173 protein-coding genes and 4 pseudogenes (1 of these 177 only partly in view) are annotated in these 230,686 nt (G+C 65.4%); 97 read left to right on the top strand and 80 right to left on the bottom strand.

All coding sequences use genetic code 11. From position 1 onward, the window contains the following. From ABEA50_RS23315 to ABEA50_RS23330, 4 genes and pseudogenes are all read left to right on the top strand, one after another. Nucleotides 1-229, top strand: partial view of an ABC transporter substrate-binding protein gene (locus tag ABEA50_RS23315; RefSeq protein WP_345497916.1) — the final stretch only. It extends 869 nt beyond the left edge of the window; 229 of the gene's 1,098 nt are visible here — the last part of the coding sequence; the start codon falls outside the window, past its left edge; its stop codon occupies nucleotides 227-229. Next, nucleotides 226-1,023: pseudogene (locus ABEA50_RS23320) on the top strand (ABC transporter ATP-binding protein); the annotation flags it as partial. The gene ABEA50_RS23315 and the pseudogene ABEA50_RS23320, both read left to right, overlap by 4 nt. Before the next feature lie 244 nt (nucleotides 1,024-1,267). Next, nucleotides 1,268-2,149 carry an ABC transporter permease gene (locus ABEA50_RS23325; RefSeq protein WP_345497918.1) on the top strand — a complete coding sequence of 294 codons (882 nt, stop codon included), beginning with the start codon at nucleotides 1,268-1,270 and terminating at the stop codon, nucleotides 2,147-2,149. A 190-nt stretch (nucleotides 2,150-2,339) separates the two neighbouring features. Next, complete coding sequence (locus ABEA50_RS23330) at nucleotides 2,340-3,332, top strand: LLM class F420-dependent oxidoreductase (RefSeq protein WP_345497919.1); 993 nt, start codon at nucleotides 2,340-2,342, stop codon at nucleotides 3,330-3,332. Nucleotides 3,333-3,396: 64 nt separating this feature from the next. On the opposite strand, the gene nrdE is transcribed toward ABEA50_RS23330, so the two are convergent. After that, nucleotides 3,397-5,478, bottom strand: a complete 2,082-nt coding sequence (gene nrdE, locus ABEA50_RS23335) for a class 1b ribonucleoside-diphosphate reductase subunit alpha (RefSeq protein WP_345498212.1) — start codon at nucleotides 5,476-5,478, stop codon at nucleotides 3,397-3,399. Between the two features lie 62 nt (nucleotides 5,479-5,540). Then, nucleotides 5,541-6,125 carry a class Ib ribonucleoside-diphosphate reductase assembly flavoprotein NrdI gene (gene nrdI, locus ABEA50_RS23340; protein ID WP_345497920.1) on the bottom strand — a complete coding sequence of 195 codons (585 nt, stop codon included), beginning with the start codon at nucleotides 6,123-6,125 and terminating at the stop codon, nucleotides 5,541-5,543. Here nrdI and ABEA50_RS31025 point away from each other — a divergent pair. After that, nucleotides 6,070-6,195 (top strand): hypothetical protein, encoded by a 126-nt coding sequence (locus ABEA50_RS31025; RefSeq protein WP_425577697.1) that lies wholly within the window; start codon nucleotides 6,070-6,072, stop codon nucleotides 6,193-6,195. The two genes, nrdI and ABEA50_RS31025, sit on opposite strands and share 56 nt — an antisense overlap. Here the strand turns inward: ABEA50_RS31025 and nrdH are convergent. Both nrdH and ABEA50_RS23350 read right to left on the bottom strand, forming a co-directional pair. Next, the gene (gene nrdH / locus ABEA50_RS23345; protein WP_345497921.1) at nucleotides 6,167-6,400 is read right to left on the bottom strand and encodes a glutaredoxin-like protein NrdH; all 234 of its coding nucleotides are present in this window, start codon (nucleotides 6,398-6,400) and stop codon (nucleotides 6,167-6,169) included. The two genes, ABEA50_RS31025 and nrdH, sit on opposite strands and share 29 nt — an antisense overlap. 445 nt (nucleotides 6,401-6,845) lie before the next feature. Beyond that, a complete protein-coding gene (locus tag ABEA50_RS23350; RefSeq protein WP_345497922.1) occupies nucleotides 6,846-7,415 on the bottom strand; it encodes an NAD(P)H-dependent oxidoreductase in 570 nt (189 codons plus the stop codon). A 95-nt stretch (nucleotides 7,416-7,510) separates the two neighbouring features. Between ABEA50_RS23350 and ABEA50_RS23355 the strand changes: the two genes are divergently transcribed. Both ABEA50_RS23355 and nadE read left to right on the top strand, forming a co-directional pair. Next, entirely contained in the window at nucleotides 7,511-8,161 is a 651-nt protein-coding gene (locus ABEA50_RS23355) for a TetR/AcrR family transcriptional regulator (protein ID WP_425577703.1), read from the top strand. Between the two features lie 21 nt (nucleotides 8,162-8,182). Further along, nucleotides 8,183-9,010: an ammonia-dependent NAD(+) synthetase gene (gene nadE, locus ABEA50_RS23360; RefSeq protein WP_345497923.1), complete on the top strand. Its 828-nt coding sequence runs from the start codon at nucleotides 8,183-8,185 to the stop codon at nucleotides 9,008-9,010. Nucleotides 9,011-9,172: 162 nt separating this feature from the next. Here the strand turns inward: nadE and ABEA50_RS23365 are convergent, their stop codons facing one another. Together ABEA50_RS23365 and moaA are read right to left on the bottom strand one after the other, a co-directional pair. Next, on the bottom strand, nucleotides 9,173-9,415 hold the full coding sequence (locus tag ABEA50_RS23365; protein ID WP_345497924.1) for a MoaD/ThiS family protein: 243 nt from the start codon (nucleotides 9,413-9,415) through the stop codon (nucleotides 9,173-9,175). After that, entirely contained in the window at nucleotides 9,408-10,466 is a 1,059-nt protein-coding gene (moaA, locus tag ABEA50_RS23370; RefSeq protein WP_345497925.1) for a GTP 3',8-cyclase MoaA, read from the bottom strand. Before moaA ends, ABEA50_RS23365 begins: the two co-directional genes overlap by 8 nt. A gap of 139 nt (nucleotides 10,467-10,605) precedes the next feature. On the opposite strand from moaA, the gene ABEA50_RS23375 reads away from it, so the two are divergent. The 3 genes and pseudogenes from ABEA50_RS23375 to ABEA50_RS23385 form a co-directional block, all read left to right on the top strand. Then, nucleotides 10,606-11,847 carry a molybdopterin molybdotransferase MoeA gene (locus tag ABEA50_RS23375; RefSeq protein WP_345497926.1) on the top strand — a complete coding sequence of 414 codons (1,242 nt, stop codon included), beginning with the start codon at nucleotides 10,606-10,608 and terminating at the stop codon, nucleotides 11,845-11,847. Between the two features lie 82 nt (nucleotides 11,848-11,929). After that, nucleotides 11,930-12,395: pseudogene (gene moaC, locus ABEA50_RS23380) on the top strand (cyclic pyranopterin monophosphate synthase MoaC); the annotation flags it as partial. Between the two features lie 539 nt (nucleotides 12,396-12,934). Continuing rightward, nucleotides 12,935-13,402, top strand: a pseudogene (locus ABEA50_RS23385) (molybdopterin-binding protein); the annotation flags it as partial. Here ABEA50_RS23385 and ABEA50_RS31030 read toward each other — a convergent pair. Further along, nucleotides 13,313-13,513, bottom strand: coding sequence for a hypothetical protein (locus ABEA50_RS31030; protein ID WP_425577698.1), 201 nt, complete (start codon nucleotides 13,511-13,513; stop codon nucleotides 13,313-13,315). The pseudogene ABEA50_RS23385 and the gene ABEA50_RS31030 sit on opposite strands and share 90 nt — an antisense overlap. Here ABEA50_RS31030 and ABEA50_RS23390 point away from each other — a divergent pair. Beyond that, complete coding sequence (locus ABEA50_RS23390; RefSeq protein ID WP_425577704.1) at nucleotides 13,434-13,832, top strand: molybdenum cofactor biosynthesis protein MoaE; 399 nt, start codon at nucleotides 13,434-13,436, stop codon at nucleotides 13,830-13,832. The two genes, ABEA50_RS31030 and ABEA50_RS23390, sit on opposite strands and share 80 nt — an antisense overlap. 135 nt (nucleotides 13,833-13,967) lie before the next feature. Next, on the top strand, nucleotides 13,968-14,975 hold the full coding sequence (locus tag ABEA50_RS23395; protein ID WP_345497928.1) for an AraC family transcriptional regulator: 1,008 nt from the start codon (nucleotides 13,968-13,970) through the stop codon (nucleotides 14,973-14,975). Nucleotides 14,976-14,979: 4 nt separating this feature from the next. Here ABEA50_RS23395 and ABEA50_RS23400 read toward each other — a convergent pair whose 3' ends face one another. The 3 genes from ABEA50_RS23400 to ABEA50_RS23410 all read right to left on the bottom strand — a co-directional run bounded on the left by ABEA50_RS23400 (nucleotide 14,980) and on the right by ABEA50_RS23410 (nucleotide 17,850). Further along, on the bottom strand, nucleotides 14,980-15,171 hold the full coding sequence (locus ABEA50_RS23400) for a hypothetical protein (RefSeq protein ID WP_345497929.1): 192 nt from the start codon (nucleotides 15,169-15,171) through the stop codon (nucleotides 14,980-14,982). Nucleotides 15,172-15,387: 216 nt separating this feature from the next. Further along, nucleotides 15,388-16,449 (bottom strand): CobW family GTP-binding protein, encoded by a 1,062-nt coding sequence (locus ABEA50_RS23405; protein ID WP_345497931.1) that lies wholly within the window; start codon nucleotides 16,447-16,449, stop codon nucleotides 15,388-15,390. Nucleotides 16,450-16,536: 87 nt separating this feature from the next. Then, the gene (locus ABEA50_RS23410; RefSeq protein WP_345497933.1) at nucleotides 16,537-17,850 is read right to left on the bottom strand and encodes an N-acetylmuramoyl-L-alanine amidase; all 1,314 of its coding nucleotides are present in this window, start codon (nucleotides 17,848-17,850) and stop codon (nucleotides 16,537-16,539) included. A gap of 440 nt (nucleotides 17,851-18,290) precedes the next feature. Here ABEA50_RS23410 and ABEA50_RS23415 point away from each other — a divergent pair, with 440 nt between their 5' ends. The 5 genes from ABEA50_RS23415 (at nucleotide 18,291) to ABEA50_RS23435 (ending at nucleotide 22,437) form a co-directional block, all read left to right on the top strand. Then, entirely contained in the window at nucleotides 18,291-18,659 is a 369-nt protein-coding gene (locus ABEA50_RS23415; protein ID WP_345497934.1) for a hypothetical protein, read from the top strand. Nucleotides 18,660-18,718: 59 nt separating this feature from the next. Further along, nucleotides 18,719-19,465 (top strand): SDR family oxidoreductase, encoded by a 747-nt coding sequence (locus ABEA50_RS23420; protein ID WP_345497936.1) that lies wholly within the window; start codon nucleotides 18,719-18,721, stop codon nucleotides 19,463-19,465. Between the two features lie 609 nt (nucleotides 19,466-20,074). Then, entirely contained in the window at nucleotides 20,075-21,211 is a 1,137-nt protein-coding gene (locus ABEA50_RS23425) for a transcription termination factor Rho, short form (protein ID WP_425577699.1), read from the top strand. A gap of 110 nt (nucleotides 21,212-21,321) precedes the next feature. Further along, nucleotides 21,322-21,723, top strand: coding sequence for a PaaI family thioesterase (locus ABEA50_RS23430; RefSeq protein WP_345497938.1), 402 nt, complete (start codon nucleotides 21,322-21,324; stop codon nucleotides 21,721-21,723). A 324-nt stretch (nucleotides 21,724-22,047) separates the two neighbouring features. Beyond that, the gene (locus ABEA50_RS23435; protein WP_345497939.1) at nucleotides 22,048-22,437 is read left to right on the top strand and encodes a hypothetical protein; all 390 of its coding nucleotides are present in this window, start codon (nucleotides 22,048-22,050) and stop codon (nucleotides 22,435-22,437) included. 85 nt (nucleotides 22,438-22,522) lie between these two features. On the opposite strand, the gene ABEA50_RS23440 is transcribed toward ABEA50_RS23435, so the two are convergent. From ABEA50_RS23440 to ABEA50_RS23460, 5 genes are all read right to left on the bottom strand, one after another. Further along, nucleotides 22,523-23,860 (bottom strand): MFS transporter, encoded by a 1,338-nt coding sequence (locus tag ABEA50_RS23440; RefSeq protein WP_345497940.1) that lies wholly within the window; start codon nucleotides 23,858-23,860, stop codon nucleotides 22,523-22,525. A gap of 507 nt (nucleotides 23,861-24,367) precedes the next feature. Further along, the gene (locus ABEA50_RS23445; RefSeq protein WP_345497942.1) at nucleotides 24,368-25,147 is read right to left on the bottom strand and encodes a 3-oxoacyl-ACP reductase; all 780 of its coding nucleotides are present in this window, start codon (nucleotides 25,145-25,147) and stop codon (nucleotides 24,368-24,370) included. An 8-nt stretch (nucleotides 25,148-25,155) separates the two neighbouring features. After that, a complete protein-coding gene (locus ABEA50_RS23450) occupies nucleotides 25,156-26,517 on the bottom strand; it encodes an aldehyde dehydrogenase family protein (protein ID WP_345497944.1) in 1,362 nt (453 codons plus the stop codon). A gap of 5 nt (nucleotides 26,518-26,522) precedes the next feature. Beyond that, nucleotides 26,523-27,275: a gamma-glutamyl-gamma-aminobutyrate hydrolase family protein gene (locus tag ABEA50_RS23455; protein ID WP_345497946.1), complete on the bottom strand. Its 753-nt coding sequence runs from the start codon at nucleotides 27,273-27,275 to the stop codon at nucleotides 26,523-26,525. Continuing rightward, nucleotides 27,256-28,620 carry a glutamine synthetase family protein gene (locus tag ABEA50_RS23460; RefSeq protein WP_345497948.1) on the bottom strand — a complete coding sequence of 455 codons (1,365 nt, stop codon included), beginning with the start codon at nucleotides 28,618-28,620 and terminating at the stop codon, nucleotides 27,256-27,258. The genes ABEA50_RS23455 and ABEA50_RS23460 overlap by 20 nt, the downstream gene beginning before the upstream one ends. A 126-nt stretch (nucleotides 28,621-28,746) precedes the next feature. Here ABEA50_RS23460 and ABEA50_RS23465 point away from each other — a divergent pair, with 126 nt between their 5' ends. Genes ABEA50_RS23465 through ABEA50_RS23490 form a run of 6 tightly spaced genes read left to right on the top strand, consistent with a single transcriptional unit; the run spans nucleotide 28,747 to nucleotide 33,008 of the window. Then, nucleotides 28,747-29,145, top strand: a complete 399-nt coding sequence (locus tag ABEA50_RS23465; protein WP_345497950.1) for a TOBE domain-containing protein — start codon at nucleotides 28,747-28,749, stop codon at nucleotides 29,143-29,145. Between the two features lie 4 nt (nucleotides 29,146-29,149). Further along, entirely contained in the window at nucleotides 29,150-29,923 is a 774-nt protein-coding gene (gene modA / locus ABEA50_RS23470; protein ID WP_345497951.1) for a molybdate ABC transporter substrate-binding protein, read from the top strand. A 20-nt stretch (nucleotides 29,924-29,943) separates the two neighbouring features. After that, nucleotides 29,944-30,729, top strand: coding sequence for a molybdate ABC transporter permease subunit (gene modB / locus ABEA50_RS23475; protein ID WP_345497952.1), 786 nt, complete (start codon nucleotides 29,944-29,946; stop codon nucleotides 30,727-30,729). Further along, nucleotides 30,726-31,814, top strand: coding sequence for an ABC transporter ATP-binding protein (locus ABEA50_RS23480; RefSeq protein WP_345497954.1), 1,089 nt, complete (start codon nucleotides 30,726-30,728; stop codon nucleotides 31,812-31,814). Before modB ends, ABEA50_RS23480 begins: the two co-directional genes overlap by 4 nt. Before the next feature lie 58 nt (nucleotides 31,815-31,872). Next, nucleotides 31,873-32,562: a RibD family protein gene (locus ABEA50_RS23485; RefSeq protein WP_345497955.1), complete on the top strand. Its 690-nt coding sequence runs from the start codon at nucleotides 31,873-31,875 to the stop codon at nucleotides 32,560-32,562. Then, a complete protein-coding gene (locus tag ABEA50_RS23490) occupies nucleotides 32,559-33,008 on the top strand; it encodes a deaminase (RefSeq protein ID WP_345497957.1) in 450 nt (149 codons plus the stop codon). Before ABEA50_RS23485 ends, ABEA50_RS23490 begins: the two co-directional genes overlap by 4 nt. Before the next feature lie 392 nt (nucleotides 33,009-33,400). Here ABEA50_RS23490 and ABEA50_RS23495 read toward each other — a convergent pair whose 3' ends face one another. Further along, nucleotides 33,401-33,730: a transglycosylase family protein gene (locus ABEA50_RS23495; protein WP_345497959.1), complete on the bottom strand. Its 330-nt coding sequence runs from the start codon at nucleotides 33,728-33,730 to the stop codon at nucleotides 33,401-33,403. Nucleotides 33,731-34,356: 626 nt separating this feature from the next. Then, entirely contained in the window at nucleotides 34,357-35,262 is a 906-nt protein-coding gene (locus ABEA50_RS23500) for a helix-turn-helix domain-containing protein (RefSeq protein WP_345498215.1), read from the bottom strand. A 306-nt stretch (nucleotides 35,263-35,568) separates the two neighbouring features. Here ABEA50_RS23500 and ABEA50_RS23505 point away from each other — a divergent pair, with 306 nt between their 5' ends. The 5 genes from ABEA50_RS23505 to ABEA50_RS23525 all read left to right on the top strand — a co-directional run bounded on the left by ABEA50_RS23505 (nucleotide 35,569) and on the right by ABEA50_RS23525 (nucleotide 87,410). Further along, nucleotides 35,569-36,426 (top strand): SAM-dependent methyltransferase, encoded by an 858-nt coding sequence (locus ABEA50_RS23505; protein ID WP_345497960.1) that lies wholly within the window; start codon nucleotides 35,569-35,571, stop codon nucleotides 36,424-36,426. Between the two features lie 38 nt (nucleotides 36,427-36,464). Then, nucleotides 36,465-36,926: a pyridoxamine 5'-phosphate oxidase family protein gene (locus ABEA50_RS23510; RefSeq protein WP_345497962.1), complete on the top strand. Its 462-nt coding sequence runs from the start codon at nucleotides 36,465-36,467 to the stop codon at nucleotides 36,924-36,926. A gap of 177 nt (nucleotides 36,927-37,103) precedes the next feature. Continuing rightward, nucleotides 37,104-38,006, top strand: coding sequence for an SAM-dependent methyltransferase (locus ABEA50_RS23515; protein ID WP_345497963.1), 903 nt, complete (start codon nucleotides 37,104-37,106; stop codon nucleotides 38,004-38,006). A 49-nt stretch (nucleotides 38,007-38,055) separates the two neighbouring features. Continuing rightward, nucleotides 38,056-38,778 carry a DUF6081 family protein gene (locus ABEA50_RS23520; RefSeq protein WP_345497964.1) on the top strand — a complete coding sequence of 241 codons (723 nt, stop codon included), beginning with the start codon at nucleotides 38,056-38,058 and terminating at the stop codon, nucleotides 38,776-38,778. A gap of 746 nt (nucleotides 38,779-39,524) precedes the next feature. Further along, nucleotides 39,525-87,410, top strand: coding sequence for an ADP-ribosyltransferase (locus ABEA50_RS23525; protein WP_345497965.1), 47,886 nt, complete (start codon nucleotides 39,525-39,527; stop codon nucleotides 87,408-87,410). 229 nt (nucleotides 87,411-87,639) lie between these two features. Here ABEA50_RS23525 and eccCa read toward each other — a convergent pair whose 3' ends face one another. The 3 genes from eccCa to eccD form a co-directional block, all read right to left on the bottom strand. Continuing rightward, nucleotides 87,640-91,695: a type VII secretion protein EccCa gene (gene eccCa / locus ABEA50_RS23530; RefSeq protein ID WP_345497967.1), complete on the bottom strand. Its 4,056-nt coding sequence runs from the start codon at nucleotides 91,693-91,695 to the stop codon at nucleotides 87,640-87,642. A gap of 4 nt (nucleotides 91,696-91,699) precedes the next feature. Further along, the gene (gene mycP / locus ABEA50_RS23535) at nucleotides 91,700-93,046 is read right to left on the bottom strand and encodes a type VII secretion-associated serine protease mycosin (RefSeq protein WP_345497968.1); all 1,347 of its coding nucleotides are present in this window, start codon (nucleotides 93,044-93,046) and stop codon (nucleotides 91,700-91,702) included. 113 nt (nucleotides 93,047-93,159) lie between these two features. Beyond that, the gene (gene eccD / locus ABEA50_RS23540; RefSeq protein WP_345497969.1) at nucleotides 93,160-94,638 is read right to left on the bottom strand and encodes a type VII secretion integral membrane protein EccD; all 1,479 of its coding nucleotides are present in this window, start codon (nucleotides 94,636-94,638) and stop codon (nucleotides 93,160-93,162) included. 216 nt (nucleotides 94,639-94,854) lie between these two features. Here eccD and eccA point away from each other — a divergent pair, with 216 nt between their 5' ends. Beyond that, nucleotides 94,855-96,678, top strand: coding sequence for a type VII secretion AAA-ATPase EccA (gene eccA / locus ABEA50_RS23545; RefSeq protein ID WP_345497970.1), 1,824 nt, complete (start codon nucleotides 94,855-94,857; stop codon nucleotides 96,676-96,678). Between the two features lie 20 nt (nucleotides 96,679-96,698). On the opposite strand, the gene eccB is transcribed toward eccA, so the two are convergent. Then, a complete protein-coding gene (eccB, locus tag ABEA50_RS23550; protein ID WP_345497971.1) occupies nucleotides 96,699-98,195 on the bottom strand; it encodes a type VII secretion protein EccB in 1,497 nt (498 codons plus the stop codon). 213 nt (nucleotides 98,196-98,408) lie between these two features. Here eccB and eccE point away from each other — a divergent pair, with 213 nt between their 5' ends. Beyond that, nucleotides 98,409-100,199 carry a type VII secretion protein EccE gene (eccE, locus tag ABEA50_RS23555; RefSeq protein ID WP_345497972.1) on the top strand — a complete coding sequence of 597 codons (1,791 nt, stop codon included), beginning with the start codon at nucleotides 98,409-98,411 and terminating at the stop codon, nucleotides 100,197-100,199. Nucleotides 100,200-100,275: 76 nt separating this feature from the next. On the opposite strand, the gene ABEA50_RS23560 is transcribed toward eccE, so the two are convergent. From ABEA50_RS23560 to ABEA50_RS23620, 13 genes are all read right to left on the bottom strand, one after another. After that, nucleotides 100,276-100,572, bottom strand: coding sequence for a WXG100 family type VII secretion target (locus tag ABEA50_RS23560; protein WP_345497973.1), 297 nt, complete (start codon nucleotides 100,570-100,572; stop codon nucleotides 100,276-100,278). Between the two features lie 77 nt (nucleotides 100,573-100,649). After that, nucleotides 100,650-100,928, bottom strand: coding sequence for a WXG100 family type VII secretion target (locus tag ABEA50_RS23565; protein ID WP_345497974.1), 279 nt, complete (start codon nucleotides 100,926-100,928; stop codon nucleotides 100,650-100,652). 62 nt (nucleotides 100,929-100,990) lie between these two features. Beyond that, on the bottom strand, nucleotides 100,991-101,803 hold the full coding sequence (locus tag ABEA50_RS23570; RefSeq protein WP_345497975.1) for an ESX secretion-associated protein EspG: 813 nt from the start codon (nucleotides 101,801-101,803) through the stop codon (nucleotides 100,991-100,993). Further along, the gene (locus ABEA50_RS23575; protein ID WP_345497977.1) at nucleotides 101,800-102,783 is read right to left on the bottom strand and encodes a PPE domain-containing protein; all 984 of its coding nucleotides are present in this window, start codon (nucleotides 102,781-102,783) and stop codon (nucleotides 101,800-101,802) included. Before ABEA50_RS23575 ends, ABEA50_RS23570 begins: the two co-directional genes overlap by 4 nt. 5 nt (nucleotides 102,784-102,788) lie before the next feature. Further along, on the bottom strand, nucleotides 102,789-103,115 hold the full coding sequence (locus ABEA50_RS23580) for a PE domain-containing protein (protein WP_345497979.1): 327 nt from the start codon (nucleotides 103,113-103,115) through the stop codon (nucleotides 102,789-102,791). A gap of 29 nt (nucleotides 103,116-103,144) precedes the next feature. Then, entirely contained in the window at nucleotides 103,145-104,470 is a 1,326-nt protein-coding gene (locus tag ABEA50_RS23585; RefSeq protein ID WP_345497980.1) for a hypothetical protein, read from the bottom strand. A 99-nt stretch (nucleotides 104,471-104,569) separates the two neighbouring features. Next, nucleotides 104,570-104,875: a type VII secretion target gene (locus ABEA50_RS23590; protein ID WP_345497982.1), complete on the bottom strand. Its 306-nt coding sequence runs from the start codon at nucleotides 104,873-104,875 to the stop codon at nucleotides 104,570-104,572. A 531-nt stretch (nucleotides 104,876-105,406) separates the two neighbouring features. Then, complete coding sequence (locus ABEA50_RS23595) at nucleotides 105,407-107,266, bottom strand: antitoxin YezG family protein (protein ID WP_345497983.1); 1,860 nt, start codon at nucleotides 107,264-107,266, stop codon at nucleotides 105,407-105,409. A gap of 137 nt (nucleotides 107,267-107,403) precedes the next feature. After that, a complete protein-coding gene (locus ABEA50_RS23600; protein ID WP_345497985.1) occupies nucleotides 107,404-107,703 on the bottom strand; it encodes a hypothetical protein in 300 nt (99 codons plus the stop codon). A gap of 39 nt (nucleotides 107,704-107,742) precedes the next feature. After that, nucleotides 107,743-108,552 (bottom strand): ESX secretion-associated protein EspG, encoded by an 810-nt coding sequence (locus ABEA50_RS23605; RefSeq protein ID WP_345497986.1) that lies wholly within the window; start codon nucleotides 108,550-108,552, stop codon nucleotides 107,743-107,745. Next, nucleotides 108,549-111,164 carry a TrbL/VirB6 family protein gene (locus ABEA50_RS23610; protein WP_345497987.1) on the bottom strand — a complete coding sequence of 872 codons (2,616 nt, stop codon included), beginning with the start codon at nucleotides 111,162-111,164 and terminating at the stop codon, nucleotides 108,549-108,551. The genes ABEA50_RS23605 and ABEA50_RS23610 overlap by 4 nt, the downstream gene beginning before the upstream one ends. A gap of 54 nt (nucleotides 111,165-111,218) precedes the next feature. Beyond that, a complete protein-coding gene (locus tag ABEA50_RS23615) occupies nucleotides 111,219-117,995 on the bottom strand; it encodes a WXG100-like domain-containing protein (protein WP_345497988.1) in 6,777 nt (2,258 codons plus the stop codon). Nucleotides 117,996-118,012: 17 nt separating this feature from the next. Next, nucleotides 118,013-118,516: a YbaB/EbfC family nucleoid-associated protein gene (locus ABEA50_RS23620; RefSeq protein ID WP_345497989.1), complete on the bottom strand. Its 504-nt coding sequence runs from the start codon at nucleotides 118,514-118,516 to the stop codon at nucleotides 118,013-118,015. A 202-nt stretch (nucleotides 118,517-118,718) separates the two neighbouring features. Here ABEA50_RS23620 and ABEA50_RS23625 point away from each other — a divergent pair, with 202 nt between their 5' ends. The 4 genes from ABEA50_RS23625 (at nucleotide 118,719) to ABEA50_RS23640 (ending at nucleotide 123,065) form a co-directional block, all read left to right on the top strand. After that, complete coding sequence (locus ABEA50_RS23625) at nucleotides 118,719-120,260, top strand: hypothetical protein (protein WP_345497990.1); 1,542 nt, start codon at nucleotides 118,719-118,721, stop codon at nucleotides 120,258-120,260. Between the two features lie 83 nt (nucleotides 120,261-120,343). Then, a complete protein-coding gene (locus ABEA50_RS23630) occupies nucleotides 120,344-121,840 on the top strand; it encodes a DUF707 domain-containing protein (RefSeq protein ID WP_345497991.1) in 1,497 nt (498 codons plus the stop codon). 55 nt (nucleotides 121,841-121,895) lie between these two features. After that, on the top strand, nucleotides 121,896-122,579 hold the full coding sequence (locus ABEA50_RS23635; RefSeq protein ID WP_345497992.1) for a hypothetical protein: 684 nt from the start codon (nucleotides 121,896-121,898) through the stop codon (nucleotides 122,577-122,579). 21 nt (nucleotides 122,580-122,600) lie between these two features. After that, entirely contained in the window at nucleotides 122,601-123,065 is a 465-nt protein-coding gene (locus ABEA50_RS23640; RefSeq protein ID WP_345497993.1) for a YbaB/EbfC family nucleoid-associated protein, read from the top strand. Between the two features lie 74 nt (nucleotides 123,066-123,139). On the opposite strand, the gene ABEA50_RS23645 is transcribed toward ABEA50_RS23640, so the two are convergent. Next, complete coding sequence (locus ABEA50_RS23645) at nucleotides 123,140-123,886, bottom strand: MerR family transcriptional regulator (protein WP_345497995.1); 747 nt, start codon at nucleotides 123,884-123,886, stop codon at nucleotides 123,140-123,142. 176 nt (nucleotides 123,887-124,062) lie between these two features. On the opposite strand from ABEA50_RS23645, the gene ABEA50_RS23650 reads away from it, so the two are divergent. Both ABEA50_RS23650 and ABEA50_RS23655 read left to right on the top strand, forming a co-directional pair. Continuing rightward, on the top strand, nucleotides 124,063-125,610 hold the full coding sequence (locus ABEA50_RS23650; protein WP_345497997.1) for an amino acid permease: 1,548 nt from the start codon (nucleotides 124,063-124,065) through the stop codon (nucleotides 125,608-125,610). A 136-nt stretch (nucleotides 125,611-125,746) separates the two neighbouring features. After that, on the top strand, nucleotides 125,747-128,047 hold the full coding sequence (locus tag ABEA50_RS23655; protein ID WP_345497999.1) for a serine/threonine-protein kinase: 2,301 nt from the start codon (nucleotides 125,747-125,749) through the stop codon (nucleotides 128,045-128,047). A gap of 46 nt (nucleotides 128,048-128,093) precedes the next feature. On the opposite strand, the gene ABEA50_RS23660 is transcribed toward ABEA50_RS23655, so the two are convergent. Then, nucleotides 128,094-128,927, bottom strand: a complete 834-nt coding sequence (locus ABEA50_RS23660; RefSeq protein ID WP_345498001.1) for a glycosyltransferase family 2 protein — start codon at nucleotides 128,925-128,927, stop codon at nucleotides 128,094-128,096. Nucleotides 128,928-129,125: 198 nt separating this feature from the next. Here ABEA50_RS23660 and ABEA50_RS23665 point away from each other — a divergent pair, with 198 nt between their 5' ends. Beyond that, complete coding sequence (locus ABEA50_RS23665) at nucleotides 129,126-129,479, top strand: WXG100 family type VII secretion target (protein WP_345498003.1); 354 nt, start codon at nucleotides 129,126-129,128, stop codon at nucleotides 129,477-129,479. Nucleotides 129,480-129,507: 28 nt separating this feature from the next. Here the strand turns inward: ABEA50_RS23665 and ABEA50_RS23670 are convergent, their stop codons facing one another. Further along, nucleotides 129,508-130,266, bottom strand: coding sequence for an NYN domain-containing protein (locus ABEA50_RS23670; RefSeq protein WP_345498004.1), 759 nt, complete (start codon nucleotides 130,264-130,266; stop codon nucleotides 129,508-129,510). Nucleotides 130,267-130,484: 218 nt separating this feature from the next. Here ABEA50_RS23670 and ABEA50_RS23675 point away from each other — a divergent pair, with 218 nt between their 5' ends. The 3 genes from ABEA50_RS23675 (at nucleotide 130,485) to ABEA50_RS23685 (ending at nucleotide 132,446) form a co-directional block, all read left to right on the top strand. Next, nucleotides 130,485-131,177 (top strand): GOLPH3/VPS74 family protein, encoded by a 693-nt coding sequence (locus ABEA50_RS23675; RefSeq protein WP_345498005.1) that lies wholly within the window; start codon nucleotides 130,485-130,487, stop codon nucleotides 131,175-131,177. A gap of 73 nt (nucleotides 131,178-131,250) precedes the next feature. After that, nucleotides 131,251-131,850: a ClpP family protease gene (locus ABEA50_RS23680; RefSeq protein WP_425577705.1), complete on the top strand. Its 600-nt coding sequence runs from the start codon at nucleotides 131,251-131,253 to the stop codon at nucleotides 131,848-131,850. Nucleotides 131,851-131,855: 5 nt separating this feature from the next. Continuing rightward, nucleotides 131,856-132,446, top strand: a complete 591-nt coding sequence (locus ABEA50_RS23685; RefSeq protein ID WP_345498007.1) for an ATP-dependent Clp protease proteolytic subunit — start codon at nucleotides 131,856-131,858, stop codon at nucleotides 132,444-132,446. 341 nt (nucleotides 132,447-132,787) lie between these two features. Here ABEA50_RS23685 and ABEA50_RS23690 read toward each other — a convergent pair whose 3' ends face one another. Beyond that, a complete protein-coding gene (locus ABEA50_RS23690) occupies nucleotides 132,788-133,159 on the bottom strand; it encodes a helix-turn-helix domain-containing protein (protein WP_345498009.1) in 372 nt (123 codons plus the stop codon). A gap of 170 nt (nucleotides 133,160-133,329) precedes the next feature. On the opposite strand from ABEA50_RS23690, the gene ABEA50_RS23695 reads away from it, so the two are divergent. Beyond that, nucleotides 133,330-133,833 carry a hypothetical protein gene (locus ABEA50_RS23695; protein ID WP_345498010.1) on the top strand — a complete coding sequence of 168 codons (504 nt, stop codon included), beginning with the start codon at nucleotides 133,330-133,332 and terminating at the stop codon, nucleotides 133,831-133,833. Nucleotides 133,834-133,893: 60 nt separating this feature from the next. Next, the gene (locus ABEA50_RS23700; RefSeq protein WP_345498011.1) at nucleotides 133,894-134,391 is read left to right on the top strand and encodes a DUF5994 family protein; all 498 of its coding nucleotides are present in this window, start codon (nucleotides 133,894-133,896) and stop codon (nucleotides 134,389-134,391) included. Nucleotides 134,392-134,404: 13 nt separating this feature from the next. Here ABEA50_RS23700 and ABEA50_RS23705 read toward each other — a convergent pair whose 3' ends face one another. Then, the gene (locus ABEA50_RS23705) at nucleotides 134,405-134,872 is read right to left on the bottom strand and encodes a VOC family protein (RefSeq protein WP_345498013.1); all 468 of its coding nucleotides are present in this window, start codon (nucleotides 134,870-134,872) and stop codon (nucleotides 134,405-134,407) included. A gap of 16 nt (nucleotides 134,873-134,888) precedes the next feature. On the opposite strand from ABEA50_RS23705, the gene ABEA50_RS23710 reads away from it, so the two are divergent. The 4 genes from ABEA50_RS23710 to argS all read left to right on the top strand — a co-directional run bounded on the left by ABEA50_RS23710 (nucleotide 134,889) and on the right by argS (nucleotide 139,550). Then, nucleotides 134,889-135,410, top strand: a complete 522-nt coding sequence (locus ABEA50_RS23710; RefSeq protein ID WP_345498014.1) for an OsmC family protein — start codon at nucleotides 134,889-134,891, stop codon at nucleotides 135,408-135,410. A gap of 56 nt (nucleotides 135,411-135,466) precedes the next feature. After that, the gene (locus ABEA50_RS23715; RefSeq protein ID WP_345498015.1) at nucleotides 135,467-136,780 is read left to right on the top strand and encodes a bifunctional o-acetylhomoserine/o-acetylserine sulfhydrylase; all 1,314 of its coding nucleotides are present in this window, start codon (nucleotides 135,467-135,469) and stop codon (nucleotides 136,778-136,780) included. A 186-nt stretch (nucleotides 136,781-136,966) separates the two neighbouring features. After that, nucleotides 136,967-137,674 (top strand): hypothetical protein, encoded by a 708-nt coding sequence (locus ABEA50_RS23720; protein WP_345498016.1) that lies wholly within the window; start codon nucleotides 136,967-136,969, stop codon nucleotides 137,672-137,674. Nucleotides 137,675-137,786: 112 nt separating this feature from the next. Beyond that, the gene (gene argS / locus ABEA50_RS23725) at nucleotides 137,787-139,550 is read left to right on the top strand and encodes an arginine--tRNA ligase (protein ID WP_345498017.1); all 1,764 of its coding nucleotides are present in this window, start codon (nucleotides 137,787-137,789) and stop codon (nucleotides 139,548-139,550) included. A gap of 60 nt (nucleotides 139,551-139,610) precedes the next feature. On the opposite strand, the gene ABEA50_RS23730 is transcribed toward argS, so the two are convergent. Beyond that, on the bottom strand, nucleotides 139,611-140,084 hold the full coding sequence (locus tag ABEA50_RS23730; protein WP_345498018.1) for a DUF7144 family membrane protein: 474 nt from the start codon (nucleotides 140,082-140,084) through the stop codon (nucleotides 139,611-139,613). A 412-nt stretch (nucleotides 140,085-140,496) separates the two neighbouring features. On the opposite strand from ABEA50_RS23730, the gene ABEA50_RS23735 reads away from it, so the two are divergent. The 8 genes from ABEA50_RS23735 to abc-f all read left to right on the top strand — a co-directional run bounded on the left by ABEA50_RS23735 (nucleotide 140,497) and on the right by abc-f (nucleotide 150,889). Next, the gene (locus tag ABEA50_RS23735; RefSeq protein ID WP_345498020.1) at nucleotides 140,497-143,148 is read left to right on the top strand and encodes a LuxR C-terminal-related transcriptional regulator; all 2,652 of its coding nucleotides are present in this window, start codon (nucleotides 140,497-140,499) and stop codon (nucleotides 143,146-143,148) included. 93 nt (nucleotides 143,149-143,241) lie between these two features. Further along, a complete protein-coding gene (locus tag ABEA50_RS23740; protein ID WP_345498022.1) occupies nucleotides 143,242-143,454 on the top strand; it encodes a hypothetical protein in 213 nt (70 codons plus the stop codon). Nucleotides 143,455-143,743: 289 nt separating this feature from the next. Next, the gene (locus tag ABEA50_RS23745) at nucleotides 143,744-144,217 is read left to right on the top strand and encodes an RICIN domain-containing protein (protein ID WP_345498024.1); all 474 of its coding nucleotides are present in this window, start codon (nucleotides 143,744-143,746) and stop codon (nucleotides 144,215-144,217) included. 117 nt (nucleotides 144,218-144,334) lie between these two features. Continuing rightward, nucleotides 144,335-145,462: a metallophosphoesterase gene (locus ABEA50_RS23750; protein ID WP_425577700.1), complete on the top strand. Its 1,128-nt coding sequence runs from the start codon at nucleotides 144,335-144,337 to the stop codon at nucleotides 145,460-145,462. Between the two features lie 228 nt (nucleotides 145,463-145,690). Beyond that, on the top strand, nucleotides 145,691-146,158 hold the full coding sequence (locus tag ABEA50_RS23755) for a L,D-transpeptidase (RefSeq protein WP_345498026.1): 468 nt from the start codon (nucleotides 145,691-145,693) through the stop codon (nucleotides 146,156-146,158). 229 nt (nucleotides 146,159-146,387) lie between these two features. Further along, entirely contained in the window at nucleotides 146,388-146,954 is a 567-nt protein-coding gene (locus tag ABEA50_RS23760; RefSeq protein WP_345498027.1) for a YbhB/YbcL family Raf kinase inhibitor-like protein, read from the top strand. Between the two features lie 174 nt (nucleotides 146,955-147,128). Next, nucleotides 147,129-148,973, top strand: coding sequence for an asparagine synthase (glutamine-hydrolyzing) (asnB, locus tag ABEA50_RS23765; RefSeq protein WP_345498028.1), 1,845 nt, complete (start codon nucleotides 147,129-147,131; stop codon nucleotides 148,971-148,973). Nucleotides 148,974-149,260: 287 nt separating this feature from the next. Continuing rightward, entirely contained in the window at nucleotides 149,261-150,889 is a 1,629-nt protein-coding gene (gene abc-f / locus ABEA50_RS23770) for a ribosomal protection-like ABC-F family protein (RefSeq protein WP_345498029.1), read from the top strand. Between the two features lie 82 nt (nucleotides 150,890-150,971). Here abc-f and ABEA50_RS23775 read toward each other — a convergent pair whose 3' ends face one another. After that, a complete protein-coding gene (locus ABEA50_RS23775; protein ID WP_345498030.1) occupies nucleotides 150,972-151,766 on the bottom strand; it encodes an SDR family NAD(P)-dependent oxidoreductase in 795 nt (264 codons plus the stop codon). Between the two features lie 411 nt (nucleotides 151,767-152,177). Between ABEA50_RS23775 and ABEA50_RS23780 the strand changes: the two genes are divergently transcribed. Next, the gene (locus tag ABEA50_RS23780) at nucleotides 152,178-153,053 is read left to right on the top strand and encodes a siderophore-interacting protein (protein ID WP_345498031.1); all 876 of its coding nucleotides are present in this window, start codon (nucleotides 152,178-152,180) and stop codon (nucleotides 153,051-153,053) included. Between the two features lie 182 nt (nucleotides 153,054-153,235). Continuing rightward, a complete protein-coding gene (locus ABEA50_RS23785) occupies nucleotides 153,236-154,516 on the top strand; it encodes an ATP-binding protein (RefSeq protein WP_345498033.1) in 1,281 nt (426 codons plus the stop codon). A gap of 80 nt (nucleotides 154,517-154,596) precedes the next feature. On the opposite strand, the gene ABEA50_RS23790 is transcribed toward ABEA50_RS23785, so the two are convergent. The 7 genes from ABEA50_RS23790 to ABEA50_RS23820 form a co-directional block, all read right to left on the bottom strand. Then, a complete protein-coding gene (locus tag ABEA50_RS23790) occupies nucleotides 154,597-155,796 on the bottom strand; it encodes a YdcF family protein (protein ID WP_345498035.1) in 1,200 nt (399 codons plus the stop codon). Between the two features lie 257 nt (nucleotides 155,797-156,053). After that, a complete protein-coding gene (locus ABEA50_RS23795) occupies nucleotides 156,054-157,523 on the bottom strand; it encodes an NCS1 family nucleobase:cation symporter-1 (RefSeq protein WP_345498037.1) in 1,470 nt (489 codons plus the stop codon). A 43-nt stretch (nucleotides 157,524-157,566) separates the two neighbouring features. Beyond that, the gene (locus ABEA50_RS23800; RefSeq protein ID WP_345498038.1) at nucleotides 157,567-159,075 is read right to left on the bottom strand and encodes a CoA-acylating methylmalonate-semialdehyde dehydrogenase; all 1,509 of its coding nucleotides are present in this window, start codon (nucleotides 159,073-159,075) and stop codon (nucleotides 157,567-157,569) included. Continuing rightward, on the bottom strand, nucleotides 159,072-160,400 hold the full coding sequence (locus tag ABEA50_RS23805; protein WP_345498040.1) for an aspartate aminotransferase family protein: 1,329 nt from the start codon (nucleotides 160,398-160,400) through the stop codon (nucleotides 159,072-159,074). Before ABEA50_RS23805 ends, ABEA50_RS23800 begins: the two co-directional genes overlap by 4 nt. Next, complete coding sequence (locus tag ABEA50_RS23810) at nucleotides 160,397-161,440, bottom strand: TIGR03842 family LLM class F420-dependent oxidoreductase (protein ID WP_345498041.1); 1,044 nt, start codon at nucleotides 161,438-161,440, stop codon at nucleotides 160,397-160,399. The genes ABEA50_RS23805 and ABEA50_RS23810 overlap by 4 nt, the downstream gene beginning before the upstream one ends. A gap of 9 nt (nucleotides 161,441-161,449) precedes the next feature. Further along, entirely contained in the window at nucleotides 161,450-162,871 is a 1,422-nt protein-coding gene (gene hydA, locus ABEA50_RS23815) for a dihydropyrimidinase (protein WP_345498042.1), read from the bottom strand. Between the two features lie 14 nt (nucleotides 162,872-162,885). Continuing rightward, nucleotides 162,886-163,734: a nitrilase-related carbon-nitrogen hydrolase gene (locus ABEA50_RS23820; protein WP_345498044.1), complete on the bottom strand. Its 849-nt coding sequence runs from the start codon at nucleotides 163,732-163,734 to the stop codon at nucleotides 162,886-162,888. A 111-nt stretch (nucleotides 163,735-163,845) separates the two neighbouring features. On the opposite strand from ABEA50_RS23820, the gene ABEA50_RS23825 reads away from it, so the two are divergent. The 12 genes and pseudogenes from ABEA50_RS23825 (at nucleotide 163,846) to ABEA50_RS23875 (ending at nucleotide 172,875) form a co-directional block, all read left to right on the top strand. Then, nucleotides 163,846-165,294, top strand: a complete 1,449-nt coding sequence (locus ABEA50_RS23825) for an aminotransferase-like domain-containing protein (protein WP_345498046.1) — start codon at nucleotides 163,846-163,848, stop codon at nucleotides 165,292-165,294. Between the two features lie 61 nt (nucleotides 165,295-165,355). Beyond that, nucleotides 165,356-166,357, top strand: coding sequence for a helix-turn-helix domain-containing protein (locus ABEA50_RS23830; protein WP_345498047.1), 1,002 nt, complete (start codon nucleotides 165,356-165,358; stop codon nucleotides 166,355-166,357). A gap of 209 nt (nucleotides 166,358-166,566) precedes the next feature. Continuing rightward, nucleotides 166,567-166,827, top strand: a complete 261-nt coding sequence (locus ABEA50_RS23835; RefSeq protein WP_345498048.1) for a hypothetical protein — start codon at nucleotides 166,567-166,569, stop codon at nucleotides 166,825-166,827. A 194-nt stretch (nucleotides 166,828-167,021) separates the two neighbouring features. Further along, complete coding sequence (locus ABEA50_RS23840; protein WP_345498049.1) at nucleotides 167,022-167,366, top strand: VOC family protein; 345 nt, start codon at nucleotides 167,022-167,024, stop codon at nucleotides 167,364-167,366. Next, entirely contained in the window at nucleotides 167,353-167,727 is a 375-nt protein-coding gene (locus ABEA50_RS23845) for a hypothetical protein (protein ID WP_345498050.1), read from the top strand. Before ABEA50_RS23840 ends, ABEA50_RS23845 begins: the two co-directional genes overlap by 14 nt. Further along, entirely contained in the window at nucleotides 167,724-168,968 is a 1,245-nt protein-coding gene (locus tag ABEA50_RS23850; RefSeq protein WP_345498052.1) for a carboxylesterase/lipase family protein, read from the top strand. Before ABEA50_RS23845 ends, ABEA50_RS23850 begins: the two co-directional genes overlap by 4 nt. Before the next feature lie 10 nt (nucleotides 168,969-168,978). Next, nucleotides 168,979-169,176 carry a hypothetical protein gene (locus ABEA50_RS23855; RefSeq protein ID WP_345498053.1) on the top strand — a complete coding sequence of 66 codons (198 nt, stop codon included), beginning with the start codon at nucleotides 168,979-168,981 and terminating at the stop codon, nucleotides 169,174-169,176. 465 nt (nucleotides 169,177-169,641) lie between these two features. After that, a pseudogene (locus ABEA50_RS31035) lies at nucleotides 169,642-169,923 on the top strand (ATP-binding cassette domain-containing protein); the annotation flags it as partial. A 38-nt stretch (nucleotides 169,924-169,961) separates the two neighbouring features. Further along, entirely contained in the window at nucleotides 169,962-170,327 is a 366-nt protein-coding gene (locus ABEA50_RS23860) for an ABC transporter ATP-binding protein (protein ID WP_345498055.1), read from the top strand. Between the two features lie 73 nt (nucleotides 170,328-170,400). Further along, nucleotides 170,401-171,243, top strand: a complete 843-nt coding sequence (locus tag ABEA50_RS23865; RefSeq protein WP_345498056.1) for a helix-turn-helix transcriptional regulator — start codon at nucleotides 170,401-170,403, stop codon at nucleotides 171,241-171,243. A gap of 82 nt (nucleotides 171,244-171,325) precedes the next feature. After that, nucleotides 171,326-172,315, top strand: a complete 990-nt coding sequence (locus tag ABEA50_RS23870; protein ID WP_345498057.1) for an alpha/beta fold hydrolase — start codon at nucleotides 171,326-171,328, stop codon at nucleotides 172,313-172,315. 59 nt (nucleotides 172,316-172,374) lie between these two features. Further along, nucleotides 172,375-172,875: a hypothetical protein gene (locus ABEA50_RS23875; protein ID WP_345498058.1), complete on the top strand. Its 501-nt coding sequence runs from the start codon at nucleotides 172,375-172,377 to the stop codon at nucleotides 172,873-172,875. Nucleotides 172,876-172,950: 75 nt separating this feature from the next. Here the strand turns inward: ABEA50_RS23875 and ABEA50_RS23880 are convergent, their stop codons facing one another. Both ABEA50_RS23880 and ABEA50_RS23885 read right to left on the bottom strand, forming a co-directional pair. Beyond that, nucleotides 172,951-173,991 (bottom strand): LacI family DNA-binding transcriptional regulator, encoded by a 1,041-nt coding sequence (locus tag ABEA50_RS23880; RefSeq protein ID WP_345498059.1) that lies wholly within the window; start codon nucleotides 173,989-173,991, stop codon nucleotides 172,951-172,953. Nucleotides 173,992-174,645: 654 nt separating this feature from the next. Continuing rightward, nucleotides 174,646-175,224, bottom strand: coding sequence for a TetR/AcrR family transcriptional regulator (locus tag ABEA50_RS23885; protein WP_345498061.1), 579 nt, complete (start codon nucleotides 175,222-175,224; stop codon nucleotides 174,646-174,648). Between the two features lie 76 nt (nucleotides 175,225-175,300). Between ABEA50_RS23885 and ABEA50_RS23890 the strand changes: the two genes are divergently transcribed. After that, on the top strand, nucleotides 175,301-175,909 hold the full coding sequence (locus tag ABEA50_RS23890) for an NAD(P)H-dependent oxidoreductase (RefSeq protein ID WP_345498063.1): 609 nt from the start codon (nucleotides 175,301-175,303) through the stop codon (nucleotides 175,907-175,909). 56 nt (nucleotides 175,910-175,965) lie between these two features. Here ABEA50_RS23890 and ABEA50_RS23895 read toward each other — a convergent pair whose 3' ends face one another. Next, a complete protein-coding gene (locus ABEA50_RS23895; RefSeq protein WP_345498064.1) occupies nucleotides 175,966-176,382 on the bottom strand; it encodes a hypothetical protein in 417 nt (138 codons plus the stop codon). Nucleotides 176,383-176,626: 244 nt separating this feature from the next. On the opposite strand from ABEA50_RS23895, the gene ABEA50_RS23900 reads away from it, so the two are divergent. Then, the gene (locus ABEA50_RS23900) at nucleotides 176,627-177,298 is read left to right on the top strand and encodes a class I SAM-dependent DNA methyltransferase (RefSeq protein ID WP_345498065.1); all 672 of its coding nucleotides are present in this window, start codon (nucleotides 176,627-176,629) and stop codon (nucleotides 177,296-177,298) included. Continuing rightward, nucleotides 177,295-177,591 carry a putative quinol monooxygenase gene (locus ABEA50_RS23905; protein WP_345498067.1) on the top strand — a complete coding sequence of 99 codons (297 nt, stop codon included), beginning with the start codon at nucleotides 177,295-177,297 and terminating at the stop codon, nucleotides 177,589-177,591. The genes ABEA50_RS23900 and ABEA50_RS23905 overlap by 4 nt, the downstream gene beginning before the upstream one ends. Nucleotides 177,592-177,999: 408 nt before the next feature. Here the strand turns inward: ABEA50_RS23905 and ABEA50_RS23910 are convergent, their stop codons facing one another. Then, nucleotides 178,000-178,410 carry a RidA family protein gene (locus tag ABEA50_RS23910; RefSeq protein ID WP_345498068.1) on the bottom strand — a complete coding sequence of 137 codons (411 nt, stop codon included), beginning with the start codon at nucleotides 178,408-178,410 and terminating at the stop codon, nucleotides 178,000-178,002. 77 nt (nucleotides 178,411-178,487) lie between these two features. Here ABEA50_RS23910 and ABEA50_RS23915 point away from each other — a divergent pair, with 77 nt between their 5' ends. Further along, nucleotides 178,488-178,868 (top strand): winged helix-turn-helix transcriptional regulator, encoded by a 381-nt coding sequence (locus ABEA50_RS23915; RefSeq protein WP_345498069.1) that lies wholly within the window; start codon nucleotides 178,488-178,490, stop codon nucleotides 178,866-178,868. 55 nt (nucleotides 178,869-178,923) lie between these two features. On the opposite strand, the gene arfB is transcribed toward ABEA50_RS23915, so the two are convergent. Then, the gene (gene arfB, locus ABEA50_RS23920; protein ID WP_345498070.1) at nucleotides 178,924-179,352 is read right to left on the bottom strand and encodes an alternative ribosome rescue aminoacyl-tRNA hydrolase ArfB; all 429 of its coding nucleotides are present in this window, start codon (nucleotides 179,350-179,352) and stop codon (nucleotides 178,924-178,926) included. A gap of 245 nt (nucleotides 179,353-179,597) precedes the next feature. On the opposite strand from arfB, the gene ABEA50_RS23925 reads away from it, so the two are divergent. Further along, the gene (locus tag ABEA50_RS23925; protein ID WP_345498071.1) at nucleotides 179,598-180,155 is read left to right on the top strand and encodes an NUDIX domain-containing protein; all 558 of its coding nucleotides are present in this window, start codon (nucleotides 179,598-179,600) and stop codon (nucleotides 180,153-180,155) included. 60 nt (nucleotides 180,156-180,215) lie between these two features. Here the strand turns inward: ABEA50_RS23925 and ABEA50_RS23930 are convergent, their stop codons facing one another. The 3 genes from ABEA50_RS23930 to ABEA50_RS23940 form a co-directional block, all read right to left on the bottom strand. Further along, nucleotides 180,216-180,590, bottom strand: coding sequence for a hypothetical protein (locus ABEA50_RS23930; RefSeq protein ID WP_345498072.1), 375 nt, complete (start codon nucleotides 180,588-180,590; stop codon nucleotides 180,216-180,218). Between the two features lie 77 nt (nucleotides 180,591-180,667). Beyond that, complete coding sequence (locus tag ABEA50_RS23935) at nucleotides 180,668-181,273, bottom strand: XRE family transcriptional regulator (RefSeq protein ID WP_345498073.1); 606 nt, start codon at nucleotides 181,271-181,273, stop codon at nucleotides 180,668-180,670. Nucleotides 181,274-182,160: 887 nt separating this feature from the next. After that, nucleotides 182,161-182,565 carry a MerR family transcriptional regulator gene (locus tag ABEA50_RS23940; protein WP_345498074.1) on the bottom strand — a complete coding sequence of 135 codons (405 nt, stop codon included), beginning with the start codon at nucleotides 182,563-182,565 and terminating at the stop codon, nucleotides 182,161-182,163. Between the two features lie 75 nt (nucleotides 182,566-182,640). Here ABEA50_RS23940 and ABEA50_RS23945 point away from each other — a divergent pair, with 75 nt between their 5' ends. After that, nucleotides 182,641-183,507: a polysaccharide deacetylase family protein gene (locus ABEA50_RS23945; RefSeq protein WP_345498075.1), complete on the top strand. Its 867-nt coding sequence runs from the start codon at nucleotides 182,641-182,643 to the stop codon at nucleotides 183,505-183,507. Between the two features lie 81 nt (nucleotides 183,508-183,588). Here ABEA50_RS23945 and ABEA50_RS23950 read toward each other — a convergent pair whose 3' ends face one another. Beyond that, nucleotides 183,589-184,527, bottom strand: coding sequence for a TetR/AcrR family transcriptional regulator C-terminal domain-containing protein (locus tag ABEA50_RS23950; RefSeq protein WP_345498076.1), 939 nt, complete (start codon nucleotides 184,525-184,527; stop codon nucleotides 183,589-183,591). Nucleotides 184,528-184,751: 224 nt separating this feature from the next. Between ABEA50_RS23950 and ABEA50_RS23955 the strand changes: the two genes are divergently transcribed. The 3 genes from ABEA50_RS23955 to ABEA50_RS23965 are packed head-to-tail and all read left to right on the top strand — an operon-like array spanning nucleotide 184,752 to nucleotide 187,549. After that, on the top strand, nucleotides 184,752-185,981 hold the full coding sequence (locus ABEA50_RS23955; RefSeq protein ID WP_345498077.1) for an FAD-dependent monooxygenase: 1,230 nt from the start codon (nucleotides 184,752-184,754) through the stop codon (nucleotides 185,979-185,981). 31 nt (nucleotides 185,982-186,012) lie between these two features. Further along, nucleotides 186,013-186,465: a VOC family protein gene (locus ABEA50_RS23960; RefSeq protein ID WP_345498078.1), complete on the top strand. Its 453-nt coding sequence runs from the start codon at nucleotides 186,013-186,015 to the stop codon at nucleotides 186,463-186,465. 52 nt (nucleotides 186,466-186,517) lie between these two features. Then, complete coding sequence (locus ABEA50_RS23965) at nucleotides 186,518-187,549, top strand: hypothetical protein (RefSeq protein WP_345498079.1); 1,032 nt, start codon at nucleotides 186,518-186,520, stop codon at nucleotides 187,547-187,549. 324 nt (nucleotides 187,550-187,873) lie between these two features. Here ABEA50_RS23965 and ABEA50_RS23970 read toward each other — a convergent pair whose 3' ends face one another. From ABEA50_RS23970 to ABEA50_RS24010, 9 genes are all read right to left on the bottom strand, one after another. Continuing rightward, nucleotides 187,874-188,620 carry an SDR family NAD(P)-dependent oxidoreductase gene (locus tag ABEA50_RS23970; RefSeq protein ID WP_345498080.1) on the bottom strand — a complete coding sequence of 249 codons (747 nt, stop codon included), beginning with the start codon at nucleotides 188,618-188,620 and terminating at the stop codon, nucleotides 187,874-187,876. A 330-nt stretch (nucleotides 188,621-188,950) separates the two neighbouring features. Beyond that, entirely contained in the window at nucleotides 188,951-190,168 is a 1,218-nt protein-coding gene (locus ABEA50_RS23975; protein WP_345498082.1) for a Dyp-type peroxidase, read from the bottom strand. After that, nucleotides 190,161-190,715, bottom strand: a complete 555-nt coding sequence (locus ABEA50_RS23980; RefSeq protein ID WP_345498084.1) for a copper chaperone PCu(A)C — start codon at nucleotides 190,713-190,715, stop codon at nucleotides 190,161-190,163. The genes ABEA50_RS23975 and ABEA50_RS23980 overlap by 8 nt, the downstream gene beginning before the upstream one ends. 287 nt (nucleotides 190,716-191,002) lie before the next feature. Then, entirely contained in the window at nucleotides 191,003-191,524 is a 522-nt protein-coding gene (locus ABEA50_RS23985; RefSeq protein WP_345498085.1) for a hypothetical protein, read from the bottom strand. A gap of 114 nt (nucleotides 191,525-191,638) precedes the next feature. Beyond that, nucleotides 191,639-192,817 (bottom strand): serine hydrolase domain-containing protein, encoded by a 1,179-nt coding sequence (locus ABEA50_RS23990; protein ID WP_345498086.1) that lies wholly within the window; start codon nucleotides 192,815-192,817, stop codon nucleotides 191,639-191,641. Nucleotides 192,818-192,866: 49 nt separating this feature from the next. Continuing rightward, a complete protein-coding gene (locus ABEA50_RS23995; protein ID WP_345498087.1) occupies nucleotides 192,867-193,808 on the bottom strand; it encodes a hypothetical protein in 942 nt (313 codons plus the stop codon). 20 nt (nucleotides 193,809-193,828) lie between these two features. Next, a complete protein-coding gene (locus ABEA50_RS24000; protein WP_345498088.1) occupies nucleotides 193,829-194,302 on the bottom strand; it encodes an ImmA/IrrE family metallo-endopeptidase in 474 nt (157 codons plus the stop codon). Nucleotides 194,303-194,375: 73 nt separating this feature from the next. Continuing rightward, nucleotides 194,376-194,780, bottom strand: a complete 405-nt coding sequence (locus tag ABEA50_RS24005; RefSeq protein WP_345498089.1) for a hypothetical protein — start codon at nucleotides 194,778-194,780, stop codon at nucleotides 194,376-194,378. Then, nucleotides 194,777-195,508, bottom strand: coding sequence for a helix-turn-helix domain-containing protein (locus tag ABEA50_RS24010; protein ID WP_345498091.1), 732 nt, complete (start codon nucleotides 195,506-195,508; stop codon nucleotides 194,777-194,779). Before ABEA50_RS24010 ends, ABEA50_RS24005 begins: the two co-directional genes overlap by 4 nt. A gap of 859 nt (nucleotides 195,509-196,367) precedes the next feature. Between ABEA50_RS24010 and ABEA50_RS24015 the strand changes: the two genes are divergently transcribed. The 8 genes from ABEA50_RS24015 (at nucleotide 196,368) to ABEA50_RS24050 (ending at nucleotide 204,127) form a co-directional block, all read left to right on the top strand. Continuing rightward, nucleotides 196,368-197,048: a TetR/AcrR family transcriptional regulator gene (locus tag ABEA50_RS24015; protein WP_345498093.1), complete on the top strand. Its 681-nt coding sequence runs from the start codon at nucleotides 196,368-196,370 to the stop codon at nucleotides 197,046-197,048. A 101-nt stretch (nucleotides 197,049-197,149) separates the two neighbouring features. Next, nucleotides 197,150-198,352 carry an ABC transporter substrate-binding protein gene (locus ABEA50_RS24020; RefSeq protein WP_345498095.1) on the top strand — a complete coding sequence of 401 codons (1,203 nt, stop codon included), beginning with the start codon at nucleotides 197,150-197,152 and terminating at the stop codon, nucleotides 198,350-198,352. Continuing rightward, complete coding sequence (locus tag ABEA50_RS24025; protein ID WP_345498096.1) at nucleotides 198,349-199,224, top strand: branched-chain amino acid ABC transporter permease; 876 nt, start codon at nucleotides 198,349-198,351, stop codon at nucleotides 199,222-199,224. Before ABEA50_RS24020 ends, ABEA50_RS24025 begins: the two co-directional genes overlap by 4 nt. After that, entirely contained in the window at nucleotides 199,224-200,210 is a 987-nt protein-coding gene (locus ABEA50_RS24030) for a branched-chain amino acid ABC transporter permease (RefSeq protein WP_345498097.1), read from the top strand. Before ABEA50_RS24025 ends, ABEA50_RS24030 begins: the two co-directional genes overlap by 1 nt. Nucleotides 200,211-200,216: 6 nt before the next feature. Then, nucleotides 200,217-201,008: an ABC transporter ATP-binding protein gene (locus tag ABEA50_RS24035; RefSeq protein ID WP_345498099.1), complete on the top strand. Its 792-nt coding sequence runs from the start codon at nucleotides 200,217-200,219 to the stop codon at nucleotides 201,006-201,008. Further along, on the top strand, nucleotides 201,005-201,706 hold the full coding sequence (locus tag ABEA50_RS24040) for an ATP-binding cassette domain-containing protein (RefSeq protein WP_345498100.1): 702 nt from the start codon (nucleotides 201,005-201,007) through the stop codon (nucleotides 201,704-201,706). The genes ABEA50_RS24035 and ABEA50_RS24040 overlap by 4 nt, the downstream gene beginning before the upstream one ends. Further along, complete coding sequence (locus ABEA50_RS24045; protein ID WP_345498101.1) at nucleotides 201,703-203,283, top strand: class I adenylate-forming enzyme family protein; 1,581 nt, start codon at nucleotides 201,703-201,705, stop codon at nucleotides 203,281-203,283. Before ABEA50_RS24040 ends, ABEA50_RS24045 begins: the two co-directional genes overlap by 4 nt. Beyond that, entirely contained in the window at nucleotides 203,276-204,127 is an 852-nt protein-coding gene (locus ABEA50_RS24050; RefSeq protein ID WP_345498102.1) for a mycofactocin-coupled SDR family oxidoreductase, read from the top strand. Before ABEA50_RS24045 ends, ABEA50_RS24050 begins: the two co-directional genes overlap by 8 nt. A gap of 45 nt (nucleotides 204,128-204,172) precedes the next feature. Here the strand turns inward: ABEA50_RS24050 and ABEA50_RS24055 are convergent, their stop codons facing one another. Further along, nucleotides 204,173-205,510 carry a uracil-xanthine permease family protein gene (locus ABEA50_RS24055; RefSeq protein ID WP_345498103.1) on the bottom strand — a complete coding sequence of 446 codons (1,338 nt, stop codon included), beginning with the start codon at nucleotides 205,508-205,510 and terminating at the stop codon, nucleotides 204,173-204,175. A gap of 109 nt (nucleotides 205,511-205,619) precedes the next feature. Further along, a complete protein-coding gene (locus tag ABEA50_RS24060; protein ID WP_345498104.1) occupies nucleotides 205,620-206,726 on the bottom strand; it encodes an aryl-sulfate sulfotransferase in 1,107 nt (368 codons plus the stop codon). 144 nt (nucleotides 206,727-206,870) lie between these two features. Between ABEA50_RS24060 and ABEA50_RS24065 the strand changes: the two genes are divergently transcribed. Further along, nucleotides 206,871-207,473, top strand: coding sequence for a helix-turn-helix domain-containing protein (locus tag ABEA50_RS24065; RefSeq protein WP_345498105.1), 603 nt, complete (start codon nucleotides 206,871-206,873; stop codon nucleotides 207,471-207,473). Between the two features lie 116 nt (nucleotides 207,474-207,589). On the opposite strand, the gene ABEA50_RS24070 is transcribed toward ABEA50_RS24065, so the two are convergent. Continuing rightward, on the bottom strand, nucleotides 207,590-207,934 hold the full coding sequence (locus ABEA50_RS24070; protein WP_345498107.1) for a hypothetical protein: 345 nt from the start codon (nucleotides 207,932-207,934) through the stop codon (nucleotides 207,590-207,592). A gap of 31 nt (nucleotides 207,935-207,965) precedes the next feature. After that, nucleotides 207,966-208,634, bottom strand: coding sequence for an SRPBCC family protein (locus ABEA50_RS24075; protein WP_345498108.1), 669 nt, complete (start codon nucleotides 208,632-208,634; stop codon nucleotides 207,966-207,968). A 159-nt stretch (nucleotides 208,635-208,793) separates the two neighbouring features. Between ABEA50_RS24075 and ABEA50_RS24080 the strand changes: the two genes are divergently transcribed. Continuing rightward, complete coding sequence (locus ABEA50_RS24080) at nucleotides 208,794-209,474, top strand: TetR/AcrR family transcriptional regulator (protein WP_345498109.1); 681 nt, start codon at nucleotides 208,794-208,796, stop codon at nucleotides 209,472-209,474. A 141-nt stretch (nucleotides 209,475-209,615) separates the two neighbouring features. Beyond that, the gene (locus ABEA50_RS24085; protein WP_345498219.1) at nucleotides 209,616-210,944 is read left to right on the top strand and encodes an MFS transporter; all 1,329 of its coding nucleotides are present in this window, start codon (nucleotides 209,616-209,618) and stop codon (nucleotides 210,942-210,944) included. A gap of 23 nt (nucleotides 210,945-210,967) precedes the next feature. Here the strand turns inward: ABEA50_RS24085 and ABEA50_RS24090 are convergent, their stop codons facing one another. Then, complete coding sequence (locus tag ABEA50_RS24090) at nucleotides 210,968-211,369, bottom strand: SgcJ/EcaC family oxidoreductase (protein WP_345498110.1); 402 nt, start codon at nucleotides 211,367-211,369, stop codon at nucleotides 210,968-210,970. A 122-nt stretch (nucleotides 211,370-211,491) separates the two neighbouring features. Between ABEA50_RS24090 and ABEA50_RS24095 the strand changes: the two genes are divergently transcribed. Together ABEA50_RS24095 and ABEA50_RS24100 are read left to right on the top strand one after the other, a co-directional pair. Further along, nucleotides 211,492-211,851, top strand: coding sequence for a hypothetical protein (locus ABEA50_RS24095; RefSeq protein ID WP_345498111.1), 360 nt, complete (start codon nucleotides 211,492-211,494; stop codon nucleotides 211,849-211,851). A gap of 222 nt (nucleotides 211,852-212,073) precedes the next feature. Continuing rightward, nucleotides 212,074-212,991, top strand: a complete 918-nt coding sequence (locus ABEA50_RS24100; RefSeq protein ID WP_345498112.1) for an EamA family transporter — start codon at nucleotides 212,074-212,076, stop codon at nucleotides 212,989-212,991. Nucleotides 212,992-213,300: 309 nt separating this feature from the next. On the opposite strand, the gene ABEA50_RS24105 is transcribed toward ABEA50_RS24100, so the two are convergent. Beyond that, nucleotides 213,301-214,179, bottom strand: coding sequence for an alpha/beta fold hydrolase (locus tag ABEA50_RS24105; RefSeq protein WP_345498113.1), 879 nt, complete (start codon nucleotides 214,177-214,179; stop codon nucleotides 213,301-213,303). 57 nt (nucleotides 214,180-214,236) lie between these two features. Next, nucleotides 214,237-215,574, bottom strand: a complete 1,338-nt coding sequence (locus tag ABEA50_RS24110) for an MFS transporter (protein WP_345498115.1) — start codon at nucleotides 215,572-215,574, stop codon at nucleotides 214,237-214,239. A gap of 134 nt (nucleotides 215,575-215,708) precedes the next feature. On the opposite strand from ABEA50_RS24110, the gene ABEA50_RS24115 reads away from it, so the two are divergent. Together ABEA50_RS24115 and ABEA50_RS24120 are read left to right on the top strand one after the other, a co-directional pair. Further along, a complete protein-coding gene (locus ABEA50_RS24115; protein WP_345498117.1) occupies nucleotides 215,709-216,086 on the top strand; it encodes a winged helix-turn-helix transcriptional regulator in 378 nt (125 codons plus the stop codon). 167 nt (nucleotides 216,087-216,253) lie between these two features. Continuing rightward, nucleotides 216,254-216,727, top strand: a complete 474-nt coding sequence (locus ABEA50_RS24120) for a hypothetical protein (protein WP_345498118.1) — start codon at nucleotides 216,254-216,256, stop codon at nucleotides 216,725-216,727. Nucleotides 216,728-216,805: 78 nt separating this feature from the next. Here the strand turns inward: ABEA50_RS24120 and ABEA50_RS24125 are convergent, their stop codons facing one another. The 3 genes from ABEA50_RS24125 to ABEA50_RS24135 form a co-directional block, all read right to left on the bottom strand. Further along, entirely contained in the window at nucleotides 216,806-218,359 is a 1,554-nt protein-coding gene (locus tag ABEA50_RS24125; protein ID WP_345498119.1) for an acyl-CoA carboxylase subunit beta, read from the bottom strand. Between the two features lie 130 nt (nucleotides 218,360-218,489). Next, nucleotides 218,490-219,626 carry a metallophosphoesterase gene (locus ABEA50_RS24130; RefSeq protein WP_345498121.1) on the bottom strand — a complete coding sequence of 379 codons (1,137 nt, stop codon included), beginning with the start codon at nucleotides 219,624-219,626 and terminating at the stop codon, nucleotides 218,490-218,492. 277 nt (nucleotides 219,627-219,903) lie between these two features. Continuing rightward, nucleotides 219,904-220,884, bottom strand: a complete 981-nt coding sequence (locus tag ABEA50_RS24135; RefSeq protein ID WP_345498123.1) for an AraC family transcriptional regulator — start codon at nucleotides 220,882-220,884, stop codon at nucleotides 219,904-219,906. 103 nt (nucleotides 220,885-220,987) lie between these two features. Here ABEA50_RS24135 and ABEA50_RS24140 point away from each other — a divergent pair, with 103 nt between their 5' ends. After that, nucleotides 220,988-221,410: a nitroreductase family deazaflavin-dependent oxidoreductase gene (locus ABEA50_RS24140; RefSeq protein WP_345498125.1), complete on the top strand. Its 423-nt coding sequence runs from the start codon at nucleotides 220,988-220,990 to the stop codon at nucleotides 221,408-221,410. Nucleotides 221,411-221,616: 206 nt separating this feature from the next. Here ABEA50_RS24140 and ABEA50_RS24145 read toward each other — a convergent pair whose 3' ends face one another. Then, complete coding sequence (locus ABEA50_RS24145; RefSeq protein ID WP_345498127.1) at nucleotides 221,617-222,153, bottom strand: GNAT family N-acetyltransferase; 537 nt, start codon at nucleotides 222,151-222,153, stop codon at nucleotides 221,617-221,619. Further along, complete coding sequence (locus ABEA50_RS24150) at nucleotides 222,150-223,307, bottom strand: helix-turn-helix domain-containing protein (RefSeq protein ID WP_345498128.1); 1,158 nt, start codon at nucleotides 223,305-223,307, stop codon at nucleotides 222,150-222,152. Before ABEA50_RS24150 ends, ABEA50_RS24145 begins: the two co-directional genes overlap by 4 nt. Before the next feature lie 141 nt (nucleotides 223,308-223,448). Here ABEA50_RS24150 and ABEA50_RS24155 point away from each other — a divergent pair, with 141 nt between their 5' ends. Both ABEA50_RS24155 and ABEA50_RS24160 read left to right on the top strand, forming a co-directional pair. Then, entirely contained in the window at nucleotides 223,449-223,892 is a 444-nt protein-coding gene (locus ABEA50_RS24155) for a hypothetical protein (RefSeq protein ID WP_345498129.1), read from the top strand. 25 nt (nucleotides 223,893-223,917) lie between these two features. After that, on the top strand, nucleotides 223,918-224,679 hold the full coding sequence (locus tag ABEA50_RS24160) for an alpha/beta fold hydrolase (protein WP_345498130.1): 762 nt from the start codon (nucleotides 223,918-223,920) through the stop codon (nucleotides 224,677-224,679). Nucleotides 224,680-224,690: 11 nt separating this feature from the next. Here the strand turns inward: ABEA50_RS24160 and ABEA50_RS24165 are convergent, their stop codons facing one another. Continuing rightward, nucleotides 224,691-225,593 carry a helix-turn-helix transcriptional regulator gene (locus ABEA50_RS24165; RefSeq protein ID WP_345498131.1) on the bottom strand — a complete coding sequence of 301 codons (903 nt, stop codon included), beginning with the start codon at nucleotides 225,591-225,593 and terminating at the stop codon, nucleotides 224,691-224,693. Between the two features lie 166 nt (nucleotides 225,594-225,759). Here ABEA50_RS24165 and ABEA50_RS24170 point away from each other — a divergent pair, with 166 nt between their 5' ends. Further along, on the top strand, nucleotides 225,760-226,557 hold the full coding sequence (locus tag ABEA50_RS24170) for an SDR family NAD(P)-dependent oxidoreductase (protein ID WP_345498132.1): 798 nt from the start codon (nucleotides 225,760-225,762) through the stop codon (nucleotides 226,555-226,557). Between the two features lie 13 nt (nucleotides 226,558-226,570). On the opposite strand, the gene ABEA50_RS24175 is transcribed toward ABEA50_RS24170, so the two are convergent. Continuing rightward, entirely contained in the window at nucleotides 226,571-227,179 is a 609-nt protein-coding gene (locus tag ABEA50_RS24175; RefSeq protein WP_345498133.1) for an acyl-CoA-like ligand-binding transcription factor, read from the bottom strand. A gap of 166 nt (nucleotides 227,180-227,345) precedes the next feature. On the opposite strand from ABEA50_RS24175, the gene ABEA50_RS24180 reads away from it, so the two are divergent. Further along, on the top strand, nucleotides 227,346-230,528 hold the full coding sequence (locus tag ABEA50_RS24180) for a carboxypeptidase regulatory-like domain-containing protein (RefSeq protein WP_345498221.1): 3,183 nt from the start codon (nucleotides 227,346-227,348) through the stop codon (nucleotides 230,526-230,528). The last annotated feature ends 158 nt before the right edge of the window (nucleotides 230,529-230,686 follow it).

Here is a 230,686-nt window from a genome sequence, read left to right on the forward strand (position 1 = left end):
GTCCACCCGCCTGACCCCCTACTGGCTCACCTCCGGCATTCCCGTGCCGGGCGGAGTGGTCGAGGAGCGCGAGTTCCAGGTCTGGATCGACTGGCTGGTGCGCAACCACAAGATGAAGAACGGCAAGGTGCGCGCACCGGATCTGTTCACCAACGAGTTCAACCCATACGCGAACGGCACCTTCGCGCCGTCCAGCGGACCGACCGGCGAAACGGTGGTAGCGAAATGACAACGCCGACAACGAAACTGGCCCTGTCCGGAGTACGGAAGACCTTTCCGGTGCGTGGCTCGAAGCAACAGCTCACCGCCATCGAGGACATCTCGCTCACCCTGAACGAAGGCGAGTTCCTGGTCCTGGTCGGACCGAGCGGGTCGGGCAAGTCGACATTGCTCGATCTACTCGGCGGGTTGACCACGCCGAGCGGCGGCCAGATCCTGCTGGACGGTAAGCCGATCACCGGCCCCGGCCTCGACCGTGGCATCGTATTCCAGCAGTACGCGCTGTTGCCGTGGCGCACAGCACGCGCCAATATCGAATTCGGCCTGGAGGCAAAGGGGCTGCGCCGCCGTGCCCGCCGTGAACTCGCCGACCACTACCTGGAATTGGTGGGGCTCGACGGCTTCGGTGACCGCTTTCCGCACGAGTTGTCCGGCGGGATGAAGCAACGCGTCGCGATCGCGCGCAGCCTCGCCTTCGATCCCGAGGTACTGCTGATGGACGAGCCGTTCGCCGCACTCGACAGCCAGACCCGAGAGTCGTTGCAGGACGAGCTGTTACGCATCTGGCGCAGCACGGGCAAGACATTCGTCTTCATCACACACGGCATCGACGAGGCGGTGTATCTCGGTCAACGCGTTGCCGTGCTGACCTCGCGACCCGGTCGAGTCAAGGCGCTCGTCGACGTGCGGATCGATCGCGACGCGGGCGGCGATATCCGTTCCTCCGAACGATTCCGGGACTACCGGCACCAGATTTGGACCTTGTTGCAGAGCGAGGTCAAGCGCGCGGAGAGCTTGGAGCGAGCGGCCCTGTCGGAAAACAAGTCCGGCTCCGTGGCAGCGAGATCGGCGCAGGAACCCTCGGTCACAGCGTCCGGTGGATCGCGTGTCTCGGACGAATCCGATACGGCGCCAGAGCGATCCGGTTTCGCACCGACGGAGTTCACCGAAACATCCTCGCCACCTGCTACATCAACGCCGGACCAGCACACCGCACACCCCGGATTCGATGCCGAGCGCGCCGCGTCCACCACAGGGAGGGCCGCCCATGTCTAGCGCGGTAGATCTCACCGAACGTCCGCCGAGCGCCGAGCAGACACTGTCGGCGCCACCCGCACCGCAGGTCGATGCCGAGTCGAGCGGCGCCGCAGCACTATTGGCACGCCGCGCCGGCGGCCTCGTGTGGCGGATCAGCAAACCGACCATCGTGATCGCGCTGTTTCTGCTCCTGTGGCAGTTCGCGCCGCAGCTCGGCCTGGTGGACGAGGTATTCCTCCCACCGTTCTCGGTGGTCTTCCAGGCATTCATCGACCTGGTCAGCACCGGCGAGATGTGGACGCACCTGTCCGCGAGTCTCGGCCGGTCGCTGTTCGGCTACGCGATCGCGCTGGTTGTCGCGATACCGGTGGGTGTGGCGATCGCCTGGTACAAACCGGTGGCCGACTTCCTCAACCCCATCTTGGAGCTGTTCCGCAACACCGCGGCGCTCGCACTGCTCCCGGTCTTCCTGCTGATCATGGGCATCGGCGAAACCTCCAAGGTCGCGCTCGTGGTGTACGCGAGCTTCTTCCCGATCCTGCTGAACACGATCACCGGTGTGCGTACCGTCGATCCGCTGCTGATCAAAGCTGCTGCATCACTGGGTCTTTCGCCGCTGCGACTGTTCCAGAAGGTGATCCTGCCCGCGTCCATTCCCGCCATCTTCACCGGTCTGCGGATGGCGGCGGCCAGCTCGATCCTGGTGCTGCTCGCCGCCGAGATGTTCGGGGCGCGAGCGGGTCTCGGCTACCTGATCACCGCGGCGCAGCAAAATTTCGAGATCCCGAACATGTACGCGGGCATCGTCGCGATCGCACTGCTCGGCCTCGCCTTCAACGGTGTGTTGCTCGCGCTGGAGCGGCGGTTCTCGCGGTGGCGGGTAGACGCGTAGCGCCGCAGCCAGGTACCGGGGTTGCCCGAGACCACGAAACGGTCACCGAGAAGGAGTAAACAGTAGGGGGTCGGCCCGCCTCAGCGAGGAGGTGTGGCCGACACGCTGCCACGGCGTCCTTCGTAGACGACCTCGCATCGCGCCGTGGTCGATGCGGATACTCGCAGACACTGACCGAAGGAGAATTTCAGTGCGTTTGGGCATTTTCGTCCCCCAGGGGTGGCGACTCGATCTGGTCGATATCGACCCTGCGCAGCAGTGGGGGGTGATGCGCGATCTCGCTCAGCGGTTCGACGCGAACGATACGTGGGAGTCGCTGTGGGTATACGACCACTTCCACACGGTGCCTGCACCGACCGATCAGGCTACGCACGAGGCATGGACGCTGATGGCGGCGTTCGCGGCGACCACCTCGCGCATCCGCCTCGGCCAGATGTGTACGGCGATCAGCTACCGCAACCCCGCCTACCTCGCGAAGGTCGCGTCCACCACCGACCTCATCTCGGGCGGACGCGTCGAGATGGGGATCGGCGGCGGCTGGTACGAACACGAATGGCGCGCCTACGGTTACGGCTTCCCGTCGGCGGGTGAGCGCCTCGGGCGCCTCGACGAAGGCGTGCAGATCTTCAAGCAGGCATGGACCGAAGGCAAAGCCACCCTGGACGGCAAGTACTACCAGGTCGACGGCGCGATCGTGCAGCCACTTCCCCTGCAGGAGGGCGGGATTCCGCTGTGGATCGCCGGTGGCGGTGAGAAGAAGACACTGCGCATCGCGGCCAAGTACGCGGATTACACCAACTTCGTCGGCGACCCCGAGGGCTTCGCCCACAAGTCGGAAATCCTGCGCGCGCACTGCGCCGATGTGGGCACCGACTTCGACGCGATCGTGCGCAGCTCGAACTACAACGCCGTCATCGCCTCGACCGAGGCGGAGGTGGAGCAACGCCTCACCGCCCTCGCCGCCCGCCTGACGCCCTACCTCGGCGAGGAGAAGGCCAACGGCTGGGTCAACGACCTCTTCCGCACCAGCGCCGCCGTCGGCACTCCCGAGCAGATCATCGAAAAGCTCACCAAGGTCCGCGATCTCGGCCTCGGCTACGCCATCTTCAACTTCCCCGAGGCCGCCTACGACCTCTCCGGCGTCGAGCTGTTCGAACGCGAAGTCGCGCCAGCACTGCGCTGAGCAGCCCCGGCGAAACGCGAAAACGGCGACCTTCCTTCCGAAGGTCGCCGTTTTCGGGTAACAGCTACAGCATGCAGGACACGCAGCCCTCGACTTCGGTTCCCTCCAAAGCCATCTGGCGCAGCCGGATGTAGTAGAGCGTCTTGATGCCCTTGCGCCACGCGTAGATCTGGGCGCGGTTGAGGTCACGGGTGGTCGCGGTGTCCTTGAAGAACAGTGTCAGCGACAGGCCCTGGTCCACGTGCTGGGTGGCCGCCGCGTAGGTGTCGATGATCTTCTCGTAGCCGATCTCGTAGGCATCCTGGTAATAGTCCAGGTTGTCGTTGGTGAGATATGGCGCCGGGTAGTAGACGCGGCCGATCTTGCCTTCCTTACGGATCTCGATCTTCGACGCCACCGGGTGAATAGAGCTGGTCGAGTGGTTGATGTAGGAGATCGAACCGGTCGGCGGCACCGCTTGCAGGTTCTGGTTGTAGATGCCGTGCTCCATCACCGAGGTCTTCAGCGCGAGCCAGTCTTCCTGGGTCGGGATACGCACCCCGGCTTCGGCGAACAGCTTCGCGACCCGCTCGGTCTTGGGCTCCCACACCTGATCGGTGTACTTGTCGAAGTACTCACCGCTGGCGTATTTCGATTCCGGGAAGCCACCGAAGTAGCTGCCGCGCTCCCGTGCGATCAGGTTCGAGGCCCGAATCGCGTGGTAGACAACGGTGTAGAAGTAGATGTTGGTGAAGTCGACGCCCTCCTCGGAACCGTAATGCACGCGCTCACGAGCCAGGTAACCGTGCAGGTTCATCTGGCCGAGGCCGATCGCGTGCGACTGGTTGTTGCCCTGCTCGATCGAGGGCACCGAGTAGATGTGCGTCTGATCCGACACCGCGGTCAATGCGCGGATCGAGGTCTCGATGGTCTGCGCGAAATCGGGTGAGTCCATCGTCTTGGCGATGTTCAGCGACCCGAGGTTGCAGGAGATGTCCTTGCCCACCTCGGCGTAGGACAGGTCGTCGTTGAACAGCGAAGGCGTGGAAACCTGCAAGATCTCCGAGCACAGGTTCGAGTGGGTGATCTTGCCCGCGATCGGGTTCGCGCGGTTCACCGTGTCCTCGAACATGATGTACGGGTAGCCGGACTCGAATTGCAGCTCGGCGATGGTCTGGAAGAACTCGCGCGCCTTGATCTTCGACTTGCGGATGCGCTTGTCGTCGACCATCTCGTGGTACTTCTCGGTGACGTCGATGTCAGCGAACGGTTTGCCGTAGATGCGCTCCACGTCGTACGGCGAGAACAGGTACATGTCCTCGTTCTTGCGCGCCAGCTCGAAGGTGATGTCGGGGATCACCACACCGAGCGAGAGCGTCTTGATCCTGATCTTCTCGTCCGCGTTCTCCCGCTTGGTATCGAGAAAGCGGTAGATATCCGGGTGGTGGGCGTGCAAATACACCGCGCCCGCGCCCTGGCGCGCGCCGAGCTGGTTGGCGTAGGAGAACGAGTCCTCCAGCAGCTTCATGATCGGGATGACACCGGAGCTCTGGTTCTCGATCCGCTTGATCGGCGCACCGTGCTCCCGAATGTTACTCAGCAGCAGGGCGACTCCGCCGCCACGCTTGGACAGCTGCAACGCGGAGTTGATCGATCGCCCGATCGACTCCATATTGTCCTCGATGCGTAAGAGAAAACAACTCACCGGCTCGCCGCGCTGCTTCTTGCCCGAGTTGAGGAAGGTGGGGGTGGCCGGTTGGAAGCGTCCGTCGATGATCTCGTCGACCAGTCGGCTCGCGAGCAACTCGTCACCGTCGGCGAGGGTGAGCGCGACCATGCACACGCGGTCCTCGAACCGCTCCAGGTAACGCTTCCCGTCGAAGGTCTTCAGCGTGTAGGAGGTGTAGTACTTGAACGCGCCGAGGAAGGTGGGAAAACGGAACTTCTTGTCGTAGGCCTGTTGGAACAGCCGCTTCACGAAGGCGCGACCGTAGCGGTCGAGCACCTCGGCCTCGTAGTAGTTCTCCTCGATGAGGTAATCGAGCTTCTCGTCCAGGTTGTGGAAGAAGACGGTGTTCTGGTTGACGTGCTGCAAGAAGTACTGGTTGGCGGCTTCCCGGTCCTTCTCGAACTGGATCTTGCCGTCCGCGCCGTACAGGTTCAGCATCGCGTTGAGCGCGTGGTAGTCGAGCACTTCGCCCGCTTCCGCGCTGCGGACCGGAGGCTGCTCTAAGCGAGCTGTTTTTCCGGCCGGTGCTGTGGTTGCTGTTGCCAAAACAATCCCAATCCTTCTCGGACGCGCTCGACGTCCGCAGCGGTTCCCATGAGTTCGAAGCGATACAGGTACGGCACCCCGCATTTGCGCGAGATCACCTTTCCCGCATAGCAAAAGGTGTCACCGAAGTTCGTGTTGCCCGCCGCGATCACCCCGCGCAGCAGCGCACGGTTGCGTGGATCGTTGAGGAATTTCGCTACCTGTCGCGGGACGAAATCCTTGTCGGATCTGTTCGACCGCGCCGTGCCCGCGCCGGTGTCGTAGACGCGCCGACCGCCCCCGTAGGTGGGGACGATCAGCACGTACGGTTCGTCGACGCGGAGCGAGTCGGCGGTGTGCAGTGGGATGCGAGTGGCCGGGATTCCCAGCTTCTCGACGAAGCGGTGCGTGTTTTCCGAGGCGCTGGAGAAGTAGACCAACGCGGCCGGATCGGGCGTCTTGTCGGACGCCGTCTTGTCGGATACCGGCTTGTCGGACGCCAGCTTGTCAGACGCCAGCTTGTCAGACGCCAGCTTGTCAGACGCCAGCTTGTCAGACATCGCACTCCTCCTCCCCTGCTCGGAGAGAGACGAAAGGTCGATCAGGCCGCCACGGTGGCGAGCGACTTGATCCGGTCGGGCCGAAAGCCGGACCAGTGCTCGTCGCCTGCGACGACGACCGGAGCCTGCAGGTAACCGAGCGCCATGACGAAGTCGCGCGCCTCGTCGTTCTCGGAGATGTCGATGACCTCGAACTCCACCCCGGCCCGATCGAGGGCCTTGTAGGTGGCATTGCACTGAACGCAAGCAGGCTTGGTGTACATCGTGACGGTCATAGATTCCCTCTCTCCCTTGTGCCTGATCCACAGCTCGTGATCCGTATGCAGTGCACAATCCGACGAAAAACGCTCAGCGCATGACCCGAAAAGCTCGGTTGCGCAAACTCCTGGATCGAGTCTCGAAGCCCCTGATCAGCCCCGTCGGGTCGGTGCCCGCTCGGTGATCGTTGAGCGAAGCCTCGCGCCGTCATCCAGTACCGAGAACACTACACCTAGTGGCCGACAGATTCATCCAACACGACATGTAGCGAGTCACAACGATGAAATTTCATGGAAAGAAGTACCAGGACGCTCGATTCGCAACCCGACACGACAGTGCCTCAGATCACAATTTCGTACCGTAGTTGATCTTCAGCAAACTCTTGAACATACGAAGAGGGCCACCGCGGCCGACGGGTCGAACCCGTGGCGCCGGTGGCCCTCTCGAAGGCCGCAGAGCAGCCTACACCGCGACGAATTCGCCCCGCGCGGACTCGACGAGTTCACGCAGGGTCGCCGACAGTTGGGTCAGCGCCTCGGCGTCCTCGCGCGGGTGCGTCTGAGCGAAACGCTCGCCGATCGAACCGAAGTGCAGGTGCGCTGATTCCACTACGCGACCTCCTGCGACACCCAGCGACTTCACCGCGTCGGCGTGTGCCCACTGCGCGGCGTTCGGGCTGATCGATGCGCTCACCACGGCGGTGGGCTTGCCCTTGATCGAACCGGCACCGTAGGGGCGCGACGCCCAGTCGATGGCGTTCTTGAGCACGGCGGGCAGTGTGCCGTTGTATTCGGGGGTCAACACCAGCAGGCCGTCGGACTCGGCGACCGCGGCGCGCAGCGCCAGCGCCGACTCGGGTACGGAATCGGGGGTGTCGGTGTCTTCGTTGTAGAACGGAAGCTCGCCGAGTCCTTCGAACACGGTCACCTGCACGTCGTCCGGCGCGGTGCTCGCGACCGCTTCGGCGAGGGTGCGATTGATCGAAGCGGCACGGAGGCTGCCGACTAGGGCGAGGATGCGGGTCTTACCCATGATGTCTCCTGGTTACTGAAGGTGTTTGCCGGTACTGTCAATGAAATAACCGGACTGTGGTCCGAATACTTCCCGACGGAGTCTGCGTGAGTGCTGTGAGCTACCCCACACCGAACGGCCGCTCGCCGAACGGGCGCCCTACCCCCGCCGATGCGATCCCTTTACTCAGCGGCGATGCCCCCACCGAGCGCGCCGACGCGGCCCGAAACCGTCGCCTATTACTCGACGCGGCACAACAACTCGTGCGCGAGGACGGTGTCGACAGCCTCACGATGGACGCGCTGGCCAAACGCGCGGGCGTCGGCAAAGGGACTGTCTTTCGCCGTTTCGGCAATCGCTCGGGACTCATGCTCGCGCTACTCGATCATTCGGAGCGAAAGTACCAGGCGGCGTTCATGTTCGGGCCACCACCGCTCGGACCGGGCGCACCGCCGGCGGAGCGGCTGATCGCCTTCGGCCGCGCCAGACTGCTCGACATCGATGTGGAGGGCGAACTGCACCGAGCGGCCGAGTTGGGTGCGGCCGCCGAACGCTATTCGGGCGCGCCCTACCGTTTGCTGCACACCCACGTGAGCATGCTGCTGCGGCAGGCCGCGACGCCAGGGCCGATCGCGCTGATCGCCGATAGTCTGCTGGCCTCGCTCGGGGCGGCGCTGGTGATGTATCAGCGGCAAACGCGCGAGTACTCCCGCGCCGAAATCGGCGACAACTGGGAGACGCTCGTTCGCCACGTTGTTCCCGGCTGATTCGCAGTAGAGTTGGACGGCATGCGGAACCTGCGCGAACAGATCAGCACCGAATTGGGTGTGGCACCGAGCATCGAACCCAAGGACGAAGTGCGCCGCCGGGTCGATTTCCTCAAGGACTATCTGCGCGCCGCTGCCGCAACGGGATTCGTGCTCGGTATCAGTGGTGGCCAGGACAGCACGCTCTCCGGGCGTCTGTGCCAACTCGCCGCCGAGGAACTGCGCGCCGAGGGCACCGAGGCCACCTTCGTCGCCGTGCGTCTGCCCTACGGGGTACAGGCCGACGAGGCCGACGCGCGCACCGCACTGAAATTCATCGCGCCCGATCGCTCCGTGGTGGTGAACGTGCGCCCGGGCGCGAACGCCGTCGCCGCCGAGGTCGCCGCCGCTGCACAGGTGGCCAAGCTACGAGACTTCGTGCGCGGCAACATCAAAGCCCGCGAACGCATGGTGATCCAGTACGCGCTGGCCGGGCAGGAGAACCTGCTGGTCGTCGGCACCGACCATGCCGCCGAGGCGGTCACGGGGTTCTTCACGAAATTCGGCGACGGCGGCGTCGACATCACCCCGCTGACGGGACTGACCAAACGCCAAGGCGCCGCCCTGCTTCAGGAACTCGGTGCGCCGCCGAGCACCTGGTCCAAGGTGCCGACCGCGGATCTGGAAGACGATCGCCCCGCCCTGCCCGACGAGGAAGCCCTCGGCCTGCGCTATGCGGAGATCGACGACTATCTGGAGGGCAAGGACGTGACCGACGAGGTCGCCGAGCGACTCGAGTCGCTGTTTCTGAAGACCCGACATAAGCGCACCGTTCCCGTTACCCCTCTTGACACCTGGTGGCACGAATAGGGCATAGCTCTCGAACCGGACTCGCGGAGCTCGGCTGTCGCCTTTCCCGAAGCAGCCGCATCCACACGGGCGCTGACGACTTCCACCGCGCTCGGCCCTGCGCACGGCTCCTTCCCGCCGATACCTGCGGGTCGCGGTGCAGGCCAGCCCCGGGAACGGGGCTCAGCCGCCCGCGAACGGCGGCAGCACGTCCACCTGTCGCCCCAAGGACGCGGACGGGTCGCGAGTGAGTTCATCGCCGATGAGATAGGCACAGACGGCGAGCATCTTGTCCAGATCGGTGCCGTAGGAAGCGGACAAGGTGAAACGTAGGTCCGCGATCGTCGCGTCCACCGGAAATTCGAACGTCTCGCGATCCTTGCCGACGGCGTCGGCGATCGCGGCGAAGTAGCGGACCTCAACCACCAATGGCTCCCATCGTGCGTTCCGGCGGGCTGAAATCTTCGGCGTCGATACCGTGGCCCGCCGCCTTCTGCCACATCGCGCCGCGCCACAGGGTGGCGAGCTCGTGATTGTCGGCGCCCGAACGCATGGGTTGGCGCACGTCGAATTCCTGATCGCTGAACAAACACGACCGCAGCATCCCGTCGGCGGTAAGCCGCGTTCGATCGCAACTATCGCAGAACTTCCTGGTCACCGAGGCGATAACGCCCACGGTCGCCGGGCCGCCGTCGACCAGCCATTTCTCCGCGGGCGCCGAGGGATCGGCCCTGCTGGTCTCCGATAGCTCGAATCGGGCGCCCAACACCTCCAATACCTCCGCGGCGGTGACCATATTGGCGCGCGCCCATTCGTGGTCGGCGTCCAACGGCATTTCCTCGATGAAGCGCAGCTCGCAGCCCTCATCGAGACACCAACGCAGCAGATCCGGTGCGCCGGCCAGCGTCTGGCGCATGAGCACGGCGTTCACCTTCACCGGAGTGAGCCCCGCCGCGCGCGCGGCACGAATACCGGCCAGGGCGGAATCGAGGCGGTCGCGGCGGGTCAACGTCGCGAAATCGACCCGGTCGACGGTATCGAGCGACACATTCACCCGGTGCAGGCCCGCGGCGGCGAGATCGTAGGCACGGTGCGCGAGGCCGACACCGTTGGTCGTCATCGCCAACGGAGTGTCCGGCACGTGTTCGTGGCAACCGGCGATGATCTGCTCGAGGTCACGACGCATCAACGGCTCGCCACCGGTGAAGCGCACCTCGCGCACCCCGAGCTCTTCGACCGCCAAGGTGACCAATCGCACGATCTCGTCGGCGGTCAACAGCTCGTGCCGGGGGATCTCGGGCAGCCCCTCCTCCGGCATGCAATAGGTACAGCGCAGCGAGCACTTCTCGGTGATCGAGACGCGCAAGTCGCGACCGACCCTTCCGAATCGGTCGAGCAAGTACGGCGTATCCGGGCGCCCGTCGAGCGAGGGGCGCCCGGAACGCACGGCAGGTATCCCCATCTCGACAACAGTCACCCGTCCATTATGACCTCCACCCCGCACCCCACCGTGGGAGAAGGCGCCGAAGTGTCGCGGTGCGCGACGCCACGAACCGCACGGTCTCCCGGCTCGCGAGGGCGAAGGCCACCGCGGCCGGAGCGATAGGCTTTGCGGTATGAATTCTCGGCCCGCCAGCGTCTCGGTTCGGTCCGTCGACGAGTACCGCGCCGCCATCGACGAACTGTTGCGGCCACTGCTCACCCGTCCGGCCGAGACCGTCGCCTTGCCAAGGGCGCTCGGCAGGCGCCTGGCCGAGGACGTGCGTTCGCCGATCGATCTGCCGGTATTCCGTAATTCCGCGATGGATGGATACGCGGTGCGTTCGAGCGCCGTCGTGGTCGCGCCGGTGACGCTGCCGTTGACGGGATTGGTCGCGGCGGGCGATGCGGGCACGACACCGCTGGAGCCGGGTAGTGCGGTCAAGGTGATGACCGGCGCGCCGCTTCCGCCGGGCGCCGATTGTGTGGTTCCGGTGGAGGACACCAATACCGACGAGATCGTGGTGACCATCGAACGTGGCCGCACCGCAGGCGAATTCGTCCGCGAGGCGGGCACCGACGTGCGCGCCGGTGACCTCATCGCCGCGGCGGGCACCACGCTCGAACCGCGACACATCGCGGCGCTGGCCGCCGTCGGTCAGGCGACGGTGTCGGTGACCTGTCGGGTGCGCGCGGCCGTCCTCACCACGGGCGACGAACTCGTGCCAGCGGGCAGCGCGCTGCGTCCCGGCCAGATCTACAACTCCAACGGGATCGCGCTCGCGGCGGCGCTCACCGCGAACGGCGCCGAGGTCGTGTCGATCGCACACAGCGGTGACGATCCCGCGCAGTTTCGCGCGAAGCTTTCCGAGGCCACCGAACGCGCCGAGGTTGTCTTCACCTCCGGCGGTGTGTCCAAGGGCGATTTCGAGGTGGTCAAAGACGTCCTCGAACCGATGGGCGGACAGTTCGGGACGATCGCCGTGCAGCCGGGCGGACCGCAGGGACGCACGGTGGTCGACGGTGTTCCTGTCCTCAGTTTTCCCGGTAATCCGGTGAGCACCATGGTGTCGTTCGAGGTGTTCGTGCGTGCGCTGTTGCGTGCCGCTTCCGGCCTGCCCGCAGTGCGCGAGTATCGCTTGCCCTTGCACAACGCACTGGCCCGTTCGCCCGAGGGCCGACGACAGTTCTTGCGCGGCAAGCTGCTCCACTCCGCGGAGCCCGACGACGTGTATCGGGTGCCGACGGCGGTCGAGGTGGTGTCGGGCCCCGGCTCGCACCTGGTCGCGAGTATGGCGGCCGCGGATGTGCTGATCGATGTGCCCGCGGAGACCACCGCGCTGGCGGCGGGCGCCCTGGTTCGGGTGTGGTCGCTGTGAACGCGAAACGGGTGAGTCGGACGCGGTTGTGGCGCACCATGGGCAAGGCCGGTGAGTTCGGTGCGAGCGCGGGAGTGAACCGATGAGCGAGTTGTCCCATGTGGACGGCGAAGGACGAGCGCGGATGGTGGATGTGAGCGCGAAGTCCGACACCACGAGGATCGCGCGCGCCGCCGGTGAACTACGCACGACGGCCGAGGTGGTGCGCCTGGTGCGGGCCAATGACATGCCGAAGGCCGATGTACTGGCCACCGCGCGGATCGCGGGTATCTCGGGCGCCAAGAAGACCGCGGAGCTGATTCCGCTGTGTCACCAGTTGGCGCTGTCGTCGGTGCAGGTGCGGTTCGGTTTCACCGACGACACCATCACCATCGAGGCCACCGCGAAGACCAAGGGGCCCACCGGTGTCGAGATGGAGGCACTCACCGCGGTCGCCGTAGCCGGTCTGACGCTGCACGACATGGTGAAGGCGGTTGACCCCGCGGCCAGTGTGAACGCGGTACGTCTGCTCACGAAAGAAGGTGGCAAGCGCGGACATTGGCGTCGGCCTGGCGCCGAGGACGCCGGCGCCGAGGACGGTTGCGCAACCCCGAATCCATCGGCGCGACCGCTACCCGACGACGCCGAGGAAGCGACCCCCGCGCGTCCCCCGCAACCGAGTGTCGCGCAACGGCGTGATTTCTCGCCCCCGGACGCGGCGACATCGACTGCGTCTCTTGCGGAAGTATCCAACCAGCTGCCGCGGCCCTCGCGAGTCGCGGGAGGTTCCGACGACACCGAGCGTCCACCCCACGCGCGAACCTCGAGTTCCACCGAGGGGGCTGCCGCCACGCCGCCGCACGCGGTATCGCCTGCGGCGGTATCCACTGACGTGACACCGACTTCGAGCCAGTCCCGGGAGCCCGACGACTCCGGAGCCGAACAGACGCACCCGCATTCCACACACACCGAAGAAGCCGACCTCCCGACAACCGCGGACTCCGACAACGAAGAAGGCCACCCCGCGACAACCGAAGAAGCGCACGCACACTCCGACGCCGAGCAGAGCCGCCCCGCGATCGACCCGCGGCGGCGGCCCGGTGCGGGGCGCTGCGCGGTGGTACTGGTCGTCTCCACCGGTGCCGCCGCGGGCACCCGCACCGACACCACCGGCCCGGTCTTGGCGGATTGGCTTGCCACACTCGGCTTCTCGGTGCGTGGTCCGCTGGTCTACGCCGACGACGAGATCGGGTTCGGTCTGGCCGACGCACTGCGCTTCGGTCCTGAGCTGTTGATCACCACCGGCGGCACCGGCGTCTCCCCCACCGATGCGACGCCGGAGGCGACGCTCGCGGTGCTCGACCGCGAGCTCCCCGGTATCGCCGAGGCCATTCGGCGCCGTGGCGCCGAGAAATTCCCGTTGGCCACGTTGAGTCGTGGTGTGGTCGGCCAATCCGGCCCTTCGATAGTCGTCAACCTGCCCGGCTCACCCGGTGGCGTGCGCGACGGCATCGCGGTACTGGCACCGCTGTTGGATCATCTGCTCGCGCAAGTAGCCGGAGGCGGCGACCATGACAACCACTGAATCCCTGGTTCCGCTCGCACGGATCAGCGACCGTCCGCTCGACCCCGCCGAGGTGGAAGCCGCGGTCACCGGCCCACGCCACGGCGCCGTCGTTGTCTTCACCGGCAAGGTCCGCGATCACGATGGCGGCCAAGCGGTTTCCGCGTTGGAGTACTCCGCGCATCCGGCCGCCGAACGTTTCCTGCACGCGGTCTGCGCGCAGCTGTCGACTTCGGCCGGGTTGCCGGTCGCCGCCGTGCACCGGGTCGGTGATCTGACGATCGGTGATCTGGCGATCGTGGTCGCCGTGGCGGCACCGCATCGAGGTGCCGCGTTCGAGACGTGTGCCGAACTGGTCGACCGGATCAAGCACGAGGTGCCGATCTGGAAACGTCAACTGTTCGCCGACGGATTGTCGGAGTGGGTGAACGCCTGCGGGTGAGGTCAACCCCGCTGAATCACCTACCGTCGCGAATCGCTGGCCGCGACCCTGGGTGCGGGTATAGCGTTGCCGCGCACAGAGTTAGTGCGAGTTCGAGTTCATGTCAGTCGGATCGATCCGCGGCAGGAGGACGCGATGGGGACCGACCAGGTGTTGCTGCACCGCTTCGTCATCGAGCAGCTCAGTGCTGCCGGATTGGACCGCGAGCGGTTGATCCGGGAGACCGGTGTGCCGAAATGGAGTCTGGACGGCCACGACGTCCACCTACCCAGCCAGGTCTTCTCCCGGCTGTGGGAGCTCGCCGAGCACGCGCTCGAGGACCCGAACGTCGCGCTGCGGGTCGCGCACCGCTACGCGCTGACCTGTCTGGGTCTCTACGACTATTTGTTCTCCAGCGCGCCGACACTCGGTGCCGGCCTCGCCACCTGCGGGCCGTACGTCAGCGCTGTGACCACCAATCATCGCTTCGATCTCGTCGCAGAGCCGGACGAGACGGTGAGTCTGTATCTGGACATGGTCGAGGGCGAGGGCCGCGGCCGCGATCTCACCCAGGTGTGGGGCTTGGCGGCGGTGCTCAGTCGCGCCAGACGGGTGGTCGAGGCTCCTGTTGTCCCGATGCGGGTGTCGCTGCGCCAGAGCGCACCCGCCAGGTCGGAAACCTTCGTGGAGGTGTTCGGCACGGCGGCCATCGATTTCGGCGCTCCCGTCGACGCGATGACCTTCCATCCCTCGGACATGGATTTGCCGTTGACCACGAGCGACCCGGTGCTTTCGCGGGTGCTGTTGCCCTTGGCCGACGCGCTGCCACCCCCGCCACCGCTGGCCGACGCCTGGCTGGACCGGGTCGCCACCGCACTCGCGGACGTACTGGACACCGGTGAGGTGTCGCTGAACCGGGTGGCCAGGCGACTCGCGGTCAGTCCACGCACATTGCAGCGTCGGCTGATGGAAGCCGACACCACCTGGCGTAGGGAACTCGACCGGGCGCGTTCGGCGCGACTGAGCCGGGTAGCGGCGTCGGGTCCGGTGAGTCGATCGCGTCAGGCCGAACTGCTCGGTTATTCGGACGCGAGTTCGATGCGGCGCGCGGCGCGGCGCTGGACGGTGCCACCGCACACGCGCCACGGCACCGAATTCGGTTGACACGTCAGAGTTTCAGAAAGCGGGCCGCGATCTGCCAGAATGTCGTGTCCTCGATCGAGCGGAAGTTCCAACTGTTGGCGACCGCGTGCGATTCCGCGACGATGCCCTCGACGTCGAAGTCATCGCGGGTCGCGGTGCCCTTGGCTTCCAATACTTCGATCACGTACGCGGTGGCACTGTCCTGGCTGTCGGACACGGCTGACTCCCCTCGGTCGCGAAACGGCTGGGGTCGGCCCGTAGCGCCACGGCGTAGGGCAGTACACCGACGAAAACTACTGTGTGCACGTGCATGCGCACGTGCACACGGTCGACCCGATGCCATTGTCGCCCCCGTAACCTCGCGGCGGCAGCGCCGAACGCGCCAAACTCGTGCCGAATGCGCCAATCTCACTCGTGCGGAGCGGATCTCGGTTCAATGCGGCGTATAGCGCCATATGCCGAGCATGCTCCGCGGGTCCAGCGGCAAAGCCTCGGTGTGCACGGTCGCACGCAGCCGCTCCAGCGCGTTCTCGACCTGGAGACCGGCGCCGATGAGAACCATTCTGGTCACGGGTGATTCGCCGCGCGCCCAGGAATCCGGTTCGAAGACGATGTGGCTGCCGACCATATGCAAGACGAACTTCCTGCGCTCATCCTCGACCCCGAACGCGGCGAATCCCTTGGCGCGGAACAACCCCGTCGGTGGATTTTCCAGGAACTCGACCAGCGCCCTGGGATCCAATGCGTCCACACTGTCGAACGACACACTCGTGTAATCGTCGTGCAGATGGCGATGTGCCCGGTCCGCGTGCGTGCGCGTGTGCTCTTCGTCCTCGTGATCGTGCTCGTCGCGCAGCAACTCGTCGAAGCTCAATTGGCGTGCGCCGTCGGCGGGTCGGCGCAGCGGCTCGTCGAACAGCAAGCCGGGGTCGAGGCGCCCCTTCGTGGTCGCGTAGACCGGCACCTGCCCGACCAGTTCGCTGATTTGGCCACGCAGGGCAGTGAGCCGCTGCGCGCAGACCCGGTCGGATTTGTTCAGCACCACCAGATCCGCCAGACGCAGGTGCGTGGTGAGCTCGGGGTGCTGGGCGTTGCTCTGCGGGAAGTGCTCGGCGTCGACCACCTCGACCAGCCCACCGTAACGAATACGCGGGTTGTCGCTGCCGATCACCATCCGGATCAAGTTGCGCGGCTCGGCCAAGCCGCTGGCCTCCACCACGATCACATCGATCCCCGCGCGTGGTTGCGCCAGCCGGGTGAACAGCTCGTCGAGTTCACTCACATCGACCGCGCAGCACACACACCCGTTGCCGAGCGACACCATCGCGTCGACCTGCCCGGCCACCAACATCGAGTCGATATTGATCGCACCGAAGTCGTTGACCACCACCCCGATTCGGGTGTCGCGTCCCGCGCGCAACAGATGGTTGAGCAGCGTCGTCTTTCCCGATCCGAGAAAACCCGCCACGAGCACCACAGGGATCCGGTCAGCCACTCCGTGCACCCTACTTGGCGCGGGAATGCGAACGTCACCCTCGCCCGAGGGTGAGGGTGACGTTCGGCGGATAAGACTCGGCGTCGGCTATTTCGAAGGGCCGAGCAGCGTCCCCGCCAGGGTGTAGGCGAGGTTGATCAGCTCGGAGGTGATCGTGGTGTCGTCCAGGCCGAGCGTCGCGGCCAACGGCATCAGCAACTGCAAGATCTTGCTGACCGGCCCGCTGCCGTCGGCACCGGGCAGCACCTTGGTCGCGGCCGAACCCGAGTCCGGTGACTGTGCTCCCGGCGACTGCTCGGTCCCCGAACGCGGAGGCTGCTTCGAGGAGCGCGGGACCGTCCGTTCCTCCGGCGCCGCACGGTACTCGGGCGCGGCAGGCGACTGCGCGGCAGGACCGGACCGAGGTGCGGTGTCCGTGGATGCCGTGTCGGGTTTCGAGGAGGCGTCCGAGCGCGGCACCGACTCCGTCCGGTTCTGCTCGCGCACCGCCTGCGGTGCGGACTGCTCCCGCTGTGGCTTCGGCGCGACCTCGGCCAATGTGGGAATCCGCAGAGCGGGCGCCGAGGCGGGCTGACCGGTGGCCGACCCGGTCTGCGGGAGGATCGACTGGGGCGCGTTCAGCAGGTAGCTCGCCAGACCGGTGGTGATCGCGATCGCGTGCTCGACCTGACCGTCCTGACTCTCCAGCCGGGCCGCGTCGTCGGCGTTGGCACCATTGCCCATTTCGACGAAAACCTGGGGAATCCTGGTGAGCGCCGGGGCGGCGATATCGTTGCGGGTCTGCAAACCGTCGACGACGCCCGCGTAATTCGCCTGCGCGAAACCGGCTTTGACATAGGCGTCACGCACCGAATCAGTGAGTGCGAGGCCGGGCCCCGCCTGCACCTGATCGACCACCGCATCGGGAATCGGCAAGGCGGGCACGATGAGGTGGAACCCGTGGTCCTCGGCGGGGGCACTGTCGGCGTGCACGCTCACCGCGACGTCGGCGCCCGACTGATTCGCCGCGCGCGCCCGATCGTCGACGCAACCGCCCCAACCTTGATCGTCCTGACGACTCAGCACCACCCGCGCGCCGAGGCTTTCCAAGGACGACTTGACCAGCTGAGCGACGTTCCAGTTGATGGTGTGCTCGGGCACCCCGTTGCGCGTGGTCATGCCGGTGGTCTGGCAGTCCTTCGTGCCGCCGCGTCCGTCGGAGACCTGCCTGGCCAGGTTTTCCTGATGATCGGAACCCTGGTGGCCGGGATCGAGGAAGACGGTCTTGCCCGCGAGCTTGGTCGACACGTCGGGGGCGGCGGGTTCGGCGTTCGCGCCGACCTGCGTGATCCCGGACAGCGTCACGGTCACCGCGGTGATCGCGGCGGTACAGATCCCACTTGTGATGATGCCTGGCTTCATGTTCGGTCGGTGCCCCTGGGACGAGGCACCCCTCCCTTCCCACTAGTAACACCAAACCCAATAGTTCACTTTTGCAACATGCGTATCAGTGAAGCAAGTCTCGTGACGCAACCGTGACGCCGGGACAGCACATTGTCAGCGTTGATCTTGATTACGCGATCACCAGCGGCTATCCGGCCACGCCTTCGATATCGGTGACCACAGCGAACGCTGAGCGTAATGCATTCAACGGTCGCGATCGGTGATTTGCGTGCCGTAGCACGGGGGCGCGTCGAGCTTCGAATTCCCTTATGCGAGCACCGTTGTCTTGGGTTTCAGCACAAGAAACGGACAATCGGGTTCCTCGTGACCGCGGGGTCTGGTAGATCTGGCCGCGGAGATCCGGGGTCTCCTTCGGCCGCGCCGCGGTCTGTTCGAGCACGATTCGAGGAGTACACCACATGCGTGCAAGCACGCTTCTGATCGCGGGCGCGCTGACGTCCGCCGTGACCATGCTCGGTGCGGGAACGGCGGCGGCAGCGCCAGCCGACACGATTCCCGGCGACGGGGTCTACCTGGTCGGCACCGACATCCTGCCGGGGCTCTGGGAAAGTACGGGAACACCGGACCCGGCCAGGGGCTGCGACTGGCGCCGGCTGTGGAAGGTCGAGGGCGACAACACCGATATGGGCGCCATCATCGCCAACAACTACACCCGTATCAGTCCAGTGCGGGTGGAGATAAAGGCCACCGACACCGCCTTCAAGACCACGAGCTGCGGTTCGTGGCGGCTGGTTCCTCGACCGAACACCGGGTCGTTCGGCGGCTGATCGGGGGCGAATCCTCGCCGGAGCGCGTCGATGCCGTCGGCTCGCTATGGTCTTGTCCCATGCGGTCCAAGATTCTGATCACCGGCGCCAGCGCGGGACTCGGCGCGGCCATGGCGCGGCGTTACGCCGCCGACGGTCGCGACCTCGCGCTGTGCGCCCGCGGAACGGACGCGTTGGCGGCGCTGCGGACCGAGCTGCTCACCGCGCATCCGAACGCGAAGATCGCCGTGCGCACGCTCGATGTGAACGACCATCCCGCGGTCGCCACGGTGTTCGGGGAGCTGCACGAGGAACTCGGCGGACTGGACCGGGTGATCGTCAACGCGGGCCTCGGCAAGGGCGCGGTGCTCGGCAGCGGGCGCGCCTCGGCCAATATCGCCACGGCGACAACGAACTTCATCGGCGCGCTCGCGCAGGCCGAGGCCGCGCTGGAAATCTTCCGCGCACAGCACTCCGGCCACCTGGTTCTGGTGTCGTCGATGAGCGCGGTGCGCGGGCTTCCCGGCAAGAAGGCCGCGTATTCGTCGAGCAAGGCGGGCTTGGCGGCGCTGGGCGCGGGACTGTCTGTCGAACTCGCGAAGTCGCCGATCGCGGTGACCACCCTGCTGCCGGGATTCATCGCCACCGAGATGACCGCGAAAGCTGGCGACGCACGCCTGGTCGCGCCGCTGGACAAGGGCGTGGCGGCGATGATCGACGCCATCGAGAAGGAAAAGCGCCGCGCCTGTGTCCCAGGGTGGCCGTGGCGGTTGATCGACGTCGTTCTGCCGCGTCTGCCCGGTCCCCTAGTGACCAGGTTGGGCTGAGCGAGGCGCACGATTCGACCCAGAACTGCCTGGTCTAGGACATCGAGACCGACTCGACGCCAGTGCTTTCCACATCCACTTCGGTCGGTCGATAGCACCGCTGAGCAGGGCTCGCACCCTTGACATTGCGCGTTTACCCTCGAACAGGTAGCCTGACTTCATCCCCTAGCGGATACAGGTTATCTTCCCGCCACTGAGGCGGCCTCCCCGCAGGATTTCTGAGATTCGTTCTCCCCGCAACGACCGTCGCGTCGTTCGCTGACAGCACGAAGAGTTCGCAGCACTCCGCGTTATCTTCTGAGCCATTTCCTGGCTTACGACGCACATTCCTGCCGCGCCGCGGCAGCGTAGACCATGCTGCTGCCGCACACTTTTCGTGTCCGAGCTGATTGTCGACCGGTCCGAACCGGGCGCGCGCTCAACAGCGAAACGACCGATGAGCGCGACAAGCACGTGATTCCGCACGGCTCGCACGCCCTCCGGCCACGCCATGGACTCCCATGGCGACCGTGTCCGATCAGGGGAGCACCCAGCTCAGGTCGGCCGATCTTCGCCGAACCGCGAAGCGCGCCAAACACTTCGATCACCACAACACAACTAGGAAACCTCATGAACACCAACACTTCTCCCCCACCACCAGACGGCGAGACGGCCGCCTCCGTCAGCGGGATACTCGAAATCACCGGCAGGCGCGCCACATTGCATGTCGAGGGCTACGCGCCGAGTGAGCGCGACCTGGAGGTCTCGACCAAGCTGATCCGGGAGCACAGCCTCCGCCGTGGCGATACCATCACCGGCACAACACAATTCGGCAGCCGACAGGCCCCGAGTCCGACGTTACACACCATCGACACGGTCAACGGGCAGCGCCCGCGACGCACCTCGACGCGGCCCGCCTTCGCCGACCTCGTACCGATCTACCCCAACGAACGCTTGCGACTGGAAACCGAGCGCCATGCGCTCACCACCCGCGTGACCGACCTGGTCATGCCCATCGGCAAGGGACAACGCGCGCTGATCGTCGCGCCGCCGAAAGCGGGAAAGACCTCGGTGCTGCAGTCGATGGCGCACGGCATCGCGAAGAATCACCCGGAATGCGAACTCATGCTCGTCCTGGTCGGCGAACGACCGGAAGAGGTCACCGATCTGGCCAGGTCGGTGCCCGCCGAGATCGCCGCCTCGACCTTCGATCAGCCACCACGCGAGCACATCGCGGTCGCCGAGCTGGCCATCGAACGCGCCAAACGGCTCGTCGAGATGGGGCGCGACGTGGTGGTTCTGCTCGATTCCCTCACCCGCCTCGCCCGCGCGTACAACACGGCGAGCGCGGGCTCGGGACGCGTCCTGTCCGGTGGTGTCGACGCCGCCGCCCTCGCCCCACCCAAGCGTTTCCTCGGCGCCGCACGCAATATCGAGCACGGCGGCTCACTCACCATCGTCGCCACCGCCCTCGTGGAAACCGGCTCGGTGGCCGACACGGTGATCTTCGAGGAGTACAAGGGCACCGGCAACGCCGAACTCAAACTCGACCGTGCCGCCGCCAACCGCAGGGTCTTTCCCGCCGTCGACATCACGCAGTCCAGCACCCGCAAGGAGGAACTGCTGCTGTCGCGCGACGAGTCGATCGCGACGCAGAAGCTGCGCGCCACCCTCGCCCCCTTGGACAATCGGCAGGCCCTCGACCTCCTACTCGAGGGTCTGCGCAAGACGGAGACCAACGGCGAGTTCCTCGCTCCGATGCGCTGATTCTCCACGCGCTGCCGCTCGGCACGCGGAGCCTTGCGCGAGCGCCGCGGCGCGATCATGACCTTTCTGGTAATCGACGGCGCCCACCCCATGCGGCATTATCCCCGAGCATGACTGACGAGGCGGGCACCGCACTGTTCCACCAGACCATGCCGTTCACCGAGCGGCTCGGCATCGAGGTGCTCGAACACGAGAAAGCCTTGGTGCGCAGCAGGATCGCCTGGGACGAGTCCTTGTGCACGCTGGGCGGGGTGCTGCACGGGGGCGTACTGATGGCGCTCGCGGACGCGACCGGAGCGGTCTGCGCCTACTTGAATCTGCCCGAAGGCAAACAGGGCACGACCACGGTCGAATCGAAGACGAACTTCCTGCGTGGCGTGCGCACCGGTTACGCGACCGCCGCCGCGACACCGCTGCACACCGGCCGCTCGTTCATCGTGGTCGAAACGGTCGTGCGCGACGATGCCGACAAGCTGGTCGCCAAGGTGACCCAGACCCAAGCCGTGCTCTGATCTCGTAGGCGCCCGGCGCGTTATGCAGCCGTTAAGCCGCTCCCAAGCGAAACACGCGATCCTTTCAGTGTCCCGGTCGATCCTGTTCCTGGGAGGGGAGCGCAGGATCGACCGGGGCCGTCGAACGGCTATCCTGACGGTGAAATGCATGCCCCCGCAACGGGAATGCCAATATCTGTAGTTCTCCCCCGGAGATCGGCTCGTGCGCACCCCGAGGCACCGATCCGGTCGCGACCGCGAGTGAAGCACGGTCGAGACGCGTCGCGGGTGATATGCAGGGACCAGAAAGGAGTAGGCAGCCACCGTCCGGCTGCCGTCGACACGATGGATATCCACGCCTACCCCACCGCGGCGACGACGCCGGTCGATCTCGCCGAGGCCGAGCGTATCGTCACCGAACACCTCTCCGACCCCGACGAGACCGCACGCGGAATCATTAAGCGAATCACCGAGTTCGACGACTGCTTCACCGTGGTCTCGATCTTTCCACCCGTACCCGATGTCGATTCGAGTGTGCCCGCGGTCGTAGTCGGCGGTTCGGTGTATGTCATCGATATCGCCAGCGGCGCGGTGTCCTTCTGGCCCACCTATCCCGAACCCCTGGTCGCGGATCAGTACGTCGAGTTCCTCCAGAACGGGACGCTCGTCATCGAGGATTCCTGGCCGAGCGACGACGATCCCGACGACGACAGCGAAAACGACGACCTGTCCTGAGCCGACGAATTCGGCCACCGAGTCCGCGGTGCGGACCCGGTGGCCGAATGTCGAGTTGCTGCCCGGTCCCCGGGCACGTTGACGCCTAGGTGGCCGGCGCCTTCTCGAAGTTCGGCTCCGGATCGTCCGCATCGGGCACGTCGGTGCCGCGCAGGGAGGTGCCCTTGGTTTCGCGCAGGAAGAACCATGCGAGCAAACCGATCAGCGACGCGCCGACCATGTACACGGCGGGGAACAACGTCCACCCGGTCCTGTCGATCGTCCACTCGTTCACCAGCGGCGCGGTGCCACCGAAGACAGCGGTGGATACGTTGTAGCCCAACGCGAATCCCGCATACCTGACCTGTGTCGGGAAGATGGCGGGGAAGGTCGCGCTGATCGTCGACAACTGCGGGACGTAGAACAGTCCGAGAACGATGAATCCGACGACCGCCCAGACGATCCCCTTGCCCATCAGCCAGTACATCGGCACCGCGAGAACCGCCAACCCGACGACCGAAACCAACCACATCGGTTTCCTACCGACCGTATCCGACAGTCGGCCGAAGAACGGCAGCGTCAACATCATCACGACCTCACCGATGAGCACCATGCGCGAGGTGGTCGATTCACCGATCCCGAGTGTGTTCTCCAGATAGGTGGGCTGGTAGGTGAGCAGCGTGTAGTTCACGACGTTGAGCGCGACGACGAGGCCGATCAGCGTCAGGGTCTCGCGGCGGTACACCGTGACCAGTTCGCGCAGCACAGCCAGCGGCTTCTTGGTGTCCGTATCGGCGATCTCGGTGAACACCGGCGATTCATCGAGATGCGAGCGCAGGTACCACCCGACTAGGCCGAGCGGAATGGCGATCAGGAAGGGAATGCGCCAACCCCAGTCGCGCATCGCGTCGTCGCCGAGCACGAGCTGGCACAGGGCCACCACCGCGGTGCCGCCCGCGAAACCGGCCAGGGTGCCGAATTCGAGGAAGCTACCGAAGAATCCGCGTCGTTTGTCGGGCGCGCATTCGGCCAGATATGTTGCCGCGCCACCATATTCGCCGCCGGTCGAGAAGCCCTGCACCACTCGAAGCAGGATGAGCAGGATCGGCGCCCACACCCCGATGGAGCCGTGTCCCGGAATCAGGCCGATGGCGCCGGTGGCGGCAGCCATCAGCAGAATAGTGATGGCCATCACGGCTTTCCTGCCGATGCGGTCGCCCAGCGGGCCCCACACCATGCCGCCCAATGGGCGAAGAATGAAGGAAATCGCGAAGCCGAGCATCGTCCCCAGGGTGCCGAGCGAGCCGGGGAAGAAGGCGCTGGTGATGTAGGTGGTCGCCGCGGAATAGACACCGTAGTCGAACCATTCGGTCGCGTTTCCTAGCGCCGAGGCGGCTACTGCTCGTTTGAGCACCCCCGGTTCCAGGTCTGCTGGCTTCGTCACGTGCGCGTTCCTCTCCAGTCCGTCTTCACATCGGACCTTTAATCGTTACCAGTCCCTACGCCTGACAGCCAGAGACACGGCACGAAAGAGACCGATACCCACGTTCAGTCCTGGGCAAACACCGACCCATGCCACGCCCCCACGGTCAGCCCGCTGCGACCTGCACCTGGACACTCTAATGTGACGGTAGCCACAATGCCCGCCAAATGCCGCGAAAACAGTGCCCGAGTCGAGACCCGATCACCGTCTGCCGACGGCACTTCGGCCTCGCCACGGTAGCCCGGTCGGGCTCCTCGCGCAGCGGGTGACATCAACACCTAACTCCGTCGCAACACCGTCGGTACACCGAAGTTGCGGCGATCCATCGGGCCCCGAGACGCCCGATAGGGCCCGCCACCGCCCGGAACGTCCAGTTCGCGCGGCAGCGGATGTCGCACGGACGGCGCGTGCGGCGCGATTATCGGGCAAGACAACCGCCACACACATGGGCGTGTCGAGTGAAATCAGTTATAGCGGAGTGACATAGGCGCCCGAGATTCCGCCGTCCACCAAGAACTGGGACGCGGTGATGAAGGAGGCGTCGTCGCTGGCGAGGAAGGCGACAGCCCCGGCGATCTCCTCGGGTTCGGCAAAACGACCCACGGGCACGTGCACCAACCGGCGCTGCGCGCGCTCGGGATCTTTCGCGAACAGCTCGCGCAACAGCGGTGTGTTCACCGGACCGGGACACAGCGCGTTCACCCGAATACCCTTGCGCGCGAACTGCACCCCCAGTTCTCGAGTCATCGCCAGCACCCCGCCCTTGGAGGCGGTGTATGAGATCTGCGAGGTGGCCGCGCCGAGCACCGCGACGAAGGAGGCCGTATTGATGACCGACCCCTTGCCGCGCTCCAGCATGTGCCCGATGGCGTACTTACTGCACAGATACACCGAGGTGAGGTTGACCTCCTGCACCTTGCGCCAGGCGTCGATATCGGTGGTGAGAATCGAATCATCCTCCGGCGGAGAGATTCCCGCGTTGTTGAAGGCGATGTCCACGCCGCCGTAGGTGTCGACCGCGGTCTGGAACAGCTGGCGAACCTGTTCTTCGTCGGTCACGTCGACCCGGATGTAGACCCCGGCGACCGCCTCGGCCGCCGCGGCGCCCGCGTTGTCGTCGATGTCCGCGACGATCACCCTGGCGCCCTCTTCCGCGAAACGCCGGACGGTGGCGAGGCCGATACCACTGGCGCCACCGGTGACGACGGCGACTCGATCTTGTAAGCGCTGCAACGCATCTCCTGACAATGTGGCGGTTAGGTGGTCGCGATGAAGACGTTCTTGGTCTCGGTGAACGCGAGCGCGGCGTCCGGCCCGAGTTCACGGCCGAGTCCGGACCGCTTGAATCCACCGAAGGGCGTCCAATAGCGCACGGACGCGTGCGAATTCACCGACAGATTGCCCGCTTCGACCGCGCGCGACACCCGTAGCGCACGGCCGACATCGGAGGTCCAGATCGAGCCGGACAGGCCGAACTCGGTGTCGTTGGCGAGCCGGATGGCTTCGGCCTCGTCTTCGAAGGCGATCACCGCGACCACCGGGCCGAACACTTCTTCGGTGAGCACCCGTTCGGTGCCCGCGGCGGGCAGCACCACCGTCGGCGGGTACCAGAATCCAGGGCCCTCCGGACAAGTACCGGTGAACGCGATATCGGTCGTCGGTTCGAGGAAGTCGGCCACGCGTTGTCGGTGCGCGGCACTGATCAGCGGACCCATATCGGTGGATGCCTCGGCGGGGTCGCCGACACGCACCTTGCGCACGGCGGGCTCGAGCAGTTCGAGGAATCGATCGAACACACTGCGTTGCACCAGAATCCGTGACCGCGCACAACAGTCCTGGCCCGCGTTGTCGAAAACGCCGTCGGGAGCCGACGCGGCCGCCGCCTCGAGGTCGGCGTCGGCGAAGACGACGTTCGCGCTCTTGCCGCCGAGTTCCAAGGTCACGCGCTTCACCTGTCGCGCGCAACCGGCCATGATCTGCGTGCCGACCTCGGTGGACCCGGTGAACACCACCTTGCGCACCTTGGGGTTGGTGACGAAACGTTGTCCGACCACCGAGCCTTTACCCGGCAGCACCTGGAAGACCCCTTCGGGCAGACCGGCTTCCAGCGCCAGCTCGCCGAGCCGGATCGCGGTCAGCGGGGTGAGTTCGGCGGGCTTGAGTACCACGGTGTTTCCCGCCGCGAGCGCGGGGGCGAATCCCCAGCCCGCGATCGGCATGGGGAAGTTCCACGGCACGATCACCCCGACGACGCCGAGCGGCTCGTGAAAGGTGATATCGACGCCGTCGGCGACCGGAATCTGCTGGCCGAGCAAACGTTCCGGGATGCCGGCCGCGTAGTGCAGCAGATCGCGCACGTTGCCCGCTTCCCAGCGCGCGTTGCCGATGGTGTGCCCGGAGTTCGTGACTTCCAGTCGGGCCAGGTGCTCCAGGTCCGCGTCCACGGCTTCGGCGAAGCGCCGCAGCAGCCGAGCCCGATCGCCGGGCGCGACCGCGCGCCAGGCCACCTGCGCGCGGTGGGCGCGGTCGATGGCGGCGTCGGTGGCCGCCTCGTCGGCCAATTCGACCGTCGTCACCACGCGTTCGGTCGCCGGGTCGATCACCTGTGTTGTCGTCACGACATTCACTCCCCTCGTTCGGCTCGGTAGGTGTGCGCGGCCAGCACCAAGGCGCGCATCAGCCGCGTATCGGTCGCGTCGGCTTCCGGGTGCCATTGGACACCGAGTAGAAACGGCTCCGTCGCGAGTTCGACGGCCTCGATGGTGCCGTCTGTGGCCGACGCGGTGACGACCAGGCCCTCGGCGAGCGCAGCTATGGCCTGATGGTGGTGGCAGTACACGGTCAGTTCGGCTCCGGTGATCGCGGCGAGCTTGCTGCCTGCGACGGTGCGCACCTGGTTCGCGGTGAAATCGCCTGGGCCGCCGGAGTGTTCGGTATGCCCGACGACATCGGGCAGGTGCTCGATCAGCGTCCCGCCCAGCGCGACGTTCAGCACTTGCAACCCGCGGCAGATCGCCAGAATGGGCAGGCCCGCCGCGCGCGCGAGGCGCAGCAGCTCGAATTCGGAGTTGTCGCGGTCGGGCCGGGTGTAGCCGAGCGATTCATCGCCGCGCCCGCCGTATCGGCCGGGCTCGACATCGGCGCCACCGGTGAGGATCAACCCGTCGAGCCGATCGACCAGTTCGACGAAGGCGGTCCCCGAGGGCGGCAGTAGCACAGGGATACCACCCGCGCGCACCACCATGTCGACGTAACTCTCGTGCAGCACAGCGCTTTCCACATCCCACGACCCGAACCGGGTTCGTTCGCGGTAGGTCGGCAACCCGATCACCGGGCGCGGGCCGAGGCGTTCGCGCTCAGAGACGTTCGAAGCCACGCGCGCGCTCCCAGTCGGTGACCGCGGCGTCGAAGGCGTCGATCTCGACCCGTGCCGCGTTGCGGTAATGCGCCACCACGTCGGCACCGAATGCCGCCTGCGCCACCCTGCTCTCGCCGAACAGTTCGGCTGCCTCGCGCAGGGTGTGCGGCACGCGTGGTCGCTCGCTGCGATAGGCGTTGCCGCGAAACTCCGGCTCCAACGGTAGGCGGCGGTCTATTCCGTGCAGACCGGCCGCGATCACCGCGGCGACGGCGAGATACGGGTTGACGTCGCCGCCGGGCACCCGGTTCTCCACTCGCAGCCCGGGTCCTTCGCCGACCACGCGCAAGGCGCAGGTGCGGTTGTCCCGACCCCAGGCGACGGCCGTCGGCGCGAAGCTGCCCGGTTGGAACCGCTTGTAGGAGTTGATGTTCGGTGCGAAAAGATAGGTGAACTCCCGCAGGCAATCCGCCTGGCCCGCGACGAAGTGCCGCATGGTCTCCGACCAGCCGTTCTCGTCGTCACCCGCGAACACCGGCGCACCCGATTCGGTGCGGAAACTCAGGTGTATGTGGCACGAATTGCCTTCGCGTTCATCATATTTCGCCATGAATGTGAGGCTGCGGCCGTCCTGAGCCGCGATCTGTTTGGCACCGGTCTTGTAGATGCTGTGGTTGTCGCAGGTGGCCATCGCCTCGGCGTAACGAAAGGTGATCTCGTGCTGACCGAGGTTGCACTCCCCCTTCGCCGACTCGACATACATTCCCGCACCGTCCATCTCGTTGCGGATACGCCGCAACAGCGGCTCGACCCGCCCCGTTCCGAGCAGCGAGTAGTCGACGTTGTACCGATTCGCCGGGGTGAGACCGCGATATCCGGCATCGCCCGCGGCCTCGTAGGTGTCCTCGAACAGCAGGAACTCCAGTTCGGTGCCGACGAGGGCGCGCAACCCCCGTTCGGCAAGCCGGTCGAGCTGCGCACGCAGGATCTGTCGCGGCGAGACCGTCACCGGGCGCCCCTGCGGGACAGTCTGTTCCACATCACACAGCACCAACGCCGTCCCCGGCCACCACGGGGTCACCCGCAAAGTACTCAGGTCGGGGCGCAGCACACAGTCGCCGTAGCCGGTGTCCCATGACGACATCGCATACCCGTCGACGGTCGCCATGTCCACATCCACGGCGAGCAGATAACCGCACGCCTCCGTCGCGTGCGACACCACCTCGTCGAGGAAATACCGTGCCGCACAGCGCTTCCCCTGCAATCGACCCTGCATATCGGTCATCGCGACGAGCACCGTGTCGATCTCCGCGGCCTCGACTCGCTCCCGCAACTGCGCCAAGCTCAGCAATCCGTCACGCATCAACGACCCCTCTCGGCCTCGAGCTGCTCACGCTAGAACACCGGAGGGGCTCGCGCGCGCGGAGCACGCACACCCGAGGGGCACCCACCCCTTGTTTTCCGCATTCACGTCGATAAACTGCAAATTATGCCGAATTTGCGGATCAGCGAGGTAGCCGCGCTCCTCGGCGTCAGCGACGACACGGTCCGCCGCTGGATCGATCAGGGTCGGCTCGAATCGGCCCCGTTGGACAACGGCCGCATGGGGGTCAGCGGCAAGGAGCTCGCCGAATTCCTCGAAGCCGAGCCGCAGCCCCCCGAGCTCGGCCGCACCGTCGCCGCGTCGGCGCGCAACCGCATGCGCGGCATCGTCACCAGGATTGTGAAGGACACTGTGATGGCGCAGGTAGAGCTGCGCGCGGGACCGTTCAGGATAGTGTCGCTGGTGAGCAGAGAATCGGTGGACGAACTACAGCTCGAGGTCGGCAGCGTCGCGGTGGCCTCGGTGAAATCGACGCATGTCGTGGTAGAGATCCCAGAAAGTTGACGAGATGATCCGAGCACTGAGTATGGCCGCGGTGGCCGGTCTCGCCGCATTCACCCTGGCCGCGTGTGGCGCCGACGACCCGTCCCCTGACACCGAGGGTGCCGGCGGCACCATCACCGTCTTCGCGGCGGCCTCGCTGACCGAGACGTTCACCGAACTCGGCAAGGAATTCGAAGCCGACCACCCCGGCAGCAAAGTCGTCCTCAGCTTCGCGGGCAGTTCGGACCTGGCCGAGCAGATCAACCAGGGCGCCCCGGCCGACGTGTTCGCCTCGGCGGCACCGAAGAACATGCAGCAGGTTCGCGACACCGGCGAGGTGACCGTCGACCCGACGATTTTCGTGCGCAACCGACTCGAAATCGCGGTCCCCCAAGGCAATCCCGGCCACATCACCGGCCTGACCGACTTCGGCAAGACCGAACCCAAGATCGCGCTGTGCGCCGAGCAGGTGCCCTGCGGCGCCGCGGCGAAGACCGTCTTCGAGAAGGCCGGGATCGATCCGCGGCCGGATACCAGGGAGAAAGATGTCAAGGCGGTGCTGACGAAGGTGCGCCTCGACGAGGTCGATGCGGCACTGGTGTATCGCACCGATGTGCAGTCGGCGGGTGAACAGGTCGAGGGCATCGAGTTCCCCGAGGCCGAGGCCGCGATCAACGACTATCCGATCGCACCCTTGGCACACGCGCCGAACGCCGAGGGCGCCGCGGCCTTCGTCGACTTCATCCGGTCCGAGCAGGCGCGCTCGGCGTTCGCCGACGCGGGGTTCGATATCCCGTGACGCGAGCGCGGCGCCGGGCGGTGACAGGGCGACGTCCACTCGTCCTGCTCCTGCCCGCGCTGTGCGCACTCGTGTTTCTGCTCGTTCCGCTGCTCGGGCTGGCACTGCGCGCGCCGTGGCGCACGCTGCCGGAACGCTTGTCGAACGCCGAAGTGGGTCAGGCCCTCAGACTTTCGCTGATGTGCGCGACCATGGCCACCGTCGTGTGCCTGGTGTTCGGTGTACCGCTGGCGTGGTTGCTCGCGCGCGGCGAGCTGCCGGGAGCGGGTGTCGTTCGAGCACTGGTCACGGTTCCGCTGGTGTTGCCGCCGGTGGTCGGCGGTGTCGCTTTGCTGTTGGTCCTCGGTCGGCGCGGCCTACTTGGCCAGTACCTGGACCAGTGGTTCGGCGTATCGCTGCCGTTCACCACGGCCGGGGTGGTCGTCGCCGAGGCGTTCGTGGCCATGCCGTTTCTGGTGATTTCGGTGGAAGGGGCACTGCGCGCGAGCGATCCGCGTTTCGAGGAGGCCGCGGCAACCCTCGGCGCCTCACGCTGGTACGCCTTCGTCCGGGTCACCGTGCCGTCGGTGTTGCCGGGGGTGGTCGCGGGTGCGGTGTTGTGCTGGGCACGCGCGCTCGGCGAGTTCGGCGCGACGGTCACCTTCGCCGGAAACTTCCCCGGCACGACCACCACCATGCCGCTCGCGGTCTATCTCGCGTTGGAGACCGACCCCGCCGACGCGATCGTGCTGAGCCTTGTCCTGCTCGCGGTATCGGTGACGGTGCTGGTGACCTTGCGTGAGCGCTGGATTCGAGCAGTAGCGTGAGCCTGAGCGCCGAATTGCGGCTCACCCGTGGTGAATTCACGCTCGATGCCACGATCACGGTCGCCGAAGGTGAGGTGGTGGCGTTGCTGGGCCCCAATGGCGCGGGTAAGACCACCGCGCTGCGGCTACTGGCCGGATTGACCGCGCTCAGCGACGGCGAGATCCGCCTCGACGAGCACGTCCTGGACGCGCCGCCGAAGGTCTTCGTGCCCGCCGAGCGCCGCTCGATCGGCGTCGTCTTCCAGGATTATCTGCTGTTCGGCCACCTCAGTGCCCTCGACAATGTCGCGTTCGGGCCGAGGGCGCGGGGCACGCGCCGCGGCGTCGCGCGCGCACGGGCGGCCGACTGGCTCGACCGCGTCGGCCTCGCCGAGTACCGCGACGCCAAACCACGCGCGCTCTCCGGCGGCCAGGCGCAGCGGGTCGCGCTGGCCAGGGCGCTGGCCAGCGAGCCCCGGCTGCTGCTGCTCGATGAACCCTTGGCCGCGCTCGATGCGAGCACCCGCATGCGGGTGCGCTCCGACCTTGCCCATCATCTCGGCGCGTACGCCGGTCACACCGTGCTGGTCACCCACGATCCGCTCGACGCGATGGTGCTCGCCGACCGCATCGTGATCCTCGAACGCGGCACCGTGGTGCAGTCGGGTCCGCCCGCCGAGGTCGCCAGGCATCCCCGGTCGGATTATGTGGCGAAGTTGGTGGGGCTCAATCTTTTTCGGGGCAATGCCCGTGGCACGGAGGTGGAATTGGTGGGCGGCGGCCGGATCGTCGCCGCCCGACCCGCCACCGGCGAGGTCTACGTGGCGTTCGCTCCCTCGGCCGTGGCCGTGTATCCGGAGAAGCCGTCGGGAAGTCCGCGCAACACCTGGCCGGTGACCATCGCGGGTATCGAGCAGCACGCCGACACCATCCGGTTACGACTCGACGGCAGCCCCTCGGTCCTCGCGGACATCACCACGGCCGCCGTCGCGGCGCTGGACCTGCGTCCCGGCGCGCGACTCTGGGCGGTCACGAAGGCTACGGAGGTGCGGGTGTATCCGGATGGCGCCGACCTGACCGGTTCTGGCTCTACCATGCTTGGGTGATCGACCGCAGCGAGCCTTCCGCGCGCACGCCTCCGTTTCGACAAGTGTCGGCGGCCCGATGAGTCGGCCGTATGTGCTGTTGTCCGTGGCGATGAGTGTCGACGGCTATATCGATGACACCGCGCCGCAGCGGCTGCTGCTGTCCAACGCACAGGATTTCGACCGAGTCGACCAGGTCCGCGCCGATGCCGACGCCATCATGGTCGGCGCGGCGACACTGCGCGCGGACAACCCCCGACTGATCGTGAAGGACCAGGACCGCCAGGACCGACGACGCGCGGCGGGCCGGGACACTCAACCACTGAAGGTCACGGTGACCGCGAGCGGAGACCTCGATCCGGCTGCGAGATTCTGGCATCACGGCACCGAGCAACATCGACCACTCGTCTACACCACGGCGGCGGGAGCGGCTCGGCTCGGCGAGCGCCTCGCTGGCCTGGCCGAGGTGGTGGCACTCGGCACGGAGGTGGATTTCGGGGCGCTGCTCGATGATCTCGGCGGACGCGGCATCGGCCGGTTGATGGTCGAGGGTGGCAGCCATCTGCACACCGCGTTCCTGTCCGAGGGGCTTGCCGACGAACTACATCTGGCGATCGGCCCCGCGCTGGTGGGCGATCCCGACGCACCGCGCTTCCTGGAGCCCGCGGGCTTTCCCGGCGGCTCGACCCGCCGCATGCGTTTGCTCGACGTCGCTCGTCTCGGCGATGTCGCGGTGCTGCGTTACCTGCCGAAGGAGACCGAATCATGACCGACCACGCGCGGTGGATGCGCGCCGCGGTGGAACTCGCCACCCGTTCCCCCTCGGCCGAGGGCGCGTTCTCGGTGGGTGCGGTGATCGTTGTCGACGATGCCGCGATCGCCACCGGCTACTCGCGCGAGACCGACGCGAAGGTGCACGCCGAGGAAGCCGCGCTGAACAAGCTCGACGAAGACGACCCACGGCTGGCTCGGGCGACGATCTACAGCACGCTCGAGCCCTGCTCACAGCGCGGTACCGCGACACGGCTGCCGTGCACCGAGCGGATTCTGCGTGCTGGTATTCCGGTGGTGGTGATCGCGTGGCGGGAGCCGGCGACCTTCGTACGCAACTGCGTCGGGGTGGAGAAGTTGCGTGCGGCGGGCGTGACGGTCATCGAGCTGCCCGAGTGGGCAGCGGCCGCGATGGCGATGAATCGGCATCTGGATCTGTCGTAGTCAGGTCCCCGCTAGGTCACGAGTCGGGCACATCCACCGGCACTGACACTTGGTCACGACAGGGACGCGACCACCGGCTTCGCGCGGACCGCGACGGCCGGTGCTTCGCGCCGAGCCCAAGCGTTCGCACTGAGCTCGCATGTGCGCAAGCGGTTTTCGCCCAATGCTTGGCGTGGTATCGGACGGTAGCCGTGCATCTCGCTTCCGTCACGCCCCCGGCGCCGCATCTCATCGATATCTGGTAGTTCGCTGCGCAAAAGATTATTTCCGTTGATTATCGCGCTATCGAATCGATATAACACGGTCGATAATCAATATGCGCCCGGCTGGATAATGCGAAGGAAAAGGTCCGGCGCCCACCGAATTACGGTGGGCGCCGGTCGACGCTCAAATCAGAGGTAGGCGCCGCACACGGGCCACGCACCCGGTCCCTGCGTGGCGAGCACGTTCTCCGCGACGCGGATCTGCTCTTCACGGCTGGCGTTGCTCGGGTCGCCGGTGCCGCCGTTGGCCGCCCAGGTGCTCGGGGTGAACTGCAGGCCGCCGGAGAAGCCGTTTCCGGAGTCGATGTTCCAGTTGCCGCTGCTCTCGCACTGCGCGACTGCGTCCCAGTCGTTGGCCGAAGCGGTGGCGGTGGACATACCGAACGGGATGGCGACCAGTGCGCCCATCGCAGCGGTGAAGCCGACGGCACGGGTGGTGAACTTGCGGTTAAGCGACATTATGTATTCCCTGCCTGCGCCCACCAACTCGACGAATAACTCTGTCGCGTCCCTGCCCCCAGGTGTGTCGGGGATTCTCGAATCGCGGGGCAGGCTTTCCGGCGTTCACTCGATTCGAGTTCGAGGTTCGGGTTATCCGAACCGATGACCGACGGTAGCGAAGAATTCGCCGCAGATCTCGTTAAGGTAACGTCCTATTTGTCTGAATCAATCGTCGAGAGTCGGGGCATCCCGCCCGCTCGGAACGCGAAAACAGACATATGCGGTATTGCTGTTACCGGTGCGTTATGTGCCATAGATCACGAGATGATCATGTTTCGAGTCACAGCAGATCGGTGACGCGCGATCCGAATCGGGCGAATTCTCGGCGATCATGGCGCCGGAACACTCGCGCGACCCACCGGTTCAATCGGGACAATCACCTGGTCACGTCCTGTCTCTCCGACAGAGGACGGGCAACCGCCGCAACGCGGCGTCGTCACCGCTCGCACTGTCGATCACTCGTCGCGACGCCGGTGACCTGGTCGTTACCCAATACTCCGACTCGAGCCCGTGCCCCCGGCACGGCGCGAATCGGCAACGTGGCCCGAGCGGGCCAACAGTCATCAGGCACGGTCGGAGGAAAGTCAGCCGAAGGACGGGACGCCCCGGTCGTCGGGGCCGCCGACACCGGGCTCGGTGTCCGCTAACACCGCGGTGAGGAACTTGACACTCATACTCGGCGAAAAGGCCTGTACCGCAAGACTATTCATCACCGACATGTAGAGCTCGACATCGCGACGCTTCTCGAAGTACAGCGCACTGCTCAGCTGCTCGGTGTACACCACGTCCGGCAACTCCGGCTCGGGAAAGCGCAGGATGCTGAACGGTCCACCGGCGGCGGAGTGCCCGCCCGCCGAATAGGGCAGGACCTGGATCTTCACGTTCGGAAATGCGGAAACCTCGATGAGGTGTCGGATCTGATCGCGCAGCACATCTATGCCGCCGACCGGTCTGCGCAACGCGTTCTCGTCGATCACCGCCCACAGGGTGGGCGGTGCGACTCTGCGCAAGATCTGCTGGCGCCGCATGCGCACCGCGACCCTGCGATCGGTTTCGGTGTCGTTGCCGAGCACGACGACCGATCGGGCGTACTCCTTGGTCTGGAGCAGGCCGGGCACGAACTGGGCCTCGTAGGTACGGATCGTGGTCGCGGCCTGTTCCAGGCCCACGTAGGTCTCGAACCAGTTCGGGAGCAGATCACTGTAGCTGCGCCACCACCCCGGATCGTTGGCGCGCCGGGCCATGTCCAGATATAGCTCGCGCTGGTCATCGTCCAGGACGTGGTAGAGGCTCAGCAGATCGCGGATATCGCGTTCCTTGAAGCCGGTCCTGCCCAACTCGAGTCGGCTGATCTTGGCGTGTGAACCGCGGATGCATTCGCCCGCCTCCTCGCGAGTGACGCCGCATTCCTCCCTGAGCCTGCGTAGGCGACTGCCCAGCGCGATGCGCAGGACCGTCGGGCCTCGCTCGGCCACAAGCGATTCCACCATCTCGCCGTCATCCTGATCGTTGGCCACGAACCGCCTCCGCCGCTAGGGGTTATCGACCCGGTGTGCCATGCCCCACACCGCTCGGCGGCTAATGCTACTCGCTTGTTCGTCACATTCCGGAAACCTGTCGTGCACCTGGTCCGCTCGTGTCTCACAGACCGGAGGGTTCGGGAAATCCGCCGAAAAGATCTTGAAATTGACAGTGCCGCAACGAAATAACTTGTCCACAATCCATCGTGCCCCGCACGTGAGTTGCGTAGAGTACCCACTGCGTGAACGCAGCGACACCTCGAGGCGAGGAGCAGGATGCCGCCGAAAGACAGCAGTGCCGAACTATCCCGTGACCACGCCGTCGATCCCACCACCCTCGATCCGCGAACGCCGAGTATCGCTCGGGTGTACGACTACGCGCTCGGCGGCACCAACTGGCTCGAGGTCGACCGCGAGGTCTACGAGCACATGAAAACGGTTGTGCCACATCAAGATGACGTGGGAAAAGCGAATCGGCGCTGGCTGGAGCGCGTAGTCCGATACGTCACCCGCGAGCGCGGGATCGACCAGGTGCTCGATCTCGGCAGCGGCCTTCCCACCCAGAAGAACACCCACGAGGTCGCGCAGGAACTCGACGCGCAAGTCGAGGTGGTCTACGTCGACAACGACCCGGTGTGCGTGGCACGCGGCCGTGAACTGCTCGCGACCAACACGCGCACCCACTTCCTGGACCTCGACCTCACCGCACCCGCGACGGTATTGGCCGACCCACAGCTGCGACAGCATCTCGACTTCGACCGCCCGTTGCTGCTGATCCAGTGCGGGACACTGCATTACGTCGACGACGACGGCGAAGCGGCGGCGATCATGCGCGAGTACATCCGCGCCCTCGCGCCGGGTTCGCACGTGATGCTCAGCCACTTCTTCGACCCCGGCGCCGAGCACCCGCAACTGCACGAATTGGCCAGGGGCGCCGAACGCGCGCTCAACCACGACGGGCTCGGCGCGGGCAAGTGGCGCACCCGCGCGCAACTCGAACCGCTGTTCGACGGCCTCGAACTGCTGGCACCGGGGCTTGTCGAACTCGACGAGTGGTGGCCTGCCGGACCGCCGACGCGCGTGCCGTGGCCCGATGAACACCTCATCCTGGGTGGCCTCGGCCGCAAGCCATGACCACTCCCTCTACCCGAGCTCGATCCACCGGAGGTGGCATGTCCACAAAGCAACAACCCGGCACCAACAACGACGCGGTACTGGCGACACTGACCGAAGTGCTGCGCTCGACCAGCGTCGACCTCGCCACCGCACACGACGGAGCGCCGTGGGCCTCCAACGCGTTCTTCGTTCAGGACGACAACTTTCGACTACGACTGGTGCTCGAGTCCGGCGGCACCACGCTGCGTCATCTACGCGCCAATCCCCGTATCGGACTGAAGATCGTGCCCTCGGGCCTGCTCCAGCCGTTCGCGCAGGGCGTGGGCACCGTCGAGGTACTCGATCCCGCCGAACTGGACCCCACATTCGACGCCGTGGTCGCGAAAGCGCCTGATCTGGCCCCGTTTCGCGGGGCGCCCATCGATCCGATCGCGGTAACCGTCGAGTGGTGGCGAGTTACCCACGTCGAGCAGGGTTGGCTGCCCGGTCGGGTCGTCCACCGCGAACAGCTCGCGTAAACCGCACGGCGAGCACACCTTTCGCCTACTGTGCCATGGTGATCGACAGCGCTCGAGTTGATCATGAAATCGGCAGTGGCCGTGGCTATCCGATCTCGTTGCGATCGAAAACCATGAGTTCTAGGCTTAGCCGACCAGCCAGACTCGAGCCACCATTGAAGCTCCAGAGAGGTCTCCATGCCCGAACCCACTCCGCAGACCGGCGTACGCGCGCCGGTTGGTGTGGACCCGACGCGAGCGAGCATCGCCCGCGTCTACGACGCCACGCTCGGCGGCAAAGACAACTACGACGTCGACCGTTTCGTCCGGGACAAGGTCGCCGAGATCGCCCCGCGTCAGAGCGACGTGGCCAGGATGAACCGGCGATGGCTACATCGGGTGGTCCGGTACCTGTCGGGAACGGTCGGCATCGACCAGTTCCTCGATATCGGCGCCGGGCTGCCCACCGTCGGGAACACCCACGAGATCGTGCAGCAACAGAATCCGGACGCCAAGGTCGTCTACGTCGACAACGACCCGGTCTGCAACGCACACGGCCGTGTGCTGTTGGAGACCAACGAGAACACGCATTTCGTCCCCGCGGACCTGACGCAGCCCGACACCTTGCTCAGCCACGCCGAAGTGACCAAGCATCTCGACCTGTCACGCCCGATCGGGGTGGTGCTGTGCGGGATCCTGCATCACGTCGATGACGATCTCGACCCCGCGGCGATCATGCAGCGCTACGTCGACCGGCTCGCCCCCGGCTCCTACATCGGCATCACCCACTTCTGGGATCCCGGCGCCGAATCCGACGAAGCACACCAGATGGCACTCGAACTCCAACGCCGTTTCACCGAAATGGGTTTGGGCTCGGGCTGGTACCGCTCGCGCGCGGAGATCACTTCGTTGTTCGGCGACCTGAACATTCTCGAACCAGGTGTCGTCGAACTCGATGACTGGTGGCCGTCGGGGCCGTCGGTCCACCAGCGCAGCACCGACGAACGGCTTATCCTCGGCGGCCTCGGCTACAAGCCGGACAATGCCGGCGGCGACGGCGTTGTCACCCCGCTACACCGCTCGAATTCCACCACGAAATGACCGTTGGACCGGTCCGATTCACGCGCAACCGGCGACGGAGGAAGTACGCATGACCACCACCACGACCACGACGTATGACGATTTCGCCGGCCCGACGGTCCGCGACGACCGATGGCAGTTCCTCGAGGTCCCACTCGGCGGCACCGAGACCTGGACCTACGCCGACCCGACCGCGGAGACCGAGGTGGGCGACGGCGAGGTCTCGGTCACCATCGACGAATTCAGCCGATCCCATTCGCAGGTGCAGATTCTCGACAATCCCAAGCACCTGCTGGTGTCGGTCGAGCAGTTCGACCTCGCCTCGGGCCCGCGCACCTTCTCGGTGGAGATGTCGGCGGAGAACATCGGCGTCAGCGGCCAGGACTACCGCGACGGTTTCGCGGCCTTCAACGTCCTGGACATGTCGAGCGCGCAGGTCTTCGACCTCATCGCGACGAACAAGCACGCCTACGCGATCCACGAGCGGCTGTATGTGCCAGGCGTTGTCAACACCGACCAGGCCTTCACCCACATCGTGCACGCACCACTGACCGCCGTGCGCATCGAGGCGGGCGAGTTCAACCGCTACGAGATCACCATCGATCGCGAAGCGGGCACCGTGCACTGGCGCGTCGACGGCATCCTCGTCTATACCGTGCGCGCGGTGGAGATCCCCGCCACGGTCCAGATCGGTTTCGGCATCATCACGCTGCACCCGATCGAGGGCGGTAAGAGCGTCTCCGTGCGTGGCCAGGGGCTGCACGGGCGTTGGCGCAACTTCACGGTGCGGTAGTTCTTCCCGCACACATTCCACTCCGCACGGGCGGTCTCGGGCTTGCGCCGAGACCGCCCGTGTTGTCGTTTCCGACTTCGCTCGGCACGTGAGGAAGCTCAGGCATCAGCCAGTTATCGACGCGGGTGGCCGGCTCGTCGCACGCCGGAACGCACCGTCGAATCTCGCTGCCGCCGAGAGGCATTCGCGACGAACCAATGCGTTCGCGACCCGATCCTACGAAACACCGATTTGATCCAAAATTAACTCAACGCCTCAAATTCTCGCGTTCTCAGCTATCCGACAGCGCTCCCCGCAATGTGGGGGCGCTGGATCGAAAACCTCGCCCGGAGCGGACATGTCATCGATTTGATCAACTGCCTCACCTGCGATTTTGCCAGCCCACTTCGATGAATTGTGCTCGCGCACACATCAATCGGACGTCACTGCCAGCCTGATTGTGGGGCATTATTTTTCATATTTTGCTCCGGCATCCTTCGGGTAATTTCCGCCGATCCAGGGTAATTGGAGTAGCGTCGTCGGGAGCGGAGCTATGGATTCGGTGTGGGCAGGAGGCGCGTCATGGGTGGCACAGCGGTGTCCGGCCCCACTGATCCGCCGAGTTCGTCGCGCGACCAGCGATTTTCGGTCACCGCAGCACACCGCGCCGCGTTTGCTGTGGCGTCGACTGTCCTACCGCGCTCCGCACGGTGTCCCATGCCTCTCGGTCGCTGAGAGCAGTTGGCGCGCGCGAGGTTTGCTGAGCGATGAGCATCGAGATTCCGTCCGGCCTGCAATGGCTGTCGTATCTTGCCGGTGCGTCGTGGCCGAAGGGTGACGAGGACAAGCTCTTCGCGCTGAATCAGGACTGGGCCGATGCCGCCGAGGCGTTGAAAGCGATCATCGAGCCCCTGCGTACCGCGACCGACACCGCGAAGCAGAACTACAGCGGCAGTGGCGCCGACGAGATGGCCGCCCAATTCGAGCAATTCTTCTCCGGGGACAACTCGGTGGAGAAGATGGTGCAGGGACTCGAAGAAATCGCGGATTCGGTGTTCGACTGCGGGAAGCAGACCGAGTACGCAAAGTTGCAGATCATCATCACCCTGGCGATCATGGCCGCCGAGATCGCATACGCGCTGGCCACCCTGTGGGGGGCGTGGGCGGTGCCGGCCATCGAGGCCGCAGGCGCGGGGATCATGCGCATGATCGCCGCGAAGCTGGCCGGGGCGCTGGCCGCGCGGGCACAGAAGCTGGCCGCGATGCCGCTGTGGAAGTTGACCGGGATCGAGGTGCTCCAGCAAGGCGCGATCGGGTTCGGTGCCGATGCGCTGGCGCAAGGGATCATGCTGGGCGAGGGGCACAGCAAGGGTTTCGACCTCAAGCAGGCGGCCATCATGGGCGCCGTGGGCGGGGTCTCGGGTGGTGTGGCCACGCCGATCGGTCATTTCGGTGGCAAGTATCTGGGGGGCTGGGTCGCCAACCATGGTGGATTGAACTGGTGGAAGGCCGGTTTGGTCGCGATCGGGGCCGGTATCCCCGCGGGTCTTGTCGGTGCGGGAGCGGGCATCGTGGCCTACGGCGCGCTGACCGGCGAGTGGGATGTGGACGGTATCCCCGCGGCGATGCTCGGTGGTATCGGTGGTGGTGTCGTCGGTGGCGTGCACGGGGTGATGGGGCACTATCAAGGCCAGTTCTTCGCGGCCGCGGAGCTCGGCGGCGGCAATCATGTGTCGCCCTCCTTCGGCGGGAACGAGAGGCCACCGTCTTACAGTGACGGGAGCTCGCCGCCGCCCCGCGGCGGCGACGGGGGCTCCGACGTCGTCGGTGGCTTCAACGACGTCAAGGCCGTCCACCCGACCGCGTTCGGCAATACCGACAACGCGCCGCCGGTCAGTGGCAATTCGTCACGCGCACAGGGTAATGGCGGCAACCCGCCGCCCGCCGCGAGCGAGACCTCACGTAACGGCAACCGCAACGGGAACAACGGCGCGAACCGCAACGGCGGCAACGGCGGCAACAGCAGTGTCCGCAACAGCGACAACGGCAGTATCCGCAACAGCGGCAATGTCACCGACAACACCCGCAACGGCGGGAACAACAACGGGAACACCTCGAACAATGGTTCCCACAACGGCAACAACGGCAACAACGGCAACAACGGGAACAACGGGAGTATCCGCAACGGCGACAACAACAATGGGAACGCCCGCAACGGCGGCAGCGTCAGCGACAACAACAGCAACGGCAACACGCCCAACGGCAGCAACGGTAACGTCACGCCCACCGGAAGCAATCGCAACGACTTTCCGAACGGCAATAACGACGGCCCCGCCGCCCATGTCGACCCCGGCAGCCGAAACCCTAACGGCGACCACAGCACCAACCTCGTAGCGAACAACAGGACGGACAACGGACCGCAAGGCGAGGTCCCCACCCGCAACGGCTCCTCCGACGAAACCCAGCTCAACGCCCGGCCCCCCGAGAACGCTCCGGCTTCGCAGTCGCCACCACCCCGCGAATCCGTCGAACCGCGCGCAGACGGAAACCCGAGCACCAGTCTCTCGGGTACCGGCGAGCGCAACGGTCCCCCGCAGAACAACCCTCTGACCCAGCACTCGGACCGCACCGCGAACCCGCCGGCCGCCCAGGCCCGCCCTGCGGACATCCCTCGCGGCACGGACACCCCTGTCCGACCACCGATCTCGTCGGGCCTCGACGGTTCGTCGACGCGACCGACCCAACCACCGGGTGTCTATTCCTCGGTCCCGAAGGCCGCGGACACCGCCAACCCGAGCAACCCGATTCGCAGCGGCATCCAGGACCAGCCGGGCCCCGCATCGGCTGCTGGCAGTAAGAGCTCCTTGCGACCTCAGGTCACCGGCAACGGAACCGATCAGCTGCGCGCCACCCCCGGCGCCGAATCCGTCGACCGAAATCCTCTGCGCGCCAGGGTCGAAAGCGTCCCCGACCAATCGCTGACCCCCTCCGAGACGAACCGGACCGTCACGACGCCTCCGGACCCACAGAGCCACGGTCCGTTCCGCAGTCCCGACGAGTCCGACGTGCGATCCGACTCGTCCGAGGACGCATCGGGCAGCAGCACCGCGCTGCGCCCCGCCGCCGACCAGAATCAGGACCCCTCGCGCACCAGAACCGAAGGCGACAATCGGCCGCCGCGCACCGAGACGACCCCCGACAACCGGGCCGATAATCCGAACCTTCGGTCCCGCAACGAAAAAGACGACGAGAAGAAGGGGCTGGACGGCAGCGGCTCGCGCCGTGGCATCGAGGACGAAAACGGCCCGCGCGCAGGTAAATCCAGCGACGATCCACAGTCGCGAATCGCCGCTGACCGCCGCGATCCGAACCAACGCGCGGCCGAAGACGCCGCCGAACAGCCGCCGAGGGCGGACCGGGACGACGAATTCCCCGACACCACCCGCAAGCGGCGCTTCATCGACGCCGTCACCGGTGAGCACCTCGTCAACGACTGCGGACGACAAGTGTTGCGGCGCTTGGCTTCTGACTTCCCGGACAATTACCGAATCGTTCCACCAAGGGAGCCGGTCGGCCCGCGCGGTATGGAAGCACTCGACTTCGAGACCCGCTCCACCGGGGTACTCCAGCATTTCCCCGACCACGAGGCCGTCGCCGAGTCGCTACGCGAACTGGGCGCAGGGTCGAAGGCGGCGGTCGTCGAAACCTACCGTGGCCCTGCCGGTCGCGATGTCGGCGCACATGCCGTCACGCTGACCGTCCGCGACGATGTCCCTTGGGTCTGGGATCCTGCGACCGGCCGTGAAACCCCGCTTGCATTCCACAATCGCGGCGACGTGAGCACCGTGACCGCCGTGCTCTACAACGCGGACGGCTTCGCCTCCTTCGATAACACCTACGGCCTCGACGGTGTCCGAACCACCGGCAACGTCCGCATCGGCTCGTCCACCGAAAAGGACCCGCCGCACCTTCCCGGAGCTTCGCCACGTGACGAGCCCGCCCCGCCGGACGTCCTGCCCACCGCGAACGGTCGCGGGTTCGACGGTCCACCGAGTCGACGCTGGGACGAGGTCACCGAACTCGGCGCTCGGCCACAGGAAATGACAAAGGCCGCGTTCGGCAAGAGTGCCAGTGACACACACGGTCTCGTAGTCCTCGGCGACGGGTCCGGCCCCAGGTACGTCTGGTCCAGATCCGGTGGACTGACCGATGCCGAGGGACGAGCGGTGCCGAGGTCGATGACCATGGACTCGCTGCTCTCGGACTCGAGAATCACCGATATCCGGGTTCCCGGCACCTCCGATCGGGCGACAACGAGTCGACCGAGCCCGGATGATCACCAGTCCCACAACGACATCCCAGCCGAATCCAAGACGCCGAAGCACGACGCTGAGGTGTATCAACGCCTGGTCACCGCGCAGGAAGGTGCCGAGCAGCACCAGCAGCAGGTGAAGCAGACCATCGAACGCTCCGGCGGCAGCGTCGACGAGGCCAGGCGGGCACTCGAAACGGCCGAGACCACCGGCGACGACTCGCGCATCGCCGAGGCGCGGTCGGTCTACGAACAGGCGGCCGACGATCATCGGCAGACAGTCGAGACGGCCGTGGACCGGCTCATGTCCGATGCCGAGACGGCGGGCACGGACACCTGGAAAGCGTTCCAGGACGGGCGGATCGGCCAGGACGAGGCCTTCCCACTGATGCGAAGGCAGCGGGTGTCTGCCGCGAAGTCGGCGGCCGAGGCACTTTTGGAGCACTACGACATCCAGGCGGGAAAGGACCGGTCCGGTCCGCTGGCGCGGATGAGCGGCGAGGAGTTGGAGCAGCAAATCCTCACCGGGTCGGACAAGGATTCCCGCGCGGCGCAGATCGAGCTGATTCGCCGGGGTACCGGCGGCGAGATCGGCGGTCCCGGCGGCAAGGTGCTGCGCTGGACCCAGCTCACCTCCGAGATCCTGATGCGCCACGGCCCGGTCGAAATGGATACCGGCGAGGGCAAGGAACTGACCGGCATTTCACTGGCGACGCGCACCGTGCTGGACAACGGCATCGCCCACGTGATGACCAGCAGCGATCCGCTCGTGGTCCATATGCAGCACGAATTCGAGAGTCTTGTCGCTGGCGAGCACGGCCTCGGCATCGACGTGTACCACCTGGATTCGGATCAGCCGTTCCCGCAGCGGGAAGACGGTCGCAAAATGATCGTCCTCGGCACCGCCCAGGATTACGGATTCCGCGCGGTCAAAGAGGCGCAGGCGATGGTCGACAAACTGAAGAAGAACGGGATGTCGACCGAGGAACTCACGCAGCTGCGCGCGGATCTGGAGCAGGCGCCCTCGATGCGCGAGTACAAGCAACTGCTCGACGCAGCGGCCGAAAGCCGGGGGCTGGACGACCGTTTCGAGCCGTTCCCCGGCGGGGGCCTGATCATCGACGAGATCGACGCCCAGCTCATCGATGAGCAGACGCACTACGTCCTGTCGCCGGGGAAGTCCGGTCCGGCCGACGAGGCGTTCTCACATCGCGTCCAGCAGATCTGGAGCACCCTGCAGGAGGCCGAGGACCGCGGCGTGCTCGGTCCGGCGGACTTCGGAAAGGATCCCGACAAGCGCGGAATCTTCGACTCGAGGTTGACCCCCGAGGGCCGAGACAAGCTGGCGAACATGCTGGAAACGGACCACATCAGCGACTCGGACGCCGAAGAATACGCGCACGCGGCACAGGCGCAGTGGGGGCCGGAGCGCAATTCCGACTACCACGTCAGCGACGACGGCAAGATCAAGATCATCTCCTCGCAGACCAACGATCAGGTCATGGACGATCCGGAAAAACAGAGCTCGAGCCGGTGGAACGGATTCGCCAAATACCTGGAGGCCAGCAACAGCCTGTCCATCACGGCGGATTCGGAGCATTCGCTGAGCATCACCGGAAAGCAGATCTTCAGCGGCGGCCATTTCGATCACATCACCGGAATGTCTGGCACCCTGCTCACCCCATCGGAGGGCAACCCCCGTGGCGTCGAGGACACGATGCATGCGGAGTACGGAACGGGGCCGATCGCCCACGTGGACCGATTCTTCAAGTCGCAGCTCGAAACCCCGGACGCACGGCATTTCACCTCCGGCGAAGAGAAGTTCGATGCCATGGCCAACGACATCCTCGACACCGCGTTCGTACGGGATTCGGAGACCGGGCAATGGGAGCAGAAGGGTTCGCCGCAGTTGGCCATCGCCATGGACAACGCCGATGTCGCCCGCCTGTCCGACGCGCTCGACAACGCCGCGGCCGGGCGGGGGTTGGAGGTGAAATTCGACAAACTCGATGTCGCATGGGTCGATTCGCATGGAAGTAAGGATCGGGCGAACGACGAAATGCAGAAGATCATCGCGAACGGCGGTGAGATGGGCCGGATCATTCTCGGCAACAAGATGATGGGCAGGGGCGTGGACATCACCCCGTCCAAGGAGGCCATCGAGAACGGCGGTCTGAAGGTCAAGATCAGTGGTGGCCCTGCCTATTCGGAGCGGGTGAACCATCAGGCCGAGACCCGCGCCGCACGCAGCGGCAACCCGAACGGGGACTGGGAGACCGGCGGCACTCCCGGCGAGGCCGTGCACTACGTCTCGCCGGAGGACTATCGCAGCACCGCACCCAACGCGCGGGTCAAGACATTCATCACGCGTTACGAAGACGCGGCGAACGAGCATCGGGAAGCCGCCGAGGCGCACCGGAACGATCGAAGCGAGGACACCGAGGCGAATCTGGAACAGACCAGGGCCGCGCTGAATACGGCGGAGAACGACCTGCGCGACTTCGCTACGCCCATGCAGAAGGCCGCGGTCGAACAGCAACTGCTGGATTCGCGTCGTACCGAGTCGGACCCGGCTCGCGCACCCCCGAGCGAGGACGGCGCCGACACGCAGCGGCCCGTCGTTCCACCACCGAGACCACCCTCGGACTTGGCCGACGATTCGGACACCGACACCATCACCCCCGCGCGTCCGGCCCCGAACACTGACGGCAGTAGCATAATTCGGACGGACCCGCCGCCGGCGACCCAGCAGACCCCCCCACCCATCGAGCGCCCTGGTACCGACCAGCCGGGGTCGCGGCCGTTCGTATTCCAGCCGCGACAAAGCCTCCCGGCGATCCAAACCACGCTCGATGACCCGGAGTTCGAATCATCCGACTCCCCTTCGGGCCAGAGCAACAGCCCGCGCTCGGACGTGGCGCCCGACCTCGGCTCCGACAGCGGCCGAACCGGCGCCACCCCGCCGCCCATCTTCCGCTCGGAGGATTCGCCAGCGACGAACAGCAGGCCGCACTCCGAACACTTACCCTCGAATCCGCTTGCCACCCAACATTTCAACCCGATCCAGCCCGGACAGACCGAGGCTGGCCCTTCGACTTCGGCGCGATACCAGTACGACACCCCGACGTTCGACGGCTCGACGCCGCCACCCGCGAAGCAGCCACCTCAGCAAACTCGGCAAGCCGAAACAGCGCGCGAATTCCCCGCGACGTTGGCGCCGTACGAACGGCAGAGGTCGGGATCCGCGATCGGGCGGATCTTCCAGGGGCTGAACCGCCCGGTGCAGAGCGTCATGGTCGACGGCGAACGTATCTCCGTGCGGAAGGAGCAGTGGCATGACAACAGGCTCATGACCAATCCCTACCTACAACTGACCGAAGAGTCGAACGAACGCAACCTCTGGGTCCGCCCCGAAGCCCGCATAGCGACGATGCCGGGCCATACGGTGGGCCGGTTCGGCGGTTGGCTTTCGATGCATTGGCTGCTGCGCGAAACCCAGGGCCAGGGCGAATTCAGCTACACGACACTGTCATCCAGGCAGCGCCAAGCGGCGATCAACGTAATCGCCGGTCTGCGCGCGGGCAGCCAGGACCAGACCTGGGCCCAGTGGATCCGCTGGGCGGAACTGAGCTTGGGCGAGGGCAATGTCCGCCACGAAACAATGCCCTCGACGTTTCAGCCGACGCGTGATATACCGGCCGACGCACGAGTGTGGATGCTGAGTTCCGATGGTTCCCAATCGTTGGCGGTGGAACGCATCGGCAACAGCGGAGAGTTCCGTCTCTACGAGCCCGACACCGGTCGATTCGAGCAGGTGGACTTCTCGGTACTGGACATTGTGGTGCGCGGCCACAACATCTCCGATCTGGTGATCGCCGAGAACGGAGACCGCCCCTCGGGACCGGTCGAAACCCCGATGGCCGAGGCCGTGGCCGGCGCGCGCGAACAGCTACCGACCTACGGCGAGACGGGCGAACGCGTGCCCGAATACCCGCCGCTGCCGGATGTGCCCGAATACACCATCCCGCAGGACCCCGCCGCATTGTGGGGCGGAGTCAATTGCGCCGTCGTAGCGCTGCGACAGCTGTCCGTGTTCACCGGACGCACACAGCCGCAGGTTCCCGGATCACTCGCAGGTATCACCGGGATGCCCGCGGACATGTTGGCGGACAAGGCGGGCGCACCGCTGCGACAGTTCCGCGACCACAACGACATCGCCGAGCAACTCACCACACTCGGACCCGGTGCGGTCGCCATGGTGGCCGACGAATACCGGAATTACACCGACACCAACGGCATTGGCGCACACGCGTATCTGCTGCGCGTGGACGAGGACGGTTCTGTCACGGTCCACGATTCGTCCGACCCCGATACCAGGGTCTTCCCGCCGCACATCCCACGCGAACTAGCGGGAACCCACGCCGTGCTCTACGACGCCGAGGGCACGCCGGCACTCGTCGTCCCGGCCCAACCAGGTGACCTACCCGCGAACACCAGGATCGGTGCACCACCGACCCCGGCCACCTCCGGTGGACTCGACGCGACAATGCCGATCGCGCAGGACGCGACCTCGCCGCACACGGTGGTCCAGCCAACGGGCGACGACAATCACCACACCCAGCAGCCGACGGGCCGGGAACTGACGGACGGTGAAGAACGGTTGCTGTTCGAACTCAGCACCGAGAGAATGGTCGTCGAGAATGTCATCGACGAGACGCGCGCCGACGCCGCCGACGCCGCCATGGAATTCGCGAAACGTGTAAGACCGGATCTGTACGACGATCTCGTCACCGCGGCGGAAGTACTCCGCACCACCCCCGCACTCGCCGTGCGGTGGCAGAGCGACGTCGACCGCGACAGCAACGACGACGTCGACATACGAGAGTTCGCCAAAGAAACGAAACTGTGGACGATCCAAGACGAACGAAAACAAGAACTCGGATTCAACGACTTCGACCGCCCATCGGAAGAAACCAAAAGAGAGATCGAGGAAGCCGCTCGCGCTGCGTTCCCCGAAATCGGAGAACTCACCCAGAAACAACAGGAAGCACTACACGAATACGCGCACATCTGGGACGATTTCCACGCTGCGGAGACACAGCCGGACGGAACAAAACTCGCCAGGAAATATTGGCCAGAACTACGGAACCATCACGACGGACCAGTACACCCCATCGGACACCTCGACCACCGAGGCATACGAGTATTCGATTCCCAAAAAGAAGGCACAAACTACGGTGAGGCCCTACTCAACCGCTGGGGCAAACTGGACAAATTACAATCAAGCGCAGTACTCGCATACTCCCACTCGAGCGTCTACAACAGTCTGCTACGGGCCGGTAGAGACCACTACCAAACAACTCTCGACAACCAACACAAGAACCAACAGCGCCATGAACTACTGACAAAACTACTAGCACACAACGACGACGATTCGGATTCGGATTCCGACGCGGATGCGGATCTGTTCTTCTCATTCCTCCGAGAAGACCCCTCACTCGAGAAACTCCGACCCTATTACGACCGAGGGGAATCCGCGCTTTACACGTTGATCCAAGATCCGGTTCGCGCGCAGGATACCTGGCTTGCACTCGGCGCCATTTTCGAAAAAGAAAACCCGAGCCAGGCCCTGGAAACGATCAACCGTGACGCCGATTACTACACGAAAAACGTGCTGTTCCATTTCGACCACCACTACGGCACGACACCGAGCGCCGACGTCGTCGAGCACGGGATCGAACAACTCGACCAGGTAACCGGGCAACCGCTACCGAACACCGAACCGATCCAGGTCGTGCGCGGCGTGCACACCGTCGATTTCATGCGCGCCCGAGACGGAGAGCCCCTGGGAAACCGCGACCCTCGGCTACTCGAAGGCACCGTGCAACGCGAGCCCGGCTACATGTCCACCTCGATCAGACCCGACATGATCGTCATCCACGGCGAACCCTTCGAATACAAAATGAAGTTCGTCGTCCCACCCGCCACCAACGCCTTCTGGCTCGGACCCAACGCCGGCTTCGAAGGCGAACTCCTCCTCACCAGCAATACCCCCTACCGCATCACCACCGTCACCGTCGACGACACCACCGGCGAAACCACCCTCAACGCGGAAATCCTCCCCCCCACCCACGACCAAACCACACCAGGTGCAGAACACGTTCCCCGAGCCACGGCGGGCCCCTCCACCCAGCCGACTCACGACATCACACCCCAACCACCCACCACCAGCAGCGCGACCACCGACCCGCAACGCCCGGCCTCCCACACCGACGGCAGCGCGCCCCTGGAGGGCCAACAAAACACCACCACGCTCACCCAGCCCCGCCCCGAATTCACCCCACCCACACTCCTACAACCAGGCCACGGCACACCGACAACCGCGATCACACGCCAAACCCCCGACCATGACGGATCACACACCCACCCCGCCGCACTCACCACCACCGATCACCCAACCCACACAGACACACCGCACACCGACAACAGCAGCGCGCAGCGACTAGCCGAAATACTGACCCGCGCAGAACAACCCACCCACACCCCCGACACCGCAATGCAGAACAGGGTCAACTGCGCCGTCGCAGCCCTGCAACAACTGTCGGTGTTCACTGGACGCCCACGCCCTCAAGTACCCGAATCACTCGCCGGAATCAACGGCATCCCCGCAAATGCGTTGGCCGACAACGCGGGCGCGCCGCTGCGCCAGTTCCGCGACCACCATGACGTCGCTACGCAACTGACCGCGCTCGGGCCGGGTGCGGTCGCCCTGGTAGCGGACGACTACCGGAACTACACCGACGCCAACGGCGTCGGCGCACACGCATATCTGCTCCGCGTCGGCGAAGACAACACCCTCACCGTCCACGATCCCTCCGACCCCGAAACCCGAGTCTTCCCACCGCGAGTCCCCCGCGAGCTGGCGGGAACACACGCGGTGCTCTACGACGCCGAGGGCGCACCGGCACTCCTCGTGCCCACGAGCTCTGACGAACTGCCCGCGACGACCAGGATCGGCAATCGTCCGCTGAGTGACCCGGTCAAAAACTTCGGTGCCCATCGGCGCGGAGCCGAGGACCTGATCCATGTCATGCCGATTCCGCAGCCAACGATCGAATGGCTACGCGGTCACCTCGTCCACGCAGTGGAGACCAGGGCGGGCAAATCCGAGGCGGAGCAATGGGTTCAGGAAGTCCGCGCGGCCGCTCCGGCGGCGACCGTCGCCGACTTCCACGAGGCGATGGACACCTTGGGGGTCGAGCAGGAATTCAAGGACGAAGTCGACCGGATCATTTCCCCCGGCCTGATCACCGCGGGGGTCGATCGCGCACGTCAGGCAGTCGGCCTCGGTAGCAACCGCGAGGGCGCCCCGGACGCGGAATTCCGCGCCGCCGTCGAACGGAAGCTGACCTCCCGACTGACCACCGCGGAGATCTACCGCCTACTCAGCGAATCGGGCATGCCCCTGAGCGTGGATTACAAAGGAAAGCCGTATCCGGTGTTCCTTCGCCTGAAACTGCGTGCGCGCGAGAATTCGCGGCCGAGCGAGAGCCCCGCGGTGAGCACCCAGCGGTGGACCTACGGCTTCTCCGAGTTCAGCGACTCCTCGGGCAGCCACGACATGCGCTCGGCGGGACTGTCCTACACCCACCTGTGGGAGGTACTCAGCCGCAAGTTCCTCAGCTGGGGCCTGACACCGCAGTTCCACGCCACCCACAACGAATTGTCCACGGGCGCATCGATCTTCTCGACCATCCAGTCGGTCATCAAGAAGCGCAGCACCCAGCCCGAGGCCGTACCGCACGACTACGAGATGCAGTGGGAGATGCGGCTCAACGACGACGGTATAGCCGGCGTGCTGTCGCCGGACCTGCCGACGGCCGAGGGCTGGATGCCCATTACTCAGCCGGCACCCGACGACCTGGTGGCCTGGTTCCCGAAATACCTGGATGAAAGTACGGGAATCCCGGAGGTCGATCCGGCGAAAAGCGCCACCATCCCGCCGCCCTTCCATCGACCCATGAAGGAAGTGGCGTCCGGCACCGCGCAGCACACTGACACCGAAGGCGAGGGCTCCACCAGCACGGAGCCGCGATTCGTCGAGGACAAGGACACCATCTCCATCGAGCAGTTCCCCTTCTACGGACCGCTCGATTTCCCACATCACGACCGGCTCTTCGCCGATGTGATGGCGTCGTTCCCGGATCAGATCAAGCGCGTGTCCCACAGCTCGGCGAGCGCGCTGCGTGAGTTCTTCGGCGACAACTTCCGCGGCAACATCCCGATGATGCACGGCGGCTCGGCACAGTCCTCGACCCTGTACACCGCCTCCGGCACCCCGCTCGGGTACTTCGACGTGGAGATCGCCGACTTCCACGGCGGGCAAACCCTCACCGGGCCGACCACAACACCGAAAGCCACCCGGCTGGAATACAACGTGCTGCGGGCGCTGCGCACGCAGGCCAAGTCGGTGATCTCCAACGCGCTGGGCGCCTCCCTTTCGCTGTCGTTCGGCCTCGGCAAAGGCAGGAAAACCGAGAACGCCAGATACGCGGGAATCGGAGCGAACCTCAGGCCCATCGAAGTCGGCGCCCGACATGAGAACAGTCATTCACTGACCTACGGCGGCAGGGCGTACACCTCGCGCGCGCTGCGCCTGGTGTATGCCCTGCTGCATACGACACCCGAGATGGAGATTCGGGTCACATTCGTCCAGCCCGACGGTCCTGTCATCCAACCGAAGCCCGGCACGCCGCTGGCTCCGGCCCAAGCGAACACCGAGAACACCCCGAACCCCGCGAACCCCGAAAGCACCCCGAACGACGGGCAGCCGGGGAAGCGCTACCCGATCAACATGCTGGTGCCGTCGATGGAGGCCCTCGGTCACCGGCCGAGGGACACCGAACCCCGGTACCTACCCGGCGACCTGCTGCACTTGCAACAGCTCGGATTGCTGACCACCCCGCTCCAGGTCAAGATGCCGGGGGAAGTCTTCGACGGGATCGGAACGTTCCTGTCCGACAAGGGCTTCCTGGCACCCGACAGCGAGAAGTCGAACATCCTCGAGCAGGATTCCACCAAGAACCAGCGCCTGGACAACGCACGCAAGCTGTCGCAAATCCAGGCAAGGATGACCCGCCTAGGGACGGCGGACGAGATGCTCCAGGGTGGCGCCCGCACCGTGTTCGAGAAGTCCACGGGGGTCGACACCGAGCGCATCACCGTCACCATCAAGGCCGCACGCGATTACGCGACCGACGACGGGCGCTACGACCCGGAGAGCGATCCGAACCAGGGCGTCACGCACGACTGGACGACGCATTACGTCCAAACGATGAACTACACCGGCATCACGCTGTCGAGCGGGGAGCAGTCCGAAAATACGCCGTTCGCATGGGATCTCGGCGCCAGCGCCGTCGTGAGCAACCTGTTCGACAGCGAGGAAAGCGCGGGCCTGTTCAGCCTCGGCGGCTCCTACGAGCGTACCGGCGGCACTTCGAAGACCGTCCAGAGCGACCACAACCACTCCGAAGAGAACTACACCTTCAGCGTGGGGCCCAATGACGAAGATCCCGGCCTCCAGATCTTCGGCATACCCACCCGCTACTACGTGGAGATCGCCTACAGTCACGGCTCCGGCCCGGCCCCGATCGAGGGTAAGGGCAGCTACCACCTGGCCGTGCCGACGTACCTGACCACCAAAACCCCCAATTCCGAGCGCATGGTCGAACCGAGTATCCGGGACGATCACGATTCCAAGGGCGCGCTACCCGACGAGTTCACCGAACGCCTCGGCCTCGCCGCGAAAACCTCGATCGAAGACGGTGTCGGCAGGCTCCCGCTGTCCGCCGTCATCGCGGGCCACTCGGTCGGCGAGGTACTCCAGGAGGCCACGCTCGGTCTCATCGGCGATATCGAGCGCGATGCCGCGACCGAGGCCAGGGAACTGCCGGAGGGGAGCATCCCCGGCGAGTTCCCGCACATTCCGAACGACACCCTCCCGTTCCATCGGCAAGAGGTCGAAGAGCAGGACGCTGCTTCGGGATGGCGCCTCGGCGCATTGCTGCCGAACACGAACCCCTTCCGCACGGCGATCGATTCGTGGTTCCGGTCGGGCACCCCACCGACGGAGGAACACGAACTCTCCGTCCGCGACCCATCCGACACGAACGATCCGGCGACCACGGTCGCCACGCGCACGGCGACCACGGCTACCGAGACCGAACCGACCGACCTCACCGAGGTCGACATCACCGACATCCCCCGGCACGAGGAATCGTCGGCTGTGCCGCCCGCGACGACACCCGACGACCTACCGAAGCCGCCCGGCGCCTGGCGCGAAGAAGACGACGTACTCTCGACCGACGACGGCCCGACAGTGTCCTGGTCGGACGTCGGCAACTGGACATGGGGCAAGGTCGCGGGGGCCGGAAAGTGGATTTGGCGCAACGCTTTCGGCGATCCGGTGCTGCACCCCACGTCCTCGGTCCGATCGACCGTGCACACCGCGCTTTCGCCGCATCACACGACCTCCTTCGCGCCGCTGATCTTCCGCGACTCCTACAAGTTCGAGAGTGAGATCCCCGGCGGCGTGGCCGGAACGGATTACAGCGTCGACATCCGCGGCTACCTCGACAACATCAAGCCGCTCGCACCGGTTTCGGTCGACACCGAGCACTGGCTGGAGGGCACCAACACCACCGCACGCACCGTGACCGTCGAACGCGGCAATCAGGGTGGCGTCACCGGCCAGGGCACCACCCTGCTCGGGACCTTCGGCAAGGAGTCCGACCACAGCATCCGGCCCAGCGGCGGCTGGCAAGGCCACGACTCCACCAGCAAGCACGTCACCGCCGCAGACGGCACCGACACCATGCGGGTCACCTCTGATTACGGCGGCGACACGTATCGATTCGTCGCGGACGGACACTATGCGATCACCGTCAAAGTCGGCCTGCGCAATTACCTCACCGGCCTCCTCAACGGCAAGCCCTACGGCACCCGCACCCGCATCGTCGACGCACCCCAGCGGCTCGAGTTCTTGCTGACCGACAACGACTTGCGAAACAACCCCGAGTTCGTGCAGCTTCTCCGGCAGGACGCCAAGGCACGCGGCGAGAAGCTGATCATGGACGGGCGGGATACGGCACTGGAGAAGGCCGACGGCTCGTGGGCCACGCCTGAGCCTCGCCTGCTCCCCGACGCGTACGTTGGTAAACGCACCGACGATCCCGACACGGCCAAGGGCCTGCTGTCCTTCGGCGCGGTCACCGAGGTCATCTTCGACGACGGTCGAGGTGCCCTGGAGAACACCGCGACGAATCTGGTGGAGAAGCTTTCGCCCGGCGCGACGATCGTCGGCTCGACCAACTACCACCCCGGTGTCGCGCCGCTGATCAACGAGCACACCACCAGTTTCGGCGTGCGCAACCTCGCCAACGCGGGGTCCGAGGGCAATCACTCGTTCCACTTCGTCGACCGGACCGGATTCGTCCCTCGCCTGGTCGGCGTCACGTTCACCTCCCGTCCGCAGCGGGACGAGGACATGCCCGACGGTCAGACCCTGGCCACGTTGGAAGGTCGGCAGGTCCCCACCACCGCCGCGCTGGACAACGTTCACCGGCACATCCGCCCCGACGGCAACGCCCTGCTCGAACCCGGCGCGACGAGCGTCGGCACCAGCCGCGCCAAAGGCAATCAGCTCAGCTTCACCATGGGTGCCCAGGAGAACCGCCATCGCCCCTCCGGCACCCTCGCCGTCGGGCGGACCGGTGAGCACAGCGAGGTCCAGAACTCCACCCGCGACCTGAGCGCATGGCAGCGCAGCAACGCCCGCCAGTACCAATTCGATGTCCCCACCGAGTACAGCGTCACGGTCGACTGGCGGCCGATGACCGAGACAATGTCGGCCTATCTCGTCGACAAGGCAGGCGACGCCCTGATCATGGGCGGGCAGTGGATGGGCGTCACCCAGGGGTTGCCGCTCGAGGAGTTGCCGCCCCCCGGCAAGTCCGAATCCGACACCGTGAAGGCTACTTCCCATGTGCGCCTCCATGTTTCGGATACCAAGCCGATTCCGAAGGCCGGGGATGCCACGGCGACCGAGGTCCCGCGCACCATGCCGCAGATCTTCGGATTCGATCCGTCCGCGCGCGAGCTGCGTCCCGCGCGGATCCGCGATACCGGCCGGGAGGCGAGCGACGTCGACCTGGAAGCGAACACCCACATCGAGTCGGCCGACGATGTGCCCTCGGACGTGCGCGAGCTGCTGTCGGTAGACCCCTGGGTACCCAAGAACCCCTTCGACATCCGCGAATTCGCCTCCTCGCAGCAACTCGCCGACGCGCTGCTCGCCGTCGATCCCTCGCTGGAGACCAACGACAACACCCGCTCGGCCGAGGCCATGTACAACCGCCTGGTCACGCTCGCCGCGAGCGGCCGGCTGACTTACCTGGGGCCCGAGTCGACCGCGCCGTTCCTCAATGTCGAACCGTCCGACACCGTGCCAACCCCACAGCAGCACGCCGAGAACGTCACGATCAACGGCACCAACATCAAGGTCAGTTTGTACTCGCCGCGCTCCGAGGACGCCAACAAAGACATCGCCATCGACCGCTTCGAATTCTCCAACGACAGCATGAGTTCCACGGAGAGCAAGAGCACGACGGTCGCCCCGACTTTCTCCTACAGTGGCCCGTTCGACTCGGAAGGCAACGATCGCTTGGGCTTCACCGGTCTGCCCATCGGCGGCCAGACCGAGAACAAGGGCGGAAGCGGCGGCATCGGCAGCGTCCGACGCAACCTCTGGCGCACCAACGTGCCGACCGACGGGCACCGCCTGCGCACGGTCGCCCTGATCGAGGTCCGAGGGCCGAAGGGGACCGTGTGGGTCACCGGTGACATGGTCCTGCGCACCACCGAGACGCCGCCGGAGAGTGCGAACGTCGCGAAACCCGCGGTGCCGCCGAAGGAGCAGACGCCGAAGGAAACCGAGCCGGAGCCGAAGAAGACCGAGCCCGAGGACTCGGACAAAGACGCCGAAGCCAAAGCCAAGGCTGCGGCCGACGCGAAGGCGAAGGCGGACGAGGACGCCAAGGCTGCGGCCGACGCCAAGACCAAGGCGGAGGCAGCCGCCAAAGCCGCCGAAGCCAAGACCGACGCACAGGACAAAGCCGACGCCGAGGCACGGGAGCGAGCCGCCACGGCCGAGGCCGAGGAAAAAGCCAAGGCGGCCAAAGAGAAAGCCGATGCCGAGGCTGCTGCCCGTACGAAGGCGGCGGCCCAAGCAAAGGCCCAAGAAGAGGTCCCGAACACCGGCAAGGGGGTGGAGTCCAATACGCCTCCGTCGGCGGACGGAGTGCGTTCTCGCGGTGCGCGATCGAGCACGGTGGGACAAATCACCGCACCGACGGGCCATGTGTGGGAGTCGATGCCCGCGGATGGGGACTGCTTCTTCTACACCCTCGAACGCGTGATCTACCACGACGGTCCACCCACCACCAGAGCACAGCTCGACCAACGGATCCGGGGCCTGCGCGCGGACGTTGCCCAACAGCTACGCGCCGATTCCGACAACTACTTCGGTGCCTTCCAGGCTGTCCTGTCCGCCGCGGAGGTACCCGGCGCCACCGACCTCGAACCGGCGGAACGACAGGAACTGCTCCGGGCGCGAGACAATCTCCAGCTCCGGGACCGTTTCAACGACCAGATCGAGGCGATCAAGACTCAGGGAGTGTGGCGTAACGCCGTCAGTCACCTCGTCCCGCAAGCCGCCGCCGCTGTCCTGGCCCGCGGTGGTCTTACTCTGCGCGTGCAGAACCAGGAACTCCTGGCAACAGGTGGATGGACCTTCGGTGAAGACACCACCGCCATACCGGATGCGACGGTCCTGGTGTCCGGCAGCCACTACTACCTCGCCGTGCCCACCCCCGGCTTTGTTCCCCAGCCGTCCACGGGCGCCCAGCAGTCGGCTCCCGCGCCGATCAGCACCGATCCGAACACCCGAACTCTCGACCCGGACGGCACCTTCGAGGACAACGCCGTCGACTCGAACACCGAGATCATCCCCCCACCTCCATCCCCCACTGGCACCGTGATTTACAACCCCCTGCCCGGGGACGGCACAGCGGTCCTGTCCGACGACGAATCGGTCTACAGCACCGAGGCGGACGTCCCCTTCACACAGCTCGAGTCCACCACGCCTGCCGAGAAACAGACCCCCGACACCCAGACAGGCGAAGCCAGCAAATCGCCTCCACCACAGCAAGAATCGGCTCCGGCCCGGGAGAAACCGCGCGATCCTGCCTCGCCCGTCGACCCGTCGTATGTCACGACGACTTCCACGCAGTTCGAGCCGACAGACGGAGAAACTTACTTCGGCGAGAACCTACTGCAACAGCTGGGCGCCGATGCCTACGGCATCGCACCGGTGCCACGCGCGAATGTCCCCCTGCTCGACGGCGACGAAGACACTGTGCTGCGCACCCTGTTCGACCAACCCGACGACCAGGATCCGTTGGCGAAAACCGTTACACCGCAGCCGACTCCCGAGGACGCCTCTCGGGACGAATCCGCACCAACCGACACCGAGTCCGAGGGCAAAGATGCCGAAGCAACCGAACACGACGACACCCCGATTGCCGAACTGCCGACCCCCGAGCACTTCGACCAGTTCGACGAATTCTCCGACGACGAGTCTCTCCCGGCGAAGACGAGCACACCACCGGCATTCGAGAGCAGCGAGTCCGCTCGTCCGCAGGGTGAGATCGCCGAGCCGACAGCGCGGGAACCAGCGCTCGACGACGACCCGTCCAAGCAGCAGCACGACAACACGGTGCCCCCGAGGATCCGCGCCGCTCGGTCCCCCGAACCCATTCGACTCGCCACGATTCCCGAAGAGGAGGAACAGGATTCGTCCGATGGCGGCGAGGACCATACACAGCACGAGCCGAAGTCCGACAACGAGATCCACGACCCGACATCACTGGCAGCCCTGCCACCCGAACAGCACCAGATCACCGAACCCCAGCTACCCACGCACACGACCATCGGATCGGCATTCCGCCCACTCAGGCTGCAAGACATCCGATCCGTGCTCCGCATGGACGACGACGAGGAGTCGGTCGGCACGCCCGACTCCGACGACCAGGTGCCCCAAACCCCCACCCACGAAACGGTATTCGAACCCACCACACCCAGCGACCGTCCGAGTTCACTGCCACCCGAGAACCGAGCCGGCACCACGATCCCGCAGGAACCGACTCGGCAGCCACGATCTTCGCGCTCCGACGAGGAACTCGACCGCACCCCGCCCCAGCCGATCGAACGTCGCGATCAACGCTCGAGTTCGGTCACCGAACCGGGATCGGTCCCCCGACCTCTCACCGGAGCCTCGCAGAGCACCGACCCTCGCCTGTTCACCCAGGCAGGTCCACTGCCCACCACGTCGAAATCGCTCGAAAACCTCGTTTTGCCCAAGGATTTCGCAAGCACGGCGAAGATCACCTCCACCGAGGCGCAGACCTACACACAGCTCGAGGACAACACACCCGCCGAGGACGCCGCGCTCCCGAAGGACTCCACAACCTCCGAAGAGATCCCGTCGACCAAGCACGTGACACCCTCCGAGGAAATCAAGGCACCGCAGGGCCTCGAGACACCCGAGAGCATCGCGTCGTCCAAGGGCGTCACACCGACCGAGAATGTCACCTCCTCCAAAGACGTCGAGCCGTCCGAAGTCGTCGAGACACCTACCGAGAACGCACCGGTATCTCGGGAAACGCAGGACAGGATCCGGACGCGGCCCGCAACCGACGGCAGCACTACGACACCCACCCCCGCCGCAGCGCATACCGACACCCCATCCACCCGAGACACCCACGGGACCTGGAACCGCCTGCGGCGCTTCGCTACCCGAATTCACACCACATCGAACCGAACCACCGACACCGCCACACCCGGCACATCCGAAACCACCCAACGCCGCCACTTCCGCGACGTGTTCCGGCGTCCCCTCGACCGACTCACCCGCCGGACGACATCAACCACGACCACGAAAACTGCTGGCGGCGACGGCACCACCGCCCACACGACGGTCACGAACCGCCACACCACGACCTCCACACCGCCACCGACCTCGATGCCGACCCGCGACGACGACACGAACACAACGCGCACGAACCGTCCCGGCACGACCACCATGGACGAACAGACAGCTACCGACTGCGTCGTCGACACCCTCACCGAAATCCGGAACGACCTCGGCGACAACGGGATCCGCATACCCCGACACACCGCACCGCTGCCCGGCCGTACCCGACGCGAACTCGAACGGTTCGCACGCGGAAGACTCCACGGATACCCCGACGACACCGCGATCGCCCGCAACCTCCAGATTCACGGGCCCGGCGCACAAGCGCTCGTCATCGCCGTCCACACCACCCCCACCGCGAACGGCATCGGCGCACACGCCTACCGAATGATCAACGACCGTGGTGTCATCCGCGTCCGCGATACCGCCGACCGGACGCACACATGGCCGGGACAACAGCACCCGGCCAGTGTCCACGCCGTCCTGTACACCCCCCGAGGCACGACGATCCGCCCGCTACTCCCACGCGGCACCGTCGTCCCCGCATTCCCCTCCGACATCCGCATCGGCGCACCCCAAGACCGACCCAGTGGCACCGGGGGCACCACCACCACCGGCCACGGCCGAGGCGCCACAGCCGCTGTCCCCCACCACGACAACACATCCCGCCCTATCGGCCGACGAGACAGCGGTACCGAATTCGACGGCAGCGCACGCAACACCACCGCCACCCGAGGACGCACCCGCCACCGCCTCCACAACTTCGTCTCCCGGCTCCGCAGCCGCGAGACCCACTCCGCCGACAGGACCACCGAGGCAGCATCATCCGTCGAGGCACAACGCAGCCGAACCCATAGCCGAACAGGCTCCGCTTTCCGCAGCATTCGCACCCTCTTCGAACGCAATCGCGAACCGCGCGTCGACACATCGGCCGTTGCCACCCTCACCGCACGACGTGTCGGTGACACCACCGTGCAGCCCGACGGAACCACCTCGCACACAACGCAACCCACCACCCGTACCCGGACGACCTCGCTCGCCGACACACCGGATGCGAACCCTGTGACAGGACGCTCGACCACTCCGCGTGAGACACCAGCACCAGCCGACCGTCCGGTCACCGATGCCGAGGACGCACCGACACAGCACGCCCCCAACGGGATACGGGACCTGACTCCGGACGAGAGTCACGCGCTACGCGCGTACGCCCAGTTCATGCGAATCCCGCTGGCCCGGTTCTCGGTCAGGGGAATCGACCGCGAAGACATCTTCCACCTCGCCGAACAGACCAGGCCACAGCTACTCGACGACCTCGCTGCCGCGGCCGAAGCACTCGGCACGACCCCCATGACCGCGGTGAGTTGGCAAGGCGAGGCCGATGCCTGGGAAAAGAGCATCTACGACATCGCACGCGAGGAAAGCCGTCCCACCGACGACTTCGTGGACGACTTCGCCGCGTTCCGTACCGGCGACGCCACCGACGACTTCGCCGCGTTCCATACCCGCGACGCCACCGACGACTTCACCGGGTCGCGCACCGGCGACTCGGAGGCAGCGACATCCCACGAGCCCTCCGAAATCGAGGCCCCACCCGCCGAAGAAGCCACGACACGCCCGCCGACACCGCAATTTCGAGAACTCACACCCGCGCAAACCGCTGCGCTACGAGAATTCGTCACGATCACCAGGGCGATAGGTTCCGCGGAGGTCGACGACGCTCTCGGAGTGGCCCAGCAATTGCGGCCGGAGTTGCGCGACACGTTCCAGAGTGCGGCCACGGCGCTGCGCATACACCCCGAACTGGCAATAAGACGCCAGCTCGAGGCCGAGGATCGCCAGGACACCGAACCCGGAATCCGGGTCGAGGACATCAGCCGTCAGATCATCATCGACCAGGAACTCGAACAGGCCGCGAGGTCCGCAGCAACCTGGGAACCCTTGCCCTCCAACGGAAATCACCTCCTCGATGTGCTCGCACAGTCCGCCGGGTACCCGACACCGGCCACGCTGCGCGCCACGGTCACCGAGCGCCTGCGCGCCCATCTCGAGGACTATGTCGACCTGCTGCCCGCCTTCACCCCCGACGGACTGAAAGAACTGAAGGTCGAGAAACTCCGCATCGCCCGCATGGACACCGAACTCAGCGGCGAGCGATGGCGTCGAATCCGCATGCGCTCCGAGCTCTTCCGGCGAGGCGAACTCGGCCGCGACGATCCGCTACCCAGGAGCGCCGAGGAAGTCGCGGCCGAAACCCTCCGCCGCGAGCAATTCGAAGAATCGATGCGCCGATTCGGCGAAACCATTCGCAGGCGCGCCCGCGACCGGCTCAGCTATCTACTCGACACCCTCGCCGATCCGAACCTGCCCACCGACCACCTCATGAGCGCCGACCTGCTGCCGATCGTCGCCCGCGAACTCGAACTCAATGTTGTCGTGCTGCGCCAGGACGCGCCCCGCGACATCTACCAGCACGGCCCCTCCGGCGCACCGTTCACCCTGCTGTACGCCTCCGCCGAACACCCGGAAAACCTGCACATCGCCACATCCGCCGATGGCGCACCACGGCGCCTACACCCCGACGACCTGCACATCCCGGCCGCGTTCACACCACCCCCTGGGCACGAGCCGCGACCGAACACACCAACCACCACCGATCGCGACACCGGGCACCTCGACGACAGCGGCACCCGAATCTTCGACTCCGACGAGGCGGGCCTGAACTACGGCGAAACCGTGCTCGACCAATGGCACCAGCTGCCCCCGCAGCAGCAGCACGCGGCGTGGGCCTACCACGCCTTCGTGCTCCAGAACAACCTGCTGCGCGAAGGCCCCCACCAAACCCGAGCCACCATCGACCGGGGGCGCGACGCCGCCGAACATTTCACGCTCCTGACCGAGCTCACCGGACACCGTGAACCCACCTTCGCCGAGCTGACCCAGCACTACCGAGCCGGGCAGGCGCACGTCCACGACGTCATCGCCGACCCGTATCGCGCGAACACGACCTGGTGGCTGCTCCACGCGATGCACTCCAGGAACGAGCCGGAAGCGACATTCGAGCAGCTGGCCGCCGACAACGCCTTCTACCACCAAACGCTGCAACCGTTCTTCCACCGTTATTTCGGCACCACACCCAGCATCGAGGTGCTCGCACACGCGGTAGACACCCTTGATCAGGCCACCCGCCCACTCCCCAACGCCGAACCCCTTCGCGTCGTGCGTGGTCTCACGAGCATCAGCTTCATGCGCGATCGCGACGGAAACTTCGTCAGTTCCTTCCACGACCCGGTAGGCCTCGTCGGCACCGTGCAACAGGAGCCCGGCTATCTCTCCACCTCGGCCGGTCACCACCTTCCCACCATGCCCGACAGCCGCCGATTCGACTACCGACTCAACCTCACCGTCCCGCCCGGCGCCCCTGGCCTCTGGATCGGACAGCGCAGCGGGGTACCCGGCGACAACGAACTCCTGCTGGCCCGCGACACCCGCTACCGCATCACCGGAGCAACCAGGAACGAAGCCGACGACATCACCATCTTCGACGCGGAAGTTCTACTGCCGGAAACCAGCACGAGCGGCGAGGGCACGGCCCACACAGCGGTCACACACCAACCGGACCCGAGCGCACGCCACGAGCAGCCCGGTACCGACTGCGTCATCGACACACTCACCGACATCCGAAACGACCTCGGCAACACCAGAATCCAAGTTCCACAACACCCTTCGCCCCTGCCAGGCCACACCCGAGACGAACTCGAACAAGCCGCGGGCGAGACACTCCACGGATACCCCGACGACAGCGCGATCGTTTCGATCCTGCGCACCCAGGGCCCCGGCGCGCAAGCACTCGTCGTCGCCGCACACGCCACCCCCACCGCGAACGGCATCGGCGCACACGCCTACCGAATGATCAACGACGACGGCATCATCCGCGTCCACGACACCGCCGACCCCACCCACACCCTGCCGGGACAACTCCAGCCCGCCGGTGTCCACGCCGTCCTGTACACCCCCGAGGGAAATACCATCCGCCCGCAGCTCACACGCGGCAGCGCGGTCCCCGAATTCCCCTCCGACATCCGCATCGGCGCACCCCGAGACCGGCGCGACGACGGCCGAAACGACGGCAGCGCACGCACCGGAGAACCCGCGCAGCCACCTGCCCGCCGACGCGGATTACGACACCTGCACGGGCTCGTGGAGCGTCTGCGCAACCGGGAAGCCACCGCCGCGCCGTCGACACGCCCCGCAACACAGGGCCGTCGAGCCCAGCCGGCGCAGGGAACGGCCGTGCCCCTACGCGGCCAACAGCACCAGCCAGGACCCGCCGGAGCCGACCCGAACGCCCGCACCGCACGGCGCATCGGCGAGACCACCGTGCACGCGGACGGATCTTCCTCGCGCACAGCGCAACCCACCACTCCCACACCAGCGGACCTCGCGGGCCGCAACTACGTGCACGACACATCGGCACAGCCGGACTACACCCAGCTGCGGGATCTGACGCCCGAGGAGGGTCACGCACTACGCGTATACACCCGGATCCACCAGAGTGTGATGAACCAGATTCAACAGAACCTGACGAGCAGGGACACTTTCCACAGCATCGATGACGAATACTTCGACGTCATCCAACAGATCAGACCGCATCTGCTCGATGACCTCACCACCGCCGCCGAAGCACTCGGGACGACCCCACGCAACGCCGTGAGTTGGCAACACCGAGCCAACCAATTCGGCGCGAGTGTGTACGTGCTCGCACGTGAGGAGCACCGCGCGGCGCAGACGCCGACACCACAGTTGCGGGACCTGACACCCGCCGAAACCGACGCGCTCCACCAATTCGCCACGATCATCGAGGTAATAGGTTCCGCAAAACCTGGGCAAGCCCTGGGACTGACCCAGTACCTACGACCGGACTTGCGGGACGATTTCCACAACGCGGCCACAGCACTCTGGACCGCCCCCGAGACGGCCATGGTCCTTCAGCGCGCGGCGAATCGCGGCCGAGAAACCGATCCCGGTCTCCGGGTCGAAACCCTCCGACGCCGCGATATCATCGCGCATCTGGCCAACGCCACACTCGACGTCGAAACAGCCGTCAGTTTCCGAGACGAGGCCGGAGCCGAAACGGTTGCCGTCGTCCGATACGACGGCAACCTCGAGATCCGCAGCCCACAACCCGCATCCGCCCAGACACCACGTCTGATCGACAGGCGAGATTTCGGCGATCTGATCGCGGAACACAATCGGGATTCGATCAGGATCACGCCACCGGTGCCGAAATCCTGGTACCAGCCCCACCCTGACACCGATTCCCTGTATCACACTTTGGCCCACATCATCACCACCGGAGCGGTCCGCGAGATCGACCTCGGTGCGGAGCAGTTCAAAGTAATTCGACGACTCACCTCCGAATTGAAAAAGGTTCGACGACGATACTTGACTCCACTCGGTTGGACCCCGGAGATCGGGGTGTTTCTGCGACAACTCGAACAATCGATACCGTTAGACCTCACCCCGGAAACCCGGATCAGGTTCATTTTCGGCAAAGAGCTCGGCGATCCCGAACTACCCGCACTTCCCGCTGCCGAAGAAAACACCTCGACAGGCACCGTTGTGCGACATATACCCACAAACCTCGCGCCGGTGTGGGCACGACTGCTGACAGAGGTCATTACTCGGCGCGGAGATCTAGGATTTCACAGTAATGAAATCGAGGAGGCCGGAGATGCCTTCGTCGAGGTTCCGAACATACGAAAGCGCCTCGCCGACCGCCTCCACAGCCGAAGAGATCACTATTCTCAATTGATCACCAACGATCATCTCGATCAGCAGTCGATGGACATGCAGAACCAGGCAAATCCCGATTTCCCGCGATGGCTACGCGAAAAACGAGCTGAGTTGCTGCAACAGGAAATAACGACGTTGCTGGACGGTTCCGGACCCACCGGCAACCGGGTCAACTTTCCGTGGCTACACATGGAATTCGCACTCTATGTGTCAGCCGAAATCGGCCGGATCAATATCACCACCCTGGACGCAGGGAGACCGAGAAACAATGTCTCCAACGCTCTGGAACTACGCACCATATTCCTGCGCAGATCACCCGAAGGAAGCTACGCCCTCGGAGTCTCCGACGACGGAAGAATGTTCTCTGCCGCTCGACCACGCCTCCGTTATCTTCCTGACCAACCAGGAGCAATCCCCCGAGACCAGATCCCGGAACCCCGAACCACCATGCTCGCCGGTGGACCCGAGCCCCTCCTCGAAGGCGCCGCGATATACAAGGAATACATCGGCGAATTGCGTCCGATCGTCCCGAAGACCGCCGTCTCGCGGACAGATTCCAGCGCAGATCTCCGCATGCCACGCGTCGCACGCTACCCCGCACCCGTCCATTACATGGACAACCACGAACGCGAAGACCACCGAATCTTCATCGGACCCGACGGCCGACTCTACAAAGCCAGCGACGGGAACCTCTTCGACACCGAAAACACCGGAGGAATAGACACACTCTTCGTGATGGACGAGTTCGGCAACCTCTACGCCGCCAAAAAGGTTTCCGGCCTCGTCCAACACTCCTCTTTCCTCGGCGGTCGCACCATCACCGCCGCCGGATTCATGGAAGTCCGCAACGGGACAGTCATGAGAATCGCGGACGGTAGCGGCCACTACAAACCCGACTCACAAGTCAACGACTACGCCATCGCCTACCTCAAAACCGAGGGCCTCCGCCTCCCCGCTCACTTCGAACGGCAATACTTCGCGAGCGGCGGTGAGTTCAGAACACGCCCACAACAACTCGAAGCAGAAATACAGCTATCCGCATTCGAACGCGCAAAACGCATCCGTGAACACGGACCGACACCCACACGACCCTTCAAGATATTCCACGCCGACGCGGAATTCGAGCACCTCACCTGGGACCATTTCCCACCCGGAACAACCCTCACATTCGGCAACAACGAATACACCACGAGGGCCACAGTCACCGGCGACCGCACCTTCGAGGTCGTCGATCGCCGGCTCGGTGGACCACAGAACACGCGTCGCTTCAACGCCGACCCCGACGCGCTACGAGAATTGGTCAGAAGCCGAGACGCAGCGACCATCAAGGTCGAACAATCTCTCCCACCACGAAACCCGCGAGCCACCGAAACATCCCCTGACGACCTCCGCGTCGGCGACCTCAACATCGGCTCGACCCCACCCACCACCATCGATCAACCCAACACCCGCACCACCGACACACCCCGCAACGATTGCGGCCCCCTCACCATCAACGCACTCATCGCCCGTACACGCAGCCCCCTCGTACAACCCATCACCACCCCCACCACCCTCACCGGCATCGCCCGCAACCAACTCGAACAGGCCGCCGCAGCACCATTACAACCCTTCGGCAACCACGCCGATATCGCCGACAACCTGCGCACGCTCGGCCACGGTCACCTCGCTCTCGTCGTCGACACCTACGCCACCACCGACAAACACGGCATCGGCGCCCACACCTACCTGCTGATCAACGACCACGGTGCCATCACCGTCGACGACCCCGCACACGACACCGAACACCTTTTCCCACCCCAACCCCAACGAGAACTCGCCAACACCCACGCAATTCTCTACACACCCGACGGCATCCCCGTCGAACCCGCACAGTCAGCAGGCGACCGCTTCTTCCCGGGGGACCAGCAACGTATCGGCCTTGCTTCCTCCGACGAAAGCAGTTCCGGCGACGCGCGATCCGATGATGAGGAGGGGTCGGCGCTTTCCGACTTCCAACAGGAGTTGGCCGCGGCCGCCTACCCCGTCGGAACAACCGTCAGGCTCTGGGACGAGGACGGAGACGAATCGGTCGGCGTCGTCCGATACGACGGCAGCCTCGAGGTTCGCGGTCTACCACCCGGTGCAGGGCCGCGCCGGGTGCAGAGGTGGGAATTCGGTGATCTGGTCGAGGAGCACGGACTCGATCACGTCGAGACCACCTCGCCCCTGCCGCGCTCCTGGCTCCTGGTGCAGCAGGGCGACAATTCCCTGTTCGCCGCCTTGACTATCTTCCGCTTTACCACCAATCCCGCCGGACTCAGAGCACAACTCGCACAAAATCTCAGCACGCACGCCGCGCATTTCTCCAGACTTATTACCGACGACCATCTCGATCAAGAAGCGAACGATCCAGCCGCCCGTGCGAGGCCAGATTTCGACGAGTGGATGCGGAATGAACGGTCGAGATTGCTGGAACATGAGATAACGGCGTTGCGGAACGGTTCGGGGCCCACTGGAAGCTCTGCTTCTCAACTACCGTCGCTGGTGGATTTCTCGTTGTACGCGGCGACGGAAATCTTGAAAATTAATATCACTGTCGTGGAAAACGGACAGGTAACCACTTTAGGCAATGTCGCGCACCTACCGAGCTTCTTCCTCCGCAGGACCGAATACGGCGATTATGAAATCGGGATCGCCGAGGACGGAAACATTTTCTCGACGTCCGCGCCGAGGACCCGGCCGATCCGGAATGAGGCGGGTGCAATCCCGAAGGACCGGATTCCGGCAGCGAAAACTACCTTGCTCGTCGGCGGACCCGAACCCCTACTCGAAGGTGCCGCACTCGAAAGAAAGTACATCGGCGACCGGCGACCGATCGTCCCGCGCACCGCCGTCCCGCGTCCCGAATCGATGGTCGAACTCAGACGACCGCCATTCACCGGTTATTACACCCCGATCCATTTCATGGACGCCACCGAACGCGAAGACCACCGACTCTTCATCGGACCCGACGGCAAGCTCTACAACGCCATCGACGGACATCTCTTCGATACCGGAACCGGCGAAAATATCTTCGTGATGGACGAGTTCGGCAACCTCTACGCCGGACCCAAGGCGATTGGCTCGATCCAGCACTCGTCATTCCTCGGCGGCCGCACCGTCACCGCCGCGGGCCGCTTCAAGGCCAGCAACGGGACCATCACCTACATTTGGGACCGCAGCGGCCACTACAGACCCGACACCCAGGTCAACGACTACGCGATCGCCTACCTCCGCACCGAAGGGCTGCTCCTGCCCGACAACTACCAGCGCTACTACACCGGCAGTCGCGGCGAGATGAAGTTGCGTCCACCGGCAACCGACGCCGAAGCACAACAGACTTCGTTGGCACGCGCACAACGAATCCGCCAAGACGGCCCGACACCCACCCCACCGGTCAAAATACTCACCACCGACGCCGGTTGGGATCACCTCACCTGGGACCATTTCCCACCCGGAACAACAATCACCTTCCAGAACAACAGATTCGCCACCACCGTGACGGCCACGAGAGACCGCACCTTCGACGTAGTCGATCACGAACTCGGCGGCTCACAACACACGCAACACTTCAACACCGGCCCCATGACCCTGCGGGGAATGATCAGTGACCGTGCGATCGCCACAGTTGCGGTCGAACAATCCCGCCCACCCATTGCCGGTGACGCCGAAGACGCTCCATCCCAACAGGCCAGCACAAACCTGACGCCGCAGGAAACCCGCGCACTGCGCGAATACATCGCGATCCGCCGGATCCTGCTGGACGCAACGGTGCACCGTCGAGTCGACGACGACCAGGTCCTGCAGCTGTTCGAACGAACAAAACCGTACCTGCGCACCGATCTCGCCACCGCGGCCGCAGCACTCGGCAGGACTATCCCCGCCGCCATGAACTTGCAACGCCATGCCGACCACGCACAGCTGAACGTGCACGACCTCGCGCACGAAGCATCCCGCGAACTGACACCCGAGGAAACCAGTGCGCTCCGATACCTCGCCCGGATCGATGCGCTGATCCGTTCCGCGAACCTCGACAACGCCTTGAACCTGGCCGCAGGATTACAACCCGATCTACATGGGGCATTCAACGACGCGTTAGCAACACTCGCGACCACCCCCGAGTTGGCCCTGCGACTCGACCTCGACACCGGCCAACACACGCCCGACCCCATACCCGCATCCACCGCACCGAACTGGGAATCCTCACCGCACAACGGAAACCATGTACTCGACCTCCTCGCCAAGACCGTCGGGTACGTGACACCGGAGCAGACGCGCACCACACTCGCCCAACGCATACAGGCCCACTTCGAGGACTACATCGGCGTGCTGCCCCACTCGACCCCCGAGGGAAAGAGGCAAGGGCGAATCGAGGAGGTACGCCGGACCCGCGTCCAGCGGGAATTCGCCGAGGACGACTCCGCACACGCCCACCGAACCGCCGACCTCATCAGGACAGGCCATCTCGCTCCCGGCCAGCTCCTGCCCAGGACCGCCGAAGAGATCGCAGCGAAAACAGAGAGCCGTGAGCAATTCGCACGATCGATCAGCCAATTCGACGACTCGGTGCGCCAACGCTCCCGCGAACGGCTCAACTACCTACTCGACATCGTGCGTGACCCGAACCAGCCCACCGACCACCTCATGGGTATCGACCTCCTACCCATCGTCGCCCGCGAATTCAGACTCAACGTCATTGTGCTGCACCAGGACTCACCCCGCGACATACACCTGCACGGCTCCCCCGACGCACCTTTCACCCTCGTGTACGCCTCCGCCGAAAATTCCGGACACCTCCAGATCGCCACCGCCACCGACGGTCGGCTACTGCAACTACACGTCGACCAACTGCACATTCCCCTCTCCTTCGAGCCGCCCCCCAGCCACCGCCAAACCCCGCCAAATCCCAGCGGAGCCGACCAACACAACATCGGGCACCTCGACGGCACAGGGACTCGAGTATTCGATACCGACGAAGCAGCCCGCAATTACGGCCATACCGTCCTCAACCGTTGGCACGAACTCACCGCCCAGCAACAACACCTAGCCACCGCCTTCCACGCCACCACGATCTTCAACACCCTGCTGAGCAGCGGCCCGAGCCACGTGCAAACGACCCTCACGCAAACCAGTGAATCTGTCGACTCCGTCGCGCTACTCACCGCATTGACCGGAAACGAGCAACCCTCGCTCGACCAGGTCATGGATCATCACCGCCGCGGCGAAGCCGAGATCTCCCGCACAATCCCCGAACCCGCTCGGGCGCAATCGACCTGGCGGCTGCTCCGCATGATCGCCGAGAGTTTCAACCCGGAATTCACCCTTACCTCGCTCATCGACCTCAGCCGCCATTACCAGAACATGCTGCGACCACTATTCGCACGCCACTTCGGTACCACACCACAACTCGATGCCTTCCAGCGCGGAATCGGCATTCTCGACCAAGCCACCAAACAGCCACTCCCCAACACCGAATCCTTCACCGTCGCGCACGGCCTGACCAATATCCGCTCCATGCGTGACAACAACGGAAACCCCGTCCTCGACCCTGCCCAACTGATCGGCACCGTACAAACCGAGCGCAGCTACCTATCCACCCAGATCGGTCGCGATCTGCCCGTCATACCCAATAGCCCCGCGCCCAGCTACCACCTGAACCTCACCGTGCCACCCGGCACCCAAGGCCTCTGGATCCCAGCACGCGACGGCGCACCCGAGGACAGCAAACTTCTCCTGGCCCGCGACACCCGCTACCGCATCACGGGGGTAACCCAGAACCCGACCACAGGAAAAGTGGTGCTGGACGCGGAAGTCGTACTCCCAGAACAACAGCCAGGAACCTCCGGGCCTAACCACCCGACCACTTCACCTACCGACCACCCGGCCAACACCAGTACCGGCACATCCCACACACCCTCCGCACCAAAAAAGCGCAGGATCGGCCTGACCCCGCCCACCACTACCGATCACCCCAATACCCACACACCCCGCAACGACTGCGGCCCCCTCACCATCAACGCGCTCATCAACCACACCAACAGTCGTGTCGTACAACCCATCACCACCCCCACCCTCACCGGCATCACCCGCACCCAACTCGAACAAGCCGCCGCAGCACCACTCCACCCCTTCGACAACCACACCACCATCGCCGACAACCTCCGCACCCTCGGCCACGGCCACACCGCACTGGTCGTCGACACCTACACCACCACCGACAAACACGGCGTCGGCGCCCACACCTACCTCCTCATCAACAACCACGGCGCGATCACCGTCAACGACCCCGCACTCAACGCCGAACACCTATTCCCACCCCAACCCGCACAAGAACTCGCCAACACCCACGCCATCCTCTACACACCCGACGGCACCCCCATCCAACCCGCCGCGCACGCCACCCCGAGCGCGAACGGTATCGGTGCACACACGTACCCGATGACCAACGCCACCGACACCCTGCCGAGGCAACAGCACCCCGCTGGTACCGACTCCACCCCGCAGGACAACACGACCCGCCCACCGCTCCCACACGGTGGAACGGTCCCCACATTCCCCGACGACATCCGCATCGGCGCACGTCGGGACCACGGCGCCGCCGGAGACGGTTCCGGCCGCACCGGTGATACACGGACTCCGCACCGCGACAACGGATCCCGTCCTACAGCCCGTCGAGGCGACGGCAGCGCACGCACCGAGGATCCCGCACAGCCGCCCGCGCGCAGACGCGGATTACGACACCTGCACAGACTCGTGGACCGCCTGCGCGGCCGGGAAGCCAACGCCGCGCCGTCGGCGGGCCTGGCCCAACCGGCGGCGGGAACCCCCGTGCGTGCGCTGCCCCCGCGCGGACACCAGCACCGACCTGGCCCCGGCACAGGCGCCGCACGGCAGATCGGCGAGACCACTGTGCACCCCGACGGAACCTCGTCGCGCACAACGCAGCGCACCACGCACACATCGGCGAACCGTTCGGTCATCGACTCCGCGCACGACGCGCCCGCACAGCAGGACTACACCCAGTTGCGCGACCTCACACCCGAGGAGAACCAAGCCCTACGCGCATACGCCGAGCTCCAACGGATCGTGCTGACCAAGAACACGTCACCGAGCATCGGCGACGAGGCCATCTTCGAGTTCGTGCAACGGATCGAGCCGAACCTGCGCGAGAACCTCACCACCGCAGCGCAAGCACTCGGGACAACCCCACGCAACGCCGTCGACTGGCAACGCCGAGCCAACAAGTCCCAGCGGAGCCTGCACGAGGTCGCCCGCGACCAGGCCGCCGAGGCGCGCACACCGGCACCGCGGTCACGGGACCTCACGCCCGCCGAGGCCGACGCACTACAGCGATTCACCTCGATCACCGACGCGATACGTTCCGCGGTACAGCCGGGGGAAGTCCTGGAACTGGCTCAACAGTTACGCCCGGAATGGCGCGACACCGTCCACAACGCGGCAACGGCACTCCGGACCTCCCCCGAGCAGGCCATGCGGTTACAGCTCACGGTCGATGACCGCCGAAGGACCGAACCCGGTGTACGGATCGAAGACCTCGAGCGCCGCCAGCTCATTCGAGAGCTGGCCTCGGCCGAAGTCCCGGTCGGGACAACCGTCGGTTTCCGAGACAAGACCGGAGTCGCGACGGCCGCTGTCGTCCGGTACGACGGCAACCTCGAGATCCGCGGCGTCCCCGGCGAGGCGCCGCGTCTGATGGATATGCGGAAATTCGGTGATCTGATCGATGAGCACAACGTGGGTTCGATCAGGATCGCACCGCCGGTACCGAAATCCTGGCACCAGCAGCACCAGGGCAAGGACTCCCTGTTCCACACCCTGGCCGACATCGTCACCACGAGCGCTGTTCGAGAGATCGACCTCGGTGCCGAGCACTTCGAAGTAGTACGAAAGTTCACCGCCGAGCTCGACAACGTTCCACGACACCGCTTGGATCCGTTGGGTTGGACCTGGGATATCGAGGCGTTTCTGCGACAGCTCGAACTGTCGATACCGTTCGACCTGTCTTCGGATGCCCGGATCAAATTCGTTCTCGGCAAAGACCTCGACGATCCAGAGCTACCCGGCCTTCCCGATTCCGAAGAAGACACCTCGGCGCGCATCATCGTGCGGCATATACCCGCAAAATTCGCGCAACTGTGGCCACAACTACTGCGCGTGGCCCGGTCCGAGCTCGGCGATCTCGGCTTCGCGACCCATGAGATTCAGGCCGCCGAGGAAGCTTTCATCGAGGCCCCGAACATTCGGGACCAACTTGCCGACTATCTGACCCACCGGAAGGACAAATATTCCGACCTGATCACCAACGATCGCCTCGATCGCGAATCGAGCGATCCGAGGAACCGGGCAAGGCCCGATTTCGCACAGTGGCTGCGCGGGCAACGAGAAGAGTTGCTACAACAGGAGATCACGGCGTTGCTGGACGGTTCAGACAGTACCGGCACCCGGGTCGCCAAGCCGTCGCTGCACATGGATTTCTCGCTCTTCGTGGCAGCCGAGATCCACGGGATGAACATCACCACACTGGACCAGGGCAAGCCGAGAAACAATGTCACCAACGCCCCGCAACTACGGACCATCTTCCTGCGTAAATCGCCCGACGGCAGCTACGCACTCGGCGTCTCCGACGACGGAAAGATGTTCTCTTCGTCCCCAGCACACCGTCGTGAACTGCCCGACAAGCCAGGAATGATCCCGAGGGACCAGATTCCCTCGCCCAGGACCGCCCTGCTCGCCGGTGGGCCCGAAGCTCTCCTCGAAGGCGCCTCGATACGGAAGGAATATCTCGGCGAACTACGTCCGATCGTCCCGAAAACCACCATCCCGCGAACCGATTCCATGACAGACCTCACGATCCCGGACGTGGCGCGTTACCCTGCCCCCGTCCATTACATGGACGACCGCGAACGCGAAGACCACCGAATCTTCATCGGACCCGACGGCAGGCTCTACAAAACCAGTGACGGGAACCTCTTCGACACCGGGCACTCCGAACAAATAGACACGATTTTCGTGATGGACGAGTTCGGCAACCTCTACGCCGCGAAAAAAGTCACCGCTCTCATCCAACACTCGTCATTCCTCGGTGGCCGCACCATCACCGCCGCAGGCTTCATAGAAGTTGAAAACGGGCTTGTCACGACCATCGTGGATGGCAGCGGCCACTACAAACCCGATTCACAAATCAATGACTACGCGATCGCCTACCTCAGAACCGAAGGCCTCCACCTTCCTTCCTACTTCGAACGGCATTACCTCCCGAACGACGGCGGACAGAAAAGGCGCCCAGCAGAACTCGAATCCGAGATACAGCGGGCCGCACTCGAACGCGCACAACGCATCCGCGAACACGGCCCGACACCGACACGACCCTTCAAAATATTCCGCCCCGATGCGAAATTCGAGCATCTCACCTGGGACAACTTCCCGCCCGGAACGACCATCAGTTTCCGGAACGACGAGTACGCCACCACGGCCACCGCCACCGCCGAGCAGGTCTTCGCGGTCGCCGATCACCGACTCGGCGAACCGACGAACACGCGGAACTTCAACGCCGACCCCGACGCTCTCCGACACTTGGTCTCGAGCCGAGACGTGGACACGATCAAGGTCGAACAATCCCTCCCCCAGCGAAGCCAACGCTTCACCGAGGTGACCCCCGCCAACCTCCGCGTCGGTCTGACCCCGCCCACCACCCTCGAGACAACCAACACCCCCCGCAACGACTGTGGTCCCCTCACCATCGCCGCGCTCATCGCCCACACCCACAGCCCCGTTGTTCGCCCGATCACCACCCCCACCGGACTCACCGGCATCACCCGCACCCACCTCGAACAAGCCGCAGGAGCACCGCTACGCCCCTTCCTCGACCACGCCGACATCGCCGGAAATCTCCGCACCCTCGGCCACGGTCACACTGCCCTCGTCGTCGACAGCTACACCACCACCGACCGACACGGCATCGGCGCCCACACCTACCTCCTGGTCAACGACCACGGAAACATCACCGTCGTCGACCGCGGATTCGGCACCGAACACCCCTTCCCACCGCAACCACAACGAGAACTCGCCGCCACCCACGCCATCCTCTACACCGCCGATGGCATTCCCGTCACACCCGCGGCGCACACCGAAACCACGGGGCCGCACTGGGAACCGTTGCCGGTCAACGGCGATCAGGTGTTCGAGGCGTTGGCCGGGTTGTCCGGCTATCGGTCGGCGAGCGAGGCGCGTGACGCACTCATCCACCGGATGCAGGGGAATTTCGAGGCCAGTGCCCGGTCGTTCACCTCTCCACGGGTACGGCAAGCGAGCCAAAATGAAAACGCGCGCCGCGTCGGCGGCGACGCCGAGTACCACCAGGGACGACTGACGCCCCAGGAGTGGGCGGCGGAAACGGCCCGTCGCCAGGAGTTCGACCAGCAACTCGACCATTTCCGGCGGACCGAATTACGAAACTTCCTCGATATCCTCCGCAACCGCCAGGGGCCCACCGACCCGATGGCACCCATGCTCCTACCGCTCATCGCCAGGGAATTCGAGCTCAATCTCATTGCGCTGCAACCGGGTCGCGAGCGCCTCGTGCTCCAGCACAATCGGCCCGACGCGCCGTTCGCAATGCTGTACACACCGCACGGAAGTCCGGGGCAGATGCGGGTCGCGCTGGCCGCCGACGGTACCGCCTTCGCACTGCCCGCGGCCCACCTGCACACTCGGGCAGCCTTCGCCCCTCCGACGGATCAGGCCGCGCTGCCGACCGCGACGACCGCGACCGATCGCCCAGGACCCGGCATCGGCCATATCAACGCCGACGGCATCCGGGTCTTCGACTCCGACGCGGCGGGCCTGCACTTCGGCGAAACGATGCTGAATCGCTGGCACGAGCTGACACCCGCCCAACAGCACGCGATCTGGGCCTACGAAACCAGCCCCATTCCCACCGCCGCGCTGCGCTCCGGCGAGGGATACGTGCAGATCCTCGGCAAGGCCGCCGCGCACAGCGCATTGCTGACGCCGCTCACCGAACTCACCGGGTCGCAGAACCCGACGGTGGCGCAACTCGCACCGGTTTATCGCGGTGGGGAAAGCGCTCTCCGGCAAGCGATTCCGAACCAGGAACGGGCGACGGCCACCTGGCAGGTACTGCGCGCGATCTTCGAAAGCCCCGCCCCGGACCGCCAACTGAACGCGCTGATCGCCAACCACAGGACCGCGCAGCGACACCGCCAAATCTTCCAGACCTATCTCGGTCTGCCGGTCGAGGTCGACTCCGTGCGCCACCAGATCGACCTGATGGACCAGGCCACCCGGCGGCCGGTGCCGATCGCCGAACCGACCCGCCTCGTCCGCAGCCTGTTCGAGGTCTCCTTCCTGCGCGCCGCGGACGGAAACTCCCTGGGTGACCGCGACCCCGCACTGCTGGTCGGCGTCGTGCAGTCCGAGCCCGGCTACCTGTCCACCTCGGTCAGCCGCGACCCGTTCACCATGCCCGGTGGCAGGCAGTTCACCGCACGCCTCGACCTCACCGCACCAGTCGGGACGCACGGCCTGTGGATCGCGCAACGCAGCACCGTGCCGACCGCCGCGGAACTCCTGCTCGCACGCAACACCCGCTACCGGATCAACTCGGTCAGCCGTCACCCGGCAACCGGTGTCCTGTTCCTCGACGCCGAGATCCTGCCCCCGCTCGAGCACATCCCCGGAGACCAGCAACGCATCGGCCTCACCCCGCGCGGCGAGGAGGCCCCCGCCGATCCCGGCCGGCCGACGACATTCGAGAGATTGGAGGACGCAGAGCACTTCGGCGCCGAGCAATCGGTGCAGGAGACCAGCTTCGTCCTCGGGCCGCTGTTCACCCCGCAGCTGCCGACGCATTGGGAGGCGATGCGCGACACGAACGATCCGCTGTTCGCCACCCTCGCCAAGATGTGGAACCTTCCGTCCGGCAGGTCCGTCCGCCGGACTATCGAGGCGTATCTGGACGATTCCGTAACCAGGGAATCGCGGCGTCGCACCGAAGTCAGCGACTATCGGCTGCAGGGAAGAATCGACGCCGCCCGATGGCAAGAGGAACAACGGCAGCGACAGAGCTTCGACCAGTGGGTTTCGGACAGTCGGCAGTTGATGGCCATGGCCCCGACTGCCCACCGAGGACTCCTCGACTACGAAACCGCTGAAGCGCCACTTCGGTTGGCCGCCAACGCCTTCGGCAAGAACGTGATCGGCGTGCACCCGGACGGGCATTTGTCGGAGATCATCGTCGACCCGACCAGGCCGACGGCGTTCGTGCGCCGCAGCACCGTCGGTCACTACGAAATCGGGGTCACGCCCGAAGGGGGCCTGCACACGGCGCCCGCGGAGTCCAGCCTGTGGGATCGACTGCACTCCCCGACCGGCACGGTCGCGCCGGATCAGATCCCGCCGCGATCGGACCGCGTGCTGGCCTCCCCGCAGACTCCGCTGCTGGACGGCGCGGCCATCGGCAAGGCGCATCTCGGCGAAACCCGGCCGATCACGGTCAGATCCAGCATCGCTGGACTCCCGGACGTAGGCCCCGCACAGACGTTCCGGTTCGACAACCCGGTCCGGTACATGAACGCCGCTGAGCTGGAGTCACATCGACTGTTCGTAGGCCGGGACGGGAAACTGTACCGAGCCAGCGACGGCCTGCCGTTCGACACCACCGCGGCTGCGGCCCCGCCTTTCGGCCACCCGCACCGTGCGATATTCGTGATGGACGAATACGGCAATCTCTATGCTGCCGAACCCAAGAACGCACGTCACTCCTCGTTCCTCGGCGGGCGCACGATCACAGCCGCGGGCGAGATCGAGGTGCGCGACGGCATCCTGATCACGATGAGCGACCGCAGCGGGCACTACCAACCGCGTACGGAACTCAACGACTACGCACTGGATTGGCTACGCCGACAAGGCATTGCCCTCGACGAAACCTTCACCCGGCGCGACGCCCAGGACCAACCACGCGACCGGCACGGTGAACTAGATCGCCAACGGGACGCACTCGCGCACCGTCGAGTCCTGCTCGACGCCGAGATCGAGGCGGTGACCCGCAGGCAAAGCGCGAACGCCCCGTTCGAACGCAATGCGCTGCACCAGATGCGGCAACAGCTGACCCACCAGCAGTCCGACCTGGATCACTGGCGTACCGAGTTGGCCGCAGGCACGATCCGGCAGAACTATCAGCGCCAGAGCTTCGCCCATCCGGCCCCGGCCGGGCCGAACGACCGCATCGCACCGCCGAGACCACCGAGCGGACTCGACCGCACCGAATCCTCCGCGTCCGAGCGGGCCGCCTGGTGGGACGAGCACGGCCGCGAGTGGTGGGACAATCTGCACTTCCACGACCTCGCACCCGAGTACCAGGCGCGCCTGCTCGCAGACTTCCCCGGCCTGCGCAACGGCGAAGGTATCCCCGCCAGGGTGCGGGACGCATTGAACCGCAAGTATCTTCAGCTCGAAATCGCCAGGCTCACCGCACCCGACCACGTCGAGCAACTGCCGTCGGACGGCCCAGGTCAGCTCCGGAACCTCCGGGAAACCCTCACCGACCTGCATGCCGTCGACCTCGGGTCCCGGCTCGCCACCCGTCGATCCGGCATCGACACGCCTCCCGTTCACCTGCTGTCGTTCGAGCAGGACTCCAGGGGGCCACGCGTCGGTGCGATGATCGCGCTCGGCCCGACGGACACCGCGGCGACCGTGCACTGGCACGCGCCCTCGGACGCGTCAACCGCCGTCATGAGCCACGCGGTGACCGAAGTGACCCGCCGTCATATGGGAACCATCGGCACCCAACCGGGGCACGCGACGGTGATATCACTCGACCGCGACGCCTCCGACACCTCTCGCGCGCCATGGCCGTTCTCCGGCCAGCGGAACCAGAAACGCGGCGCCGACCGGTTGAGCGCGGCCATCACCGCGTTCGTGAACAGCCGCCGCTCCGGGCCGGACGCCGCGACGCGGCAGCGAGTTCACCTGTACGCGGCGAAGCCGGTGACGGAATCCGTGCTGCGGCAGGTCGATTCGTCCGTGGTCACGGTGCACGATTCCGGCGAGAGCCGCGCCGAGAACGATCCGGCCACTGCGGCGCTGGACGGAGCGCACACCGGCACCCACGCGAGCCCCGGCAACGGACAACGCCCCGCACGCGAGCCGTTCCGACCACCGGCAGCACTCCAACCACCCCGCGCGACCGCGACTCGCGCCGTCACCCTGCCCGACGGAACCACCGCCCAGATCGCCGACGGCAGCGCGCCCCCGCTGACCGACGAGCCCCGACCTTCATCCCCGGTCCCGTCCGAGGGCAACCAGGACAGCGAGCCGACCCGAGGGCCGAACAACCAGGGAGACAACGACACTCACGACACCACCGACCTAGTTCGATCCGATGACGAGTCCGACGACGATGAGTCGGGCCCATCGACCCGACCGGCGCAACCCGGTGCCGAAGCACCGGAGACGACCCCTGCCGCGGCACATCCCACCCCGGAGGAGCCGCGCGGGCCTCTACCGCCGCAGCCCCTTCTCGCACGGCCGAGCCTGCTGCCGAGCACTGACACGTCCATTCCGATCGCGACACGCGCCCTCGAAGAATTCCCGACCCTCTTGAACCGCCCGCGCACCCTGGACGTCTTGTACTCGGTACTACATCAGCGGCTGCCGGATCTCTCATTCGATGACCTGCGGGAGTTGCGGGCACAGTCCTACGAACAGAACGGGCTCCGCGTCCCGACGGTGTCGCGGGAGAACCTGGACGCCTACTTGCGGGAGGTGTGGGAACACCGAGGGTGGATCCGTAGCCGGGACAACGTTTACGCGATGTATTCCAGACCCGGCGGCGGCAACCGGGCCGAAGATCGGCAGGGGTATCGAAGGCAATTGCTGGAGATCCTCCGTCGCCGCGCGCCCGGCGCGCAGGTGGCCTTCGACGACACCGAAAGGCCGATCTCACCGGGCATGGCCCACTTCTGGCCGATAAATGACCCCTCCTACCTGTATTTCTACCGGATCGACCGATCCGAGGAAATGCGCAGCGAGGATGTCGGATTCAAGATCTACGTGAACACCTCCGGCACCGCACGACCGCGAGTATTCGGCGAGTTCGTGCACAACGTCCTCGACCGGGCCGACGAATTCCCCGGAATTCATTCGGCGAAGGTGGGCACCGCCTTCCAGTGGCGCACGGAGGGAGTCGTGATCTACGTTCGCGATCAGGACGCGGCGAATCGGGTGACCGCATGGTTCCGCGAATTCCAGAACGACCACGCCGAGATGTTCCAGTGGGATGTGCCGCGCGGCGCCGAGCCGGTGCTGTCCGGTGTCGGCTTCGGCGCGGAACCAGCGGGGGCAAGTTTCGGCGAGGCACGGGCCATGCTCGTCCATGACGCGCTCAAGGCCGACTCCAACACCACATTCGAGGAGTTCCGCGCGGATGTCCTGAATCAGTTCCGCGCCAACGGCATCGACCCCGATCAACCCCACCTGCACCTTCCCGGCCACTCCGGCCCGGCGCTGCGCACCGACGCAACAGAAGACGGGTTGGACACCACCGACGACGGACGATCGGACACCGATTCCTCCCCCGAACACCCCGATCACCCGGCCGCAGCACCAGCAGACCATTCGGACATCGACTCCGAGGACGACCCCGAGATCCGGGATCTGACACCCGAGGAGGATCACGCACTACGCGCATACTCCGACATCCGACAGATCCTGCTGGACAAGCGCTCCCCCTCAGGAATCGATGCCGACGACACCTTCCACCTGATCGAACGGATGCGCCCGCACCTGCGCGAAGACCTCACCGCCGCGGCCGAAGCACTCGGGACGACCCCCAGCAACGCCGTGGGTTGGCAACGCCGAGCCGACAATTCCGACATGAGCGTGCAAGACATCGCCAGCGAGGAGACCAGCGGCGCCGTCGAGATCGCGGCGCGCACACCGATGCCGGAGTTCCGTGCGCTGACGCCAGCGCAAACCCATGCGCTACAACAATTCGCCACGATCCGCGAGACGATACTTGCGGCCGAGCCGGACAACGCCCTGGAAGTGGCCCGGCAATTGTGGCCGGAATCGCAGGCCGCTTTCCACAGCGCGGCGGCAGCGCTTCGGGCGTCCCCCGAGCATGCCATGGACCTGCGGATCGAGGCTGGTAACCGGCAGGGCGCCGAGCCAGGTATCCGGGTAGAAGACATCAGACGCCGCCAGGTCATCGGCGCGATGCGGACAATTTCCCGCTTGGCCGAGGCCCTCTCCCCCACCGGAACAACCGTCACTTACCGGGACAGCGCCGGAGTCGAAACGGTCGCCGTCGTCCGACACGACGGCAATCTCGAGATCCGCAGCCCGCGACCCGACCCCGGCGAGCGACCGCATATCGTGGATAGGCGGGATTTCGCTGATCTGGCCGATACGCACATACTGGGCCCGTTCGAGGTCACACTGCCTGTGCCGGATTCCTGGCACCGGTACCACTCGGGAAAGAATTCTCTGTTCCCTACCTTGGCTCGAATTCTCAACATCGCGGACCCCGACACCATACGAAATACTCTCGCCGACGATCTCACCATTAAACTGGACGTCATTTCCGAATTGATCACCACCGACCATCTCGATCAGCAGTCGAACGATCCACAGAACCGGAACAGGCCGGATTTCGAGTCGTGGCTAAAGCAGCAACGAGACGATTTGCTACAACAGGAGATATCGGCACTGCGGGACGGTTCCGAGAGCACGGGCGCCCGCGTTACTGTGCTGCCACACACGGAGTTCTTGCTATATGCTGCCGCCTCGCACTACCAGCTGAATATCGTCACCCTCGGCACGGGGGGACAGCGAAACAATATTTCCCATGGCCGGAGACGACCGACCATCTTCCTGCGCAGATCGGATGACGGCGGCTACGAACTCGGCGTCTCCCATAATGGAGAGATGTTCTCGACCTCGGCGCCGAGACCCCGCCGCATCGCGTACTCGCCTGAGACGGCCATCCCGCGGGATCGGATTCCGGAGCCCAAGACCACCATGCTCGCCGGTGGACCGGAACCACTGCTCGAGGGTGCCGCACTGGACAAGAACTACATCGGCGAGTTACGTCCGATCGTTCCGAAGACCGCCATCCCGCGACCGGATTCCGTGGCGGAATTCGACACATACTTCACGGATTTCCATGTCCCCATACATTACATGGACGACGCGGAACGCGAGGATCACCGAATCTTCGTCGGGCCCGACGGCAGACTGTACAACGCCGCTGACGGGCACCTCTTCGATACCAGAAATAACCAAACGATCTTCGTCATGGACGAGTTCGGAAATCTCTACGCGGCCGAAAGAGCAGACGGTGCGGTTCAGCATTCGTCTTTCCTCCGCGGCCGTACCGTCACCGCCGCAGGCTACATCCGGGTCTACGACGGAGTTCTCGCGGCCTTCTTGGATTTCAGCGGCCACTACAAGCCCGACTCGCAGATCAACGACTATGCGCTCGCCTACCTCAGAACCGAAGGCCTCCGTGCTTCCGATAATCTCCGGCGGTATTACTACGAGCCGGAGGGCCAATGGAAGACACTCCCCGCAGCGCTCGAGTCAGAGATACAGCAGGCCGCGTTCGAACGCGCACAGCGTATTCGCGAGCACGGCCCGACACCTACGCGGCCCTTCAAGATATTCCGGCCCGATGCGAATATAAGCCATTTCACCTGGGATCGTTTCCCGACCGGAACCACCATCAGTTTTCAGAACCACGAATACGCCACCACTGCCGATGTCACCAGTAATCAGACCTTCGACGTCATCGATCGTGAACTCGGCGGGGCACAGCGCACGGAACGCTTCGAAGCCGACACCGATGCGCTGCGGCAGATGGTCTCGAGTCGCGAAGTAACCACGATCAAGATCGAACAATCCCTCCCGCCACGCGGCCCCCGAGCCGACACCGAGATCAGGAACCCAGCCCCCGAGGAGGCCGATCGGCTGCGACCGCCCGCCGGGCTCGGCGACCCCGACACGTCGGACTCCTGGTGGGATAATGCCGGTAAGGCCTGGTGGGACACACTGGGTTTCGATCGTCTGCCGGGTGCCCAACAGCTTCGTCTGCTGACCGAATTCCCCGCGCTGCACGACGTTGTCCCGGTCGGGATCAGATGGGTCCTCAACGCAAAACACCTCGAACTCGAGCTGGACCGGCTCGAAACGCTCGCCGACGACAGCGGCGAACTCGCACCGCGGCTTTTGCGGCAGCTACACGAGCTGGATTCCCCCTACACCTATCCGGGCACCGGCCGAACCTGGTGGGAAAACCTGCATTTCGACGACTGGTCGAACGACGAACAACTCGGGCTTCTCGACAGGTTCCCCGCTCTGCGCAACAGCGATGCCATCCCTGCCCCGATCCGGGGCGCCCTCAACGCCCGCTACCTCTTGCTGCGCAGGTACTGGTATGTGGAGCACGAAGACGACGAGGAGTTCGAGGAGAGCGGGTTCCCCCCGGATCTGGTGGAACGACGGCAAAACATGAACATCCCCAGAACTCACCTACGTACTGCGGTCAGGAACACCGAGGTGGCCGACGATCGTTCCGGCGCCACATCGCCTGTCCACCTGTTGTCCTTCGTCCACGACGTCTCGGCCCGGCGCGGGCGCATCGCCATCGGTTTCGGGCCCGTCGACACCGCGCCCACAATCCACTGGCACGCGTACTCCGCCACCGCTCCCACCTCGATGTACGACATGCCAGGCCGCATCGCCGGATTGCACGCCGAAACCGCCCGCACGAACTCGAGCGACGCGAGTGTGTTCTGGATCGACTACGGCGCCGAGGAATCCGACGATTCCGCCGACCACCTCGGTACAGCGGTCGCCGAATTCACCACCCACCATCCCGAAGCACAGCGGATTCACCTGTACGCGCCCGCGGCGATCACCACCTCCCTGCCGCACACCGGTTCTGCCACGGTGACAGTGCATCCCTCGGTCCCGGACACCCCGGCCACCGCGTTGCCCTTCGACGATGTGCGCGTGTTCACCAGTGACCGGGACGGGGCCGACTTCGGCCACAGCATGCTGCGCACCTGGCCCCAGCAGCGCCCCGAAATCCGCACCGCGTTGACGACCTACCAGCAATCGTCTGCCTTCACCAACCAGATGATGCGCGGCGCGGGCGAGGAAATCTTCGACCGAGTCCATCGGCATTCCGAGACCGCGGACCTCTTGAAGGAAGCAGGCATACCGCTCGATTTCAGCATGCTGGTCGAACGGGCCGAAGAGCTGCGAGCGCGCGCGACTTCCCTGGACGACTCGGAAACCCGAATACTGAACGCGCTGAACGACATTCTGCGGCACCCCCACCCTGAGGCGCACTGGGAACAGATCCGTAGCGATCGGAGAATCTCCCTACGGTTCGAAAGAGCATTCCAGAGTAATTTCGGTATCCCGCCGACATCGGAGAACGTTCGCCGATATCTCGAACTGCTCGAAGAGGGCACCGGACAGACTCTGCCCACGACCGAACCGTTCCTCGTCATCCGCACGATCGGCGAGGCCACCTTCATGGCCATCGACCAGTACGGCACCCCGTTCGGCGCACACGAAGACCTCAACCTTCTTCTCGGTGTCCGCCAGCAGGACACCGGCCCCCTGTCCACCTCGCTGACCACCGAGTTGGTCGCGACCAGCACCGCACCGAAATTCCGTCTCGAACTCGTGGTGCCGCCGGGAATGCGCGGCGTCTATCTCGGTCGCGACGGCCGCGACCAGAACGCACACGAGAACGAACTCCTGTTCGCGAGCAACACCCCTTACCGAATCACCGGAATCGGAAAAGATCCCTTCCACCCCGCTTTCACCGTCCTGCGCGGACACTTCGAGCCACCGACCGAGCTCGGCACCGAATCAACGACCGCGCCGAGCACCGAACCCGCGGCATTCACCTCCGAGACCACGCCCGCCCACCCATACGCGCGGACCTTGAGCACAATGCTCAGCGGCGACGACCCGATCGATTTCGCCCGAGTGCTCACTGTCCTGAACCACACCGGCACCTCGCGGGGCACAACCTCGCTCGACGACGCGTTCGCCTCCGCGCACGGCGGCCCCCTGAAAGACGTTGTCCGGGAAGCGGTTGAGCAGGGGCGGCTATCCGAAGCCCAGCAACGCCGAATGGCAAGGCTGATGGGCTGGCAACCGAAGCACGACCTGCCCGCCGGGGTGACACCGCCGCGCACGGCCGCGCGACCCGGCCAGTCGCCCGCGGAATTGCCACCGGTGCGCGAGTACGTGAATTCGCTGCTGTCAGTGCGCGATATCGACAGCACACTGGCCTTCGTCGAGCAGCTGCACCGCAATCCGCGCCAACTGTGGGCGGTCCAGGACGCCTATCGGAACCAGACCAACGGCCGCGACCTGGCCAAGGATCTGCGCGATCATCTGCCGGACGACAAGGATTACCTCGACCACGTCTTCGCCGAAACCGCGCGGCAGCACTCGACCTTCGGTCAGGACGACGAGCAGGTGCCGGTCGAGTGGGACATCGCGAAGGCATGGTTCGAGCACCTCGAGACCATGAGCTTCCAGCACTGGTCCGGCGACCACCCGATGCCGCACGGCTACCTGGACAGCGGCTGCGTGCAGTTGGCGCATCACGTTGCGCTGGAATTGATTTCGCTCGGCACCCAGCCGCGCAAGATCCTCGTCAACGGCGAGGATCTGCGGGTGAGCCAGACCCTGCCCGATGGCTCGACCAAGTCGCTGAACTGGATGCATCACGTCGCGAACCTGGTGTATACGCGCGACCGCGACGGGAACGCCGAGTGGATGGTCTGGGATCCCGCGCTCGCCCGCGAACCGGTGAGCACGCGCGACTGGCTCGCGACAATTCACCTCGATCCCGACCAGGCAGCACATGTCGAGGGACCGACCGAGCAGGTCATCGATGCCCTGGCCGCACGCCGCTACGCCGACGACGACGCCGACCGCACCTGGATGCGCTGGACGAAGGAGGGATACCTGCGCGATCAGATCGTGGTCGTCACCGACGTTCACGCGATGGCCCTCGCGCCGGGACGGCTGCTACCACCGCTCGCCGATGGCGAGGTACACCGCCCCGAAACGCTGCGCGAACTCGACCGCACATTGGCCGACGCCGATACCGACAAACAACTGTTGCGAAGCCTCGACACGATGGCACGCCGCAACCTCGGCGGACAGGTCGGCGACGCGGTCGAGGACTATCTGAAAACCCGAGAGGCCGAGGGCATCGGACCGGCCGAGGACGACATTGTCGGCATCATCGATTCTCGGCTGCGGGGCAACCCGGCACGAGTCGGCCTGCTCGACGACAACCCCGCACTCGCAAGACTCCTGCGCACGCACCTGCCGACCCGGTTCCACAGCTTCCTCGCGGGAAACCTGGACACCGACTCCGATCACGAATACGCCGCGCAGGTCGCCACGGCCTTGCAGGGCGCCGATCCGGTCGATTTCGTCGAGCTACTGAACACGCTGCGGCACGCGACGGTGCAGCGCGATACCGCCTTTTTGGAAGCCGCCTACCGGATCGCCGAGACGACACCGCTGGCGGCGGCGGTGCGACAGGCCAATGAGACGGGCCGATTGTCCGACGCGCAGGCGGCCCACATCGCGGATCTGATGGGCTGGAAACCCGAGACGATTCCCGCGTCCACGCCACCAGCCCCGACAGCCGAACATCGGGAGAACGCACCCGAGGTGCGCGTGTACGCCGAGGCGGTGCGTGACCGGATCGACTCGGGACAGCCGCGCACCGCGCTCGCACTGATGACGCGATTGGACCGGGACCCACGAACATTGGGTCGGGTCCAGGCCGCGTACCGGGCCGGAGCCGATGGCCGCGAGCTGCGTGTCGACCTGCGCACCGCCCTCCCCGACGAGCACGACTACATCGACCACGTCTTGGCCGTGCCACCGACCACGACCGGGGAACCGGACAACGCCCCGACTCCGGTCCTGGAGGACACTGCGACGGACTGGATCAAAGCCCTCGCCGCCCTGCCCTTCACGACCGACGTCGGCTCCGCCGAACGCGCCCATCTGACGGCATCGGCCCTCATCCGCATGGGCACCTACCCCCGCAAACTCGTCATCACCGCCGAGGGTATGCGGGCACCCACCACGCCACCGGACATCCTGGGCCGCAACACGGCCGACCAGCAGTACCTGCCGGTCGACGAGTACGTCACCAACCTGGTGTACACCGTCGAGGGCGAGGTAGCCGCCTGGCAGATCTTCGACCCCGCCGCGAGTAAAACACCGATGCTGATCCAGGAGCTCTTGGCCCTCATCGGCGCTCCCGCCAACGCCCGATTACTCGAATTCACCGGTCAGGAAACCCTCGACGAACTCAACCGGGAATTACGGCGCTGAGTGTGTCGGTCTGCGACGCTGACCCGTCTGTATGTCGCGCGGCGACGAGAGCCCGATAGGCGAACGGCCACCCATGCGCAGCGCGCAGGTCACGGCGCAGCGCTGCGCACAGCGGAAGCGGTCGCGTGGACTCCCGGCCGCCCGAATCGCGTCGACCTCCTCGCGCTCGGTGGCGCCGAGCCGCAGCACCATTCGATGACCCGCATGACGAGGGGCCGCCCCGGTTGTTCTACAGCGGCGGCAGGTCGGCGATCTGTACCATTTCGGTGCCGAGGCTGCGGGAAATCAAGGTGCCGCGTCCCGGTGGAAGCTTGCTCGGACGGACATCGCCGATGATCTTGCCCTCGTCGCGAGGACCGCTCATGATCAGCGCGCCGACCGACATGTTCTTCATGCCGCCGAGCACCGGGTCGAACAGCGCGCGCGAGACACCGCCGGTGCGACGGGTGACGATCAGGTGCAGGCCGATATCGCGGGCCTGGGGCAGATATTCCATCAGCGGCGTGAGCGGGTTGAGGCTGCCCTGCACCACCATGTCGTAATCGTCGACAAGGATGTAGATCTCCGGCCCGCTCCACCAGCTTCGTTCGCGCAGCTGCTGCGGGGTGATATCGGAGCCGGGAATCCGCTCGGCCAGGAACTCGCTGATGTCCTTGATCATCGCTCCGCAGGTCTGCGAGGACGTGGAGTACCCGGCCAGTTGCTCACCCTCCACGACACCGAGCATGGTGCGCCGATAGTCGATCATGGTGATGCGCGCCTGTTCCGGGGTGGCGTTCTCGATGATGCCCATGGCGATATTGCGCAGCAGCGTGGTCTTGCCGCTTTCGACGTCGGCGAAGGCCATCAGGTGCGGATCGGCGCCGAAGTCCAGGACGAGCGGTTCCAAGGCGTTCTCGCCGAGGCCGACGGCGACCCGGGTCGGGCTCACCTCGATGCCCCGTTCGGCGACCTGCTCCAGCAGATATTCGCGGCTGAACCGCAGCGGAAGCATGCGCACCTCGGGTGCCTTGCGCTTGCCCCACAGCTGCTCCATGGCCTGCCGCGATACCGCGACGCCCTCGGACATGCTGCCGGGATCGGTCTGCGAGTCCAAGCGCGGCAACGCGATCAGCAGATGCAGTTCGTCGGGTGTCAGACCGCGACCGGGACGGCCGACCGGCACGAGTGCCGCCGAACGGCGCCCCATTTCCGAATCCGTCGGATCACCGAGGCGCAACTCCAGCCTGGTACCGATCTGATCCTTGACCACCGCGCGAATCTCGGCCCAGCGGGAGGCGCCGAGGATCAGGTGGATGCCGAAAGAAAGGCCCTGTCCCGCGATCGCATGGATCTGTGGCTCGAGCGTGTCGAACTCTTCGCGGATCTTCGACCAACCGTCGATGACGAGGAACACATCGCCGAACTTGTCCTCGGCCAGCGGATTATCCGGCGCCATGGTCCCGTCGGTACGGATCTGGGAGAACTTGCGGCGGCGGAACTCGGCCATGGATTCGATGCCGAGCTCGCTGAAGCGCTCCTCGCGCGTGCGCATCAGGGTGGTCAGTTCGGCAATGGTGCGCCGAACCCTGTCCACGTCCAGACGCCCCGACACCGAACCGACGTGCGGCAAGCCGACCAGACCCGTCATACTGCCGCCGCCGAAGTCGAGGCAGTAGAACTGGGCTTGCTCGGGGGTGTGGGTGGCGGCCGTCGCCATGATGATGGTGCGCAGCGCGGTCGACTTGCCCGATTGCGGGCCACCGACCACCGCGACATGGCCTTTGGCACCGGCCAATTGGATGGTCAGCACGTCGCGGCGCTGCTCGTAGGGCTTGTCGATGATGCCGATCGGCATCCAAAGCTGGCCCTGCCGGTTGGCGGGCGAACGCCAGTCGGGATCGGGCAGCAGCATATCCACCGAGGGCGATTCCTCCAGCGGCGGCAGCCACACCTCGTGCGCGGGGCGGCCGTGTCCGGTCAACCTGCGCACCACCACGGTGAGCAGCGAATCGGGAACACCTTCTTCGGCGAGGTCCTCGGCCGACGGCGGGTCGGGCAGCGCAAGCGGATCGAAATCGGGCCCGTCGTCGTCGTCCTCTGACGGCTCAGGGATCTCCACATGCGCTGCGGTGAACATCGTCGGCCTGCCGCCGACAATGCGGCCACCCGGTCCGACGACAGGACCGGTGGAGACAGGCGCGACATAGGGCCCCGAGACGTAGGTCGCGTTGAACCGCAACGGATCCGCGGCGTCGGTCTTCAGATAGCCCGAACCCGGCACGCTGGGCAGGTGGTAGGCATCGGTGATGCCGAGCACCGCGCGTGATTCGTTGGAGGAGAAGGTACGCAGGCCGATCCGGTAGGACAGGTGCGAGTCCAGGCCGCGCAGCTTGTTCTCCTCCAGTCGCTGCGAGGCGAGCAGTAGATGCACGTGCAGCGAGCGGCCGAGGCGACCGATCATGACGAACAGATCCGCGAAATCCGGCTTCTGCGAGAGCAGTTCGGAGAATTCGTCGACCACCACGAACAGCGCGGGCAGCGGATCGAGCGGTGTGCCGGCGGCGCGGGCCTTTTCGTAGTCGGTGACGTTGGCGAAGTTGCCCGACGAGCGCAGCAACTCCTGGCGACGGTTCATCTCACCGGCGAGCGCGTCCTTCATGCGGTCGACCATGGAGAGCTCGGCCTCCAGGTTGGTGATGACCGCCGCGACGTGCGGCAGCGGATCGAGGCCGAGAAATGTCGCGCCACCCTTGAAGTCGACCAGGATCAGGTTCAGCGCGTCGGGCGAATGCGAGGCCACCATCGACAGCACCAGCGTGCGCAAGAATTCCGACTTACCCGAACCGGTTGCGCCGATGCACAATCCGTGCGGGCCCATGCCGTTCTCCGCGGATTCCTTGATATCGAGTTCGACCGTTGTGCCGTCAGGAGTGATGCCGATCGGCACCCGCAGCCGCTCGCGTGGGGTACGTGGACGCCAGACCCTGGCCGGTTCGATCTGCGCGGCGTCGGGAATACGCAGCAACGACATCAATCCCGGATCGGTTTGGGTGTCGTCACCCAGGCTGACGATCTGCGCCGCGGTCGCGATCCGGTACCTGGCCAGCGCCCGTGCGAACACCTCGGCCTGCACGGTGTTGACCTCGTCGACGGTGGCGAACCGCTCGACCCCGGCGACGCTGCGCGCACTCACCGCGCCGCCGCCGACCACCAGTTGCAGGCCTCGCCGCGCGGCGAGGCCGTTCTCGGGCGCGGTGAGGTCGAGCACCGTCACCGAATCGAGGCCGGACTCACTGATCAGGCGCTCGGTACCGTTGACGTAGCCGTCGTCGATAACCACCACCAGATGTGTACGGCCCTGTGTCGGTTGCGGATTGCGCATGAACCGGCCGCGCTCCATCAGCTCCTCCGACAGCGCGGTCTCCAGCTCGCCGAGTGAGCCGTACATCATGCGCGCCGAGCCGAGACCATCACGCTGCGTCGGATGTTGCAGGTGCGGTAGCCATTTGGCCCATGCCCACGCTTCGCTGTCGGAGTCCGCGCACACGATGGCCACCCCGACATGGTCCGGCCCGTGAAATGCGGTGAACTCCATGAGCATCGCGCGCACCAGCATTCGGGAATCCGCTTCGGGCCCCTCGATATTGATGGCCGGGAAGGCCCGCAGCGACGCGGCGGTCGGCAGCTGATGTACCACCGAATGGGTGCGAACGAACCGTCGCAGCGCGACCGTCGACACGGGCTCCAGATCCTCCAGCGGGCCGGTCTCCGGGCGCGCGAGCTTGGTCGCCAGTCGATGGCTGCCGACGCCGACTCGCACGTGCCCGAAGTCGGGGTCGTTGGGGCGCCGTTCCCACATGCGGCGGGTGCCGACCAACGACTTCAGATCGACGGGTTCGGGATGGCTCCAGGCCAGCGATTCCAGCTGCCGCAGGCCGGTGCGCCGAACATCCTTACGGATCTGATCCAGATAACGAAAATAGTCCTTGCGCTCCTCGTTGAGCTCACCCGCTGACTTGCTTCCTCCGCCGCGACCGAAGCCCATCATCATGCCCACCATCGACATGAGCATCATCATCGGGAACATCATCATCATCGGATTGCTGAGCAGCGACCTGCCCATCATCACGAACATCGCGAGCATGCCGACGACGGCGACGACCATCACCACCGGCATCAGCTTGGCGATCAGCGGTCCAGGCACCGCGCGGGTGACCTCCGGCGGTGCGCTCAGCGTCACCTCACCACCCGGCGCGCGCGGCGGGGCGATGCGTGGGCGGCGCACAAAACCTAGGGTAATCATGGACCTACAGCTCGCTCTCGAAGAAATCCTCGGCACGCCTGCGGCGCAGCGGAATCGACAGCGCCACACCGATTCCCAGCAGCGACAGGCAGGTGATCGAACCGATCACCGCGTACCGGCGCGGCCGAGGATCCGGCGGCGGCGCCAGATACGGCTCCGGGATGGCATGGGCCTGATCGGTGCCGACCCCGGATGGACGGTCGGACAGCTCGGCGGTGAGCGCCGCCACTGGATCGATCATTCCGTGGCCGACGGAATCGTCGCGTCCCGTGCCAGGAGCGTGCGCGGTGCGCTCGATGCGGTCGATGACCTGCCCCGCCGTCAGCTCGGGAAACCGCGACCGCACCAGCGCGGCAAGCCCGGCCACGTACGGCGCGGCGAAGCTGGTGCCCTCTATGCTCCTTATCCCGTCTTGGCCCGCCACGCTGTCGACCAGTCCGGTCCCTCCCGGCTTGCTGTCCAACGAGACGATCTGACGGCCGATGGCCGCGACCCCGATCCACGGTCCACGGAGCGTCAGAGCCGAGACGCCTCCGGAGGCATCCACCGAACCGACCGAAAGCACGTACTTGTCGAACCACGCCGGACTCGGAATCGTCTGCACCCCATCCCATCCGGAGCCATCGTTCTGCGCATTACACGGCCCATCGGTCTGTAGATTGCCCGCGGCGGCGACCACGACGACATTGTGATCGAAGGCGTACCGCACCGCGGCGCCGAGGGCCCCGTCGGCGGGGTCGGTCCCGGCCTGACTACAGGCCACCTCGGAGATGTTGATCACCGTCGCGCCGAGATCGGTGGCTCGCACCACCGCGGCGGAGAGGGTGAGCACATTGCCGTAACCGGTATCGGAGATGGTGCCCGTCTGTCCGGTGGCGTGACTCTTGGCCTGGAAGGCCAGGCTCAGCTGGCGGATCGAGAGCACATCGGCTTCCGGTGCGACACCGACGAATCCGTCGTCCGCGCTCGGCCGTGCGGCGATGATGCCGGCGACGATGGTGCCGTGCCCGTCACAATCGCTCAGGCCGTCGCCGCCCTCGACGACATAGTCACCGGCCGGTTGCAGTGACGGCAGCCGAGGATGCGGGTTCACCCCGGTGTCGATGACGGCGACCTTCTGTCCTGCCCCTCGGGAGAACTGCCAGGCCGCGGCCAGGTCGAGCACCCGCTGTGCGGGCGGAGCATCCTGCGGCACCTGGCCGCTGAGCGTCGGTTCGGCGCATACCGTCTTCTGCTCGGTCGGCTCGAGGGGCGCCGGATTGCCGCTGAGCCCCAAGGCGGGGGCAAGGGCGCCGGGGTCCGCGTCCGGCGGAACGACCGCGGCAGCAGATCCGGGAACTGCGATTACCATCGCACCGAAAATCGTTGCCGCGCATACGGACCACAGCCGAGTCGCGCGATGGCGATGGTGACTACCTCTGTCCGCAGCCGCGGCAGTCATATTCCACGGGCTGCTCGCGCCGGTCATATGTTGCGGGCCATCCCGTACACACCCATGAGCCACGCCACCAGCGGCAGCACCGCGATGATCAACGCGTATTCGAACAGCTCGGTCATCCGGCGCATCACGGGGGTGATCTCGATATGCGGACCGATGACGCCGAAGACGACGGTCGCGGCGACGAAGATGAGCAGCGCCCCGGTGACGATCAGCACGGCATCCGAATTACCAAGCGCCACACCGGCCGCGGTGGCGGTGAAGGTCACGGCGCCACCGGCGATCAGCGCTCCGGCTTGCGCCAGATCAGCGAATGCCCGCCCGCGCAGGGCGAGAATGACCGCCGCGACACCGGCCAACGCGATGCCCTGCCAGCGGGCGGCGCCGAGCGGGTCGGCGGCCACGACCGCGCCGAAGACCGCGGCAATGGTGCACCCGGCCATGACGCCGGTCTGGTAGTCGTTGGCCGCCCGCGCGCGTCGGCCGAGGCCAACGGCCGAAGGCAGCGCCGTCGCACCGATCGCGCCGATGCCCTCGATGGTGGGGCGCGGCGCGTGATCGGCGGGATCGATGGCCGCGCCGGCCGTCGGCACCGTCGGTACCGGCAGCCGGGCGAGCACCGCCGAGAGCCTCGGTACTGCGGAAATCACGATCAGCGCGCCGACAAGCACGCCCGCCGCGACCTTCGGCAGCGCGGGATCCCAGATCAGGTCCACCGCCGCCGCGATAACGCCGAAGACCGAGACGGTAATGGCCAGCGAGAACAGAATCGCCGCGACACCGGTGCCGCGATAGCCGACCGCCGCCACGATGAGGGTCACCGAAAAGCCGAGCAGCACATGCGGACTGCCCAGCGGGCCCGGTACGAACAGCGCACCGGCGCTGAACATCAACACGAGGCTGCCGAGCGACAACCAGGTGGCCGCGAGCACCTCGCCGTAGCGGCGCACCGCGACCACCGCCGACACCATTGCCGCGACACCGGCGCCGAGCGCGAGGAACGGCTCGGCGAGCGGATCGCCATGGGATCGACTCGCGGCCAACAGCAGCATCGCGGTCACCGCCGTGAGTACCGAGGCCACCAAGCCGGTCCACTGCGCGGCCTTCGGCGACCAGCCACGAAACGAATCGGCGGTGAGTCGAGACACCGCGTCGATCACGTCGTCGAAGAGCGCGGGGATTTCCTTGGCCGAGACCGACCGGAGCACGAGCAGTTCACCGTCGAACACCTCGGCCTCGGTGAGGGTCCTGCTCGTCGGTATCGGTCCGCGCCCGAGTTTCGCCAGCGTCCAATGCTCGGCCTGCGGTGATCCGCCGCCGTCCTCTTCAGTCTCGGTGGGGTCGGGATTGCGCGATTCGATGAGCTCGACCAGCTCGTCGATGAAGGTGCCCACCGGGATCGCGGAGGGTAATCCCACATCGATCTGGGTGTTTCCACCGATCACCGATACTCGACACAGTTCGGGTTCCGCGGCCGTCCGGCCGCCGTGCGATGGTGCGGTCATCAGACAGTCAACCCCGGATCAACAGTGTGGAACGGTGCTCCCGTGACGAACTATGTGCTGGCAGAACCACTCTCACTCCATCAAATTGCGATTACGTTGCAACCATTCGGCAGCGAACCCTAATGTATATGACAGGCGGACGTGGCGCGATCTGTAAGCTGGTCAGGAGACATACGGAATGAACCGGGACAAAAGACAATTCGGGGTTCGACTACAATGACCGGCAACCGCCAAGCACAACGCGCCTTCAATGCCGGAGTCCTGTCGTTGGGTCTGACCATCGACGGGCAAGAGGCCACGCGCGATCCTGAATACGCCAAATTGGCTTTCCAGCGCGCCACGGAATGGGATCCGACGATGTGCGATGCCTGGCTGGGCCTCGCCGCGGCCGGTGAGACGACCCGCGAAGTATTGTTCAATTTGTTCAAGACAAGTAGCTCTATGCTCGGTCACGAACAACGCCGACTCGGACTGCGGCCGAGGGAATTGGCCGGTCGGTTCGTCACCGGTCTCTACATCGACTATCCGCTGTCGAGCTATTCCGAGATCTCGTGCGCCCAAGCAGGACAGCTGATCGCCGACAAGGATTTCGACGAGGCCGAGCGGATACTCGACGAGCTCGCCGAGTACCAGCGCGCTCAGCCGCCGTCACCGGAGGCCGGGGCCGACAAACGGATCGCCGACTACATGCACGGCGTACTGCATTACGCCACCCAACGGTGGCCCGATGTGATGACCGTGCTGTCGCGCTCCGCCGAGTGGGACGATCCGTATATGGCCACCGGCGCGCACGTGATGGTCGGTTCGGCCTGCGCCCAGCTCGGCCTGTTCGGTGAGGGTATCCGTCGCATGGAACTGGCCGAGCAGGGCCCGATTCCCGCGGCACGCACCACCGCGATGTTCTGCCGCGGTCTGTGCCTGCGCGAGAGCGGCGCCGGAGACAAGGCACAGGACCTGTTCGAGAAGGTGTACTCCCAGACACCCGATTTCACCGCGAACGCCCAGGCGATGCACGACAGGAACTACCGGATCACCATCACCTCGAAGGAGACCATCGAGGCGCGCACCGACCGATGGGATCCCGATTCGGCGCCCTCGATGCAGCAGCAGGAGCAGGCCGATTCCGCGGACAGGGCGAAGCGAGTGCTCGCCGAAGCGCGCAAGGAACTCGACAGGCAGATCGGCCTCGCTTCGGTGAAAAACCAGGTGGCCAAGCTGCAATCGTCGGCACAGCTGGCCAAGATCCGCGAAGGAAAGGGCCTCTCGAGCGCGGCCCGAGGCAATCACCTTGCCTTCACCGGCCCGCCGGGTACGGGTAAGACCACCATCGCGCGGGTCGTCGCCAAGATCTACTGCGGTCTCGAAATCCTCAAGACCGACAAGGTCGTCGAGGCCAAGCGCATGGATCTGGTCGGTGAACATCTCGGCAGCACAGCCATCAAGACCGACAAGCTGATCGACAGCGCGATGGACGGCGTGCTGTTCATCGACGAGGCGTACACGCTGATCCAGTCCGGCTTGTCCGGCGGTGACGCTTTCGGTCGTGAGGCCGTCGATACCCTGCTCGCGCGGATGGAGAACGACCGCGACCGGCTCGTGGTGATCATCGCCGGATACGACGGTGAGATCAACCGGTTGCTTGCCGCCAACGACGGTCTCGCATCCCGCTTCGCCAAACGCCTCCAGTTCCCCTCCTACAGCGCGGAGGAACTCGGTCAGATCGGCGAGGTCATCGCCAAATCCCGAGATTCCGCCTTGTCCGACGAGGCAAAGCAACGCCTGATCCAGGCGTGTGGTCGGCTGTACGAGATGGAGAGCACCGATCAGAACGGGCAGCCGCGCCGCGGCATCGACCTGGCCGGCAACGGACGCTTCATCCGCAATATCGTCGAGTCCGCCGAGGAAGAGCGGGAATTCCGCCTCGCCAACGACGACTCGCTCGATCTGACCGAGGTGGACGACTCGGTGCTGATGCGGATCGAGGAGCAGGATATGTCGTCCGCGTTGGAGACCGTGCTCACCTCGCTCGGCTTGGGGTAAGCCCCTTAGTTGGTCGCCCCTTAGTTGGTCGCGGTGGGCACCGTGTCGTAGCTGACCAGCGCTGCCTTCCTCGACAGCGTCGGGCCGGGAATCAGCTGACTCACGATCGCCCATGGTGCCAATCGTGGTTCACCGAGACCGAGGATCTTGGCGGTGGCGAGATCCGGTATTCCGTAACGGATTCCGTTGGGCGTGACGTAGAACAGACCGTCGCGGCGCAGGCTGCCCGAATCCATGCCGGTGGTCTGCACGAACTCCCCCGACATCGGCTTCACGTACACGTTGTCGACGTGGCCGCCGACCGCGGCGGGGGTGGCCAGCTCGACAGGATGAGCGGAGTCACTCAGTGGGAGTCGGGTGCCGACAAGCAGCGATACGTCGGCCTTGTCCGCGGGATTGCTCGACTCCACCTGCTGTGTTGCCGCCCCCGCGGTCTTGTCCCAGGCCACACAGGTCACCGGATCGTCCTCGGCGGAAAGAATTTTCGGGATCTCCGACGGGAAATAGTCGATGGGCAGGGTGGTCAGCACCGGTACGCCGTCGAGCACATCCGGCGGGACGGTCTTGATCCCGCTCATCCCCTGTGAATTGGCGTTTCGGATCATCTGCGCCACGAACGGGCCGACACGCTGCACGCCATCGGCCAGCACCACATACAGATCCGATGGACCGTCACCCTCGAGGGGCTCCACCGAGATCAAGCCGCCCACCGGCACATTCGACAGTTTTCCAGGGCCCGGTTGCCCACCTCGCGCAATAGTGGGCGGCGCCAGCGGCGGAACCGGAACAGCGACATCGAGCAGGCTGGCGCTCGCGGGCCTCGCCGGATGCGAACCCAGATCCAGAGTGCGGGCGATGACCGTATCGGCGGGATCGATTTCGGCCCGCTTACCGTCGTAGAGCAGATAGGTCTTCTGGTCGCGGCGCACGAGCACCGCCTCGCCCGAGCTGGCTATTCGGGTCTGCTCGCCCAACTCCGGTGGCCCGGCGAGCACCGTCGTTGTGGTGGCGGAGGAAGCGTTTCCTGTCGCCGAGAGGGTGACGCTCTCGCAGAACGACCAATCCGAGTGGCTGCCCTGCGAAGTCCCTGGCAGCGCAGTGGGAGCACCGGGAATGCCGAGCAGCGGTCCTGGAAGGTAGGACGACAGCTTGGAATCCTCCACCGAGGTCGGCGATTCGGCGCTACCACCGATCAGTCGCGCCGAGGACAGATTCATCACAGGATGCAGGGTCTGGTCGCCTGCCTGATCCGCGACGAGAACGAACAACGCCCCGCTGCCCTTACCGACGATGATCTTCGAGTCGCCGACCGCACCCTGCGGACGGATCAGCCCCAGAATCGCGCATCCTGCCACGACGAGGATGGTGAGGATGGCGCCGATGATCAGGGACCGGGATTGCGACCGCATCGGATCGTGCAGCATGCGCACATCCCTGCGCACCATGGCATGGTCGAGTCGGCGCAGCAAGAAACGGTAGCCATTGACCTGCGCACGGGTCGTGAGCTGAGCCGGCACTGCATCTCCCTCGAACGGTAAATCTTTCGTCGAACTCGCGACCACCCCTCATGGACAGAGCTCTGTCGAAAGCCTATGCGGTTTTCGGGGTGGGACGCCACTCGCGGGCGGAACGAGTAACGTAATCCCCGAAGCCGACCGTGCACACCAATTGTGGGTCGTAGCCGCCGGTTTCGCATGTTCTCGTGAACGGATATAGGAAGACCGGTAACGATGTCCGAAGAATCGATGATGTACACGGGTCCTGAGGAGACCCCGGACTCCGGAATTCCGAACGCGAACCGCGCCGCGCGCACCCCGCTGACACTGCACGATCAGGATTTCTGGGTGTTCCGGGACCTTCCGCTGCGCCATGTCATCCCGATGCTGCTACTTGCCGGGATCGCCGCGTGGATCGCCACCGCATTTCGGGTGCCGTTCGCGGCGCTCATCGGCGTAGTGGTCGCCGTGGTGGGTCTTGTACCGATCCGCAAGCGGTATCCGCGCTCGCTGTCGGCGATCGCGGCCGGCACCATGACTTTCCGGTGGAACCGGTGGCGGCGCGATCCGAGCGCGGAGCCACCGGAGGCCTTCGATGTGCCACTGCCCGAGGGGGGCAGCTATGGCGTGCGCTGGGATGACGACCGGCTGATCACCATGCTGCGCATCGAGCCACCGCCGGACTCGATGACCCGGCTGCACCCCGGCTCACTCGGTTCGCGACAGGAACTCTTGCTCAGCGAAATCGCCAACTGCCTCGGGCAATTCGACATCACACTCGACTCGATCGACATCATCAGCAACGGTGCGCGCACCGCGAGCAACGGTGCCGTCGCCGGGATCTACGACCGGATTCTCGGCCCCCTGCCCGCAATCGCGAGCCGCACCGTGTGGCTCGTGCTTCGCCTGGATCCGCTGGCCAATGCGGAGGCCGTCGACAACCGAGGCGGCGGCGGGGCGGGTGCGCTGCGCTCGGCGGTGATCGCCACTCGCAGGGTCGCCAATCGGCTTGCCGTGCACGACATCACGGCATCGGTGTTGACAGCCGGTGAAATCAACGGCGCGGTACACCAACTCACCCATGGCATCACACCCGACCAGCTCGCCGAATCCCCGAATACGCTGGAATTTCAGGGATTACACCTGACCAGCTACGCGATCGGCCGCGACCTGATCGCCTCGCCAGGGTTCGCCGATCTGTGGGCAGCGCCGAGCCTGTCGACCACCATCACGGTGCGGCTGCGACCGCAGCAGACGCGGCCGGGACGCGACGGCGCGGGCCAGCCGACCATCGCCCTGCACGCCCTGGCGCGCTTCGACACTCTCGACGAACCCGCCGAACCACCGGTGCCCGGCCTGCGCCTCCTGCCGGGCCAGCAGTTGCGCGCGCTCCTCGACAGCCTGCCCATTGCCACTCCGCGTGGCGAATCCCACGAGGACCACCGCGGCCCGCTGGACGCGCTGGACGGGCTCTCCGTACCCACCGCGGGATGCGGTCAGCTGATCGGCGCCGATCTCACCGGCCAAGGTATCGCGGTGCCACTGATCGGTGAGGGCACACGGCATCTCGAGGTCATCGGCAAGCTCGACCTTGCCCAGCAGGTGGTGCTGCGCGCCATCGCACTCGGTGCGCACACCGTGGTACGCACCGTGCGCCCTGATGCGTGGAACACCATGGTCGCGAACGTGGCAGCACCCGGCTCGCTCTCGCTCGCTCCGCAGTCGGCGGCCGCGAGCCACCATCCGCCCGCACCCGAGGTACAGCCGGGCAGCCCCTATCCCGCGACGACGGTCGTGGTGTTCGATGGCGTCGCACCCACCGCGCTGCCCGGCGGCGCGACGATCCTGTATATCCACGACGAGAACGGCCCCGCGGACGCGTTCGATGCCGATGTCACCCTGTCCCAGGATCCTTCGCGGCCGAATACGATCACCGTCCGCACCGCGACCGATTCGGCCACGGTTCAGATGGTCACCACACCGGACGAGATCAAGTACATCGGCGAATCGCTCGCCACCCGCTGAGTTTTACCGGTACCAATAGTTCGGCCGGTCGGGCAGCTGCCCGACCGGCCGAACTCGAGTATATCTACCCGCAAGATCACATTACGTTGAAGCCATCACCGACTGCGGAATCAGCCTTGAGCGCCCGGTGCAGCGCCTCCTCGACCGAGTTTTTCAGCCGGGCCAGCACATCCAGGGTGTCGCTGAACTCCGTGCTCCAATTCTTGTACGTCACGTTGAAATTGGCGTTGGCATTGTCACCGATCAGCGCCTGACTGAACTTGTTGGCGATGCCGTCGAGGTTCTGTCCCTCCGCCGTCAGCTGTGAGCCGGCGTGTTCCAGATCATCGTGCAGGGTGGTCATGGCTGCGGGGTCGTAAAGAAGGTCACTCATGGAAATACTCCTCCAGTAACTGGGTTCGAATTATTGTGTGGCTACCGTGGTACCGGAGCGATACCGTGCGACCACGATCAGACGTTCGACGCGTCCATCGCGAGCAGCCTCGCCTTACCGTCGACGACCGCGGCCTGCATCGCGGTCAGAATCGCCTTCAGCCTTTCCGCCTCGTCGTGCCACTCGGTGGCCGACTTGATGAACGAGTCGTTCGCATCACCACGCCATCCGGCCCTGACAGTGTCGGCAGCCTCTTCAATTCTCTGGATGTGGCTGCGAACCGTGTTGATCGAGGTCTCCATATCGCCCGATACCTGATCGATTTCGGCTACGCCGAGTTGAACTTTTCCTGCCATTTTTCCAGCCTCTCATGATGATTACCGCGTATTCGGAGACCCATACGATCTCCTCGAGAAAATTAGTGTCGCTGCCACCTTCCCTCGGGAAGCATTTCTGTCAGAGCCGAAACCGCCTGCGCGATTCGGTGATCTGTGCCCGATGTGACCGTCGACCAAGACCGTTGGTCCGGTGCGATACCCGGTATTGCGACGATCCGACCGCGGCCGGTGTCGTAGATAGCGACCGCGCCTGGCGCGCGGGTGGTGACGCCGTCCTCGTGATCGTAGATCGCGATTTCGGCATAGGCGGTACAGGATTCGAACGCGAGCCCGAGTATCGACGCCTCGCGATCGGGCACCCCGAGGGCATAGCAGGCGTCGGTGTACTCGGTGACCGTGCTCGCGGCGCTGAGGCGTTCGCTCAAGTCCTCCGACAGCACGCTGAAATCCGGTATCTTCGCCGCGGCACACGCGCCGAGTGCGGACAGTAGCGGACGGGCCAGCGACTCCCCCGACCCATCGGACCAGATCGGCCGCACATCGAAGTCGTCGCCGACGCGGACCGCGATCGCGTGGTCATCCCCCCGCAGCGCCAGGCACACTCGCGTGACATCGGCGGGCAGCTCGGGATCCGTCGCGGTGCGATAGATACGCACCACCAGTTCCCGATCCGGCTGCGCGAGCACGAACAGCGCCTGCGCCAGTTCGGAACTCACCTCGCCGTAGGTGTCGAAGACTCCGGCGGAAGTCAGACCCGCGACGGTCTCCTGTTGTACAGCAAGCCATTCGTCATACGAATCATGCTGCGGCACAACGGCGAGTACCACGGGGAGGGTTTGCACCCCGAGACGCTCGGCCACCGCGAACAGACCGTCGTTGGTCAGCGTCGTCATGACGCCTCCCCGGATGGGACGGCCGCAGACGCGGCCGTCGCGGGTGATCCGCCGAGAACAGCAGGGGCGCTGAGGATTCCGCTGGCGATGTCGATCGGGTCCGCACCCTCGACGGCGTGTCCGGCGCGATGCTCGGATTCGGATTGGGTGCCGGGCGCCCCCGCCGCCGCGGCGCCGACACCGCCGGGCATCGGGCCCGCGGGGAGCTGGCCCGCCGTGGCGGCCGCCTGGACCGGGGCTCGTTGTGGGACCACGCTGTCTTTGGTGGAGTCGGTATAGGACGGTGCGACATACGCGGTCTTGATCGGAGGTAGCGAGACGGCCGGGGGCGAGAACCCGGCGGGCAGCGCGGACATGCGCTCAGGAATCGGCAGCCGTGGCGCCGGCCCACCGGACTGCTCGGCGGCCAGCGCCGTGCCCGCGGTCAGCACCGGAGGAGAAGCCTGTATCCACGGGGTGGCAAGCGGTTCGGTCGCCGCCTCGTAGATGCGCATGACCCGCGACGCCGTGGTCTTGGCGACATCGGAGTCGGTGTCGGTCACCGCGGCGATCGCCTGGACGGGTGCGCCGAGCGCGATGCCGATCTGCCGCAGCATCTGCTGCGCCTGCAAGATCGACTCGATATCCGCGATGTTCGGCATGGTCAGTCGCGCCAACTCATTGGCGGCCGCGTGCTCTTCCGCCTTCGCGGCGTTGGCGGCGGCTGCCTGCGCGGCATCGGCGAGCCAGTCGCGCAGGGCCGAAATCCGGTCGTGCACACCGGCGCTCGACGCCGACTCCCATGCGCCGCGCAGCGCGAGGACAACCGCATCGTATTCGACAAGCGCGGCCCCGAAGCTGACAGCAAGACGTGCCCACTGGGCACCGGCCTCCGCCATCGGAATGGGGCCTGGGCCGGTACCGAGATCCCGCGCGAGCCGGTCCGGCTCGCGCGCTTCCCAGAACACCCTGGTGAACCCTGGCTGCGGTGGTTCCATCATCGCGGCTACGCCGTCCTCGCGGATCGGATCCCGGTGACGTTGTCGTCTTCGAGCCGACCGAAGTGAGCGACCTGGGCCCGCAGTGAGGCTGCCAGCTTCCGCAATTCGAGAACTCCCTCGGCGGCACTGGTGGAGAATGAGCCCGCGACCTCGTTCATCGTGCCCGCCGCGCGCACCGAAACCTCGTCGACGCCCGCCGAGGGCACCGCGAGCGAGGCCTCACCCGCCCCCAGATCGTCCTGTAGGCGCTGGGCCAGCGCGTCGAGCCGACCGGCGGCATCGGTGGCCGCCTGCGGGTCGAAATACACTCCATTGAAGCCGTTATCGGTCATGGCGTCCTCGCAATCGGGTGGGAAAACCATCAGAATGTCCACTCTTTGTCCGGCGGCGCCTCGGTGGCCTGCGGATGCGCGAGCGCACCGACCACGGGTAGCGAAGCACCTTGCGGCGGACCGACGAGCTCATCGCCGTTCGAGCTCGTCACCAGATTGTCGGGCGTGCCGTCCTCGCGGGCCTCTTTTGCCCGTGCCGCACCCGCGCCACCCATGGCGCCCGCGCGAGACATCGGCATCATTCCAGGACTGGATGAGGCGTTCGCGGGCGTCGAGTTCACGGTCGGCTCGGCAGCGAGCGCTTGCGGGGCGGCCGCACCGAAGGACGAGCTTCCCGCCAGCTTGCCCGTCGACGATGCGGGCGGCCCCAGGGGCGCCGCGGGGGCAAGGCCACCGCCACCGCCGAACGCTCCCCCACCGTAGCCCGATCCGCCTTGATCGGACGCACTGTCGGAATCACCGAGCTCAGCGCTGTTGTCCACGGCATCAACGGATTCGGCGGTCTTGACGGTACTCAGCGACTTCGCCATCGGCGCGAGCTGCGACACCGATTGCGCCGCGGTGCCGAGTAATTGACCTACCGGCGAGATCAGCTGCATGAGTTGCTGCAGGTCAACGCTCGACGAGTCCGCCGACGTCGTGCCGACACCGGTGGGCGCGGAGGTGACCTTCACCTTCGTACCGACCTGGGTCATATCGGTCGAGTGCGCCACCATCTCCACGCGCGTCTTCGCCACCACCGCAAGCGCTTCGGTGATCGCCTCGGCGGTCGCCTCCAGCAAGAAGACCTGTCCGCCCGGTAAGGCAAGGAACGGCGCGGTGACCGCGGCCGTGGTCGCGTACTTGCCCATGACCTGGGCCATCAACCCGGCGCCGGTGAACACCGATGTCGCGCCGCCGCCGAGGACGGCCTTCTGGCCCGTGCTCTGGCCGACCAGCTCGGTGCCGGACGAAGCCGCCTCGGCGCCCGTCTTGGCCGCCTGCTCCGAACCGGGTCCCTGCCACAGCTGCATCACCACCTGTAGCGCGGAGGTGCCGAGCTGCGTCACGGACTGAAGGCCGGTGCTGATGGCCTCCAGCACCTGGGTGGGGTCGGGGGCAGCCGGCGCGGGCAGCCCCGAGACGGGCGCATTCGCAGGGGTGCCCGGTGGAACGGCTCGCGCCGAAGTATCCACCGCCGCAGACGCATCCGTTGTCACGGGATTCGCTCCGGCTGAGCCGAATTGCCCGGTGCCGAAGCTGGAGACCAGATCCGTCAACGGCCGGACGATCGCGGCCAGATCGATCACCGGCATCGGTGGCAGTCCCGGAAGTGGCGGTGTGGGAGGAAGGTTGGGTAACTGTGGCAGCCCCATGCTTTGCAGGATATGACTGACCGGTTGATCCAGCATGGGCGCCAGCGAGCTACCCCGTAGCAGATCCGAAACGCTCGGGTCGAGTGGCGCGTTCACGACTCAGACCGAGCCCAGCTCGGCCGCCGACGCACCGTCGGTGTTCTGGTAACGATCCGCGCTCTGGTACGCGGTCAACGCCGAACCCGCATGCACGGCGGCGAGTTCGTTCACCGACGAGATGTGGTTGGCCTGGGCATAGGCGAACGATGCCAGGAAATCCTGGCCGATCAGGCCGAATACCGGGACCGCAGCGCCGACGGTGGCTACTTGGTCGACATTGCCGACCGTGGCGACGGTGGTCGCCATCGCCGCCGAAGCGTCTCCGTATCCGCGGATGGCTTCTGGTGTTGCCGTAAAACGATCCATCGAATTCCCCGCTCTGGTAAGGGCATTGGATCAACTTATGTTAACGAGCCGGACCGCATCCCGCCACACGAGGGACACCCGAATGCCCCCCGACTGTGCGAACAAAATGCACTCAAAGCACGAACCAGGCGATTCACAGCAGAATTCACGAACTCGCAGTATTCACGGGAACGCAATCCGGACGTCAAATGAATAGGCCCGACTCGGTTCGGTCACCGAGCTTGTCGCACCGGGCCATGAATACTGTTGCTACCAGAAGGTTTTGGAACTATGCCGTAACGGCCGACAACGAAATATAATCCGCCAGATCGAAATACAGCGGCGTACCGCTTCGACCTCCACGGTCATCGGTACGCTCCCGCAGCCGGGCGACCACCACTGGTCGCTGAAAACACCCGTCCCTCATGGCCGTCGACGCACGGCCGCCGCGGCCGTCCACCGGTTCCGTCTCCGGCACCCCCGGACACAGTTCGGTAATTCCTACCGACCGGACTGTTTATTCGCCTCGCACAGCGACCGCCGTCGTACCCATCACGTGATATCGGTCGACTCTCGACCACTCTCGAAATCGCCTGCTGCACCGGTCTGCCGCAGGTAGAAGCGATCCTCGAAGCCCTCCGCGTAGCTGGACGGCGCGGTCGAGGACGAGGACTGTTCGATGACTCCGTCATCCGCGATGTAGAAGATCGCGCGGCCGATGGCGATCTCGCCCGGTTGGGTAGGCACGAAGACCATCCAGCCGACACTCAGCCGCTCGGCGACCAACTCCTCGACCGGATAGCTGGAGGTGTCGATGCCAAGGCCGAGAATGTGTTCTCCCACCAGGGCGATCGCACGCTCACGCGGCAGTTCCTCGGGAAGCTCCGTCACCAAACCGGCCAGCGACAGCTGATACAACGCGCTGACGATGTCGTCGTCTGGGTTGTCGAACAGGGCCGTCAGCGTATCGCGAGTCACCACACCGGCTTCCGCGGCGGCCACCAAGTCGGCCGCCGCCGAGCGCTGCTGTGCACTCGGGTCCGAGCTCACCACACCGCAGACCACATCGGCCACGGTCTGCGCCGACCACACACCGGGGACCGCCGCACTGATCAGGTCCGCAGCCGCCGATTCGCCACGGAACCAGCTGCCCTGCTCCCACCAGTAGCAGAACGACAGCAGGCCGCGCGCTGCCCGAGGATTGAGCACCTGATTTGCTACCCAGGCGGGGGCACCCGAGTAAAGACCCGGCATAGGGGCACCGTCGTTATACGCGGCATCGAGTTCGGGCGAGTTCCACACACCACCCGACAGCACCGCGCGACCGCCTGGCAGTACGTACAACGTGGCTCCACTGCGCGAGGAACCCTCGAAAACGCCGAGTGCGGGCAGGATTCGCGGGCCCCACTCCGAGCCGATGGCCACGAAGGCCGCCGCGATCGTCGCCCAGCGTGCCCAGAGCACGGGCAACGCGGGGAAATCGTCGGTGGAGCGCACCGCGGCGACACCGGCGTCCCGGTCCGCGCTCGCCTGCGTCCCCGCCAGCTGCGGGGAGCGCCACTGCCGGTTGTCGTGACCGATATACGCCGCCAACCAGACCGGCACCCGCTCGCGCGGAAACGCCTGCAAATCCGCAAGATACGCTTCGGGCACCAGGAGCTGGTCCTCGGGGAACGGCTCGTCGCCGTAGTCGTAGTCGACCTGGAGTTCGCCGCCGGCATCGAGCTCGACGACCATCCGCCACCACGGACCGTCACCGAGCTTGGCCGATACCTCACGGTGGAACTGGAGCAGTTCGATGATCTCCTCGGACGGTTCGAGCCTGGCCACCCGGTCGGCGTCGTCGTAGTACAGCGTGTAGGTCACTCCGCCCCCGACCGTGATCGCGAAGTATCCCTCCAGTCGTCGCCATCCCTCAGGACCGGCGACGGCGAGCTCACGCGCGATCTTGTGCGTGAGCTCGGTCGCCTGCTCCTCGATCGGGGACGAGGCCTCCTCGTCGACGAGGGACTCGCCCGCCGACGCGGCCGAGTCGTCTACTGCCGCAGTTGCTTGCGCTCCGGCCGACTGATCAGCTCCGGCCGACTGGTCTGGCCCGGTTGATGTATCCGCTGCGGCCGATTTGCTCGCTCCGGCCGACTTACCCGCTGCGGCCGACTTCCTTGCTCCGGCCGACTTACCCGCTGCGGCCGACTTTTTCGCTCCCGCCGACTTACCCGCTGCGGCCGACTTCGCTGTCCCGGCCGCGGACGGAGCATCCTGCGCCGACGCGTCGGGGGTCGCCGTGTCGGAAGTACCGGGGTCGGGCGTCGATTTCCGCCCCGGCGATGCCGAGGACGCCAAACCGCTCAGGCTGAAATCGACGTCAGGAGCATTGCCGCCCTCGGCGGAGTCCTGTTGCGGCTGGTTCATGGGGTACTGCCTCCTCATCACTGCGACGGACGTGCGTCATCACAGACATGGCCGAGTTTGCCGTGCATGTAATCGTCACGCCAGACGACGGTGTGACGCGCACTGCGCGCGTCCCGTCCGCCACGTGACCGCGGGAATCAAGTATCCATATCGTCCATCTTGTTCGCCGCGTCACCCATGCCATTGCCGAACTGCGCGAGCGAGGTGACCATGTTGTCCGCACCGTTCAACAGATTCTTGCTCGACGTGGAGTACCCCTCCTCGCCCTCGGTGAACTTGTCGCCGTAGTTGTCGTGGCCCCACGGATAGCCCTTGGCATTCAGCGTGTTCTTCAAGCCCCACACTATCTCTCCCACACGGCCGGAGATATTGATCATCGTCCCGGCGACATTGTGCAGCTTCGCGGTATCGACCTCTACCGGTACATTATCGGGCATCGGAATTTCCTTCCATCATGAGCAGCTGCGTTCGCATTATCAGAAACGGTCCTCCGGATGCCCGGCCTCCCAGTGCGTGTCCAGCCGCTGCATCAAATTATCGATGTGCTTCTGGATGCGGTCGGCGAACTGCTGCCGCCCAGTTGCCACCGCGATCGGCGCATCATCCATCGCCATCACATAACGTCCGTCCCCGATCACGTCGCGCCACAGCAGCTTCGTCTCGTGAATGCCACGCGGGCCGAATTTCGAGCGTCCCTGCACAATGAGAACGGTTCCGGTCAGGTCAGCACGCCTTTCAAAGAATTTCGCCGAAGCCCTCGCGGGTGTGTCTTCGTCGTCCTCGTCCTTGAAGAAGCTGCCGCCACCGTGACCGATATGGTCCTGCGGATCGGTAACGACCGGGGTGCTGGACATGCGCCCCGCGTCGACCTCGGGCAGTGACCGGACAACCGCACCCGCGAGATCACGCGGATCGCATTCGGTGACGATGAAGCCCTCGGTATGCCAGAAGGTCTTTCCCGGCTTCTGCTCGAATTTGAAGGCCTGCGCGCCGCTGCGGGCGAAGTGCATATAGATGCGGCTCTGGCCGTTGTCCATATCCAGCTCGTCCCAGCCACGAAGCCGGATATATATCTCGGGCGAAACCATGACGTCGATCATCGCGTCCCAGGTCGGATCCCACTTCGCCCGCAGCTCCTCCCAGGTCTTCTCCTTCAGCTGTGCGGACTCGTCGAGCGTCATGGGCTCGTCGAGCGTATAGAACAGCGGGGTCGGCATGGCGCCGCTACGGTACTTTTCGCAGAGCACCTGAAACTCGATACCGGTGAAATGCCACGAGAGATTCACGGCTCGATCACCGGCCTCACCTTGTCGACCGGATCGAGGATCTCATCGAGATTCGAGTCGCCATCCAGATATTTCGCCCGTTTGTGTTCCTTCGACCCGCCGCCTTGCTGGCCACCCATACCGGGACCGGGACCCATCATCGGGCTGCCGCCATGCTGCTGCTGATCGGTAGGCGGGGCGGTCGTATCGGGCACGTCCGCGATGCTCGCCCTTGGGAACAATTTCGATACGTCCGGCGGACCGGCCGGAACTTCCAACGCTGATCCGAGCGCTGATCCGAGCTCTTGACCGGCCGTCCCCAGCTGTTCGCCAGCATTGGCGAGACCCGCGCCGATGCTGCTCACCGCTTCGCCGATAGCGCCGCCTACATCGCCGATGCCCGAGTTCATAGCGTTGAGGACGGAGGGAAGGATGCTCGACGCCGCATTGCCGATGGGGCCCGCCAGTGCGGAAAGGGCTTCCAGGCCGCTGGTGTAAGCGCCCGAGGAGCCTACTTCCTCGCCGTCCTCGAAACCAGCGGAGTAACCGGCCGAATAGCCGTCCGCGTAGTCGGAGCCGCTGCCGCTGCCATCGGAGTCACCCGATCCCGAACCGTTGTCACCGGAGCCGCCCGAACCCGAACCATTGCCGTCGCCGGATCCGCTGCCGTCGCCGGATCCGCTGCCATAACCCGAGCCACTGCCATAACCGGACCCACTCCCATAACCGGACCCACTGCCGTAAGTGGACCCACTACCGTAGCCCGACCCACTGCCGTCGCCATAAGCCCCGCTGTACGCGGCGATCGCCGCCGAGTAGCCCGCCGCATAGGCGGACGCGAGGTCGGCGGAATTCGAACCGTCACCATTGCCGGAATCCGAGCTGTAACCCGCCGACCCACCGTATTCGCCGCCGCTGCCACCACCTGGTCCTGCGGCCGGGTAGTTGGCTCCAGGGCCTGGTCCCGAACCGCCGCCGCTTTCACCGCCGCCGTAGGAGCCGACGCCGGGTCCGGGCCCGTAGCCGCCACCGCTCGCGTCCCCCGCACCGGGCCCTGGTCCGTAACCGCCGCTTTCACTGCCGCCGGAGGAGCCGCCGCTGCCGCTGTCGCTGCCTATGCCGGGACCGGGACCGTAGCCGCCACCGCTGCCTGTGCCGGGACCGGGGCCGCCGCCGCTGCCAGCGCCGTAGCTACTTCCGCCGCCGGATCCACTACCGCCTGCGCCCTCGGCGTCGGAATAGCCCGAGGAGTAACCGGCGGAATAGCCTTCGGAATAGCCGCCGCTCCCGCTGCCGCCGCCACTGCCGCCGCCGCTCTGGTCCGCCTCGCCAGCGGCGTAACCCGCAGAGTAACCCGCGGAATAACCGGCCCCGTAGCCGGAGTCACTGCCGCTACCACTCCAGCCGCTACCACTCCCGCTACCGCTATCGCTGCCACTCCCGCTATCGCTGCCACTCCCGCTACCGCTCCCGCTGCCACTACCACTCCCGCTGCCGCTACCACTCCCGCTACCACTGCCGCTATCGCTGTTGGAACCGCTGGAGTCGGCATTACCGGTACCCGAGCCGAGGACCGTGATGTACGGAAGCGCATTGAGCGCACCCTTTATACCTTCTACGTATTTCTCGTTGTAGACATCGAGGTACCCACCCCGCCATTTCTGGAGCGTGCAGTCGACATATCTGATGTGTGGCACGCCCCTCCCGTTCCGATAATCGCTGTAGGACCAATGGGGCATACGTGTACCTGTGGCCATCAGCCAGCCCGAGGTGTATTGCAGCACACTGGCCAGCTCGTTGATGCTGTCGCCGAACGCCTTCGAGCCGTCCTCGAAACGCTGCACCGCCGCGATAGCCGCGTCCTTGCCGGTACCACTCCACATGTCGTCGGATATATTCGCCAGCTGCATGGTCAGCGCGGAGATATCGCTGCCCATCTGATTTCCCATCCACGTGTAAAGGGTCCCAGCCAAGTTCGTGCTGAAAATGTTGGGTTCGATCGCTTCACCCAACTGGAAGAATCCGTCGAATCCCCAGGAAGATGCGTCGGAGATGAATACGGACTGATTGGTGTCGTGATTCGTCGGAGTCGTCGGGGCATCCGGCATATCGTTGGAACCGGTGAAATCGACGTCCGATTCTCCCGGTGGTTTACGAGTGCCAGGATCGTTCTTCACATTCCCGAAGGAATCGGCACTGATGTCGTCAGACTTCCGATAGGCCTTCAGCGCCGCGATAAAGGTATTCTCCATATTCGTCAGGATATTCTGCAAGCCTTCGATCCCGCTGTATATGGTTGCGCCTTTTTGGTTGAAAACTTGGGTGAGTTGGACGCCACCGGACTCGTTCGATATAGCCTCGAGAGCATCCAGTTTATTGTCATCGCGCAGGAATTTTTTGTAGTAATCCAGCTGCTTGATCAGCTCATTGCAAGCCGCCGCACTGTCCCAGAAAACCTTGTCGGCGACGGCGATCTCGCCATTGATGGTGAGGCCACCGTTACTGGCCTGGTCGTGCAGACTGGACCAGTCCGAGGTGTCCTGGGAGGTCGTATCGGTCGGCCCGCCAGTCGGTGTGCCGCCGCTACCGCTGCCGCTGCCACTACCGCTGCCGCTGCCGCTGCCATCAGCCATTTTCTTCCATCTCCCTCATAAGATCACTACGTTCGGTGAAGCCTGTTGGCATGGTCAGGCTCCGGGTGGCTCGCCGTCGGGAGCCGTCCGCACCGCTGTCGGCTTCGATTTCGTCTTGTCTCGCGAATCTGCCTGAGCGCCATTGGAATCGCCCATGGTGAACTTGACGTCCACATCAGCTTCGGGACTCACGGGCTCCACTTGCTCATCCGGCGACGGCGCGAGCAATACCCTGGGCGGCTTGCGTTTTCGCCGATCGTTCTTCTTACGATCCTTCTTCCGATCCGGTCGCTTCGCCTGCTCCGCCGGTGGTTGAGCGCCAGCAGCCGAACCCGCCCCCGGCGGCATGCCCATGCCGTGGGGCGCAGGGCCATACGGCGAGGTCGGGTTGTTCGCGTTCTGGTCATTGTTGTTCGGTGAGGAATCCTCGGTACCAGACCCGGTCGAGCCGGGGGATCCATGCGCGGCCCCGCCCTCATTGGTGACATCTGCCATCGACTTGGACGCCTCGGGTCCGTACTCCGCACCGGGACCCCCGGATTCGGTCCCTCCGAGCCCGTCCGTGGTTCCCGACGTCCCCGACCCGCCGGACCCACCCGATGTCCCGCCGGAATCCGACAGCGAGCCCGAGCCCAGTCCGTCGGTCGAACCCGATCCGTCCCCGCCGGACGAACCGTCGCCGCCAGGATCCGTGGTTGTGCCAGGACCATTCGTGGCGTCGGATGGATTCTGGCCCAACGAATTCAGCATTTCCTCGGCGGACAGCCCCGCCATCGAATTCTGGCCGGTGAGAGCGTCGAGCAGTGCCGACGTGGCCGGATTCGCAGACAGATCACCTAAGCCGGAGAGCCCGCCGGTTCCGGTGAGACCGTTGAGACTGCGCAGCAAATCACGCAACGCAGCCAGGCCGGGCGAACCGTCACCACCGGGCGAACCGTCACCACCCGACGAACCATCACCACCCGACGAACCATCACCACCCGACGAACCGTCACCACCCGACGAACCATCACCACCCGACGAACCATCGTCACCCGACGAACCGTCACCACCGGACGAACCATCGCCACCCGACGAACCATCACCACCCGACGAACCATCGCCACCGGACGAACCATCACCACCCGACGAACCATCACCACCCGACGAACCATCGCCACCGGACGAACCGTCACCACCGGACGAACCATCACCACCCGACGAACCATCGTCACCCGACGAACCGTCACCACCCGACGAACCATCACCACCCGACGAACCATCACCACCGTTCAGCCTCGACAGCAGGTCGTCGAGCAGCCCCTGCGAGCCGCCCGGTCCTTGGGCGCGAAGGGCATCGAGCATGTTCGACAACTGCTGCTCGGACAAGTTCGGCAGCCCGCCCAGATTCGACAATCCAGGCAGATTCGCCAAGTTCGCCAGGTTCGCCAGATCCGGGCCCGACAAACTCGGCGGCCCAGGAAGATTCGGTGGTCCACCCGCCAGCTGGCGAGCTAGCTCATCCAGGGCGGACAGATCCGGGGCAGGCGGATTCGGGCCCGACGACGATCCACCCGGAGGTGTCGGGCTGTAATCGCCCCAGTTACTCGACCACGGCGAATTCCACTGATACGGCGGTGGCGTCCAGTTGTTCGGCGGCGGCCAAGTTCCGGGCGGCGGCCAGTTCCCCGGCGGCGGCCAGGCTCCGGGCGGCGGCCAGTTCCCCGGCGGCGCCCAGTCCCACGGCGGCACCCAATCCCACGGCGGCGGCCAATCCCACGGCGGCGGCTCGGGCGGCGGCGGGTACTCCGGCTGCATTTCCGGCGGGATGAACTGGTCGCTCGGCGGCGCCAGCGGCGGGGTAAACGGCAGCACCTCGGGAGGCGGTGCGGGCTCTTGCCAGCGCTGCCGGAACACGCCGGTCAGATCGCTGCCCCGAGGATGGAGACTGTCACGCTCGACCGGCTCACGGTGAGTACCGTCGGGGTCGTTGACGTGCACCATGCCCTTCTTGTCGACCGTCCACGTCGTGCCGTCCGGGCGGACTCCCTGCGAGGTCCCGTCCTCTCCGGTCACCCGCACGGCGCCATCGGAGCGAGTCTCTCGTACGGAACCATCGGGATCGGTGACACCGATCATGCCATCGGGCCGCGTCTGCCGCGAATTCCCCTCGAGATCGGTGAATTTCACCCCGCCCTTGCCGACCTCCGACACCGAATCACCGTGGAAGACCTTGAAGCCGTCGGAGGTGTTCTCCAGTGTGGCGCCGTTGGAGAGCTTGACGGCGCCGCCCTTCGAATCGACGGGCACCTTGTTCCCACTGCCTTCGTCCACGCCGGGGCGCGTCACAGTGACGTTGCCCTTCGAATCCTTCTCGTAGGTGGTGCCATCGGGGTCGGTGACCTTCATGGTGTTCTTGGAGTTCAGCTCCAGCCCGGTGCCATCGGGCCGGACGAGGTCGACCGCGATGGGCCGTCGCGGCCCGCCGATCCGGTCCCGGAAACCGCCGCTGTCGGGCGACTTCGCCACCGTCGACTTCGATCCGTCCGGATAGGTCGTCTCGCGCCCGCCCAGCGGGTTGGCCGCATCGTTGATGGTGTGGACGGTGCCGTCGGACTCTTCCACGCGCACCGAGCGATCGGACTGGAGTGTCTGCTCCGTACCGTCGGGGCGCACCACGACCGTCGGCTCGTCGGGGCCGGTCTGCACGCGGGTGCCATCCGGCTTGGTCAGCGACACATTCTCGTTCGTCTGCTCGAATGTCGTTGTGCCGTCGGGTTTGACAGTGGTGATCATGCCCTCGGGAGTCTTGGTGTGCACCGAGTTGCCGGGGTCGATGGTGTGCGTTGTCGTGTCGGACCGGTCGATCTCGATCGAACGATCGCGGGTAACGGTGACCGTGCCGTCCGGGTCGCCAGGGTGGCCGAAGCGGATGTTCTTCTCGCCGTCGACCGTGAATTTCCTGCCGTCCGGCGCGGTGACGTGTACCTCGTCGTCGCTCTTGTTCCAGGTGGCCGGGTTGTCCTCCCAGTTCGACTTGGCACCCGATTGCTTACCGCCGGAACCGAATCCGGTCTTCGCACCGCCCTCGGAAACGAATTCCACCGAGCCGTTCGGCCTGATGGTGACCGTCGAATCGTCCGGGTTCGTGAGCTTGACCGAACCGTTGGCGCCGACCTCGACCTTGACCGGCGCGGCGTCGGGACCGAAGAAATCCACGGACTGGCCCGTGGATTTCCCGGAAGAGCCGATGCCGACCCGCGAAGCCAAATCGGCGAGCACATTCGGCCTGGATTCCTCGACGACGCCGGTATTGACCGTGAAGCGACGCGGATCGTTGTCACCGCGGCCCACCCGTACGCTGCCACCCCCGGAATCGATCGCGTGGGTCGTACCGTCGTGGGCGTTGATCGCGAAGCCGCCGTCGTCGTGCTTGTTCCAGGTCAGCTGATCCGTCGACACCGTATGGCCGGCGCCGTCGGGATCGGTGACCCTGGTCGACCGGTCCGGCCCGAATTCGACCTGAAGTCCCTCGGGATCGTGCCTGATCGTACGACCGTTGGCGGTGAATTCCGTGCTGCCGTCCGGCTTGACGGTGGTAGTCGAGCCGTCCGGCCCCGTGGTGCGTACCCCGCCGTCGGACAGCACAGTGTGGGTGGTGCGATCGGGACGGCCGAAGGTCTGCTCGTCGAACTGCCCGGACCCCTTGCCCGGTTTGCCTGCGGGAGTGCCGGTTTCGTGGCCGTCCGGGCCGACGAACCGAACCGACTTGTCCTCGGCGGACACCTTGATTCCGTGGTCGTCGCCGGGGCGACGCACCACGATATTTCCGTCGGAATCGATCGTGTGGTTGGTGCCGTCGTGCGAGACGACCGTGAAGCTCCCGTCGTCGTTCTTCGCCCAGCCCTGCCGGTCGGTGGGCACGGTGTGCACGGTGCCGTCCGGCGGGCTGACCACGGTGGGACGGCCGGGTGCGGACTCCACCTTGGTGCCGTCGGGCTCGTATCTCGTCTTCGCACCGACCGAAGACCGGTATTCGGTATCGCCGTTCGCTTTGACGGTGACGGTCGATCCGTTCGGTCCCGGGAATCGTACCGATCCGTCTTTGCCGAAGCTGTGCGTGCCCACAGTCCCGCCGCCGTCGAGATCACCGCGCACGCCGACGAAGACGATCCCGTCCTGAACCTGCACCTCGGTGCCATCGGAGAGTCGAACGCTGATGGTGCCGTTGGGATTTCGCCGCCACGTGGGATCGTCACCACGCGCCCCGTCGCGGGGGCCGGAAGGCAGGTCGGTGCCTCTGGGATCGATGCCGATATGCGAGACCGAGGGGCTGGGGTCGGGGGGCCTGGACCCGTAAGGGGCCAAAGGAGCCCGGTCCGATCCGGAACCGGCCTTCGGAATGCCGTGACCGTCGCCGGGCAAACGACCGCCGGAATTGCCGCTGCCCTGCCCTTGTTCGAGGCTGCCGGGTCGGCTGGGTGTCGAGGATCCATCGCCGGTGACACTCACCGGAGAGCGGGGACCACCCAACGGAGTGTTCGCGCCGTTGCTGACCGATCCCGTCGAGGAGGCCACCACCGGGTTGCGCGTCCCGGTACCGCCGCCTTCGCCCGAGGGTGGGTTCGAAGCCCGGACCGGCGGGTTCCCCGCACGGCTCGATGAGGAACTGTCGCCTGCCGTTCGACCCGAATCCGACGAAATCGAGCCGGACGACGAACCCGGCCTGTTCACAGGGGAATTCGTCTGCGATACATCCGAGCCGCCCGGCGTCGGGCTGTCGATCCTGGTCCACGGTGCCGACCTGGGACTCAACGGGCTGACAGGCGACACGTCGCCACCGGCGCCATAGGTCGACACCCCGGACCGCGGGGTGAGCGGACTTACCGGAGGACCGTCGCCGCCCCGCACGGATACCACGTTCGTATCGATGCGCAGCGACGGACGCTGCACGGCGCCGTCACCAGAGCCGCTCGAAGAGAATCCGGACTTCGACGGTGTGGACTGGGAGCCGTTGGAAGAACCCCCAGTAGTGGACCGGTTACCGACTACATCGGACTTCCCACCCGGACCCTCGGTCTTCCCATTGACACCATCGGTCCTGCCACCGCTGACACCATCAGTCCTGCCACCGCTGACACCATCAGTCCTGCCACCGCTGACACCATCAGTCCTGCCACCGCTGACACCATCGGTCCTGCCACCGCTGACACCATCGGTCCTGCCACCGCTGACACCATCGGTCCTGCCATTCCCACCGCCGGACTGCGATTGGTCACCGTTGGAACCATTGGGCGTGGATTGTTGCCCGTTCGTGCGCGCAGGACCCCCATTGGACGAGGACTGCTCACCGCCGCGGGAGTTCCCGCCCGGATCGGACTTCTGGTTACCTCCGCCTTGGTCGCCACGGGGAGGAACAACCTGGCCGTTGTTGGAGTTGTTCCCTGGCGAATTCTGTTGTCCCCCGGACGGATTACTGTTCGTCGCCGGCCCTTTGTTGCCGCCCTGCGGGTTCGACTCCGGCGGGGGCTGAGACCTGTTGCCGTTCGATCCCGCTGGACCGGTGGACGGTGGGCGACCATTCGGCCTTTCGTTATTGGGCCCGAAGTCCCCATTGCCCCGCCCGTTGCCCGAACCGGAATTATTATTGCCCGAGCCAGGAATGCTCCTGCTGCCGCCATTGCCGGAATTACCGACAAAGTTCACACCGTCACCACTCGCGCGCACGGGCGGGGGACCACCGGGTGTCAGCCGTCCGTCGTTTCCGCCACCGTGCCCGTTCGAGGTGAAATCCGAACGGATACCGCCGAATCCGGCCGGGGCCACCGGGGGAGAATCGTCCCCGGACCTGGTCCCGAAGCCTCCGCCCACATGCAGGTTGGCCAAGGGGACCTCGAAGTCCCGGTTTCCCGGCGCCCCGAACCCACCCCGGAATCCCCGTATTCCGCCGCCGATGGCTCCGCGCGCCGCACCGCCTGCCCACCCCGCACCGTTGCTGAAGACCGCTTCCCAGTCGCCGTTGATGGCACCCTCGACGACGCTGGTGACCGCGTTACCGAATACGCCGCCCGCGGCGCCGACGAACATCCCGTGACCGGTGCGCCGCCACGGATTCGACATATCGCCGAACATCTTGAGCGACTGCTTACCGAAGGCGTTGCCGAACATCCTTCCTAACCCGGCGGAGGCGCCGGCGCCCGCGAGTGCGGTACCGAATTGGGTGCCGTCGAAGTTCTTTCGTTTGCCGTCCGCCATCTGGCCGAGCTGCACGGCCAGGTCGATCCCGCCGGAGATCAGCATCGCCTCGAGAATCGTCGCCACCCAGCCCTTGGCCACGTTGGCGAACTTCTCGCCGAACACGCGCAGCACCCTGGCCACGATCTGATCTTCGATCATCCTGGCCAGGAATCGCACGACCGCCTGCGTCGCGCTGATCTCGGCGGCCTCCACCGCGGGTGCGGTCGGTGGGAACAGCCACGCCCACGCGATCTCGATGGCGAGTGTGATCAGCGAGATGATCACCATGAGTTTGGCGGCCTGGATCGAGGTGCCCATGTCGAAAGCGGCCTCGCCCACCGAATCCATGTAGGAGGCAAGGGTTTCGAGCGAGCTGTCCCCGCTCAGGATGCTGTCGAACATGCCGGCGATGCTCTCGGAGCCAGCCCCGGAGGAGTAGGCGCTTACCGCCTCACCCTTGGCGCTCTCGATCTCGGGGATGATCGCGCGCAGAGCGGCCGCGGTGTGCTTCCAAGCATCCGAGACCTCCCAGATGATGGTTTCATCGCCGTCGGGCCATTCCGCTCCCGCGACATAGCCCAGCCAACGAAGCTCAGGTGGCAGATAGAGTCCCATGACGGTAGAACCGCGACCTAACGGTCGGTGTCACTGATAATCGAGCGGGGCGAGAGATCTTCCACATCGCCGTAGACCATCTGCGGAACCTCCTCCTCCCCACGTTTGCGTTCCGGGGAATCAGGAGCACTCGTGGAGACCGGTGGCACGGTGGGCATCATCTCGCCCAGATCCGGTGCACCATCCAGCATTTCCGACAAACGCGGCAGCCTGGCCTTGCGCTCCCGCAGCGGTTCCATGAGTTCGCGACTCAGTTTCTGCACCTTCTTGGCCGCGGCCTGCACGGATTGGGTCATCGCCGTGGCGATCTCCTCATAGGTGAGATCCTTGATATCGTCGGCGAACTTCGTCGCGATGAGGATGCCGTCGGCATTGACCGTGACGGATATCCGCTTGTCACAAGCGGTTACGGTGGCGGTGAGCCGAGCGCGGCCACGCTGAATCTCGGCGATGCCTGACATTTGTTCAGACAACGCCTCCATCATCATCGCGGCATCAGCCTGCAAACGCTCGTTGCTCATCGGCGACCTCCGTGGCTGATTCTATGCCCGAACCGATCCACCCGCACACCGAAACGGGCTGGCCGGCGCACACGTAGCAATTCCCCGACAGCTGAAACACCTTATGGGAGAGCATAATTCGACACCGGAGCGGCGGCGTGCACTTTTCGCACAAAACCAGTGGCCACCGGGCAACTGTGCCGGACAGTGCAATACTGACACGGTGCGACGTAATCTTGTTATTGTCCGAGCAGGCGACACGTCGCTGCACGAGAACTGGATGGCCGGTCCGGTGGACCGGAATTGGGATCTGATCGTCAGCTACTTCGGTGACGATCCCGATCGCTTCAGGGTTCCCGATGTGGTGCGCGTCGCTGCGAAGGGACCCAAATGGCCGCCACTGCAACAGTTGATCCACGAGCTGGCGGACACGATCGATCAGTACGACTATATCTGGCTGCCCGACGATGACGTAGACGCGGACACCGCGACGATCAATCTGATGTTCGACTACTGCGCCGAGTACCAGCTGTCACTTGCCCAGCCCGCGCTCTCGGCGGACAGCCACATCGTCCACCCGGTCACCAAGGTCGATCCCCGATACACGCTGCGCTACACCAGCTTTGTCGAAACCATCGTGCCGTGTCTTTCGCGCCAGTTCCTGCGCCGTACCCTGCCGGAATTCTCCGAGACCCAGAGCGGGTGGGGCATGGACTTCGTGTGGACCGCCATGCTCGACGAGGGTGAGACCGCCATCATCGATGCGATCACCGTGCGACACACCCGCCCCCAGGGAGCCGGTTCGCTGTACGAGGCGGTGCGCGAAACCGGGGTGCAGGACCTGGGGAAGGAATGCGAGGACTATCTGGCGCGCAAGGGCGTGACCAGGCAACCCGCATGGGTCCACCGCGGTATCCCGGCTGGGTTTCCCGAGCCGCCGAGCCTCGTGGCACGTCGGCTGTCGTGGCAAGCCCCCGCCAGGGACGTGCTCGACCCCGCACGCTGCGTCATTCTGGTTCCGGTGACCGACAAGATCGAACCCGCCTGTGCGCGTGGACTCTTCGAGCTCGAGCGGCAGGGCTATACGGTGTGGCGGTTGTACGGCTCCTCCGCGATCGACCAGGCTCGCAGCCAAATGGCCACCGACGCGCTCGCGGCCGGTTTCGAGGAGCTGATGTGGATCGATGCCGATATCGACTTCCCATTCGATGCGGTCAATCGGCTACGCGCGCTCGACCTCCCCGTGGCGTGCGCCATATACGCGAAAAAGGGCAGGCGCGAGCTGGTCGTCCACTTCGAGCCAGGTACCGAACAGCTGGTGTTCGGCCGAGGCGGAGGGTTGATCGAGCTCAAATATGCCGCGACGGGTTTTCTACTGACCAAGCGCGCCGTGTACGAGAAGATCGAAGCGCAGGAGCAACTTCCGACCTGCAACAGGCAGTTCGGCCACCCGACCGTGCCGTATTTTCTGCCGATGATCACCGAGGACGGTGACAACCACTGGTATCTGGGAGAGGACTACGCCTTCTCCGAGCGGGCAAGGCGAAGCGGGTTCGCGATAGTCGCTGACACCAGGATCCGGTTGGGCCACATCGGCCGCGAGACATTCAGCTGGGAGGAGGCCGGCAACGAGATCCCGCGCTACAAGACCTACACCTATCACCTGAACCGCCGTCCCGAGAAGCAGGACCGGTCATCCGACGACGAGCCCGTAGCGCCCTCCGACGAACAACCGGTGCCGTCATCCCATGACGAATCCGAGTAAACGTCCGCGCGGCAAACGATGTGCCGGTTCGTCACCGAAGGAGACCACAGGCCATGGGCAACCGACGATGTAATACTGGGGGCGTGCGACGCAATCTTGTCATTATCCGGGCCGACTACACCTCGCAGCATGAGAGGTGGATCGTCGGTCCCGGCGACAGGAATTGGGATCTGATCGTCGGCTACCCCGGTGACGATCCGGGAGATTTCCAGAGCTCCCATGCGAGTTTCGTGCACGTCGAGGGGCCGAAATGGCCCGCGCTCGGCCGGTTGGCCCAGAATATGGCCGACACGATCGAGCAGTACGACTACATATGGATCCCGAATAACGACCTCATGACGGATATGGCGTCGATCAACACGATGTTCGATATCTGTGCCGAATACGAGCTGTCGCTGGCTCAGCCGGCATTGACCGAGGACAGCTACGTCGTCCACGAGATCACTCGGGTGAACCGGGGACAGGTGTTGCGCTATACCAATTATGTCGAAACCATGGCCCCCTGCTTCAGCGGGGAGTTCCTGAGCCGCTGCGTACCCGACCTCGTTGCCACGGTGACGGGGCTCGGCCTGGAATCCCTGTGGCCGACCATGCTGGGCGAGGACGACATCGCAGTCATCGATGCCGCCACGGTGCGCAACATCAAGCATTTCCCCACACGGGATTACCTGGCGGTCCAGGAAACCGAGGACGACGATACCGAGGACGACTATCTGACCACGGTGCACAAGTACGAGGCCAGGGAGTACCAGAACTTCCTCGCCGAGAAAGATATCGCCCCGGTCGAGCCGGAGGTGCGCCGCAGTATTCCGGTCGACCCCGACTCCGATTTTCCGCACGCGACCGCGCGCGAATCGCACCGGGATGTCTGGTGGGTGGCATCCGAGACGAGAAAGAAACGCGACCCGTCCCGCTGTGTGGTTCTCGTCCCGGTGGCCGACAATATCGAGCCGGACTGTGCGCGTGCCCTTTTCGAATTGGAGCAGCTCGGCTATCCGGTATGGCGGGTGTTCGGCGCCTCGGCTATCGACCAGGTTCGCGGTCAGATGGCCACCGACGCGCTTGCCGCCGGATTCGAGGAGCTGATGTGGATAGATGCCGACATTTCCTTCCCGGTGGACGCGGTGGAGCAGCTTCGTCGCTTCGATCTTCCGATCGTCTGTGCCGTCTATACCAAGAAGGGGCAACGCGAGCTGGTGGCCCACCTCGAGCCGGGGACCGAGAAACTCACCTTCGGTGTGGGAGGCGGGTTGACGAAGATCAAGTACGGCGCTACCGGTTTTCTGCTGACCAAACGCGAGGTCTACGAGAAAATCCAAGCAGACCATCAGCTTCCGACGTGCAATAAGCAGTTCGGTCGCCCCATGGTCCCCTATTTCCTACCGATGGCCGTCCCCGACGGCGAGAACCACTGGTACTTGGGTGAGGATTACGCCTTCTGTGAACGGGCTCGCCGCAGTGGTTTCGACATCATGGCGGACACCACAATCCGGCTCGGTCACATCGGCCGTCAGAGTTTCGGCTGGGAGGACGCGGGTAGCGCCCGGCACCGCTACGCCACCTTCACGTTCAATTTCTGATGACCGACGGCCGTGCGGCCCCCTTTGCTCACGCCTCGACGATGGAGAAAATTCGATGGACCCGTCCCGCTGCGTCGTTCTCGTTCCGATCGGTGGATACCTCGAGCCCGAGTGCGCCAAAGGATTGGCAGAGCTGGAGGCCCGCGGCTATCACGTGCGAGCCATGCCCCGCTATGCGGCGATCGATCAGGGTCGAAGTCAGATGGCGACGGACGCGATGTTCGACGACTACGAGGCAATGATGTGGATCGACTCGGACGTCGGCTTCAACGCCGATGCGGTGGATATGCTGCGGGAGCAGGATCTGCCGATCGTGTGCGGGATCTACCCGAGAAAGGGTGCGCGCCAACTGGCATGCAAACTGCTGCCGGACACGCCGAGGGTTTTGTTCGGCGAGGGCGGCGGCCCGATGGAGATCTGTTACGCGCCAATGGGTTTCTGCTTCACCCAGCGCGTCGTCTACGAGACGATGATCGTGCACGAGCAGTTGCCGATATGCAATCAGCAATTCAAGCGCATCACGGTGCCGTATTTCCTGCCGTTGATCGTGCCCGACGGCGACGACCACCTGTACCTGAGCGCCGAATACTCGTTCTGTGAGCGCGCACGTCGCAGCGGTTTCGACATCATCGCGGACACCCGCATCCGGCTGAGCCATATCGGCAAGCACACCTACGTCTGGGAAGATGCCGGCACCGACCGGCATCGCTATGCCACCTACGAATTGAATATCCGATAAACCGCGAAAGGTGACGACATCGTGGACAACGACAGAACCAAGGCCGATTTCGCGGACCTGATGGACACCGTGAACGGCCACATCCGGTCGATCGCGGACGCACAGCGCAAGCGCACCGAACTCGTCGCCACGGCGAGCGCCGAGGAGGGAAGGGTCACGGTCACCTGCAATGCCGACGGCGTACCGATCGACACCGTCTTCTCCGATGACATCGACGACCTCGACTACGACGACATCGCGATGGCGGTGACCGAGGCGGCACAGGACGCTGCCGCGAAGGTCGCCAAGATGGCCGAGGAGTTGATCGCGCCGATCCGCACCACGCGCTCGCGCCTACCGAGCCTTTCGTCGATGGTCGAGGGCTTGCCCGATCTCAGCGTGAAAACCCCTGAGCCGCAACGAGCGTCTTTCGATCCGCTATCGGCGCGGAAGAAAAACGAGGACGACTCCAGGAACCGACCGTGGTCGGTCGCCGACGACGACTGATCGACGATCCGTCATCCATCCCGGACGCGAGCGCTACGAATGAGGGTGCTCGGTACGAGAGTTGCGCGGTCGATTCATGTCTCGTCGGGCAGCACGTCGCCCAGCTCCCGCGTCACGTGTTCCAGATACCTGGTGACGTACTGCCCGACGAGATCGGCGGCCATCCGACCCGGCATCGTCCTGGTCATCGACAGGTGTCCGACCAGTTCGGCCACATCCTCCGACTGGCGATCGGAGCGACGAAACTCCCGCACCGCGGTGCGCTCGAACAGGTCGACGAATTGCCGTGCGATGTGGTCGCAGTCATCACGCAACCGGTCGAGCTCGTCGAGCACCCTGGCCTGCGCCACCCCCGCGCCGAGTAGTTGCGCGGCGATGTCGACCAGCTTGGGATCCTTGACCCGGTAGGTGGTGGCGTCCACCGGCTCGTACAACCCGACGGCGATCACCCGCGCGAGACCATTCGGAACATCCCGATACCGTTCGGCGAGATCGGTTGCGGCGACGGTGGTTTCGACCTCGGTGACAGTTGATTTCGGCGCGGGTGCCGCCGAGGCACTGACGCCGAGTACCGCGGCCAGATCGTCGCCGCGATCCCACGCCTCCAGCAGATCACGCACGCCACTGAGCTTGATTCCGCGATCGAGCAGGCGGCTGATGATGCGCACCCGATTGAGGTGCTCATCGCCGTAGAAGCCGGTGCGCCCCTTGAGTGCAGGAGGCGGCAGCAGGCCACGCTCGTTGTACACCCGCAGCGTCCGCACCGTCGTCCCGGCTTCGCGCGCCAGTTCGTCGATCGTGAACTCCGAATCCACTGCCATACCTCCAGGAAACCACACCGAAACCTCACCTATCGGCAGCCTAGCGATCGAACTGCGTTTTCGGCCTTGAGATTTCCGCGCTGTTAACGACTCGAACACCCTCTTGCATGTGCCATCTTATGGCGGTACGTTACACCAATCAGCGGTATGATCGGCATCACAGGAAAGGTCCTCTCATGGCCACTGTCACACCCCCTCCCCCGGCAACCGAAGCAACTTCGCTTCACGCCGAGGATGCGGGCTACCACAAGGCTCTGAAGCCACGCCAGTTGCAGATGATCGCGATCGGCGGTGCTATCGGGACCGGACTGTTCCTCGGCGCGGGCGGACGCTTGCGCGAAGCGGGCGCCGGGTTGTTCCTGGCCTACGCGATCTGCGGCATCTTCGTGTTCTTCATACTCAGAGCCCTCGGCGAACTGGTGCTGCACCGCCCTTCCTCGGGCTCGTTCGTCTCCTACGCCCGCGAGTTCTACGGCGAGAAGCTCGCCTTCGGCGTGGGGTGGATGTACTTCTTCCACTGGTGCATGACCGGCATCGTCGACATCACGGCGATCGCCACCTACGTGCACTATTGGGGAGCCACCAAGGTGATTCCGCAGTGGACGATCGCGCTGATCGCGCTGGTCATCGTGCTCAGCATCAACATGATCTCGGTGAAATGGTTCGGCGAGCTGGAATTCTGGGCCGCACTGGTCAAGGTGGTCGCCCTGGTGGCCTTCCTGATCATCGGCGTGGTCATTCTGGCCAGCAGGTCCACAATCGACGGCGCGACCACCGGGCTCAGTGTGATCAGTGAGCACGGCGGACTGTTCCCGAGTGGCGCGATGCCATTGGTCCTCTCTACGACCGGTGTCATCTTCGCCTACGCCTCGGTGGAACTGATCGGCACTGCCGCCGGTGAGACCGAGAATCCGGAAAAGATCATGCCGAGGGCCATCAACTCGGTGATCGCCCGCATCGCGCTGTTCTACGTCGGCTCGTTGGTACTGCTCGCACTGCTGATTCCGTACACGGAGTTCAGTTCGGACACAAGCCCGTTCGTGACCTTCTTCAGCAAGCTGGGTATCGACGGCGCCGGGTCGATCATGAACCTCGTCGTACTGACCGCGGCGTTCTCGAGTCTCAACGCCGGGCTGTATTCGACAGGGCGCATCCTGCGGTCGATGTCGATGAACGGAAGTGCACCGAGTATCGCCTCGAAGATGTCTACCCGCGGTGTGCCGTATGTGGGCATCCTCGCCACCGGTACGGTCGCGCTGGCTGGTGTCGGCCTGAACGCGATCGTCCCGGCCCAAGCGTTCAATATCGTGCTGAACGTATCGGCATTGGGCACGATGTTCGCCTGGACGGCGATCATCCTGTGCCAGTTGCAGCTGTGGCGATGGTCGAAGCAAGGCAAGGTGGAGCGACCGGCATTCCGCCTGTTCGGCGCGCCCTACACCAGTTACGCGACGCTGATCTTCTTGGCGGTGGTGGTGGTCATCATGGCCACCAGCAGCGACATCGTGCAGCGCGGAGCCGTCATCGCGATGGTGTGCGTCGTGTTGCCGCTCCTGATCGGGGGCTGGTTCATGGTTCGACGACGGGTACTGCACCTGGCGAACGAACGCATCGGTTACACCGGGCAATTCCCGGTACTGGCCGAGCGCCCGGTGAAGCATCGACAGGACACCTCAGCGTCCGAGCAACGCGCTACGCCGGACGATGAGGCAGAATCGCACTAATATCGTTCGGATGTCGCGGTTTTCGACCGTGCCACCACCGGAACTGGCCCCGCCGCTCCGCAGCACGGACACCCTCCAGCTGCGGAGCGGTCGGGTTGGCACGTCAGTTCGACATTTCGAGGTTCTGAGAAGGCGAATGGCCGAGAATTCCCCCTTATCCGGCCACCCCGAGCCGCCGTTGTGGGCAACGCGACAGCTGCGCGATGCCACCGATCGGCCGCATCAATGGGCTACCCGGCGCACGGTGGCCACCCGAGCCGGTCGAGTGGAACCGGAGGAGATCTCCGAACCCGCACGCAAGGCCGAGGTGGGCTCCGACGGAAGATCGCGCCCCAGCGTGCGTCGGGTCGGGGGCGGGCTGGTGCGGCTGCCGGCGGTGACACCACTCGATCCCGCCGCCGCGGTGCTGCGCAATCCCGAAGTGCCCGAAGACAAACGGTTCTGCTGGAAATGTCAGAAGCCGGTCGGGCGCTCCGGCAACGGCGAGCCGGGCACCTCAACGGGAAGCTGCGCGCACTGCGAAGCACCGTTCAACTTCCGGCCCCTACTCGAGCCAGGCGACCTGGTCGCCGATCAATACGAAGTGCGGGGCTGCCTGGCCTACGGCGGGATGGGCTGGATCTTTCTGGCCCGCGATCGCAATGTCGCGAGCCGTTGGGTGGTGTTGAAGGGGCTACAGAACCCGCTCGATATCGAGGCCCACGTGGTGGCGCTGGCCGAACGGCAGTTCCTTTCGGAGATGGCGCATCCGGCGATCGTGAAGATCTTCAACTTCGTCAAACACCGTTCCACCGAAGGCATTCCGATCGGCTACATCGTGATGGAGTACGTCGGCGGGCGGTCACTGAAAACCGAGCTCGATCTGCGCACTCCCGATCATCTACCGGTCGCCGAGGCCATCGCCTACCTGCTGGAAATCCTTCCCGCACTGGACTATCTGCATTCGTTCGGCCTTGCCTACAATGATCTCAAACCGGACAACATCATGGTCAGCGAGGACGAGGTCAAGCTCATCGACCTCGGTGCGGTCGCCGCACGGGAATCCGGTGGCAACCTGTATGGCACCTTCGGCTATCAGGCGCCGGAATTCACCAGGACAGGGCCGACGGTTGCCTCCGATATCTACACCGTCGGCCGCACCCTGGCCGCGCTGACCATGGCGATGCCGACCGACCCGGACAGCCACAAGCTGCCCGGCCTGCCCTCCCCCGAGGACGAGCCGGTCCTGCGCCGTTATCCCTCGTTCGCCCGCCTGTTGGCGCGCGCCACCGAACAGGTTCCCGCGCAGCGCTTTCCGTCCGCCTACGCGATGTATCGCCAACTCCTCGGCGTGCTACGCACCGTCCTCGCCGGGGACACCGGCCGCGACCACCCGCAGGTGTCGGCCGTATTCAGCGCTCCGCGCGGCGATTTCGGGATCGAGACGCTGATCGGGCAGACCGATGGCATCGTCGACGGCGTCGCGCGCGTTGCCGTCCTCGACGCGGCGAGCGTCGTTTCCGCACTCCCGGTTCCGCTGATCGACAGCGATGATCCCAACGCGGAACTGTTGTCACCGTTGCTTCACGGCGATCCGTACCGAGCCCTGGACACACTGCGCCAGAGCCGAGAGAACATGCGAAACGGAAAGCTCGCCACGCCCGAAAACTTCGAACTGGAAGGCAGTTTGACCGAGGTCCGCGCCTATCTCGATCTCGGCGAGGTGGAGTACGTGCGCGGAAAGCTCACCGAGCTGCGGCGCGAATATCACACCGACTGGCGCGTCGAGTGGTATGTGGGGGTCGCCGAACTCACCAGCGGCGATTACGAAAAGGCCTACGCTCAGTTCGATCTCGTGTATTCCATGGTGCCTGGCGAAATCGCGCCGCCGTTGGCGTTGGCGGCGACCGCCGAGCTGCTGCTCGACCTCGGCACCCACGATCGGAGCCGCTGGGCAAGCACGGCGACGGAGTCCTACCGGGCGGTCTGGCAGACCAATCGCGGCATCGCGAGTGCGGCGTTCGGCCTCGCTCGCCGACTAGCCGCCGTCGGTGACGCCACCGCCGCCGTCGCCACCCTGCAACAGGTACCGCAGACTTCACGCCACCACAATGTCGCGCGCATGACCGGCTGCCTGCTGCTCACCTCGCGTCCGATCGCCGAGCTCACCGAATCCGATCTCGACGACGCCGCCGACCGTTTACGCGAGCTCCCCGACGAACCCCGCCTGCAACAGATGCAAGCCCTCGTCCTCGGCGCCGCCTTGTCCTGGCTGCGACGAGGTGAGCGCCCGAGGAACCCCGATGCGACCATCCTCGGGCTGCGCTACACCGACGAGGAACTCAGGAAGGGGATAGAACTGGTGCTGCGCCACATCGCACGCACCGCGCCCCGGCGGTTACAGCGGTACGCCCTCATCGATCTTGCCAATCATGTGCGGCCCCGGTCCTGGTGGTGACCGGCGTCAGCCACCAGCACCGGCTCCTGTGTTCCCGATCAAACGCTCACGTGCGAGATTCGGAGACGCGATTGTCGACCGGGCGGTAGTGCGGGAAATATTTTTCGAGCAAGAAATCCGGCAATATGTACTGCGGGAACATTTTCGTCGTCGCACCGGAATGCAGGATATGGATGACCAGTCCTTCGGTATCGGGGGCGCTCACGGTCTTGAATCCCGCGCCCTTCAACTTCTGGTAGAAATCCAGGTCCCAGCATTGGTCGGCGAAGGTGATGTCGGCGATCTCCACCCGAGGAAAGACGGACTTTCGCCACACGTAGGAGAAGCCGTATCCCCACAGGACACCGGTAACCCACTCCTCGTTCCAGCCATCCGTCATCATCGGCCTGATCGACTCCCACGGCGAGAAGACGAAGTGTGTCCTGGACAGTATGTCGGTCGCCCAGTACCCGAAGGCCCTCTGCTCAGGGCTGTAGGCGAACCACCGGCTCAGGGTGCAGAAGTCGGCGGGCCCGAGAAACTTGACCATCCGCTCGATGTAATGGGGGGCATAGTAATCGTCGTCGTCGAACACGGCGATGATCTCTCCCCGAGCCAGCGTCGACATCATGTGCAACTTCTTGCCGATGGTCAGGCGGTGCTCGGGCATATAAAAGTATCGGATGCCGCGCTCACGGTATTCCGAATCGTCCAGGAACAAGCTCGGCTCAGGACTGTCGTCGAGAATGAGCATTTCCATTCCGCCACCGAAGGTTTGGGCACAAAAGTTCTCGACCTGCTGGCGAATGTATGCCGGGCGCTGATACGTGGGGCAGATGACACTGACCACGGGCTTGTCGGTACCGGCGGAGACGTGATCATGTTCGGATTCGGGTCGCACCTTCCCAGCGTAGTCTCTGCGCGTCCTGCGCTCCATTGCTCGCGGCAGTAGCCTCGGCACACGGGTCTCGCGGTCTCGTCCTCCCCGAGCGCCCAAGTGCCACTTGCCGATATCATCGATTGCGACGGTGGCAGCGGTATCCCGGTCGGCACGTCCGGTTCGGTAGCTCGTCGGCGAACCGAGAACAGGAGCAAGGCAATGAGTCAACCAGTAGAGATCAACCCCGAGGGAGTACGCAAGGCCGCAGTCGAATTCGAAGGCGTTGCCGAAACCACCAAGAGGATTCTCGAAAACCTCCAGACCTCCTCCGAGAGCAAGGGCGAGCCGTGGGGCGACGACAAGGCGGGCAAGAAATTTGCCGACGGGGAGAAGGGATACAAGGCGAATCGGGATGGCACCTTCGACTCGCTGTCCCAGCTCGTCACCGTCTTCCAGGACAATGCCACCAATCTGCGTGACGCGGCGAATACCTTCGAGACCAACGAGGATCAGGTCGCCAACGGCTCGGCCTACCTGCCAAATCTCAGCAAACGTCCGGACGCGCCGACCTGAGCCGGGCCGGGTGGCTGGCAACGGGTAGTTATGGCCCCTCGGAGCGGGCGCGGATATCGCGCACGTAGACGACCTGCTGTTTACCCTCGCCGGGACTACGCGTCTGCAAGTCGAACAGCGTGGTAGCTGCGAACAATTCGCCGAGCTTGCCGTAGCCGTAGCTGCGCGGGTCGAAGTCGGTGCGCTGCTTGTTGATGATCGATCCGACCGTGGCCAGTGTTGCCCAGCCGGAATCGTCGGAGGCGGCGTCGACGGCGTTGCGCAGCAGGTTCATCAGCTTGGCGTCGCCCTTGAGCTGGTTGTTCGTCGGCTTACGTGTGTTGTTGGCCGGTGGCTCTTCCGCTGTGACGGTGAGATTTTCGGCGTAGATGAACTTGTCGCACGCCGCGACGAACGGTTGCGGAGTCTTGCGCTGACCGAATCCGTATACCGTCAGGCCGGATTCGCGGATGCGACTGGCCAGCCGGGTGAAATCGCTGTCGCTGGAAACGATCACGAAGCCGTCGAGATTGCCGGTGTAGAGCAGGTCCATCGCGTCGATGATCATCGCCGAGTCGGTGGCGTTCTTTCCCGTGGTGTAGCCGAACTGCTGGATCGGTTGGATCGATTGCGCCAATAACTGGTCTTTCCAGCCCCGAAGGTTCTGGCTCGTCCAGTCGCCGTAGGCCCGCTTCACATGCGCCGTACCGTATTTCGCGACCTCAGCCAGCATGCCGTCGGCGATACTCGGCTGCGCGTTGTCGGCGTCGATCAACACCGCAAGCCGCGTCGCACTGTCGCTGCTCAAAGCAAACCCCATTCCTCGGCCGGTAGTCCCGAACACGGTAGTCCGCCTCGGCGACGTCGCCCGGTAGAACGGTGAAGCGCAGGCGCGCGTCGGATGCACCGGCCACCCCGCGCCTCGCACCCCGGTCGGGCGCCGGATGTGCCCTACCATCGGTGGGTGGCGCGGGAGTCGATCCTCGGCGCGAACGTGCCGATACGCAACGAACGGGAGACCCAAGGATGCTGACCGTCGCGGAGGAATTTCTCCTGCTGGCCCTCGACGACGACACGGGCAAGAAGCTGGTGGACAGCACCCGCACCAGCGCCGCTCTCGCCGGTGCCGCGCTCGTCCAGCTCACGGTGGAAGGCGCGTTGCGGTTGACCGAGCGCGACGATCCCGACCACAAGCCCGGCCGGTTGGTCTCTACCGGTAAACGCGCCACCGACCCCAGGCTGGCGGATCTCGCCGAGGTCGCCCACGGTCGCAAACCCAAGGACGCGGTCGGCAAGGTCGTCGGCTACGGCAAGTGGCGCAGCCGCGCCAAGAACTTGCAGGACGCGTTGCTGCACGACCTCGCCGACGGCGGCTACCTCACCGAGGACAAGAGCAAGGCGCTGGGCCTCTTCCCGGTCACGTCGTGGAAGTCCGCCAACCGCAGGGCGAAATCCGAGATCGTGCAGCGGGTCGCCGCCGCCATCGCCGACACCGAGCAGCCCGACGACCGCACCTCGGCACTGATCTCCATCCTCGAGGTGGTGAAACTGCTGCCCAAGCTCTTGCCGGAGGTCGACAAGAAGACACTGAAGCAGCGCGGCAAGCAGATCAGCGAAGGCGAATGGGGCGGACCCGCCGTGCGCAAGGCGATCCAGCATATCCAGAGCGTCAACACCGCCATCATCGTCAGCACGACCACCGCGGGCGCCTCGAGCTGATCGCGGTCGATCGGTCTGCCCTCAGCGGACATTCGGTCGAATGCGGCTGCTGCGGCAGTAGACCGGAACCATGATCGAATCAGCGCAGCTGGACTATCGCAGTCAGCTCACCGAACGCCTCTTCCGCAATCGAACGATTCTGCTCACCGGCGAGGTCAACGAGACCATGGCCGAACAGGCCTGCGCCGAACTGGTGCTGTTGTCCTCGGCCGACGCCGAGCGCGACATCGTCGTTTACATCAACTCCCCCGGCGGATCGGTCTTCGCCGGACTCGCCATCTACGACACCATGAAACTGATCCCCAACGACGTGATCACCGTCGCGCTCGGGTTCGCCGCGAGCATGGGCCAGGTACTCCTCGCCTCCGGCACCAAGGGCAAGCGAATCAGCTTGGCGCACAGCAGGATCATGATGCATCAGCCGTCGGCGGGGATCGGCGGCACCGCGATGGACATCGAGATCCAAGCCGAGAATCTCGAATACACCAAGTTGCAGTCCGAGCGCATTCTCGCCGCCGAGACCGGCCACAGCGTCGAGGAGATCCGCCACGACGCCGACCGCGACCGCTGGTTCACCCCGGAACAGGCGTTGGAATACGGCATCGTCGACCACATCGCGGATTCCTTTGCCCGCCTCGCGCCGTTCGGCGCAGGACACCGAGTGGGGCTGTGATCATCATGAGCCAGTACACGATCCCCAACGTCATCGAACGCACCCCCGCCGGTGAACGCTCCTTCGACGTGTTCAGTCGACTGCTCAACGAGCGAATCGTCTTCCTCGGCACCGAGATCGACGACGGCGTCGCGAATGTGATCATGGCGCAGCTGCTGCATTTGGAGGCCGAGTCACCCGACAGCGAGATCGGTCTGTACATCAATTCGCCCGGCGGCTCGACCACGGCGATGCTCGCGGTCTACGACACCATGCAGTTCCTGCGTCCCAAGATCGCCACCTACTGCATGGGCCAGGCCGCTTCGGCCGCCGCGGTGCTGCTGGCCGCGGGTGCTCCCGGCCGCCGGTTCGTGCTCCCGCATTCGCGGATACTGCTCCACCAGCCGTACGCCCAAGGTCAGGGCACCATCTCCGATATGGCGCTACAGGCAGCGGAGGTGATGCGGATCCGTGCCGAGACCGAGACGATTCTGAGTGCGCATACCGGCAGGGAGACCGGCCAGTTACGCAAGGACACCGACCGAGACCGCATTTTCACCGCCACGGAGGCGGTCGAGTACGGCCTGGCCGACGCGCTGATCAACAGCCGCGACTGAGCACGCCATCCTTATTTTCACCGCCCCCGAGACGGCCGAGTACGGCCTGGCCGACGCGCTGATCAACAGCCGCGACTGAGCGCGCCATCTCTGAACGCTCACCCCTGTGCGTTCAGAGATGGAGCGTTCGGGCCCGTGCATTCAAGCCCGTGCATTCAAGCCCGAAGCCATGAGCCCCCGGCCTTTTGGGTGCGCAGGTGTCGAGTGCTCAGCTCTTCAGTGCGTGTGCCTCTCGCTCACCCTTCTGCACCGAACCCGCAGTCGGTCAACCTGCCGCACAGACCTGACTCCGCACGGCGTTGAGCCCGTGCGGAGTCAGCCAGTGCGTTCAAGCCCGGCGCTCAGGCAGCGCGCAGCTCGATCCTGGGCTCGGAGGCGGGCCGCCGGTCCAGTCGGCGGAACGCGCTCAGCCGCCGAGCCCCTCGGGTGAGCAGCTGTTCGACCGGCAGTTCCAGCGCCTCGCACACCGAATGCAGTATCTCCGAGGACGGCTCCTTGCGCCCGCGTTCGATCTCCGACAGGTACTGCTTGGACATCCCCACCTGCCGGGACACCTCGGCCAGCGTGCGGTCCTGATCGCGACGCTCATCGCGCAGGACCTCGCCGTAGATCACCCGCAGCAACGGCGACGGCGCGACCGGTGGTCGCGGCTGCTGTCGCGGACCGCGCCAGCTCCGGATATCGATCACAACGCCCTCGTCGTCAGCTGCCATGATTCGAGTCTCGCACTCGGCGAGCATGATTCGGCGAATGTTCACCAACAGCGGACACAGCGCGATAGATATCGCACATCAAAGCAGGTCACGGTCGGTGGTTCGGCTGGTTGACACCGATCGAGGGGCGGGCGTGTACTGGAGTGACCCCTAACGATTCGAGGATCACCATGATCATCATCATCGGGCTCGTCATCTTGATCGCCGCCATCGTCGTCGGTTTGGTCGGCGTCTTGGCCAACACCGGCAGCGCACACGCGCTGACCGACGATTTCTCGATCTTCGGCTACCACGTCACCGGCTCCAGCGGCACGCTGTTTCTGTCCGGCATCATCATCGGCGCCATCGGACTGGCCGGGTTGAGCATGCTGCTCGCCGGTGCGCGCAGGACCGCACGCAAGGCTTCCGAGGCGCGCAAAGAACTGAAGGCCAGCCGCAAGGCCGATCAGCAAGGCCCTCGATACGAGCAACCCCGTGCGCAGACCCAGACCCAGGGCAGGCACGAGCGCATCAACATTCCCGACAACGAAGCCAGCCGCCAGGGCGCCGACCCGCAGGGCTACGGCAATCAACCGGCCGACACCGCGTCCTCGGGGTCCGGCTTCCGCGACATCCGCGATCTCACCGACACGTCGTCCACGACTGCCCGCCGCCCGCACGACACGCACCACTAGTCGCCGCGAGCGGTCGTCCTCGCCCGCTCGCGCCACCAGCCGCAAGGACAGGAGGCCGCCGTGACAGCGTCGACCATGCCGGGCAACCCTGCCCGGCATCCCGTACCGCCGGAGTACACCCCCCGCCTGCGACTGAAGGCGAAGTCCAAGCACGACGACCGCGACTGCGTCGACGGCGCGTGGTGGCCCCGCACGCAGGGGCTGCTCGAAGAATTGCCCGATCTGCTCGCGGTCCTGGCGGTACGGCTCGGCCCGATTTTCCGGGTGGTGTACGACCCGCGCGAGTGGCAGCCCGCGCCGCCGGAGACGATCATCGGCCAGCGGATCGTCGAACTGCTGCCCTACCCGTCCACCTCCGACACGTTGCTGGTCGTCTTCGGCGACGACGACGAACGCGTCGTGCTCCGCGTCATCGCCCCCGATACCAACCAGGCCGACGCGCACGCCACCCTCATGTCGTCGGTCGCTTCGAAAACCGCCGTTCTGCTTGATGATTCCGCAACGAGCCCGCCCCTGGACGAAGCTGGCGGCGGACGGCGGGCTCCGCAGACTCGTTGAGCCGGGTTCGTGGTCAGCCCAGGATGCTGGCACGAATGTCAGGCGACCACCGCACATACTCGACATTCACTCCGTCGGCATGCCTGAGGTAGTAGAAGGTACCGGTATCGCTGGTCAACGGGCCCGCGGTGACTACGGCGCCGAGCTCGGCGGCCAGCGCGAGCAGTCCCTCCAGCTCGTCGACCACCACGGGGCCGACCGTGTCGCGATACTTGTCCACGTCTTCGGGCGCGCCCGCGATCAACAGGAAATCACCGACCGCGGCCAATTCCGCGCGCTCGAAACCGAATCGGAGGTCCGCGGGCTTGCCGACCAACCGTTCGTAGACCGGCAGCGCGGCGTCGAGGTCGGTGACGAAGGCACGCGCGTAGGTTTTCAGTATCCGCATGGTGGTGGACGCTACGGCGGGTTTCCCGATCCGCGCCACCAAGCCACGGTTCGGCTCAGGCCGAATGTAACTCTCGCCCTCGCTGTCAGTCATTTCTAGGTTGTCGGACATGACAACCAACTCGCGCACGCCGCTCAACGACATCGTGGATGCCACGGCGGCGGCGATCGCGGACAATCCGGCCAACGCGCTGGCGGTCTTTCGCGCCGCCGGTGTCCCGGAGGCCGCTGTCGGCAGCGCGATCACCACGGGAAAGCACACCGTGCGCGTCGACGAACCGGCAACACTGGGTGGCGAGGGCACCGCGCCGAACCCGGTGGAGGTCTACCTGGCGGCATTGATCTCCTGCCAGGTGGTCACCTACCGGTTCTGGGCGCAACGGCTGGGCATCACCGTCGACGATCTCGCCGTCGATGCCGAGGGTGATCTCGATGTGCGCGGGTTCTTCGGCCTCGACGACACCGTGCGCGCGGGGTTTCAGGCGGTGCGTGTCACCGTGCGAGTCAGTGGACCAGAGACCGATGAGCGTTACCAAGAATTACAGGAGGCCGTTGACGCACACTGCCCAGTTCTCGATCTCAGCACCGGGCAGACCCCGGTGACCACTACCTTGGTCACTGATTCGCGCTAATCGAATCCGTTACCGCCCTGCATGATCCGCGCACCGTCAACCAGGAGTAAGCACACATGACCGATCCCGCCCAGGCCGTCGAGGACCCGACCGCGAACTGGAGCTTCGAAACCAAGCAGATCCACGTCGGTCAGTCGCCCGACAGCGCGACCAACGCACGCGCACTGCCGATCTACCAGACCACCTCCTACACCTTCCGCGACACCGACCACGCCGCGGCACTGTTCGGGTTGGCCGAGCCGGGCAACATCTACACCAGGATCATCAACCCCACCCAGGACGCGGTGGAACAGCGCGTCGCCGCGCTCGAAGGCGGCGTCGCGGCGCTGCTGGTGGCCTCGGGTCAGTCCGCGGAGACGTTCGCCATCCTGAACATCGCGGGAGCGGGCGACCACATCGTCTCCAGCCCGCGCCTCTACGGCGGCACCTACAACCTGTTCCACTACACCCTGCCGAAGCTCGGCATCGAGGTGAGCTTCGTCGAGGATCCCGACGATCTGGAGCAGTGGCGCGCGGCGATCCGGCCGAACACCAAGGCGCTGTACGGCGAGACGGTATCGAACCCGCAGAACCACGTCCTCGACATCCCCGGTATCGCCGAGGTGGGGCACGCCGAGGGTATCCCGCTGATCGTGGACAACACGGTGCCGACGCCGTACCTGATCCAACCGTTGAAGCACGGTGCCGACATCGTCGTGCACTCGGCGACGAAATACCTTGGCGGACACGGCTCGGCGATCGCCGGCGTGATCGTCGACGGCGGCACGTTCGACTGGACCCAAGGCCGGTTCCCCGGCTTCACCACCCCGGACCCGAGCTACCACGGCGCGGTCTTCGCCGACCTCGGCGCACCCGCGTTCGCGTTGAAGGCTCGCGTGCAGTTGCTGCGCGACCTCGGTGCCGCGGTGTCGCCGTTCAACGCGTTCCTGATCGCCCAGGGCTTGGAGACGTTGAGCCTGCGCATCGAGCGCCACGTGCAGAACGCACAGGCGGTCGCGGAGTTCCTCACCGACCGTCCCGAGGTCACCTCGGTGGCCTTCGCCGGACTGCCCTCTTCGCCGTGGTACGAGCGCGGACAGCAGTTGGCCCCCAAGGGTGCCAGTGCCGTGATCGGCTTCGAGTTGGCCGGTGGCATCGACGCGGGCAAGCGGTTCGTCAACGCGCTGACGCTGCACAGCCACGTCGCCAACATCGGTGATGTGCGCTCGCTGGTGATCCACCCCGCCTCGACCACCCACTCGCAGCTGACCCCGGAGGAGCAGCTCGCCGCGGGTGTCACGCCGGGCCTGGTGCGCCTCGCGGTCGGCCTCGAAGGCATCGAGGACATCCTCGCCGATCTTCGCGTCGGCTTCGCCGCTGCGGGCGAGTAACGCGTTCGACCGGCCCCGAAAGCCCAGCCGCCTTCGCGCGGCTGGGCTTTCGGCCCGCCACACGCGAATTTACCGTTGATTTCATCTCCGATCCGCTTTTGAATCGCGCTGCATTTTTCCCTCGCCCCGATCCGGCTTTACGTCAATGCTCGTAGCCGGGGAAAGTTCGAGATGAGGGAATTTTCAATGCGCATATTCAAACCTGCTGTAGCCGCGGCGCTGATGACGATAGCGATGGCGGTGACCGCGGGCGTTTCCGGTGCCGCGCCGGAGACCGAGAGCGGTGCGGTGAATTTCACCGCGCACGCCACCGACACGTCATCGATCATCAGCACCGATTCCGGCTCGCTCGTGGTCGAAGACGATGTCTTCAAAATCAAAGCCACCGATGGCACTGTTCTCGCGGGCACCCCGCTGAACTTCCGTATCGATGACTTCGAATTCCCGATCGCCGCACAGATTTCCGGCAACGAGGCAACGCTGACGCCGCGGATCGACCGCGAACACGCCACCTACAAGCCCGTCGCCCTCCCCTACGAGGACAAGGCGCCGTTCAAGAACGAATACGACCGTGAGGTCGCGGCGTGGAGCCGGTTCACCAGCACGGTCAGCCTCGGCGCCGCCATCGGCACCCTGGTCGGCGGGCTCGGCGGCGCGGCCGTCGGTTGCGTTCTCGGCGGTATCGCGGGCGCGACGGTCGCCGCGGCCACCATCGTCGGGCTGTTCGGACCGTTCATCCCCGCCGCAGCGGTCGGCTGCATCGGTGGCGTCCTCGCCATCGGTGCCCTCGGCACCGTCGCGGGTCAGCTGCTGATCACCGCACCGTTCGCGATCGGCGCGGCGATCCAGTACTTCACCACCGTCAACCAGCCGCCGCCTGCCCCGGCCAAGTAGCGACGCGAAAACCGGCCCCGCCCACCATTTTCCCCGATGGGCGGGGCCTTTCGCGGTATTCGACGCGGCCTGCGACAATAACTCCTTCACACCAACCAGGAGGAAGTCGCTCGTGCACAATTCCGGGGTGCTGCCGCTGCTCGGTCATGTTTCCGCCGCCGTCGCCGACGCGATCGCCCGGACACGACCAGAGATGAAAGGCGCCGACCCGGTTGTCCGACGATCCACCCGCGCCGATTTCCAATCCAACGCCGCACCAGCGCTCGCCAAGCGATCGGGAATACCGCCGACCGAGGTGGCCGCCGGTCTGGTCGAAGCATTGCGATCCGACGGCGACCTGTTGAATTCGGTCGAATTGTCCGGTCAAGGATTTCTGAATATCACGGTGCCCGATCCGCTGGTGTGGGGGCAGGTCGCTGCCCGCCTGACCGACGACCGGCTCGGTGTCGCCGCGGCGAGCGAGGGCGCGCGCACCGTCGTCGATTATTCGGGCCCGAACATCGCCAAGGAAATGCATGTCGGGCACCTGCGCACGACGATCATCGGCGACAGCCTCGCCAGGGTGCTCGAGTTCCTCGGTGCCGAGGTGATTCGCCAGAATCATTTGGGCGACTGGGGAACTCAGTTCGGCATGCTCATCCAGTACCTCGACGAGCACCGCGACATACCGTGGCGCCACGATGATCTCACCGACGACACCGCCTCGGTCTCGGCGCTGGACCGCCTGTATCGCGCCGCGCGCACGGCGTTCGACGCGGACTCCGATTTCGCCGACCGCTCCCGTGCCAGAGTGGTGGCCCTACAGTCCGGCGACCCGACCACCTTGGCACGGTGGAGCGAGATCGTCGCCGAATCGGAGAAGTCGTTCGGCGATATCTACAGCCGCCTCGGCGTCTTGTTGACGACCGAGGACTACGTCGGGGAATCGTTCTACAACCCGGTATTGGCCGACACCGTCACCGAATTGGTCGACCGCGGCATCGCGGTGCCCAGCGACGGCGCACTGGTGGTCTTCTCCGAGGAAGTCACCGGCCCCGACGACAAACCGGTGGCGCTGATGGTCCGCAAGCGTGACGGCGGATTCGGCTACGACACCACCGACCTGGCGACCATCAAGCACCGCGTCGACACCCTCGGCGCGGACCGGCTGCTGTATGTCACCGACGCCAGGCAGGCGCTGCACTTTCGCCTGGTCTTCGAGGTCGCACGCCGTGCGGGGTGGCTCACCGACGAGGTCACCGTCGAACACGTCGCCTACGGCGCCGTTCTCGGCCCCGACGGACGCCCGTTCAAGACGCGAGCGGGCGCGACCGTGCGACTGATGGACCTGCTCGACGAAGCGACGACGACGGCGAGAAGCATTGTCGCCGAGAAGAACCCGGATTTCGATCCGGCGGAGCTCGATCAGATCGCCGAGCAGTCGGGGATCGGCGCGGTGAAGTACGCCGACCTTTCGACCTCGCGGGTCAAGGACTACACCTTCGACCTGGGGCGGATGCTCGCGTTCAACGGCAATACCGGCGTCTATCTGCAATACGCGCACGCGCGGATCCGATCGATCCTGCGCAAGACGGACGCGCGGATGCCGACCGTCGACCCGGCCGTCAGCCTGGCACCGGCCGAACGCGCACTGGCGTTGGAGTTGGACGCCTACGCCGACACGCTCGCGGACGTGGCCAGCACACTGGAACCCCATCGGCTCTGCGGCTACCTCTACGACCTCGCCCGCGATTTCACCACCTTCTACGACGAATGCCCCGTCCTCACCGCCACCGATCCGGTCCGCGAAAACCGCGTGGCGCTGTGCCGCCTCACGGCGCGCACCCTCGAGCACGGCCTCGGCCTGCTCGGTATCGCCGCGCCACAACGCATGTGAGCACCCGCGCGGCGCACGATCGATGATCGCGTGCCGCGCGGGCGGACGCGCGCAGTCGACTCAGGCCGCACGCCAGGTGGTGACCGCCCAGATCACGACGACGTCCAGCACGATGATCAAGATCGACCACATCGGGTAGTACGGGATCCACAGGAAGTTGGCGATGATCGACAGCGCCGCGAAGAACACCGCCGCGGCCCGCGCCCAGATCGCGCCCGTGATCAAGCCGAGCGCACTCACCGCGAGCACGACCCCCGCGATGAGATGAATCCAACCCCAGGTAGTCATGCTGAATTCGTAGACGTAATTGATCCCCGTGACGAAGACCGTGTCGTTGGACAGCGCCGATATCCCCTGCAGTATCGACAGCACACCCACCGTGAGCAGCAGGATCGCCGCACCGTAGGAAATGCCGAACGCGAACCCCTGTTTGGTCTTGTGCGTGCTCGCCTCGTGCGAGGCGTGCCCACCATAGGAGGTGGCCTGCTGCCCGCCATAAGAAGCCTGTTGCCCGCCGTATGCCGCTTGCGTCATTGTCAAACACCTCTTCGTTCGTAGTGGACCTCCCCCGAATGTCCTCGAGTACCGGCCTTCCTGCTTCACCCACAACGGATGACAACGCGCGCCCGGTTCTCCGCAACCGGCTACCCGCCGGTCGCGGCCGGTGGACTCGTGGCGGGTTTCGCGCCGAACCTGACGAAGATCCGCGCCATCCGCATCAACGCTCCACCCCCGGACCGCACGATCTGGAACGCACTGTGCGGAAGCCGCCGCGCTCAACGCCGCGGTCCTAGGGCGAGTCACGTGCGGATATCGATCTCCCGGTGCGCTTAACTATTGGGTGAAGAGTTTCTCCGCCACCGATACCACTCGACGCCGCTGACTAACGTCGGCCTGAGTTCGCCTTTCCAGCCGCCGACGAAAGACTCGCGCTCAGGAGGCCCTGGTGGATTCTGCCCAGCGGGGGCGTCACGAGCCGCTGCGCCGGGCACTCGACCCCGGTGCGTCGTTGCCGACGGTGTGCTTCGCCCCCGTCGAGCGGCCGGAGATCTTCGACCGGCTCGATCGAGTATCGCGGTCGGGTACCGAGCGGGTGCTGCTGATGTGCGCACCCGCGGGCAGCGGCAAGACGGTCACCCTCGCTGATTGGCTCGAACGCCGCGTGTGCGGGGTGACATCGTTCGCCTGGCTCACCGTCACCGAACGGCTCAACGAGCCGACCGCGTTCTGGCGGGCGCTGTGTCGAGCCCTCGGCATCGACGCCGATCCGATCCTCCCGCGCGACCGGGTGGCCGCGCCGAGTGCGGGTGCGACCGAACTGGTGCTGGCGCTGGCGAAGTCGCCACCGTCGGTCCTCGTGATCGACGACGCGCACCTGGTCACCGACCCGCTCACGGCCTCGGGACTCGAGCATTTCCTGCTGCACGCGCCGCCGCAGGTCACCATCGTCGTCGCGGCACGCCATGCGCCGCCGTTGTCGTGGCACCGCCTCGACACCCGCGCGGAGCTGACCAGACTCGGTGCCGACGATTTGGCGTTGAGTCGCACGCAGGCCGCGCTGTTGTGCGCGCAACACGGTCGGGCGCCGAGCACCGACGAACTCGACGCGGTGATGCTGCTGACCCGAGGGTGGGCAGCGCTGGTCCGGCTGTGCGGAATCTGTTTGCAAGCCAACGACCGCACGGCGGCACTCGCGGCGTTCGCACGGCCCGCGCACGCGGTTTCGGATTTTCTGGTCGGTGAAGTCCTTGCGGCGCTGCCGAATTCGACGAGGACCTTCCTGATTCGCACCAGCATTCCCGAGGAATTCACCGAGGAGTTGGCCAGCGAGCTGACCGGGCAGCCCGCGCAGGCGTTGCTCGACGGGTTGGAGCGAATGTGGTTTCCGATCAGCAGTGTCGTGCGCACGGGACAACGCTGGTTTCACTATCACCCGATGCTGCGCGCGCATCTGCTCGGCGAGGCGCACCGCACGGAGGGTGATCGGCTGCCGGAACTACACTTGCGCGCGGCGCATTGGCACCGCGATGTCGGCTCACCGCTGGTCGCGCTCGGCCATCTGCTCGCGGGACCCGACCACGAACACCTGCACGATTTCTTGCGCGAGCGCGGTCTCGGTCTCGCCATGACCGACGACGGCGGCGCGGCCCTCGCGTTGCTCGACCGCGCTGTTCCCGAGTTGTCCGGCGACCCGTTCCTCTGGCTGCTGCGCGCGGTGCACGCGACCACGACCGGGTCGGTTTCCGATGCGGTGGTATACCTGGAAATGCTTGGCGTACAGGCGAATCGGAGCGAGTCTTCGGTGGCGCAGGAGTGGCTCGCGCCCTTGCTCGCCGCGGTAACCATCGATGTCGCCGCCACCACCGGTGTCGCCTCGGCCCGGCAGTGGCAGCCCACTACCGAGCCGACCGGCAACCTCGACTTGGACGCCTATCTCACCGTGCAGTCGGCGACCGCGATGATTCTCGCCGGCGATCTCGCCGCGGGTGAACGACAACTGCGACGCGGTCTGGCCTTCGCCGAGCACGCGGGTCACCCGTACCTGGCGGTTCGGTCGGCGACTCGGCTGGCGAGCCTGGCCGGGCTCCGCGGCGCCATCGGGTCGATGCGCGACCGGGCCGATCGAGCGGTCGAGCTCGCCGCCGAGCAGTCGCTGTCGAGCGGACCCGACACCGCGCAGGCCATCGCGATCGGCGCATTCGGCGCGTATCTGCAAGGCGAGCACTGGGATTCGGCGGAGCTGACCTCGGTACTGCTCGACCACGCCGACCAAGACGGCTCGACGAGTCCGGTCGCGGGCTGGCACGGGTGCGTGATCGGCAGGTTGCTCGCGGTCGAGGATGCCGAGGACAAATACGCGGCTACCGAGGCATTGCGGCGCAGCCTGCTCACGCTGCTGTTGGCTCAACCCGACGCCACACCCGCGCGATCACCCGTCGTCGTCGCGGTCAGCGGACTCGTGGCGCCGGTGACCTCCGCGGTGACCAAGGCGCACGGGCCCGGCACCGCGCGCCAGCTCGTCGACCGCGCGCGGGTGGTGCTCGGTGATATCCCGGAGATCAAGGTCGCGCAGGCGACGCTGGCCGACGCCACCAACAAGCCGAGGACCACCCGCACCCTGCTGGCCCCGATGCTCGACGACCCCGCGGCGCTGCACCCGGTGACGGCGGTCAGCGCTTGGCTGCTGTACGCGAGCGCACTGGACCGGCTCGACACCCCGTGGAAGACCGGAATCAGCCTCGAGAACGCCTTGCGCACAGCCGAACCCGAGCATCTGATCCGTCCGTTTCTCCAGCTGCCCGCCGCGATCGGGTTGCTCGACACGCATGTGGGCCGCTTCGGCCACGCCGACCGTTTCGCCGACGAGATCCGCCACCATCCCTCGGTGCGACGCCACCCCGATCACGCCGTGTTGACCGGCGCCGAGATGGCGGTGTTGAAGCGACTGCCCGCGGGCCACACCGCCCAGCAGATCGCCGAGGAGCTCGGTGTCTCGGTCAATACCGTGAAGACCCACCTGCGGGGGATCTACGCCAAGCTCGACGCCAACTCCCGCGTCGACGCGCTCGACCGGGCGCGGCACGACGGCATGGTGTAGCGCTATCTCACCCAGCACGGAGGAAGCCATCGATCACCTCCGCCCGCGATACTCGACCCGACACCGCGTCGTCGTACTCCGTAGGAAGCGCACATGTCGGACCGCAATCGCTATCAGTTCACCATCGACGGTGAATTGTCCGACCGTGCGATCGCGGCCTTCCCCGATCTCACCGCCACCATCATCCAGCGCGGGACGACGGCACTGTACGGTCCCGTCGGCGATTCGACGGCGATGCACGGAATCCTCGCCAGGATAGACAATTTGGGTTTCACCCTGGTGGAGATGCACCGGTTACCCGATTGACGGATTCGACCATTCAAGGGGATCGGAAAGTTCGTAATCGATAATTACCCGGCACCGGACACAACGCACCTTCTCCACCAAAACCCGAATAACACAGGGAAATACGGAACACGCGACACCACTCCAGATACACCCCCTCTGAACAGGAGAAACAGCGGATCTATCACGTCGCTTCATGGCGTGTCCGACCTTCGGATCCGATCCGCCGAATGTAATATCGACGCTGATTGCGGTCCGGTAGATTCATTGTTGGTTTCCAGCCGAGGTTCACGATGAGCACGGAGGTAACATGCGGTTCCTGCGTTATCTGCTCGCGGTGATCGTTTCCGCGACCGTGCTCATTATCGGGGCCGGTATGGCCGAGGCGGACAGCCCGGTTCAGTCGGGTGTCTACAGCATCGCCAACGATGCCTACAGCAGCCAGGCCATGGAGGCCAGCAATATCGATGATCGGGTCGTCATGCACACCAAGGCCGGGATCCTACGGCAGGACTGGGTAGTCGAACCCGATTCGGGCACAGACGGATACACCATTCGCAACCGGTCGGCCGGAACGTACCTGAGCGTCAACGGAGCGGACGCGATCGTGGCCACCGTTCCCGCCACCTGGCATCTCGTCATGCAGTTCGGCGGACGGTTCACCATCGAGCTACCCGATCACCGCGTTCTGACCTGCCGAGGCACCGACGGCGCCCCCGTGGTGCTCGAGCCCTTCGAGGGTCGCCGCGACCAACTGTGGCGCTTCGACCGCCACGACGACTGAGCGCGCGAGCGAGTCGGCGCGCCGACTCGCTCGACGTCCCCACTGTTATCGTCGGTAGGCCCATAGCGCCGGGTTAGGGCCGTGCGCTGTACTTCGCGCCGACGAGGACGAATCCGCTTGAAATACGTGCTTCGCACACTGTTGTTCCTGGCTATTCCGGCCATCCTGTTCCTGCTTCCCTGGTGGACGATCGTGTTCGCGCCGACCGAAGGCGGCGGTGCACTGTTCTGGATCGGCTCGGTGGTATTCCTGCTCGGATTCCTCGCCCTGCCCACCACGATGTTTCTCGGACATGGCCCCGCGCAATCGGATTCCGCGTCCCTGGTCGGCGACACCCTGCTCGGGGTGGCGTGGATTGTTTTCAGTTGGTCGGTATTCGGCAATATCATCGGCCTGATTTTCACCATGACCGGCGCCGAGGATTCGACGCGTTTTCGAACGGTCGCGGTCGGCGTCGTGCTGGTGTCGATCGTGCTGGTGGCCTGGGGAGTATTCGAGGCACGGCGCGTGCCGAGGGTGCGCACGCTCGAGGTCGCGATTCGCGGACTCGGTGCCGCCCTCGACGGTCTGCGGGTCGTCGTCATCACCGACACCCATTTCGCCGCGACCGACCGGGCGGACTGGTCGCGACGCGTCGTCGCCGTCGTCAATGCGCAGCGCCCCGATATCGCCTGCCACGCAGGGGATCTGGCGGACGGCTCGGTGGCGAAGCGGCACCCGCAGGTCGATCCGCTCGGCGATATCTCCGCACCGCTCGGCAGGTTCTACATCACTGGCAATCACGAGTACTTCGGTGACGCGCAGGGCTGGATCGACCATATGCGTTCCCTCGGGTGGCGACCGCTGCACAACGAGCACGAGGTGGTGCGCCGTGGCGACGACCGACTCGTGATCGCGGGTATCGACGACCCCACCGGCACTTCGCTGCCCGGCCACGGGCCGGACCTGGCGACCGCGCTCGACGGCGCCGACCGGAGCGTGCCGGTGGTCCTACTGGCTCACCAACCCAGGCAGATCGCCCAGAGCGCACCGGAGGGTGTGGCATTGCAGATCTCCGGTCACACCCACGGCGGGCAGATCTGGCCGTTTCATTACCTGGTGCGCCTGGAACAGCCCGTGGTCGCCGGCCTGAGCCGCCGCGGCGATACCCAGCTCTACACGAGCAGGGGCACCGGGTTCTGGGGACCGCAGTTGCGGGTGTTCGCCCCCAGCGAGATCACGGTGCTGGTCTTGCGGCCCGCGTAGGGGGTCGACAGAGACCTGTCCGTAACTCGAGTAACGGTGTTGGTTGCGGATCGGCAGCGGTCGTTATCGATCCCCGGCGCCGTGTTCATGGCTGTGCTTACGCTCCGAGGGACAGATGTTTTCTCCGTTGAGGTGAAAGCGAGGTCTTCGATGACCGGTGCAACGGAGTCGCCCCACCTATCCGGGTCGACAAAGAAGCGTTTACGGCATAGACCGATACGACTGTTCGTGCTCGCGGGAATCGCGGCGGCAGGATTGTTGCCGATCGTCCCGGCACAGGCCGAACCGATCTGGCCGGGCGGTCCGGATATCCCCGGCGTTCCCGCCTTGATCCCACCGCTGCCCGTGGTCGCGCCGTGTTCGTCCGAGGCGAGGGCATGTCTGCGACTCGGGACGAACGAAGCGTGGCTGATGCGGGACGGCAAGGTCACCTACGGCCCGACGCAAATCTCGCACGGCAGGCCGGGCTATGAGACTCCGCCGGGAGTCTTCGCCGTGTTCCACAAGAACGAGCACCATTGGAGCACGTTGCACAATTCACCGATGCCGTACGCGGTGTTCTTCAACGGTGACATCGGTTTCCACGAGGGTCCGGTGCAGGAGGCCTCGCACGGTTGCATCAGGATGACCCACGACGGCGCCTCGACGTTCTTCCGCGAACTCCAGGTGGGTGACGTGGTCGAGGCGGTGCCGTGACCGCGAGCTAGCGGACACGACAGTTCGAAACATGGTCCGGCACAGCGGTGGTCGCTGCGCCGGACCATTTCGTGTGCGCGCCCGCTGTGTGCCGCACGGGTAACTCGGCCGCATAATGAAACGCCACCGTCCACCAACGGCCTTCCTCCGCCGCGGCGAAACCCCTGTTCGACCCTCCTGTCCGAGGTGTGACCTGGCATCGGAACGACCCACACCTCAAGGAGATTCGATGGCGATCCTCGGCAAGCTACTCAGAAACCGCCGCGCGGGCGAGCACGGGCTCGCCTGGTGCCTGCCGAATCTCGCCGCCGAATCCCTCTTTCCGATCAGCAGCCCCGACTTCGCCGACGAGAGCGCGCTCGATCAGGTGCATGCCGCGAAGCGCGCGGGCGGCCACGACCGGTCCCCCGCGCTCGCCTGGTCGGGCATTCCCAGCGATACCGCGCAGCTCTTGCTGGTGGTCGAGGACCCGGACGCGCCGATGAGTTCGCCGATCGTGCACTGTGTCGCCCTGCTGGAACCGACCGTCACCGAACTGGCGCAGGGGGCGCTGAGCGCGGCGAGCCCCGGTAGCGGTGTCCGCATTCTGCGTTCGGTGGTCGGCCGCGGGTATCACGGCCCCGCACCGATCAAGGGCCACGGCCCGCACCGGTATGTGTTCCAACTCTTCGCCTTGCCCGAGGCGGTGCACCGGGTCGGGCGCAGGACACCGGAATCGGCGAAACCACGTGCGGTCATGGGTGCGGCGAAGGCGAGTGCTCGCGGGCGAATCGTCGGCGTCTACGAGCGCCGCTGACCGACAAGGGCCGCTGTCCACGACACGCTCACACAACACGCACAATAGGGACGAAAGCGACGAAAATCCGTTTGCTGGAAGCACTTTCGGCCATCAACCTTCGACAAAACCATCGCACTGTGTTACACCGGAGTTACATATAGTTTGCTTCACTAAAGACTTTGGAGGTAGCGCATGTGCGGTATTGCTGGTTGGGTCTCCTTCGATTCGGACCTCACGCACCATCGCTCCACCCTCGACGCGATGACCGAAACCATGGCCTGTCGCGGGCCCGACGGAGCAGGCACCTTCGTCCGCGAGCACGGCGGCCTCGGCCACCGTCGTCTCGCCATCATCGACCTCCCCGGCGGTAGCCAACCGATGAGCGTCGCCACCCCCAACGGGGACGTCGCCCTCGTCTACAGCGGTGAGACCTACAACTTCACCGAACTGCGCGCCGAACTGCGCGCCCTCGGTCACGCCTTCGACACCGACAGCGACACCGAAGTCGTGCTGCACGGCTACCTGCAATGGGGTGACGCTGTCGTCGACCATCTCAACGGCATGTACGCGTTCGCGATCTGGGATCAGCGCACCGAGAAGTTGGTGATGATCCGCGACCGCATGGGCGTCAAACCCTTCTACTACTACCCCACCGCCGACGGCGTGCTGTTCGGCTCCGAGCCCAAGGCGATCCTGGCGAATCCGTTGGCCCGCAAGGTCGTCGACACCGACGGGCTGCGCGAACTGTTCGCCATGACCAAGGCTCCGGGGTGGTCGCTCTGGAAGGGCATGCACGAGGTGCTGCCTGGCACACTCGTCACCGTCGACCGCGAGGGCTTGCGGACCCGCACCTACTGGAAACTGAACGCGGTGGCGCACAACGACAGTCGCGACGAGACCGTCGCACACGTGCGCGACCTGATGACCGACATCGTCGACCGGCAACTGATCTCCGATGTCCCCCGGTGCGTGCTACTGTCGGGCGGCCTCGACTCCAGCGCCGTCACCGGTCTCGCCGCGGCGAGGCTGGCTCGCGAGGGTGAGCAGTTGCGCACCTTCTCCGTCGACTTCCTGCACCAGGAGCAGAGCTTCCAACCCGACGAGATGCGCGATACGCCGGACTCACCGTTCGTCCGCGAAGTGGCGAAGCTGGTGGGTTCGGCACACCAGGACGTCATGCTCAACCCCGGCAACCTCACCGACCCCTCGGTGCGCAGGGCCGTGATCACCGCACGCGATATCCCCGCCGGACTCGGTGACATGGATACCTCGCTGTATCTGCTGTTCAAGGCGATCCGCGAGCAGTCGACGGTCGCACTGTCCGGCGAGTCGGCCGACGAGATCTTCGGTGGCTACCGCTGGTTCCACGATGACACGGCCGTGCGCGCGAACACCTTCCCATGGATGGCCTTCCAGAATTCGCTCACCGGCGACAGTCGATTCAATCTCTTGAACCGAGACCTGCTGCGCCGCTTGAAGGTCGAGGACTACATCGCCGACCAGTACAGCGCGGCGGTGGACGAGGTAGCGCACCTCGACGGCGAGTCCGAAGTCGAACACCGGATGCGTAACGTCAGCCACCTGCACCTCACCCGGTTCGTGCGGATGCTGCTCGACCGCAAGGACCGCACGTCGATGGCCGTCGGACTCGAGGTCCGCGTCCCGTTCTGCGACCACCGGCTGGTGGAGTACGTGTACAACGCGCCGTGGGCGTTGAAGACCTTCGACGGCAGGGAGAAGAGCCTGCTGCGCCACGCCACCAAGCATGTACTGCCGCAGTCGGTGGTCGAGCGGGTCAAGAGCCCCTACCCGTCGACTCAGGACCCCGGCTACGCCGCCGGACTCGCCCAACAGGTCAAGGAGATCCTGTCCGAGCCCGACAGTCCTGTCTTCGCGCTCGTCGACCGAACCTGGGTGCAGAACGCGGTGGACGGCGACCTGGCACGGATGGCTTCCGACGTGCGCACCGGACTCGATCGTGTGCTCGACCTACACCACTGGCTGGATCTGTACTCCCCTGAGCTGCAATTGGATTGAGTGCCGAGGTGATCTGATTCGCGGTGCCCGACTCGACGCTGTTCGAGCCGGGCACCGACGTGTGCGGAGCACCTGTGCGTGGTGGCGAGACCGCGGCGGGCGCTTCGGCTGTTATCGTCAGGTCGGAAACTGTCGCACCGAGGAGCACAGACATGGTTGGTGAACTCGACGTCGCCGGGTAATACCCGGTTCTGACGGCCACCGGCGCGCACCCACGGGGTAGCGCTCGCCGAGGTGGCCATGTCGTCGTTCACCCATACCCGCACAACTCTGCGAGGCCATTCGCCATGCCCGATACCTTCGTCGTCTCGTCTGCCCTTTCCTTCGCCTGGCCGGACGACACCCCGGTCTTCGAAGACCTTTCCTTCAGCGTGCCCGGCGGCCGCACCGGTCTGGTCGCCCCCAACGGCGCGGGAAAGACCACCCTGCTTCGCCTCATCGCCGGTGAGCTGACACCCACCGGTGGCAGCGTCGCCGTCGACGGCGTGCTCGGCTATCTGCCGCAGGACCTGCCGCTGACCGGCACCCCCGCCGTCGCCGAAATACTCGGTATCGCACCGGTTCTCGCCGCACTGGCAGCGGTGGAGTCCGGCGACACCGACGCCGAGCACTTCACCACGATCGGCAACGAATGGGACATCGAGGAACGCACCCGCGCCCAGCTCGATCGCCTCGGACTCGGCGAACTGTCCTTCACCCGGCGCCTGCAGACGCTCAGCGGCGGACAGATCGTCGCGCTCGGCCTCGCGGCACAACTCCTGCGTCGACCCGACGTGCTGCTGCTCGACGAGCCGACCAACAACCTCGACCTCGACGCGCGCCACCGGCTCTACGACGTGCTCGCCGATTGGAACGGGTGTCTGCTGCTGGTCAGCCACGACCGCGAGTTGCTGGATCGGATGGACCGGATCGCCGAACTCGACGGCGGCGAACTCCGTTACTACGGCGGCACTTTCACCGAATACGAGGCCTCCGTGCGCAGCGAGCGCGAAGTGGCCGAGAAGAACATCCGATCCGCGGAGCAGGAGGTGAAGCGGGAAAAACGGGAAAAGCAGCAGGCGCGCGAACGCTCCGCTCGCCGGTCGAACAACGCCGCACGCAATGTCAGCAACGCCGGACTGCCCAAGATCCTCGCGGGCGCGCGCAAACGTCGCGCGCAGGAGTCGGCGGGCAAGTCGAACGAAACCCACACCGCCCGCGTCGATGCCGCCAAGAGCAGGCTCGACAGTGCCGAGCGCGCACTGCGTGCGGAACAGACGATCGCCTTGGAATTACCGGACACCGATGTTCCCGCCGGGCGCACAGTGTTCGTCGGCGAGGGCATGCGCATTCGCTTCGAGCAGCGCGAAATCTTCGCGGGCGACGGCGCGAATCTCAGCATTCGCGGCCCGGAACGCATCGCGCTCACCGGACCGAACGGGGCAGGAAAGTCCACGTTACTGCGGATCATCAGCGGCGAATCGACACCGGACAGCGGCGAGATCAAGCGCGCCGAGGGCCGCGTGGCGTACCTGTCGCAACGCTTGGACCTGCTCGACCAGGAACGCACCGTCGCGGAGAACCTGGCCACCTTCGCCCCCACCATGCCCCGCCCCGAACGCATGAACCTGTTGGCGCGCTTCCTCTTCCGCGGCGACCGCGCCCACCTCCCCGTGCACACCCTCTCCGGCGGAGAACGCCTCCGCGCCACCCTGGCCTGCGTCCTGTTCGCCGAACCCGCCCCCCAACTACTGCTCCTCGACGAACCCACCAACAACCTAGACCTACAGACCGTCGCCCAACTGGAAGCAGCCCTGAACTCCTACCAGGGCGCCTTCATCGCCGTAACCCACGACCCCCACTTCCTAGCAAAAACCCAAATAACCCGCCACCTCACCCTAAAAAACGGCCACCTAAAAGAATCCACCCCCACCTAACCACGATCATCAGGACGCCCTTGCGGTCAACGACCGCGATTACCGCACCCCTGTCCTGTTGATCTGATGGAGCACTGCCCGCTCAGGGGAGGATCGAGTCCACGTATCCTCCGTCTACGCGGACGGCGCCGCCGGTCGTTGCCGATGCGAATTCCGAACTCAGATACACGACCATCGACGCGATCTCGACGGGTTCGATCAGGCGTTGGAGCAGCGACTGGGGGCGGTGGTCCTTCATGAATTGGCGTTGGGCCTGGTCCCACGGCAGGTCGTTGCCCACCAGTTCGCGCACGAAGTCCTCGACGCCCGGGGTGTGCGTTGGTCCCGCCATCACCGAATTGACGGTGACCCCGGTGCCCGCCGCGTCCTTCGCGTAACCACGGGTCACCGCGAGCAGCGCGGTCTTCGTTGTTCCGTAGTGCACCATCTCGATCGGCGTCACCACCGCCGAATCGCTGGCGATGTTCAGCACCCGGCCGAAACCCCGAGTCTTCATGCCCGGCAGATACTTTCGGATCAACCGCACCGCCGAGAGCACGTTCACCTCGAAGTAGCGGCGCCACTCGTCGTCGGTGATCTCCAGCGCGGGTTCGGAGCCGAAGATGCCGAGGTTGTTCACCAGGATGTCGAGATCCTGGACCTGCTCGACCAGCTGCCGCGCACCCGCCTCGGTGGCGAGGTCGGCGGCGACGGCCGACACCTGCGCGTCGGGTACCTCGGCGAGAACGCTTGCGCACGCCTGCTCGGTCTTGTCGCGGCCTCGTCCATTGACCACCACCGCCGCACCCGCTCTCGCCAATTCCGTGGCGATCGCCAGGCCGATTCCCTGACTGGATCCGGAAACCAACGCACGCCGTCCGGAAAGATCAATTCGCATCCCCCTATCTTGCGCTACGCCGCCGACTTACCCCGCACCACACACCGCCTGGGGCCCACCCACTCGGGTCAGGGCTCGGCAACTTCACGACCCGGGACTCACCGAGACACCCACTCGGTTCCGGTGCGGCGTCGCGTTCAACCACGGCGACATCCGAGGACCCGCAGGTGGGAATCTGCCGGTGACGCTGCCCGACGTCGCCGGTGTGCCCGATGCGGTAACCGATGCCACCGGCACCCGCATCGGTCGCGCGCTAGCGTGGACCGGCACAAGACCGCACCTGTCCCGGGGTTGAATCGCCGACCTTCGGTAGTTAGGCTAGCCTAATAACGAGTCGGCGGGCGGATGCCATGCGCGGTGATTTGCTGAATCCACCTGCCCCACAGCATCTTCGACAAGGACAGTGCACCCATGCCTGGCATTCGCCAAAAGATTCGCGCCCTCTCCACCGCGAACCGACCGTTCTCCATCACCGTCCGAGTCGAGTCCGTCCGGCAACTCACCCCCGGGTTCCGTCGAGTAACCGTCAGCAGCGACGAATTCGGCGAATACGCCGACCCCGCCCCCGCCGACGCCTTCAAGCTCCTAATACCACCGGATGGCCACGGCCGGGTCGACTTTCCCCAACGCGGCGAAGACGGGCTGCCGTTCTGGCCCGAAGGCGCCGTCCAGCCGGTACTGCGTGCCTTCACCGTCCGCGCCTACGACGCCGCCGCGCGACGCCTCGAGTTCGACGTTGCCGAGCACGCAACCGGCGTCGCCATGGACTGGGTCGCGGCCACCGCACCGGGATCGCTCATCGGATTGGCCGGTATGCGACGCGAATTCGCCGTCGGCGACGGAGCGGAGGCGTTCCTGTTCGTCGCCGACGCCAGCGCACTTCCCGCTGTCGCCGCTATCACCGAATCCCTCGACACAACAGCGCCCGTCGAGGCCTACCTGACCGTCACCCATGAACAGGACCGCGCCCTGCTCCCGGCTCGCGACAACCTGACCGTGCACTGGGTCACCGACCTCACCACCGCCCTCGACCAGCACCCGACCCCACCCCGCCGCACCCAGGTGTGGCTCGGCGCCGAAGCCTCCGTCGTGCGCACCCTGCGCCGCCGCATCCTCGACGACTGGCACATCGACCGCGACGACCTGCACGCCGCCGCCTACTGGAAGGCAGGCCAAGACAGCACCCAACTCGACTCCATCAATCTGGTCCGCTACCAGAAGGCCGCCGAGGAAGGCCACAACATGGTCGACCCCGACCTGCGCGAACGCATCGAACTGACGCTGTAACAGCTGAATTCACCCGCCGACGTCCGCAGCCGACCACCGATTCGACTTGCGGCAGATCAACCAGCTAGATGGCGGCAGATCAACCACGTGCAGTACGGCAGATCAACCACATGTAGCATGGCAGATCAACCAGAAGCCTTGCGGCAGATCGACCACCTGAAACCAAGCATCGTGGAACGCGCATGCAGACTCTCCTCGGCAAAGCATTGCCTCGACACGCTGAAGACATCATGGTCGCCGCACTGGGCGACACCCGAGTTGTCCTGGTAAACGGTGCACGCCAGAGCGGAAAAAGCACTCTGGTTCGGGTTGTCGCCAAAGGGCGAGCCGCTGAGTGGCGCGATCTGGACACGGCGTTCTCGCGTCGAGCAGCGATCGACGATCCGGATGGGTTCGTCGACGCTCCCACGTTGATGGTCATCGATGAGATCCAACGTGCGCCCGATTTGCTGTTGTCGATCAAGGCCCAGGTGGATGCCGACCCGCGACCGGGGCGCTACCTACTGACTGGTTCGGCGCGAATACTTGGACTCCGCGCACTGCCGGACACTCTGGTCGGCCGAATGGAGACCATCGAACTTTGGCCGTTCTCTCAGGGAGAAGTCGACGGGGCGCCAGACGGGTTCATCGATGCCGCCTTCGAGCAAGGCGACCGTTTACGCCATAGTTCCACCGTGACCAGGCACGAATATGCCGAACGGCTGGTGCGCGGCGGCTTTCCCGAGGCAGTAGCCCGTACGAACGAACGTCGTCGACGTAGCTTCTTCAATTCCTACGTCGGCGACCTGATCGCACGAGATATCCAGCAACTATCGGATATCGAGCGGACGACGGAAATGCGCGCACTCGTCCAGATGCTGGCCACACGTTCGGGCCAACCGTTCACTGCGGCGACCTTGAGTAATGAACTCGGACTTGGTGTTTCGACCATCAAACGTTATGTCGCCCTGCTCGAAGAGGTCTTTTTGATCAAGCGGATTCCCGCGTGGTCACGCAATATCAACAGCCGCGCCACCGCCACCGCCAAACTCGCGTTCGTCGATTCCGGGATCGCGGCGCATCAGATCGGCGCGGACGCCCGCAGCCTCGCCCGTCCCACCGGACAATTCGGTCCGCTGTTGGAGGGGTTCGTCACCATGGAGCTCGCGCGCCAACTGACCTGGTCGGATGAGGAAGCCCAACTTTTCCACTACCGCACGCGGGACCAGATCGAGGTCGACGCCGTGTTGGAGAACCGGCGAGGCGAGGTGGTCGGCATCGAAGTGAAGGCAGCATCCACCGTCAACTCCGGTGATTTTCGCGGCCTGCGACACTTGTCCGACCGGATCGGCGACGACTTCCAGGTCGGAATCGTCCTACACACCGGGCAGCAAACCCAGACGTTCGGACCGAAAATGCTGGCCGTTCCGGTCAGCGCTCTGTGGGAATGCGGGACGCCCGGCAGGCGCGCACCTTTCGGATAGTTTCATCGTCACTGTGACGACAGACCGTCGCGCCGAACTGGCGGCACACCGCGCAGTGCCGGGACTGACCACCGGCGAAGCTAGTCGCGTACCACCGCGATCGGTAGGTAGGAGACGATGGTGAGTACCGCCACGAGTGCGATAATCGCCCAAGCGACAACAAGATTGCCTCGGCGGTGCATCGCGAGTACACCGACGAATTCGCGGAGGAACGCGGTCGGGACGAAGTAGGAGGCCGTGCGGGCACCGACGACGTGGGCGTTCATGCCGACGCGGCGAGTCAGCTCGGCCGAACGCATAACGTGGAAATCGCTGGTGACCACAGTGAACCTGTAGTCGTCGGGTTCGAGGCCGTGCTCGCGCAGTGCGGTGCGGGTGAGACGCAGGTTCTGGTCGGTGTTGCGGGAGCACCGTTCTCGCACGATCACGCTGTCAGGTAGTCCTGCGCTCACCAGATAGTCGGCCATCGCGTCCGCTTCGGGCACCGTTTCGCCGGGGCCCTGACCACCGGAGACCACGACCGTCGGGTTCGCACCCGCGGCGAGGGCCGCGTCGTAGGCGGCGACGGTCCGATCCAGGCGGGAGGCCAGCAACGGGGTAACGCGATCCCCGGCGAGCCCGCATCCCAGTGCGACAATCACATTCGCGTCGACATCGGGGGCCAGGCGACCGTAGAGCACGGCGTACACGGTGAACGCCACGAGCTGGACCACCACAAGCAGACCGAGCAGCAGACACGCCATCGCCGCGCCGACGACCCAGATCGGCAGATGGACTGGACCGACGGTGACATACAAGGCGCCGACGACGGCCAACAGCCCCACCCCGACCACGGGAGCGGTCAGCGTGGCGATGCGTACGCCTTCGCGACGGGTCACGACAACTCCGTTGACCAGCAGTCCCACCCCGACTACCAACAGCGCGACCGGCGGGGTGACCAGACAGAGCGCGACCCCAGCCAGCATCGCCCACTCGGACTGCATCCGGGAGAACGCCACGAGTACCCACACCGTGAGCGCGGCGACCGCCGCCAACAGAATGACGGCATTACTGACCCGGCGCGGATCCCGCACGATTCGAAGCGTCCCCCACACCGCAAGGCCGACACCGAGTATCAACGCGCCAACGGCGGTTCCCGGCTCGCGAAGCGCTTCGATGACGCACAGCGCGACCAAAACCGCCACCCCCGCGAACAGCGCGGGCCGAATCATTTGCTGCGCGCGAGCGACCACTGGACGCACCTCGCTCGCGATCTCGATCTCGATTTGTCTGTCGGACATGACCTCTCAAATCCTGGACGACGGCAGCACGTTCGCGCGGCACCGATCGAAACCGCGCGAGCGGATTGATCGGGACGGTTCTATTCGACGCCCAGCCATGGTTTGGATGGCCGCCGATCGACCGCATCGAATCCCCTCCGCTGCCGACCGGCACCCGCGGCGGCTCAGGGCCACCGGCGAACGGCAGCTCGGCCGGTGGCACGATGGTGCAGCCCTATCACCAGTATTTCGCGAGTTCGAGGTCGTGACCGCGACGATCACGCAGCGGCGGGCGGCTCCGGTGCAGTCCCGTTCGAGCGCCTCGACAACGCATACATGATCAGCGCACCGAGACCCGCGCCCACCGGCCACGACAGTGCGGTCACCGACTGCGAGTCGAATGCGAGTGCGACGACAACCGCGACGGTCCCTGAAATAGCCAGTGCGATCAACGCTTTCGGGTTGAAGCCGCGGGTGTAGTGGTAGCTGGCTTCGGGGGAATCCGAGTACAGCTCGGCGACGACGGTGCGTTGGCGGCGGACCAGGTAGTAGTCGACCATGAGAATGCCGAAGACCGGACCCATCAGTGCGCCGACGCCGCCGAGGAAGTAGATGATGAAATTCTGGTTCTGCCACAGTTGCCACGGCAGCACCAGGATCGAGAGGACGGCGGTGATGATTCCGCCGGTGCGGAAGGAAATGTATTTCGGTGCGGCATTGGAGATGTCGTAGGCCGGGGACACGAAATTGAGCACCACATTGATGCCGACGGTGGCCGTGGCGAACAGGATGGCGGCCACGATGACGATGACATCGCTGTCGATATCCGACACCAACTCCACCGGGTCGGACAACACTTTGCCGTACACCTTCAAGGTGGCCAGCGAGATGATGATCGAGATCACCACGAACGCGGTCTCATTGAACGGAATGCCCCATGCGTTGCCACGCCGCACCGCCTTCTCGCTGGGCGCGAATCGGGCGAAGTCGGCGTAGTTCACCAGCGGTCCCGCCATGAACGCCACCATCAAGAACGCGACCCCGACAAACGCGGCGATCGTTGTTCCGCCCGAGAGGGGCTCACCGCTGCGCGCGTTGAAGTCGATACTCCAGTCGGCCTTGCTCAGAATCCAGACGCCGAGCGCGATCATTCCGATCCACACCACGGGTCCGGCGAAGTCCGAGGCCTTGCGCACCACTTCCATGCCGTAATTGAGGATCGCCAATTGCACCGCCCAGAGCACGAGGAACGCGAGCCAACCCAGCGTCGACAAACCGAGGAAGCTCGATTCGGTCCACGACGACAGTCCTGGCGCCACCCGCAGGATCAGCACCATGAGCGCGGTCGAAGCCAGATACGTCTGGATGCCGTACCAGAAGATGGCGACCACGGCCCGTAGCAGTGCGGGCACATTGGCGCCGAACACCCCGAAGGTGGCGCGGGCGAAGACCGGGAAGGGCACCCCGACCTTCTGCCCCGCGACACCGACGAGATTGCTGCCAGCCCACAGCAGCAGGACTCCGACCAGCAGCGCGAGCATCGTCTGCCAACCGGTCAAACCCAACGCCAGCATGCCGACGGCGAAGCCGTAGCTGGCGATGCTGTGCGCCGAGGTCATCCAGAGGCAGAAGATGTCCCAGGTACGCCAGGTCGCGGTCTGCTTGGTCGTGGGTGCCAAGTCGTCATTGACCAGCGTGGAACTGCCGGGCGCACCCTCGTCGGGCTGCCGTACCTGAGTTTCGGTCATCGGATGTCCTTCTTACTGCCAGCACCCCACTGCGCGTGGGGTGTCAATCGTTGCGCGGGAATCCGAGATCGATTCCGCCGTGGCTCGGATCGAGCCAACGTGAGGTGACCGCCTTCTCCTGGGTGAAGAACGCGAATCCGTTGGTGCCGTACGCCTTCGAGTCCCCGAACAGCGAGGCCTTCCAGCCGCCGAAGCTGTGGTAGGCCACCGGAACCGGGATCGGCACATTGACTCCGATCATGCCGACCTGCACCGAACGTTGGAAGCGCCGTGCGGCACCACCGTCGTTGGTGAAGATCGCGGTGCCGTTGCCGTAGGGAGAACTGTTGATCAACTCAACGCCCTGCTCGAAACCACTCACCCGCACCACCGAGAGCACGGGTCCGAAGATCTCGTCACGGTAGACCGAGGAGGTGACCGGCACCTGGTCGATAAGGGTGGGGCCGAGCCAGAAGCCGTCGGGTTCGCCGTCGATCGTGGCGTCGCGACCGTCGACGACCAGGCGTGCCTCGTCCTCGACCGCGGTGTCGAGGTAGCCGGCGACCTTGTCGCGGTGTTCGCGGGTGATCAGCGGGCCCATATCGCAGCCCCGGCGACCGTCACCGGTGCGCAGTTTCGCCATGCGTTCGGCGATGGCCTCGACCAGTTGGTCGGCGATGGTGTCGACGGCGAGCACGACACTCACCGCCATGCATCGTTCACCGGCGGAACCGAATCCGGCGTTCACCGCGGCGTCGGCGGCGAGGCCGAGATCGGCGTCCGGCAGCACGAGCATGTGGTTCTTGGCACCGCCGAGTGCTTGCACGCGTTTGCCGTTGGCGCTGGCGGTGCGGTAGACGTGCTCGGCGATCGGGGTCGATCCGACGAAGGAGATCGCGGCGACCTCGGGGTGGGTGAGCAGCGCGTCCACCGCTTCCTTGTCGCCGTGCACCACATTGAGCACACCGTCGGGCAGCCCCGCTTCGGCGGCGAGTGCGGCCAACCAGTTCGCCGCCGACGGGTCTTTCTCACTCGGCTTGAGCACCACGGCGTTTCCCGCGGCGAGCGCGATCGGGAAGAACCACAGCGGCACCATCGCGGGGAAGTTGAACGGACTGATGATGCCGACGACACCGACGGGCTCACGCACCGAGAACACGTCGATCCCGGTGGAGGCGTTCTGGCTGAATTCACCCTTGAGCAGGTGCGGCATCGACAGCGCGAATTCCACCACTTCGAGTCCGCGCGCGATCTCGCCCGCGGCGTCGCTGAGCACCTTGCCGTGTTCGGCGGTGACGATCTGCGCCAGCTCGTCGCGCCGCGCGTTGAGCAGCTCACGGAAATTCAGCAGGAACCGGTGCCTGCTGGCGATCGAGGAGTCGCGCCACTCGGGAAACGCCGCGGCGGCGGCTTTGACGGCGACCGAAACGTCGGCGCTCGTCGCCATCCGTACGCTGCGTTGCGCTGACCCCAGCGCTGGATCGTAAACCGGTGTGGCACGGGTGGATTCGCCCGTCCAGGACTTTCCGCCGACCCAGTGGTCGACGGTGTCGGTGGTGGCGGGATTCGTCATCGGATCTCCTCGGCTGGCAGTGCTGTCAAGACGTCACGCAGGACGGCGACGCCTTCGGTGACCTCGGCGGCTGTCACGACACAGGGCGGGACGACATGGACACGGTTGTCCGCGGTGAACGGCAGCACACCGCGCGCCACCATCTCGGACTTCACGCGCGCGATCGTCGCGGCGGACACGGGTTCACGAGTGGCGCGGTCGGCGACCAGTTCGACAGCCCAGAACACGCCTTCGCCGCGCACCTCGCCCACGATCGGACAGTCCTGTGCCAGCAGCGCCAACTCGGGACCGAGTGCGCTGCGGCCGATTTCGGCGGCATTCTCGACAATGCCTTCCTGTTCCATCGCGTCCAACGCGGCGACGATGGAGGCGGCGGCGAGCGGATGGCCGCTGTAGGTGAGACCACCGGGAAACACCCGCTCATCGAAGGTGTCGACGATCGCGTCAGAAATGATGACCCCACCCACCGGCACATACCCGGAGTTCACGCCCTTGGCGAAGGTGATGAGATCGGGTTTCACGTTGTGACCGTCGAAGGCGAACCAGCGCCCGGTACGGCCGAATCCGCACATCACCTCATCGAGGATCAGCACGATGCCGTAGCGGTCGGCGATTTCGCGAACTCCGGCGAGATACCCGGGTGGTGGCACCATGATTCCGGCTGTGCCCGGCACGGATTCCAACAGGATCGCCGCGACGGTCGCGGGGCCTTCGCACTGCACCATGCGTTCCAGATGTCGCAGCGCCCGTTCGCATTCCTGCTCGGGGCCCGCCGCCCAGAACTCGGTGCGGTACAGGTAGGGACCGAAGAAGTGGACGTGACCGCGCGCGTACTCGTTGGGCATGCGCCGCCAGTCGCCCGTCGCGGCCACCGCCGCACCGGTATTGCCGTGATAGGAGCGGTACGTCGACAACACCTTGTCGCGTCCGGTGTGCAGCCGCGCCATTCGGATCGCGTTCTCCACCGCGTCGGCGCCGCCGTTGGTGAAGAACACCTTGTTCAAGCCTTCGGGCGCACGCGCGGTGATGCGTTGCGCCGCTTGTCCGCGTGCCAGATTCGCGGTCGCGGGCGCGATCGTGGCCAGCTTCGCGGCCTGGTCGGCGATCGCCGCGGTCACCGCGGGATGCTGGTGGCCGATGTTCAGGTTCACCATCTGGCTGGAGAAGTCGAGGTATTCGTTGCCCGCGTGATCCCACACCCGACATCCGCGACCACCGGCGAGCACCATCGGATGCAGTGCCCCCTGGGCCGACCAGGAGTGGAAGACGTGCGATCGATCGAGCTCGTAGGCCAGTGCGTCCTCGTCGACGCGGGTGGCGGTCATGCCGTCGCCCCGCTGGTCGCGGACGTGCTGGTAGCCGTAATCGGTTGGCGCAGTTGCGGAATGACGGTCTCGCCGTAGACGCGCAAGGTTTCCTCCTTGTTGTCGTGTTGGAGGTAGCCCGCGAACTGATCGACGCCGAGGTCGGCCAGTGCGCGCAGTTTGCTCACATGCTCCTCCGGGGTGCCGAGCAGGCAGAACCGTTCGACGACATCGTCGGAAACGAAGTCCGCGTGCGTGTTCCCCGCGCGGCCGTGCTGGTTGTAGTCGTAACCCTTTCGCTCGCTGATGTAGTCGGTGAGTGCCTGCGGGACCTGTCCGTCGGCCCCGTACCTGGCGACGATGTCGGCGACGTGATTGCCGACCATGCCGCCGAACCAGCGGCACTGATCGCGCATGTGCGCGCGATCAGTGCCGATGTACATGGGTGCCGCCACGCAGATCTTCACCGCGTTCGGGTCCCGGCCCGCCGCCTCGGCCGCGGATCGCACCGCGCCGATCATCCACTCGGCGATATCGAGATCGGCCAGTTGCAGGATGAAGCCGTCGGCCACTTCACCGGTGAGCGCGAGCGCTTTGGGACCGTAGGCGGCAACCCACACGTCCAGTGTCGAGCCGACGCTCCACGGGAACCGCAAGGTGTTGCCCGCGTAATCGACCGGTCTGGAGTTGGCCAATTCTCGGATGACGTGAATGGATTCGCGCAGGGTGCGCAGCGTGGTCGGCTTACCACCGCCGACGCGCACCGCCGAATCTCCGCGTCCGATACCGCAGATGGTGCGATTGCCGTACGCCTCGTTCAAGGTGGCATACAGCGACGCGGTCACCGTCCAGTCCCTGGTCGCCGGGTTCGTCACCATCGGCCCGACGGTGAGGCGTTTGGTCTCGTGCAGGATCTGGCTGTAAAGCACATACGGTTCCTGCCACAGCAGGTGCGAGTCGAAGGTCCACAGGTGGCTGAAGCCGTGTGCCTCGGCTAGTTTCGCCAGCTGCACCGTGCGCGCCGAGGGCGGGTCGCATTGCACTACCGCTCCGAATTGCATGGCGTCTCCTCACGTCAGATATTGGCAAGGGTCGCGGCGCACGAACGACCCGTCGCCCTTGCGGCCGTGATAAGCGCCGTCATCGATGACGACCTTGCCGCGTGCGAGCACCGTGTCGACGTGGCCGTCGATCTCGTAGCCCTCCCACGCCGAGTGGTCCAGGTTCATGTGATGGGTCTTGTTCAGGCCGATCGAGGTGTGGCCGTCGGGGTCGTAGATCACGATGTCGGCGTCGGCTCCCGGCGCGAGCACACCCTTGCGGCCGTAGAGGCCGAACATCCTGGCCGGGGTGGTCGAGGTGATCTCCACCCAGCGTTCGAGGGTGATGCGTTTGTCGACCACGCCCTGATACATCAGGTCCATTCGGTGTTCGACGCTGCCGATGCCGTTGGGAATCTTGGTGAAGTCACCGAGACCCATGTCCTTCTGACCCTTCATGCAGAACGGGCAGTGGTCGGTGGACACCATCTGTAAATCGTTGGTACGCAACGCCTGCCACACCTGCGCCTGATGCTCCTGCTGCGCCGAACGCAGCGGCGTCGAGCACACCCACTTGGCGCCGTCGAACCCCGGTGCGCCGAGGTTCTCCTCCAACGACAGGTACAGATACTGCGGACAGGTCTCGCCGAAGACATTGGCGCCGCGATCACGAGCCGTCGCCAGTTGTGCGACAGCCTGTTTCGCGGACACGTGCACCACATACAGTGGCGCGCCGGTGAGGTCGGCGAGCATGATCGCGCGGTGGGTGGCTTCCTCCTCGAGCTGCCAGGCGCGCGCGATGCCGTGGTAGTACGGGTCGGTTTTGCCCTGAGCGATCAACTGTGCGGCCAAAACATCGATGGCAGGACCGTTTTCGGCGTGCATCATCGTCATCAAGCCGGTTTCGGCGCCGGTCTGCATGGCGCGCACGATCTGCGCGTCGTCGCTGTAGAACACGCCGGGATAGGCCATGAAGAGCTTGAAACTGGTGATCCCCTCGTCCGGCAATCCCCGTAGCGCGCTGAGGGATTCGTCGTTGACGTCACCGACGATCTGATGAAACGAGTAGTCGATCGCGCACTGACCGGCCGCCATGTCGTGCCAGGTTTGCAGGCTGTCCTGCACGCGCTCACCGAATTTCTGGACCGCGAAGTCGATGATGGTGGTCGTCCCACCCCAGGCCGCCGCCCTGGTTCCGGTCTCGAAATCGTCGGAGGCGGTGGTGCCGCCGAACGGCATCGACATGTGGGTGTGCGCGTCGATACCACCGGGGATGACGTACTTTCCGGTCGCGTCGATGACGGTGTCGACGGTCTCGGTGAGGTTCGCACCGAGCACCGTGCTTCCCGGTTGCAGCAGTGCGACGATGCGCTCACCGTCTACGAGGATGTCGGCGGTATTGCGTCCCGTCGCGGAGACGACGGTGCCGCCGGTGATCAATGTCGTGGTCAAGGAACCCTCCGAACTCAGGGCGCGACGATGGCGTCGTAGGAATCAGGACGACGGTCGCGGTAGAACTGCCAGTCGCCGCGCACCTCACGTACCAGGTCGAGATCGATCTCGCGGACCACGAGTTCGTCGGTGTCGGTGCTGGCGATATCGCCGACGACATTGCCGCGCGGATCGACGAAATACGAACTGCCATAGAAGGTCACCGCGTCGTCGCCGAACTCACCGGTCTCGGTGCCGATCCGATTGTTGGCGGCGACGAAGTACTGGTTGGCGGCCGCGGCCGCCGGTTGTTCCAACTCCCACAGCCGATTCGACAGGCCGGGTTTGGTCGCTGACGGATTGAACACCAACTCCGCACCGCCGAGGCCGAGTGCGCGCCACCCTTCGGGGAAGTGCCGGTCGTAGCAGATGTAGACGCCGATCTTGCCGACAGCTGTGTCGAACACCGGGTATCCCAGGTTCCCTGGCCGGAAGTAGAACTTCTCCCAGAAACTCGGCAAATGCGGGATGTGGTGCTTACGGTATTTGCCGAGGTAGCTGCCGTCTGCGTCGATCACCGCGGCGGTGTTGTACAGCACGCCGGGCTGCTCTTGCTCGTACACCGGGAGCACCACGACCATCTGATGTTCGCGCGCCAGTTCGGCGAAACGCTCGGTGGTCGGGCCCGGCACCGATTCGGCGTACTCGTAGTACTTCTTGTCCTGCACATTGCCGAAATAGGGCCCGTAGAACAGCTCTTGGAAGCAGATGACCTGCGCACCCGCAGCGGCGGCCTGCTCGATGAACCCCTCGTGCTTGGCGAGCATGGACTTCTTGTCGCCGGTCCACGCCGCCTGGGTGATTGCGGCCTTGATTGTCGTCACCTGTCGATCTCCCTACCGAAGTTGGTTATGTTATCTTCGACGGTAAACATTTCCGGAATATTTCAGTCGGTGCCGGAAGTGTAAATCTCCCAGGGTGGTCTCGAGGTGGAAATGAACGACCGCATTCGGATCGATGATCCGTCCGCCGCCGGGATCGCGGGCGCGATTGCCCGGCTCATCACCAACGGCGAACTGCGCGCGGGCGACCGCCTGCCCACCGTCCGCGAACTCTCGACGCAATTGGGTGTCAGCCCGGCGACCGTCAGCCACGGCTGGCGCGCCCTCGCCCGTGCTGGACTCGTCGTATCACGCGGGCGCAGCGGCACTTTCGTCGCCGACGGCAACTCGCATACCGCCCCTTCGCGCGCCGACGGCATGACACGGGGTGCCACCACCGCACAGCTGGACCTGTCGCTGGGCACCCCGGACCCCGACCTGCTTCCCGAGATCGGCTCGATCCTCACCCGACTCGCACTCAACACCGAGACCACCGACTACCACCAGGCGCCCGTCGTGCCCGAACTCGGACGCTTCCTCCAAGCCGAATGGCCGACCAAGTCGGGCGCACTGACCGTCGTCGACGGCGCGATGGACGCCGTGGCACGCAGCCTGCATGCCGTCGTACGGTTCGGCGACCGCGTGATCGTGGAGAACCCGACCTTTCCGCACTTCCTGGATTACCTGGAATCCATCGGCGCGCAACCCGTTCCGGTGCGCATGGACGCCGAAGGCGTACTCCCCGACGAGTTCGCGCGCGCACTGAGCACCGGACCCACCGCCGCCGTCATCCAGCCGAGGGCACAGAATCCGACGGGCGCGTCGATCAGCGCGCAACGCGCCGAGGAACTGGCAGCGGTCCTGCGCCGCAGCGAACATCGTTGCGTGGTCATCGAAGACGACCACTCCGGTCCCGTCGTCCCCGCCGAGGACGTCAGCCTCGGACGCTGGCTACCCGACCTCGTGCTCCATGTCCGCAGCTACTCTAAATCCCACGGGCCCGACCTGCGCATCGCCGCGCTCTCCGGCCCCGAGACGATCATCGATCGCATCGTCGCCACCCGCATGCTCGGACCCGGCTGGACCCCACGCATCCTGCAACGCGCCCTCTTCGAGATGCTGCGTGACCAGACCGTGATCCACACTGTCGAGTACGCACGCACCCAATACCAACGACGCCGTCGAGCACTCACCGAAGCCCTACGCGGCCACGGCGTCCACGTCGCCGACGGCCAGGGCCTCAACGTCTGGGTCCCCGTCACCGACGAACGCACCGCACTGATCCACTTGGCCGCCAACGGAATCCGCGTAGCCCCCGGCGGCCCCTTCTACCCCGCCGACCGAGGCAACCCCCACGCCGTCCGCGTCACCACCGCACCCCTACGCGACAACCCCGGCGAAGTCGCCCACATCCTCGCGGTCGCGGCAAGCCCCCGCCGAGCCGAGCACTTCTCGCTCGGCACCACACCGACGCAATCCCGCACCGGCCCCGCTGTGCCGCCACCCATCAGCGACGAACGCCCGATGCGTTCGTCGTCGCACCGAGCAGGCCGGGATGGGTGACGATGTGTCCCGTCGTCTCGACGGGTAACGCCGTACCACTAGCCGACCCTATGCTGGGCGAGTGTCCGGTAGGGCGCACGACGACGGTGCAAGCGAGGGCGGAGTGGCAATGGTGGCGCAGGGTGTCGATCTCATGGAGACCGCCACCACGCGAACCGTCGCAGCGCACGAGTGCGCGGACTACTGGTCCGACCAGATCGGTTCATTTCACCTGCGTCGCATGGGGTATGCGTACCTCCGTGAACACGGCTTCCAAGGGCGCGCGATACTGCGGCGCACCGGCAACTACCAGCTCGTCGGCTGGCGGGCCGATGCCGTGACCTACTACCGCACCGCACGGCATGTGCGCGCCGACCCCGACGACGACTTCCGCCTGATCATGCCGACGACGGGACAGGTCATCGTCTCACAGGGCGACGAGCACGTGTCCATGCCACGCGGCGTCGGCGGCCTGGTGACAATCGACCAGCCCTTCGCATTCGCCCAGGTCGACGGCACCGAGGGGCTCACGATGACGATTCCCCGCACCGAGGTAGCGCACCGCCTCAACCGTGCCACGCCGCCGACCCCGATGCTGGACTTCACCACGGGCCTCGGACGCGTGATCGCCGACCTCGCCATCAGCTTGACCGAGGAGAGCGAGACACTCAGCCGCCACCAGTTCGACGCCGTATCGGGTCGGCTGGTCGATCTGCTGTGTATGCATATCGTTGGCGATCACCCCACTGAACAAGGACATCTGGACGAGGTGGAATCCCTTGTTCGCCAGTACATCCGCGCGCATGCCTACGATCCCGATTTGTGCGGCGAATCCGTGGCTCGCGCCCTCGGCTGGTCACTGCGCCAGATCCAACTCGCACTCCAACATTCCGGCACGACACCACGCGAACTCATCAAGGAAGAGCGCCTGCAACTCGCATACACCCGGTTGCGGGGCTCGGCATACGAGCGATGGAGCATATCCGCGATCGCCCTCGGAGTGGGTTTCAGTTCCGCGAGCGCGTTCAGTACCTCGTTCCGAAGGCGGTTCGGCGCGAGCCCCCGCGAAATCCGCTATTCCTGAGCGTGATCGAATCCTTGCGCGTAATAGCAAGCTCCGTGCGCTCGGCGGCAACCGGAGCACGCACGTCGCGGTTACCTTCACTCAGTGCTTGTCGAGACGAGTACTGCCGCGCAGCCGAAATATTCGGGGCGCTCGACCGAAGGAATCAAAGGGTGAACATTCACAAGACAAACAGGTTGCTGGCAGCGACGGCGATTACGCTGGCAGCGGTGGCGTCGACCATCGCCGCTGCGGGCACCGCCGCAGCGGAACGCGGTGCGGGCGACTGTATTTCGTACTCTTACGAACCCGGCTCCATGACCACCACGGTCTACTACCACAATCGCTGCGACGTGACGCGCAAGCTCACCATCTATCGCGCGAGCAACTCGCCCTGCGACGACGGCAAGATCGAACTCCACGTCGCGGGCGGCAAGAAGGACAACGAGGTAGTCCGCTGCGGCGACGTCACCCAGGTCGTCGCGGAGTAAGCGAGAACCGGCATCTCGACTGCCATCACCCTGGGGTCGACTACTTCCGTGGGCGGGCGGCAGTGGAATCACCGCCGGTCATTCCACCCCGGATCGAGGTCGAATCCGGCGGGATGCACGCGTTCGATGTCGGAATCCGGCGTGTGTGGCCGGGAACAGGGTCCACGGCGGCTCGCGCGCCGACGATGATCGCCATGCGTAACGACATCACAGGTTTTCACCATGTCGGCGTGGTCAATCGCGATCTGGACGCGATGGAGACGACGTATAAGCGACTCGGGTTCGCACTCAGTCCACGATCGCAACACATGTTGGCCGACCGACCAGGCGCGCCGTTGGCACCGGGATGCACCGCCAATATGTGTGCGCTGTTCGGGAATTCGTATATCGAGCTGCTCGGGATCGTGGACGAGTCCGCACCCGATCCCTGGCACACCAAACGCATGGTGGATCAGTACGAGGGGTTACGAATTCTCAACCTGGACTCCGAGATGCCGCGAAAACCGATGCGCGGCTGGGTGCGGCGTGACTGCGGATGACGCGCTCGACCTGACAGCCGTGCTGATCGTGGCGGATGATGCGGAGATGGACCCCCTTGTTCGCCGCCACCGAGACATGCTGGACGCAGCGCCCGTCTCGGTGGGGCCGAAGACCGTGTCGACCCGAGGCGCCGACCGCGTCGAGATCGTCTCCGCCACCGCTGCCGACCAACTGCTGCCCGGTGAGAATGCCCCCGCGCCTTCTTATTTGGCTGCGCTGACGATGCTCGTCGAAGATCTCGGTCGAGCACGCGAGCGTGTCATCGAATCGGGCACCCCGATCACGCCCGTCGACAGCGGCTTCTTCGTCTCCGGCCGCGACGCCCGCGGTGCTGGCCTGTTGTTCACCTCGGTCCGATGATCACCGAAACCACCACGGGAAAGGTACGCGGCGCCGAGCCCGGCGCGGTCACCGCGTTCCGGGGCATCCCGTACGCGCACGCCGCGCGATTCGCCGCACCGGGCCCGGTCACACCATGGGCGGGGGTGCGCGCCGCCGAGGAGCCCGGACCCGCGGCGCCGCAATTGCCTTCGCGCCTGGCAAGCTTGATGGGCCGATATGAACTCGCCCAGGACGAGGACTGTCTGACGGTGAACGTCTGGGCGCCACCGGGGTCGGGTCATCCCGTGTTCGTGTTTCTGCACGGTGGCGGATTCTCCAGTGGCGCGGGCAGCTTGGCCTGGTATGACGGTGCCGAGCTCGCCGAACGCGAGAACATCGTGGTCGTCACCGCGAACTACCGGCTGGGCGCGCTCGGTTATCTACGCCGACCGGGGGTGAGTCCTGGAAATCTCGGACTGCGCGATCAACTGGCCGCGCTGCGGTGGGTGCACGCGAATATCACGGAATTCGGTGGTGATCCACGGGCCGTGACGATCGCTGGCCAGTCGGCGGGCGCGTATTCGATCCTCGCGCTACTGGGCAGCGGTCAGCTGACGGGGTTGGCGCACAGGGCGATTCTGCAAAGCACGCCCACCGGCCTGCCGCCGCAAGCACCCGAGGAAGCCGAGCGCATCGCCCCGCGGTTACTGAAAGAACTGGCCATAGCACCGGACGATGCCCTACGCCTGCGCGATGTCCCCGTCACCGACCTGCTCGCCGCACAGGCCGTCGTCATGCGCAGTGCTCCCGATGCGACGAGTCCGGTCCCCGCGTTCCACCTGATCGCCGAGGCGGATCTGGTTCCCACCGACCTACTGGCTGCCGCCGGAAAGCACAGCGGCGCTGTGGAACTCATGATCGGTAGCAACCGCGACGAGGGGACGGCGTTCGCGCCGAACAACCCCGACGCCGCCCGTGCGGTGACCGAGGAAATGTTCACCGCGCCCACCCACCAGCTCGCGCGGCTGGTGGGCGAAAAGCAACAGCCGTGGCTGTATCGGTTCGACTGGGCTCCAGCGGAGAGTCCGCTCGGCGCCTGCCATTGCCTCGAGCTACCGTTCGTCTTCGGCAATGCCGCCGCGTGGCGCGACGCGCCGATGCTGGCCGGTCGACACCCCACCGATCTCACCACGCGCGTCATGCGCGCGTGGGGTGGATTCGTCCGAGATGGCTCGCCCGGCTGGGCGAGCGGAACGACCTACTCGATCGACGAGAGATAGGACGCGACCGTTGTCAGCCCATTTCGACGTGTGTCCCGCGCGACGCGCCGACATCGACGCGTTGTCGAGCACCTTGATCCGCACCGCGCATTCCGCCGCGCCGGTGTGCGGAGTGTCGAGCACACCGTCGGACTGGATCCACTCGCCCGCGCTGTTCTGCTCACGCGACTGGCGCGCCTGCGCGATACGGGAAAGTCGGTCGTACTGATCACCCACGACGCGTTCGCCGCCGAGCAGATCAGCGACCGCGTGCTGCGCGTCCAGGCCGGTCGAGTCATCGAACCAGCCGGTCCCGCAACACTCTCCGAGACGCCCCGTCGAGCGAGTGGGCCGGGGACCGTTCGGCATGCCTGCCACACCGGTGCGAAAACCTCGAGGATCGAGGCCGGAGCGACGCGCACGCGAGTCAGGACCGGCCGACACATCCACCATGCTGCCGACTCGAACGCTCGAGGCCGACGACGCCGCTGCCGAAGATCGGTTCGACGTCGAGCAGCTGAACAATTCACACTCCGCCGAGCGGTTCGAGACCGACGGGACCGCACCATCTTTCGAGTCACCCGTGACAGCGGGTCGCCCAGGCACGCCTGTTCTCGTTGTTCACGGTGCTTCGGTCACACTGCGCCGAGCGCCGATCCTGCGCGATATCCGATTAGAACTCCAGCCCGGCGCGATGCTCGGCGTGATCGGCGTCTCCGGAGCGGGAAAGTCGACCATCGCGCGCTACCTGGCCGGCTTGGTCGCCGCCGACACCGGCGACTTACTTCTCGAGGGGGCACCGCTGCCCTTGTTACGCAAGCGCTCCCGAAACCAGATCGCAGCGGTGCAGTACATCTGGCAGGAGTCGGGGCCCTCCTTCGACCCGCGCGGCTCCGTCGTAGACCAGGTGGCGGCCACCGCCATTCGACTCCGTGGACTCGACCGCACCCGGGCGCGAACCACCGCATTGGAGACGCTCGACGCTCTAGCCATCGACTCCAGTCAGGCACGACGATGCCCAGACGCCCTTTCGGCGGCCAATTGCAGCGCGCCGCGATCGCCTGCGCTCTTCTCGCCCACCCGCGCGTTCTCATCTGTGACGAAATCACCACGGCCATGGACAAATCCCTCGCCGAATACGTCCTCGACTACCTGGATGCATACCGCCGCGAGAGCGCAGCCGCAGTGGTATCGATCAGCCACGACCTGAACAGTCAGCTACAGCGCACCGACCACCTCGCCGTTGTCGACGGTGGTGAGATCATCGAATTCGGCGCAACCGAGCAGCTGCGCCGCAACCCGCACACCGCACTCCTCCAACGGCTACTCGCCGCCGGGGGCTCGGCCGCCGTCGCACGTCACGCGGCATCGCCGCCATAGGAGCCATAGGAGCCATAGGAGCCTGGGTGTCACACGTCCTGGCACGTCCGGGATGGTGGCCTAGCCTGGATTTGTGATCTCCAGTCCGTTAGCCGAATTCCTGCGCGCGCGACGAGCACAGGTGAGTCCCGCCGAACTCGGCTTGTCCTCGTCCGGGACGCGCCGGGTGCCGGGGCTGCGCCGCGAGGAAATCGCGCAGGTCGCGGGGATAAACGTGGATTACTTCGCCAGGCTGGAGCAGGGTCGCGAACGTCATCCCTCGGTTCAGGTGGTCGAAGCGCTGGCCCGTGCGCTTCGACTCGACGGCGAGGCTCGTGCGCATATGCACAGGCTCGCGGGCACCGTGCCCACCTCGGACTCATCGGCCCTACGTGAACCGGTTGCCCCGGAATTGACGACCATGCTGGAGCACGGCATTCGAGGGCCCGCGTTGGTCATCGATTCCAGGATGGACGTGCAGGCCACCAACGTCCTCGCCCGTGCCTTGTACTCCCCCTTCGACAGGTTGGACAATCTCGCGCTGATGGTGTTTCTCGACCCCGCCGCACGCGAATTCCACCAGCCGTGGGAGCGGGCCGCACACGAAGCGGTGGCGAATTTGCGTCGGGGGTGCGTGCTGGATACTCAACATGCTCGCTTGTCGGAACTGGTCGCGGAGCTCACTCGGCACAGCCCGGAGTTCGCCGACTTGTGGAGCAGTCGCCACGTTCGCGGCACCACAGGCGGCGTCGAGCGGTTCCGACATCCCGGTGTCGGCAGCCTCACGCTGCAACGCCACAGTTTCGACGTCCGCGACCACCCTGGACTCCAGCTCGTCACCTACCTGGCAGATCCGGGAAGTTCTGACGCGCACGCGCTTTCGCTATTGGAAAGCCTGTCCACCGCCGGCGGGCCAACCCGCCATCATCGCAGCTGAGCTGCTCGACCGCACGGCCACGAGCGTGCGTCATCGATCGAGCCGACCCCTCGAGTCGGCACCATCACGAAGGAGTAAAGCAATGTCCGCACCGGTGACGCCCTCGGCACGAAACGTTTTCGTCCCGCACGCATTTCCTGAGAAGCAGGTCGACCTCGGCGAGGTCGTCCTCAACTACGCCGAAGCAGGCACGCCCGACAAGCCCGCGCTGCTCCTACTCCCGGAGCAGACCGGATCGTGGTGGAGCTACGAATCCGCCATGGAACTGCTCGCGCAGCATTTCCATGTCTTCGCGGTCGACCTGCGCGGACAGGGGCGCAGCACATGGACCCCTCGGCGCTACAGTCTCGACAACTTCGGCAACGATCTGGTGCGGTTCATCGCGCTCGCGATTCGGCGGCCGGTTGTCGTCGCAGGCTGTTCCTCGGGTGGGGTGCTCGCTGCCTGGCTGTCGGCCTACGCGATGCCAGGACAGATCCGTGGCGCGTTCTGCGAGGACGCACCGTTCTTCTCCTCCGAAGCGGCCCCCGCGCACGGGCACGGTATCAGCCAGGGCGCGGGCCCGGCCTTCGAGCTGTACCGCGACTACCTCGGCGATCAGTGGTCAGTGGGCGATTGGGCCGGGATAGTCGAGGCCGCCCGAGTGTCACCGGTCGCGGCGGTGAGAAAGTTCGAGTTCCCTGAGCAACCCCCGCAGAACCTGAAGGAGTACGACCCCGAGTGGGCCCGTGTGTTTCTCGAGGGAACGGTCGGACTGCACAGTCCCCACGATCTGATGCTTTCGCAGGTGAAGACGCCGGTGCTGATCACCAACCACGAGCACGAACCCGACAGGGAGACCGGGGGATTCGTCGGCGCGTTGTCGGACCTGCAAGCCGAACAGGCCAGGGCGATTATCCGCGCGGCGGGCGTTGCTGTCGACTACCAGGCGTTCCCCGATGCGGCACACGCGATGCACGCCAGCGAACCGCACCGCTACGCCGCGGTTTTGACCGCATGGGTACAGACGCTTCCGTCGGTTGCCAACGGCCCCGGAGCAGAGATCGGCGACTCCCGGACTCCCCATAATTAGGGTAACCTAAGCAAGCTGGACCGATGTGCGGGATCGAACACGACGGAGGTGGCTTGACCATGTCGACGCACCTATTCGTGGTGGGCACACTGTGTTTGCTGGTTCCCACAGTGATCCTGTTGTTCAGCTTGCGTTGGGGCCGTGCGGCATTCGCCCACGACTACCCCGAGGACATCCGAGCCGCGCTACCCGCTTTCGATGACGCCGAAGTCGCACGGGGCCGAGTTCTCGGCCCCGTGTTCCTCCTCGCCTTGCTCGCCGCCGTCGGCACGACAACGTGGAGTTGGCTGCACCAGAACCCTGACCACCACTACGGCCACGCCTACCTCATGGCTCTGGCCACCTACATCCTGTTCGCCCTGATCGATCTGATCATCGTCGACTGGCTGATCGTCTGCGCGTGGCGTCCACGCTGGGTCATGATCCCCGGCACCGAAAATGCCGAGGGCTGGGGCGATTACGCCTTCCACCTCCGGGTGCTACTCAGTGCCAAAGCCCTCATCACGACCCTCGCGATACCGGCCGTGGTCGCGGGCATAGCCATCGCCATTCCGCATTGAGTTCACCACGACGGTTCCTCGGCCATTCGCGTAACCGGTTACTCCCTGTCTGCCCTGACGAGGTCGACTGCCACTTCACCGCACGACGGCGGTCGAATTCCTGATCACGAGCTCGGTGGGGATCTCGACATGGATGCCGCCACTGGATTTTCCTTCGATCCTGCGCATGAGCAATTCGGCGCCCATCGAACCCATCCGGTCCAGTGGTTGCCGCATGGTCGTCAGCGCGGGGGTGACCAGGGCCGAGGGCGTGTGGTCGTCGAAGCCGATCACCGAGATATCCCCCGGCACAGCGAGACCGGCGCTGAAGGCAGCGCGCATCGCGCCGATCGCGAGCAGATCGTTCAGGGCGAAGATCGCCGTCGGCGGTTGTGGGTGCGCGAGTAGTCGGGCGGCCGCGGACTGACCTTCGTCCGCGTGCTCGTACTTCGCGTCGGCGATCAGTTCCTGGTCCAGGTCGGACCCGACCGCCTGCAACGCCGTGCGGATTCCGTGCAACCGTTCGACCGTCGCCAAGAGCCTGCGCTCCCCCGCCACCACCCCGATGCGTCGGTGCCCCAGTGCGACAAGGTGTTCGGCGCCGACTCGCGCTCCTGCGGCGTGCGAGCAGTTCACCCAGGCCAGCGGGTCGGGCAGCGCGTCAACCGGATCGATGACCACCAGTGGCGGGCTCGAGCCGGCGAGGGTCGCGATGCCGTGTGCCGAGTCGGCGGGCAGCACCAGCAGCATCCCGTCGGCCCGCGCTCGCGCCGCGGAGGCGAAGGCGGCGCGCAACCGAACGCGGTCGTATTCGGTGGTTTCGAGCATGATCGCGAAACCCTGCGCGTGCAGAACGTCCGCGGCGCCGGACAATATCCTGGCGAAGTACTCGGCCTCGATTCTCGGCACGGTGATCACCAACCGCCCGGAACGTCCGGTCGACAAGGCCTTCGCGGTCGCGTTGCCGATGAAGTCGTTGGCGCGGGCGACCTTCAGAATCGCCACCCGGGTGGCCGCGGAAACACCGGGTCGACCATTGAGCGCGCGCGAAACCGACGCGGTGGAGTACCCCGAGAGCCGGGCGATATCCCGGATCTTCGCAGCGTCCTTGGCCCCACCCGACCGAGCTCTACTCACAACACCGCAGCGTAACCGGTAACGCCGTGCACCGTGCGGCCTCCTCCGCACGAGACCCACCGCACTGTCGCCGACCTCGGCCACCTACTACCGCACCGACCAAGCTTTTTCCTGATCCGATGCCCGCATACCGAGCCCTCGCAACCACGCGGCCGGAACCCGCCCGCCGTTCGAGTGGTGAATCTGAACGTAACCGGTTACTCTTCGGCAGTCGACATACGGAGGAGTTCGACAACGAGTCTGTTCGCGGTGCCGGCACGGCACACGAGGTCGGCTTCACCCTCACCGGAGCACCGCTTCGCCACACGAGGACGCGTCGACCAGGGCAGACGAAACGGCATGCGCTGGGGGGTGTGGCCGATCACCCGTGATCGGCCACATCAATACGTGGATGCCGTCGCGCCAGCGCGCGACAGCGGTCCGTCAGGACAAGCTCGCAGTTCATCGGATTGGACTGAGGGACCGCTCTCGCGCCGGAGCGACCCGCTGCGCGCACCGCCCTGGCAAACAGCTTGTTCACCGAATGCGGGGCGGTGGCTACACCTACCGAGCGCGACCGGCACATTACTGGCAAACGCGCAAATGCCGTACCGCGCCCGCACACGTCAACCGAACCAGCACCGTCTCGAACCGCCGCACCGGTGCCGCACCACCTCACGCCGGATTGCCCACCACGGCGATGATCACGTCGGCGAGTTCGCGCGTGGCGTCTTCGGCGGATAGTGCGGCGTCGGCGGCCGCCAGTGACAACGCTTCCGCCGCACCGAAGATGGCGACCATGGTCGCCCACGACACGCTTCGGGAATCCACCAGGGGTGCCAATACCTCCCGGCAACGCTCGACGTAGGCGTGCTCGGATTCTCGTTTGAGTTTCTCGAGTTCGGGCGAGCCCTCCAGCGCCGCGAGTATGCCCACGAGTTCCCGCCCCTGCCTCAGCACGCATCCGACGTAGGAGCGCGCGATCGCCTCCGCGCGGCCACGCAACGTCACCTCTGCCTCGGCGAGATCAGCTTCGAGCGCACCCGCCTGTCGGGTGTCGAATTCGTCGTATAGCGCGACAAGCAAGTCCGATCGAGACGAAAAGTGGCTGTAGACCACCGGTTTCGACACTTCCGCCCACTCGGCCAACCGCCCGAGAGTGAGCGCGTCGGCGCCTTCGGTACGCACCAACGACCAGGAAACGGCCACGAGCTGCTCGCGCCGATCGCCGCGCGCCATCCTCGGTCGAGCCATCGTGAACCCTCCCTTGCGCTATATACTAATAGTAGGTTACTAATAGTATATAACATTCCGACCCACAGGAGCACCCATGCACAGGACCGTTGTCGTCGTCTCGAACCCCGACCCGACCTCACTGAGTCATCACGTCACCGCCGAGATCACGGCGGCCCTCACCGCCGCAGGGGTCCCGAACGAAGTGGCCGACCTCGCACAGGAGGGTTTCGACCCGCGCTTCACCCTCGCCGATCGCCAGCTGTTCCACGGCGAGGCGCCGACACCGCCCGATGTCGCCGCGCAACAGGAGCGGCTGGATCGAGCCGACCACCTCGTGCTCGTGTTCCCTATGTACTGGTGGTCCGTGCCAGCGCTGCTCAAAGGCTGGATCGACCGTGTGTTCGTGAACGGGTGGGCCTTCGACGAACGTCCCGACGGCACACTATTGGGCAAGCTCGACCGGAAAACCATCCACCTGGTGCCGATCGCGGCGGGCGACGCCGACCTGTTGCGCCGCCACGGCTACGACACAGCCTTCAGCACCCAGATCGAACACGGCGTCCTCGACTATTGCGGCGCCCGGCGCGGCAAGACGACGTTCCTCTACGAGTCCGAATCCAAGTCCACCGAAACCCTCGCTGCCGAAGTGCGCGAGATCGCCAGCGACCTGGTGGCGGCGACAAGCGCGACGGCCGCCGTCTGAGCGCGAGCGGCGGCGTGCCGTCACCGCCTCGGCATCGGCACGCCGCCATTCGGATCTCACGCCTCGACCGACACCACCGAGACGCGCCGAGACCGCAGGAACAACGACAGACCCGAGACCAAGAGCAGTAACAACGGCAACAACGGCAGGTAGGAAATCCAGACCACAGGCGTCGGCAGCGACAACGCGATCGTGGCAGCGACGACCGTGAGCACGAAAACTGCGGCAGCCCACCGGTGTAGCCGTCGCTGCCAGGACGCCGCCGACCGGCGCGGCCCGCGCCGCCACGCCACGACGAACAACACGGATAAACAGAGCCCGGATACCAGCAGTACGGCCAGTGGCAACAGCGGCAGATAGGCGACCCCGGCCGGTCCCTGGAGCACTAAAGCAACGACGGTGACACCGAGCACCGCCGCGAAGACCACCCCCGAGACCCGGTGCGTCTGCCGGACCCACGCCCTCCAGTTCATCTGTCCTCCTCGGACAATCTCGCGCCACGGCGCCCTGCCGCGCGAACCTCGGTGCAGATCACGCTAACGACAGGCCGGTGACCAGCGCTTCTCCATTCCTGCTCAGTTGCGGCGGTCGGCACGGAAACCGTGCGGTACTCGGCTCGAGCACGGGTGCGGGCGGCAATCGACGTGCTCACCTCCGGCCGAACGTCGATCGTGGTGGCGCATCGACTCGCAACGGCCGCGGACTAGGGTTTCGCTTGTGACCGAACTCGCGCTGCACGAAACCAGGGCCGCCTACGACGCCGTAGCCACCCTGTACGCCGAACTCTTCAGCAACGCACTCGAATCCCTCCCGTTGGAACGCGCGATGCTGGCCGCGTTCGCCGAACTCGTGCGGTCACACAATGTCGGACCGATCGCCGACATCGGTTGCGGCCCCGGGTATCTCACCGCGTACCTGAACGCACTCGGCCCGAGCACCTTCGGTATCGACCTATCCCCCGAAATGATCACCCTGGCCCGCCGCGATCACCCCGATTTCCATTTCGTCGAGGGCTCCATGACGGCCCTCGACCTCCCCGACGCCCACCTTGGCGGCATCCTCGCCTTCTACTCCACCATCCACACCCCGCCACACCTGCTCCCCACCGTTTTCGCCGAATTCCACCGCACCCTGGCCCCCGGCGGCCACCTACTCCTCGGCTTCTTCGCCGGAAACGACCCGATACCACAGGAATTCGACCACAAGGTCACCCTCGCCTACCGCTGGTCCCCCGACACCCTCGCAGACCTGCTACGCGGGGCAGGCTTCACCGAGGTCGGCCGCATGGTCCGCGAACCCCACGAAAACGAGCGACAGTTCCAAGGCGCCCAACTCCTGTTTCGCAAACCCCACAGCCTTGACGCCAATTCCGAAGGGAACCAACCATGACCGACCAGCACACCGTGACCGTCCTCATCGAGATCCATGCGAAACCGGGACAGGAGAACGACGCACGCATCGCATTACTCCACGCGATCCAGACCTCCGCGAAGCCGGGCCTCGTCAGTTCCACAGAGTACGAAGACAGCAACGACCCCGGCGCCTTCTACGCGATCCAGGTGTGGGAGAACACCGCCGCCTTCGACGCACACATGCGTGACGCCGCCGAAAACGGTATGTCCGAGGCGACTCAGGTGCTCCGCGAACCTCCGAGAACCACAGTGTTGCACACCATCGGCTGAAACCTCTCAGCCCTCGACCAACCGATCGTCAGAACCCCCACCTCCGAAAACGGCAGAGCTCATCGATGGCACCACCATGCTTGGCGATCCGCCCATCGACCGATGACACCCAGCCCCGGCACGCCCAGTGCGGACACAGCACCTCGACGAGTCGTCCGTGCGCATCGAACGCACCACTCTCGCACTGCGACAGGCGAATCCACGGACCAGTATTCTTGTCGGTCATTGCTCCAACCACAGCCGCTCACACCTCAGCCTCGTAAATTCGGTTCTGCCGTCGGACACCACGAAGGCGGCGAGATCGGGACTGTGACTGCGCCGCGTGGTGCTGTGGCCACTGCGTGAGACAACCGGAAAAGCAGCAGGTCAGAGAGTTGGCGGTGGCCACGACTTTCCGGACGCTACAGCTCAGTCGAGCACCGCGTATGCCTCTACCTCGACAAGTACGTCGGGCTCGAACAAGTAGTCCACGCCGATAGCCGACACCGGCGGTAGCGGACTCGGGATGCGCAGTTCTGCTCTGACGGCCTCGATGCCCGCGATGAAAGCGTCGTACTTGTCGGGGGTCCAGTGGGTGACGAAGAAGCGGAGGCGGGCGACGTCGGCGAAGGTGGCGCCCGCACCCGCGAGGGCGCGGGCGGTGCTGCGTAGTGAGTAGGCGACCTGACCGGTGAGGTCACCGGTGGCGACGGGATTGCCTTCGGCGTCGCGGGCGATCTGTCCGGCAACATGAATGTGGCGGGTGCCCGTGCTCACCGAAACATGGTGGTACGGAACGGGAGCGAACAATCCTTCGGGGGTGAGCAACTGCACTGCCATGAGGCGCCTTTCGTTGATCGACTAGGTATCCAATGTGTACCTGGTATTCCGCGGTGACTTCAACGAGACTAGGTTTCATGCCGGAAACCGAGCCTCTCCCCACCGACACCCCACAGCTCACCCAAGAGCACCGCGAACTGCTCGATCAAGTCCTGGACAAGTGGTCGCTACAGATCCTGGACTGCCTGTGCGAGCGCCCGCTGCGTTTCAACGAACTACGCCGCGCCATCCCCGTCGTGACGCAGAAATCGCTCACGGCGGCGCTTCGCCGTTTGGAACGCAACGGCATGGTCGAACGCGTCGTCACCGCCACGCGCCCCGTGGCCGTCGAATACCGCGTCGCATCCGTCGGCAAATCCCTCCAAGATCTCATCGACGCACTGCTGCGCTGGTCCACCGTCACCCTGCCCGAGGTCGAACGCGCTCGCGCCCGCTTCGACGCCGAGGACATGGCTTAGCTCTCGCATTCACCCACCGGAACACTCAGCCCACCAACGGCTTTCAAAACGCTGCCTAGTCGTCGGGGGAAGCGCGGCGGTTGCGTTTGGTGATACCGCGCCGCTTCTTCGCGGAGATGCGACGTTCCTTCGCACCGCGCGAGGGCTTGGTGGGGCGGCGAACAGGGGGCGGGACGGCAGCGGCCTCACGCAGTAACGAGGCCAGGCGTTCGCGGGCGGCGGCGCGGTTCTGCAGCTGTGCGCGTTGCTCCGATGCCGCGATCGTGAGCACCCCGCCGGCCAGTCGGTTCGCCAGGCGTTCGAGCATCCTGGTGCGCAGGCGCTCAGGCACCGACGGCGAGTTGGCGAGGTCGAACGACAGCTCGACCCGGCTGTCGGTGGTGTTGACGTGCTGCCCTCCCGGACCGGATGACCGGGAGAATCGTTCGCGCAACTCGGCCGCGGGTATCACCAGCGCCGGGGTCACAGTCAGATCCTCTGCCATGATCCGACGCCGCTCTCTCCGATTCGCGAGTCGCCTCGACCACGTCGGCCCAGCTGCGACCGATGGTCACTTTGTCGTTCACAATAGCGCCTTGTCGACCGGCATCGAGCAGGGCGCGAGAGCCGCCGCGCGGTCGAGTAGCCGGTCTGCCCCACCCGACCCGAGGCCGTAAGCGCCCGCAACCGCTTCAACGCCGAGGACACGCCCTGACAAGTTGTCGGTGCCAAGCACTACCGTGTGCGCCCGTGAAGCCCGCCACCGCAGCTGTCGCCGAAACCACCGCTGGCATAGCACCTTTAGACGTGCTGGAGCAGCGCCACATCGCGCAGACACTCGACTGGCTACGGGGAACCGACGACATCTTCCGCCGCGTCAAACCTGCCACCCCTTCTCCCCACCTGGTGTCCTACGTCGCCCTCATAGACCCGCACGCCCGCGCGATCTTCCTCGGCCGCCATCGTAAGGCCAGCCTTTGGCTCCCGATGGGCGGCCACCTCGAACCGGGCGAGCGCCCCCTCGACGCAGCCCGGCGCGAAGCGGTCGAGGAAATCGCGATCGAACCCCAGTTCACCGTGGTCGGCGAAGAGCCCTTGTTCCTGACGGTAACCACAACACGCGGCCCCGCCGCACATGTGGACATCTCGTTCTGGCACGTCATTTCCGGCAATTCTGCGTTGGAATACGCCTTGGACCCAGCCGAATTCGACGGCGGACACTGGTGGGATTTCGACAAGAGCACGCTGCCGGACTCCGACCCCCACCTGGCAAGATTTCTCACCAAGCTGGGCGACGCGTTGCCCTGAGCAGACCGGCCGCGGAATGGTGCCGCCGGGCAAGAGAGATGGCGCAGCACGCGGTGACAACTACCCAGGCGTGGGCTCAGATTCCTCGGGCACCGCGTCATGATTGTTCAGGCGAACGCCCCCGGCACGCAGTAGCGGCAGCGTTGGCCTATCGACGCCGAGTTGAGCGCCGAGATTACTGATCGCCGATCTGGCATATGGATATACCGACATCACGCCGACTTTTTCCGCGAACTCCTGAACAACCTCAGGTGGAACGATTCCCGGAGGGTCGACCGAGAAAACCGCACCGGCGTCGATCTTGTACTGCGCGCCACCACCTTCGACGGCGGTCCGACAACGGATCTCTATCTCGGTCAACTCGATGTGGGTTATCACCTCGAGCGAAAACCGACTCTCTTCACTGCCGATGCGCTGCCCGGTGATCTCATACATGCGCACATCCGTAAGCTCCGCGTGGTCTACGAGGTCACAAACGTTTGCGTACGTATATGCCGCACCGGCGGTGCCGCTCATGCCGCCGGTGTGTAGTCGATGGAACCCGCCGGGACATATGCGTCGCCGTTGTTCACCGTGACAGTAGCCCGCGACGATGTGTAATACGGCTCGCGCACAGGCAGAGAGAACGCGTTGAAGTGAGAAAGTCCGTGCCTGATCATCACGTCGAGGGCGCAATGGTCTGCCAGGGTAGGCAACTTCGATTCGCTGAGATCGGCAACGCCGGTCGCTTCAACCCAGCCAACGACAGTGGTCCACAGCCACGCTCCGCCGGAGGTCAGGGTGATCGGCGCCGGGAACGGCCAGGAGTTTTGGCGTTCACCGCGGACCCAGTTGCCGACCGCTTGCCGGGAGACATCCAGGCGGTCGGCAATGTCCTGTCGAGAAACGAGATCTTGATAAGTGCGAACCGGCGCAAGGCCGGCCGCTGCGAGTGCTTTTGCCGCATGCAAGCCCGCCTCGATGGCGGCGTGCGCATCGATGAGAGTCGTCGCCACCGTCAAGCCGAGTGCACCACTGATCGTGGTGCCGGGCAGCGTCTCCATCACTTGGTCGATGCGGGGATCGTCAGCCTCCACTGCCTCGATCACAAACGCGATCTCGAACTCGTGAGCAGTCATATATATATACTCAACTCCAGCAGCGCTGTTGTCAATCGACAACAGCGCTCAAGAGTGAGCTAAAGTTCGTTATTATCGCAGCTCAGCGATGGTTTTCTCAAGAGTACGGCAGGCACGGTCGAGTACCCGAGCCTGACTCGCTCCATCCCCTTTAGGCGTGTGGTCGAATCGAGCAAATGGTGCCGGGGGCGGACGCCACCGGAAGCCTGGGTCGGGCGGCCAGAGTGCGTATCCATGCCCCTGCTTTCGGACCCTCCACCCCTTTGCCAGCCACGTTTCAACTGTCCTCGGAACCTCTTGGGTACCTTTATATGACCTACGAATCTCGGCCAGGGTCGATTCTTCCCACGACCCACCGTTCCCCATCGTCGCTCGCCCCTCTCTGAAGTCCGACAATCGCCCGGCCTGGAGCCGCCGGCAGGTGCGCCGCTCGAGCTTGGCTGTCGAGCTACCCGACACAGACGGCGCCGGGTCGATCCGGAAGACCGTCGCCTCGACCCGACCCAACAGGTCCCAGCGCCAGACGCTCGATCGAACTTATTGCAGCAGAGTGTGATTCCAGGGTGTTGCTCGGCATCCGTATTGAGCCGGAGGCGAGCTCGGCATAACCTTCGGCCGAATACGAGGAGCACGCGAAATCCGTGAATGCGGGTGCGGGCGGTCGCGAGTAGCTCCGCCGCGTGGTGTCGATTGTTCGCCTTCGGTCCACCCGCAACGGCCCCGTCAAAGAGAAACACCGATGATCTTGTCTCGATCACCCAGGGGCTCGAACTTTCCTGGCGGCCGCCCACCGACCTCGTCCGGCGCACCGAGCCAGAGCGCTGGAATGCGCCCAGAGGCGCACCTCGTCGTGACCGACTACGGCGCGTACGTTCACCTCGCGGGGGTCACAGTCGAGCAGCCGCACCGCCCGAGGCACCTCGTCGTGACCGACTACCGCGCGTAGCCGTCTCGATCACCTCGTCGAGCACCGCGCGAGAGTTGGCCAGTTCCTTCATCGTTCGGTCGATCCGTGCACGCTCGATGACGAGTTCGTCGACGAGTTTGGGGGTGGCCGTTCGAGAGGGTCCGCCGTCGACGTCGCGCATGCAGGGCAGTAGGTGGGCGATCTTCTTGCTGTGCAGACCGGCGGCGAAGAGTTCTTGGATCCGAATCACGCGGTCGACGGCCCACTCGGCGTAGTCGCGATGGCCGCCGCCGGTGCGTTCGGCGGTGAGTAGGCCCTGTTGTTCGTAGTAGCGCAGGGATCGCTCGCTCACGCCGGTGCGGCGAGACAGTTCACCGATACGCATGGTGGCTCCGATCACAGGACTCGGGGGTGTACAGGACTTGAATCTGACACCAATGTCAGATTTTACCCTGGCGAGATGGAGAACGAACTCTTCGACTACAGCCCTATCACCGAGCGTCCAAGGATCGAGTGGCCGGACGGCAAACGGGTGGCGTTCTACGTCGGCCTCAATATCGAGCACTTCCTCCTCGATCGGCCGTCCACCAGCATCTGGCCGGGCACGAGCGACCTGGTTCCCGACGCGCTGAACTACGGATGGCGTGACTACGGCACACGGGTCGGGATCTGGCGGACCATCCGTACGCTCGATCGATACGGCATCAAGCCCAGCGTGCTACTGAATTCCGAAGTGGTGCACCATTATCCACAGATCATCCAGGCCGGTCTCGATCGCGACTGGACCTGGCTCGCGCACGGACGCACCAATTCGATCCTGCATGCGGACCTGACCGAGTCCGAGGAGCGCGCGGTGCTCACCGAGATCGTCGAGACGATCGAGTCCGCGACCGGAACCCGTCCGCAGGGATGGATGGGGCCGGGACTGACCGAAACGTTGAACACACCGAAACTGCTGGCCGAACTCGGTTTGCGCTACGTACTCGACTGGACCAATGACGACCAGCCCTACGCACTGAATGTGCCCGGCGTGCTGAGCGTTCCGTACGCGATCGAGCTCAACGACCTAGCTATCTTCGGCAAGCCGACAACGGGGCCCGAGTTCGTGCGAATGGTGCGCGACCAGTACGAGCAACTGAATTCGGAATCCGAGCAGAGCGGCCGCGTGATGGCGTTGGCGCTGCATCCGTTCGTCATCGGCCAGCCGTTCCGCGCCAAGTATCTCGCCGAAGCATTGGCTTTCCTCGCCGAGCAGCCGGATATCTGGCTCACCACCAGCGACGAGATCGCCGAGCACTACCGCAGGACCGTGCTCGCCACCGACTAACTCTTGGATGCACTGCCGATTCACAGGGCAGTGCCGACGTGGCCAGCGGCGACCCGGTCAGGTCCGGCGCATCGGTACGTTTCAGGCCCGGCCCACGGCAGACTCACCCACCAACGCAGCGAAACCGTCGAGGTGGCGGGCGAGACCGTATTCGAACAGGGCGTCCAGGTCGGCGGTCGTATCTTCGGAAACCGCTGCCAGCAGCGGGAATCGGCCGCTGACGAGGACCTTGTGCGCCTGTGTTCGCTGCGCCGCCCGCCACCCGGCGAGGGTGACACCGGTGCTCTGTTCCGCCTCGGCCTCTTCGGCCACCGACAGCGCGGCGGTGAGCACGAGCGAGTGCAGTGTGAGCGCTTCACGCATCCGCACAGCCATGGAAAGTCCGAGTCCGTCGAGTGCGCGCAAAGTCCATTCCGTATGCGCCATCATGTTGGGTGCGAGCAAGGGCCGGGTGAACGAAACGACCCTGGCCAACCAGAGGTGACGTCGACACAGCTCCCAGTCCCGTCGCGCGATCAGTTCGAGGTCGCCGCGCCACCCTCGTGACCCTGATTCGGGCAGGTCGAGTTCCCCGAAGGCCTCGTCGGCCATCTGGGTCAACAGTTCCTCTTTGTTCGCGACGTGCCGGTACAGCGACATCGGGCCGATACCGAGCTCGGCCGCGAGCCGTCGCATGGATACCGCGTCCAAGCCCTCGACATCGGCGATCGCGATGGCGTTGCGCAGCAGATGCCGGTGTGCCGCCTGATCGGAGAACCCGCGACCTGGCGCGTCGACGGGCTGCTTGCGGTGACTGCGCGCGCTGACCACCGTCCCCGCGCCGACCCTCGCCTCGACAAGCCCGTCCTCTCGAAGCGCCGCCGTCACCCTGGTGGCCGTCGCCATCGCCACTCCCCAGCGCTGCGCGATCTGCCGAATGGACGGGACGCGATCGCCCGGTCGCAGCTCGCCGGCGACGATTCGCGCACGAATCTCCTCGGCGATCGCGCGATAGGGCGCGTCCGGACGCGGCGGCGACATAGGACTCCGATCGATCGATACGGTCGTTACTACCCCAAGTGTACTAGGTCATTTTCGGGACGAACTAGTGCACTTTTCTCCTAGACAGATGGTCACTGACAGCTCATTTGGTTACCGTGGTCCCTGAATCAAATACGCCGTACGCAAGATTGCGATGCGCAGATATCCGTCGCATGCCCGGCTGAATGAGCACCGAGCACGCGCCGACTCGATCAGGAGAACACATGAACAACCGGAGCATTTTGATATCCGGTGCCGGAATCGCGGGGCCCACCCTCGCGTACTGGCTACACCGGTACGGCTTCCACCCCACCGTGGTGGAACGCGCACCAGGCCCGCGCACCGGCGGTCACGCCGTCGACATCCGCGGCACCGCACGCGAAGTGGCCGAACGCACAGGCATCATCCCCCAGGTCAAGGCGGCGCACACGGGGGCGCGCGGGATGGCGTTCGTCGACCGCGAGAACAAGCGCGTGGCGACGCTGAGCACCGAGGTGTTCGGCGACTCCGGCGGTCCCATCGCCGAATACGCGATCCGGCGCACCGACTTGGCCCGCATCCTGCACGACACCACCCGCGACGACGTCGAGTACCTCTTCGACGACTCGATCACGGCGGTCGACCAGGACGAAGACGGCGTGAACGTCACCTTCGAGACCGGCGAATCCCGGCGGTTCGATCTGCTGGTGGGCGCCGACGGCGTGCGCTCGACCGTGCGACGACTCGTGTTCGGCCCGGACGAGCGGTATCTGCACGATCTCGGCTGCTACCTGTCGCTGTATTCGGCCACCACCTCGGTCGACCACGACGGCTGGCAGTTGATGTATACGATGCCCGCCCGCGACGGGAAGCCGGGCAGGACGGCGGGCCTCTACCCACAGCCCGAGCCGGGTAAAGCGTTGGCGGCGTTCTTCTTACGCTCCGAACCCCTGGACTACGACCGCGACGACGTCGATACCCAGAAGCGGATCGTGCTCGAGGCGTTCGCGGGCGAGGGCTGGGAGATCCCGCAAATGCTTGCGGGCATTTGGCGCGCACCCGACTTCTACTTCGACCGGGTGCTCCAGGTTCAAGTGGACAACTGGGCCAATCGTCGCACCGTCTTGCTCGGCGACTCGGCCTACTGCGCCTCACCGATGTCGGGTATCGGCACCAGCCTGGCACTGGTCGGCGCCTACGTTCTCGCCGGTGAACTCGCCGCCGCCGACGGCGGCCACCACTACGCGTTCGCAAGCTACGAACGCAAGATGCGCCAATTCGTCGACCGGGCACAGGAATTCGCGCGCTCCTCCGGCGACGGAGGTCTGATGCCGGACTCTTCGGCGCAACTCTGGCTGCGCAACCAATCCGTGCGGGTGCTGCCGTACCTGCCGAAACGGCTGGTCGCCCGAGGCATGGAGAAGGTGGCCAACACCGTCGAGCTCGAGGACTACCGCACCCTGACACGCCACTGATTACCGATTACCGATAGATAGGCGAGCAACAATGCAAACAAGTACGTTCCTATACTTCAACGACGGCCGAGCCGAGGAAGCCGCCGACTACTACGTCGGGATCTTCCCGGACGCGAAGATCCTCGACCGGCAGCGCGGCATCGAAGGCAAGGTCACGACCGTCACCTTCGAGCTGGCCGGACAGCGCTACATCACCTACAACGGCGAACTGGAATTCCCGCTCACCCCGGCGATTTCACTCTATGTCGACTGCGAGACGCAACAGGAAGTGGACACGCTATGGTCCGCCCTCACCCTGGGCGGACAGGAGGGGCCGGGCGGCTCCTTGACCGACCGGTTCGGCGTTACCTGGCAGATTTATCCGAAGGCCCTGCGTCAACTGCTCGACGACACCGAACCCGCTGCGGCCGAGCGGATCCTGAACGCCATGCACGGCATGAAGAAGATCGAGCTCCAGGGCTTGATCGACGCACGCGACCGATGACCCGCCGTACCGCACGCCGCCGAATCTTCCACACGACCCCGGAGAAACAACCATGTCCGACCACAGTGCTCGACCTCACCGAGGACGGTTACGCGCCGCGTGGACGTTGGTACTGCTGACGACGCTCTGCGCCGAACTCACCTTCACCGCCGTCGCGGTGCCGGTCACGTGGCTGCTGCTCCCCCTACTGATGGTGATGTACGGGGCGGGGGTGCTCGTGATCCGCGAGGCCGCCGTCCGCGTGGATGCGAAATGGCCGAGTTTGGTATTGCTCGGTCTCGCTTACCAATTGGCCGAGGACGGGCTCGGGTTGCAGGCGCTGACGAGCCCGGATATGTATGGCTCGGCCGACTGGGGTTGGCGCGCACTGGGTGTGAATTGGACCTACTGGGAATCTCAGATCGGCGTACACGTGGTGTTCAGTGTGCTCATCCCGATCATGTTGACCGGCTTGCTCTTTCCCGCGCAGCGCGGTCGCCCGTACCTGCGAACCCCCGGCCTGGTGGGTGTCGGCGTGCTGGCGGTGCTCGGGGTGTTCGGACTGCGCGTTGTGATCTCGGCGACCGAGGATCCCGGTTACCGGACCCCGTGGGGATGGACCGTGACGTTCCTCCTCGGGATCGCGGCGCTGGTATTCGTCGCACTGCGGGTGCTTCCGCGTCGCGATCTGCGCGGTCCCGCCCCGGCGGTATCTGTTCCGAAACCAGCTGTCGTGGGAGTTGCCGCGGGAATGTCGACATTCGCGTTCCTGATATTACTGCTACCACCGGGGCTCCGGCCGAATTCCGTTTTCGGCGACCGCGTTCCGCTGACGATGCCGCTGATCGTCGCCGCCGTGCTCGCGCTCGCCTTCGCATGGACGGTGCTGGGCTGGCGGGCCGCGCAGGACTGGGACAACCGGCACCGAGTCCTGCTGGTCGGCGGCATCCTCGTCGGCCACACCGCGTTCATGATGCCCGCCTCGGTGACCACCGCACTCATCGGCGCGGCGACCATCGCCCTGGAGGTGGTCGCGCTCGTGCTGCTGGCGCGACGGCTCGAGCGGCGAGCGCGCGACGAGCGGTCCATCCTCGGCGAGGCGTGAACGCACCCCCGCGCGACCAGCCCGCTGAACTCGCACAGATTCCCCGCGCGGCCAATTGGTCGGCCAATGCGGCGCCGGGCATCTCCGAAGGCGTCGCGATAACGGCCACTGTCCGTATTTTTCGGCGACGTCGACACCAGCGGTCACGCCACACCCGGCGGTCTTGATGCGGCCATGCGGGATGGGAGGACCGACCAAGGAGATCACCTGATCCTCATCGCGCGCAAGGTACTGACCGCCGACACCCACGGGGTCCATGCGTGTGGCCGTCGGGTATACGCACTGGTCGCTATCCGGAGAACGCGCCCTCGGTGGGTGCCGCAATCACGTACGCAGGTGCGAAGCGCCGTTCAGGTCGAGGACGGTCCCCGCAGCCCAGGTCGCCTCCGGCGACGCCAGATACAGTACGGCTGCCGCTACCTCCTCGGGAGTGCCGACGCGACCGAAAGGGCTTTGAGCGCGGACGGTTTCGCCGTCGGGGCCAGCCAGTTTCTCCGCTTGTCGTTCGGTGCCGACGAAACCCGGCGCCACGGCGGTCACGGCGATGTCGTGCGGGGCCAATGCCACCGCCATCGACTGGGCGAAGGCATGCAGGGCCGCTTTGCTCGCCGCGTAGGCGGGGAACTCGGGTTCGCCGCGGAAGGCACCGCGGGAACCGATCATGATGACTCGTCCCGACGCGCTTCGGTCGATGAAGTGACGTGCGACCTGATGCGTCAGCGCCGCGGCTCCGAGCAGATTGACATCGATCATGTGACGCCAAACCCGTTGCCAATCCGGAAGATCCGTCTCGGTGACGGTATGCCGGTTGGCCGGGGACGGCGCGACACCGGCATTGTTCACCAGCACGTCGATACCGCCCAGCGAGCGCACGACCTCCGCCGTCATCTGCGGCGCCGCCTCCTGCTCGCCCAGGTCCGCGCGGACAACCACATGACCCTCGCCCGGCAGCAGCGTACGAGTCCGCTCGGCCCCCTCGGCGTCTCGCACGTAATGCACCGCCACGCGATCGCCCCGCTCGGCGAAGGCCACCGCGACGGCCCGCCCGATTCCTTTCGACGCCCCTGTCACCAACACCCGCCTCATCGCGTGCCCGCCCGCGAAACCCCGCGCAATCGAGGGACCACCGCCGAACCACCGTCCGGGGTTGTCGGAATTACAGCCGGGCGAGCGGACATCACGCTGTTCTCCTTCGCAGTGAACGTGCCGAAAACGGCCGAGCAAGCCACCCTATGCGGTGGATCGGGCACCGGCACCCGCCCGGTGCGCGTCTGGGAAGGCCGATTCACCTCGCCGTTCGCCGGCAACGTCCGGTCGCGGGACGACGCCATGACCGGCGGCAGTCGGTGTGCGCGGCGAATCACCCGACCCACACCGACTGCCGAACGTGATCCGACGCCGTCAGCCGGATAACAACCCTTCGCCGAGATAACTGCCCGACCCGATACCCGGAACGACGGCGAAGACCGCCGAACCGACCGGGGTCGTCCATTGGTTCAACGCGTCGAACTCGTCGAGTCGCTGCTGGATCGGCAGATACTGGCGGTTCACGTCCCGCTGATAGGACACGAACAGCAGCCCCGAATTCGAGACCGATCCTGGTGGCGGCGGGTCGTCGTAGTTGTAGACACGACGAAAGATCCGCTCACCCTCGTGCGCGTGATGAGCACGTGCGATATGCGCGCTCGGCGCGATCAGCGGGATGCCATTGCGGTCGGTGACCGCGAAATCGGGGTCGTCGGTTTCGCGGGTGCCGCTCAGCGGCGCTCCGGTGTCGAGCGCGCGCCCCAGAGTGACCTCGCGACCTGGTCGGTCGAGTTCATCCCAGGTATCGAGCTCGATCCTGATACGCCGCACCACCATCGACGTGCCGTCGGCCATCCACGGTTGCTCGGCACCGTCGTCCCACACCAGCGCGTCGAAATCCGAGGTGTCCGGCACCGGGTTGTTCGTCCCGTCCACCTGACCCATCAGATTGCGCATCGTGGTCCCCGGCGCCTCGGTCCCCTGGGAACGACGAAAACCGCGCTGCGTCCATTTCACCGAGACCAGTGAGCGAACATTTTTCGACAGCACCCGCACAGCATGCGCGACGGTCACCGGGTCGTCCGAGCACACCTGCAGCACCAGATCGCCCCCGGTGAAAGCCGGGTCCAACCGGTCGATCGCGAAGGACGGCAACGGTTTCAGCCAGGACGGTGCCGAGTCCGGTTTTCCGATCGCACGGAAAACACCGGGTCCATACCCGACGGTGACCGTCAATCTTGCCGGAGACACGGCGAGTTCGGGTTCGGTGTCGGCCAGTGCCGGTTGGCCTCGGGTGAGTCTGCCGATGTCCTCGGACCAGACCTTCATGATGCCGATCAGCTCAGCTCGCCCGACCCGGGGCAGCAGGTCGAACCCCACCAGCATGGCATGTGCCTGTGCGGTGGTCGCGACCCCGGCTTGACGCGGGCCATCCCAGGCGACGGTGTCGGCTCCGGTCACACTCGTGCCAGCGCCGCGGGCGGAGACCGCGGTCCCGACTCCCGCAGCGCCCGCCACACCCACCACGGCCGCGCTGGAGCCGAGCAGCCGTCGTCGACTCAATCCCTGCCGCAGCCGCTCCCGGTCAGCCACTGTGCGCGGGGGCCGAAGGAGCATCGTGTGCGGCGTGCGAGTCGCCGCCGCCCGGCTCGTAGTTCTCTTGCGCCCCGGCGAAATCGCGCACCTGCGCCGCGAAGGTCGCGGTGGAATGGTCCTCGAATTCGAGGGTGAATTCTGTGCTCAGCCCCGGCGTGAGCGGGGCGGTGACGTCCATGAGCATCAGGTGATCGCCACCGGGAGACAGCACATGGCTGGCACCTGCGGGGATCACGAATCCGCCTTCCTTCGGGCGCATCACCATCGAACCGGAATCACCCGAGACGATCTCGTGTAGCTCCATCCTGCTCGACGCGGGCGTGGAGGCGCCGACCACGCGGACGGGGGCGTCGGAGGAGTTCTCGAGTTCGGCGAAGGCCGCGGTCATTCCCGAGTCCACCGCCTTCACCCATTGTTCGTGCACGACCACCGCATCGGCTTGGCGGACGGCGGCGGGCTTCTCGGTACTCGAGCACGCCGAGGACAGCACGGTAGTGGTGCACACGAATGCCACGGCAACGGTGCGGTGCAATGACTTTCGCATGATGGATTTCTGCATGATGGTCGCTTTCTACGGGCGTAGTCGAGCGTTGCGGCAGCACAAGGGCGCAACGGTCTCGTGGAGTGGAATTCACCGAAGTCGGCGCGATCACGACAGGCGCGAATGGCGCTCGGATGATGCGGTCAGACCTGTTTCCGCGATGACGACGTGCCTACCGCGAGGTCGAATGCTGTGTGCCCGACGCGAAGCCGGTTGCCCTTCGGCGATGACGATCTGTCCCGCATGCCACTGACGCTCGAACCGTTCGAGGCCGAGCGTGCGATGCGGGCTCAGGCGAAAACGGGTGGACCGCGCCTTCCCCAACCGGAAAGGTCTACGAGGCGCGGACGTGGCGCCACGCGCAGTACCGCCACCGCGGAGACCGACTTCGCGCGGTCCACCACGAGCGTCGCCAGGCGCGGCAGCACCCGCCGAAGAGTCGAGACCGCCCAGCGCACACCACGTTCGGCGCGGTGGATCAAACACGCGCCGACGATGACCGCGAGCACATGCGCCCCGAGCATCCGACCATCCGTCGGCACACCGTGCTGGTGACAGTCGGCGGCCGACAACATCAGATGCCCGAGCCCCTGCGCCGTCGCCAGCGCCACCATCAGCCAGGTGCGGGCGAACCGCCGCCCCGGAATCGCCGTGACCGCGAACCCCATCGCCGAACACACCGTGAGCAACAGCAGCGCCGCCGCCTCCGAAGGCACCGACCCGCCACCCGCGGCATGCGCCACGGCAGTCACCCCCGCCGACAGCACCCCCACCGACACACCACGCACTACTGCGGGCGCATCCGGATTCATGGATGCAGAATACGCCCTACTACCGGCTGTAGTGAACTGTGTTGGTTCGTAGACGACGACGGCTGTGCCAAGTCCGTATCGGGGGGAGCGCCCCCTCCCGCACCGGTCGGACCTTCAGCGACCGAGCCCGTCGCGCAATGCCGCGAGCCATGGCGACCACCGGGGGTCGGGGCCGACACTGTCGGTTCCGGTCATGTTCGTGCAGCTGTAGCCGACCGCGACACCGGATTCGGGGTGGGCGAAGGCAAGCCTGCCCCCCGTCCCGAGGTGTCCGAACGATCCCTCGCCGAGCATCGGGCTGACAGGACGAGTCAGCTCGTAACCCTGCGCGAAGCGGTGCGTCACCGGCAACCGGTCCAGCGGTGCGGGATGACCGAGTCCATCGGTTTGCGGTTGTCGGGCCTCGGCCACGGTCTCCGACGAAAGCAGGCGCACACCGTCGACCTCGCCGATCGTCGCCGCGTACATCCGCGCCAGTGCGCGCGCGTTCGCGATGACATTTCCCGCGGGGACCTCTGCCGCGTGACCCGCACGGGTATTGAGCAAGTCGATCCCCGCATCCCGCGTGGCCACCGTACCCAGCGTCGCCTCCACCAGGCGCGCGCTGACGTCGATTCCCGCACCACTCAGCGCGGCAGCCACCTCGTCCCGGCCCGGCCACCGGTCTCGATGGAACTGCGGAATTACCTTCGGCTCTTCACTTTCCGGCAGACCGAGCCACAGGCTCAGCCCGAGCGGATCGGCGATCTCGGCGGCGAGATAGGCGCCGACGCTCTTACCTGTCACTCGCCGAATCAGCTCACCTGCAAGATAACCCCAGGTCAAGGAGTGGTAGTAGAGCGCAGTGCCTGGCTTCCACAACGGTGTCATCCCGGCCAATGCGGACACGCACGCCGACCAGTCCGTCAATTCCTGCGCGCCGATCCCGGCGCCGGGATCAAAACTCGACAGACCCGCACGGTGCGACAGCAATTCGGCCACCGTGACCTCGGCCTTCCCCGCCTCAGCGAACTCAGGCCAGTACTCCTGAACTGGGGCGTCGAGCGCGAGCTGTCCCCGATCGACCAGAATGTGCGCACACGTCGCGGTCACCCCTTTGGAGACCGACATCTGCACGGCCAGCGATTCGCCGTCCCAGTCCTTTCCCGAGACTGGGTCGCCACCCGTCCACAAGTCGACGACGACCGCACCGTCCCGATACACACACAGCTGGGCGCCACCTTCATCGGTAGTCTGCCCGTCCGCGAACGCACTACGCACGGCCTCGAACCCCGACGCGACAAATCCATCCACCACTCCAAAACCCTTCTCGACATGGTTTGCGCTCATCACGGTCTTGCGCTTATCGCAGCACCCTCAGCTGCCTCGCCGCTTGGTGCTTGTGGTCGGCGAGTTCCATCTGAAGGCGGTAGGCGGCTTGGGCGGAACGGGCCGCGCTCCAACAGGCCCGCCGAGTCGGCCGAAAATGGTAGGACTTGTCCAACACCACTTCCGGGCTGACCTTGCGCGCCTCCAGCCAGGTTCGGCCGTGGCGGCGCAGTAGTCGGTACCGACGCGCTCGGTCGCGCAAGATGTGCCACGCGTAGGTCGCGGCGGAGAATCCCGCAGCGGCCAAGGACGCCAAACCCAGTGAGTTCTCGATGATCTCGGAGTTGCGCACAACGAAAGAGTCGGTGCCAGTGTAGTTGCCAACGAGGTTCGCCACATTGAAAGCGCAGTACGCGAACCCGAGCAGATAGGCGACCACCACGCCCGCCAGTGCCCGTGCGAACGGCCCACGGCGCACCCACACCAGTTCGCGGACGGTATAGGCGAATCCGACGAGCGTGCTGAGTGTCAGCGGCGCGATGAACGCGATCCAGTATGGCAACACCGCGCCGGTCACGGCGAAGTGATTCTGCAGGAATGGCACAGCTTCGCGCGCCATCGGCGACGGGAGATACGTGCCGACCATCACCATGACGACCACTCCGGCCGCGACAACCTGAATTCGCGCCGACAGGTTCCGCCCGGTGATGTAGGAGCTGAACGCGAGCACCGGTATGGCGGACAACGCCCCGAACGTCATGCCAGCCAGGGTCAACAGGTTCGCAACGCCTGTCAGTCGTTGTAACTGAGGACTGAGGAGATCGTCGGTAATGTAAGGAACCCGGCAGAGTTTCGCCAAGCCGAGCGTCAACAGGATCTGAGTGAACGGATTGTCCAGTCCAGTCGATCGACTTGCCCCTTTGCGGGTGCCGGTCCAGATGCGTTCGGCCGCGAGCACTAGCAGAACGAGAGGCACGAGCGCGGCAATACCGACCTTCACATCGCCCAGCCGAAGGTCGCCGCGGCCCGCTCCAGCATCAACCGCTGGCGCGGCGTGAGCACCCTGTCTCCGAACAACGGACGGCTGAGCACCTCGGCGGCCTCCATCAGTAGGGTGGCGAACCATTCCGCCTGACGTTCCAGCGGCAGATCGAAATTGGAACGCAGACAGGCCTGCTGATCCAACAATCGGGTGATCACCGCGCTCGGCACCGCGGGTGCGGTGCGTGTGAAATAGGCGAGCCGGTCTTCGGGTGAAATTTCGTGGCCGAGCACGATATGACCGAGCTCGTGGGCGATGATCCCATCCCGCTCGACCGCACTCACCTCCGCACGGTGTCGAATGACATCCTTCTCAGGCAACGGAATCCAAATACCGGAGAAATCGATGCTCTCGTAGTCACCGAGACCCTCGATGATCTCGATCGGCCGCTCACGTCGCAGACTCAGCTCCGCGACGAAGCGCGGCATCGACCACGGACGACGAAGCGTCAGATTCGCAATGGCTCTCTCCGCGACGGCTCGATCCGGATCTCCACCATCGCTAGCCCAGAGATTCAAGATACTTTGTCAATTCCTGTACCGCGCTGTCGCCCAACGAATCCGCGCTCGGTCGCAGCGCGACGAAAGGGATTCGCTTATCGCGCTGCAACACCAGCAGGCTCAGTTGCAGAAACGGACTGTAGTACTCGGCAGGGTCGTCGGACAGAAAACTTTCCGGCATATCGAAGTAGGACGCCAGCGCTGCGAGCAGGTTCGCGCTCGGTCGCACCGAGGATGGTCGCCGTAATGCCTCGATGTCTTCGATCGGTACCATGCGGTCCAAGGATTCGGCGAGCGCGGCAGCCACCGTCGCCACGGTGACCTCGGCGCCGGAACCATCGATGACGGTGGCGAAGAGTAGGTTCACTCGCTTCTCCAACGGCACCGCCCGGCTGGTCTGGCTCACCAGTCTTCCCCCTCGGTCGAATTGATTCGGTCCAGCTTAGACCGGAAACGTCGCCTGAAGCAGGCCTCCAGTTCGGGAGGAAGATCGGTCGCTCGGCGAGCGAGCCAACGTCGGTACTGCTGGTCGCCTCGCTCGGCTCCCGATGCGGTCGGCGACGTCGCCAGGAGCGCCCCGATGAGTCGCTCGATGTTCCTGGGTAATTCATTCTCCGGTCCGCCGGCGCGCTCGAGTACTTCGGTTGCCTGCGCGGCGACGAGCCGACCCACCGCCCTGCCTAGCTGTTCGCGCACCGAACTCGCGGACTCCTGGGCGGCAGCGGGGAGATCGACGCGGTCGCACAGCTCGAAAGCCCGGTCGGCGGCAGCGATCAGAGCGTCTACAACCGAGATATCCACCTCGACCACCCGGAAACTCAGCGGGTCTCGCTCATCCGTAATCGATGATCGCTGAGCACTTCTCGCCTCCACTGTCGGCTCGGCGAGCTCGAGCGGCACGCCCCCGTGCAGTGCTTTCGCCGCGCTACCTTCAGTCCATCGGAGCGCGAGATCGAGCTGCTTCAACGTGTTCGGGCTCGGGGGCGCCGTCCCGGATACCGGGTTCTCGGCGCGCGCCACCGTGGACACCGAAGGTCCACCCGCGGCGCGCACTTGCGGCCGAGTCAACCCGAGCGCGTCTCGTCGCCCGGCCACGATCCGGCCGAAACGCTCTTGCAGAACCCGAGTCACCACCCGTCGAACCCTATGCGAGGCACCGTCGTTGCACTTCCCCTCTGTCGAGAATCACACTGTCGTGGACACATGCCCGAGACTTCACAGAGAACTCACGATACTTGCGTATCCACTTCAAAGCGTCACACTGCACAGTTAAGGACATCATGATATTTTCACGATGCCTCCACGCGCACGCGTCGGTCCCGGCCATCGCCGCGCCACCGATGCTGCCGTCAAGAGGCCGATGAAGGATGGGGGGCACCGGCCACGGGCACATATGTCGACAGGAGGGGAGACGACATCTACGTGGCCGGTGAAGGGGTACGGAGCATTACGCGCCCCGATTGGATTGCCAATAGTCACGTTTCGCGGTTGAACGACGAAGGGAAGCCCGCACCGCAGCCGAATCCGGCTGTCGCTCATGCGATATGCGTCGGTGACGCCGTTGTGTCGTGTCGAATGACGTTGTGCTGGTTTCGATTCCGGAACGGTCTCATGGAGTGGAATTCACTGAAGTCGGCGCGATCACGACAGGCGCGAATGACGCTCGGATGATGCGGTCAGACCTGTCTCCGCGATGACGACATGCCTACCGCGAGGTCGAATGCTGTGTGCCCGACGCGAAGCCGGTTGTCCTTCGGCGACGACCCGCCACCCGCGGCATGCGCCACGGCAGTCACCCCCGCCGACAGCACCCCCACCGACACACCACGCACTACTGCGGGCGCATCCGGATTCATGGATGCAGAGTACGCCCTACTACCGGCTGTAGTGAACTGTGTTGTGGTCGGTGTCCACATCGAGAGCGCGATCGGTGAACCACGCAAACACGGCTGGCGCGTGACAACGCGGGCACCGCCGCTGTAAGCATTGGCGAATGGGTAACCGCCGGGACCAGATCAAGCGCGTAGCCGCCAGGCTCTTCGTCGAGCATGGAGTGGCGGGGACCAGCGTTCGCGACATCGCCGAGGGAGTCGGGATGCTGTCGGGCAGCCTCTACCACCATTTTCCGTCCAAGGACGCGATCGCCTTCGCGATACTGAACGACTTCCTGACCGATCTGAATACTCGCTATCGCTCGGTGTTGCCCCATGTCAACGGGATGCGCGAAGAGCTGCGGGCCCTGGTGCATTCGTCGATCGAGATTGCCGAAGCGCACCCGTACGCAACCGAGATCTACCAGAACGAGCGGGCCTATCACGGGCCGACCGGCCCCGCCGAGATCGCGACGGCCGTACGCGAAGCACACACGTTCTGGATCGCCGCGGCAACCAGGGCGAGCGACTGCGGAGAACTACGCGCCGACCTCGATCCGGTCGAATTCGCGCGGATGCTTCGCGAAGGCGTGTGGTGGTCGATCCGCTACCACCGGGAACATCTGTCCGACCGGCACGAGGAGGTGACCGACACCGTGGTGGCGGCCTTCATCGACGGCGGGGCGGCGCCGGGCGCGCGCGCCGACAACGGTCACGGCATCGACGCTCGATCGATCGTCGACCGGCTCGACAAGATCGAGCGCCGACTGGCGGAGTTATCCGACTCACTGCGCGAGGACTAAGGAGCGATCGCGCGGCAACTATTGACACCGATTAGTGGCGCAAGCCACACTATCGAGCATTCGCTTGGCTTATACCAAGCGATTGCTTGATAGGTGGTTTCATGAGACGTGCCAGGATTTCCTACTGTCTGATCGCCGTGACCCTGGCATTGGCCGGGTGCGCCCAGGTCCAGAAGCCGATAGACGACTACATCGTCATCGGCATGGACGAAGATTCGACGGGGCCCGGCGCGTCCTACTCGACGATCGCGGGGAGCACCGTCCGTGCGACCGTCGCCAGGATCAACGCCGAAGGCGGGATCAACGGCAAACAGGTCCGGCTGGTGGTGGAGAACGACGAGAGCAACCCGACGAACACGCCGTCGATCATCCGCAAGCTCGTCGACCAAGGCGCCTCGGCCGTCATCCTCTCGACAGGCAGCGGGTCCGCGCTTGCGGCCAAACAGATTTCACAATCGACCCGGATCGTCACAATCGCGCCGACCGCACTGACGGACTCGGTCGCCGGACCGCCGGGCAACGAGTTCGCCTATATGGTTCCCAACCCCTTGGCACAGTACGCGGATGTCTACTGCGGGGCTTTCGCGGAACAGGGCAAGAAAAGGCTCGGCGTACTGGCTGATTCCAGCCCGGCGATCGCCGGAATCCTGGGCACGCTGGAACCAGAACTCCGACAATGCATCGACGTCGTCGACACCAGCAAAGCGGCCGTCGACACCGCCGATCTCACCGCGAGCGTCAGCAGGCTTCTCGGCAGCGATCCGGACGTGGTCCTTGTCGCCAGTGTCGGAGGAAACTTCGAACTGCTCGCGCAGAACACCTTGCACCGGCTGGCCCCAGGTCTGCAACGCTTCTCGCTGGCGTCGATCGGAAACCAGCCGCAGTCATGGAAACTCGCCGAGCACGGTGCGCTCGACGGCCTCGTCTACATGGGCAGCCTCAGCGACGACAACCATCGAACCGAACAAACGCAAGCGTGGCTGCGCACCGTCAAAGGGGCCAACTATTCGATGACCGCTTACGACGCTCAGGCATACGACTCGGTGATGCTGTTGAAACGAGCGATCGAACTCGCGGGCACCCACACCGACCCCGAACTGCTCAATCGAGCGATGCAAGAAATACACGAGGTTCCCGCGAGCTTCGGTCAGGCACCGCTGACCTTGTCCTTCACCCCGGACAAACACATCGCGCCCGACTCGGTGTGCGGCTTGGTACTGATCGCGTTCGGTGCCGACAACACGCCCACCGGGCCATGGCCGCAGTATCAACCGGCGTGCACGACGAGGGGATCGGACCGATGAGCGACCCGCAACTGTGGCTTGCCGCGATCGAGATCGGTTGCTTCTTCGCCCTTGTGGCCCTGTCGATCTATCTGGTCGTCGTCGGCGCCTCGTTCTTCAACTTCGCCGCGGGCCCCTACGCGATGGCGGCGGCCGTGCTCACCGGATACGCCACCGCCAGTTGGCGATTCCCGATTCTGCTCGCCGCCGCCCTCGGGATCGTCGTCGCGATCGGAATATCACTGGTGACCGAACTGGTGGTGGTCCGCCCAGTGCAACGCCGATCCGGCCGGGCAGAGCTGCCAGCCTTGGTCGCCGTCACCGCGACACTGTTCGCCATCCAACAGCTGACAGGCACGATCTTCGGCCGCACACCGGTCTCGGTCGCCAACCCGGTGCCCTTGTCGGACGCGCACATTCGGTCGGTGACGGTGCCCGCCACGACGATGACCATCGTCGTGGTCACCGCGCTGGTCCTGCTCACCACCGTGCTGTGGTTGCGATTCACCGCGACCGGACAGCTCCTGCGCGCCGTCGGTGACAACCACGAAGCCGCCCGAATGATCGGCGTGCGCGTCAACCGGATCCGGTTGTGGGCCTTCGGTATCTCCGGAGCCATCGCGGGCATCGCGGGCATCGTCTTCGCGGCGAAATCCGGTGCCCAGTTCACCAGCGGCCTGTCATGGACGCTCACCGGATTCATCGCACTGGTCATCGGCGGCACCGGAAAACCGTTGGCGCCCTTGATCGGTGGGCTCGTACTCGGCTGTGTCCAGGTTTTCGGCAGTTTCTATCTCGGCGCGACGGGCAGTTCGGTCGCCATCTTTCTCGTCGCCCTCGTGTTCTTCGCGTTCCGACCCGAGGGCGTGTTCCAACGAAAGGTGCGTGTCTGATGGTCCTCACCGCAACCGCCGAACCTCGTGCGCGCACGGCGCTGCGCGAGCTCTCGCTGTGCCTCGTGGTGCTGGCCGTGGTGCTGCTGTGGATGGGTCCCAGCCTCTACCGCCAAGACCTGGTCTTCCTGACCGCCACCTATGCGCTCGTCGCCCTCGGAATGTATCTGCCGTTCGTGCTCGCGGGCTCGTTGTCCATGGCCTACAGCGCCTACGCGGCGATCGGGGCGTACGCGGTGGCCTTCCTTTCGGTGAAGTCGGGCCTGTCCCCGTGGTGGGGCTGGCTCGCCGGAATGCTGATCTCCTCGGCGATCGCCCTGCTCATCGCGCTGGCGACCAGAAAATTGTCCGGCTTCTACCTCGCCGCCGTAACATTGCTGTTCGCGATCGCGTTCGAGCACTGGCTCGGCGATGCCGTCGAAATCACCGGGGGCGCATCGGGAATCTCCAACATTCCCGTCCCCGCACTGTTCGGCTGGGCGCCGCCGCGCTACGCCCAGGTCGTGGCCGCCATCGTATTCGTCTGCGCCGTCGCGGTTTTCATCGATCGGCTGCGTCGCTCCGCATGGGGCATCGCGTTGTCCGCCGCACGGGAAAATGCCCCCGCGGTGCGATCCACCGGCATCTCCCCACCGCATCTGACGGTCGTCGCCCTGGCCGTCGGGGCGGCGATCGCGTCGACCGGTGGCGCGCTGTTCACCGTGTCGGTACAGGCGGTGACCCCGGAGACCTTCGGCCTCGACCTGGTGTTCCTCGCCATCTTCATGCCGATCATCGGTGGCCGTGGGTCGGCATGGGGCGCCGCGTTGGGGGCACTGATCGTTGTCGCCGTCACCCTGAACATGCCGGGTTTCCGCGGCTCGGGCGAACTCCTGCTGTCGGTAGTGGTGCTGGTCATCCTGCTCTTGGAGCCCGGCGGTGTCATCGGATGGGCACGCGGCATCTTCGCACGGTGGCGGCCGTCCCCGCCCCGAGAAACGAGCTGACCAACCATGATTTCCACCGCCCCCTCGGCACTGCTGTCGGTCACCGGAGTCACCAAGCGTTACGGCGGCGTCACCGCCGTGGACAATGTCGGATTCGACCTGCCCCCCGGTAACGTCCTCGGCCTGGTCGGACCCAACGGCGCGGGCAAGACCACCCTGGTCGACTGCGTCGTCGGGACTCAATCCCCCGATGCCGGGACCGTCGAAGTGGACGGTCGCGCACTCGGTTCCGGCCCCGCCGTGCGTGCGCGAGCCGGTCTGGCACGAACCTTCCAGCACCCACAACTGGCACTGGAGCTGACCCCCGTAGAGAACATCGTGCTCGGAATCGTCGGGCGATCGATCCGTTCCTATGGCAGCTCACTGCTCGCTCTCGTGCGTGGCCTCGCCGGTACGCCCTACGCGGCGCTCGACCAAGCGAAGACCGTCGCCGAGGAGTACGGCGTCACCACCGGGGGCGTATCCACCGGCAGCCTCGGCCTCGGTTCGCAACGCCTGGTCGAGATCGCCCGCGCCATGGCCGCCGAGCCACGGGTGTTGCTCTTGGACGAGCCGTTCGCCGGATCGGATACCGAAGGCATCGCCGCGATCTCGCACGCGGTCCACCAAGTCCGCGACTCGGGACGCTCCGTCGTGCTCGTCGATCACAACGTGGACCTGATCGCCGAACTCGCCGATTCGGTCGTGTTGCTCGCCGACGGTGCGGTCGTCTTCACCGGCAGCCCACAGGACTGTATGCGCAGCCCGCAAATGCGCTCGGTGTACTTCGGCACCACCGCATCCGAGGAGCCACGATGATCACCACCCGCAACCTCACCGTCCGCTACGGAAACGCGGTCGCGGCCCGCGACGTCGACCTGCACGCACACTCTGGCGTGGTCACCGCCGTGGTGGGACCGAATGGTGCTGGCAAATCGAGCCTGCTGTCCGCGATTTTCGGAAGCACCCCTGCCACGGGTGAAGTCGTCGTCGACGACCAGGACCTCAGCGCGGCCCCCACCCAGAAACGGCTCGGCGCGGGAGTCGCTTTCGTCCCGCAGGGCCGCCAGTTGTTTCCGCGATTGACGGTGCGCGAGAACCTGGAAGTCGGTGCACGGGTGCTCGGCGTCGGAAACCAGGTCCTGACAACGGCATTCGACCGTTTCCCGATTCTGCGAACCCGGTCGAAACAACTGGCCGGGGTGCTGTCGGGCGGCGAACAACAAATGCTGGTGCTCGCCCGCGCCCTCCTCGTTCCGCCGCGAGTGCTTCTGCTCGACGAGATGACCACCGCGTTGTCACCCAAGATCGCCGGAGAACTTCTCGACCACGTGCGCGCGTTGGCAGATTCCGGAATCACGGTCGTCGTCGCCGAGCCCGCGTTGCACCGCGTCGCCCGAATCGTCGACCGCGGGTACGTCATGATTCGTGGTCATCTGTCCGGGCCGCAGGACAACGTCACCGAACTGGACGCCGCATATCGAACCGCGATGGGCATGTTGGGAGAGGCTCTGTGACAGTCGAATTCACCTCCGCCCCGGAAAGGTTCACCGATTACTCGGTCAGCGACATGGTGCGCCGTTGGGCCGAGGAGCGACCGAACGAACCCGCCTACATCAGCCCGAACGAGTCCACGACGTGGGCAGAATACGACCGGCTCGCCGACGACGTACGCGCGGCGTTGCTTTCGCTCGGTGATATCCCTGCGGTCACCGTGTACCTCCCCGACACCGTCGCGTTGCACGCCACTCTCGTCGGGGCCTACCGTGCCGGAGTGCTCGCGGTCGCGGTCGGGGCGCGGTCGGGGCCCGCCGAGCTCGCGCATCTGATGGCCGCGGCGGGGTCCACCGTGCTCGTCACCACCGGCGACAACAGAGGGCGACCCGTGGCGGAGTTGTCGAGCGACTTGTCCGCACGCGACGCGACACCGGCGCATCTGGTCCTCGTCGACCCTACGGAAGTGACAGTCGACGGCAGCCGCGCCGTCGACGATCACCGCGTCTCGGCGGAGTTCTCCGTGGACGACGTGTGCATGCTCAACAGCACCTCGGGCACGACGGGTCGGCCGAAGCTGGTCATGCAGACCCAGCGACGATGGAACGCCTTCGCGGCCATCGCCTGCCGAAACGCCGCCATGCGGCCCGAGGAGGTAGTCGCCGCGTTCGTCCCCGCCCCCTTCGGGTTCGGCTTGTGGACCGCACACTTCCTGCCCGCTCTTCTCGGTCGTCCCGCGTTGGTGCTCGACCGGTTCGACGCCGCGACAGCGATCGACCTGATGGCGCGACACCATGCGACGATTCTGGCCTGTGTGAGTACGCAATTCCGAATGATGCTGCACAACCAGAGCAGCGACCTGGCGCGGCTCGACACCCTCCGCGTCATGTTCACCGGCGGTGAAGCCGTGCCATACACCGAGGCAGCGCGTTTCGAGGAGGTCACGGGCGCGCTGGTCCTACAGTTCTACGGCTCCAACGAAACCGGGGCGGCGAGCGCGACGACCATCTACGACGACGAGCGGACGCGCCTCGGCACCGGGGGGCGCCTCATCGACGAAATGCGGGTACGGGTGCTCGACGACGGGACAGGACAAGGGGGCGTGCGGCGCGGGCAACCCGCGGTGCGCGGACCGCTCATGTCACCCGGTTACTGGAACGACGCCGCGGCGAACGCCGAATTGTTCACCGAGGACGGGTGGATCCTGCTCGGCGACATCGTGGAAGTGGACGAGACCGACCGACTGCGGGTCGTCGGCCGCCTCGCGGATCTGATCATCCGGGGCGGAAAAAACATCTCCGCACTCGAAGTGGAGGATTTCATCCGCGAACATCCCGCAGTGGAGATGGTCGCCGCGGTCGGGCTGCCCGACCCGATCTTCGGTGAACGACTCTGTGCGGCAATCACAGTGACCCCGGAATCCGATCCGCCCACACTCGAGCAATTGACCTCGTGGCTGCGTCAGCGGGGAATCACGCGCGAATATCTCCCCGAGCGGCTACGAGTGCTCGAAGCCATGCCCGTGGCCCCCGGCGGCAAGATCGCCAAAGCTCGAGTCCGACAGTTGGTCCAGACGAACGCAGGAGACGACGATGCCTGATCATGCCGACCACCGCGACCTCGTCGGACGCACCGCGATCGTCACGGGCGCCGCGCGAGGACAAGGAAGGGCGATCGCCCGAGCGCTGGCCCGGCGCGGCGCCACCACCTGGATCGCCGACCTGTGCGCACCCGGCGACACCGCGCCCTACCCGTTGGCCACGACCGATGACCTCGCCGAAACAGCCCGCCTGATCGAGCGGGACGGCGGGAACTGCCACACTGCGACCTTGGATGTCCGTGACTCCGCGCACGTCACCGCGTTCGCCGATACCGTGGCCGAGAGTTCCGGCGGGATAGACATTCTCGTCACCTGCGCCGGGATAGTGGGATTCGCGCCGATCGCCGAACTCTCCGATCACATGTGGGCAGACATGTTGGCAACGAATCTGACCGGCACCTTCCACTGCGTTCGCGCAGTGCTGCCACACATGTCTGCGTCCGAAGCGGGGCGAATCGTCGCCATCTCGTCGATGAGCGGCAGACAGGGAACGGCGAACCTCGCCCACTACAGCGCGTCGAAATGGGGCGTGATCGGGCTGATCAAATCGGTCGCGCTCGAATACGCCGAACGCGGCGTGACCGCGAACGTCGTCTGCCCGACCAATGTGGACACACCGATGCTGCACAATCCCGCGCTGTATTCGTTGTTCGCCCCCGACCTCGACAACCCCGCACGCGAAGACGTCGAGGACCGCTACGCCCGTATGAGTCCCATGCGGATCCCGTGGTCACCGCCCGAGGCGATCGCCGACGCCGTCGACCATCTGGTCGGCGAGTCCGGCCGTTACGTCACCGGGTCGGTGCTCGACGTCGGGCTGGGGGCCACCGCGCGGATGCCGTAGGCCAGCGCACGGCAGAGGAAGTCGCGAATTCTCCCGGCTGGTGACTCATTCGGTGTTCGCGGGCGCCGGTGTTCGCTCGTACCGAACAGCGCTGTGCGGGTCGTCTTTCCGGCGACCGACCGAGAACACGAGGTGCACGAGGACGCCGACCACTGCCGCCATTGTGACGCCGCTGCCGAGCAGTAGGCGTAGGTCGGTCGGGAAGTCCTTGTACAGCGTCGGGATCAAGATCGGCAAGAGCCCTGCGGTCAATGCGGCTGTGGCCGTGATCAATCGGGCATCCGAGGTGAGGTCGACGCGGTCGAACATGCCGATGCCCGACACCACGATCATGGTGAACGCGATCGCGGCGGTGCCACCGATGACCGGGCCTGGCAGTGAGTTCACGAGGCGACCGACCGGTGCGAGGAAGGCAATGATCACCAGCAGCACGCCGGTGAGTGCGGTGACGTAGCGGCTGCGTACGCCGGTGAGGCGGATGAGGCCGATGTTCTCTCCGCTGGTGACCATGGAAGGTCCGCCGAACAGGCCCGACAGCAACGAGGTCACCGCGTCGCCGCGAATGGTGCGACCTACCGTGCTCGGCGCATCGATCTCCTTGCCGACGGTTTTCGCGTTGAGGACCGTCTGGCCCGCCGCCTCCGCCATCGACCCCACTCCGAACACCAGCAGTGGCACCGCGGCCAGTAGGTCGAAATGCGGTGTGCCGAACAGGAACGGCCGCGGCGCTTGGACCAGCGCGGAGCCGGGTTGCAGGGTGAACGCACCGACGGCGACCGCCACCAGGGTGCCCGCCAGCATGCCGACCAGGACCGACAGCCGCCGCCACCCTGCGGGCAGGAATCGGTGCGCGAGCACCGTCGTCACGACGGTGACGGCAGCAAGTGCCACGGCGGTACGGGAGGGCTGGTCAGCGTCACCGGCGATCAGTCCGCCCGCCACCTTCACCAGGTTCACGCCGATCACGACGATCATGCTCGCGACGACCACGGTCGGCAGCAGGTTCACCAACCGCCGCGCCACCGGCACCAGCACGATTCCCGCGACCGCGGTGATGAGCACGGCACCGCTTGCCGTGGCGCCACCGGATTCCTGCGCGATCTGAATGAACAGCACCACCGCGGCCCCACCGGGCAGCATCACGAACGGTAGTCCCGCGCCGAGTGAGAACCGGCCGATCGATTGGATGATCGTACCGATGCCACTGAAAAGCAATGCGGCGCAGAGTAATGCGCGAACATCGGCGTCGTCGAGATGCAGGCTGCGACCGATCAGCAGTACCGAGGCGATCGGCGTCGCCACCATCACCAGCAGGTGCTGGGCTGCTGCAATGAACGCTGTTCCCGCCGAAGGTATCTCGTCTATCTGGTGCCTCGTGGTCACCGCCGCACCATGCTCTCGAGTCGAATCGCGCGGGAGCGCAGCCCGTGTCGGGCACGAGTCGTACGCGTAGCCATGTCGACCCGCACCCTCCTGCTTTCCGCGTTGCTCATCACCGGCCCAACCATGGAATCTGTTCAGCGCCATAGCGATACGCACGAAAGACGGCGTTGGAAAGTCCGGGGAACACCGCGGCGGTATCCGGGTCCGGGTAGCTGGTGAACGAGGGCACTACATACTCCCAGCACACCTTTCCTTCGACGGTCACCTCGAACAGTCGACCGAACGCGGACTCGGTGATCAACGTATTGCCGTTGGGAAGTCGCTGCGCGCTGCCCATGAACGGAGTGAAGAAGGCTTCCCTCGGCGAATCCTGGTAGGCCCAGCCGAGTTCGCCTGTGGTGGCGTCGATCTCGATGACGCGGCTGTAGGTGACGGACTCACCGGTGCGGAAGGTGCCATTGTCGAACACCAGCAACTTGTCGTCACCGACCGGCGTCACATGGTGCTGTTGCGCGACGGTCGAGCGGTCGGCGAGCACCGTGTAATTCCCGGTGCGCCGATCGATCCGGATGACCGCCGAGACGCTGCGCAGGCTCGCCACCACGGTGTGCTCGTCGAGTGGATACACACTGTTGATCAGGGGCCAGTGCTCGCGCCAATAGTGCGGTTGGAGTCCGAAATCGTGGGGAGCCAAGTGCTCGAAGGCTTTCCACTCCCACAGCAGCGTCCCGTCGGCAGCGACTTCCTTGATCACATCCGACCAGACGATTCCGTCGGCTTCGGTGCCAGGTACCCCACCTTCGATGCGCGCGGCATCGGCGCCGGTGCGCGGCTCTACGGCGGCGTAGAGGATGCGGCCGTCGTCGTAGTGGTGCGCGTCGTGGTGCTGGTAGTCGTCGCGGTGTTCGGTGAGCAACGTCGCGTCACGGTCGTAGGTGCCCATGGAGCCGCCGCTGTACTTGCGCCACATCGCGAACAGCGGCGAAATCGCCAGTGTCGCACCGTTATAAGCAAGGGTTCCGCCGGGCAACAGCCGGGCGTGCCTACCCGGCCGGTGCGGTAGTTCCCACCGGTGCACCGGCCGACCGCGCAGGTCGACCAGGTCCACGACCCCGCGTCCGGCCAGTGGCGCGTACAGCGTGTAGCCGGGCCACGCCAGTTCAGGATCGATCCCGATCAACCCGGTCCCTCGCCGGATCAGGGTGTTCTGCTCCACCGCACCTCCTGAATAAGTAGTTGTACTGAATATTCAGTAGAAAATCGCTCCGGTGAAGACTTCCGATCACCCTGACCTAAAGCCTGTGCGGTGACGAGGTGACCCCGAGAAAGTGGCAGGACAACGGATGGGAGGCTGATACACGTGCGCACTGGAGCTCGGGTCGAGGAACGACAACTCGGCCTCGCCGACGTGGTACACAACCGTCGACTGGCGGCGAAGCTCACGCTCGCCCAACTCTCCGCGCGCACCGAGCTGTCGGCGTCGTTCCTCAGCCAGTTCGAGAACGGTCGCACGAACTCGAGTTTGCGGTCGCTGCAACGGATCGCGGACGGCCTCGGCACCACCGCGACCGACCTGCTGGCGGAGGCGGATTCGACACTCGGTGAGTCGGTGGTGCTTGCGAGCGCCGAAACGGCACTGCCCCAGGATGATCCGGGAACCAGTGGATCGGTGCGGTCACTGGTCAACGGGCGTCGAGATCTGCGCGCGCTCGAATTCACCGGCGGCACCACCAGGGGTGAGCGCGAATTCGCCCATACCAACGATGAATTGATCTACGTCGTCCACGGCGCGATCACCGTCGTCGCCGGTGGTGTGGAAACCCAGCTGTCCACAGGCGATTCCTATTATTGCCAGAGCGGTAGCAAACACCGCTGGTGGGCACACACGAACGAGACCAAGACGCTGCTGCTCGCCGTGGCCGACGGCCTGGTTGTCCGCCACCCACCGCACCGTCCTCGCTAGACCCGAACAACACACACGGACAATGCTTTCCATACAAAACAGAGCGGACGACGCCCCGGTCGGCGCCATCCACTCTGCACAGGTCTGTCGCATTCGCGGTGTCGGAATCTCCTGACTCAAGCCTTCTTTCGGGCGCGGACGCGCACCACCTGATAGCCGAGCGCGACGACAACGATCAGTACCGCGAAGACCGGGTGCATGTCCTTCGAAAGGCTCGGAGCACGCTCGGGTCCGATCGCCCAGAGCGCCAAGGGAATCGCATACGCCACGGCGATCGCGGCCGCCCACCACCGCAGCGCGCGATCACGAGTGTCGCGCAGCGTGCCGATCAGTGTGATCCCCACCGGAAGAATGCCGACCATCGCGAACTGGCCGATAATGAAGACCGGTACGGCCCATGCGGCGATGATGACCGGTAGCGAGACGGGTTGCGCTTTGCGGCGCGATGTCGCAGTAGGCATGACGGTGCCTTCCTTCGAATCGGGGCGAAACTCAGTTCGCGGCTTCGGCTTTGGCCTTGAGCGCGGCCAACCAGACCTCGAGGCCCTCGCCGAGGAAGTTGATGGAGGTGGGCACATCGGCCTCAGCCTGCGCGCCCCGCCAGTTCTCTTCGGTACGCACCAGGACACCGCCGTCGACTTCGGTGAAGTTCCAGACGTGGGTGCCGCTGTCGATATTCACAGCCTCGCTCTCGGCCGGTCCCGTCCAGCGGGTGCACTTGTTCTCCTCGATGTTCTGGATCGAGGACGTGATGGAAAGTGTTGCGGCGGGAGTGATGTTGGTGGCCGGCACCGGAGTTGTCCAGTGGAACTGCGAGCCGGGCCGTAGCGGCCCCTGGTCGAGTCGCTCGATGGTCGCGACGGCGTCCTGCCACTGCGACCAGCGCTCGACGTCGGTGTGCAGGCTCCACACCTTGCTCAGCGGAGCCTTGATCAAGGTCTCGGCGCGGTAGTGGATCGGGGCGGCGGTGTCGATGGTCTGACCTTCGCAGGAAAGCGGCGCCTGGTCGGCGGCGCTCGCCGCCGGACTCGAGGTGGGCGCGGCCGGTGCGGCTTGCGTCTGCTCGGCGCTCTCGTCGTTATTGCCGCAGGCGGTGAGTACGACTGCGGCGAGCGGGACCAGCAACAGCGCGGTGCGGCGACGGATCTTCGAGTTCGACATGGCTTTTCTCCTCATCTCAGTGCTTTGATCTAGTTACTCGAGTTAGTGCTGATCGAGTTAGTTAGAGGTTATAACCGCAGAACCGCGAGTGTCAATAGGAAAAGTGATAGGGTCTAACTATCGTGAAGATGCCGCGAACCCGAAGGAGGCGATCGGCGGATGGACGCCAAGACACCGAGCTCACGCGAGCGCTATCGGGCTCAGGTGCGCGAGGAGATCAAGCAGCACGCGAGAGATCAGATCGCCACGTCCGGCGTTTCCGCGTTGTCACTCAACGCGATCGCCAAACAGGTCGGCATGAGCGGCCCAGCGCTGTATCGGTACTTCGCCAGCCGCGACGATCTGATCACCGCCCTCATCCGCGACGCCTACCGAAGCCTCGCCGAAACCCTTCGCACGGAACTGGATTCAGGCGGCGGAGTCACCGGGTTGGCCTACGCGGTGCGCGCGTGGGCCCTGACCGATCCGCAGCGATACTTCCTCATCTACGGCACCCCCATCCCCGGATACCACGCCCCCGGCGACACCATCGAGATCTCGGACCGGGTGATGAAGGTCCTGCTCGAAGCCTTCGCCGCACTCCCGACCCCACAACCTTCGACCCCGTTCGACACCCACCTCGAACACCACCGCCACTGGGCAAGCGACGACTCCCTCCCCACCACAACCCTGCACCGAGCCGTATCCTTCTGGACCCGACTCCACGGCGTCCTCTCCCTCGAACTAGCGGGCCAATTCACCGGAATGGGCTTCGACCCCACCATCCTGTTCGCCGATGAGTTGGACACCCTGCTGCCCACCGAACACGAACGCCCCACGCCGACCAAGCGAAAGCGGTAGGTGAACCCGCGCCGCGTACCCGATTTCTGCCCGAAACTCCCCGGGCTCGAATCTCGCTGAGTACAACTCTGCCGCCGCGCCACATGAGTCCATAGCCTTGCCCGGGCAACTCTGCTGGTCGAGGAAAGGTGCGGCGTGGCGCTGCTGGACACCACGCGTGAGCGTGCTGATACCGACGACGGCGGTGGCCTCGGGGCCGCGCGTACCCGCACGGCGATCGCCGCGAGCCTGCTCGGCACCACCGTGGAGTGGTACGACTTCTTCCTTTACTCCACGGCCGCTGGCATCGTGTTCGACAAGCTGTTCTTCCCCGACGCCAGCGCGTTCGTCGGGACCATGCTCTCGTTCGCCACCTTCGCCGTCGGCTTCCTGATGCGTCCGATCGGTGGCGTGGTCTTCGGCCACATCGGCGACCGGATCGGCCGCAAGCGCACCTTGGCGCTGACGATGGCGATCATGGGGGTCTCGACGGCGCTGATGGGGGTATTGCCGACCAGTGTGGCGATCGGTGTTGCCGCGCCGATTCTGCTGCTGGTGCTGCGGATCTTGCAGGGCTTCGCGCTCGGCGGGGAATGGGCGGGCGCGGTGCTGCTCGCGGTCGAGCACAGTCCCCGCAAGCGCGTCGGCCTGTTCGGCAGCTATCCCCAGATCGGGCTCGCACTCGGACTCGCGCTCGGCACAGGCGTTTTCGCGCTCCTGCGCTCGACGCTCGACGAGCAAGCGTTCCTCGACTACGGCTGGCGGATCGCCTTCGGCGCGAGCGTCGTGCTGGTCGTTATCGGCCTGGTCGTGCGTCTTCGAGTGGACGAGACGCCCGCATTCCGCGAGATCGACCGACTCAACCGCATCTCGAAAGTCCCTGTCGTAGAACTGTTTCGACACGCGAAGACCCGGCGCAACACCGCACTAGGACTGCTGTCGCGCTGGGGTGAGGGCGCCGCCTTCAACACCTGGGGTGTCTTCGCGATCAGTTTCGCCACCGGACACCTCGGCTTCCACCAGGTTCCGGTCCTGCTCGCGGTCACCATCGCCGCACTCATCATGGCCGTGGCCATCCCGCTATCGGGGGTATTGACTGACCGCTTCGGTCCCCGCAAGGTCTACCTCACCGGAATCGCCGCGTACGGCCTACTGGTCTATCCGGTCTTCGCGCTGTTCGAAGTGGGCAACATCGTCGTGTTCACGGTGGCGATCATCGCCGTCTTCGGCATCGCGCACGCGATCTTCTACGGCGCACAGGGAACGCTGTATGCCGGGCTCTACCCACCCGAGGTCCGATACACCGGACTGTCGTTCGTGTACCAGGTCTCCGGCGTCTACGCCTCCGGCATCACCCCGCTGATCGTCACCGCACTCATCGCAGCCGGTGGCGGCACACCATGGCTGGCCTGCGGATATTTGGTCGCGACCGCGGTGATCAGTGTGATCGCCACCCTGTTCATCAGCGAGGATGACCGGCTGACCGCATAATCCGCCACGCACCGACTTGGCGGTCACACAATCCTGGTGTTCTGCGCAGCCTCGATCAGCCACTGCCCTTGCCGCTTGACCAGCACCGAGGTGATGATCCCGCGGCGGTGCTGCGCGGCATCCGCCGAAGGCGCCAGGAAATCCGGCCACCCCCACAAGGTATGTGCGACAACGACCTGCGGCGCCACCTCCCGCACGCTCGCTACCGTCATCGAGTAATTCAGTTTCTGTGGGACTACCGACTCGGGAACATCCTTGTGCCCATCGATATTCTGCTCGCGGGACTTCCACCAGGTACCCGCGTGGCTGATGAAGTCGGCACCCTCGGCGAAAAAGCTCCCCCATTCATCCATCTCGTGCCGCCGCCACAGCGTCGTCTGCGTCGCAAGCATGGCTCTGATCCGCCGCTCGTCATTGTCGTCCATCCGACGATTGTCGAAACTCGAGTGCACTCGAGGTCAAGCAATCGTGCGATCACCCAACGCGACAGCGCACCAAACGGCAGAGTCGACGTCAGGGACCATCACCGACCTAGGGAGCCGCAACGATGAGCGCGCAGGACACGGCACGTGAATTCTTCGACGCATACAGCCGGGCGCTGGGCAGTCGCGACCCGAAAGCCATCGCCGATCACTACGCGGTGCCGGCCCTGATCGAGTTCCCCGAGCAGGCGATCGCCGTTTCCGACGCGGCCCAGACCGAGCAGTTCTTCGCCGCCGCCGTCGGCCAGTACGAGGGGGTCGGCGATATCGGAGTCAGCGTCGCCGTCGTCGCCGAGGCCCACCACAGCGTATGGGCCGATGTCACCTGGTCCTACGACGGCACACCCACGGAGCGATTCATCTACCAACTCGTACGTACCGCTGGCGTGTGGAAGATCGCGGTTCTGACGCCGCTGGAGGTCTGAGCGAACCCGGAAATCGCACGAGTAGCTCTGCGGCAAGGGACGTATGGCCGCGGACGCACCGAACCGGCCGAGGCTGCTCGTCATCGCTCACGGGATGCACAGCGTGCGCCTTGGGCGGGACTGTTCCTGCTCTTCGCCGCGCGACGCGGTGACACCCATACCCGAGACGCGGCTTGTCGGACCCGCATGATTTCCTGGCGGGAGTTGACAGTGGAGGATGCGGTGGCGGCGATCGAAGTCGAACGGGGACCCCTCGGCGAAGGTCCTTCCCCGAGGGGTGGTTCTGTTCTGACGCGTGGCCTCGGCGGCGTGCCACCGACGATGCTGGTGTTCACCGGAATCATCAGCGTGCAGTTCGGTGCGGCCTTGGCCAGTCGACTGTTCGCCTCGACCGGCCCCGCGGGCGCGGTCAGCCTGCGGCTCGTATTCGCGGGCCTCGGTCTCCTGGTGGCGTGGCGCTCGACGCTACGCATCGCGCGCGGCGCACTGCCGGTGGTGCTCGGCTACGGCGCGGTGCTCGCGCTGATGAACCTGTCGTTCTATGAGGCGATCGACCGCATCCCGCTGGGCATGGCGGTGACGATCGAATTCCTCGGCCCGCTGGCGGTTTCGCTGATCGGCTCACGCCGGTGGATCGACGTGGTGTGGGCGATCATGGCCGGTGGCGGTGTTTTCCTGCTCACCAAATCCGACGGCCCGGTCGCCTGGACCGGAATCCTGTTCGCCTTGGCCGCCGCCGTCTGCTGGGCGGGGTACATCCTGCTCAGCGCCGCGCTGGGCGAACGCACCGAGGGCGGCGGCGGCCTCGCGCTGGCCATGGCGTTCGGCGGTGTCCTGATCGTGCCGATCGGCATCGCCGAAGCGGGCGCCGCCCTGCTGAATCCCGCGGCGCTCGCGGCGGGATTCGGAGTGGCGATGCTCTCGTCGGTGGTGCCCTACTCGGTGGAATTGGAAGCGCTACGCCGCATTCCGGCCCGCGTCTTCGGCGTACTGATGAGCCTGGAACCCGCCGTGGCCGCACTGGTCGGCGTGGTCATGCTCGACCAACTCCTCCGCCCGGCCCAGTGGGCGGGCGTTGCCTGCGTTGCCGCCGCCTCGGCGGGCGCGACCAGAACCGATTCACCCGAAGGCCGAAAGTAGTTGCTAGACAATCTCACTCGAATCGGGAACCACCGACGGTGTTTATCAGCATCAAAACGCGTCCACCGCGACCAGCACCGGTCACACCGCTCGCGGTGAACCCCTCACCGCGCGCGCTGAACGGTGCTCGGCGGCCTCGACGACTCGGTCAATTCACGCCGTAGTTCATCCCGACGCCATCCATCGGCGCCTCCGCTTGCGACACCGCCGAGCGCAGCTCCAGGAAACGCTGGCGGTCACGACCATCACGCCCATCCTCGCGGTCGGCGCACAGCCGCGCGGATTCGTGGACGACGGGTAACCTCGCGCTCAGTCGATCAAGTTCCGCAGCGCTGTGATCACCGCGGTGGGTGCTTCCTCGGGGAGGAAATGGCCGCATTGCACTGCCTCGGTGCGCAGGTCCGGGGCCCATTCGGACCAGATGGCGGCCGGGTCGAAGGGGAGGGTCGCCGCACCGGGGTCTTGCCACAGGGCGGTGACGGGCATGGTCAGTCGGCGGCCTGCCGCGCGATCGGCTTCGTCGTGGACGTTGTCGATCTGCGCGCTCGCGCGGTAGTCGGCACAGAGGGCGCGGATGGCATCGGGATCGCTTGCCGCCGCAAGGTATTCGGCACGAATATCCGGTGGTATAGCGCCGGGTGTTCGGCTCCATCCGTCGAGAAAGTGTCCGAAGAACAGGTCGGGGTCGGCACGGATCATTCGTTCGGCGAGGTCGGTGGGCTGCGCGAGGAGGTAGAGGTGGAAGGCGAAGACACCGGCGGTGCCGTGCAGAGTTGCCCACATGTCGGCGGCCGGGAGGACGTCCAGGATGGCGAGATGGCTGATCGCGTCCGGGTGGTCGAGGCCAGCACGGAAGGCGATCAGCCCCCCTCGATCGTGTCCGGCGAGGGCGAAACGGAGGTGACCCAGGGAACGCATGAGTTCGACGATCTCGTCGGCGTAGGTGCGTTTGGTGTAAGCCGCGCCGTCATCGACCGGCTTGTCGCTGTTGCCGTAACCACGCAGGTCGAGGCAGATCACCCGGTGATCTCGAGCCAGGTCCGCGGCGACGTGCCGCCACACCAGGTGTGTTTGCGGGAATCCGTGTAGCAGCACGATAGGCGGGCCCGACCCAGCGGTCGCTACATTCAGCCGCACATCGCCGACGGCGACACGGTCGTAGGTAAAGCCGGACAGCCGAATCCCCATGCCCGACACGGTAAAGGTACCCACCGACATATCCGGCGTCATTCACCCCGGCGGCCGTCATCGCGCGGCCGGTACACGGTGGATTCGGGAGGTTGTCGCGCCGAGTACGGCGGCGAGGACACATCCGACCGCGCCGAGAATCCACACGGGAGTGTAGGAGCCGCCGACTTCTCGGATCATTCCGCCGACCAGGCCCATCGCTCCGGCACCGAACTGATGGAAGACGTTCACCCAGCCGAAGGCCAGCGCGGCGTTCTCACCGAAGTAGTGCCGACACAGCGCGAGTGTGGGCGGCACCGTCGCCACGTCGAGAATGCCGAAGAAGACCGCGAAGGTGACCAGGCTCGGATTCAGGTCGCTGACCAGCAGCACCGGTAAAACAGCAAGCGAGAGCCCTCGGCCGAGGAAGAACAGGGCGAGCAGCAGGCGCGGCTCGATCCGGTCGCTGAGCCATCCGGCGCTCACGGTGCCGAGAATGTTCGTCGCACCGATGATCGCCAGCAGGCCGGAAGCAGACGTCGCTGCCATCCCGTGGTCGTGTGCGGCCGGGGTGAAGTGACTCCACATGAGACCGTTCGTGGTGGCTCCGCAGAGCGCGAACATGAATGCCAGCACCCAGAACCTGCTGTCGCGCAGGCACTCCCGCAGCGCGTCGATGGTTCGTCGGAACGGGTTGACCGATCGGCTGGTCGCCGACGGCGCACCGTCGTCGCGACTGTCGGCCGCACCGTATCGAAGGGCGCCGACGGCAGCCGGACTGTCCCGGAGAAAGATCAGCACACCGATCAGGGCGAGCACCGCGAGCCCGCCGCACATCAGCACCGGCCAACGCCAATCCTGCTGTGCCAGAACCACAGACAGCAGCGGAAGCATCGCGAACTGTCCGAGGACGCTCGCCGCGGTGAGTACCCCCGTAGCGAGGCCGATCTTCTCCCGAAACCACCGATTCGCGACGGTGGCACCGAACACCATGGTGATGGAGCCGGTACCGATGCCGACCAGCAACCCCCACCACAGCACGAACCACAGGACCGAGGGCGTCAGTTCCGCGATGAGCACCGAACTTACGGCCAGTACGAGCAGGGCGAGCGCGGTGACGCGACGCACTCCGTAGCGGTCCATGGCCGCCGCCGTGAACGGCGCGACTGCCCCGTACAGGACCATATTGATCCCCACACCCGCACCGATGCCGGTCCGCCCCCACCCTTTCGTGTCGACCAGCGGGCCGGTGACGAGTCCGGCGATCGTGGTGAACGATCCGGCGGCGATCAGCGCCAACGCGGCGATCGCCGCCGTCTTCCACGCGGGATGCCACCGAGCGGTGGAGATCGTCGCCAGGTCGTGTTCCGAGATTTCCGAGGTTTCTGAGGTTTCCGAGATTTCCGAGGTGGTCAATACCTTCTCCTGCCGTAACACGCTCGCCGACCCCTTCCGTGGTGCGGCGTAGACGTATACGGTTTAGCAAGTAACACACAGAATCATAAGTATGTACATTTTCGTCCATATGGACCATATGGATACCTTCGGAGATGACCGTGATAACAACCGACTCAACAGAAATCCGTGGGCCCGTGCGCCGCGCGATCCAGGTGTGCCCCGTCGAAGTGGCGGTGGCGGTGCTGGGTGGCTCCTGGAAGATGACCGTCGTCAAATGTCTTCTCGACGGCCCACTGCGCTACGGCGAACTGCGTCGTCAGGTGGGTGCGGTAACCCCGCGCGTGCTCACCCGACAGTTGCGGGAGCTCGAACACGACGGCGTCGTCCTACGCCACGCCTACGCCGAGGTGCCGCCGCGCGTCGAATACTCGCTGACACCAAGGGGTCACGGCCTGCGCGGTTTCGTCGGTGAGCTCAACCAATGGGGCAAGGACTACATCGGCGAACTGGGATCCACACCGGAGAACTGAAGCACCAGAGGCCGTACGGAAACAGATATCCGTCGACCTCCACCTCACGTGCCACGAAATCGGCCGTCGCAGCACCGGAGCAGCTCGATGAATCACGCTGCCGCCCAACCATCCCCGCGCGGCGTGGACGTCCTTCGGCGAAGTGCGCTTCGGCTACCGTTCGGAGCATGAGAACCCCCGAGCGACCCGCCTGGCCGACTCGGTTGGCCCCGTTCGCCGCCGGGCTGTGGCTTCTGCTCACCGCAACGGTGCTCACGTGGTACCTGATCGGCCAGCAGGACGCCGACGTCGGCGACGGCGTCGCGTTGGACTACACGATTCGGCCGTGGGCGCTGCCGTACGGCGTCGAGCACGCGATCGGAATCGCGAGCATCCTCGGCTTCGTCGGCGTGCTGGTGGTGGCGTGGCGTTCCTGGCGGCGAGGGAGCATGGATCCGCGATGGTGGACGGTGCTCGTCCTCTGCTCGCTCGCCGGGGCGGGTATCGGCGCTGGCTGGCGGGTCCTGACCGCCGGAGTGATCGGCGCCAATATCGGCGCCGGACTCATCGTGCTGCTTGGCGTGCCCCTGCTGATCATCGTTGTGCTGGTCGCGGTGATCCGATCGATCACCCTGATCATGCGGCCGACACTATTTCACTGACGGGATTGTACGAAAACCGTTGCGGTGCGACCGGTTCCGATTCCTGACCCCGATCCGCCAGCCGTGACCGCTTCCCGATCACATCGGATACAGCGGATGCTTGCGTGGATTGAATTCCGGCTTCACCGTCGGCTTGTCGCGCAGCAGACGCAACGCGCTACGAATTTCCAGGCGGGTGCTCGCCGGTTCGATCACCGCATCGATGTAGCCGCGCTCGGCGGCGACCCACGGGGTCGCGACGGTCTCGTTGTACTGATTGATCATGAAGTCCCGCGCGGCGGCGCGGTGCTCCTCGGGGATCGCGGCCAACTGCCGTTTGCCGACGAGGTCGACCGCGCTCTCCGCGCCGATCACCGCGATACGCGCGGTCGGCCAGGCGAAACTGACGTCCGCGCCCACCTGTCGGGCGGCCATCATCCCGTAGGCGCCGCCATAGGACTTGCGCACCACCAGGTTGATGATCGGCACCGTCGCCTCGATGATCGCGCGCGGAACACGGCCGCCTCGGATGATCACACCGCTGCGTTCCTCCTCGATGCCCGGCAGCACGCCGGGGGTGTCGGCGACGAACACCAGCGGGATATTGAACGCGTCGCAGAGACGGATGAAATACGTCGACTTGTCCGAGCACGCGGCGTCGATGGCGCCGCCGAGCACGATCGGCTGGTTGGCGATCACCCCGACCGGATTGCCGTCGACCCTGGCGAATCCGGTGATCAGGTTCGGCGCGAAAGCGGCACGGACCTCGTGGAATTCGCCGTCGTCGAAGATGCGCAGCAGGATCTCGTGCATGTCGTAACCGGCACGGTCGGAGTCCGGGATGATCTTGTCGAGTTCCCGGTCGGTGTCGGTGATCTCCGGTTCCAGTCCCGGATTCACCCTCGGCGAGGGCTCCAGGCAGCTGGTCGGGAAGTAACTCAGGTAGTTGCGTGCCCATTCGTAGGCTTGTTCTTCGGTGTCGGCGACATGGTGCAGGGTGCCGCGTTCGGCCTGCACCTTGGCGCCGCCGAGTTCCTCCGCGCTCACGTCCTCGCCGTTGACGGCCTTGATCACCTCGGGTCCGGTGACGAACATGAACGATTCTTTGGTGCCGATGAGCACATCGGTATTGATCGGCCCGTACACCGACCCCGCGGCGCACTTTCCCAGAATGATCGACACCTGGGGCACATAACCGGACAGCTTCTCCAGCACACGGGAGATGTCGCCGAAGGACGCGATCGACCCCACCGCATCCTGGATCCGCGCGCCGCCGGAGTCGTTGATCGTCACCACAGGACATGCGGTGTCGAAGGCGAATTGCAATGCGCGCATGAACTTTCGCGCGGATGTCACGCCAACAGACCCGCCGTACACCGTCTGATCGTGCGCGATCACCACCACGGGCCGTCCGTCGATCAATCCGCGACCGGTCACCAACCCATCCCCGTAGAGCGCATCCTGCTTGCCCGGCTCACGCGCCAGAGCCCCGGTTTCGATGAATGTCCCGCTGTCGAGCAGCATGCTCATCCGCTGCCGAACGCTGGGAATCCCCTTCTTCTGCCGCTTGGCAATGCCCGCGTCGCCCGCGGGCTCCGCGGCGACCGCCAAAATCTTGTCCAGCTCTTCGAGCTTTGCCTGGGTACCGATCACGCTTGTTGCTACCTTCCGAACCACCGCATCATTCTGCCCGCAGTGGCACTGTTCAGCAGCAGCGGGCGAGATCGCTCACGTCAGAGTGTCACAACGGCACTCGCAGGGTAAACATCGAGGCTCAGCGCGCCTATGGCGTCCGGAGCGTGAGCATCGAGATCTCCGGCTGGGCGCCGACGCGAACCGGCGGGCCCCATGCGCCCGCGCCTCGGGTGGTGAAAAGTGTCGTCTTACCGACCTTGTCGAGCCCCTCGACGCTCGGCTGTTGCAACGGCACCAGATACCGCAACGGCCATAGCTGGCCCGCGTGGGTGTGGCCGGATACTTGCAGGTCCACGTCGAAGTCGGAGGCTTTCATGGCCTGCAATGGTTGGTGTGCCAGCAGGAGGACGAAGCGGTCGGGGGTGCGGTCGGCCAGTGCGGCGGCGAGATCTGGTTCGTAGGGGGCGGGTGCGGTGGCGTCGTTGATTCCGGCGAGATCGATCGAGCTGCCGTCGCGGTCGAGGGTGACCCGCTCGTTTCGGAGGACCCGGACGTCGAGCGTCGACCAGAGGTCCATCCACGCACCGCCGTCGTCGGCGTAGAACTCGTGGTTACCGCTCACCGCGAAAACACCGAGCGGCGCATGGAGCTCCCGTAGCGGCGCGAGCACCTCGCCTACCAGCTCGACCGTGCCGTCGGTGAGATCACCGTCCAGGATCACGAGGTCAGGGTGTTGCGCATTGACCTGCTCGACAATGCGGCGCACGAAATCCGCACCGCGCGTCGGCCCGGCATGGACATCGGCGACCAAGGCCACGCGGAGCCCGTCGAACGCACGCGGCAATCGGTGCACCGCGACCGTGGTCTCGGTGACCTTCGGGTGCGCCGCCGCGACGAGCCCGTAACCGACGGTGGCCACACTCGCGACGACAACGACAGCCGCACCCACCCGCGTCACGGTCAATCGAATCGTCGACGAATCCTTGTGCCCGACACGGGAAATCCCCCGAATCACCAAGAGGACGACACCCAGCACGAGGCTGCCGAGAATCAGATACAGCCCCACCGCCAACCAGGTCATCCCGATGAACCCCGGAACGCTCGCCCACGCAGGGTCGAATGCCTGTCCGCTACCGAAACCGATGACCGCCAACACGAGCATGACGGCAAGAAGCACGTCCACGGCGACACCAACCCGACGCGGCAGGCGTGGTGCGGAGACGAAACGGCGGTGCACGAAGACACTCAGGACAATCAACAGAGCTACGGCGAACACGAGGCGCATGGGTGCGAGGCAACTTTCCTGAAGCGAGCCGAAACGTGGCGACCAGGGTCTACGGCCCTGTCACGGAGAAGACCACCGTATCCGCGAGTGCTCCCGTCCCGAACGTTGCCCGGTTACCGCTCACTTCGGACCGAACAGTGTCGCCGCGGCCTGCTCGGCGAGATCGCTCGCATGAGCGCCGGATCAGCCTGTCCGTGCTCCGATATCGCTTCGCCAGCGCATTGGGCAGGTCGATGACGGCCAGAAATCCACTGAGCCCGCTCAGCGCACCGGAGGTTCACCGCGTGTGGTCAGCGCGCGCCAAGATCGCTTGCGGCCCGCGCACCATGCTGCGGTAGCTGCCGGGGGCTTGCTGACGGTCGCGCCGGAACGCGCGGCCGAACGCGGGCACCGAGGTGTAACCGACCGCGTGCGCGATCGCTTCCAGGGTGTCGTCGGTATCGCGCAGGCGCACCGCGGCGAGGTCCATCCGCCAGCGAGTCAGGTAACTGCCGGGGGTTTCGTCGGCAACGGCACGGAATCGGCGCGCGAGTGTGGTGCGCGAGACCGCGAGTTCGGCCGCGAGTAGCTCCGTCGTCCACGCCTTGGCCGGATTCTGGTGGAGTTTCGTCATCGCGGCGGTGACCAGTGGGTCGCTCAGCACGCCGAGCCAGGAGCCGTGCGACTCGGCGGGTTGCTGCGTCAGCCACACGCGCAGCAGTTGCACGAGCAGCACGTCGACCAACCGGTTGAGCACCACCTCGGTGGCGAGCTGCGGGCACGCCAGTTCTCGACCCAGCAGCCGCACGGTGTCGTCCAGGCAACTGCCGCCGTTGTCCGCCCGAATGTGCACCACCTCGGGCAGGGAGGCCAGGACCTGGGTGGACACCACCGGATCATATCTGTAGGAAGCGCCGAGGATGTGCGTCCTGATCTCCCCTTTGCCGACGCGCAATACACTCGCCTCGGCCCGAGCCCGTTCGGCCGCCGCACTGTCGCAGGAACACATTTCGCTCGCACGGGGGTGTACGGCGCCCGCGTCGCTCTCGCTGCTCAACGTGTGTTCGGTCCCCGTCGGCAACAGCACGACATCGCCCGGCAGCAACTGCTCCGGTGCTCTCCCCGGCATGCGCAGCCACGCGGTGCCCGCGGTGACGGCGTAGAAGGCCGCCCTGCCGGAGTGCGGCCACGCGATCGTCCAGGTCCCGGCGGCCTCGATGCGCGCACCGAGAGCCCCGCGAACTCCGGCAACGGTGAGCACATCCGCCAGGAGATCCATATACCCAACAGTACTGACACTCCCCCATGAATGAAACAAATAGATATGTTTTCGACCGTTTTAGTCATCGAAAGTACCGATCTGCGCCCATACGATGGGCCCCATGACAGAACCTTCGGATTTGGCCGAGATGAACCGCACCGTCATCGACGAGTTCCGCACAACGGGTGGCAATGGCAGCGGCGTCTTCGCGGGAGTCCCGTTGATCCTGGTACACCACGTCGGCGCCAAGTCCGGCACCGAACGGATCGCCCCACTGGTCTACTTCCGCGAGGGCGAACGAGTCTTCATCTTCGCCAGCAAAGGCGGCGCCGACGAACACCCCGCCTGGTACCACAACCTCGTAGCCAACCCGAACACGAAGGTGGAGATCGGCACCGAAACCTTCCCGGTGATCGCCAAGGTCCTCGCCGGCGCCGAACGCGACGAGTACTACGCCAAAAACGCCGCTGTACAACCACAATTCACCGACTACCAGAACAAGACCAGCCGGATCATCCCGGTCGTGGAACTGGTGCGCACCTAGGCACACGACGCGAGACGCCCGTCGGCCCATCCAGACTTTTTGGCCGACAGGGCGTCTCACGCGGTCTACGCCTGTTACACATCAAGGAAGAACCGGTCTGTTTTCCGGCCAAACGCGTAAGAAGGGTGCGCTGCCGTTTCCATCACCCGCACTGATCAGGTGATTAGACCGCAGAATCGGCCACAACCCTCGCCACGAACGCCGCATCAGGTGTCGAGGCGACAAATCCACTGTTGTAGTTCGCCGCTGGGGACAGATCGCGGCTCGTAGCCAGCACGCTCGAAGAGCCGCTGACTCGGAAAGTTCCGAGTATGAACGTTCGCGGTCGCCAGCACTGCACCCGCACTGACTTCTCGCGCCCTTTCTAGGACGACTTTGTGCACCTCTTCCAGTGTTCGGTCTGCGACTGTCCCACCCTGGCCGCGCACAGCAGCGCTAACACCGATCGCTGCGACATGAACAGAGAACAGCGCGGTAGATACCTCCGGGATCAGGTGAGCGACTGCGAGGATTTCATCGTCGGCGTTCGCCCATCCAACCACCAGTAGGCTGCCTGCCTTCAATCTGTTCGAGCTCTGCCGAATGATGCCTTGCGCATTCCATTCCCACGACTTCGGGTGGGGCAGTTTTCGGCCCGCCAGCGTCTTAGGGCGCGGATCTGCACACGTGAACTCGTGAAATGGATAGTTCCTCGCCTCGCCGCGTTCGGTGATCGTACTCCAGCGGATTTCAGTCGAATTCACTGCGCAGGTTGGCTTTTCGTAGCCAGCCAGTCCTTCAGATCAGCATGACTCGGCCTACCAGCAAACGCTTCTCCAAAGGCGGCGTCGAACTGGCTCTCATCGTCGGGTTCGGGGAAATCTATCTCGTCCACAGTCACACCCAGCACCCACGCAAGGTACTCAGGCGAGGCAGCACCCGCCTCCACCCGACGCTGGAGCGCATCGACCAGAGCGGAGGGGAACACGCGGGCGGCTGACTGTTGCTGGCGCGCGATCAGCCGATTCGCACCACCGATCACTCCATGATCCTCACCTACATTGGCGCGAATCAGAGCCGGTGTCGACCCCTTCAGAGCTGCAACCACTTCTGCCGACACGAGCACTCCCAACGAGGCCAGTCGATTCTTCAGAGCCATCGTGGATACCCCGGTCCGCCAGAGGAATTCCGCCACGTCACGTTCGTCCATCTGCTGCCAATCCTGTCCGCCGATCAATTCCTCCGGCAAGAGCAACTCGGCTGCGAATCGGTCCGCTGGCGCCTCTTCCGTTTCTCCCGGCTCGAAGTCGCCGCTGTGGTGCCCGAGCGCGAAATGCGCGAGCTCATGAGCCAACGACCAATTGCTCCGGAACCAGTACGGGGTGGTCGCGAGGATGACCACTGCCCGAGAGCCGATGCTCAGGGAGTAATCAGTAGACAACATAGGCAGCCGGACGACGTCTACCCTCAGCTGACTCTCGACGACCGCGCCGTAGTCTCGCACGAAGTTCTCACCCAATGCCTCCCGCATGACCGAGGCGCTATCGGGTAGCGGCAAGCTCGGAGACGGCCCTTCCGGGAAGGCCGCATAATAGGTTTCAGCAACTTGCGCAAGTAGCTCGTCGTCGTTTGGACGACCCGGATTGATCCGCATACCTTGGCCGCCGTCCCAACTGTGCCGGGCGGCGACCCTGACACGATGCGGATCTGGCTCGCCGGTGACAAGCCAGTAGAGGTCAGTGCCGAGCTCCTCGGCGATCCGGGCGAGTTCCACTGACGAGAATCCTCGCTGCCCATTCAGAGCTCGCGACAACGCGTCGGTCTTCATGTTTGTCCGATTCGCGAGCTGACGCTGATTCATACCAGGCGGCATGTGTGATCGGATTCGGTCACCTACCGCTTGCAGCTCGTCGTCCATATCACCAGCATAGCGGCCATGTTGGGAATTTCCCAACGAACTATCGTGCCGATTGAATGTCCTTTCCACCCCCCGCCGTGACTTCGGCCAGACTTGCGCTGCGACCCGCGCACCATCCTGCCCCGGCAGCTCGCTCCGATTTTGATCCGCACGACACTGGGCGATCCGTGGCTGCGGTGGGTACGCACCGACGACAGCGCGCTGCGAGACTTGGTGCACCGCCCCGAGGATCGGATGCGCTTCGCCGACGCTTCCCCGAGTGCGATGGCCAACGTGGTCATCACAACCCTTCGCGCACACGGGATCGTGCGCGACGACCTGCCGGAACCCGAGCAGCGCTACGCGATCCAAGCCTTGCTGATCGGGTTCAGTACGGTCATGGCAGATCCGAAAAGCGTTGACTCGAGCGACGTCGACGACCAGGAAGCCGTCCTCGGCAACGCGGTCCACCTGCTGCTCGAACCACCCACCGACCCCGACGACACCGTGATCGCGCAGGCCGCGGAAACAGTGCGTGCCCGGTTCGGCGAAATCCGCGACGGCCTGCTGGCCCTGATCACGACCGGCGCCGCCGGAACCAGATGAGTCGCAAGAGAACTCGGAGAGAACAATGAAGGTCTTCGTCCATGGCAACCCTGAGACGTCCGCGATCTGGCAGCCGCTGTTCACTGAACTGGAACAGGCGGGCCAGTCACGCTCCGAACTGATCTGCCTGTCGCCGCCCGGTTTCGGCGCACCCCTGCCCGCCGGTTTCGGCGCCACCGTCACCGAGTACCGCGACTGGTTGGCGGGCGAGCTGGCGCAGTTCGACCAGCCCGTCGACCTGGTCGGCCACGACTGGGGCGGCGGGCACGTTATGAACGTCGTGATGAGCCGCCCCACCCTGGTACGCAGCTGGGTCGTCGACGTGATCGGTCTCTTCGACCGCGATTACGTCTGGCACGACATGGCCCAGCTCTGGCAGACGCCGGGCGTGGGCGAGAAAGCCGTGGCCAAGATGGTCGACGGGGACATCCAGGATCGCATCGCGGCGCTGCACGCCGGGGGCATGACCGTGCCAGTCGCCGAACAGGTGGTCCTCGGGCAGAACGAGGCGATGGGCGAAGCGGTGCTCGCGCTCTACCGCTCCGCCGCGCAACCGGTCGTCGCCGAACTGGGCAAGAACCTGGAGACGGCGGCACAGCGGCCGGGTCTCGCACTCAACGCCACCGAGGACCCTTTCGTCGGCACCGAGGAACAGCGACACCGTGCGGCGCGGCGTGCCGGGGCCCGCATGGAAACCCTTCGAGGACTGGGACATTGGTGGATGACCCAGGACCCGAGCCATGCGGCCAGCATCCTGACCAACTGGTGGGCATCGCTGGAGCGCTAGTCCGCGACGAATCAGGGTCGGCCGGTGGACGGTCCACGGGACTGTTCGCGGGCCGCCCGTTGCTGGTCTTCCGGTATTTCCGCCCAACTCAACAAGATTCGGAGTTTCTCGTCCGACGGGGATCCGACGTCGGCGGTATAGGTGGAGAGGAACTGTCCGCCGGAGCCGGGGACGGTGAGGGTCTCGTAGTTGAGGGTCATGACACCGACGAGCTCGTGGAAGACGCGCTTCTTGCCGTTGCCGTGTTCGAAAAGACGGTAGTCCGCCCAGTAGCGGGCGAATTCCGGGGACGCTACCGAGAGTTCACCGACTAATCGTTCGAGCGCCGCGTCGGGGGTGTGCGGGTCACGGTTGGTACGTAGCGTCGCCGCGACCGGCGCCGCCACGTCTTCCCAGTCCGGGTATTTCGTGCGGGTCGCCGGATCGAGAAAGATCCAGCGAGCGATGTTGCGCTCATCGACGGGCAGCGCGTCGAAATCGGTGAACAGGGTGCGGGCGGCCTGGTTGGTGGCCAAGATCTCGAGGCGCGGGCCCTGCAAGATCGCGGGCACCGCATCCATTTTGTCGATCAGTCCTCGTAACGCGAGGCGTGGGCGGAGCGTCGTCGGGCGTGGTGGACGTGGCGTCACCCGCACCGAAGGGCTGACGAGTGAACGCAAGTGCTCGCGTTCGAGTGCGTTCAGTCGCAGCACATTCTCGATGGCGTTCAGCACTTGATCGGAGATATTGCCCACGCGGCCTTGCTCGAGTCGCGCGTAGTAGTCGACGCTCACCCCCGCCAAGGCGGCCACTTCCTCCCGACGTAACCCGCGCCCTCGCCGCGGGGTCGGTGAGGGCGGCAGACCGACCGAGGCCGGGTCGATCTCGGCTCGCCGCATTCTCAGGAACTCACGCAGAGTGTCGGGCGAAGGCATGGACCCATTTTCTCGCGCTTGTCGCGCGGACGCGAGCGCTTACCGCGCACTGCCAGTACCCGGCAGCCCACCACCGGGTACGCGGTACTCGCCAACGCATTCAGTTCGCCTCCCGCGCGTGTTTCCGTGGAAATCACGAACTCGAATTCCATGAACGGAGATGGCAATGACCTCGAAGAGCGCGGCGACCTCGAAGAACCCGACGACCTCGAACACCCTCCATGGCACTTCGGCGTTGATCACCGGCGCGTCCAGCGGCATCGGTCGCGCGACGGCGCTGCGGCTCGCTGCTGCGGGTGCCGCTGTCGCGCTCGCCGCGCGGCGGGCCGACAGGCTCGAAGCGCTCGCAACCGAGATCCGCGAGCACGGCGGCACCGCGATCGTGATCGCCGCCGACCTGACCAATGCGCAGGCCGCTGCCGACGCGGTGGCGACGACCGTGTCGCGGCTGGGCCGACTCGATACGCTCGTCAATGCCGCCGGGGTGATGCTCAACGGCCCCTCGGAGGAGTCGCCGCTGTGGGAATGGGACCGGATGGTCGACATCAACCTTCGCGGCCTGATGTATGTGACGAAAGCAGCTGTTCCCCCGCTGCTTTCGGCGGCGAAGACCAGCCGACGCGCGGTAGCCGACGTCGTCAACATCTCCTCGGTGGCCGGACGTTTCGCGGCGCCGACGGTCGCGATCTACAACGCGACGAAGTTCGCCGTGACCGGCGCTACCGAGGCGTGGCGGCAGGAGTACGCCACCCGCGACCTTCGGTTCTCCGTCATCGAGCCCGGTCGCACCGAGAGCGAGCTGTTCGCCCAGAAAGCGAACTCCGACACCGACTTCACGGCAGCATTCGGCGACGTCGAGGCACTGCACGCGGCGGACGTCGCCGACGCTGTCGGCTATATCGTCACCAATCCGCGTCGGGTAGCGATCAATGAGATCGTCCTGCGCCCCACCGACCAGCCGTAACCGAGACAGGCCACTACGCAGGGCAGGGGAATCCCGTTTCGAGCAGGTCGAACGAGGCGTTCATGATGGCCAGGAGGTCGGAGCTGGGGTCCTCGGAGTTCCAGTGCGCCAAGGCCGCTCGCGTGATCGCGTGCACGGCGCCGGCGAGGGCGCGGGGGTAGAGGTCGTCGGGGGCCGCGCCGATTCTGCGGGCGACGCCTTCGGCGATCAGAGCTTGAGTGCGGGGGCTGTCGGCGAAGGCGGTGGCCACCAGACGGGGGTTCTGTCGGGCGAGTTGCTGGTATTCCCGCCAGGCCAGGCGCTGCTGGAGATGTCGGACGCCCGCGTTGATCGCCTCGCGAACCGCTGACAGTGGGCGTTCCTCCGACGGACGCGCCGCGATGCGCTCGGCCAGCGATCCGCCCGCGCGGTCCTCGTTCCAGTCCAGCAGGGCGTCGCCTTTGGACTCGTAGTAGTTGAAGAACGTGCGCGGGGAGACCTCGGCGGCGGCGCAGATGTCGTTGACGGTGACCGAGTCGGTACCCCGTTCCGCGTAGAGGCGCACGGCGGCACGGTGCAGCGCCTCGCGGGTCTGCTGCTTCTTGCGCTCCCTGAGCCCGAGGCCCGCGCTAGCACTGCTCACGCCGGGCCACCTTACAGCAATGCAAATTTGCAGCAGTGCAATAAATCATTTAGCCTGTCTAAGTAATTGCGTGGTCCGGGGGTGTAGTGAATGCGTGTGCGCAGCGGGGCGCGCGACGCAGGCCACGATTCATGACAGAACCGAGGAGAACAACGTCTTGTCGAAGGTGTTCGGCAGCGGCGGCAACTGCCCGACGTGCCGCCCGGCCTGGCCCATTCGCGTGCGCGACCACATGCAGGCCACCGACCCCACACTGGCCAGGCTGCGCGCGGGCTGGCGGATGCTGGCCGTGTTCGCGGCCACCCTGGCCGTGGGATACGGGATGGCACGGGCGTTCGGCCAGCCGACCGTGTTCGGCCTGACCTACGGCGGCATCCTCGGACTGCTTGTCGGACTGACGGTGGCGGGTGACGCGCCGGGCAGGCTGGCACTGCGGTGCGTGTGGGGCGTTCCGGTTTTTCTGGTCGCACTGCTCTGCGCGATCGTGGTCCAACCGCACCGGGTCCTCGCGCTGGTGGTGGCAGCGGTCGCGGTGATCGTGCAATTGTCGGCGCCCGCGTTCTTCGGCGAGTTCGGGACGGACTCCGGGGTCATGCTCTTCGCCGGGTTCCTCGGCGGCATCCTGGTGCCGTTGCCGATCTCGATGATGCAGTACGTTGTCCCGATCGTCGTGGTGGCCGCGATCACCGCGGCGGTGGTTCAGGTGCTGCTGTGCCGGATGAGCCCGGCGACCGGTCTGGTGCACACCGAACGCGCATTCCTGACTCGCACCCGCTACGTCGTCCTCCGGTCGACCCGCCTGATCGCGGCCGACAACCCCACCCGCGCCACGCGCAAACTCCGCGACGAGATGGTTCACCTCAACGAGGCCGCCATGCTGGTCGACGGCCATATGGCGAGCGCGGGCCGCGTAGGACAGTCCGCCGCTCGTTTGCACCGACTGGTCTTCGATACCGAACTCGCCGCACACGCCTTGGGCCGCACGGTGATTCAACTTCGCCGTCAGGCGCTACCCGGTGACCTGCGCACGCTGCTCCTGGCGGCGATGGCCGACCTGGACCGTGGCGGGCGCCGCCACGACACCGCCCTCCCCTCGACCGCCGCACTGCTCGCATGGCTCACCGAGCACGAGGACGACGCCCGAGACACCGAACACGAGCGAGTCGTCTCGACGCTGTACCGATTCATCGCAGTGCTCGGCGACCTGCACCGCGCCAGCGACGCCTGGACCCGCGACGATGATCCGGCCACGGCGAGCGCGGACGACGAACCCTTCACCACACCGATCGAACTGGTCGCCGGTCGCCTCCCCGGCACCAACTTGCTGGCCGGGCGCGTGCTCGCCGCCGGAGGAATGCGCCGCCCATGGAACGCATGGAGCAGCCCGAACCCGCAAATGCGGATCGCCGCCCAAATGGTGATCACCCTGATGATCGCCATCCCGCTCGGCGACGCACTCAACGGCACCCGGTTCTACTGGGCGGTGATCGGCGCGCTGATCGTATTGAGCAATACCGATTCTTCGCACGATCGGGTGCGCAAGATCGTCAAACGCGTGGTCGGAACACTCATCGGTGGTCTCGTGGGCATCGGCTTCGCCGACCTGCTCGGGGTGGAGCATCCGTTGATCACGGTGGTGCTGCTCTGTGTCGCGCTGGCGGTGGGCGCCTACTCGATCAGCGCCTATTACTCGGTGTGGGCCGGGTGCCTGACTTTCGCGCTCATCCAGCTCTACGCGTTCGTCGGGGGCCTGCAAGACTCGGTGGTCGTCCTGCGCGCGGAGGAGAACGCGCTCGGCGCGGTCATCGCCACCCTGGTCGCCCTGGTGGTGCTACCCATCGCGACCAGGACCCTGCTGCGCCACGCCCAGGCCACCCACCTCCACTCGCTGGCGACGTTCGTGCGCGAATCCGGTGCGGCATTGAGCGGTTTTTCCGGTGCGGATGGCACGCGCGAGCAGGCCAGAGCGGTCGACCACGCCGCGCATGAGTTGCATCGGTTCACCCGCTCGCTGGTCGGACTTCCGGGCAGCGCGCGCCGCGAACATGCCGAGGGCGTTCGTTCCCTGCTGAGCACGGCAGCCGTGTACGCGAGGGAGATGTCGGGCGGCAGCGGCGACGTGGTGCTCACCGCCGACCAGCGCGAGCAGTTGCTGCGGGTCACGAGCGGGCTGTCCGACTCGATCGACGGCATGGCAAAAACCCTGTCGGACAACGAGAAAGCACCCGCCGCCGAGAGCGCACCGCCGATCTTCGCCGAGCCGTGGACCCGACGAGCCGATGACATTCGGCGATTACAGGCGACGCTGTCGGTCTCCCCCACCACCACCCGATTGCGGCACGCACTGCACTATCTGGGGCACCTGGACGACATACTCGGTGACTTCGCCGCCCGACTAGGCATGCCCGTGCAAGGCAGCGACTATCGCACCGGCGCTGGATCGCTCGGGCGTGAACTGTTCGCCCTGCGTGCCGGGCAGACCACCTCGGGACCGGTGCTGTCGGGAGGCTCAGGGCCGCGCAATTGCGCGACGGCACCGAAACAAGTTGCCGGCGGCGGTTTTTCGACCTACGACGCGGCCGATCGATGGATCGATGGCAGTGTTCTCGGCGCGGCCGGTCACCCGATCCCCGGCGTCGTACTGACACTGACCGACCGGCAGGGACACCAGGTTTCGCGCGCGACCTGTCGACCCGACGGCACCTACCGCATCGACACACCCCCGAGCGGGCACCACGTGCTGATCGTCTCGGCGAACGGACACCGCCCGATGGCCGTCACCGTCAGCGCCGGTGCGACACCCCAGCGGCAGGACATCACGCTGCTGGGGCCAGGCGAATTGTCCGGCACAGTCCGCAGAGTCGACCGCGGCGAACCGCTCACCGATGCCACGATGACCTTGACCGACGGGTACGGCGAGGTCGTCGGGACGACGATCACCGCCGCTGATGGCGGCTACACGTTCGACAACCTGACGGCGGGTCGGTACACGCTGGTGGCCCGAGGCGAAGGCATGAGCGCGACCGCGAGCACCCTCACCGTGCCCGAGAGCGCTCCCTTGCACTTCGACGTCGATCTCGCGCCGAGGGCGTTGCTCACCGGATTGGTATCTACCGAGGAGCGACCGGTGCCCAACGCCCAGGTCATGGTGCTCGACGCCACCGGAGACCCGGTCGCCCACACCCGCACCGACGACCGGGGGCGCTACGTCGTCGCCGACCTCGACATCGGCCGCTACACGGTGGTGGCCAGCGGCTATCCGCCCGTGACGAGTACTGTCACGGTGATCGGCCCCGAGATCTCCCACGACGTGCACATCGGCTACGACGAGGCCATCGACCGCAACTGACAATGGACGCGGCCACGCATTCGAGTGCCTTCGCCGTCGACGTGCGATGTGCGGCGCCGTTACGAAAGACGCACCGGCAGTTGACCGTCTGCTCGCCGATCACCGGCCGTGGTCCGTGCGGCGGAGAAGAAAGGCAAGTTTCCTATGCCCGTGAATAC

Origin of the sequence: Nocardia callitridis, from assembly GCF_039543305.1 — a bacterium.
Classification (GTDB): domain Bacteria; phylum Actinomycetota; class Actinomycetes; order Mycobacteriales; family Mycobacteriaceae; genus Nocardia; species Nocardia callitridis.

What these genes read in the sequence shown, in the direction of transcription:
- ABEA50_RS24170 (WP_345498132.1), top strand. Translation starts at nt 225,760, where the DNA reads ATGACCTCGAAGAGCGCGGCGACCTCGAAGAACCCGACGACCTCGAAC.
- ABEA50_RS23955 (WP_345498077.1), top strand. Translation starts at nt 184,752, where the DNA reads ATGAACAACCGGAGCATTTTGATATCCGGTGCCGGAATCGCGGGGCCC.
- ABEA50_RS24035 (WP_345498099.1), top strand. Translation starts at nt 200,217, where the DNA reads ATGATTTCCACCGCCCCCTCGGCACTGCTGTCGGTCACCGGAGTCACC.
- ABEA50_RS23665 (WP_345498003.1), top strand. Translation starts at nt 129,126, where the DNA reads ATGAGTCAACCAGTAGAGATCAACCCCGAGGGAGTACGCAAGGCCGCA.
- ABEA50_RS23695 (WP_345498010.1), top strand. Translation starts at nt 133,330, where the DNA reads ATGATCATCATCATCGGGCTCGTCATCTTGATCGCCGCCATCGTCGTC.
- ABEA50_RS23435 (WP_345497939.1), top strand. Translation starts at nt 22,048, where the DNA reads ATGGATATCCACGCCTACCCCACCGCGGCGACGACGCCGGTCGATCTC.
- ABEA50_RS23590 (WP_345497982.1), bottom strand. Translation starts at nt 104,875, where the DNA reads ATGGATCGTTTTACGGCAACACCAGAAGCCATCCGCGGATACGGAGAC.
- ABEA50_RS23935 (WP_345498073.1), bottom strand. Translation starts at nt 181,273, where the DNA reads ATGACTGCTCACGAGTTCGAGATCGCGTTTGTGATCGAGGCAGTGGAG.
- ABEA50_RS23945 (WP_345498075.1), top strand. Translation starts at nt 182,641, where the DNA reads ATGGAGAACGAACTCTTCGACTACAGCCCTATCACCGAGCGTCCAAGG.
- ABEA50_RS23645 (WP_345497995.1), bottom strand. Translation starts at nt 123,886, where the DNA reads ATGGCAGTGGATTCGGAGTTCACGATCGACGAACTGGCGCGCGAAGCC.
- ABEA50_RS23600 (WP_345497985.1), bottom strand. Translation starts at nt 107,703, where the DNA reads ATGCCCGATAATGTACCGGTAGAGGTCGATACCGCGAAGCTGCACAAT.
- ABEA50_RS23870 (WP_345498057.1), top strand. Translation starts at nt 171,326, where the DNA reads ATGTCCGCACCGGTGACGCCCTCGGCACGAAACGTTTTCGTCCCGCAC.
- ABEA50_RS24105 (WP_345498113.1), bottom strand. Translation starts at nt 214,179, where the DNA reads ATGGGGATTCGGCTGTCCGGCTTTACCTACGACCGTGTCGCCGTCGGC.
- ABEA50_RS23885 (WP_345498061.1), bottom strand. Translation starts at nt 175,224, where the DNA reads ATGGCTCGACCGAGGATGGCGCGCGGCGATCGGCGCGAGCAGCTCGTG.
- ABEA50_RS23740 (WP_345498022.1), top strand. Translation starts at nt 143,242, where the DNA reads ATGTCGGACCGCAATCGCTATCAGTTCACCATCGACGGTGAATTGTCC.
- ABEA50_RS24030 (WP_345498097.1), top strand. Translation starts at nt 199,224, where the DNA reads ATGGTCCTCACCGCAACCGCCGAACCTCGTGCGCGCACGGCGCTGCGC.
- ABEA50_RS24040 (WP_345498100.1), top strand. Translation starts at nt 201,005, where the DNA reads ATGATCACCACCCGCAACCTCACCGTCCGCTACGGAAACGCGGTCGCG.
- ABEA50_RS23875 (WP_345498058.1), top strand. Translation starts at nt 172,375, where the DNA reads ATGTCGACGCACCTATTCGTGGTGGGCACACTGTGTTTGCTGGTTCCC.
- ABEA50_RS23510 (WP_345497962.1), top strand. Translation starts at nt 36,465, where the DNA reads ATGTCCACAAAGCAACAACCCGGCACCAACAACGACGCGGTACTGGCG.
- ABEA50_RS24115 (WP_345498117.1), top strand. Translation starts at nt 215,709, where the DNA reads ATGACCGTGATAACAACCGACTCAACAGAAATCCGTGGGCCCGTGCGC.
- ABEA50_RS23685 (WP_345498007.1), top strand. Translation starts at nt 131,856, where the DNA reads ATGAGCCAGTACACGATCCCCAACGTCATCGAACGCACCCCCGCCGGT.
- ABEA50_RS24140 (WP_345498125.1), top strand. Translation starts at nt 220,988, where the DNA reads ATGACAGAACCTTCGGATTTGGCCGAGATGAACCGCACCGTCATCGAC.
- ABEA50_RS24120 (WP_345498118.1), top strand. Translation starts at nt 216,254, where the DNA reads ATGAGAACCCCCGAGCGACCCGCCTGGCCGACTCGGTTGGCCCCGTTC.
- nadE (WP_345497923.1), top strand. Translation starts at nt 8,183, where the DNA reads ATGCGGAACCTGCGCGAACAGATCAGCACCGAATTGGGTGTGGCACCG.
- mycP (WP_345497968.1), bottom strand. Translation starts at nt 93,046, where the DNA reads ATGGTAATCGCAGTTCCCGGATCTGCTGCCGCGGTCGTTCCGCCGGAC.
- ABEA50_RS23465 (WP_345497950.1), top strand. Translation starts at nt 28,747, where the DNA reads ATGCCGAATTTGCGGATCAGCGAGGTAGCCGCGCTCCTCGGCGTCAGC.
- ABEA50_RS23610 (WP_345497987.1), bottom strand. Translation starts at nt 111,164, where the DNA reads ATGGCTGATGGCAGCGGCAGCGGCAGCGGTAGTGGCAGCGGCAGCGGT.
- ABEA50_RS24025 (WP_345498096.1), top strand. Translation starts at nt 198,349, where the DNA reads ATGAGCGACCCGCAACTGTGGCTTGCCGCGATCGAGATCGGTTGCTTC.
- eccE (WP_345497972.1), top strand. Translation starts at nt 98,409, where the DNA reads ATGTCCGAAGAATCGATGATGTACACGGGTCCTGAGGAGACCCCGGAC.
- eccCa (WP_345497967.1), bottom strand. Translation starts at nt 91,695, where the DNA reads ATGATTACCCTAGGTTTTGTGCGCCGCCCACGCATCGCCCCGCCGCGC.
- ABEA50_RS23565 (WP_345497974.1), bottom strand. Translation starts at nt 100,928, where the DNA reads ATGGCAGGAAAAGTTCAACTCGGCGTAGCCGAAATCGATCAGGTATCG.
- nrdH (WP_345497921.1), bottom strand. Translation starts at nt 6,400, where the DNA reads ATGACCGTCACGATGTACACCAAGCCTGCTTGCGTTCAGTGCAATGCC.
- ABEA50_RS23905 (WP_345498067.1), top strand. Translation starts at nt 177,295, where the DNA reads ATGACCGACCAGCACACCGTGACCGTCCTCATCGAGATCCATGCGAAA.
- ABEA50_RS23985 (WP_345498085.1), bottom strand. Translation starts at nt 191,524, where the DNA reads ATGAATCCGGATGCGCCCGCAGTAGTGCGTGGTGTGTCGGTGGGGGTG.
- ABEA50_RS23790 (WP_345498035.1), bottom strand. Translation starts at nt 155,796, where the DNA reads ATGTCCGACAGACAAATCGAGATCGAGATCGCGAGCGAGGTGCGTCCA.
- ABEA50_RS23950 (WP_345498076.1), bottom strand. Translation starts at nt 184,527, where the DNA reads ATGTCGCCGCCGCGTCCGGACGCGCCCTATCGCGCGATCGCCGAGGAG.
- ABEA50_RS23495 (WP_345497959.1), bottom strand. Translation starts at nt 33,730, where the DNA reads ATGTCGCTTAACCGCAAGTTCACCACCCGTGCCGTCGGCTTCACCGCT.
- ABEA50_RS23710 (WP_345498014.1), top strand. Translation starts at nt 134,889, where the DNA reads ATGACAACCAACTCGCGCACGCCGCTCAACGACATCGTGGATGCCACG.
- ABEA50_RS23395 (WP_345497928.1), top strand. Translation starts at nt 13,968, where the DNA reads ATGGGGACCGACCAGGTGTTGCTGCACCGCTTCGTCATCGAGCAGCTC.
- ABEA50_RS23350 (WP_345497922.1), bottom strand. Translation starts at nt 7,415, where the DNA reads ATGGGTAAGACCCGCATCCTCGCCCTAGTCGGCAGCCTCCGTGCCGCT.
- ABEA50_RS23930 (WP_345498072.1), bottom strand. Translation starts at nt 180,590, where the DNA reads ATGTATGAGATCACCGGGCAGCGCATCGGCAGTGAAGAGAGTCGGTTT.
- ABEA50_RS23505 (WP_345497960.1), top strand. Translation starts at nt 35,569, where the DNA reads ATGCCGCCGAAAGACAGCAGTGCCGAACTATCCCGTGACCACGCCGTC.
- ABEA50_RS23415 (WP_345497934.1), top strand. Translation starts at nt 18,291, where the DNA reads ATGCGTGCAAGCACGCTTCTGATCGCGGGCGCGCTGACGTCCGCCGTG.
- ABEA50_RS23650 (WP_345497997.1), top strand. Translation starts at nt 124,063, where the DNA reads ATGGCCACTGTCACACCCCCTCCCCCGGCAACCGAAGCAACTTCGCTT.
- ABEA50_RS23890 (WP_345498063.1), top strand. Translation starts at nt 175,301, where the DNA reads ATGCACAGGACCGTTGTCGTCGTCTCGAACCCCGACCCGACCTCACTG.
- ABEA50_RS23730 (WP_345498018.1), bottom strand. Translation starts at nt 140,084, where the DNA reads ATGACGCAAGCGGCATACGGCGGGCAACAGGCTTCTTATGGCGGGCAG.
- ABEA50_RS23655 (WP_345497999.1), top strand. Translation starts at nt 125,747, where the DNA reads ATGGCCGAGAATTCCCCCTTATCCGGCCACCCCGAGCCGCCGTTGTGG.
- ABEA50_RS23595 (WP_345497983.1), bottom strand. Translation starts at nt 107,266, where the DNA reads ATGAACCAGCCGCAACAGGACTCCGCCGAGGGCGGCAATGCTCCTGAC.
- ABEA50_RS23980 (WP_345498084.1), bottom strand. Translation starts at nt 190,715, where the DNA reads ATGCGAAAGTCATTGCACCGCACCGTTGCCGTGGCATTCGTGTGCACC.
- ABEA50_RS24165 (WP_345498131.1), bottom strand. Translation starts at nt 225,593, where the DNA reads ATGCCTTCGCCCGACACTCTGCGTGAGTTCCTGAGAATGCGGCGAGCC.
- ABEA50_RS23500 (WP_345498215.1), bottom strand. Translation starts at nt 35,262, where the DNA reads ATGGTGGAATCGCTTGTGGCCGAGCGAGGCCCGACGGTCCTGCGCATC.
- modA (WP_345497951.1), top strand. Translation starts at nt 29,150, where the DNA reads ATGATCCGAGCACTGAGTATGGCCGCGGTGGCCGGTCTCGCCGCATTC.
- ABEA50_RS23410 (WP_345497933.1), bottom strand. Translation starts at nt 17,850, where the DNA reads ATGAAGCCAGGCATCATCACAAGTGGGATCTGTACCGCCGCGATCACC.
- ABEA50_RS23825 (WP_345498046.1), top strand. Translation starts at nt 163,846, where the DNA reads ATGAACGACCGCATTCGGATCGATGATCCGTCCGCCGCCGGGATCGCG.
- ABEA50_RS23850 (WP_345498052.1), top strand. Translation starts at nt 167,724, where the DNA reads ATGATCACCGAAACCACCACGGGAAAGGTACGCGGCGCCGAGCCCGGC.
- ABEA50_RS23620 (WP_345497989.1), bottom strand. Translation starts at nt 118,516, where the DNA reads ATGAGCAACGAGCGTTTGCAGGCTGATGCCGCGATGATGATGGAGGCG.
- ABEA50_RS24090 (WP_345498110.1), bottom strand. Translation starts at nt 211,369, where the DNA reads ATGGACGACAATGACGAGCGGCGGATCAGAGCCATGCTTGCGACGCAG.
- abc-f (WP_345498029.1), top strand. Translation starts at nt 149,261, where the DNA reads ATGCCCGATACCTTCGTCGTCTCGTCTGCCCTTTCCTTCGCCTGGCCG.
- ABEA50_RS23785 (WP_345498033.1), top strand. Translation starts at nt 153,236, where the DNA reads ATGCAGACTCTCCTCGGCAAAGCATTGCCTCGACACGCTGAAGACATC.
- ABEA50_RS23745 (WP_345498024.1), top strand. Translation starts at nt 143,744, where the DNA reads ATGCGGTTCCTGCGTTATCTGCTCGCGGTGATCGTTTCCGCGACCGTG.
- ABEA50_RS23915 (WP_345498069.1), top strand. Translation starts at nt 178,488, where the DNA reads ATGCCGGAAACCGAGCCTCTCCCCACCGACACCCCACAGCTCACCCAA.
- ABEA50_RS23325 (WP_345497918.1), top strand. Translation starts at nt 1,268, where the DNA reads ATGTCTAGCGCGGTAGATCTCACCGAACGTCCGCCGAGCGCCGAGCAG.
- ABEA50_RS23490 (WP_345497957.1), top strand. Translation starts at nt 32,559, where the DNA reads ATGACCGACCACGCGCGGTGGATGCGCGCCGCGGTGGAACTCGCCACC.
- ABEA50_RS24160 (WP_345498130.1), top strand. Translation starts at nt 223,918, where the DNA reads ATGAAGGTCTTCGTCCATGGCAACCCTGAGACGTCCGCGATCTGGCAG.
- ABEA50_RS23705 (WP_345498013.1), bottom strand. Translation starts at nt 134,872, where the DNA reads ATGACTGACAGCGAGGGCGAGAGTTACATTCGGCCTGAGCCGAACCGT.
- ABEA50_RS23585 (WP_345497980.1), bottom strand. Translation starts at nt 104,470, where the DNA reads ATGGGGCTGCCACAGTTACCCAACCTTCCTCCCACACCGCCACTTCCG.
- ABEA50_RS24070 (WP_345498107.1), bottom strand. Translation starts at nt 207,934, where the DNA reads ATGCCTACTGCGACATCGCGCCGCAAAGCGCAACCCGTCTCGCTACCG.
- nrdE (WP_345498212.1), bottom strand. Translation starts at nt 5,478, where the DNA reads ATGCTGAACCTGTACGGCGCGGACGGCAAGATCCAGTTCGAGAAGGAC.
- ABEA50_RS23800 (WP_345498038.1), bottom strand. Translation starts at nt 159,075, where the DNA reads ATGACGAATCCCGCCACCACCGACACCGTCGACCACTGGGTCGGCGGA.
- ABEA50_RS23860 (WP_345498055.1), top strand. Translation starts at nt 169,962, where the DNA reads ATGCCCAGACGCCCTTTCGGCGGCCAATTGCAGCGCGCCGCGATCGCC.
- ABEA50_RS24020 (WP_345498095.1), top strand. Translation starts at nt 197,150, where the DNA reads ATGAGACGTGCCAGGATTTCCTACTGTCTGATCGCCGTGACCCTGGCA.
- asnB (WP_345498028.1), top strand. Translation starts at nt 147,129, where the DNA reads ATGTGCGGTATTGCTGGTTGGGTCTCCTTCGATTCGGACCTCACGCAC.
- ABEA50_RS23635 (WP_345497992.1), top strand. Translation starts at nt 121,896, where the DNA reads ATGGACCCGTCCCGCTGCGTCGTTCTCGTTCCGATCGGTGGATACCTC.
- ABEA50_RS23580 (WP_345497979.1), bottom strand. Translation starts at nt 103,115, where the DNA reads ATGACCGATAACGGCTTCAATGGAGTGTATTTCGACCCGCAGGCGGCC.
- ABEA50_RS23840 (WP_345498049.1), top strand. Translation starts at nt 167,022, where the DNA reads ATGCGTAACGACATCACAGGTTTTCACCATGTCGGCGTGGTCAATCGC.
- ABEA50_RS23690 (WP_345498009.1), bottom strand. Translation starts at nt 133,159, where the DNA reads ATGGCAGCTGACGACGAGGGCGTTGTGATCGATATCCGGAGCTGGCGC.
- ABEA50_RS23895 (WP_345498064.1), bottom strand. Translation starts at nt 176,382, where the DNA reads ATGAACTGGAGGGCGTGGGTCCGGCAGACGCACCGGGTCTCGGGGGTG.
- ABEA50_RS23810 (WP_345498041.1), bottom strand. Translation starts at nt 161,440, where the DNA reads ATGCAATTCGGAGCGGTAGTGCAATGCGACCCGCCCTCGGCGCGCACG.
- ABEA50_RS23940 (WP_345498074.1), bottom strand. Translation starts at nt 182,565, where the DNA reads ATGCGTATCGGTGAACTGTCTCGCCGCACCGGCGTGAGCGAGCGATCC.
- ABEA50_RS23560 (WP_345497973.1), bottom strand. Translation starts at nt 100,572, where the DNA reads ATGAGTGACCTTCTTTACGACCCCGCAGCCATGACCACCCTGCACGAT.
- ABEA50_RS24150 (WP_345498128.1), bottom strand. Translation starts at nt 223,307, where the DNA reads ATGGACGACGAGCTGCAAGCGGTAGGTGACCGAATCCGATCACACATG.
- ABEA50_RS23375 (WP_345497926.1), top strand. Translation starts at nt 10,606, where the DNA reads ATGAATTCTCGGCCCGCCAGCGTCTCGGTTCGGTCCGTCGACGAGTAC.
- ABEA50_RS24080 (WP_345498109.1), top strand. Translation starts at nt 208,794, where the DNA reads ATGGACGCCAAGACACCGAGCTCACGCGAGCGCTATCGGGCTCAGGTG.
- ABEA50_RS23780 (WP_345498031.1), top strand. Translation starts at nt 152,178, where the DNA reads ATGCCTGGCATTCGCCAAAAGATTCGCGCCCTCTCCACCGCGAACCGA.
- ABEA50_RS23420 (WP_345497936.1), top strand. Translation starts at nt 18,719, where the DNA reads ATGCGGTCCAAGATTCTGATCACCGGCGCCAGCGCGGGACTCGGCGCG.
- arfB (WP_345498070.1), bottom strand. Translation starts at nt 179,352, where the DNA reads ATGGCAGAGGATCTGACTGTGACCCCGGCGCTGGTGATACCCGCGGCC.
- eccA (WP_345497970.1), top strand. Translation starts at nt 94,855, where the DNA reads ATGACCGGCAACCGCCAAGCACAACGCGCCTTCAATGCCGGAGTCCTG.
- eccD (WP_345497969.1), bottom strand. Translation starts at nt 94,638, where the DNA reads ATGACCGCACCATCGCACGGCGGCCGGACGGCCGCGGAACCCGAACTG.
- ABEA50_RS23575 (WP_345497977.1), bottom strand. Translation starts at nt 102,783, where the DNA reads ATGATGGAACCACCGCAGCCAGGGTTCACCAGGGTGTTCTGGGAAGCG.
- ABEA50_RS23430 (WP_345497938.1), top strand. Translation starts at nt 21,322, where the DNA reads ATGACTGACGAGGCGGGCACCGCACTGTTCCACCAGACCATGCCGTTC.
- ABEA50_RS23425 (WP_425577699.1), top strand. Translation starts at nt 20,075, where the DNA reads ATGAACACCAACACTTCTCCCCCACCACCAGACGGCGAGACGGCCGCC.
- ABEA50_RS24135 (WP_345498123.1), bottom strand. Translation starts at nt 220,884, where the DNA reads ATGGATCTCCTGGCGGATGTGCTCACCGTTGCCGGAGTTCGCGGGGCT.
- ABEA50_RS24075 (WP_345498108.1), bottom strand. Translation starts at nt 208,634, where the DNA reads ATGTCGAACTCGAAGATCCGTCGCCGCACCGCGCTGTTGCTGGTCCCG.
- ABEA50_RS23965 (WP_345498079.1), top strand. Translation starts at nt 186,518, where the DNA reads ATGTCCGACCACAGTGCTCGACCTCACCGAGGACGGTTACGCGCCGCG.
- ABEA50_RS24015 (WP_345498093.1), top strand. Translation starts at nt 196,368, where the DNA reads ATGGGTAACCGCCGGGACCAGATCAAGCGCGTAGCCGCCAGGCTCTTC.
- ABEA50_RS23525 (WP_345497965.1), top strand. Translation starts at nt 39,525, where the DNA reads ATGAGCATCGAGATTCCGTCCGGCCTGCAATGGCTGTCGTATCTTGCC.
- ABEA50_RS23485 (WP_345497955.1), top strand. Translation starts at nt 31,873, where the DNA reads ATGAGTCGGCCGTATGTGCTGTTGTCCGTGGCGATGAGTGTCGACGGC.
- ABEA50_RS24130 (WP_345498121.1), bottom strand. Translation starts at nt 219,626, where the DNA reads ATGCGCCTCGTGTTCGCCGTAGCTCTGTTGATTGTCCTGAGTGTCTTC.
- ABEA50_RS23910 (WP_345498068.1), bottom strand. Translation starts at nt 178,410, where the DNA reads ATGGCAGTGCAGTTGCTCACCCCCGAAGGATTGTTCGCTCCCGTTCCG.
- nrdI (WP_345497920.1), bottom strand. Translation starts at nt 6,125, where the DNA reads ATGTCTGACAAGCTGGCGTCTGACAAGCTGGCGTCTGACAAGCTGGCG.
- ABEA50_RS24050 (WP_345498102.1), top strand. Translation starts at nt 203,276, where the DNA reads ATGCCTGATCATGCCGACCACCGCGACCTCGTCGGACGCACCGCGATC.
- ABEA50_RS23805 (WP_345498040.1), bottom strand. Translation starts at nt 160,400, where the DNA reads ATGACCGCCACCCGCGTCGACGAGGACGCACTGGCCTACGAGCTCGAT.
- ABEA50_RS23715 (WP_345498015.1), top strand. Translation starts at nt 135,467, where the DNA reads ATGACCGATCCCGCCCAGGCCGTCGAGGACCCGACCGCGAACTGGAGC.
- ABEA50_RS23960 (WP_345498078.1), top strand. Translation starts at nt 186,013, where the DNA reads ATGCAAACAAGTACGTTCCTATACTTCAACGACGGCCGAGCCGAGGAA.
- ABEA50_RS24000 (WP_345498088.1), bottom strand. Translation starts at nt 194,302, where the DNA reads ATGCCGCGCTTCGTCGCGGAGCTGAGTCTGCGACGTGAGCGGCCGATC.
- ABEA50_RS23775 (WP_345498030.1), bottom strand. Translation starts at nt 151,766, where the DNA reads ATGCGAATTGATCTTTCCGGACGGCGTGCGTTGGTTTCCGGATCCAGT.
- ABEA50_RS23795 (WP_345498037.1), bottom strand. Translation starts at nt 157,523, where the DNA reads ATGACCGAAACTCAGGTACGGCAGCCCGACGAGGGTGCGCCCGGCAGT.
- ABEA50_RS23570 (WP_345497975.1), bottom strand. Translation starts at nt 101,803, where the DNA reads ATGACGACGCTGACCAACGACGGTCTGTTCGCGGTGGCCGAGCGTCTC.
- ABEA50_RS23520 (WP_345497964.1), top strand. Translation starts at nt 38,056, where the DNA reads ATGACCACCACCACGACCACGACGTATGACGATTTCGCCGGCCCGACG.
- ABEA50_RS23460 (WP_345497948.1), bottom strand. Translation starts at nt 28,620, where the DNA reads ATGCGTGACGGATTGCTGAGCTTGGCGCAGTTGCGGGAGCGAGTCGAG.
- ABEA50_RS23615 (WP_345497988.1), bottom strand. Translation starts at nt 117,995, where the DNA reads ATGGGACTCTATCTGCCACCTGAGCTTCGTTGGCTGGGCTATGTCGCG.
- ABEA50_RS23760 (WP_345498027.1), top strand. Translation starts at nt 146,388, where the DNA reads ATGGCGATCCTCGGCAAGCTACTCAGAAACCGCCGCGCGGGCGAGCAC.
- ABEA50_RS23515 (WP_345497963.1), top strand. Translation starts at nt 37,104, where the DNA reads ATGCCCGAACCCACTCCGCAGACCGGCGTACGCGCGCCGGTTGGTGTG.
- ABEA50_RS23675 (WP_345498005.1), top strand. Translation starts at nt 130,485, where the DNA reads ATGCTGACCGTCGCGGAGGAATTTCTCCTGCTGGCCCTCGACGACGAC.
- ABEA50_RS23720 (WP_345498016.1), top strand. Translation starts at nt 136,967, where the DNA reads ATGCGCATATTCAAACCTGCTGTAGCCGCGGCGCTGATGACGATAGCG.
- ABEA50_RS24095 (WP_345498111.1), top strand. Translation starts at nt 211,492, where the DNA reads ATGAGCGCGCAGGACACGGCACGTGAATTCTTCGACGCATACAGCCGG.